This window comes from Planococcus antarcticus DSM 14505 (assembly GCF_001687565.2).
In the GTDB taxonomy this organism is placed as follows: domain Bacteria; phylum Bacillota; class Bacilli; order Bacillales_A; family Planococcaceae; genus Planococcus; species Planococcus antarcticus.
The window spans coordinates 3560303-3765545 of record NZ_CP016534.2 but is presented as its reverse complement, the minus strand read 5'-3'; the positions used below and the strand labels follow the sequence as shown (position 1 = coordinate 3765545).

Annotated in this window: 186 protein-coding genes, 6 pseudogenes and 4 riboswitches (1 of these 196 only partly in view); of the genes and pseudogenes, 145 read left to right on the top strand and 47 right to left on the bottom strand. The window is 41.7% G+C overall.

Features of this window, described 5'->3' with window-relative positions; translation table 11 throughout:
* Positions 1-490: 490 nt before the first annotated feature.
* The 15 genes from rpmH to BBH88_RS18330 all read left to right on the top strand — a co-directional run bounded on the left by rpmH (position 491) and on the right by BBH88_RS18330 (position 13776).
* Positions 491-628, top strand: a complete 138-nt coding sequence (gene rpmH, locus BBH88_RS18400) for a 50S ribosomal protein L34 (protein ID WP_006830546.1) — start codon at positions 491-493, stop codon at positions 626-628.
* A gap of 79 nt (positions 629-707) precedes the next feature.
* Complete coding sequence (gene rnpA, locus BBH88_RS18395; protein ID WP_006830547.1) at positions 708-1046, top strand: ribonuclease P protein component; 339 nt, start codon at positions 708-710, stop codon at positions 1044-1046.
* 60 nt (positions 1047-1106) lie between these two features.
* Positions 1107-1886 (top strand): membrane protein insertase YidC, encoded by a 780-nt coding sequence (gene yidC / locus BBH88_RS18390; protein WP_006830548.1) that lies wholly within the window; start codon positions 1107-1109, stop codon positions 1884-1886.
* The gene (gene jag, locus BBH88_RS18385; protein ID WP_006830549.1) at positions 1883-2620 is read left to right on the top strand and encodes an RNA-binding cell elongation regulator Jag/EloR; all 738 of its coding nucleotides are present in this window, start codon (positions 1883-1885) and stop codon (positions 2618-2620) included. Before yidC ends, jag begins: the two co-directional genes overlap by 4 nt.
* 390 nt (positions 2621-3010) lie before the next feature.
* Complete coding sequence (gene mnmE / locus BBH88_RS18380) at positions 3011-4396, top strand: tRNA uridine-5-carboxymethylaminomethyl(34) synthesis GTPase MnmE (RefSeq protein WP_006830550.1); 1386 nt, start codon at positions 3011-3013, stop codon at positions 4394-4396.
* A 22-nt stretch (positions 4397-4418) separates the two neighbouring features.
* Complete coding sequence (gene mnmG, locus BBH88_RS18375) at positions 4419-6308, top strand: tRNA uridine-5-carboxymethylaminomethyl(34) synthesis enzyme MnmG (RefSeq protein WP_006830551.1); 1890 nt, start codon at positions 4419-4421, stop codon at positions 6306-6308.
* Between the two features lie 142 nt (positions 6309-6450).
* Entirely contained in the window at positions 6451-7164 is a 714-nt protein-coding gene (gene rsmG, locus BBH88_RS18370; RefSeq protein ID WP_006830552.1) for a 16S rRNA (guanine(527)-N(7))-methyltransferase RsmG, read from the top strand.
* Positions 7165-7247: 83 nt separating this feature from the next.
* The gene (noc, locus tag BBH88_RS18365) at positions 7248-8114 is read left to right on the top strand and encodes a nucleoid occlusion protein (RefSeq protein ID WP_006830553.1); all 867 of its coding nucleotides are present in this window, start codon (positions 7248-7250) and stop codon (positions 8112-8114) included.
* A 155-nt stretch (positions 8115-8269) separates the two neighbouring features.
* Positions 8270-9031: a ParA family protein gene (locus BBH88_RS18360; protein WP_006830554.1), complete on the top strand. Its 762-nt coding sequence runs from the start codon at positions 8270-8272 to the stop codon at positions 9029-9031.
* Positions 9024-9857 carry a ParB/RepB/Spo0J family partition protein gene (locus BBH88_RS18355; protein ID WP_006830555.1) on the top strand — a complete coding sequence of 278 codons (834 nt, stop codon included), beginning with the start codon at positions 9024-9026 and terminating at the stop codon, positions 9855-9857. The genes BBH88_RS18360 and BBH88_RS18355 overlap by 8 nt, the downstream gene beginning before the upstream one ends.
* A gap of 161 nt (positions 9858-10018) precedes the next feature.
* Positions 10019-10732, top strand: coding sequence for a DUF554 domain-containing protein (locus BBH88_RS18350; RefSeq protein WP_006830556.1), 714 nt, complete (start codon positions 10019-10021; stop codon positions 10730-10732).
* Positions 10733-10750: 18 nt separating this feature from the next.
* A complete protein-coding gene (locus BBH88_RS18345; RefSeq protein ID WP_006830557.1) occupies positions 10751-11641 on the top strand; it encodes a mechanosensitive ion channel family protein in 891 nt (296 codons plus the stop codon).
* A gap of 17 nt (positions 11642-11658) precedes the next feature.
* On the top strand, positions 11659-11859 hold the full coding sequence (locus tag BBH88_RS18340; protein WP_006830558.1) for a DUF951 domain-containing protein: 201 nt from the start codon (positions 11659-11661) through the stop codon (positions 11857-11859).
* A gap of 88 nt (positions 11860-11947) precedes the next feature.
* Positions 11948-13048 carry a redox-regulated ATPase YchF gene (gene ychF, locus BBH88_RS18335; protein ID WP_006830559.1) on the top strand — a complete coding sequence of 367 codons (1101 nt, stop codon included), beginning with the start codon at positions 11948-11950 and terminating at the stop codon, positions 13046-13048.
* A 347-nt stretch (positions 13049-13395) separates the two neighbouring features.
* A complete protein-coding gene (locus BBH88_RS18330) occupies positions 13396-13776 on the top strand; it encodes a gamma-glutamylcyclotransferase family protein (protein ID WP_006830560.1) in 381 nt (126 codons plus the stop codon).
* Positions 13777-13789: 13 nt separating this feature from the next.
* On the opposite strand, the gene BBH88_RS18325 is transcribed toward BBH88_RS18330, so the two are convergent.
* Positions 13790-14347 (bottom strand): DUF3267 domain-containing protein, encoded by a 558-nt coding sequence (locus BBH88_RS18325; RefSeq protein WP_065536336.1) that lies wholly within the window; start codon positions 14345-14347, stop codon positions 13790-13792.
* 176 nt (positions 14348-14523) lie between these two features.
* On the opposite strand from BBH88_RS18325, the gene rpsF reads away from it, so the two are divergent.
* The 14 genes from rpsF to BBH88_RS18255 all read left to right on the top strand — a co-directional run bounded on the left by rpsF (position 14524) and on the right by BBH88_RS18255 (position 30012).
* Positions 14524-14811: a 30S ribosomal protein S6 gene (gene rpsF, locus BBH88_RS18320; protein ID WP_006830562.1), complete on the top strand. Its 288-nt coding sequence runs from the start codon at positions 14524-14526 to the stop codon at positions 14809-14811.
* Between the two features lie 51 nt (positions 14812-14862).
* The gene (gene ssb, locus BBH88_RS18315) at positions 14863-15336 is read left to right on the top strand and encodes a single-stranded DNA-binding protein (protein ID WP_006830563.1); all 474 of its coding nucleotides are present in this window, start codon (positions 14863-14865) and stop codon (positions 15334-15336) included.
* A gap of 49 nt (positions 15337-15385) precedes the next feature.
* The gene (gene rpsR / locus BBH88_RS18310; RefSeq protein ID WP_006830564.1) at positions 15386-15622 is read left to right on the top strand and encodes a 30S ribosomal protein S18; all 237 of its coding nucleotides are present in this window, start codon (positions 15386-15388) and stop codon (positions 15620-15622) included.
* 553 nt (positions 15623-16175) lie between these two features.
* Positions 16176-17135 carry a YybS family protein gene (locus BBH88_RS18305; RefSeq protein WP_006830566.1) on the top strand — a complete coding sequence of 320 codons (960 nt, stop codon included), beginning with the start codon at positions 16176-16178 and terminating at the stop codon, positions 17133-17135.
* Positions 17136-17149: 14 nt separating this feature from the next.
* The gene (locus tag BBH88_RS18300; protein WP_006830567.1) at positions 17150-19126 is read left to right on the top strand and encodes a DHH family phosphoesterase; all 1977 of its coding nucleotides are present in this window, start codon (positions 17150-17152) and stop codon (positions 19124-19126) included.
* Positions 19123-19572: a 50S ribosomal protein L9 gene (gene rplI, locus BBH88_RS18295; RefSeq protein ID WP_006830568.1), complete on the top strand. Its 450-nt coding sequence runs from the start codon at positions 19123-19125 to the stop codon at positions 19570-19572. The genes BBH88_RS18300 and rplI overlap by 4 nt, the downstream gene beginning before the upstream one ends.
* Positions 19573-19584: 12 nt before the next feature.
* Complete coding sequence (dnaB, locus tag BBH88_RS18290) at positions 19585-20940, top strand: replicative DNA helicase (RefSeq protein WP_006830569.1); 1356 nt, start codon at positions 19585-19587, stop codon at positions 20938-20940.
* Between the two features lie 131 nt (positions 20941-21071).
* Positions 21072-22358, top strand: coding sequence for an adenylosuccinate synthase (locus BBH88_RS18285; protein ID WP_006830570.1), 1287 nt, complete (start codon positions 21072-21074; stop codon positions 22356-22358).
* A 478-nt stretch (positions 22359-22836) separates the two neighbouring features.
* Positions 22837-23544, top strand: coding sequence for a response regulator YycF (yycF, locus tag BBH88_RS18280; protein ID WP_006830571.1), 708 nt, complete (start codon positions 22837-22839; stop codon positions 23542-23544).
* A gap of 4 nt (positions 23545-23548) precedes the next feature.
* Positions 23549-25375, top strand: a complete 1827-nt coding sequence (gene walK / locus BBH88_RS18275; RefSeq protein ID WP_006830572.1) for a cell wall metabolism sensor histidine kinase WalK — start codon at positions 23549-23551, stop codon at positions 25373-25375.
* On the top strand, positions 25366-26700 hold the full coding sequence (locus BBH88_RS18270) for a YycH family regulatory protein (RefSeq protein WP_238323375.1): 1335 nt from the start codon (positions 25366-25368) through the stop codon (positions 26698-26700). The genes walK and BBH88_RS18270 overlap by 10 nt, the downstream gene beginning before the upstream one ends.
* On the top strand, positions 26687-27499 hold the full coding sequence (locus BBH88_RS18265; RefSeq protein ID WP_006830574.1) for a two-component system regulatory protein YycI: 813 nt from the start codon (positions 26687-26689) through the stop codon (positions 27497-27499). The genes BBH88_RS18270 and BBH88_RS18265 overlap by 14 nt, the downstream gene beginning before the upstream one ends.
* Before the next feature lie 12 nt (positions 27500-27511).
* On the top strand, positions 27512-28300 hold the full coding sequence (locus BBH88_RS18260; RefSeq protein ID WP_006830575.1) for an MBL fold metallo-hydrolase: 789 nt from the start codon (positions 27512-27514) through the stop codon (positions 28298-28300).
* 509 nt (positions 28301-28809) lie between these two features.
* A complete protein-coding gene (locus BBH88_RS18255; RefSeq protein ID WP_006830576.1) occupies positions 28810-30012 on the top strand; it encodes a S1C family serine protease in 1203 nt (400 codons plus the stop codon).
* A gap of 199 nt (positions 30013-30211) precedes the next feature.
* Here BBH88_RS18255 and BBH88_RS18250 read toward each other — a convergent pair whose 3' ends face one another.
* Positions 30212-30961, bottom strand: a complete 750-nt coding sequence (locus BBH88_RS18250) for an SDR family NAD(P)-dependent oxidoreductase (protein ID WP_040852594.1) — start codon at positions 30959-30961, stop codon at positions 30212-30214.
* A 482-nt stretch (positions 30962-31443) separates the two neighbouring features.
* Here BBH88_RS18250 and BBH88_RS18245 point away from each other — a divergent pair, with 482 nt between their 5' ends.
* The 11 genes from BBH88_RS18245 (at position 31444) to BBH88_RS18195 (ending at position 42955) form a co-directional block, all read left to right on the top strand.
* Positions 31444-31608: a CxxH/CxxC protein gene (locus tag BBH88_RS18245; protein ID WP_006830578.1), complete on the top strand. Its 165-nt coding sequence runs from the start codon at positions 31444-31446 to the stop codon at positions 31606-31608.
* An 89-nt stretch (positions 31609-31697) separates the two neighbouring features.
* Positions 31698-32177: a 23S rRNA (pseudouridine(1915)-N(3))-methyltransferase RlmH gene (gene rlmH, locus BBH88_RS18240; protein ID WP_065536338.1), complete on the top strand. Its 480-nt coding sequence runs from the start codon at positions 31698-31700 to the stop codon at positions 32175-32177.
* Between the two features lie 287 nt (positions 32178-32464).
* The gene (locus BBH88_RS18235) at positions 32465-34591 is read left to right on the top strand and encodes a type I restriction-modification system subunit M (protein WP_065536339.1); all 2127 of its coding nucleotides are present in this window, start codon (positions 32465-32467) and stop codon (positions 34589-34591) included.
* Between the two features lie 6 nt (positions 34592-34597).
* Positions 34598-35920, top strand: coding sequence for a restriction endonuclease subunit S (locus tag BBH88_RS18230; protein ID WP_065536340.1), 1323 nt, complete (start codon positions 34598-34600; stop codon positions 35918-35920).
* On the top strand, positions 35920-38892 hold the full coding sequence (locus BBH88_RS18225; protein WP_065536341.1) for a type I restriction endonuclease subunit R: 2973 nt from the start codon (positions 35920-35922) through the stop codon (positions 38890-38892). The genes BBH88_RS18230 and BBH88_RS18225 overlap by 1 nt, the downstream gene beginning before the upstream one ends.
* 260 nt (positions 38893-39152) lie before the next feature.
* A complete protein-coding gene (locus tag BBH88_RS18220; RefSeq protein ID WP_065536342.1) occupies positions 39153-39941 on the top strand; it encodes a hypothetical protein in 789 nt (262 codons plus the stop codon).
* Positions 39938-40495 (top strand): hypothetical protein, encoded by a 558-nt coding sequence (locus tag BBH88_RS18215; protein ID WP_065536343.1) that lies wholly within the window; start codon positions 39938-39940, stop codon positions 40493-40495. Before BBH88_RS18220 ends, BBH88_RS18215 begins: the two co-directional genes overlap by 4 nt.
* Before the next feature lie 143 nt (positions 40496-40638).
* Positions 40639-41142 carry a JAB domain-containing protein gene (locus tag BBH88_RS18210; RefSeq protein ID WP_407946489.1) on the top strand — a complete coding sequence of 168 codons (504 nt, stop codon included), beginning with the start codon at positions 40639-40641 and terminating at the stop codon, positions 41140-41142.
* A complete protein-coding gene (locus BBH88_RS18205; RefSeq protein WP_065536345.1) occupies positions 41142-41465 on the top strand; it encodes a hypothetical protein in 324 nt (107 codons plus the stop codon). Before BBH88_RS18210 ends, BBH88_RS18205 begins: the two co-directional genes overlap by 1 nt.
* A gap of 253 nt (positions 41466-41718) precedes the next feature.
* Positions 41719-42588, top strand: a complete 870-nt coding sequence (locus BBH88_RS18200) for a tyrosine-type recombinase/integrase (RefSeq protein WP_238323373.1) — start codon at positions 41719-41721, stop codon at positions 42586-42588.
* 61 nt (positions 42589-42649) lie between these two features.
* Positions 42650-42955, top strand: coding sequence for a DUF960 family protein (locus BBH88_RS18195; protein ID WP_065536347.1), 306 nt, complete (start codon positions 42650-42652; stop codon positions 42953-42955).
* Positions 42956-43096: 141 nt separating this feature from the next.
* On the opposite strand, the gene istB (BBH88_RS18190) is transcribed toward BBH88_RS18195, so the two are convergent.
* Entirely contained in the window at positions 43097-43849 is a 753-nt protein-coding gene (istB, locus tag BBH88_RS18190; protein ID WP_083387728.1) for an IS21-like element ISSau9 family helper ATPase IstB, read from the bottom strand.
* On the bottom strand, positions 43842-45389 hold the full coding sequence (gene istA / locus BBH88_RS18185; RefSeq protein WP_456291191.1) for an IS21 family transposase: 1548 nt from the start codon (positions 45387-45389) through the stop codon (positions 43842-43844). Before istA (BBH88_RS18185) ends, istB (BBH88_RS18190) begins: the two co-directional genes overlap by 8 nt.
* A 202-nt stretch (positions 45390-45591) precedes the next feature.
* On the opposite strand from istA (BBH88_RS18185), the gene BBH88_RS18180 reads away from it, so the two are divergent.
* The 12 genes from BBH88_RS18180 (at position 45592) to BBH88_RS18130 (ending at position 66332) form a co-directional block, all read left to right on the top strand.
* Positions 45592-46509: a hypothetical protein gene (locus tag BBH88_RS18180; RefSeq protein ID WP_065536349.1), complete on the top strand. Its 918-nt coding sequence runs from the start codon at positions 45592-45594 to the stop codon at positions 46507-46509.
* A gap of 218 nt (positions 46510-46727) precedes the next feature.
* Complete coding sequence (locus BBH88_RS18175) at positions 46728-47405, top strand: hypothetical protein (protein ID WP_065536350.1); 678 nt, start codon at positions 46728-46730, stop codon at positions 47403-47405.
* A gap of 25 nt (positions 47406-47430) precedes the next feature.
* Positions 47431-48039 (top strand): hypothetical protein, encoded by a 609-nt coding sequence (locus BBH88_RS18170; RefSeq protein ID WP_065536351.1) that lies wholly within the window; start codon positions 47431-47433, stop codon positions 48037-48039.
* A gap of 55 nt (positions 48040-48094) precedes the next feature.
* A complete protein-coding gene (locus BBH88_RS18165; protein WP_065537334.1) occupies positions 48095-49792 on the top strand; it encodes a DNA primase family protein in 1698 nt (565 codons plus the stop codon).
* A gap of 169 nt (positions 49793-49961) precedes the next feature.
* Entirely contained in the window at positions 49962-50111 is a 150-nt protein-coding gene (locus tag BBH88_RS19305) for a hypothetical protein (RefSeq protein ID WP_154669183.1), read from the top strand.
* Between the two features lie 100 nt (positions 50112-50211).
* Positions 50212-51888, top strand: a complete 1677-nt coding sequence (locus BBH88_RS18160; protein ID WP_065536352.1) for a recombinase family protein — start codon at positions 50212-50214, stop codon at positions 51886-51888.
* Between the two features lie 1111 nt (positions 51889-52999).
* A complete protein-coding gene (locus tag BBH88_RS18155; protein ID WP_065536353.1) occupies positions 53000-53995 on the top strand; it encodes a hypothetical protein in 996 nt (331 codons plus the stop codon).
* 164 nt (positions 53996-54159) lie between these two features.
* Complete coding sequence (locus tag BBH88_RS18150) at positions 54160-55143, top strand: hypothetical protein (RefSeq protein WP_065536354.1); 984 nt, start codon at positions 54160-54162, stop codon at positions 55141-55143.
* A gap of 193 nt (positions 55144-55336) precedes the next feature.
* Positions 55337-59503 carry an NACHT domain-containing protein gene (locus BBH88_RS18145; RefSeq protein ID WP_065536355.1) on the top strand — a complete coding sequence of 1389 codons (4167 nt, stop codon included), beginning with the start codon at positions 55337-55339 and terminating at the stop codon, positions 59501-59503.
* A gap of 178 nt (positions 59504-59681) precedes the next feature.
* Positions 59682-60890, top strand: a complete 1209-nt coding sequence (locus BBH88_RS18140; protein ID WP_065536356.1) for a HEPN-associated N-terminal domain-containing protein — start codon at positions 59682-59684, stop codon at positions 60888-60890.
* A 266-nt stretch (positions 60891-61156) separates the two neighbouring features.
* The gene (locus tag BBH88_RS18135) at positions 61157-61633 is read left to right on the top strand and encodes a hypothetical protein (RefSeq protein ID WP_065536357.1); all 477 of its coding nucleotides are present in this window, start codon (positions 61157-61159) and stop codon (positions 61631-61633) included.
* A 310-nt stretch (positions 61634-61943) separates the two neighbouring features.
* Positions 61944-66332 carry a hypothetical protein gene (locus tag BBH88_RS18130; protein WP_065536358.1) on the top strand — a complete coding sequence of 1463 codons (4389 nt, stop codon included), beginning with the start codon at positions 61944-61946 and terminating at the stop codon, positions 66330-66332.
* 143 nt (positions 66333-66475) lie between these two features.
* On the opposite strand, the gene istB (BBH88_RS18125) is transcribed toward BBH88_RS18130, so the two are convergent.
* From istB (BBH88_RS18125) to BBH88_RS19860, 3 genes are all read right to left on the bottom strand, one after another.
* Positions 66476-67228 carry an IS21-like element ISSau9 family helper ATPase IstB gene (gene istB, locus BBH88_RS18125; protein WP_083387728.1) on the bottom strand — a complete coding sequence of 251 codons (753 nt, stop codon included), beginning with the start codon at positions 67226-67228 and terminating at the stop codon, positions 66476-66478.
* A complete protein-coding gene (gene istA / locus BBH88_RS18120) occupies positions 67221-68768 on the bottom strand; it encodes an IS21 family transposase (RefSeq protein WP_456291191.1) in 1548 nt (515 codons plus the stop codon). The genes istB (BBH88_RS18125) and istA (BBH88_RS18120) overlap by 8 nt, the downstream gene beginning before the upstream one ends.
* Positions 68769-69180: 412 nt before the next feature.
* Positions 69181-69309 carry a hypothetical protein gene (locus BBH88_RS19860; RefSeq protein ID WP_269147316.1) on the bottom strand — a complete coding sequence of 43 codons (129 nt, stop codon included), beginning with the start codon at positions 69307-69309 and terminating at the stop codon, positions 69181-69183.
* A gap of 277 nt (positions 69310-69586) precedes the next feature.
* Between BBH88_RS19860 and BBH88_RS18115 the strand changes: the two genes are divergently transcribed.
* The 11 genes from BBH88_RS18115 (at position 69587) to katG (ending at position 81135) form a co-directional block, all read left to right on the top strand.
* Positions 69587-70258: an ankyrin repeat domain-containing protein gene (locus BBH88_RS18115; protein WP_065536359.1), complete on the top strand. Its 672-nt coding sequence runs from the start codon at positions 69587-69589 to the stop codon at positions 70256-70258.
* A 215-nt stretch (positions 70259-70473) separates the two neighbouring features.
* The gene (locus BBH88_RS18110; RefSeq protein ID WP_065536360.1) at positions 70474-71433 is read left to right on the top strand and encodes a nucleoside hydrolase; all 960 of its coding nucleotides are present in this window, start codon (positions 70474-70476) and stop codon (positions 71431-71433) included.
* A 79-nt stretch (positions 71434-71512) separates the two neighbouring features.
* Positions 71513-72130, top strand: coding sequence for an NAD(P)-dependent oxidoreductase (locus tag BBH88_RS18105; protein WP_006830582.1), 618 nt, complete (start codon positions 71513-71515; stop codon positions 72128-72130).
* A gap of 118 nt (positions 72131-72248) precedes the next feature.
* Positions 72249-72731, top strand: coding sequence for a nucleoside deaminase (locus BBH88_RS18100; protein WP_065536361.1), 483 nt, complete (start codon positions 72249-72251; stop codon positions 72729-72731).
* 177 nt (positions 72732-72908) lie between these two features.
* A complete protein-coding gene (locus tag BBH88_RS18095; RefSeq protein ID WP_083387814.1) occupies positions 72909-73415 on the top strand; it encodes a GNAT family N-acetyltransferase in 507 nt (168 codons plus the stop codon).
* A 214-nt stretch (positions 73416-73629) separates the two neighbouring features.
* Complete coding sequence (locus BBH88_RS18090; protein ID WP_065536362.1) at positions 73630-74826, top strand: DUF4317 domain-containing protein; 1197 nt, start codon at positions 73630-73632, stop codon at positions 74824-74826.
* Positions 74827-74837: 11 nt separating this feature from the next.
* Entirely contained in the window at positions 74838-75896 is a 1059-nt protein-coding gene (locus BBH88_RS18085) for a Gfo/Idh/MocA family protein (protein ID WP_065536363.1), read from the top strand.
* Between the two features lie 168 nt (positions 75897-76064).
* Complete coding sequence (locus tag BBH88_RS19055; RefSeq protein ID WP_006830587.1) at positions 76065-76226, top strand: NAD(P)H-binding protein; 162 nt, start codon at positions 76065-76067, stop codon at positions 76224-76226.
* Positions 76227-76249: 23 nt separating this feature from the next.
* A complete protein-coding gene (locus BBH88_RS18080; RefSeq protein ID WP_006830588.1) occupies positions 76250-77497 on the top strand; it encodes a TerD family protein in 1248 nt (415 codons plus the stop codon).
* A gap of 106 nt (positions 77498-77603) precedes the next feature.
* A complete protein-coding gene (locus tag BBH88_RS18075) occupies positions 77604-78707 on the top strand; it encodes a GGDEF domain-containing protein (RefSeq protein ID WP_006830589.1) in 1104 nt (367 codons plus the stop codon).
* Positions 78708-78885: 178 nt separating this feature from the next.
* Positions 78886-81135: a catalase/peroxidase HPI gene (gene katG / locus BBH88_RS18070; protein WP_006830590.1), complete on the top strand. Its 2250-nt coding sequence runs from the start codon at positions 78886-78888 to the stop codon at positions 81133-81135.
* Between the two features lie 131 nt (positions 81136-81266).
* Here the strand turns inward: katG and solA are convergent, their stop codons facing one another.
* Complete coding sequence (gene solA / locus BBH88_RS18065; RefSeq protein WP_006830591.1) at positions 81267-82409, bottom strand: N-methyl-L-tryptophan oxidase; 1143 nt, start codon at positions 82407-82409, stop codon at positions 81267-81269.
* A 218-nt stretch (positions 82410-82627) separates the two neighbouring features.
* Positions 82628-82732, top strand: a riboswitch (SAM riboswitch).
* Positions 82733-83023: 291 nt separating this feature from the next.
* On the opposite strand from solA, the gene mmuM reads away from it, so the two are divergent.
* From mmuM to BBH88_RS18040, 5 genes and pseudogenes are all read left to right on the top strand, one after another.
* Positions 83024-83821: a homocysteine S-methyltransferase gene (mmuM, locus tag BBH88_RS18060; protein ID WP_006830592.1), complete on the top strand. Its 798-nt coding sequence runs from the start codon at positions 83024-83026 to the stop codon at positions 83819-83821.
* 202 nt (positions 83822-84023) lie between these two features.
* Positions 84024-84809 (top strand): nucleotidyltransferase domain-containing protein, encoded by a 786-nt coding sequence (locus BBH88_RS18055; RefSeq protein WP_006830593.1) that lies wholly within the window; start codon positions 84024-84026, stop codon positions 84807-84809.
* 97 nt (positions 84810-84906) lie between these two features.
* Positions 84907-85218 (top strand): annotated as a pseudogene (locus BBH88_RS18050) (mannitol dehydrogenase family protein); the annotation flags it as partial.
* A 259-nt stretch (positions 85219-85477) separates the two neighbouring features.
* The gene (locus BBH88_RS18045; RefSeq protein ID WP_269148241.1) at positions 85478-86992 is read left to right on the top strand and encodes a malate:quinone oxidoreductase; all 1515 of its coding nucleotides are present in this window, start codon (positions 85478-85480) and stop codon (positions 86990-86992) included.
* A gap of 195 nt (positions 86993-87187) precedes the next feature.
* On the top strand, positions 87188-87829 hold the full coding sequence (locus BBH88_RS18040) for an O-methyltransferase (RefSeq protein WP_006830596.1): 642 nt from the start codon (positions 87188-87190) through the stop codon (positions 87827-87829).
* Positions 87830-87898: 69 nt separating this feature from the next.
* Here BBH88_RS18040 and BBH88_RS18035 read toward each other — a convergent pair whose 3' ends face one another.
* The 4 genes from BBH88_RS18035 to glcT form a co-directional block, all read right to left on the bottom strand.
* Positions 87899-88441 carry an ECF transporter S component gene (locus BBH88_RS18035; RefSeq protein WP_006830597.1) on the bottom strand — a complete coding sequence of 181 codons (543 nt, stop codon included), beginning with the start codon at positions 88439-88441 and terminating at the stop codon, positions 87899-87901.
* Between the two features lie 256 nt (positions 88442-88697).
* Positions 88698-89519: an endonuclease/exonuclease/phosphatase family protein gene (locus BBH88_RS18030; RefSeq protein WP_065536365.1), complete on the bottom strand. Its 822-nt coding sequence runs from the start codon at positions 89517-89519 to the stop codon at positions 88698-88700.
* Between the two features lie 96 nt (positions 89520-89615).
* Positions 89616-91652, bottom strand: coding sequence for a glucose-specific PTS transporter subunit IIBC (ptsG, locus tag BBH88_RS18025; protein ID WP_065536366.1), 2037 nt, complete (start codon positions 91650-91652; stop codon positions 89616-89618).
* Positions 91653-91815: 163 nt separating this feature from the next.
* Complete coding sequence (glcT, locus tag BBH88_RS18020) at positions 91816-92658, bottom strand: glucose PTS transporter transcription antiterminator GlcT (RefSeq protein ID WP_006830600.1); 843 nt, start codon at positions 92656-92658, stop codon at positions 91816-91818.
* Positions 92659-92942: 284 nt separating this feature from the next.
* Here glcT and BBH88_RS18015 point away from each other — a divergent pair, with 284 nt between their 5' ends.
* The gene (locus BBH88_RS18015; RefSeq protein WP_006830601.1) at positions 92943-93824 is read left to right on the top strand and encodes a Cof-type HAD-IIB family hydrolase; all 882 of its coding nucleotides are present in this window, start codon (positions 92943-92945) and stop codon (positions 93822-93824) included.
* A 264-nt stretch (positions 93825-94088) separates the two neighbouring features.
* Here BBH88_RS18015 and BBH88_RS18010 read toward each other — a convergent pair.
* Both BBH88_RS18010 and BBH88_RS18005 read right to left on the bottom strand, forming a co-directional pair.
* Positions 94089-95072, bottom strand: a pseudogene (locus BBH88_RS18010) (cation diffusion facilitator family transporter).
* Positions 95073-95271: 199 nt separating this feature from the next.
* On the bottom strand, positions 95272-96531 hold the full coding sequence (locus BBH88_RS18005; protein WP_065536367.1) for a YeeE/YedE family protein: 1260 nt from the start codon (positions 96529-96531) through the stop codon (positions 95272-95274).
* Positions 96532-96813: 282 nt separating this feature from the next.
* On the opposite strand from BBH88_RS18005, the gene mnmH reads away from it, so the two are divergent.
* The 12 genes from mnmH to BBH88_RS17945 all read left to right on the top strand — a co-directional run bounded on the left by mnmH (position 96814) and on the right by BBH88_RS17945 (position 113071).
* Complete coding sequence (gene mnmH, locus BBH88_RS18000) at positions 96814-97872, top strand: tRNA 2-selenouridine(34) synthase MnmH (RefSeq protein WP_065536368.1); 1059 nt, start codon at positions 96814-96816, stop codon at positions 97870-97872.
* A 212-nt stretch (positions 97873-98084) separates the two neighbouring features.
* Positions 98085-101240: a DEAD/DEAH box helicase gene (locus BBH88_RS17995; RefSeq protein WP_065536369.1), complete on the top strand. Its 3156-nt coding sequence runs from the start codon at positions 98085-98087 to the stop codon at positions 101238-101240.
* Positions 101241-101336: 96 nt separating this feature from the next.
* Positions 101337-101951, top strand: coding sequence for an NUDIX hydrolase (locus BBH88_RS17990; RefSeq protein WP_006830607.1), 615 nt, complete (start codon positions 101337-101339; stop codon positions 101949-101951).
* 148 nt (positions 101952-102099) lie between these two features.
* Positions 102100-103173, top strand: a complete 1074-nt coding sequence (locus BBH88_RS17985) for a branched-chain amino acid aminotransferase (protein ID WP_006830608.1) — start codon at positions 102100-102102, stop codon at positions 103171-103173.
* A gap of 429 nt (positions 103174-103602) precedes the next feature.
* Positions 103603-104808: a multidrug effflux MFS transporter gene (locus BBH88_RS17980; protein ID WP_065536370.1), complete on the top strand. Its 1206-nt coding sequence runs from the start codon at positions 103603-103605 to the stop codon at positions 104806-104808.
* Between the two features lie 148 nt (positions 104809-104956).
* Entirely contained in the window at positions 104957-106378 is a 1422-nt protein-coding gene (locus BBH88_RS17975) for an alkaline phosphatase (RefSeq protein WP_065536371.1), read from the top strand.
* Positions 106379-106413: 35 nt separating this feature from the next.
* Positions 106414-107058, top strand: a complete 645-nt coding sequence (locus BBH88_RS17970; RefSeq protein ID WP_006830611.1) for a hypothetical protein — start codon at positions 106414-106416, stop codon at positions 107056-107058.
* 266 nt (positions 107059-107324) lie between these two features.
* Positions 107325-108326 (top strand): hypothetical protein, encoded by a 1002-nt coding sequence (locus BBH88_RS17965; RefSeq protein WP_006830612.1) that lies wholly within the window; start codon positions 107325-107327, stop codon positions 108324-108326.
* A 283-nt stretch (positions 108327-108609) separates the two neighbouring features.
* Complete coding sequence (locus BBH88_RS17960) at positions 108610-110046, top strand: carbon starvation CstA family protein (protein WP_065536372.1); 1437 nt, start codon at positions 108610-108612, stop codon at positions 110044-110046.
* 127 nt (positions 110047-110173) lie between these two features.
* Positions 110174-110452 (top strand): TerD family protein, encoded by a 279-nt coding sequence (locus BBH88_RS17955; protein ID WP_006830614.1) that lies wholly within the window; start codon positions 110174-110176, stop codon positions 110450-110452.
* A 542-nt stretch (positions 110453-110994) separates the two neighbouring features.
* Complete coding sequence (proB, locus tag BBH88_RS17950; protein ID WP_006830615.1) at positions 110995-111765, top strand: glutamate 5-kinase; 771 nt, start codon at positions 110995-110997, stop codon at positions 111763-111765.
* A 28-nt stretch (positions 111766-111793) separates the two neighbouring features.
* Positions 111794-113071 (top strand): glutamate-5-semialdehyde dehydrogenase, encoded by a 1278-nt coding sequence (locus BBH88_RS17945; RefSeq protein ID WP_006830616.1) that lies wholly within the window; start codon positions 111794-111796, stop codon positions 113069-113071.
* 54 nt (positions 113072-113125) lie between these two features.
* Here BBH88_RS17945 and BBH88_RS17940 read toward each other — a convergent pair whose 3' ends face one another.
* Both BBH88_RS17940 and mgtE read right to left on the bottom strand, forming a co-directional pair.
* Positions 113126-113530, bottom strand: a complete 405-nt coding sequence (locus BBH88_RS17940; RefSeq protein ID WP_006830617.1) for a DUF4395 domain-containing protein — start codon at positions 113528-113530, stop codon at positions 113126-113128.
* A gap of 77 nt (positions 113531-113607) precedes the next feature.
* On the bottom strand, positions 113608-114966 hold the full coding sequence (gene mgtE / locus BBH88_RS17935; protein WP_006830618.1) for a magnesium transporter: 1359 nt from the start codon (positions 114964-114966) through the stop codon (positions 113608-113610).
* Between the two features lie 125 nt (positions 114967-115091).
* Positions 115092-115179, top strand: a riboswitch (cyclic di-GMP riboswitch).
* A 47-nt stretch (positions 115180-115226) separates the two neighbouring features.
* Between mgtE and BBH88_RS17930 the strand changes: the two genes are divergently transcribed.
* From BBH88_RS17930 to BBH88_RS17915, 4 genes are all read left to right on the top strand, one after another.
* Entirely contained in the window at positions 115227-116096 is an 870-nt protein-coding gene (locus BBH88_RS17930) for a hypothetical protein (protein WP_006830619.1), read from the top strand.
* Between the two features lie 477 nt (positions 116097-116573).
* Positions 116574-117620, top strand: a complete 1047-nt coding sequence (locus BBH88_RS17925; RefSeq protein ID WP_006830620.1) for a hypothetical protein — start codon at positions 116574-116576, stop codon at positions 117618-117620.
* Positions 117617-119056: a glycosyltransferase family 2 protein gene (locus BBH88_RS17920; RefSeq protein ID WP_065536373.1), complete on the top strand. Its 1440-nt coding sequence runs from the start codon at positions 117617-117619 to the stop codon at positions 119054-119056. Before BBH88_RS17925 ends, BBH88_RS17920 begins: the two co-directional genes overlap by 4 nt.
* 281 nt (positions 119057-119337) lie before the next feature.
* Complete coding sequence (locus BBH88_RS17915; protein ID WP_083387813.1) at positions 119338-119715, top strand: hypothetical protein; 378 nt, start codon at positions 119338-119340, stop codon at positions 119713-119715.
* Between the two features lie 242 nt (positions 119716-119957).
* Here BBH88_RS17915 and BBH88_RS17910 read toward each other — a convergent pair whose 3' ends face one another.
* From BBH88_RS17910 to mtnW, 5 genes are all read right to left on the bottom strand, one after another.
* Positions 119958-123158 (bottom strand): hypothetical protein, encoded by a 3201-nt coding sequence (locus BBH88_RS17910; RefSeq protein ID WP_065536374.1) that lies wholly within the window; start codon positions 123156-123158, stop codon positions 119958-119960.
* 134 nt (positions 123159-123292) lie between these two features.
* On the bottom strand, positions 123293-123829 hold the full coding sequence (locus tag BBH88_RS17905) for a 1,2-dihydroxy-3-keto-5-methylthiopentene dioxygenase (RefSeq protein WP_006830311.1): 537 nt from the start codon (positions 123827-123829) through the stop codon (positions 123293-123295).
* Between the two features lie 15 nt (positions 123830-123844).
* Positions 123845-124459, bottom strand: a complete 615-nt coding sequence (locus BBH88_RS17900; protein WP_065536375.1) for a methylthioribulose 1-phosphate dehydratase — start codon at positions 124457-124459, stop codon at positions 123845-123847.
* Positions 124456-125121: a 2-hydroxy-3-keto-5-methylthiopentenyl-1-phosphate phosphatase gene (locus BBH88_RS17895; protein ID WP_065536376.1), complete on the bottom strand. Its 666-nt coding sequence runs from the start codon at positions 125119-125121 to the stop codon at positions 124456-124458. Before BBH88_RS17895 ends, BBH88_RS17900 begins: the two co-directional genes overlap by 4 nt.
* Positions 125122-125126: 5 nt before the next feature.
* Positions 125127-126341 (bottom strand): 2,3-diketo-5-methylthiopentyl-1-phosphate enolase, encoded by a 1215-nt coding sequence (gene mtnW, locus BBH88_RS17890; protein ID WP_065536377.1) that lies wholly within the window; start codon positions 126339-126341, stop codon positions 125127-125129.
* A 75-nt stretch (positions 126342-126416) separates the two neighbouring features.
* Positions 126417-126526, bottom strand: a riboswitch (SAM riboswitch).
* 549 nt (positions 126527-127075) lie between these two features.
* Positions 127076-127228: riboswitch (SAM riboswitch) on the top strand.
* Positions 127229-127303: 75 nt separating this feature from the next.
* On the opposite strand from mtnW, the gene mtnK reads away from it, so the two are divergent.
* The 5 genes from mtnK (at position 127304) to BBH88_RS17865 (ending at position 133216) form a co-directional block, all read left to right on the top strand.
* A complete protein-coding gene (gene mtnK, locus BBH88_RS17885; protein WP_006830316.1) occupies positions 127304-128494 on the top strand; it encodes an S-methyl-5-thioribose kinase in 1191 nt (396 codons plus the stop codon).
* Positions 128491-129552: an S-methyl-5-thioribose-1-phosphate isomerase gene (gene mtnA / locus BBH88_RS17880; RefSeq protein ID WP_006830317.1), complete on the top strand. Its 1062-nt coding sequence runs from the start codon at positions 128491-128493 to the stop codon at positions 129550-129552. Before mtnK ends, mtnA begins: the two co-directional genes overlap by 4 nt.
* Positions 129549-130631 carry a sugar ABC transporter substrate-binding protein gene (locus tag BBH88_RS17875; RefSeq protein ID WP_006830318.1) on the top strand — a complete coding sequence of 361 codons (1083 nt, stop codon included), beginning with the start codon at positions 129549-129551 and terminating at the stop codon, positions 130629-130631. The genes mtnA and BBH88_RS17875 overlap by 4 nt, the downstream gene beginning before the upstream one ends.
* A gap of 67 nt (positions 130632-130698) precedes the next feature.
* Positions 130699-132255 carry a sugar ABC transporter ATP-binding protein gene (locus tag BBH88_RS17870; RefSeq protein WP_065536378.1) on the top strand — a complete coding sequence of 519 codons (1557 nt, stop codon included), beginning with the start codon at positions 130699-130701 and terminating at the stop codon, positions 132253-132255.
* Positions 132179-133216 carry an ABC transporter permease gene (locus tag BBH88_RS17865; RefSeq protein ID WP_050977243.1) on the top strand — a complete coding sequence of 346 codons (1038 nt, stop codon included), beginning with the start codon at positions 132179-132181 and terminating at the stop codon, positions 133214-133216. The genes BBH88_RS17870 and BBH88_RS17865 overlap by 77 nt, the downstream gene beginning before the upstream one ends.
* 448 nt (positions 133217-133664) lie before the next feature.
* Here BBH88_RS17865 and BBH88_RS17855 read toward each other — a convergent pair whose 3' ends face one another.
* Entirely contained in the window at positions 133665-134201 is a 537-nt protein-coding gene (locus BBH88_RS17855; RefSeq protein WP_006830322.1) for a dihydrofolate reductase family protein, read from the bottom strand.
* A gap of 285 nt (positions 134202-134486) precedes the next feature.
* Between BBH88_RS17855 and BBH88_RS17850 the strand changes: the two genes are divergently transcribed.
* Entirely contained in the window at positions 134487-135491 is a 1005-nt protein-coding gene (locus BBH88_RS17850) for an EAL domain-containing protein (RefSeq protein ID WP_006830323.1), read from the top strand.
* Positions 135492-135620: 129 nt separating this feature from the next.
* A pseudogene (locus tag BBH88_RS17845) lies at positions 135621-135928 on the top strand (potassium channel family protein).
* Positions 135929-136045: 117 nt separating this feature from the next.
* Here the strand turns inward: BBH88_RS17845 and BBH88_RS17840 are convergent.
* A pseudogene (locus BBH88_RS17840) lies at positions 136046-137044 on the bottom strand (FecCD family ABC transporter permease).
* A gap of 106 nt (positions 137045-137150) precedes the next feature.
* On the opposite strand from BBH88_RS17840, the pseudogene BBH88_RS17835 reads away from it, so the two are divergent.
* The 4 genes and pseudogenes from BBH88_RS17835 to BBH88_RS17820 form a co-directional block, all read left to right on the top strand.
* Positions 137151-137813 (top strand): annotated as a pseudogene (locus BBH88_RS17835) (NAD(P)/FAD-dependent oxidoreductase); the annotation flags it as partial.
* 81 nt (positions 137814-137894) lie between these two features.
* Positions 137895-138308 (top strand): cupin domain-containing protein, encoded by a 414-nt coding sequence (locus tag BBH88_RS17830; protein ID WP_006830327.1) that lies wholly within the window; start codon positions 137895-137897, stop codon positions 138306-138308.
* Positions 138309-138785: 477 nt separating this feature from the next.
* Entirely contained in the window at positions 138786-139127 is a 342-nt protein-coding gene (locus tag BBH88_RS17825) for a PadR family transcriptional regulator (protein ID WP_006830328.1), read from the top strand.
* Entirely contained in the window at positions 139124-139942 is an 819-nt protein-coding gene (locus tag BBH88_RS17820; protein WP_006830329.1) for a permease prefix domain 1-containing protein, read from the top strand. The genes BBH88_RS17825 and BBH88_RS17820 overlap by 4 nt, the downstream gene beginning before the upstream one ends.
* A gap of 336 nt (positions 139943-140278) precedes the next feature.
* On the opposite strand, the gene BBH88_RS17815 is transcribed toward BBH88_RS17820, so the two are convergent.
* Complete coding sequence (locus BBH88_RS17815) at positions 140279-141475, bottom strand: MFS transporter (RefSeq protein ID WP_065536379.1); 1197 nt, start codon at positions 141473-141475, stop codon at positions 140279-140281.
* A 100-nt stretch (positions 141476-141575) separates the two neighbouring features.
* Positions 141576-141920 (bottom strand): heme oxygenase, encoded by a 345-nt coding sequence (locus tag BBH88_RS17810; protein WP_065536380.1) that lies wholly within the window; start codon positions 141918-141920, stop codon positions 141576-141578.
* Positions 141921-142108: 188 nt separating this feature from the next.
* On the opposite strand from BBH88_RS17810, the gene BBH88_RS19960 reads away from it, so the two are divergent.
* Together BBH88_RS19960 and BBH88_RS19955 are read left to right on the top strand one after the other, a co-directional pair.
* Positions 142109-142474 carry a hypothetical protein gene (locus tag BBH88_RS19960; protein ID WP_331243743.1) on the top strand — a complete coding sequence of 122 codons (366 nt, stop codon included), beginning with the start codon at positions 142109-142111 and terminating at the stop codon, positions 142472-142474.
* On the top strand, positions 142432-142893 hold the full coding sequence (locus BBH88_RS19955; RefSeq protein ID WP_331243741.1) for a PP2C family serine/threonine-protein phosphatase: 462 nt from the start codon (positions 142432-142434) through the stop codon (positions 142891-142893). Before BBH88_RS19960 ends, BBH88_RS19955 begins: the two co-directional genes overlap by 43 nt.
* Here the strand turns inward: BBH88_RS19955 and BBH88_RS17800 are convergent.
* The gene (locus tag BBH88_RS17800) at positions 142887-143480 is read right to left on the bottom strand and encodes a histidine phosphatase family protein (protein ID WP_006830332.1); all 594 of its coding nucleotides are present in this window, start codon (positions 143478-143480) and stop codon (positions 142887-142889) included. The genes BBH88_RS19955 and BBH88_RS17800 overlap by 7 nt on opposite strands.
* Before the next feature lie 73 nt (positions 143481-143553).
* Here BBH88_RS17800 and BBH88_RS19855 point away from each other — a divergent pair, with 73 nt between their 5' ends.
* A complete protein-coding gene (locus BBH88_RS19855; protein WP_050977241.1) occupies positions 143554-143874 on the top strand; it encodes a GNAT family N-acetyltransferase in 321 nt (106 codons plus the stop codon).
* A complete protein-coding gene (locus tag BBH88_RS19850; protein WP_269148240.1) occupies positions 143871-144038 on the top strand; it encodes a GNAT family N-acetyltransferase in 168 nt (55 codons plus the stop codon). The genes BBH88_RS19855 and BBH88_RS19850 overlap by 4 nt, the downstream gene beginning before the upstream one ends.
* Positions 144039-144417: 379 nt before the next feature.
* Here the strand turns inward: BBH88_RS19850 and BBH88_RS17790 are convergent, their stop codons facing one another.
* Complete coding sequence (locus tag BBH88_RS17790; protein WP_065536381.1) at positions 144418-145641, bottom strand: dicarboxylate/amino acid:cation symporter; 1224 nt, start codon at positions 145639-145641, stop codon at positions 144418-144420.
* 491 nt (positions 145642-146132) lie between these two features.
* The gene (locus BBH88_RS17785; RefSeq protein ID WP_006830334.1) at positions 146133-146984 is read right to left on the bottom strand and encodes a MurR/RpiR family transcriptional regulator; all 852 of its coding nucleotides are present in this window, start codon (positions 146982-146984) and stop codon (positions 146133-146135) included.
* A gap of 126 nt (positions 146985-147110) precedes the next feature.
* Between BBH88_RS17785 and gnd the strand changes: the two genes are divergently transcribed.
* The 9 genes from gnd (at position 147111) to BBH88_RS17745 (ending at position 154862) form a co-directional block, all read left to right on the top strand.
* The gene (gnd, locus tag BBH88_RS17780; RefSeq protein ID WP_006830335.1) at positions 147111-147995 is read left to right on the top strand and encodes a phosphogluconate dehydrogenase (NAD(+)-dependent, decarboxylating); all 885 of its coding nucleotides are present in this window, start codon (positions 147111-147113) and stop codon (positions 147993-147995) included.
* Between the two features lie 689 nt (positions 147996-148684).
* A complete protein-coding gene (locus tag BBH88_RS17775; protein WP_006830336.1) occupies positions 148685-150025 on the top strand; it encodes a GntT/GntP/DsdX family permease in 1341 nt (446 codons plus the stop codon).
* Between the two features lie 66 nt (positions 150026-150091).
* Positions 150092-151636, top strand: a complete 1545-nt coding sequence (gene gntK / locus BBH88_RS17770) for a gluconokinase (RefSeq protein ID WP_065536382.1) — start codon at positions 150092-150094, stop codon at positions 151634-151636.
* A gap of 330 nt (positions 151637-151966) precedes the next feature.
* A complete protein-coding gene (locus BBH88_RS17765; protein ID WP_006830338.1) occupies positions 151967-152434 on the top strand; it encodes a DUF4181 domain-containing protein in 468 nt (155 codons plus the stop codon).
* A 39-nt stretch (positions 152435-152473) separates the two neighbouring features.
* Positions 152474-152638 (top strand): hypothetical protein, encoded by a 165-nt coding sequence (locus BBH88_RS19460; RefSeq protein ID WP_006830339.1) that lies wholly within the window; start codon positions 152474-152476, stop codon positions 152636-152638.
* Positions 152635-153039, top strand: a complete 405-nt coding sequence (locus BBH88_RS17760) for a GNAT family N-acetyltransferase (protein WP_006830340.1) — start codon at positions 152635-152637, stop codon at positions 153037-153039. The genes BBH88_RS19460 and BBH88_RS17760 overlap by 4 nt, the downstream gene beginning before the upstream one ends.
* Before the next feature lie 58 nt (positions 153040-153097).
* Complete coding sequence (locus BBH88_RS17755; RefSeq protein ID WP_065536383.1) at positions 153098-153637, top strand: GNAT family N-acetyltransferase; 540 nt, start codon at positions 153098-153100, stop codon at positions 153635-153637.
* Positions 153638-153910: 273 nt separating this feature from the next.
* The gene (locus BBH88_RS17750; RefSeq protein WP_006830342.1) at positions 153911-154468 is read left to right on the top strand and encodes a GNAT family N-acetyltransferase; all 558 of its coding nucleotides are present in this window, start codon (positions 153911-153913) and stop codon (positions 154466-154468) included.
* A 79-nt stretch (positions 154469-154547) separates the two neighbouring features.
* Positions 154548-154862, top strand: a complete 315-nt coding sequence (locus BBH88_RS17745; RefSeq protein WP_269147312.1) for a DUF4181 domain-containing protein — start codon at positions 154548-154550, stop codon at positions 154860-154862.
* 221 nt (positions 154863-155083) lie between these two features.
* Here the strand turns inward: BBH88_RS17745 and BBH88_RS17740 are convergent, their stop codons facing one another.
* Entirely contained in the window at positions 155084-155854 is a 771-nt protein-coding gene (locus tag BBH88_RS17740; protein ID WP_006830344.1) for a nucleotidyltransferase domain-containing protein, read from the bottom strand.
* Between the two features lie 106 nt (positions 155855-155960).
* Here BBH88_RS17740 and BBH88_RS17735 point away from each other — a divergent pair, with 106 nt between their 5' ends.
* From BBH88_RS17735 to BBH88_RS17705, 7 genes are all read left to right on the top strand, one after another.
* Positions 155961-156647 (top strand): Type 1 glutamine amidotransferase-like domain-containing protein, encoded by a 687-nt coding sequence (locus tag BBH88_RS17735; RefSeq protein WP_006830345.1) that lies wholly within the window; start codon positions 155961-155963, stop codon positions 156645-156647.
* A 19-nt stretch (positions 156648-156666) separates the two neighbouring features.
* Positions 156667-157140: an alpha/beta hydrolase gene (locus BBH88_RS19760; RefSeq protein WP_006830346.1), complete on the top strand. Its 474-nt coding sequence runs from the start codon at positions 156667-156669 to the stop codon at positions 157138-157140.
* A 292-nt stretch (positions 157141-157432) separates the two neighbouring features.
* Entirely contained in the window at positions 157433-157918 is a 486-nt protein-coding gene (locus tag BBH88_RS17725; protein WP_006830348.1) for a GNAT family N-acetyltransferase, read from the top strand.
* Positions 157915-158265, top strand: coding sequence for a DUF6176 family protein (locus tag BBH88_RS17720; protein ID WP_040852486.1), 351 nt, complete (start codon positions 157915-157917; stop codon positions 158263-158265). The genes BBH88_RS17725 and BBH88_RS17720 overlap by 4 nt, the downstream gene beginning before the upstream one ends.
* Before the next feature lie 50 nt (positions 158266-158315).
* Positions 158316-158852, top strand: coding sequence for a GNAT family N-acetyltransferase (locus BBH88_RS17715; protein WP_065536384.1), 537 nt, complete (start codon positions 158316-158318; stop codon positions 158850-158852).
* 491 nt (positions 158853-159343) lie between these two features.
* A complete protein-coding gene (gene panB / locus BBH88_RS17710; protein WP_006830351.1) occupies positions 159344-160180 on the top strand; it encodes a 3-methyl-2-oxobutanoate hydroxymethyltransferase in 837 nt (278 codons plus the stop codon).
* Between the two features lie 575 nt (positions 160181-160755).
* Positions 160756-163230 carry a heavy metal translocating P-type ATPase gene (locus BBH88_RS17705; RefSeq protein ID WP_065536385.1) on the top strand — a complete coding sequence of 825 codons (2475 nt, stop codon included), beginning with the start codon at positions 160756-160758 and terminating at the stop codon, positions 163228-163230.
* 190 nt (positions 163231-163420) lie between these two features.
* On the opposite strand, the gene BBH88_RS17700 is transcribed toward BBH88_RS17705, so the two are convergent.
* Positions 163421-163792: an ArsR/SmtB family transcription factor gene (locus tag BBH88_RS17700; RefSeq protein WP_065536386.1), complete on the bottom strand. Its 372-nt coding sequence runs from the start codon at positions 163790-163792 to the stop codon at positions 163421-163423.
* 168 nt (positions 163793-163960) lie between these two features.
* Between BBH88_RS17700 and BBH88_RS17695 the strand changes: the two genes are divergently transcribed.
* Together BBH88_RS17695 and BBH88_RS17690 are read left to right on the top strand one after the other, a co-directional pair.
* Positions 163961-164638: a DsbA family protein gene (locus tag BBH88_RS17695; RefSeq protein WP_006830354.1), complete on the top strand. Its 678-nt coding sequence runs from the start codon at positions 163961-163963 to the stop codon at positions 164636-164638.
* Positions 164638-165078 carry a disulfide oxidoreductase gene (locus BBH88_RS17690; RefSeq protein WP_006830355.1) on the top strand — a complete coding sequence of 147 codons (441 nt, stop codon included), beginning with the start codon at positions 164638-164640 and terminating at the stop codon, positions 165076-165078. Before BBH88_RS17695 ends, BBH88_RS17690 begins: the two co-directional genes overlap by 1 nt.
* A 140-nt stretch (positions 165079-165218) precedes the next feature.
* On the opposite strand, the gene BBH88_RS19755 is transcribed toward BBH88_RS17690, so the two are convergent.
* From BBH88_RS19755 to BBH88_RS19745, 3 genes are read right to left on the bottom strand one after another with little or no spacing between them, the layout of a single operon-like run.
* Entirely contained in the window at positions 165219-165497 is a 279-nt protein-coding gene (locus BBH88_RS19755; RefSeq protein WP_006830356.1) for an alpha/beta fold hydrolase, read from the bottom strand.
* A 48-nt stretch (positions 165498-165545) separates the two neighbouring features.
* Complete coding sequence (locus BBH88_RS19750; RefSeq protein ID WP_238323369.1) at positions 165546-165722, bottom strand: hypothetical protein; 177 nt, start codon at positions 165720-165722, stop codon at positions 165546-165548.
* The gene (locus BBH88_RS19745; protein WP_006830357.1) at positions 165703-166074 is read right to left on the bottom strand and encodes an alpha/beta fold hydrolase; all 372 of its coding nucleotides are present in this window, start codon (positions 166072-166074) and stop codon (positions 165703-165705) included. Before BBH88_RS19745 ends, BBH88_RS19750 begins: the two co-directional genes overlap by 20 nt.
* A 338-nt stretch (positions 166075-166412) precedes the next feature.
* On the opposite strand from BBH88_RS19745, the gene BBH88_RS17680 reads away from it, so the two are divergent.
* The 6 genes from BBH88_RS17680 (at position 166413) to BBH88_RS17655 (ending at position 170313) form a co-directional block, all read left to right on the top strand.
* Entirely contained in the window at positions 166413-166955 is a 543-nt protein-coding gene (locus tag BBH88_RS17680) for a GNAT family N-acetyltransferase (protein ID WP_006830358.1), read from the top strand.
* 306 nt (positions 166956-167261) lie between these two features.
* The gene (locus tag BBH88_RS17675; RefSeq protein WP_006830359.1) at positions 167262-167720 is read left to right on the top strand and encodes an SRPBCC family protein; all 459 of its coding nucleotides are present in this window, start codon (positions 167262-167264) and stop codon (positions 167718-167720) included.
* Positions 167721-167906: 186 nt separating this feature from the next.
* Entirely contained in the window at positions 167907-168344 is a 438-nt protein-coding gene (locus BBH88_RS17670; RefSeq protein WP_006830360.1) for a DUF4275 family protein, read from the top strand.
* Positions 168345-168591: 247 nt separating this feature from the next.
* Complete coding sequence (locus BBH88_RS17665; protein WP_006830361.1) at positions 168592-169008, top strand: MarR family winged helix-turn-helix transcriptional regulator; 417 nt, start codon at positions 168592-168594, stop codon at positions 169006-169008.
* Positions 168999-169349, top strand: a complete 351-nt coding sequence (locus BBH88_RS17660; RefSeq protein WP_006830362.1) for a DUF3147 family protein — start codon at positions 168999-169001, stop codon at positions 169347-169349. The genes BBH88_RS17665 and BBH88_RS17660 overlap by 10 nt, the downstream gene beginning before the upstream one ends.
* 169 nt (positions 169350-169518) lie before the next feature.
* The gene (locus BBH88_RS17655) at positions 169519-170313 is read left to right on the top strand and encodes a phosphotransferase (RefSeq protein WP_006830363.1); all 795 of its coding nucleotides are present in this window, start codon (positions 169519-169521) and stop codon (positions 170311-170313) included.
* A 354-nt stretch (positions 170314-170667) separates the two neighbouring features.
* Here BBH88_RS17655 and BBH88_RS17650 read toward each other — a convergent pair whose 3' ends face one another.
* A complete protein-coding gene (locus BBH88_RS17650; protein WP_006830364.1) occupies positions 170668-171573 on the bottom strand; it encodes a sensor domain-containing diguanylate cyclase in 906 nt (301 codons plus the stop codon).
* Between the two features lie 16 nt (positions 171574-171589).
* Positions 171590-173470 (bottom strand): sensor domain-containing protein, encoded by a 1881-nt coding sequence (locus BBH88_RS17645; protein WP_065536387.1) that lies wholly within the window; start codon positions 173468-173470, stop codon positions 171590-171592.
* Between the two features lie 134 nt (positions 173471-173604).
* On the opposite strand from BBH88_RS17645, the gene BBH88_RS17640 reads away from it, so the two are divergent.
* Entirely contained in the window at positions 173605-173904 is a 300-nt protein-coding gene (locus BBH88_RS17640) for a transposase (RefSeq protein ID WP_006830420.1), read from the top strand.
* A complete protein-coding gene (locus BBH88_RS17635) occupies positions 173904-174797 on the top strand; it encodes an IS3 family transposase (RefSeq protein WP_154669152.1) in 894 nt (297 codons plus the stop codon). Before BBH88_RS17640 ends, BBH88_RS17635 begins: the two co-directional genes overlap by 1 nt.
* Positions 174798-174854: 57 nt before the next feature.
* Here the strand turns inward: BBH88_RS17635 and BBH88_RS17630 are convergent, their stop codons facing one another.
* Positions 174855-175055, bottom strand: coding sequence for a hypothetical protein (locus BBH88_RS17630; protein ID WP_065536388.1), 201 nt, complete (start codon positions 175053-175055; stop codon positions 174855-174857).
* Between the two features lie 106 nt (positions 175056-175161).
* A pseudogene (locus BBH88_RS17625) lies at positions 175162-175590 on the bottom strand (GGDEF domain-containing protein); the annotation flags it as partial.
* Positions 175591-176433: 843 nt separating this feature from the next.
* On the opposite strand from BBH88_RS17625, the gene BBH88_RS17620 reads away from it, so the two are divergent.
* The gene (locus BBH88_RS17620) at positions 176434-176988 is read left to right on the top strand and encodes a hypothetical protein (RefSeq protein ID WP_006830367.1); all 555 of its coding nucleotides are present in this window, start codon (positions 176434-176436) and stop codon (positions 176986-176988) included.
* Positions 176989-177807: 819 nt separating this feature from the next.
* On the opposite strand, the gene BBH88_RS17615 is transcribed toward BBH88_RS17620, so the two are convergent.
* The 5 genes from BBH88_RS17615 to BBH88_RS17590 form a co-directional block, all read right to left on the bottom strand.
* Positions 177808-178110: a hypothetical protein gene (locus BBH88_RS17615; protein WP_006830368.1), complete on the bottom strand. Its 303-nt coding sequence runs from the start codon at positions 178108-178110 to the stop codon at positions 177808-177810.
* A 55-nt stretch (positions 178111-178165) separates the two neighbouring features.
* On the bottom strand, positions 178166-178531 hold the full coding sequence (locus BBH88_RS17610) for a hypothetical protein (RefSeq protein ID WP_006830369.1): 366 nt from the start codon (positions 178529-178531) through the stop codon (positions 178166-178168).
* 32 nt (positions 178532-178563) lie between these two features.
* Positions 178564-178839 carry a hypothetical protein gene (locus BBH88_RS17605; protein ID WP_006830370.1) on the bottom strand — a complete coding sequence of 92 codons (276 nt, stop codon included), beginning with the start codon at positions 178837-178839 and terminating at the stop codon, positions 178564-178566.
* Positions 178840-179436: 597 nt separating this feature from the next.
* The gene (locus BBH88_RS17595) at positions 179437-179721 is read right to left on the bottom strand and encodes a type II toxin-antitoxin system RelE/ParE family toxin (protein WP_065536389.1); all 285 of its coding nucleotides are present in this window, start codon (positions 179719-179721) and stop codon (positions 179437-179439) included.
* A gap of 13 nt (positions 179722-179734) precedes the next feature.
* Positions 179735-180052 (bottom strand): AbrB/MazE/SpoVT family DNA-binding domain-containing protein, encoded by a 318-nt coding sequence (locus tag BBH88_RS17590; RefSeq protein ID WP_006830373.1) that lies wholly within the window; start codon positions 180050-180052, stop codon positions 179735-179737.
* 299 nt (positions 180053-180351) lie between these two features.
* Here BBH88_RS17590 and BBH88_RS17585 point away from each other — a divergent pair, with 299 nt between their 5' ends.
* The 3 genes from BBH88_RS17585 to BBH88_RS19025 all read left to right on the top strand — a co-directional run bounded on the left by BBH88_RS17585 (position 180352) and on the right by BBH88_RS19025 (position 183152).
* Positions 180352-181713, top strand: coding sequence for a peptidoglycan-binding domain-containing protein (locus BBH88_RS17585; protein WP_065536390.1), 1362 nt, complete (start codon positions 180352-180354; stop codon positions 181711-181713).
* A 130-nt stretch (positions 181714-181843) separates the two neighbouring features.
* Positions 181844-182029 (top strand): hypothetical protein, encoded by a 186-nt coding sequence (locus tag BBH88_RS17580; RefSeq protein ID WP_006830375.1) that lies wholly within the window; start codon positions 181844-181846, stop codon positions 182027-182029.
* An 83-nt stretch (positions 182030-182112) separates the two neighbouring features.
* Positions 182113-183152, top strand: a protein-coding gene (locus tag BBH88_RS19025) for an IS630 family transposase (RefSeq protein ID WP_197684178.1) whose coding sequence is annotated in 2 segments (ribosomal slippage) — positions 182113-182610 and positions 182613-183152 — 1038 coding nt in all. Because the reading frame shifts where the segments join, the coding sequence is not laid out codon by codon here.
* An 862-nt stretch (positions 183153-184014) separates the two neighbouring features.
* On the opposite strand, the gene BBH88_RS17560 is transcribed toward BBH88_RS19025, so the two are convergent.
* The 3 genes from BBH88_RS17560 to BBH88_RS17550 all read right to left on the bottom strand — a co-directional run bounded on the left by BBH88_RS17560 (position 184015) and on the right by BBH88_RS17550 (position 187064).
* Entirely contained in the window at positions 184015-184290 is a 276-nt protein-coding gene (locus tag BBH88_RS17560; protein WP_006830377.1) for a hypothetical protein, read from the bottom strand.
* Positions 184291-184671: 381 nt separating this feature from the next.
* Positions 184672-185949, bottom strand: coding sequence for an IS110 family RNA-guided transposase (locus BBH88_RS17555; RefSeq protein WP_006830378.1), 1278 nt, complete (start codon positions 185947-185949; stop codon positions 184672-184674).
* Between the two features lie 593 nt (positions 185950-186542).
* The gene (locus BBH88_RS17550; protein ID WP_006830379.1) at positions 186543-187064 is read right to left on the bottom strand and encodes a DinB family protein; all 522 of its coding nucleotides are present in this window, start codon (positions 187062-187064) and stop codon (positions 186543-186545) included.
* Positions 187065-187309: 245 nt separating this feature from the next.
* On the opposite strand from BBH88_RS17550, the gene BBH88_RS17545 reads away from it, so the two are divergent.
* Positions 187310-187834 (top strand): nucleotidyltransferase family protein, encoded by a 525-nt coding sequence (locus BBH88_RS17545; RefSeq protein WP_065537338.1) that lies wholly within the window; start codon positions 187310-187312, stop codon positions 187832-187834.
* Positions 187835-187937: 103 nt separating this feature from the next.
* Here BBH88_RS17545 and BBH88_RS17540 read toward each other — a convergent pair whose 3' ends face one another.
* Complete coding sequence (locus BBH88_RS17540; RefSeq protein WP_065536393.1) at positions 187938-188792, bottom strand: alpha/beta fold hydrolase; 855 nt, start codon at positions 188790-188792, stop codon at positions 187938-187940.
* Positions 188793-189111: 319 nt separating this feature from the next.
* Between BBH88_RS17540 and BBH88_RS17535 the strand changes: the two genes are divergently transcribed.
* From BBH88_RS17535 to BBH88_RS17525, 3 genes are all read left to right on the top strand, one after another.
* A complete protein-coding gene (locus tag BBH88_RS17535; protein WP_006830382.1) occupies positions 189112-189654 on the top strand; it encodes a GNAT family N-acetyltransferase in 543 nt (180 codons plus the stop codon).
* Positions 189655-190047: 393 nt separating this feature from the next.
* On the top strand, positions 190048-190488 hold the full coding sequence (locus BBH88_RS17530; RefSeq protein WP_065536394.1) for an NUDIX hydrolase: 441 nt from the start codon (positions 190048-190050) through the stop codon (positions 190486-190488).
* Positions 190489-190541: 53 nt separating this feature from the next.
* A complete protein-coding gene (locus tag BBH88_RS17525; protein WP_065536395.1) occupies positions 190542-191069 on the top strand; it encodes a DNA topology modulation protein in 528 nt (175 codons plus the stop codon).
* A gap of 533 nt (positions 191070-191602) precedes the next feature.
* Here the strand turns inward: BBH88_RS17525 and BBH88_RS17515 are convergent.
* Positions 191603-192568: an ABC transporter substrate-binding protein gene (locus tag BBH88_RS17515; RefSeq protein ID WP_006830387.1), complete on the bottom strand. Its 966-nt coding sequence runs from the start codon at positions 192566-192568 to the stop codon at positions 191603-191605.
* A gap of 198 nt (positions 192569-192766) precedes the next feature.
* Between BBH88_RS17515 and BBH88_RS17510 the strand changes: the two genes are divergently transcribed.
* From BBH88_RS17510 to xerS, 11 genes are all read left to right on the top strand, one after another.
* Positions 192767-193783, top strand: coding sequence for a FecCD family ABC transporter permease (locus BBH88_RS17510; protein WP_040852493.1), 1017 nt, complete (start codon positions 192767-192769; stop codon positions 193781-193783).
* The gene (locus BBH88_RS17505) at positions 193780-194832 is read left to right on the top strand and encodes a FecCD family ABC transporter permease (protein WP_006830389.1); all 1053 of its coding nucleotides are present in this window, start codon (positions 193780-193782) and stop codon (positions 194830-194832) included. The genes BBH88_RS17510 and BBH88_RS17505 overlap by 4 nt, the downstream gene beginning before the upstream one ends.
* A gap of 48 nt (positions 194833-194880) precedes the next feature.
* Positions 194881-195708, top strand: a complete 828-nt coding sequence (locus BBH88_RS17500) for an ABC transporter ATP-binding protein (RefSeq protein WP_006830390.1) — start codon at positions 194881-194883, stop codon at positions 195706-195708.
* Positions 195686-196453 carry a (2Fe-2S)-binding protein gene (locus tag BBH88_RS17495; protein ID WP_065536396.1) on the top strand — a complete coding sequence of 256 codons (768 nt, stop codon included), beginning with the start codon at positions 195686-195688 and terminating at the stop codon, positions 196451-196453. The genes BBH88_RS17500 and BBH88_RS17495 overlap by 23 nt, the downstream gene beginning before the upstream one ends.
* Positions 196454-197275: 822 nt before the next feature.
* Positions 197276-199174 carry an IucA/IucC family protein gene (locus BBH88_RS17490; RefSeq protein ID WP_006830392.1) on the top strand — a complete coding sequence of 633 codons (1899 nt, stop codon included), beginning with the start codon at positions 197276-197278 and terminating at the stop codon, positions 199172-199174.
* Positions 199164-201152, top strand: coding sequence for an IucA/IucC family protein (locus BBH88_RS17485; protein WP_006830393.1), 1989 nt, complete (start codon positions 199164-199166; stop codon positions 201150-201152). The genes BBH88_RS17490 and BBH88_RS17485 overlap by 11 nt, the downstream gene beginning before the upstream one ends.
* A gap of 3 nt (positions 201153-201155) precedes the next feature.
* A complete protein-coding gene (locus BBH88_RS17480) occupies positions 201156-202385 on the top strand; it encodes an MFS transporter (protein ID WP_006830394.1) in 1230 nt (409 codons plus the stop codon).
* A 9-nt stretch (positions 202386-202394) separates the two neighbouring features.
* A complete protein-coding gene (locus BBH88_RS17475; protein WP_006830395.1) occupies positions 202395-203606 on the top strand; it encodes a type III PLP-dependent enzyme in 1212 nt (403 codons plus the stop codon).
* Positions 203607-203659: 53 nt separating this feature from the next.
* The gene (locus BBH88_RS19015; RefSeq protein ID WP_006830396.1) at positions 203660-203788 is read left to right on the top strand and encodes a phosphotransferase; all 129 of its coding nucleotides are present in this window, start codon (positions 203660-203662) and stop codon (positions 203786-203788) included.
* Between the two features lie 318 nt (positions 203789-204106).
* On the top strand, positions 204107-204850 hold the full coding sequence (locus BBH88_RS17470) for a Fic family protein (RefSeq protein ID WP_065536397.1): 744 nt from the start codon (positions 204107-204109) through the stop codon (positions 204848-204850).
* Positions 204851-204966: 116 nt separating this feature from the next.
* Positions 204967-205243: the 5' portion of a tyrosine recombinase XerS gene (gene xerS, locus BBH88_RS17465; protein ID WP_065536398.1), read on the top strand. Its footprint extends 836 nt past the window's final position; only the first 277 of its 1113 coding nucleotides appear in the window; it begins with the start codon at positions 204967-204969; the stop codon falls past the right edge of the window.

Sequence of the window (205243 nt, the reverse complement as noted above, 5' to 3'; positions counted from 1 at the left end):
TAGCTCTTCTCCTTTATATGTAACTATATTTTAAAGTATATCATACACAAAATCACAGCTTGTGGATAACATTTGCAAACAAGGTGGTAAATAACTATCCACACCTTACCCACAATTTGTGGATAACTTATTTGAGGCGAAAACTATTAACAAGTGAAAACAAGTTAATGTTATCAAAAAAGAGTAGACAATACAAGAAATTCTTTAAGTTATCCACACATTTATTTTTGTTGACATTAAACCTATCCACAAGAGGTTTGTATGTTAAAAAACTGTAGATAAGGCATGTGGATAATTATTTCTGAGAAAAAAACTGTGCACAGGTCATCAAGGGGGAAATTTGAGAGCTGTGTATAACTTGAAGAGGATAGAGGACGGAGATTCAGAACAGTTTTGTAATAAGACATTGACATTTGCACCTGTGCGCCTTTATAATAGTCGAGACTGTCTTTAGAAAAATAGTTAACTCTTATTATAGGAGGTGTCACATATGACATTGCGCACATACCAACCAAATACACGTAAACACAGCAAAGTACACGGCTTCAGAGCACGTATGAGCACAAAAAACGGACGCAGAGTAATAGCTGCACGCCGTCGTAAAGGAAGAAAAGTATTATCAGCTTAAGTCCACTGACCGCATCAGTGGTCTTTTTTTCTTTTCTGCTCTATTTTGGCGGAAGGCATTAAAATAAGCAGGTGAAAAAATGAACAAGCACCAACGGATCAAGAAGAACAAAGAATTTCAGCATATTTTTAAAAAAGGAAAATCTTTCGCGAATCGGCAGTTTATCGTTTACGTATTGAAAGGTGAACAAACTGAATTTCGCTTAGGATTGTCCGTCAGCAAAAAAGTAGGGAATGCAGTCGCACGCAATCGTATTAAACGCTACACGCGGCAAACTTTCTTGGAATTGAAAGACGACTTGCAGCCGAAAGACTACATTATCATCGCCCGACCACAGGCGGCCACATTAGATTTTCATGAAAGCAAGAAAAGTTTAGAACATGTATTGAAGATTGCACGCGCATTGCCAAGAAAGTAGAAGACTATACAGAATAGATGTTATTATGGAAGTAATTGAAATTAGTTTGGGGGAAGAAGGGTGAATAAGAAATTAGTTTTGCTTATTTCACTGATTGCAGTAACGTTGCTGCTTTCCGGCTGTACGGAGTTTGACCAGCCGATTAGTGACCAGAGTGAAGGATTTTGGAATGAATTTATCGTTTGGCCATTGGTATCAACTATCACGTTCTTCAAGGATTTACTTGGAACTTATGGTTTCGGTATTATCGCTGTTACGATTATTATCCGGTTGGTAATGTTGCCATTGATGATTAAACAGACGAAAAGTTCAAAACGTATGCAGGAAGTACAACCTGAACTTGTGAAACTGAAAGAACAGTACAAGTCGAAAGACGCTGTCACTCAGCAGAAATACCAAAAAGAAATGATGGCGCTGTTCCAGGAAAAAGGCGTCAACCCGATGGCAGGTTGTTTGCCTGTGTTGATTCAAATGCCGGTTTTGATCGGGTTTTATCACGCCATCAGCCGCATGAACAGTACACCCGAAATCGATTTGGGCGCATTTTTTATTTTCCCGCTAGCAGAACCTAGTATCATTTTAGCGGTTATCGCCGGTTTGATGCAATTTGTTGTATTGCGGACTGGACCAGCAATGGACAATCCCCAAATGAAGATCATGATGTATTTCATGCCGGTAATGATCATTGGATTCGGTATTGTGTTGCCTTCTGCATTGACACTTTACTGGGTTATCGGAAATATCATTTCTCTTATTCAAAATTTGGCAATTTACCGTCCGTGGGAGAAAAAAGATGTGCAGCAGCCTGTTAAAATGAAAGCAGGAGGGGCTAAAAAGTGAAACAGATTACGCAAACGGGTTTAACTGTTGAAAACGCGATATCTGAAGCATTAGAAAAACTCCAAGTTACACGTGAAGAAGTAAGCATCGAGGTCATTCAGGAAGAGAAAAAGGGTTTTTTCGGTTTTGGTGTCAAGAAAGCAGAAATTGAGGTTACCGTAATTGAAAAAACGTCGCTTCCTGAAAAAGAAAAAACGGATGAAACGACAGAAAAAGTTGTTGAAATCACAGAAGTGCCTGAAAAAGAGGGAGAAAAGGAAAAAGTTCCTACCATCTCTAATGAACAGGCGATTCAAGAAACAAAAAATTACATTCAATCGATTGCCAAAGGCATGAAAATCGAGGATTTATCGATTACACATGAGCAGCGGGGTAAGAAAGTGAATTTTTACCTGGAAAGCGAAAAAGTGGCCATGCTGATCGGCAAACGGGGACAAACCTTGAATTCTCTTCAGCAATTGGCTCAGCTGGTTGCTAATAAATACTCAAACCAGTTTATGATGGTTCAACTGGACGCTGAGAATTACCGGGAACGCCGTCAGGAGACGCTGGAACAATTGGCGGATCGGATGGCGGACAAAGCGATTCGGACCGGCGGGCGAGTTCAATTTGAACCGATGCCGTCCTACGAACGAAAAGTCATCCATCAGGCATTATCAAGGCGTTTGGACATTGATACGTATTCGGAGGGGAAAGATCCCAACCGCTATTTAGTCATTAAACCGCATAAATAATCTAAAGCTCGCCAATATGGCGGGCTTTTTTTATGCCTAATTGACGGAATTTATCAAAATGAAGCACTGTGTCTTTTGATTTCAGGTACTTTATGCTATTGTAGTATGTTAGAAAGCCATGTGTATTTATTGGTTGTCCACATGTGGACAACTTTTTTAGAGTAAAAAATAAAGTTATGAACATATATTTTGGTGATCGGGCTACGGCGCTGCTTTATTTGTTATCAACAGAGCGGGCGCTGCCGCTTTTCAAATATCTAGCTGTATCGGCCTGCTCCTAGGGTCATAAGTCGACTCAGCCCCGTGGCCAAAACCGCCACAAGGTTGGTCTGTCTTATGCTTGTCGGAGCAAAACGGCCGTTGCCGCTTTTCTTAAGAGGAGGGAACATCATGGAATTCGACACAATCGCTGCCATATCGACACCGAGCGGAGAAGGAGCAATCGCAATCGTCCGCTTGAGCGGTCCGGAAGCTGTAGTTATTGCAGATAAACTGTTCCGGGCTCCCAGCAAAAAGGCATTGGCTTCTCAGGTGACTCATACCATCCATTACGGACATCTTGAAGATCCAGCAACAGGAGAAGTAGCCGAGGAAGTTATGGTCTCGCTCATGAAGGCACCCAAAACCTTCACGCGCGAGGATGTTATTGAAATCAATTGTCACGGCGGAATTGTGTCGGTCAACCGTGTGCTCGAACTGGCCTTGCGCGCAGGCGCAAGACTTGCGGAGCCTGGAGAATTTACCAAACGGGCATTTTTGAACGGGCGCATCGATTTGTCCCAGGCGGAAGCGGTCATGGACTTGATTCGTGCGAAGACGGATCGTGCTATGGATGTCGCACTCAATCAGATGGAGGGACGGCTGTCGAAGTTAATCGGTACGCTGCGCCAGGCATTGCTGGAATCCATTGCTCAAATGGAAGTCAATATCGATTACCCAGAGTATGACGATGTAGAAGAAATGACACGCCCGATTATGCTGGAAAAATCAAAATGGGTTCGTTCGGAAATCGATAAATTGCTGCAGACTTCTTCACAAGGGAAAATATTGAGAGAAGGGCTTTCAACCGTGATTTTGGGGCGTCCCAATGTTGGGAAATCTTCTCTATTGAACAGCCTTGTCCAAGAAAATAAAGCCATTGTCACAGAAATAGCGGGAACGACCCGTGATATAATAGAGGAATACGTAAATGTTCGTGGTGTGCCGTTGCGTTTGGTCGATACGGCAGGTATCCGGGAAACGGAAGATATTGTCGAGCGAATCGGCGTTGAACGTTCACGGAAAGTATTAAAAGAAGCCGATTTGATTCTTTACGTTCTAAACTACGCAGAAGCACTGACTCCAGAAGACGAGCTGCTGTTTGAGACGGTCAAGGATATGGACTATATTGTCGTTATCAACAAAACTGATTTGCCGCAAAAAATCGATTTAGAACAAGTTCAGAAACTAGCAGGCGATAAACTGCTGGTGACAACTTCTCTGATCGAAGAAGAAGGCATCGACCAGCTTGAAGAAGCTATTGCAGCACTGTTTTTCCAAGGGGAAATCGAAGCAGGGGACATGACCTATGTATCCAATGTGCGCCATATTGCATTGCTGCACCAGGCACATAAAACTATTTTAGATGCTATTAGAGCGGCTGAAATGGAAGTTCCCGTGGATATGATTCAAATTGATGTTACTCGAACTTGGGAACTTCTTGGTGAAATTATTGGAGATACCGCAGATGACGGCCTCCTCAACCAATTATTCTCTCAGTTCTGTCTAGGGAAATAAAACTCGAAGGGAATGAACGAACATGCCACAATACGAAGCAGGCACGTTCGATGTCATCGTTGTTGGAGCCGGACATGCAGGAGCAGAAGCTGCTCTTGCCTCGGCACGAATGGGCGCTAAAACGCTTGTTTTAACGATGAATCTGGATATGATCGCATTTATGCCATGCAACCCATCGATTGGTGGGCCAGCGAAAGGCATCGTTGTACGTGAAATTGACGCACTGGGCGGAGCCATGGGGCGCGTTATCGATAAAACACACATTCAAATGAGAATGTTGAATACAGCAAAAGGACCGGCCGTGCGTGCATTGCGTGCACAAGCTGACAAAGTGCTCTACCAGCAGGAGATGAAACGCCTGATGGAAGAAGAGCCGAACTTAACCTTACATCAAGGGATAGCTGAAGAATTGGTCGTTGAAGACGGCAAAATCCAAGGACTGATCACACAAGTTGGAGGCATTTACCGTGCCAACTCCGTCGTTATTACGACCGGAACATTCTTGCGCGGTGAAATCATCATTGGAGATCTGCGCTATTCAAGTGGCCCTAATAACCAGCAACCTTCCATTAAATTGGCAGAAAATCTAGAAAATCTTGGTTTTGAAACTGTCCGCTTTAAAACAGGGACACCTCCGCGCGTCAACAGCAACAGTATTGACTACAGTAAAACTGAAATTCAGCCCGGCGATGATGTACCACGTGCATTTGGTCATGAAACTACTGAATACATCACGGATCAGTTGCCATGCTGGTTAACGTATACAAATGAACACACGCACCAAGTGATTGATGACAATCTTCACCTGTCACCGATGTATTCCGGAATGATTAAAGGAACCGGTCCACGTTATTGTCCTTCAATTGAAGACAAAGTGGTTCGTTTTAATGATAAACCACGTCATCAGATTTTCCTAGAACCCGAAGGTCGTAATACGCGTGAGGTTTACGTACAAGGTCTTTCAACAAGTTTGCCTGAACATGTACAACGGAAGCTATTAGAATCCATTCCGGGGCTTGAGAAGGCTGAAATGATGCGTGCAGGTTATGCTATCGAATATGATGCCATCATTCCAACGCAATTATGGCCGACATTAGAGTCGAAAAAAATTGAAAATCTCTATACTGCAGGACAAATCAATGGAACCTCTGGCTACGAAGAAGCAGCGGGACAGGGCTTGATGGCCGGAATTAACGCAGCAGCAAAAGTGTTAGGCAAAGAAGAAGTTATTTTAAGTCGTTCTGACGCTTATATTGGTGTACTGATCGATGATTTGGTGACAAAAGGAACCAATGAGCCTTACCGTCTGTTGACATCTCGTGCAGAATACCGCTTATTACTTCGTCACGACAATGCAGATATACGTCTGACTGAACTGGCTTATGCAATTGGCTTGGTTAAAGAAGAGCGCTATGTGAAATTCCTTGCAAAAAAAGAACGTATTGAAGAAGAAATTAAGCGTTTGAGAAGCGTCATGATCAAGCCAAATGAAACGACCCAGCAACTGATTCGTGATGCAGGAGGCAGTGAATTGAAGGACGGCATTCGCGGAGCGGATTTATTGAAACGTCCGGAAATGACCTACGAAATGATTTCTCAGCTGACAGCCTCTACGATAGAGTTGGAAGAAGAAGTAAAAGAACAAGTCGAAATTCATATTAAATACGAAGGCTATATCGAAAAATCATTGCAACAAGTCGATAAACTCAAAAAAATGGAAAACAAAAAGATTCCAGACAAAATTGATTACCATGCAATTTCAGGAATTGCGACTGAAGCCCGTGGTAAACTCGCGGAAGTTCGTCCGCTTTCAATTGCACAGGCTTCTCGCATCTCTGGTGTGAACCCGGCTGACATATCCATCTTATTGGTGTATATTGAACAAGGAAAGATCGCGAAAATTTCAGTTTGATCGTAAAGATAAAAGAGTTTGCTAAACAGACATAATAACTTTTTGAACAAAAAGGCATAAGCTAGACAACAGAATGGGCTGGCTCACACCAGCCCATTTGCTTTTACATAGAAAATTCATAAAAAAGAGGGAGGAAGCCAGCTTGAGTGAACAACAGTTTAAAGATGCCCTCAGTGAAAAAGGCATCTTCCTGACCGAAGAGCAGTTAAAGCAATTTCGGATTTACTACGAGGAACTAGTCGAATGGAATGAAAAAATGAATCTTACGGCAATCACGGAACAGCCAGCCGTTTACTTAAAGCACTTCTATGACTCGATCACTGCCGCATTCTATTTGGATTTTACAAAGTCCATGAAACTTTGTGACGTCGGAGCTGGAGCCGGATTCCCCAGCATTCCACTTAAAATTTGTTTTCCTCATATCGAAGTGACGATTGTGGATTCCTTAAACAAACGCATTCAGTTTCTCGAGCATTTGAGTAGCAAACTTGGACTCACTAAAGTGCAATTCGTCCATTCAAGAGCAGAAGATTTTGGACAGTCTTTGCACCGTGAAAGCTATGACTTGGTAACTGCACGTGCTGTAGCCCGTCTGTCGGTCTTGGCAGAATTGTGTGTGCCACTTGTGAAAAAAGGTGGGGTGTTTGCGGCAATGAAAGCCGCATCTGCTGCAGATGAATTAGATGATGCGGAAAAAGCATTGCTGAAGCTGGGCGTGAAATTGGATGCTATTCATTCCTTCCTGTTGCCAATAGAAGAAAGTGAACGCTATATCCAGGTCTTTAAAAAATTTAAACAAACACCAAAGAAATATCCACGGAAAGCTGGAGTCCCGAATAAGTCGCCAATCTCTTAATGTTTCACGTGAAACATTTTACTGCCAGGGGAACAAAAAAAGATTCAGTAGCAAAATGAGCTTGTAAAAGGTGGTGCTTGAGGATGAAAAGTCCTTTCTCTCGTTTCTTCGGAGGCGGCGATAAAGCAAATGAGACAACGAAGAAGGAAGTGGCAGAACACAAGGCTTCAGAAGAAGTACTGAAATTGCCGCTAGACAAAATACATGCCAATAAATTTCAGCCAAGAACAGTATTCGATCAAGAAAAGATTGAAGAATTGGCAAGAACAATTCATGTACATGGGGTGATTCAACCGATTGTGGTCCGAAAATCCGATAATGAAGGAGAATATGAAATCATTGCCGGAGAACGGCGTTTCCGTGCGATGAAATCACTCCTTTGGACGGAAGTCCCGGCAATCATCCGTAATTTGAGCGATAAGGAAACGGCGTCTATCGCGTTGATAGAAAATCTTCAACGTGAAGAACTGACTTCAATAGAAGAAGCTCACGCCTATCAAAATCTATTGGAAATACAGGAGATTACGCAGGAGGCACTGGCACAACGCCTTGGTAAAGGACAGTCTACGGTGGCCAATAAGTTGCGGCTGCTGAAATTGCCAGAAGAAATTCAAACGGCTTTACTGAACCGGCTGGTGACTGAACGGCATGCCAGAGCTCTTTTGCAGGTGAAAGACGCAGAGTTGCAGAAAAAACTATTCGAGGAAACGATTGAAGAAAGCTTGAATGTAAAGCAGCTGGAAATGAAAGTGACGAAACTATTTTCAGATGAGCCGAAAAAACCGAAGGCACGTAGAAAAGCAATAAGTAGAGACATGCGAATTGCGATGAATACGATTAAAGAATCCTTGAACATGGTTTCTAAAAGTGGGATTGATTTAACAACGGAGGAAGAAGAACATGAAGAATATTATCAAATCACAGTGAAAATTCCGAAAAAGAAATCATAAGTGCTCTTTCCAGTATGGAAAGAGCTTTTTTAATGGCTAGATCGTCGTAATTTTGAAAAATTTTGATACAATAGAAAAATGGGAGCCGGACAGAATAGCTAAAAGAATGGTTCCGCAGTAAAATGAAGAGAGTGTTAAAGAAAGTTGGTGCAAGTGTGGGTAGAACTATTGCGATCGCCAATCAAAAAGGCGGCGTAGGAAAAACAACGTCTTCAGTGAACTTAAGTGCCTGCCTTGCTTATTTAGGCAAAAAAGTGTTGTTAATAGATATTGATCCTCAAGGAAATGCCACTAGTGGAGTGGGAGTAAACAAAGGGGATGTCGATCAATGCATCTACGAAGTGTTGATAGATGACGTAGATGTTAAGAGTACGATCATGGAAACGAAAGTAGAGAATCTGCATGTGGTCCCTGCTACGATTTCTCTTGCTGGAGCTGAGATTGAACTGGTTTCGACCATTTCACGAGAAGCTCGATTAAAAAATGCACTGGAAGAAGTCAAAGATATGTACGACTACATAATCATTGATTGTCCGCCATCTTTAGGTTTATTGACATTGAATTCACTAACGGCTTCTGATGCGATTATTATTCCTGTGCAATGCGAATACTATGCATTAGAAGGACTAAGCCAATTATTAAGTACGATCCGCTTAGTACAAAAGCATCTAAATCATGATTTAATGATTGATGGTGTCTTATTGACGATGCTGGATGCCCGGACGAATTTAGGAATACAAGTAATTGAAGAAGTAAAAAAATATTTTCAGGACAAAGTTTATAAAACGATCATTCCAAGAAATGTTAGGTTGAGCGAAGCACCGAGCCACGGAGAGCCAATTATTATCTATGATCCAAAATCCAGAGGCGCAGAAGTGTATTTAGAATTGGCGAAGGAAGTGATTCATAATGGCTAAAGGATTAGGAAAAGGCATTAATGCATTGTTTCCAGGCGAAACAGTCAATGAAGCGGATAAAGTGAACCAAATCAATGTCGGTGAAATTCGTACGAATCCTTATCAACCACGGAAAATATTCGATCAAGCTGCTCTAGAGGAATTGGCTGAGTCCATAAAAGAACATGGGATTCTGCAACCGATTATCGTTAGAAAAGCTGGTGAAAAATTCGAACTAGTCGTAGGAGAACGCCGTTTCCGTGCAGCTAAATTAATTAAACTAAAAGAAATTCCAGCGATTATCAAAGAGTTGACAGATCAGCAGATGATGGAACTTGCTATATTGGAAAACCTTCAACGGGAAGATTTGACGCCGATTGAAGAAGCAGAAGCTTATCAGAAACTGATGGAAGCGCTGAATTTGACTCAAGAACAGCTTGCTTTTCGCTTAGGGAAAAGCCGGCCACATATCGCCAACCATGTACGTCTTTTGACCTTGCCGCAAAATGTTCGCAAACTTATCTCGGAAAAGGAACTGTCGATGGGCCATGGCCGTACATTGCTAGGGCTAAGAAGCAAAAAAATGATTCCGGAGACAGCTGAAAAAGTGGTCAAAGAAAACTTAAATGTTCGTCAACTGGAGAATTTGGTGCAGCGCTTGAATGAAGATGTTCCACGTGAAACAATCGAGAAAAAGAAAGATATTTTTATAGAAGAAAAACAATCTGAACTTAGAGATCGCTTCGGCACAAATGTTCAAATTAAGAAAAACAAGAACAAAGGCAAGATAGAGATTGAGTTTTTCTCAGAAGATGATTTGGAACGGATTTTAGAATTGTTAAGCTGACATATGCCTATTTTCCGGAAAGGGAAAATAGGTTCTGTTTTTGATAAATGAAATATATGTGAGTCAATGCACAGCGTTTTAGTGGAAATGGAATACTTCCCTTGAAAAGAAGGAGAAGAGAACCAATCAGGAAATAGAGGCTTATAAGGAGGAGGAATGCAGTGGTTCTCTTTGGGACGTTGATAAATGCGATTTTAATTATTGTGGGAACCATTATTGGAAGAGCACTCCGCAATATTCCTGAAAAGATGAAAGAGACGGTCATGTATGTAATTGGACTGGCAGTGGTTGTTCTTGGCTTGCAAATGGGATTTGAAAGCCAAAACTTTGTTATTGTCATTATCAGCTTAGTACTGGGAACGGTCTTAGGTGAATGGTCAAATATAGATGGAAAATTGAATGCGTTTGGTCATTGGATTGAGCGCATGCTTGGAGCAAAAGAAAGCAAAGGCAGCATTGCCCAAGGGTTTGTTACAGCTACTTTAATCTTTGTGATTGGCGCGATGGGGATTATTGGTGCCATGGAGAGCGGATTGAGCAATGAACATGGTGTCTTGATCTCTAAAGGGATTATTGATGGATTTACGTCCATCGTCTTAGCTTCCACACTTGGATTCGGGGTCCTGCTTGCTGCGATTCCAGTATTCGTTTATCAGGGGTTGATTGCCTTGTTTGCAACTCAAATCAGCCTGGCCATCCCTGATGCTGCGTTAGATATGTTCATCATGGAAATGAGTGCAACCGGCGGTGTCATGATTGCTGCAATTGGGTTGAATATGATGGGCGTAACGAAAATTAGAGTGGCGAACTTGTTGCCGGGTATATTGGTTGTCGGAATAGTGGTTACGATTATCTATAAATTCAATTTAATGTAAGTGCAGGAAGGTGAAAGAGTGAATGTTGAAAAAATAACACAGCGAATTTTAGATGTAATTTCAAATGAAGCAATGTGGATAGACTTAGCTGTTATTTTTCTGAAAGTAATATTGATTACAATAGCTGCAGTCGTCGCGGTGAAGGTGCTGCGTGTGCTGATCCGCAAAACTTTTTCGGTCCGGATTAAAGGCCCCTTGCTTTATAACGAGCGGCGCCAGCAAACATTATCGAAACTATTGTCGAATGTAGTGGCTTATGTCGTTTATTTCATCGCAGGTGTTTCGATCCTGTCAACGTTTACGATTGATATTACCGGGTTGATAGCCGGGGCAGGGGTTCTGGGGCTAGCCATCGGTTTTGGTGCTCAGAATTTAGTGCGGGATGTCATTACCGGGTTCTTTATTATTTTTGAAGATCAGTTTTCGGTAGGGGACTACGTCCGGATTGGAGCTGCAGAAGGCACGGTGGAAGAAATTGGCCTACGTACGACAAAAGTAAAAGCCTGGACTGGAGAATTGTTTATTTTCCCAAATGGCACGATAACCGATGTCGTAAACTTCTCAATCCATAATTCCATTGCGGTGGTAGACGTCAATATTTCCTATGAATCGGATATCACGCGCGTGGAGAGCTTAATCATGGAATTTCTGGATAGTTTACAGGATCGATATGAACAAATCATCAAGCCTGCAGAATTGCTGGGTGTTCAAAACTTGACAACGACTGAAATCGTTATGCGGATAACAGCAGAAACTTTGCCAATGCAGCATTTTGCGATAGCCAGAGAGATGCGTCGTGATTTGAAGGATTTTCTAGACCAACGGGGAGTTGAAATTCCTTACCCGCGCATGGTGATGATGCAGCGTTCTCCGGAAGAAATGGCTACAGCAAAAAATGCTAAAACTTAATAGGAGGAGGCGAACTCATGGAAATGAAGGAGTTTGGGCTGAACGATGTAGTTGAAATGAAGAAAGGCCATCCGTGTGGAGCCAATGCCTGGAAGATTATTCGCATGGGGGCTGACGTCCGGATTAAATGTGAGGGTTGTCAGCATAGCGTGATGCTGCCACGTATGGAATTCAATAAAAAGATGAAAAAGGTTTTAATTAAAGCCGAAGCAGAATGAAAAATGGACAATTTTAGATTTCGTTCTTATAATGAAATGGTTGTGTAAAAAATAATTCGTTTGATATAGAGGAAAGGTTGTGCATCCTATGGCATTAACTGCAGGGATTGTAGGATTACCAAATGTGGGGAAATCCACATTATTCAATGCAATAACTAAAGCGGGCGCAGAAGCAGCAAACTACCCGTTCTGTACAATAGATCCGAACGTTGGGATTGTTGAAGTTCCCGATGAGCGTCTTGATAAATTGACAGAATTGGTGGATCCGAAAAAAACCGTTCCAACAGCTTTCGAATTTACCGATATTGCAGGAATTGTTGAAGGTGCCAGTAAAGGCGAAGGACTCGGGAACAAATTCCTGTCTCACATTCGTGAAGTCGACGCGATTTGCCAAGTGGTTCGCTGCTTCGCTGACGATAACATTACCCACGTAACCGGAAAAGTGGATCCGATTTCTGATATTGAAGTCATTAACTTGGAATTGGTATTGGCGGATATGGAAAGTATTGAAAAACGCATTGCACGCGCAGCGAAATTAGTGAAACAAAAAGATAAGGACGCTGTTGCAGAAGAACCTGTCCTGATGAAATTACGTGAAGCTTTTGAAAACGGTGATTTAGCGCGTTCGATCGAATTCACAGAAGACGAGTTGCGCATTGCGAAAGGCTTGAATTTACTGACACTCAAACCGATGCTTTACGTGGCAAACGTCTCAGAAGACGAAATCGCAGATGCCGATAACAACGAATACGTTCAAAAGGTTCGTGAATTCGCTGCTAAAGACAATGCGGATGTTATCGTAATTTGTGCAAAGATCGAAGAAGAAATGGCTGAACTAGAAGACGAAGAAAAAGAAATGTTCCTGGAAGAGTTGGGCATCAAAGAATCTGGTTTGGACCAATTGGTCAAAGCCTCATACAACTTGCTTGGGTTAGCAACTTATTTTACAGCGGGCGTTCAAGAAGTTCGTGCCTGGACATTTAAAAAAGGCATGAAAGCACCACAATGTGCCGGTGTTATTCACTCTGACTTCGAACGCGGATTCATCCGCGCTGAAACGGTTGCCTACGATGAACTAGTTGAAACCGGCTCAATGGCGGCAGCAAAAGAAGCAGGGAAAGTACGTCAAGAAGGCAAAGAATACATCGTCAAAGACGGCGACGTAATGCTATTTAGATTTAACGTTTAAAAGCGGAAGCGACCGTTATGCTCCGACAGGCGTAGACGATCTGGTGAAGCGGCGTGTTTTCAGCCGCACAGCCAGAGTGGCTTACGACCCGAGGAGCAGGTCGATGCAGCTGGATGAGTCTAAAAGCGGAGGCGCCTATCAAGCCCCGACAAGCGCTGGAGACCTTGCAGGTAATGGCGATCTTTGCCATTGCAGGCAAGGGCGAAGCGACCTCGAGGGGTTGGGCGCCGCAGCTGGATAAGTCTAAAAGCGGAGGCGACCGTTCTGCTCCGATTTAACGTACCACAAAAACTAAAAAAGCAACCGGGTGCCTTGTCGCATCCGGTTTTTGCATGGAGGAATAGAAGATGTTGTTATTTGCATACGGAACGTTGAAGCAGGGCGGGAAGTATCATTGCTATTTAGAAGAAGCTGAATTGGTGGAAGAACAAGCAATGGGAAAAGGAACTTTGTATGATACAGGAATGGGCTATCCGGCAATGGTATTGTCAGGTACGGATCAAATTGAAGGGGAGATCTATGACATCCCAGACGTTCTATGGCCCGCGTTGGATTACCTTGAGGATTATTCAGGAGATCCCAAAACAGATTTATACGATAAAGTGACAATCGAAGCAAAAGCGAGCAATCATTCTTTTGAAACGATCGCTTATATCGCTAAAGACGAAAAATTGCTGAAACAACAGATTTCAACAGGGAAATGGAAAGTTCTCCATCCCGTGTTCTAGAACAAGCGCCGCATTAGTCGACGCTGCCATTTTCAGGATAATGATCGTAAACATGAAGGCGCGGCAGCGAAGGATCATCAACGATCCATGCCGTGTTTTTTTGTTTGCGTAATTCGTGGTACATGATAAAGTCACCAAAAGCTCCAGCCGTCAGCATCGCACCCAGTAGAACAAGCACTTGATTGTCTAAAGCAAATCCTGATACGGTAGGGATAAAGGCTGTCGTCCAAAAAGGCAACAACAAGGCTTTGCGCATGGCACGATTTTGAACAGGTCTATTGGTAGTAGCGTAGGCGATACCCATTTTTAGATTTACACCATAATTCAATGAAGAAACAGGAACTTTTCCAAACAGCACAAAACCAATTAAATGAAAAAGCTCATGCACAACAATCAAAACTACGTAGCCAAGCAGAAACAATAATATGCCCGCCAATGAAAAGCGAAACGATAATGGTTCATTGAAGAAATGGTAAGCGGCTGCAAACACAACCAGCAAAACGGCATTAAACCAAAGCGCTTTGGGGGCGATCTCATCCATTTTTAGCTCAATTATATGGGAGGGGGTCATAGCTTCACGTCCTTCTGTGTATGTATAAAAGTATAGATGATTTCATGTCAAAAATCATGCTTGCGAGCCCGTGTGAGTTGTGATACAATACAATGATGTGAGTAATATTTATGAATTGCTTGCTCCTTGCCCGCTGGATACAGCAGGGCCCAAGTCCATGAGGAGGTGACAACACGATGAGAGAATATGAATTAATGTATATCATTCAGCCTGCAATTGAAGAGGAAGCGAAAAAAGCTCTAGTTGAGCGTTTTAACGACATGCTTACTTCGAACGGTGCTGAAATCATCGAGTCGAAAGAGTGGGGTAAACGTCGTTTAGCTTATGAAATCAACGATTTACGTGAAGGTTTCTACCAAATCGTAAAATTAAACGCTGGTTCTGAAGCTATCAACGAATACACACGTCTTGCGAACATTAACGAAGACATTATTCGTCATATCGCTGTACGCAAAGACGCGTAAACAGGATCATGGCACTGAATTTTTTTTTGACTTGAAGGAGGTTGAATTCTGATGATTAACCGAGTTGTTTTAGTCGGAAGACTGACAAAAGATCCAGATCTTCGTTACACACCAAGCGGCGCTGCAGTTGCTCGCTTTACACTTGCTGTAAACCGGACATTCTCGAACGCTCAAGGTGAACGCGAAACTGATTTCATTAATTGTACCGTTTGGCGCAAACAAGCTGAAAACACAGCGAATTTCCTGAAAAAAGGAAGTTTGGCTGGCGTTGAAGGCCGAATCCAGACAGGTAGCTACGAGGGACAAGACGGGAAACGCGTTTATACGACAGAAGTAGTGGCAGATAGTGTTCAATTCCTTGAACCGAAAAGCGCCAATACGGACCGTTCACAAGGACAGCAGCCTTCCAATCAACAGAACCAATCACCGAGCCCAAGTCAGCAAAACCATACTCGTGTAGACGAAGATCCATTCTCGAGTGGCAGCGGTCCGATCGAAGTATCGGATGACGATTTACCGTTCTAAAATGGACTGAAACTGACGACCAACTATTAAGTAAAGGAGGTAATTCGATATGGCACCACGTCGCGGAGGAAAAAAACGGAAAAAGGTTTGTTACTTCACTTCCAACAACATCACGCACATTGACTATAAAGATACTGACCTGTTGAAGAAATTTATTTCTGAAAGAGGAAAAATCTTGCCACGTCGTGTTACAGGCACTAGCGCTAAATGGCAACGTAAGTTGACAATCGCTATCAAACGCTCTCGTATCATGGCACTTCTACCGTTTGTTGCGGAAGAAAGATAATTAAAGAAAAGCGAAAGCGCCCGTTGAATCTGGGCGCTGGAGTCTGGACAAAGATTTCATAAAGACCGGGAAACCGGTCTTTTTTTTATGCGTTGAAACAAGGACAGTGGGGTAAAGGGGAAGAACTCGCTCCAGATGGACGAGTGCGCGGATCTCCTTGCGACGAATCTTGTGCAGTGATGCAGGCAGTTGGTTTTCCGCTCTTTCTTCTAAGGGTGCTACAGCTGTTAATATATGAAAAAGAAATTTTCTATTCAGTAGGAGATGAAGCAAATCTGATGAAGACTTCCAAAGGAGCAGTGCAGCGAAGAAGCGACAGTTAGTTCGAGGCCAGCCGCATGACCCGAATCTTGTGAGCCCGAAAGCGGAGTTGATTTGTGGAATATTCAAACTCAGGAAAATGTAGCTTAAAAAAATCTTAACATGTTCTTTGCACCGTTTTATGCTTCAGCCCGGTTACGCTTCCCTCGGACCGCTCATTTTGTTCAGATTCTTGAATCATGGTACAATTATAAGGATGAAATCCACCCGAAAGAAGGGGAAAAGCAGTCATATGCAAAATCAACAAACGCGTCAACTTACAAACGGGGCAATGATGGCGGCAGTGTTTACCGTCCTGCTGGCAATCTCGGTATACGTGCCTGTGTTGAGTATAGTAAGCACTTTGATTCTAGCATTACCGGTCGCCTGGTACAGCGCAAAGTACCCATGGAAAGCCTCTGCGCTTTTTGCAGCAGTCTGTCTGGTGCTGTCGTTTATTATCGGCGGCCTTTTGTCATTACCACTTGGGTTGACCTTTATACCGTTTGGCTTGGCAATTGGTATTTCGATTTATTATAAGAAAAGCAAATTATTCATGTTCATGGGTGCCAGTATTGTTCTGCTGGTGGCCTTGATGGTCCAATACGTGGCTTCCATTGCGCTTTTTGGCATGAATGTATTGGAAGAGTTTAAAGCAACATTTGAGCAGTTCTTCGAGCAAACAGGTTCTTTGATGGAAAGTATGGATGCTCCGGAATCTTCTATGGAAGATTACAATGAATTTGTTGTGCAGTTTCAGTTTATGTTTGATACCTTGCTGCCGGTATTAATGGTATTAAGTGTCTTCATATTGGTATGGGTGCTGTTGCTGATCTTGCTGCCAATTTTAAAGCGTCTTGGAATTGCGGCTCCTAAGTTTCCGCCTTTCCGGAACATGAAATTGCCAAAATCTGTTTTATGGTATTATTTAATCGTGTTGCTTGTTTCACTGTTGTCGGATTTCGAACAAGGAACAATGGCGTACATGATTTTCATCAATGCAACTGTGCTGCTTCAATTCTTGCTATTCCTGCAGGGTATTTCTTTTTATCACTTCTACATCCACCAGGAAGGCTGGCCGAAGTGGGTGACAGTGCTGGTAACTTTGCTGGCATTGCCATTGCAGTCGTTTACGAGTATTATCGGAATCGTAGATCTTGGATTTGATATCCGAGGTTGGGTCAAGCGGGCACACGATTTTAAAGGAAAATAAGGAGCTGAAGAATAATGTCGGCTTTTTTCAGAAAAAGAAAACTTCGATATCCGCTTATAGCGCTGCTGGCTCTTGGTATGGCCGCAGCGATTCTGATTTCACTTTGGTCGGAATGGGCAGCTGGTATCTTTACGTTGCTTTTTACGCTCGCTTTTGCAATGGCGTGGGTGACAGAAAAAAGAGTCTATGAAGCTACTGAAAAACATATTGAAACCTTGTCTTACCGGATGAAAAAAGTCGGAGAAGAAGCATTGCTTGAGATGCCAATCGGGATTTTATTGGTCAATGAAAAACACAATATTGAATGGGCAAATCCCTATATGACATCGACACTCAAGTACGATACGCTAATTGGTGAGTCCCTCTATACACTGTCTGATGACTTCTACGCGTTGGTGAAATCCGAGGGGTCGAAAGATACAACCATCACGTTGGGAGGGCGTAAATATCGCGTGTATTACAAAGCGGACGACCGTTTGTTTTACCTCTTTGATATTACTGAACAAGTTGAAATTGAAACACTTTATCATGCAGATCGTACCGTAATTGGTATTCTATTCATTGACAATTACGATGAGCTTGCACAGGGGATGGATGATCAAACACGCAGCAACCTGAATAGTTTGGTCACATCGCTCGTCAACCAATGGGGCGAAAATCAAGGGATTTTTGTGAAGCGCATTTCGTCTGATCGCTTTATGGCTGTCTTCAACGAATCGATCTTAAAAGAACTGGAGCAGTCGAAATTCGCTATTTTGGATGATATCCGTGAAGTTACCGCCAAAGACAATTTGGCATTGACCTTGAGCATCGGGGTAGGCGCAGGTTCTCCATCCTTAGTTGAACTTGGCGGTCTGGCTCAGTCGGGTCTCGATTTAGTTCTCGGCCGTGGCGGAGACCAGGTTGCGATTAAGCATCCGAGCGGAAAAGTGAAGTTTTACGGCGGTAAGACCAACCCGGTTGAAAAACGGACACGGGTCAGGGCACGGGTTATTTCGCATGCGCTGCGTGACTTGATTCAGGAAAGTGATCAAGTGTTTATCATGGGCCATAAAATGCCGGATATGGATTCGATCGGCGCCGCAGTCGGTGTTGCCAAAATGGCTGCCATGAATAAAGTCAAAGGTCGAATCATCATTGATTTTGACGAATATGACCGCAGTGTCATGAGACTAATGGAAGCAATCGAAGGAGAACCTGATCTGTTCGATCAGTTTATCACGCCTGAGGAAGCGTTGGCGGATATGACCGAGCATTCCCTGCTCGTTGTCGTGGATACACACAAGCCTTCAATGGTTATCGATGAACGGGTGCTACAGCGGATGGAACGGGTTGTTTTGATTGACCATCACCGGAGAGGCGAGGAGTTCATTACCAATACGATGCTAGTCTATATGGAGCCTTATGCTTCCTCGACAGCAGAATTGGTAACCGAACTTATTGAATATCAGCCGAAGCACGAAAAACTGTCTATGCTGGAAGCAACAGCTATGCTGGCTGGGATCATCGTGGATACCAAAAGCTTTACCTTGAGGACAGGTGCCCGGACGTTTGAAGCCGCTTCTTATCTGCGTTCAAATGGAGCCGATACCGTGCTCGTCCAGCGCATTTTAAAAGAAGATCTGGAAACCTACGTGGAACGCGCGAAAATTGTACAGACAGTGGAATTTGTTGGTCAGGGCATCGCTATTGCAAGAGGTGAGTCTGACCGCGTCTACAGCCCAGTATTGATCGCTCAGACAGCTGATATTCTGCTGACGATGAAAGACGTTAATGCGTCCTTCGTGGTAGCAGAGCGCTCAGAAGGCGGTATCCGCATCAGTGCCCGGTCGCTTGGCGAAGTGAATGTCCAAATCATCATGGAAAATCTCGGTGGCGGCGGCCATTTAACAAATGCCGCCACCCAGATGCCGGATGTAACAATAGAAGAAGCCATTGAACAATTAAAAGCGGTAATTTTGGAAGATGATGAAGGAGGAGCAAACGAATGAAAGTGATATTTTTGAAAGACGTAAAAGGAAAAGGTAAAAAAGGTGAAATAAAAAACGTGGCAGATGGCTATGCGCATAACTTCCTGCTAAAGAACAATTTAGCCATCGAAGCAAATCAAGCGACTATCAGTAAACTGGACGGTCAAAAGAAAAAAGAACAAAAAGAAGCCGATCATGAACGCCAGGAAGCAGAAGAGCTGAAAGAAACGTTGGAAGGTCTAGTTATTGAATTGACAGCGAAATCTGGAGAAGGCGGACGCCTTTTCGGATCGATTACCACGAAACAAGTGGCGACAGCCCTTGAGAAAAAACACGGCATTAAACTGGACAAGCGTAAAATGGAGTTGGACGATGCAATCCGTGCACTTGGTTATACCAATATCCCTGTAAAACTGCATCATGATGTGACCGCTACGCTTCGAGTTCATGTTACTGAAGAAGCGTAAGGTGGGACACCGATGAACGAAACGATAGATCGTGTCCCCCCGCATAACCATGAAGCCGAGCAATCGGTCATTGGCGCCATCTTTCTAGAACCACCTTCCCTGATCACGGTTGCTGAAATCGTGATGGCAGAGGATTTTTACCGGATTGCCCATCAAAAGATTTTCCAGACGATGCTGAATTTATCAGATCATGGAAAAGCGATTGATGTCGTAACCGTGACAGAAGAGCTTTCTGTCAAAAAAGAGTTGGAGGACGTTGGCGGCTTATCGTATTTAACGGAAATCGCCAACGCAGTACCAACGGCAGCAAACGTTGCGCATTACGCCCACATTGTTGAAGAGAAAGCGCTGTTGCGGCGACTCATCCGTGTGGCCACCACGATTGTAGAAGATGGCTTTACACGCGAAGATGAAGTGGAAGCACTGCTTGCCGAGGCTGAAAAGAAAATGATGGAAGTTTCGAACCGGAAAAATGCCGGGGACTTTACCCATATCAAGGATGTGCTGGTTAAGACCTATGACAATATTGAATTGCTGCATACTCGCAAAGGGGACGTTACAGGCATCCCTACAGGCTTCCGCGACCTCGATAAGGTAACTGCAGGGTTTCAGCGAAATGACTTGATCATCGTAGCTGCACGGCCTTCTGTTGGTAAGACGGCTTTCGCTTTGAATGTCGCACAGAATGTTGCGACAAAAACAGACGAAAATGTCGCCATCTTCAGTTTGGAGATGGGTGCCGAACAGCTTGTCATGCGGATGCTTTGTGCAGAAGGCAATATCGATGCACAAGTGCTGCGGACAGGCGCACTTCAAAACGAAGATTGGCGCAAACTGACAATGGCTATGGGTAGTTTGTCGAATGCCGGAATTTTCATCGATGATACGCCGGGGATTCGTGTTAACGACATCCGTGCCAAATGCCGACGCCTAAAACAGGAATACGGGCTTGGCATGATCATGATTGACTATCTGCAGCTGATCCAGGGACCAGGACGCTCAGGCGAAAACCGCCAGCAGGAAGTATCGGATATTTCCCGTTCCTTAAAAGGACTGGCGCGTGAACTGGAAGTTCCGGTTATCGCCTTGTCGCAGTTGTCCCGTGGAGTAGAGCAGCGGCAAGACAAGCGGCCGATGATGTCGGATTTGCGTGAATCCGGAAGTATTGAGCAAGATGCCGATATTGTATCTTTCCTGTACCGCGAAGATTATTACGACAAGGAAACTGAAGACCAGAACATGATTGAAATCATCATCGCCAAACAGCGTAACGGCCCGACCGGTACCGTAAAATTGGCTTTTGTGAAAGAATACAATAAGTTCGTCACCATCGACTGGAGTCAGCACGAATCCGGAGGAGACTTTTAAACACGAACATTAAATGTGGTAACACATTTATATGTTCGTGTTTTCTTCTGTTCTGTATTGACGATAAGCGGTTCTATTGGTACAATAAACACTGTTTGAGACAGGGCATATGCCTAACGGAGGTGCGGACGATGACATCAGTCGTAGTAGTAGGAACGCAATGGGGAGACGAAGGAAAAGGGAAAATCACTGATTTTCTATCTGAACATGCAGAAGTGATTGCACGTTACCAAGGCGGAAATAACGCTGGACATACCATTATTTTTGGTGGAGAAACGTACAAATTGCATTTGATTCCTTCAGGGATTTTCTATAAAGACAAGACATCTGTAATCGGCAACGGCATGGTCGTAGATCCGAAAGCGCTTGTGAAAGAATTGAAAGGTCTTCATGACCGTGGAGTGACAACGGAGAACTTGCGCATTTCCAATCGCGCTCACGTCTTATTGCCATACCACATCAAGCAAGACGAAGTAGAAGAAGAACGACGTGGAGCAAATAAAATCGGAACAACAGGCAAAGGCATCGGCCCTGCTTATATGGACAAAGCAGCGCGTGTCGGAATTCGCATGGCGGATTTATTGGATCATGTTGTGTTCGAGGAAAAACTGCGCATGAATTTAAAAGAGAAAAATCGGCTGTTCGAGAAGTTTTATGAGACAGAAGGATTTACTGTAGAAGAAATCATGGAAGAGTATTATGCGTATGGCCAAGAAATCGCCAAATATGTAACGGATACATCAAAAGTGTTAAACGATGCAATTGATAATGGTCGTCGCGTATTGTTTGAAGGTGCACAAGGCGTGATGCTCGACATCGACCAAGGGACTTACCCGTATGTAACATCTTCCAATCCAGTAGCGGGCGGAGTGACAATCGGTGCAGGTGTTGGTCCGACGACAATCCAGCACGTCATTGGTGTCTGCAAAGCCTATACTTCACGTGTTGGGGACGGACCGTTTCCAACTGAATTATTCGATGAAGTGGGTCAGCAAATCCGGGAAGTTGGTAAAGAGTACGGAACAACTACAGGACGTCCACGTCGCATCGGCTGGTTCGACAGCGTTGTTGTCCGCCATGCCAGACGCGTCAGTGGCTTGACAGATTTGACAGTCAACTCAATCGACGTCTTGAGCGGCCTTGAAACGGTGAAGATTTGTACCGCTTATCGTTACCAAGGAGAACTGATCACGGAATACCCAGCGAACTTGCGTATGCTTGATGAGTGCGAACCTGTATATGAGGAGCTTCCAGGCTGGTCTGAAGACGTAACAAGCTGCAAATCACTAGATGAACTTCCTGATAATGCACGTCATTATCTTGAGCGCATTGCGCAATTGACAGGCGTTCAAATTTCTATTTTCTCTGTCGGTCCTGACCGTAATCAAACAAACATTGTTACGAGTGTTTGGAGATAATTTTCTTAGGAAGAGTGGGGAAGAAATTGCTACAGATGGACGCTTTCCGCGGGTTCGCGCCGAACTAACTCGGGCTTTTGGCCCGAGTGGATTTTGACACTTTGCTATCCCGCAGGAGTCGCCATCTTACGCGATTTCTTCTAAAGAGCTTTTCAATTTGTACACTCGATTCAACCCTATATCATTGCATCAAGCAGTCACCTTTGGGCGGCTGCTTTTTGCCGTCAACTATTTTTGCGATAAATGAAAAGAAGGACAACACTTGGGCGTGACAGATGTGACAGGAAAAAGGCAACTGCGGAACCATGCTATGATAATGGATAGTCGCGTGGCCAATTCAGGTTTTCAAAGGCGTGACAGAGATACAGGCCGCTGAATAGGTGCGAAACGGCCTAAAGAATGATAAAGTATAGGGTAGTAAAGAGTGTTCTACGGGAAAAATAAGGTGTAAGCGGAAAGAAAAAAGGGGAGAAAAACAATGAGTAAAACTATTTTGGTTGTAGACGATGAGAAGCCGATTGCAGATATTCTGCAGTTTAACTTAAAAAAAGAAGGTTTTAACGTAGTATGCGCTTACGACGGAGATGAAGCGATCAAGATCGCAGGAGAAATTCAGCCGGATCTGATGTTATTGGATATTATGTTGCCGAACCGCGATGGTATGGAAGTATGCCGTGAAATCCGCAAAAAATTTGATTTTCCTATTATTATGTTAACGGCCAAGGATTCGGAGATTGATAAAGTTCTCGGTTTGGAATTGGGCGCAGATGATTATGTCACGAAGCCTTTTTCGACCCGTGAATTGATTGCCCGCGTAAAAGCAAATTTGCGTCGCCAAAATATCGCACCAGCTGAGGATGAAGGACAAAATTCAAACGATATTCAAGTAGGTGCTTTGACGATTCAACCAGATGCCTATCTTGTTTTAAAGCGTGATGAAACCATTGAATTGACTCACCGTGAATTCGAATTGCTTCATTATCTGGGCAAGCATATCGGCCAAGTTATGACGCGTGAACATTTGCTGCAGACGGTATGGGGCTACGATTATTTCGGCGATGTCCGGACAGTGGATGTCACTATTCGTCGTCTGCGCGAGAAAATCGAAGACAACCCAAGCCATCCCGGGTGGATCGTGACGCGCCGCGGTGTCGGTTATTATTTGCGAAATCCTGAACAGGAGTAATTGAATGTCAAAAGTTAATTTTTTAAAATCGATACATGTGAAATTTGTCTTAATCTACATTCTGTTAATCTTGCTGGCCATGCAGATTATCGGACTTTATTTTGCCCAGCAGCTAGAAGAAACACTTAAAGGAAACTTTGAAAGCTCCATTGAAGACCGGATGGAAATCATCGAATTTAGTGTGCGGGAAGAAATGATCAAAGAGCGTACAGATGAGGACTTGACGCTCGAGCAGACCTTGCGGACGGTGCTGTATGGTTTTAAATCGGATGATCTCAATGAGATACGCGTTGTCAATACACGCTACAGCATCTTAGCATCTTCCGTAATTGAAAACCAGTCGTTGGTCGGTCAGCGCTCGACAAATGATCTAGTTCGGCGTTCTATCATCGGAGAAACCGAACTTGAACAGACTTATGTAGATGAAGAAAGCGAAGAGCGGATTTGGGTGCGTACACAGCCGATCCTTGCAGCAGGAGGAGAGGTTCTCGGGACCTTGTATGTTGTGGCAGAAATTGAAAATGTCTACGACCAAATGGATGATATCAATGCCATTCTCGCTGGAGGTACCGCTATATCCCTAGTGATCACCGCGATTTTGGGGATTTTGGTCGCTCAAACGATTTCACGACCGATTGCGGATATGCGGAGGCAGGCGCAGGCAATGGCAAAAGGGAACTTCTCGCGCAAAGTGCGGGTGTACAGCGATGATGAAATCGGACAGCTTGCTCGTGCTTTTAACCATCTGACGAATAGGCTGCAGGAATCCCAGCAGTCCACTGAAAGTGAGCGTCGTAAACTGGCTTCGGTCCTTTCCAATATGACGGACGGTGTTCTGTCGACTGACAGACGCGGACGAATCATTTTGATTAATGATCCAGCGCTGCAATTGTTGAATGTTTCACGTGAAACGGTAATCAATCGCCCAGTGACGAGTATATTGGGGCTGGAGGAAGAATACACGTTTGAAGATTTGATTGATATGAAAGAAGCAGTGACACTTGATTTCAGTTCCTATGAACAAAGCACATTATTGCGGACGACGTTTTCGGTCATTCAAAAAGAGACTGGATTTGTCAACGGATTGATCGCAGTGCTTCATGACAACACGGAGCAAGAAAAGATCGATATGGAACGCCGCGAATTTGTAGCCAACGTTTCGCATGAACTGCGGACGCCGTTGACGACGATGCGCAGTTATTTGGAAGCATTGGCTGATGGGGCATGGCAGGATCCGAATCTGGCACCGAACTTCCTGAATGTCACGCAAACAGAAACGGAGCGGATGATCCGGCTTGTTAATGATTTGCTGAAACTGTCGAAAATGGATTCGAGTGACACTGAATTGAGCAAGGAAATGGTTGAATTTAATGTCTTTTTCAACCGCATCATCGACCGTTTTGAAATGTCGAAATCACGTAAAGTTCATTTTGAACGACATTTGCCGAAAGAACAGTATTTTGTGGAAATTGATCCTGATAAATTGACGCAGGTAATTGACAACATTATCTCTAATGCCTTGAAATATTCCCCGGAAGGCGATAAAGTCCGCTTTGGGATGACTGTGGAAGAAGGATTCTTATTGATCCAAATCAGTGATGAAGGAATGGGGATCCCGAAAGAAAATGTTGACCGTATTTTTGACCGCTTTTACCGCGTCGACCGTGCGCGTTCCCGTGAGATGGGAGGAACTGGTTTAGGTTTGGCCATTTCCAAAGAAATGATCAACGCTCATGGCGGCGTCATTTGGGCGGAAAGCAAATACGGAAAAGGCACAACCATCTTCTTCACACTGCCTTTCGAGATGGATGATGGAGGTGAGTGGGATTGAAATATGTAGAGCATATTAAATCGGGTGCCCTATTTTTGCTGATTCTGCTCAGTCTGGCATTGACTTTCACCATCTGGACCTTCACTCCTAGTCACGAAACCATCGAGCCATCGACTACCGTCGATGAGCCGATCGCAGACAGCAAGAATACGGAAGAGATTGTTCGTCCGGTAAAATTGTTGTTTCATAACGAAGAGGAAGTCACTGGAACTATCGATCAAAGCAATGTCCAGTTGCTACTCGATGCGATTCAGCAATGGCAGATTCAGGATATAAGGCTGATACAGGAAGAAACGACTCCTGATACGATGGAATCCTATATGCATAGCTCGAACCGGGCGGTCATCTATTACCCGGGGCTTGTTCCTTTCCCGGTATTTGACACAATGACGAACATCATCGATACGACGATTCCTGAATCGTCATTTGATCGGATTGTTGTCGAGTGGGACGCACCCGCCAACGATCAGCCGGCTCTTTACTTCATGAATACAGTGTCGGGTAGAATTTATAAAGCCGCTATTCCAGCAGAAAATCTAAAACAATTCCAGACGGATATCTTGACGGAGGCTGCGGAGTATGACTCTTATATTACCGATGAAACAATCGGTGCCTTACCGATTTACGTGCAGGAAGGCGAAGTTGAAAAAGTAAGTGTCAATTATATATTGGAAGAGACATCAACAGCAAAATTTGCAGAAGCTTTATTGGACAGCCCGGAACTCACATTATCGGCAGATTTAATGACGCAGGAATATACAGATGATTCTGGGGCGTTGATGAGAGAAAATCCCAGCACCGTAAGCATTAGCTATGTCCAGCCAAAAGCTGAAACTTCAGATCCTGCAATTCCTTCAGATTTGTTATTCGATTCTATTGGCCTTATCAATGGACACGGCGGCTGGACGGATAATTATCTCTATGCCGGTATGAATTCAGTGAGCCAGCATATCAAGTATCAGCTGTATGTTGGTGATTTGCCGGTCTTCAGTTCGACAACTGCGGCTGCTCTGGACCTCACTTGGGGAACAGATGCAGGTGAAGAACAGGCTTATAACTACAACCGTCCAATTTATCAACTGGATTCTGAGGCAGAGAGCAGTGTGGCAGTTCTTGCCTCGGGGGAAGAAGTCTTGAAAGCCATCGCACAAATCAATAATCAGGATTTATCTGTTGTAACGGATATTAAACCGGCATACAAACTGACACAAAGCGAAGAACGCTTTTTTCTCATCTTTGAGCCGGCTTGGTATTTTGAAGCGAATGGTGTTTGGACAGAGCTGACAAGTGAATTGACAGGAGGGCGTGAACTTGGATTGGAATAAAACCAAGACCATTTTTATCATTGTCTTTTCTATTTTGAACGTCTTTTTATATTCCTTGTATTTGGACCGTTATACAGAAGCCGAGAATTTAGAAGAACTTTCGGAATCATCGGTGGACGAAAAATTGGAAGCTGACTCTATCACCTACTCGGATCTTCCTGAAGATGTTGAAGGACTGCCTTATATTCGGGGTGAAACGAAAATTCTCACCGTTAAAGATGCACCAAAGGAAAATGTTAAGGTCAATATTCAAGATGGCAAAAGACTGCAAGTTGCTTATGAAGATGCCGTTGCTCCAATAGGAAAAGCCGAAAGTGCTGAAGCTTTAAATACTTTCATGGAAGAAGTTGTCCACGAGGGCACTTCTTATGAATTATGGGAAATTGATGAAGAACAGAACAAAGCTGTTTTTTTTCAGACCTTTGATGGGGAGACGCTTTACTTCAGCGAGAATGGAAAAGTGACGGTGTATTGGAATAATGATGGGGATATTGTCCGCTATGAACAAACGATGTTCACGGACGTTATCGAAAATCAAGAGCCAAAAGAGTTGGTGACTGCCATTAGAGCAATTCATACGCTTTACCAGAAAAACTTACTGGAACGCGACTTGACCATCAAAAAAACAGAATTGGGCTATTCCGTACTTGTACAGGTATCGGAAAATCGGCAAATGTTTGTTCCAACTTGGCATATTCAAGTGGAACTTTCAGATGGCAGCCGCCAGGATTATTTCGTTAATGCTGTAAAAGATGGTGTTATCGAATTGAACAAAGAAGAAGAAGAAGCAGTAGAGTAAGGAGATTTTACTATGCAATTCAGTGTATTAGCCAGCGGCTCAAGCGGCAATGCCACGTATATCGAAGACGGGGAACATTCTTTCCTGGTTGACGCGGGACTCAGCGGCCGCAAGATGGAAGAGCTGTTTGCGGCAATCGGCAAAAAAATGAGCAATTTGGATGGTATCCTCGTCACACATGAACATAGCGATCACATTAAAGGGCTTGGCATCTTGGCACGCAAGCACAAAGTGCCGATTTATGCCAACGCCAAAACGTGGACGGCAATGGACGGCCTAGTTGGAGCGATCCCTCTAGAGCAGCGATTCCATTTTGATATGGACACTGTAAAGACTTTCGGTTCAATCGATATCGAATCGTTTGCCGTCTCACACGATGCAGCAGATCCGATGTTCTATGTATTCCATGCGGGTGGCCGAAAACTGTCTCTAATCACCGATACCGGCTACGTCAGCGACCGAATGAAAGGCATTATTCAGGCTTCAGATTCCTATGTGTTTGAAAGCAACCACGATGTCGGGATGCTTCAGATGGGCCGTTATCCATGGTCTGTCAAACGTCGGATTTTAAGCGATGTCGGCCACGTATCAAACGAGGATGCAGCGGTTGCAATGAGCGAAGTGCTTGCTGAAAAACCGACGCGCATTTACTTGTCGCATTTGAGCAAAGACAATAATATGAAGGACCTTGCGCGTATGAGTGTCGAGCAAACCTTGCAGTCAAAAGGGATTATTACGGGAGAATACGTGAATCTTTTTGATACCGATGCCAATGTGCCGACTAAGTTAATTGTTGTGTAGAAGAGAAGCTATTCAGAAGTCAGGTTGATGACTTTTGGATGGTTTTTTTTAGTTTGAAAGCGAAGAAGTTATTTAGTGGAAAGCTTTCCGTTCCAGCGCTCGCTTTCCGCGGGCACGGCCTCTGCCGCTTCCCTCGCGTTGCTCAGTCCAGTGGATCCGGCTCGCGCTGTTCCCGCAGGAGTCGAGCGCTTGCACTTCAAGCAGTTGATAAGGTGAACTACAGAGAAAATAGGCATATTAAATAAACCTAATAAATTTTCCCTTAGAGGGTCATTTACTCTATATTCTAGAAGTCTCTAGACGTCTCTAGACGTTTCACAGTATCTTGTGAAATGTTCGTAGTAGAAGCACACATGCTTTAAATTGGCCTGCATCTATATAAAGTTTCTACAACTTGATTTGAATGCTTGAAATTTCTAAGCTAAATAGTAAGAGTGATTACTACTGGCATGGTCTTAAGAATTGTAAAAGCGGGGTAAACAAGTAGAAGAAAAGAGAGGGTGAATGCAATGGGTTATTACAATCAAACACCGAATGGCAGACAAAAGCCAAGTCGATTAGGGACATTTGCCGCAGGGCTTTCGGGAGTGGCAGCGGGTGCTTTATTGGTATGGTTATTGTTTTATTCGATGCCGGGGCTGATCCCGGACAATGGCAATGAGACGCAAATCGTTCAGCAGGATACCGAGGGGCGCTCCGAATCGGTTTCAGTCGATATCACGACGGATGTGACAGAGGCGGTCGAGATTGCGGCAGATGCAGTCGTAGGAGTCACCAATCTGCAGGCAGCCGGGGATTTTTGGTCCCAATCGCCTGAACAGGAACAGGCAGTTGGAACGGGTTCTGGGGTTATTTATAAAAATGAAAACGGGACGGCGTATGTGGTTACCAATCACCATGTTATTGACGGTGCCAGTGGCATTGAAGTGACTTTATCGGATGGTTCTAAAGTTGAAGCGACGGTGGTTGGCAGCGATATTTGGACCGATCTTGCCGTTCTCGAAATGGATGGAGCCAAGGTGCAGGCTGTTGCTCAATTTGGGGATTCAGACGCTTTAAAACAAGGAGAGACGGTTATCGCCATCGGCAATCCGCTAGGGCTCGATTTTTCAGGATCAGTGACGACAGGTGTGGTTTCAGGGACGGATCGTGCCGTTCCTGTGGATTTGAACGGTGATGGCCAGCAGGATTGGCAGGCGGAAGTGTTGCAGACAGACGCCGCGATCAATCCGGGGAACAGTGGCGGTGCATTGGTGAATCTGGCGGGTCAACTGATTGGCATCAACTCCATGAAAATTGCAACTTCATCAGTTGAAGGCATTGGTTTTTCGATTCCGATCAATTCCGCAATGCCTGTCATTAACTCGCTTGAAGAAAACGGAGAAATGATTCGCCCAGCAATGGGCATAACTTTGCTGGATCTGATTCAGGTACCGCAAGTAGATCGACAAGAGACATTAAACCTTCCAGAAGACGTGACAGAAGGCGTTGTTGTCAATTCAGTGGTAGAAGGATCAGCTGCAGCGTTGGCCGGTATGGAGCAGTTTGACGTTATTATAGAGATGGATGGAGTAGCAATCACAGATATTATTGAGTTGCGTCAGCATTTGTATAATGAAAAGAAAATTGGTGATTTGTTGAAAGTTAGCGCTTATCGCAACGGAGAACTGATGGAGTTTGAATTAGAGCTTGTTGATAATTCAGCTTTGTAAAATAGAGAGCCTGCATAGAAGTTCCTATGCAGACTCAGAGTGTAGACTGCAGACAAACTCGATTTATTCGAGTTATCTGCAGTTTTTTTATTGGAATACATCGCTCCGGTCGCTTTACTTCCCCCCGTGGACGCGCCTTCGCTAGTATAAGGTTCTTTTTAAAGATAGCAAAATCCCTTCTTTTGTCCCCTAAATCCACTTATTTTAATGAGTAGCCGCCATCTACGACTATTTCTGTACCGTTTATATAGGATGCTTTGTCTGAAGCTAAGAATAGAACGACTTCTGCAATCTCACTTGGCTTCCCGTAACTTCCTCTAGGGTGTCCCTTTGATTGTTTTTCATAATTCTCTATTCCACCATATGCATTAATGGCTAGGTCGGTTTCTGTAGGGCCAGGGGATATGCAATTTACTCGGATTCCTAGGTTAGCAAAGCGAAGTGCCGTGCTTTGAGTCATCGCGACAACTGCTGCTTTTGTCCCGCTATAAGCTGGTAGCATAGGATTAACCTTGTCGTTTCCAAGGATAGCTGCATTATTAATAATGACTCCATTTCGCTGCTTACTCATCACGAGTAAAGAATATTTCATGTAGGCGAAGACAGCCGTTTGATTGACCGCGATTAAATGATTCCAGTCATCTAGCTTTACTCGAGACAAAGGCCCCATTCCTATAGATAAAATACCAGCATTGTTGAATAGAATATCAACATGATGCCCGTTATTTTCAAGTGTTTTAAAAAAGCTTTCGATTTCTTCCACGTTTTCGTTATGGACTTGGTAAAAATGAGCCCTTTCGTTGCATTCACTCTCTACTTGAGAGCCTTTGTTACGATCTCTTCCAGTAAAATGGACGGTAGCCCCTTCTTTACAAAAGAAACGAACCACTTCCTTACCAATTCCATCTGTTCCACCATTAACAATCACTACTTTGTTTTCGAACATCATGAGATCTCCTCCGAATATCATAGTAAAGTTATAAGTATGTAAAATCAGTATATAACATTCGTATAACCAAAGGAAATCTAAGTACTCTCTACTTAAGAGGACATGAACCTCGTCTTAATAGGAAGGATTCAATCCCCGAATGGCTTTTTTAATTGTCTAGCTAATTTTTACAATCGGTGTTTAATGAAATCATTCCAGGTGGTCGCTTTCCGGGGAGTTGCTCTCTTTTGTTCTTTCATTGTCTTGAACTAATACTATTCAAATATCAAAATCTTAGAATTTCAGGAGAGGAAGAACGGTTAAGGAAAGCTGGAATGATATGTGGATAACTTTTGGAGTATTAAATTATTATTAACAATCCACAGGCTAATAAAAGCTTCGCTATCCGTAACTCTTTGCTTCTGTTAAAATAGATTGTGGATAAAAGGAATGAAATGTGTATAACTGTGTGGAATATTCGGAATTCAAAAGGAGCGAAAAAAATGGAAATCAAATGCTGTAAAACCCATGTAGAACATGCCTTAGACAAGTTTGTAGCTGAGGTGAAAAGCTATCCTATACTTACAGAATTATCAGAAATAGAAAAGTTATCCACAAGTTGTGATTACTGCGAAGAGGCTGCAACCTATCTTGTGGCGAACGAATGATCTGGCACAAGATGTAGGAATGTCTGTGGATATGTGTATAACTATTGTGTATAACTTGTTTGTAAATTTAATGTGAAGGGGGATAAGTTGTGAATATCTCAATTATCAGTGTAGGAAAGTTGAAAGAGAAATATTTAAAATCAGGCATTGAAGAGTATATAAAAAGACTTGGAAGTTATTCAAAAATCAATGAAATTGAAGTGGCCGATGAAAAAGCACCAGAACAATTGAGTGATGCGGACATGGAAATCGTCAAAAAGAAAGAAGCCGACCGAATTTTGGCGAAAATTTCCCCGGACGCTTACGTTATTGCCTTAGCGATTGATGGAAAGATGAAAACCTCGGAGCAGCTAGCCAAAGACATCGAATCCTTGATGACTTACGGCCGCAGCAAAATTGTCTTTGTTATTGGTGGATCTCTTGGGTTACATGACGAAGTGTTAAAGCGTGCGGATGAAAAGTTGTCATTTTCGAAGATGACGTTTCCTCATCAATTGATGAAGTTGATTTTGGTTGAGCAGGTTTACCGGGCGTTTCGGATTATGAAGGGAGAACCGTACCATAAGTAAATGAGGTTTTTAATTCTAGAAAAGTTAATTTATAGATGAAATGAGAACAATGTGATTTTTTTTGACATTGTAAAGACTAATTCAGAATGCTTAGTAAAGGATAAATAGCACCTATTCTTTAGGGATGTGCAGTAAAAGCATCACTTAAAGAATGGGTGCTATTTTAAAGATGAAATTTAAACAGAAATAATAGTAAAAGTCACCTATTTTATTATGGGTGCGACATCATATGATACTATAAACTAAGTATCTCTATAACCCTGTTTTGATAAATTGGAGGAAAAAGTATGAATAATCAAACTTATAACCAAATAGTAAATTTAATATGGAGTATTGCAGACGATTGCCTTCGTGATGTATATGTACGAGGAAAGTATAGAGATGTTATTTTACCGATGACAGTAATTCGAAGACTTGATTCAGTACTTGAGCCTACAAAAGAGGCAGTGCTACAAATGAAAAATGCTTTAGATAAAGCAGAAGTAGTGAATCAAACAGCAGCACTCTGTAATGTAGCAGGACAATCCTTCTGTAATTCTTCACCTTTTACTCTGAAAGATCTTAAGTCAAGAGCTAAGCAACAACAGCTTAAGTCTGACTTTATTGCGTATTTAGATGGTTTTTCGCCTAATGTGCAAGAAATACTTGAGAAGTTTAAGTTTAGAAATCAAATAGATACTATGATTGAAGCTGATATTTTAGGTGCTGTTATTGAGAAGTTTATAAGTCCTAAAATTAATTTGAGTCCTAAACCGGTCTTGGACGATAGCGGTAATATACTAATCCCAGGCCTTGATAACCACTCAATGGGGGTAATCTTCGAGGAGTTAATTCGTAAATTTAATGAAGAAAATAATGAAGAAGCTGGAGAGCATTTCACACCTCGTGATGTAGTTGAACTCATGGCTGATATTACATTCTTGCCAGTAGCAGATAAAATTAAGGACGCTCCCTATCTTGTGTATGATGGTGCATGTGGAACAGGCGGGATGCTAACCATTGCAGACGAAAGGTTGCATCAATTGGCTGGAGAGCATAATAAAAATATTACTACGTATTTGTACGGACAAGAAATTAACCCTGAAACATATGCAATCACTAAAGCTGATCTGCTTATTAAAGGAGAGGCTATACAGGATGACAACGTAGCATATGGTTCTACACTTTCTAATGATGGTTTTCCAACCTATAATTTTGATTTCATGCTTTCAAATCCTCCATACGGTAAGAGTTGGAAGACAGATATGGAACGACTAGGGGGGAAATCAGACATTTCTGATACTCGTTTTATTGTTTCTCATAATGGAGATCCAGAGTTTAAGCTGATTCCACGTTCGAGTGATGGACAGATGTTATTTTTAGCAAACAAATTAAGCAAAATGAAGCATGACACAGAACTTGGTAGTCGAATTGTGGAAGTTCATAATGGTTCATCATTATTTACTGGTGATGCAGGTCAAGGTGAGAATAATCTAAGAAGATATATTATAGAAAATGATTGGCTAGAGGCGATTATTGCATTGCCTGAGAATATGTTTTACAACACTGGAATTGCTACATATATCTGGGTTGTTACTAATAGAAAAGCAGCACATAGAAGAGGGGCGGTTCAGTTAATAGATGCAACAGAACTTAAAAGTCCTCTTCGAAAAAACTTGGGTAATAAAAACTGCGAATTCACTCTTCAAATTAGAAAACAAATTTCAGATATTTTACTCAACTTTGAACAAAATGAGCAGTCTAAAATTTTCGATAATAAAGAGTTTGGTTACCATAAGGTTACAGTTGAAAGACCATTACGTTTAAGTGTTAATCTAACAAAAGAAAAATTAGAAAAATTTTCTGAAATATGTGAGCAACAGAAAGAAGCAGCTTTTATTCCTGTTGTTAATGCTTTAGCTGAAAGGTTACAATATATTACAATTAATGACTTTAATTTTGTCGTAAAAGAGTTAGGAAAGATAGCTACAGAATTAAATGTAAAACTGTCTGCAAAGAGATTAAATCTAGTAAAAAATAGTCTTGCACAAATTGATAAAAATGCAAAAAGAGTAATCAAAAAAATATATAAGGTTGGAAAAATAGAAGAAAATCCACTTTACGGTTTATTCAAAACTGACATCGATGATAAACAATGTATTGTAGAGTATGAGCTTAATAGTGATTTAAGAGATACAGAGCAAATACCTTTACTTCTGGAGGGCGGAATCGAAAAATTCTTCAAAGACGAAGTATTATCTTTTGCATCAGATGCATGGATTGATGAAAGTAAAACTCAAATTGGGTATGAAATCAGTTTTACAAAATATTTTTATAAGCCCGTTCAGCTGCGTGAACTTAGCGAAATAGCCGCAGATATAAAAGCCTTAGAAGTAGAAACTGAAGGTTTGCTTAATGAAATTATAGGGGGGTAAAAAAAGATGATTACTGATCTTAAACCCTATGGGGAATATAAAGAGACTGAATATGATTGGTTAGGAGAAGTACCTAAACATTGGGAAAGAATAACAGTAAGATCAATTACTGAGCTTTCTAATGTAAGAAATGGAACTAGAGATGATTTAGAATTATTGTCGGTTTATCGTGAATATGGAGTAATAAAAAAATCATCTAGAGACGATAATCATAATGTTGAAAGCCAAGATTTATCAAATTATAAATTTGTAGATGATGGTTACTTAGTTCTGAATAAAATGAAAATGTGGCAGGGTTCACTAGGTGTATCAAAATATCAAGGAATAGTAAGCCCGGCGTATATTGTTTGTAAACTTATAGGCAATTTAAATTCTAAATACGTTCATTATTTACTGAGATCATCTAGCTTCAAGACAGTATATAATAGAATTTCTTATGGTGTTCGTGTGGGACAATGGGATATGCGATATGATGATTTTAAAAATATCATACTTTATTTGCCATCTATAGAAGAACAGAATCAAATTGTTAAGTATTTGGATTCACGACTTGCGAAAATAAATAGGTTGATTTCAGCAAGAAAGCGTCAAATTGCTTTATTAAAAGAGCAAGTTAATACTTTGACGAATCAAGCGATTACAGTCGATGGAATTAATAAACAAAGATTAACCAATGTTTCAATACAATCTCGAGATTGGATAAAGCGGCAAGACGACCAAGAATATGTATCTATTGGCTTATTAAATAGAGGTAGAGGCATCTTTCATAAGTCTTCAATTTTGGGTTCTGATTTGGGAGATTCGGAGTTTTATATCGTAGAAAATAATGCTTTAATTTTTAGTGGGCAGTTTGCATGGGAGGGCGCTGTTGCCCTCACAGAAGAAAAAGATAAAGATTGTATCTCTTCCCATCGTTATTATATGATACGAGGAATAGAAGGCATTGCGAAAAATGAGTATCTTTGGGCTTTTTTCCGTACAAAGTATGGGGAACTATTACTAAATTCGAACTCAAGGGGAGCAGCCGGCAGGAATCGACCTTTGAATATGAATTCACTATTAAAAGAGTATATTCCACTTCCATCTATGGCATACCAAGAAAAAATATCAAGAGAAGTGAAAGTTTTATTGCATTTTATTAAAGAAGTAAACCGTCTTGAGGGTTTATTTAAAGAATATAGCAATCGACTTGTTTCTGATGTTGTAACTGGTAAATTTGATGTTCGTGATTTAAAAATAAATGAACTTGAAGAAATTGAAAATATTTACTTCGAAGAAGAGGTAGATATTAGTGAAGAAGTTCTTGATACCGAGGAGTGTGAGGTTTAATGCCAACAAACACCAAAGAGTCGGGGCTAGAAACACTCATTGTAGAATATCTTGTAAATCAGAATAGTTATGAGCACGGGACAAATAATGACTACAATAAAGATTATGCAATTGATGAAACTCGCTTTTTTATTTTTTTGAAGGACACCCAACCAGAAAAGCTAGATGCTTTGGGTGTTTTTAAGAGTGATAATAACAAAGCAAAGTTGTTAAATCGGCTGCAAGGAGAGATTACAAAAAAAGGTGTCATTGATGTGTTGAGAAATGGTCTGAAAATTTACCCTGTAACCTTAGATTTGTTTTATCTCACACCATCTCAGGAAAATGCCAAGGCAAAAGAGCTTTATAATAAGAACATATTCAGTGTTACAAGACAACTTATGTATTCTAGGGATAATTCAAGACTTGCTCTTGATTTTGCTATTTTTATTAATGGTTTACCTATAATTACTTGTGAACTGAAAAATAGACTGACAAAACAAAATGTTGAAGATGCAGTTTATCAATACAAAACTGATCGTGACTCACGTGAAATTTTATTTAACTTCGGTAGATGCATGGTGCACTTTGCAGTTGATGAGAACGAGATTAAAATGTGCACCAAGCTTGATGGTAAAAAATCTTGGTTTTTGCCATTTAATAAAGGATATAACGATGGCGCAGGAAATCCGCCGAATCCAGATGGAGTCAAAACGGATTATCTGTGGAAGAAGATATTGGTAAAAGACGAGCTTGCCAATATTCTAGAAAACTATGCACAAATAGTCGAAGAGAAAGATCACGAAACAAAAAAAATTAAGAGAACACAGATATTTCCACGTTATCATCAGCTTTCAGGGGTAGAATCTATTTTAGCTGATGTTAGCAAAAAAGGCTCTGGTCAAAAATATCTTATACAACACAGTGCAGGTAGTGGAAAGTCGAATTCTATTGCGTGGCTGGCTCATCAACTAGTTTCACTTACTAATGATGGTAATAATATTTTTGATTCAGTCATTGTGGTCACGGATAGAATTAACCTTGACAAGCAAATCAAAAATATAATTAAAAGCTTTATGCAAGTGTCGAACACAGTTGGTCATGCAGAAAGCTCTGGAGACTTAAAAAAACTTCTTCAAGAGGGCAAAAAAATAATCATAACAATTGTGCATAAATTCCCGTATATACTTGAGGATATTGGAAACCAACATAGAAAAAATAACTTTGCCATTCTCATTGATGAAGCTCACTCAAGCCAAAGTGGCAATATGTCCGCAAAGATGAATATGGCTTTGTCTGGGCAATATGAGGACAGTGAAGACGAGACTACCGAGGATAAGATAGTAAAAATTTTAGAGGGCAGAAAAATGCTTACAAATGCGAGTTATTTTGCATTTACTGCTACACCTAAAAATAAAACCTTAGAAATGTTCGGTGTTCCTTATCCTGCAGAAGGAACAATAAAACACAGGCCGTTTCATGTTTATACGATGAAACAGGCAATCCAAGAAGGGTTCATTATTGATGTCCTCAAAGATTACACACCAATTAAGAGCTACTATAAGATAGCAAAGATAGTAGAAGACGACCCTATGTTTGATAAGAAAAAGGCCCAAAAAAAACTTAGAAAATATGTTGAATCGAATGAAAAGGCAATTGAGTTGAAATCAGAAATTATGGTTGATCATTTCCATGACCACGTAATAGCAAAAGGGAAGATTGGTGGCAATGCCCGTGCGATGGTGGTTACTAGCAGCATTGAAAGAGCCATACAGTATTACTATTCAATATCAGCTTATTTAGAAAAAAGAAAGAGTCAGTTTAAAGCTATCGTAGCTTTTTCAGGTGAACATGAATTCGGAGGTAAAAAATTAACCGAGAGTTCCATCAATGGTTTTCCCAGTAATGATATTGAGAAGAAATTTAAGAAGGAACCGTATAGACTTTTAATTGTTGCTAATAAATTTCAAACGGGGTATGATGAGCCACTTCTACATACGATGTATGTCGACAAAGTATTAACAGATATTAAGGCGGTTCAAACCTTATCTAGATTAAATAGAGCTCATTCACAAAAATACGATACCTTTGTTTTGGATTTTGCCAATGAAACAGACATTATAAAAGAAGCCTTTTCAAAGTATTATCAAACTACCATACTATCTGATGAAACTGATCCGGATAAACTTAATGATTTAGAAAGTGATATTAGAAGATATCATGTATTTACTGACTACCATATAGATACAATAGTGGAACTTTATCTTAATGGAGCGGATAGGGATAAGCTTGATCCAATATTGGATGTTTGTGCTGTAAACTATGAAGCCAATTTTGACGAGAATGAACAAGTGGATTTTAAGAGTAAATCGAAAGCTTTTACACGAATGTATGGGTTTTTAGCTTCAATACTACCTTATGGAAATGCGGAGTGGGAAAAGCTGTCTATATTCCTAAATCTACTGATACCAAAACTCCCTGCACCGAAGGAAGAGGATTTATCAAAAGGCATTCTTGAGGCCATCGACTTAGATAGTTATAGAGTTGAAGCTCAGACAAAAATGTCTATCGTATTAGAAGATTCACCGGATTATGAAATAGATCCTGTTCCAACAAACGCTGGAGGGGGCAAAGCTGAAGCAGAACTTGATTTGCTAAGTAACATTCTCTCAAGTTTCCATGATCTTTTCGGAAATGTTCCCTGGAAGGATGAAGATCAAGTTAAAAGGCATATTGCGTCCATTCCGGAAGTTGTAGCAAGAGATAAGGATTATCAAAATGCTATGAAAAATTCTGATAAACAAAATGCTAAAATTGAAAGCCAAAAAGCACTAAACAGGGCGGTTATAGACTTAATGACAGATAATATGGAAATCTTTAAGCAATATAACGATAATGACTCGTTTAAAAATTGGCTCTCAAATATGGTGTTCAATGTAACTTATAACACAGAAGGTGAAGTTTATACCGGAAATCCTGACATTAATGGCTAAACGATGTTTGAATAAAATTTTTAAAATAAGTGTGGAAATCTTTTAAAAGAAAACCTCAAAGATTATCTCTTTGAGGTTTTTCTGTTATCTCCTTCTATAGTATCCGCAATTGAACGAAGAGCTGAAGCAACATTAGAACGTCCTTCGGTTTTCCAAAATTTTATCAGTGTATTTTGATGCTATGCATTTCAACCATCTCCTTTATATACCTAGTTGGATCAAGCTATTGAAAGTTACAAAATATAAAGGGGGAGAACGGCATGTTACAGTCCATTATTCATGGGAAGCTCCCTTCAACTGTGTGGAACAGTGAGGACGTGGTCACGAGCTCCATAATTGGGGGATTCCAGTACCTTTCTGATCCCCTATATATGATCCAAGCGCTATGCAAAAGTGTAGATTTGGACGGAAATTTGCTCACTTTCCATAAGCCAATTAAAAGGGTTCAATACAAATTCTGGCCTTCACTCAAGCAATGCGAGCCGGATGTCGTATTGGTTTTAATCGATGAAGACGCGGGATTCCATATCGTTGGTGTCGAGGCAAAATACACATCGCCTAAATCCAGTGAAGAAGATGAAACCGTAGATTTTGAAGATAGAAAAACCTGGCAACGAGATCAGCTTTCTCGAGAACTTGAAGATCTGAACGACTCGGATACATCGAAGAAGCTCTCAATAGATGAGACGGATATCGTATCTAGGCAGTTGATCTACTTAACAAACGATACGATAATGCCCGAGGAAGACATGCTATTAGGAGTTAAACATTCTAAAGCTAGGAATAACAATGTTTACTGGCTTACCTGGGCAAGTTTTTACGAGGTTGCATGTATGGAACCTAAAACCGAACAAGACGAAATCATCCTATCTCAAATTCAAGAAGTATGTGACCGGAAAAACCTCACCCGATTTCATGGATGGGGAATATTACCAGAAATTTTGCCTTTTGAAGGTTTTTATTCTTCAAATGCAGAACTGATGTGGCCCAAGGAAGAACTTGCTGCCACTAGTTGGGAATATAACGATAAGGAGTCGAGCAAACGATGAGCGATACCGTATTTCAGTCATTCCAAAATGTTAGAAAAGTAGTAGACAATTCAATCAAACTTTTGAAAGATGCGGATGCTTTGCTTGCAGAAAAAAACTATACTCCAATTCTGGGCAATGGACTTGCTACTGAATCCAGCAAAAGTATTCTGCAATCAGCAGATAGCTTTTCAACACTCGTTCCCCAGTACATAGCTCGTCCATATGCACTAAAGAGTCAACTGGCAAACGGAACAGTTGATCATCTATATGTAATCAACATTCAGTTCACTCATCCTTCACATCAAAATCTTCAACCAACTATAGCAACGGGTCTTTTCAGCCTAGAAACTCCTACTGAAAATATTCGGAGTAGATTCAAGCCTTGGTTTACGAAATATGCTATTTTTGAGAGAGACATAAAATTTAATACCAGTAGCGAGGAGCAGTATGCATGTGAACCTTTTAGCGACTGTACCGATACTCTTCAATTTCACATTGCTCCATTAACCTCAATTAAAACAAACAGTGATACATCTAAAATGCTTGAAAAAATGTACCAGTTGACTCTATAAAGTCTTCTTCATTAATAGTTGTATAGAGATGCTTTAGAGAACTGTATCGATAAGAAAATGATATATATATTATAAAGATGAATAATATAAAAGGGCTTAACCTCCAATGGAGGTTAAGCCCTTTTCAATTTAAGGAGGAGTCTATGATGAGCTTAAGTAAAGAAAAGAAACTATCAACAAGCCAAAAAGAAAGTAGTAAAGATCAGGCCGCTAAGAGATTTAATATCGTATCTGTAAAACTAGTAAAAGAATCAAGCCTATTGTACAAAGAAAGATCGGTAAAATCTCCAAAAGACGGTTACAACTTACTCAAGCATTTTCTAGAAGATAAGGATCGAGAGTATTTTATTGTAGCTGCCTTAGATATTAAAAACCAACCAGTATCCATTCATGTGTGTCATGTAGGAAGTCTGAACGCTTGTATCGTACATCCGAGAGAAGTTATGAAGTCAGCTATTCTATCAAATGCAGCTTCAATTATAGTGGGACATAATCATCCATCTGGGAATCCAACACCGTCAGATGAAGATCATAAAGTCACGAAAAGACTGAAAGAAGCTGGGGAAATCATTGGGATTGAGTTATTAGATCACATCATTGTAGGGACAGATTCGTATTTGTCCTTCAACGAGAAGGGATACCTGTAATGAAACTCTCTGACACGAGAGAGATGGAGTGGTTCGTCACGACGCTGAAGGAACAATTTGCCTTGAGTGTACAGTCCAGCGATATTGGCTATGAAGCCATGGAACTGGGCATCGATGAAGTTGCACCCTCGTTTGTTCCAACAGAACTCTTTGAGGAAACTCCGGCATCTTTGATCTACGAAACCATGATTGTCGAAGATCCACAGGAAAACTTGTGGGTAGGGGCAGTGTCGTATTATCCGCATTCTTCGGATTGGTGCCTGCAAGTAATCACAAAAAATGATGAAGTGGTCCTACGGAAGGTATTGTCTCTCATTGAGTAAATCTCGCGACAAAACTTCTGCAACAACTCCGGAATCTCACGACAATACTATTTGACTGAACTGCTATCAGACAGGATTGATAGAAACAAAGGAAACCTCAGGTTTTAGTCATACGAAAACTCACGACAGTATTATAGGACTGACGTGAGTTGAAGTGTTTGGTCTACTTAGAAAGAAGTAGGCTTTTTATTTTGGATTCACTCTATGTTCCACATGAAACAAATATCAGTGAAGAATGGGGGATGAAAGAGCAGTGGACACCAAAGCATTTGCAGAGTGGCTATTTGCGGAAGGTAAAGCAGACAAAACTATCCAGTCGTATACAACAGATGTAAATGGATTTCAAGCATTCTTGACACAACAAATTGGAAAGGACAAGTACTTTAACCGTTCAATCTTTCTTGTCTACATCGATAGACTTGTTCGAAGTGGCTACGCTGTGGCCACTATTAACAAGAAGGTTAACAGTCTAAAGGTATTCAATGATTTCCTATTACTCAAAGGTCTAGTAACGGAAAGATATATTCATATGAAGAAAGATCGGATTGGAACCGCTGTTGGAAGTGAAGATGTTGTTACTGTTTTATTGGATGAAGAAGTAGAAAGGTTGCTTTTCTATGTGAATACGAATGAAAGAGTATCGATCCGAAATAAACTAATCGTGTACCTATTACTTTACACAGGCGTGCGTGTGACCGAACTCGTCGAATTAAGACTTTCAAGTATTGATTTTCTAACAAGTCATATCGTAGTGGTCGGGAAAGGTGGAAAACGAAGAGAGATAGGGCTTCGTTCAGATGTGCTGCAATTAGTGAGACTGTATATCAAGAAAGAACGTTCTAAGTCTGTTTTCAACCATAGTGACTATTTACTGGTGAGTCAACGAGGGGGAAAGTTACATCGGGATGCTGTTCGTCATTGGTTGGCGAAGATCTCGGAGGAGCTGAAATTAAAGTTACACCCGCATTTGTTCAGACATACATTCTGCACCAGGTTGATTCAAAAAGGCGTAGACCTTACGACGGTTAGCCGACTTGCAGGACATGGATCAGTCAATATGACTGCAAAGTATTATATTCAAACATCAAGAGAAGAAAAGATGGATGCGGTGAATCGCCTATGATTCCTTGCATCCATTAATTTTGTCTAACCAATAGAAGACCAAGCAGAAAGGAAGGTTCACCATGTTTGATTATAATGCTGAACGTTACATGACTCGTGCAATTGCCGAAGAAGTACCCCTAGAAATTGCTCTTCATCTGTGGAGTTTGATCAATGAACAAAGAGTAAAAGGAGTTGAACTGGATTACATACAGGTATTTGAGCTTTCAGCAAATAATAAGAAGCAGGCAATCATTCATCGACAAGAAGTACCGAAAAGAGAAAGTTTTTGGATAATACCGCTTGAAGATGTGGACCCGATAGACAGAACTATTTGGTGCATTGACAATGGTGAAAACCAAATGATGTTGTTCCCTGAAGATTACTAACAAAGAGAAGGAAGTCGGATGCTTTGAATCGATTATGATTTAGGCATCCGTTTGTTTCTTGTGTTAGTGCAAAGGACTAATGATCTCCTCTGTATTTCGCAAATGAAAATTGAGCCACAACGCAATTTAATTTTGAGCCACTTATGAATGGTTGTTTTCGAGCCATTTTTTCGTTTCTCTCATTCGATAAGAAGGACCTACCATATTCACCACATGTGATTTGTGCGTCAGCCGATCCGTCAATGCTGCAGTCAAAATGGGGTCATGAAACACTTCCTCCCATTTCGCAAACGATAGATTACTTGTGATAATGGTCGAGGATCGCCCTGCACGCAAAGATAAATGCGTAAAGAGTAATTCAGCGCCTTCTTTATCGAAGGAAATGTAGCCCAATTCGTCAATGATGACAAGGTCGTACTTCTCAAAGCGCAATTCGAAAGAGCGCAAGGTCCGTTCGGACCTACTTTCTTTCAATTGATTGATCAAGGAAGAGACACTCGCAAAATATACCTTGTAACCAGCCAAACAGGCTTCTACTCCTAAGCCGATAGCCAAGTGGCTCTTGCCGGTGCCAGGGGAACCGGTCAGAATCACATTCTGCCCAGCTTTAATGAAATCAAGCGTCTGTAAGTTGGGCAGTTTTTGTTGCGCATCTGTGGGCAGCGCTTGGATCTCAATCTCCTCAAGCAGTTTCTTCTCCGGAAAGTTGGCACGGCGGATCCGTGTTGATTTCGATCGGATCCAACGGTCTTTCTTTTCTTTTGTTAATACTGTATATAACAGCTCGATTGCAGCTGTCGTTTCTTCAAATCCTTCATCTTCTTCAACCAACTCACGGATCCCCGGGAGTCGTAATTCTTTGCACATATCAATGACTTGTTGCTTTTTATCCATGTTCAAGCACTCCTTCATCGACTTGTTTGAACATCGCTGAAAAGGCTTGGATGTTTTGAAGCGCCTGTTCGACTGTCTCATCTTTTTGTAGAGGTACCGTAGGTACTAAATCTGTTTGTTCGCTCAGAAAAATTAGCTTTTCGGTCGTAATTTCACCGAGACCTTTTATCTCAATCTGTCGTGCAGCGGTCATCACGTTATCCAACTGATTTTTCTCTCGTACATAGAGGAGTAGCTCTAGAAAATCTCTCTCTTTTCCGATATAATGGTTTTCGAAGAGTTTTTTAATTTGATTTGGTGCTTGGCTCAAACATTCACTTTGAGCTAAAGCGCCTTTTTTCTTTGTGAAGGTTTTTATGTAGTGATAGAGATTCATTTCCCATTGATGGACACCCCAATTTCTCCGATGTTCTGCAACGAGTTCGCCTTTAATAAAGAGCCGGACTGCATCTGCGCTGACCTTGGCACGGATCCATGCGCCTACATTGCCCTCGGGTACGGAGTACCGATTTTGTTTAATCATGACGGTGCTGTATTTATCTACCCGACATTCCAAGACTTCCGAAACATCGAATGGCAGAGGGAGCGACTCTTGAGTAGCTGTTGCTTTTTCTTGCTCTTTCAATTCCACATGAGCGATCTTCTTTTCGTGGTGGATTCGTTTATTGAGCGATTGAATCGTTTGGCTTAGACGTTTCCGGGCGTCTTCCAGGGAAGCGAACGCAATATCATATGAAAATGCTTTTCTGCGGACAACCTCGACACTCCGTTCTACGTGTCCTTTCTGGTTTCCTTTTCTTGGCTCGCAGAGCCGTATCCGGAATCCGTAATAATTGGAGAGGTTGATCATTCCATCCGTGATCTTCCGGTCTGTTCCGACAAACGATTTCACCACGGTTCGCATATTGTCGTAAGTGAAAACAGATGGGACGAAACCTAAGTGGTCAATCAGCTTGGTATGGGCATCCTGCACACAGATCATCGTCTCGGATTCATAAAGCAGCGCAAATCGGTAATTGCTGTAAGCCAAGGTGAAAACCGCTAAGGAATAGGATTTCTGTTTCCCATCAATTACTAGTTTTACTTCTCCCCAATCAAATTCTACTTCCCAAGCTGCTGAATAGCGTTGCCGAATAAAAACCTCTTTCGCTCGCATCTCCTCGATATTGACGAAATTCCGAACCGTCGTATAGCCGATGTCATATCCTTCTTCTTGCAGTTTTTCATACATATCAATCTTTTTCATTTGTTGCTTGCTCATGTTGTTTTTGCGTTTCCATTCATTGTCTTGAATGAATCCTCTGAGCCTGTCTATAATCTCCTCTGTCATTTTGCGTTTTACCCCATCCCTTTTCTTGTAGGAGGGAGCCGATAAGATATCCTCTGTAACCGGCAGGTTACGGACATCGGTTGCCTTGCTCTTCTCAAAAGCTTCGATGTATTTTGAAACGGTGTTTCTGGAGACCTTCACTTCAGTGGATATTTGTCTTTGGCTGACATCTTGAAGATGCAGCTGAATCACCTGTTGCTTCTTGTTCAATGTAATCACTCCTGTTTCCCCCTAACAATCATGCTAGGGTTTATTTTCCTACAGAAGTGGCTCAGTTTTCAATTGCTTTGGTGGCTCAGTTTTAAGTTACCATATACACTCCTCCATATTCTACTTCCTTCCTATATAATGAAATTAGTAAATGCGGTAAGAAAAATACTAATTTATTTTTTTTGCCAAGGGGGTAAGTGAAATGGAAAAAACGTATTCAACACACACACTTTTTAATTGCTACTTAAAAGATATAAAAGAGACCGGTAATGTAATCGATTTGTCCAACGCTCATTTAAAACAGAGCTTGGGGTTACTTTCAACTGTTCTCAATATTTTTAAGACTAATGGTAATCAGACGAGTGAGGCAAAAACATATCTTCAGAATTTTGAAAGGATTGAAAGATATAAAGGGAAACTCCCAAAGACTATGGATGATTACTGGAGTATAGAAGAAATGACTATATTAATAATCATGTTGAGTTCTAACCGTCGTAAGAGATATAACTCTATGATCAAAACAATAGAAAAGTATAACGATAAATACATAATTCCATCGGAAAAAGTACTTAAGCATAATCGAGATTGGTTGTTGGAGGCTTATAAATGCTTAGGATCACTAAAGCATACAGATTGGACCAAAGAAATTAATAAGGAGATACTAGATCAAACCTTTGAAGGGAAAATGAATGTTAAGGATTCTCATAAAAATGTTATGGAAGTAAAAGCCGCAATTATAAAGTCTCGGGTACTGGATGCAGAGATGGAGTCCGAAATTGGTCAGATATTAGCCCATTGTGCATTTCCTGAACTATTAAAAGAAAGTCGAGAGACTCTTGTCGATCAAATAGTAAATGAGCTGAGTAAATTCTTGTTAGCGTTGGAAAAGGTTGAAGGAGACTTGCCACAAAATATTGCGATGAACGAGTCAATAAAAAAAATGAGGCAATTGACAGAGGAAATTGAGTATAGCTATGACGTCAGCAAATACTATACCGATGCTTATTGGGAGAAACCAGTGACTGATGATCAAGGTAAAGAAACTCTATTGAAAATTGAAAAACTTTTAAAAAAAACGTACCTCGGGGAAATAGATATACTTTCAAAAAACACACTTTAACAGTCAACGGTTGAATCGGATTATATCCATCCTGATTCAACCGTATTTTATTTGGTCCAATTAATTCATAGTTAGCATCAGATCAGAGAAACAAAACAAGGAAGGAGGAATCGATAAGGGAAAACAATTAGCTAATATCTAGAACTGCATGAGTGTAGAAAAGCATCAAATGGAAGTAGTAAATCAGTCACCATAGATTATGAAAAGAGGACGAGAAAATGAATAATTCAATTAAATACCAAAAGGAAATAGAAACATGGGTGTCGAGCTTGCAAAAAGGTGAAACGTTTGAAGAATCATATAAAACAAATTCAGTTACAGCGAAGTTATTAATAACAACTTCATACAATCATGTTTTGGATATCGCATATTTTGAAAAGTATCTGCTGCCAGGAGAATCAACAGAGTTAGTAAACTATTTGTCCGCATTAGCAATCTTAAACACAAATAAGGGAGAACCAGACCCTTACTACAGTGAGTATGATATTGGCCGATTTGTAGCTTCAGTCTATGTGAAGGATAAGGAATGCTTCTCTGAAAAGGAAAATCTCTTGCAGAAGTTATTAAAACAACTTGAATCCTCATCAGTCAGACCAAATTGTGTTTTTATACATGACGGACACTTCGAGATTGCATGGTACCCAAAGGGCAGTCTGGTGGTTATGGATTATTATCAATATGCAGCTTTAGTGTTAGAATTCGCAATATTTTTAAATGAATCTCCAATAGACGGACTATTACTTAAGAATACCTGCGGTGAAACTCCTAATAACGAAATAAATTTTGTGAATAATGGAATTATGGATTGTTTCCCGGAATTTAATTCATATTACTTTGGTTCGAGTAAGGGTGAGGCAATTGAAGTTATAAGTTATAGAAGGCAATTTTTTTCATAAATACTAAAAATGAGGAGGAATTAAAGTGGCGATAAAAAAGAGAGTGATACGTGACAACAATGAGCAATATCACCATAGACGGAGTGCTCTAAATACACATAAAGAAGTGGAAGTAGTAGGAGAAAAAGTGGCTAATGTAGAACAAGAGGAATGGGGTAATAACGTAGTTCCAGATGTCATAAATACAATGAAAAAAGAAGACGCGAAGCCGTTATCAAAAGTTGAAAATGCAGATCGCTATCCACTTATTACATTTTCCAAGAATGGTGCAAAAGTGTTGAGACAAGCTAAGTTTCCGACAGAAGAGTACGAGTTTTATATTGATCAGACAAGAATGCGATTGAATCTGGAAGGAAAATATGGCAATTATGATCAATTATTAATCACGTTTTCTCTTCGTTCCCTGGATTCGAAATCCCAAGGTCAACTGACTTTACTCTATACTGTCTCATCTTCGTCAAGTTCCGAATATATAAAGTTTCTTTCTTCGTTCGAAGAAATATTTATCGGGCAGAGCATTACAGTAGAGCATTTAGTGGGGCTCGTGGGGAGGTGTTCTATCAGCCACTTTGAGGCTGAATCGGGTGATGTTTATGATCGATTAAAAGTTTTGGAGGTAAATCAACCAATATAATAAGTACCCTTTGATGGAAAAGAGTCCTTCCATCAAAAGAAAGGAACCAATAAAAATGAGAATGAATAGAGTCGCATTCAAAATAGAAGACGTGGATCAGTACATTACTGATTATCCTGTACAAAAGGCACGACCACTAGACGCAAGTATAATTACAAAGGGTTTACTTGAATCGGTAAATGTAAAAGATAGTCTCTCATTGTTAGTTGCTGCACTTAACACTGTAATGCAGGAAGAGGGGTTAGCCTACTTTACTGCTCTGATGTACCGAGTTAAAAAAACATCTAGGGCTGAGGCTATGGAAACCTACAAGACTGCTGAGCGAACAGTAGAGACAGTTATACCTGAAGCCTTGCTGAGGGAACTAGAACTGATTCTATCAGTGAGCAAGGCGGAAGAGCGTGGATACTCTTATAACGAAAAGAAAAAGTCTTTTACTTTTAATGCTAATGCCTTTGCAAAGCATTTCATAAAAAGGTGCCATTTACGCTCAACGAATGATGGACGCTTATTTATATATAACTTAAAAGGTGTTTTTGAAGAGTTGTCTGAAGTAAAGTTAGGAAAAATTATCATGATGATCATGCATGAAGGACGTAGTAATAGTTGGAAAAGTGCGCACGAGGTGGAAGTTGTAAAAGCATTGCAGCGTGAAGCTACCAATGAAGATGAAATGAATGTGAACCGTGAATTTATTAACTTGAAGAATGGGATGTTCAGCCTAGATACTTATAAGCTCTACCCCCATTCTCCAACATATATATCCACTATCCAAATACCGATTGATTATGATCCTCTTGCCGGTGCACCTAACTTCAATACCTTTATGGAGGATATTACGTTGCATGATGCTGAATTAATAGGTGTACATCAAGAATTAGTGGGTTATTGGCTATCGGTTGAAACCAAGGCAGAAAAAGCTGTTTATTATCATGGTGGAGGAGCAAATGGAAAAAGTGTCTTGGCTTCTGTTGTGACGGAGTTAATAGGAAAAGAGAATGTTAGTAGCGTACCTCTCTCTGATTTCAGTCAACCATTCGGCTTGGAAAGCATGATTGGAAAATCCATCAATATTGCTGCGGAAAATGAGTTAGGAGGCAAAGCGATGAAGACAGAGAACTTTAAGGCCATTGTCAGTGGCGATACGATAACTGTCAACTTGAAATATCGTCCGGCTATTAGCTACACACCATACTGTAGACTTCTTTTTCTTGTCAATAGCCTCCCAGACTCCATGGATGTAACAAATGGCTACTTTCGAAAACTAATGATTGTACCTTTTAATCGCACTTTTTCCGCCGCTGAACGAAATGTTAATTTAAAGGAAGAATTGTTAAAGGAACTCCCAGGTATCCTTAACTGGGCCTTGGAGGGATTGAAACGATTACGTTTAAATAACTTTCAGTTTGGTCAAAGTGAAGCTATAAATGAATGCCAAAATGCTTATAATGCTGATCAGAATCCAGTGAAGGAGTTCTATTTAGAGCATATTAGAATGATAGGGGGCGAACGGACAAAGCAAGCCGATTTTCATTTGAAATATCTGCGCTGGCTGGATATGCAAGGCATAGACGACAAGGGAACAAAATCGCTTCAGCTGTTTTGGAAACATTTCAAAATTGTATTAGAAAATGAAAGGATTCCTATTATCAAAAAAAAGGTAAAGGGAGCTATCTATTATGATGGCTTAAAGGTAGAAGATTTAGAAGATGTTACACATCCTAAAATATCAGGTAGTGCTATTCAATATTAGGGGGGAGGGGGGATAGGTGAAATGAAAACTTGGATGGGAATAAAAAGTAAATTAATTAATTTAGTAGAAAAGTTTTCTCATCACTACCCACCCCCCGCCCCCCGCCAATTCTTAAAGTAATGAGTAAATATATATTATTTTTTTGATCAATTTAGAGGGGGAAGTAATCATGCTAGACGAAGTATCAATTGACTATGAATACAAAGTTTTAATAGATATCTTAGCAGAATCAGTAACGGCATATTTGATGAATAATAACTCGGAAAATGATCAAGAACAAAGTGAACTGCATGCGAATAACCCAGCCAAAGAGGAATAACAATTTTTAAAAAAACACATAATGAAAGAGATTACCGACTTTCCCAAGCAGTCACGCTCTAAATAGGAACAAGCCTGGGTACAAAAAGGGGGGAAGAACTTTGCATCTATCTAATGAGTATAATAAACTGGCACAACCAATTGAGAAGAAGAAAAAGGCCGCAATTTATGCTCGGGTTTCTACTGTAGAGCAAGCTGAAGAAGGATATAGCATAGATGAACAGGTTCGACTATTACGTGAGTTCTGTAAAAAAGAAGGTTATGAAGTATGCGGGGAGTATGTAGACCGAGGAATCAGCGGCAAAAACATCTCAGGTAGGCCTGCACTTCAACAGCTTTTAAGTGCTGCACATAATAAAGAATTCGACATAGTGTTAGTTTGGAAAATGAATCGTTTTTCTAGAAAGAGTATTGATTTGTTAAACATCGTGGAGATGTTAAAGACTAAAAACATCGGTTTTAGATCTTATACAGAAAAATACGAAACGGAAAGTCCTTCAGGAAAACTTCAATTTCAGATGATGGCAGCAATATCGGAATTTGAAAGAGCTAATATATCAGAAAACGTAAAGATGGGAATGCTAGCGAGGGCAAGAGCTGGTTATTGGAATGGCGGGAAGGTACTCGGATACGATATAGATTCAACAGAAGTCGATGACCGAAACAGGGCAGCCTCTAAACTTGTTATTAACGAAGACGAGGGACAGACGGTTAGAAAAATCTTTGATTTATACACCGGGGGCTTCGGTTATAAGTCAATTGCCGGTCAATTAAATAGAGCAGGTCATCAAACTAAAAGAAAGAAAAGTTTTTCGATTAATAGTGTAAAGCAAATACTCCAAAATCCTTTATATGTCGGTATTATTCGGTTTAATGTCAGAAGGGATTGGACTGAAAAAAGGCGTAATAATATTAATCCAGATCCGGTAATGGAAAAAGGTAAGCATGTACCGCTAATTTCACAAGATACGTGGGACCAGACTCTAGCTATTATGAAGAGCAGAGGCGGCAGACCTAATCGGATTCATAGTGGTGAACACCCTTTGACTGGGATTATTAGATGCCCTGTGTGTAATTCAGGAATGGTACTTAGCAGAACAACCAATAAAACAAAAGACGGAACAAAACGAGTACTGGAGTACTATGTTTGTGGGGCCTGGAAGAACAAAGGAAGCACGGTTTGTCGATCAAATGGTGTCCGAGTAAATTATGCAGATGAATACGTGCTTACTAAGATCGCTAATGTTGCAAATAACGACAGATTAATAAAAAGTATTGTATTGAAAATAAATAGTGAGCGTGAGAAGAATCGGTCACCTCTGCAAAACGACTATAAGAGGTTGGAAAAAGCAATTGATTCTGTCCAACTTAGAAAAGACAAGATACTGGGACTGTTTGAAGAGGGTATTGTTGAAAAGGATGATCTTATCGGCCGATTAGCTACTTTAAATGAGGAAATAGCGGGATTAGAAGAACGTAAGGCACCAATAAAAAGTAAGATGTGGCAAGACGACACAATAGAAGTAAACTTTACCTTAGTAAAAGATGTTATGGATAGCTTCACAAAAATGTTTAAAGAATCATTATCCCGAGAACAGAGAAAACACCTATTACATCTACTCATAAATAAAATAACTATTTCTGAAAGCAGGGAGATCGACTCGATCAAAATCCAATTAAATAAAGAAGTGGTCAAACACTTCACCACTCCAGAAGGAGAAAGATCATCCGATGACGATGATCTTTCTCCTTCTTTTACTGTGTTTTTGGAGCTTTAGAAATACATTAATTTAAGGAGGTGATCTAATGACAAGTATAAGCCTATTTAAAGCAGGGGTAATGTTTGGAATCTCGGTATTCTTTGCTGTAAAAGATGCGATAAGTACAAAATAAAAAACGGACTGGAGTGAATGGAATGGGATTCTTTTCTTTAGGAACACTTATAGGTTTGGTATTTTGCATAACCATTGAAAGGCTTGGAATCAGAGTAAATTATTAGTTTATCTAACTCTGTTGATGAGTGATATAGATCCAGTGGAGATTGGTTGGGGATTGGTCGAAAAGGACTGTTCAATATCCCAAGACCGAACTAATTGTAGAAGTCCCACTGTTAGAATGTCATTGGATTGCTTGTGAAGATACGATAATGGCTTCCTACCAACGAGAATTAGCATTGTAAATGCTAACGAGATGTCAGATAGTATGCATTTAAATTTGAATATTTAGACGGAAATGCATATAAGCTTTATCTTTATCCCGTTACTGGTACAGGAAGTGGTGGGAGTTTTACTATTTCTGAAGAGCCAGCAAAAAGGAACTTAATTGAATCTGTAACCAATGACGATAGCTTTGAACTTGTCTATTATGACAATTATTTGGTGGAAAATAGGATCACTATTTATAGGAGGTAGGTTATAACCTCATCTTAATCCATCAATTTGTAAAGAATAAGTCCTCGTGGCTGCCAGAGCGATTGGGATAAGTGAAGAGGTGCTGAAAAGAAGTGACTACGCGCTGCATTTACGATGTTTTAAATGATGTCCTATGCTAAATATATAGTATAGGACTTTATACTTAATAGAGTTAAGTTAAACTACAAAATTAATTAGCCTTAGACGCCCTAACCGAAGAAAAAGCCGAATGATTCATCAGCAAAATGATAGACTTTTCAACTGTTCAATTAGGTATATGCTATCGGTGACTGTGAACGCAGCAGTTAATATAGGTTCTTTGCACTAAATCTGTTAATGTTTATATGTATATAGAATTACATATAGAAATTATAAACCTCCTTTACATTATTTTACAAATATATGAATAAGAATAATGAAAAGAATGTTATATGTAATATCTTTGTTACTTTTATTATTTTCAATGGGAGGGAATTTTATGAGAAAATTATTCATTAGTAGTTTGGTTATTTTTATTGTGTTAGCTGGATGTAGTAACGATGAAGCTTATAACAATGCTGTGCATAAAGGATTAGATTATATAGCTAGTGAAGAATATCAGAAAGCTGAAAGTGCATTTGAGCTAGCAATAGATGAAAAAAGTAACGATAAAAAAGCAACGGCTTTACTGGATCAAACTGTCTATCATCAAGAAGCTATAAAAGCAATGGAGGAAGGCGATCTTGACAGTGCGACAGAAAAAGCTGAGAAGGTTATTAACACAGAAGATGGATCGTCCGCACTGGTTAAAAAATCCAAAGATATTGTAGCGTCAATTGAAGACCTCGAAACAACATTAGCCGAGTTGACAGAGGAATATGAAGCTGCTCTAAAGCAATTTGAAAACAAAGAATATACAGAGGCGAATAAAACGGTTGATAACCTTTTAAAACACGAATCGGAACAGCCGATTTTTGAGTCGATAAAAAAGGACGTTAGAAAGCTACAGGAAGACATCAAATTAGCTCTAGATTCAGAGAAGAAAGCAGAGGAAGAGACAGAGAAGGCAGCAGAAGAAGCTGAAAGTTCAGAGACGACGTCCGAGCAGGAAGTAGGTCTCATAGATATGCCGATTCAAATAGGAGAGAACTTAAGCGATCTTACCAGTTATTATGGAGATCCAACCTATGATGATTATTTTATGGGTGGGCGACTGGTCGTTTTTGAAGAGGAAGATGGATACTTCTTAAGCGACTCAGAGACAGTGACAGGTTACATGATCAGCAACCCTTACATCAGTATTTATGAGACATATATAGGCATGACTTTTGCAGAGGTCACTTCTGTATTCTCCGAGCCTGCAGAATCATTTTTCGATGGCACTGAAATGCAGAGCTATGCCAATCTTTACTACATTGATAATTACAAAATCATTTTCTATTCGGAAACCGAATCGGGTCCTACAACCTCTGCAATTATCATAGACAATAACTAACATGTCACGAATGTAACTGCCGAGCAGGGCTCGTCGAATCCATATGAATGGACTCTTGGATAAAATTTATTTACATTATTTTGAAAAATAAATTAATAATTATAATGACAAGGATGTTATATGTAATATTTTTGTTACTTTTTTTATTTTAATGGGGGAATTTTATGAGAAAATTATTGATTAGCAGTTTGTTTGTTTTTATTTTGTTAGCTGGATGTAGTAACGATGAAGCTTATAACAATGCTGTGCATAAAGGGTTAGATTACATAGCCAGTGAAGAATATCAGAAAGCTGAAAGTGCATTTGAGCTAGCAATAGATGAAAAAAGTAACGATAAAAAAGCAACGGCTTTACTGGATCAAACTGTCTATCATCAAGAAGCTATAAAAGCAATGGAGGAAGGCAATCTTGACATTGCGACAGAAAAAGCTGAGAAGGTTATTAACACAGAAGATGGATCGTCCGCACTGGTTAAAAAATCCAAAGATATTGTAGCGTCAATTGAAGACCTCGAAACAACATTAGCCGAGTTGACAGAGGGATATGAAGCAGCATTGAAGCAATTCGAAAACAAAGAATATAAAGAAGCTAATAAAACGGTTGATAACATTTTAAAACACGAATCGGAACAGTTGATTTTTGAGCCGATCAAAAAGGACGTTAAAAAGCTACAGGAAGACATCAAATCAGCTCTAGATTCAGAGAAGAAAGTAGCAGAAGAAGAAAAGGTAGAACAGGAAGAAATTGCAAAGGAAAAAACTGCGACAGAAGAAAGACCTGCAAAGTATGATTTAGAATTAAACCCAAATCAAGAAGGTTTTTATAATGGCGTTCGATATTCAGGCGAGTCTGGTACAGCTGGACCTGATGAAACTCATACAGTCGAGGATGCTCGTGCAATGGGCTATGAGGTAGTTGTGATTACTCGACCAGCTAATTCCGATTTACCACTTATAGAAGGTTTGGATAAGCCATATGATTTTAATAGATTCATGGAATATAGCATCGTCACACATGTAGAGGGAAGAACTTTCGAAATGGATGGGGAGTATTTGGAGTTCCTGTATACCGCCATAAATGAACATCAGGATTCATTTATCGCTTTCTTTCAAGATGAAAGTGGATTTGTTTTTGATATGAGTTATTAGAAAATATAAAGGGAGAGGTATTTTATGAATAAGAAAATAGATGGGTTCAGGGGAAGGTATTATTTTCTCTCTAATTTCAGTTCATAATCAGTTACATTTCAAGCTGTGAAACAGTTCCAATTGGGGTTTTTTGATAAGCCTTCAAATACTACTAAATTTTAATAAGTAATGGAAAAGTAGAGGTGGTTTAGCCTTGCAAAAAGTAATATATGAATGGAAGCGTTTTTGGTGTCCAAGAACTGGCTCTATAAACCTAACTGACAGTGGTTATCTTTATGACCCCGACTCCCAATACGGAAGAATCTATAACCCCGACGTAGTTTCATATGAGGTGATTTCTAAGAAACAGTGTTTGGGTTTACTAGGAGAACCTGGTTCTGGAAAGACATTTGCAATCGAAGAAGCAAAAGAAATCTTTCATAAAGCTACAATAACTATGTCTGTTGATTTGCGCTCTTGCGGAACGGATTACACTCTTTACCGTAGCTTATTTGATCATCCACTTTTTCAAAAGTGGATAGAGGGCGACTATAATTTGTACCTCTTTCTGGATAGTCTAGACGAATGTTTGTTAGAAGCAGATTATTTAACATCAATATTAATTAAAGAGTTTAGAAACTGCCCTATCGATCGTCTATTTCTTCGTGTTACTTCCAGAACTGCTGACTGGCCTAATTCGTTAGAAGCGGGATTGATTCAATTATGGGGAAAAGAGAATGTCGAGATTTTTGAATTAGCACCTCTACGTCGAAAAGATGTAGTAGAAGCCGTATTGAAGAATGAGTTGAATAGTGAAGCTTTTTTACATGAAGTTCTAATAAATGAAGCTATTTCATTTGCTATAAAGCCGATTACACTTCTTTTACTTATTAATAACTATAAAAAAGATGGAAAACTTCCTGCTACTCGAAAGGAAATTTATTTATCAGGTTGTAAATTATTATGTGAAGAGACAAATGAAAATCAACTGAATAAGAAAGAGCAGCTCACTAGTCGCGAGCGTTTACAAGTCGCTTCTCGAATTGCAGCAGTAACTGTCTTTTCGAATAAATATGCTATATGGAGAGGCTTGGATTTTGGAAATGTACTTAAAGAAGACGTTACTACACAAGAATTGTCATATGGAGGACAACTTCATTTAGAAGAAAATCTTGTTGAAAAGGAATCCAATTTAGTGGACACCTTATCTACTGGACTGTTTACATCTAGAGGAGTTAATCGATTTGGTTGGACACATCAAACATATGCTGAATTTTTAGCGGCTTGGTATTTGATTGAAAAAAAGTTATCAGTAAAACAAATATTAAATTTAATTGAACATCCAGAAGATCAAGACCGTAAGTTAGTACCGCAATTACACGAAGTTTCTGCTTGGTTAGCTAGTATGAGTGACGATATATATAAGGTGATTGTCAAACGAGATCCCTTTGTTTTACTCCGGAGTGACATTAGTAATACTAGTAATGACAATAAAGAGATTTTAGTAGAAGAATTGTTAAAACAATTGGAAGATGGGGAAATTTTGAAATGGAATTTTGATAACCAGTATCGATATTCCAATCTTTTCCATCCTGCTTTGGAAGAACAGTTGAAAGAGTTTATTATGGATGGAAGTAAATCTATATTTGCTAAAAGAGAAGCGATAGAGATAGCTAAATCTTGTAGGTTAACGAATTTAAATTCTATCATGTTAGATTTAGCCCTTAACGCAAGTGAACTTTTACCTATTAGAGAGCAGGCTGCGTGGGCTGTCAAAGAAATAGGGGAAGCATCTCATATTAAGAAACTATTACCTCTAGCCAATTCTGAAATTGGAGATGATCCTAGAGATGGTTTAAAAGGCATTGCATTAAATGCACTGTGGCCTAAGTATCTTACGGTAAAAGAATTACTTCAGCTTTTGACTCCTAAAAAACAAAAGAATTACTTTGGCGCATATGATATGTTTCTGTCGCAAAATTTGATTAGTGAAATTCATATTGAAGATCTTCCTATTGCATTAGATTGGGTAGTTGAACAACCTTCAATTCATGACTTAGAAAATCGTTTTAAAGAGCTTGTGAATCAAATTTTACAGAAATCTTGGAACCATCTAGAGGTTGGGAATATAATTAATCCTTTTTCTAAAGCAATGTTTTCAAGATTGGTTCTTTTTGATCAATTAAGTATTTTTGAAGAGATTCGAACTATTGATAAAAGACGGCATGCTTTAATATTAGCCATGTTCAATAACATTAAAGACAAAGAAAAAATTGCTGAAAAGATTCAAGATTTTCGGCTGATATCTGCAATAGATATCTCTTGGTTAATTTCATGTCTATTGAGTACAGAGAACAAAATAGAACAAGATATATGGGCACAATTAATTTGGAATACTTTCGAAGTTTCTAACTACATGCAGATTGAATTGATTCATAAAGTATCAAAGGAAACCCCGGCTCTTGAAGTCTTAAGTAAAAAATCTTTCGAGCCCATTTTACTTAATTCAGTAGAAGCACAGAAGATGAGAGAAAGAGAGTCAAAAAGCAAAGCAAGGAAAAGATTAATAGAAAATAATAAACCTTCTAAAGTCTCTTTTCTAACAGAGAATGAGGTTTCAAGCTACTTAGATAAGATTGAAGCAGGGTCACTTGATGATTGGTGGAGACTAAATTTTTATATGGCTCATAATTCAGAAGGTCGATCTATAGATGAACTAAACACTGATTTAACAATGTTAAAAGGTTGGAAAATCGTTAGTGAATCAACCAAAATTCGTATTATAGAAGTAGCAAAAACTTATATATTAAAAGCAATTATTGACGAGAAAGAATCCTTCAAAGTAGATGTAATTCATCGGCCAGCATTTGCAGGATATCAAGCCCTTTCATTAATTTTAAAGTACGATGCTGATTTTTTATCCACTCTTTCTAAAGAGGTTTGGAAGAAGTGGTTACCGGCTATTTTGGTGTGCCCAATATCAACAGGTAGTGAAGAGGAAGTAACTCGTAGTAAAATAGTAAACTTGGCATATACTTGCATTCCGGATCAAGTAATTGATTTAGTGCTTATCTTAGTAGATAGAGAGAATCAAAAATTTAATTACATTTTTATTATCAATGCTTTAGAAGAGTGTTGGGATGATCAAATAACCCAGAACATTTTATGTAAACTAGAAGACGAGAATTTAGCAGTAGGATCTATGGATTCAATGCTAAGAATTCTTTTTAAAAAGCGAGTAGTTGATGCAATTAATTTTACTCGTTCCTTTCTTACAAATCCTTTACCTACTGAAGAAAAAAGAAGAGCAAAGACTGTAAATGCTATACGAGAATTGCTAATCCATGGAGGAGACACTGAATGGGAGAAAGCATGGCCAATTATTCATGAAGACAGAGCATTCGGGCATGAGGTTATGTTTTCTATTGCAAGTACAATGCGCGAAACTTCTCACATGGGAGAAGAGATATTAGGAGACCTTTATATATGGCTACTAGAACAGTTCCCTTTTTCAGGAGATCCAGATTATTCGAATGAAGATGTAGCACATTTTGTAACACCAAGGGAAGAAATAGCTGATTTTCGTAATTCTTTATTACGAAGTTTAGAAAATAGAGGTACTCTCAAGTCTTGTGATGAAATAGCTCGTATTATTGAACACTTCCCTGAAGATTCGACATGGTTAAGACCAATTCTTATAGAAGCAAAAAATAAGACCCGTCGCCGTACTTGGGCGCCGCCTACTCCTATTGATATTATAAACTTAACAAGCAATAAAGATTTTCGTTTTGTGCAAAGCGGAGAGCAATTATTAGATGTTATAGAAGACTCTTTAGAACGATTCGAGCAAAAACTGCATGGGGAAACACCGGAAAATGTTTTTTTATGGAATGATTTAGGTGAGAAAAAATTTAATCCTCGCACAGAAAACGAGTTTTCTGATTATGTTAAAAAGCATTTTATAGAAGACCTTAAAGGAAAAGGTATTATTGTTAATAGAGAAGTCGAGATTCGTAAGACAACTGGTAATATTCAAGGGCAACGAACAGATCTGCAGGTAGATGCTATATTAAAACAACCAGACCGAGACAGTCATGAAATTATTAGTGTAATTGTAGAGGTAAAAGGAAATTGGCATTCAGAACTAAAAACTGCTATGGAAACACAACTTGTAGATAGATATTTAAAAAATAACACTTGCAAATATGGACTTTATCTCATTGGTTGGTTTGATAGTGAAATGTGGAAAGATGAAAATAGGAGAAGAAAAATCCCAAAGGTATCTATAGAAGAAGCGAAAATATTTTTTGATGAACAAGCTGAAAAACTAACAGATAACGTAAGGGAAGTGAGAGCTTACGTAGTCGATGTAAGATTGTGATACTTATAGAAAAAGCCATTAAGTTTGGTAAAGGTCATTTTTATTTTCCTAATTTCTTTAAGTATCATGCTCTGGAACATAGAAATACAGTCCTTTTCTAACTGAAACAAAATATAAAGCTACAAAATACAATTAAATTAGAATGAGTATAAGATGTTTTAGAGGATGGTGCTAAATAATGGGTTATCATAAAAATTTGCTTATCAGACAAAATGAGTTAGGTTTTAGTACCCTCGGAGATAAATTCGTGTGTTCTGAATGTGTTTCTGACATACATATTCAGAATTGTATTGAAGAAAATGCAACTGCTGATAAATGTGATTATTGTGGCGCTGAAGGTGAATGTACTTTAGCTGCTGACATTGATTTAATAATGGAATTTATTATGACAGGTATTAAATTTGAATGGGGAGACCCTAACGACGAAGGTGTAGGCTATGATTCAAGGGAAGGTGGATATCTAGGGGTTGAAATATATGATGGATGGGATTTCACTGAAAATGTTTTATATGGTGAAGTTGGTATAAATACAGACTGTTTATTTAAAGACATTAGAGACGCATTGATGGATACAATGTGGTGTAAATCTGACCCATATGGCTCAACGCGGGACGAAGAGTTATTTTACACATGGAACGATTTTTCTGAACAAGTAAAACATAGTATGCGTTATCTATTTTTGAATAGCTCCTATCACTCAGGTAACAAAAAGCAACGAGTAGTACCACATGAGATTTTGGATAATATAGCTGGTTTTGTTGAGGAATTAAAGTTGATTAAACCAATAGCATCGAGCAAATTTTTTAGAGCCCGCGTATCTTCAAAGGGTGAGTTGTTTCATAAAGCAAAAGAAATTGGAACACCGGCAAAAGATTATGCGGAAAGTTCAAATAGAATGAGTCCAGCTGGGATTCCGATGTTTTATGGAGCAGAAAGTGAAGAAACAGCTTTACTGGAAGTGAAATATAGACCGGGTGAGAACGTGGTAGCAAGTATTGGTGAATTTGTTAATAATGAAAAATTAATGTTACTAGATTTAACGTCTTTACCAAAGTTACCTAGCATCTTTGATGAAGAGGAACGAGAAAAACGTTGGGTAGTAAAATTCTTTTATAGTTTTTTAAATGATTTTACAAAACCAATTGAAAAAGATGGCAGAGAGCATGTGGACTATGTGCCTACACAAATTGTTACAGAATATTTTAGATATGTTTTTAAATATAGAAACTCTGGAATTGACGGTATTGTATATCCGAGTTCTCTCAATAACGAAAAAGCTTACGTGTTGTTTTTTGAAAATGAAGATTGTAATGACCATCAGAGCAAGGGCGGGCTAACCTTGAAAAAAGTTTCGCACTTTAGAGGTAGACTAAAAACCTCACTTTGATACATCACGGTGAGCCTTATCATAAATAAGTGCGAAATTTTGGATTGTTTTCGTATATATAGGTTATGGAGAACCCGCATCATGCTTGTTAGGTAAGAATAAGCCCACAAATCTTTGATCTAGATTTGTGGGCTTATTTTTTACCATACTTAAATCTGATTATACTGATTCTTATGGTGTTATAATTTACATAATTATCAATCCTTATCGTAAGAAAAACATAGCTTATGATGTAAGATCAAATCGATTAAAAGGGGATTTTTTAAATGAAAAGTAAAAATAAGAATGCCAATGAGAATATTGATTTTCCACAAGATGACTACCAAGATGTTCTAACGAGTATGGAAATGTTTAATCAAAGAGCAAAATTATCAAAAGAAAAAATAGTGGAGTTTGACGAAGCATTTAGAGCTAAATTAATGGCTACTCCAGAGCTTGGAAAAGATATATTAAATTTTATTGTGAATCTTTCTGATCAAAATCAGAAAATACACGATAAGGTGATATCCGTCCATCAATCTACAATAGATCACTTGTTTAAAAGATTAGATAAAGAAGATATAACTGAAGAAGAAATGGGGATGATTTATGGGGAACTACGCTTTCTAACAGAACAGGTCGATAAAGCAAGAAAAGAATGGAAGGATACTGTAGAAAAATTGGCTATCGGTGGATTGGTATTAGTCACTGGTGCCGTTGGAACCTATTTCGCGGCTAAATTAAATGATAGAGACAAAAACTAAAGTAACAAGACTCTAAACAATCAAATTTCTAATTTATCGTTCATTAGAAATTACTTTGTAGATGAGTTTTGGATAAGAAGATAGATTAAAATTAAATTTCAATAAGGGATTTGAGCTCGAATATCTGCAGTTCCCATTTGGTGACTGTCACCCGCACGATTCACAAATGATTTATGGAAATGCAAAGGCCCTTGCAATAGCAAGGGCTAGATGGAATAATCATACAATTGCAGTGGATAATCTGAGTTATTGTTGTGAGGGACACCTTTTTTTATAGAACTGTTTATATGCATCGAATAGGGGGTAGAAAATGAGCTCTTTAACATACATAGCAGGAACTTTAATAGCACCAAATATTGCAGGTTATATTTTATCAAGTGGGTTAACAAATAGGGAGGAAAAAAAATTAATTAAAGAAATTGAGGATAAAATTAATGACTTCAATCAGAAATTTAATGACACTGAGGTTGATAGCAATCATTTTGTGCATTTTTTAGAACAGGATCATATTAGTATCAAGATAATACAAAGGATATTTAATGCTTACAATGTCTCAAGAGAAGATCTTAAAGTTATAACCAAGGAATTGGGAAAAGAAGCTGTGGAATTTGTCAATTATAAGAAAGCTGAATACAAGCATATACCCATTAAACAACCAGATGATTTTGAAGAGTACTTTTCTAAGCTATTCGATACACTAATTGATTTTCGTGAATCATTATTAAGCATTAAAGATAAGGCATTTCTTTCAATGGTCGATGAGTCAATTAGTAAATCAGAAGGCAACATTACTAAAACTATTGAAGAAAAATTTGGTGAAGAATCATTGCTAGGAAATTTTCAAAACCTTGATGTCGATGAACGAATAAAGCTCAGACTTATGGAATTAAATCAAGAATATAAAGCAGCGTTTATTCCATTAGAAAGTGGGTTAATCAATCGAAAAGAATTTTCCATGTGCAGAGAAACAATAGATTCAGGCAACTCTTTGATAATACATGGAAAGGCTGGTAGAGGAAAAAGTGGATGCACGTTAGATATTATTAACTTTTGCGAAGAAAAAGCGCTACCATATTTGGCAATTAAATTAGATAAACGGATTCCTAGCAAGACTGCAGAAAAGTGGGGGGGAGATTTAGGATTACCTGCATCGGTTACATATTCTATTCACAGTGTTTCTAAAAATGAGAGAGCAGTAATTATTTTAGATCAATTGGATGTACTACGTTGGACTATGGCACATTCTAGAGATGCATTATTGGTATGCGCCGAGATTATAAATCAGGTTAAGAGATTGAATATTGAGAGGGAAAATAAAATATCCATCGTTTTCGTATGTCGAACACATGACTTGGAAAATGATAATAATATAAAATCATTATTTAAAAAAGGTGATTTGGATGAGGAAGTCATTCAATGGTCTAGGGTTCAAGTTAATGAGTTAGATGAGGATTTAGTAAAAAGTACTGTTGGGAAGCGTTATGAGCAACTAACTTCTAAACTAAAAGACATGCTAAAAATTCCAAGTAATTTGTTTATATGGCAACAGCTAGATCCAACTAAAATATATGAGGAATGTGCTACCGCAAGCCATTTGGTGTCCGAATGGTGGAAGCAGTTATCATACAAATGTTTTGAATATGGATTGGAAGAAACCAATCTAATTCAGATTAAAGATAAAATGGTAACTTTTTTAGAAAGAACTAGTAGAATATTTATTCCTTTAACTATTTTAAATGAAAACAAATCATCTTTAGAATTTCTATCTTCAAATGCCTTCTTAATAATTCACGATAATAAAGTTTCGTTTGCTCACCAATCTATATTAGACTGTTTTTTAGCTGAAAAAATGTTGAAGAGATATTATGAAGGTGAAGATGTTATAGATATTATTGGAAGTAAAGAAAAACAAACTCCCGGAAGAAGATATCAAGTGCAAATGTTCATGCAAAATTTATATGAGTTCGATAGCCAGGATTTTATTAATGCAGGACAAAGAATATTTGAAGCGAAGCAAATTCGGCATTTTGTTAAATTCGTATTCTTGGAAGTATTAAATCAGATAGAAAACCCAGATGAAAATATAAAATATTTTATCGTGAATAACTGTGAAAATGAAATTTACAATAATCCCCTTATTAACAACGTAATATATTCAAGACCAAAATATATTAGGTTGCTTAGGGAATATGGGATTTTAGACAAATGGCTTAACGATCCGTCGAAAAAGGAACTTGTTATAAAATTACTTGTCAGTATGAGTCCCAATTTTGAAACTGATGATATTGATTTCATTAAAAAATATTTATTTAATTCACAGGAAGATGATAATAAACTTTCAAAATTTTTTATGTATGACATAAATCAAGATACAGACGAATTATTTGAATTACGAATGAAGTTTTATAACCGATCTCCTCAAATGGCTGATATGTACCTTGATTTAAAGTCGATGCTTAAGAAATGTGAAATAAGATCAATACGACTATTGGCATTCTTATTGGAAAATAAAATTAAGAGTAAGGGGAGAATAATTTATAAATATGAAGAGGAGTTTCTATATGAAGACTCTGAAATTTTCATAAACAATGGAGAAGAAGTTCTAAATTTATTAATGCCATACATTCCTACTGAGAATGAGGGGAATTTACTTTATAGTGATTGGTCAGAGAAAACTTATCACAAAGGAAGCCTTGAAAGAGCTTGTATTCAAATTATAAAAAAAGCAAATGCAGCAATTATAGGTCAAGAACCGGAAAAATTCCTTGAAAGCTATAAAGAATTCCTGGGGAAAGGTTATTATTTATTTAATGAAATCATATTAGATGGATTATATAGATTGCCTGAGAGGTACAGTGACTTTGTAATCACTTATTTATATGGTGATCTCAATAGCAATATTTTCGATAAGACAAGTGGCAATGGTGATGAGCTATTTATTGCCAAACAAATATTGAAAAAACATTCGAAATACTGTAGTGAGAATAATTTCACTGAATTAGAAGAAAAAATTGTTCGTTATGTATCACCAAAAGCTAAAGATAGTTATATGCGTAGAATTAATTACAATAGAGAAAGAAACGGTAACACGGTTTATTGGAGTTTTTGGGGTGATTTTCAAAAAGAGATATTGGAAGTTCTTCCCGACGAGCGAATAAGTAATCAAAGGAAAGACCTGATACGTACTTTAAGTCGTAAATTCTCTAACGGAACAACCTTATATAAATATTTTGGTGTATCTAGCGGGTCGGTAAGTTCACCAGTTGCAAGGAAGAAATTAAGTAATAAAAACTGGATTGAAATTGTTACTAACTCAAAAATTAATCATAAAAGTCCTTCCCGTTGGAAAGAGGGTTCAGGTGGAATTATTGATAATTCTATTGAAGAGTTTGCAAGGAGTTTCGGTGATGCCGCTTCAGAAGAACCTGAAAGAATGATTAATATAGCTCTTTTAAATAAAGATAAGATTATGGATGTATATATAGATTTCTTATTTAGTGGGGTAGCGTATAGTAAGTATTTGGATAATGTACCGGAAAAGTTGTTAGAAAAAATGATGATGACCTTTTCATATGATTATATGTCACATCGGGCGAACTACATTTGCTCTATAATACGAAACAAAAAAAACGTGAAATGGTCTCAAGCGATATTGGGCATTCTAAAGGATATTGCAGTAAACCATGAAAACCCGGAGATTGGTAAACCAAATATAACTAGTCGCGATGATAAAGAAATGTGCAGCTTTGATATGCTACAAAGTAATGCGATAAATTGTGTAAGGGGTAACGCGGCTCAAGCAATAGAACAGCTATTATGGAACGAAAGTATGTTATTTAAACAATTTAAAGAAACAATTGAACAGTTAACGGTTGATGAAAATCCAACGGTAAAGCTAGCAAGTATATTCGCATTATGGCCTTCTTATAATATTGAAAAAGATTGGGCATCAGAAAAAATCCTAAATCTATATGAGCAAGATCATAGATTAGCAGGCTTTTATGATACAAAAAATATGCTCTTCTTGCTATATCCGAAATATCGCGAAAGAGTATTAAAAGTGATTGAAGCATGCTATGAATCTGAAGATGAAAAAATAATAGAAATGGGAGCATTTTGCCTGTCTGAGATGTTTATTCTTAAAAATGAATTTGTGGAAGTAATAAATAATGTGGATAGAATGAGTGAAGCCCAGGCACGTGGGATTCTCCAAATGACTATTAATTATTTTAATGAAAATAAATTTAATCCATTAGCAAAAGAAATAATATGCGAATTTAAGTTAAGCACATTAGATTTGGAAGTGCCGATTTCAAGGTTATTTTATGACAACCGTATTGATTTAAAGAGAGATAAAGATTTTATAATCGAAATAATGAATTCTCGCTTAAGTGGAAGAACAGTATATGCTTTTGTTCACTATCTTGAAGAAAACTCAAAATCACTAGTTGATTACAAAGATATTATAATATCGATGAGTTATCATCTAATAAAAAATAGCGATAGTATAGTTGAGGATATGTATGGAATAGAAGATGAGATTTCTAAGTTAATAATTGGATTATATGATGAAACTTCTGGTTCACCAATACCTGATATAAAAGATATTGCAAAAGAATGTCTTGATATATGGGATTTGATGTTTGAAAAACAAATTGGACCAATAAGATCTTTAAGTCAACAACTTATGGATAGATAAATAGTTGTTACATCAGTTCTGTGTACAATAGTATGCCAGCTTACCCCTTTTACATGCTTTTATAAATGTAAATAAACAAATTTCAGAAATAGTGTATTTCGCAAATGAAAATTGAGCCACAACGCAATTTAATTTTGAGCCACTTATGAATGGTTGTTTTCGAGCCATTTTTTCGTTTCTCTCATTCGATAAGAAGGACCTACCATATTCACCACATGTGATTTGTGCGTCAGCCGATCCGTCAATGCTGCAGTCAAAATGGGGTCATGAAACACTTCCTCCCATTTCGCAAACGATAGATTACTTGTGATAATGGTCGAGGATCGCCCTGCACGCAAAGATAAATGCGTAAAGAGTAATTCAGCGCCTTCTTTATCGAAGGAAATGTAGCCCAATTCGTCAATGATGACAAGGTCGTACTTCTCAAAGCGCAATTCGAAAGAGCGCAAGGTCCGTTCGGACCTACTTTCTTTCAATTGATTGATCAAGGAAGAGACACTCGCAAAATATACCTTGTAACCAGCCAAACAGGCTTCTACTCCTAAGCCGATAGCCAAGTGGCTCTTGCCGGTGCCAGGGGAACCGGTCAGAATCACATTCTGCCCAGCTTTAATGAAATCAAGCGTCTGTAAGTTGGGCAGTTTTTGTTGCGCATCTGTGGGCAGCGCTTGGATCTCAATCTCCTCAAGCAGTTTCTTCTCCGGAAAGTTGGCACGGCGGATCCGTGTTGATTTCGATCGGATCCAACGGTCTTTCTTTTCTTTTGTTAATACTGTATATAACAGCTCGATTGCAGCTGTCGTTTCTTCAAATCCTTCATCTTCTTCAACCAACTCACGGATCCCCGGGAGTCGTAATTCTTTGCACATATCAATGACTTGTTGCTTTTTATCCATGTTCAAGCACTCCTTCATCGACTTGTTTGAACATCGCTGAAAAGGCTTGGATGTTTTGAAGCGCCTGTTCGACTGTCTCATCTTTTTGTAGAGGTACCGTAGGTACTAAATCTGTTTGTTCGCTCAGAAAAATTAGCTTTTCGGTCGTAATTTCACCGAGACCTTTTATCTCAATCTGTCGTGCAGCGGTCATCACGTTATCCAACTGATTTTTCTCTCGTACATAGAGGAGTAGCTCTAGAAAATCTCTCTCTTTTCCGATATAATGGTTTTCGAAGAGTTTTTTAATTTGATTTGGTGCTTGGCTCAAACATTCACTTTGAGCTAAAGCGCCTTTTTTCTTTGTGAAGGTTTTTATGTAGTGATAGAGATTCATTTCCCATTGATGGACACCCCAATTTCTCCGATGTTCTGCAACGAGTTCGCCTTTAATAAAGAGCCGGACTGCATCTGCGCTGACCTTGGCACGGATCCATGCGCCTACATTGCCCTCGGGTACGGAGTACCGATTTTGTTTAATCATGACGGTGCTGTATTTATCTACCCGACATTCCAAGACTTCCGAAACATCGAATGGCAGAGGGAGCGACTCTTGAGTAGCTGTTGCTTTTTCTTGCTCTTTCAATTCCACATGAGCGATCTTCTTTTCGTGGTGGATTCGTTTATTGAGCGATTGAATCGTTTGGCTTAGACGTTTCCGGGCGTCTTCCAGGGAAGCGAACGCAATATCATATGAAAATGCTTTTCTGCGGACAACCTCGACACTCCGTTCTACGTGTCCTTTCTGGTTTCCTTTTCTTGGCTCGCAGAGCCGTATCCGGAATCCGTAATAATTGGAGAGGTTGATCATTCCATCCGTGATCTTCCGGTCTGTTCCGACAAACGATTTCACCACGGTTCGCATATTGTCGTAAGTGAAAACAGATGGGACGAAACCTAAGTGGTCAATCAGCTTGGTATGGGCATCCTGCACACAGATCATCGTCTCGGATTCATAAAGCAGCGCAAATCGGTAATTGCTGTAAGCCAAGGTGAAAACCGCTAAGGAATAGGATTTCTGTTTCCCATCAATTACTAGTTTTACTTCTCCCCAATCAAATTCTACTTCCCAAGCTGCTGAATAGCGTTGCCGAATAAAAACCTCTTTCGCTCGCATCTCCTCGATATTGACGAAATTCCGAACCGTCGTATAGCCGATGTCATATCCTTCTTCTTGCAGTTTTTCATACATATCAATCTTTTTCATTTGTTGCTTGCTCATGTTGTTTTTGCGTTTCCATTCATTGTCTTGAATGAATCCTCTGAGCCTGTCTATAATCTCCTCTGTCATTTTGCGTTTTACCCCATCCCTTTTCTTGTAGGAGGGAGCCGATAAGATATCCTCTGTAACCGGCAGGTTACGGACATCGGTTGCCTTGCTCTTCTCAAAAGCTTCGATGTATTTTGAAACGGTGTTTCTGGAGACCTTCACTTCAGTGGATATTTGTCTTTGGCTGACATCTTGAAGATGCAGCTGAATCACCTGTTGCTTCTTGTTCAATGTAATCACTCCTGTTTCCCCCTAACAATCATGCTAGGGTTTATTTTCCTACAGAAGTGGCTCAGTTTTCAATTGCTTTGGTGGCTCAGTTTTAAGTTACCATATACAAATAGGATAGATTATGTATTTTTTTCAAAACCTCACTTAGGTGCAATACGGTGAACCGTACCATAAGTAAGTGAGGTTTTTAGTTAACTTACGATGTATAGTAAATATTCTTAAAGGTAGTTTTTCTACAAGTTAGAGACTTAACATTGGCAGCCTATCCTGCGACTTGTCAGAAGGCGTTTCGCTAACCACAATACGAAGAAGACTTTAACGTTCTGATTACAAAGTCGATGCAACAAATTATCTGATTGATGCTCAAAAAAGGCGATTCCGCTCAAAACGGAATCGCCTTTCTTACTTTTCATTAATCTAGAACTAAATAATTGATGTATAGTGGCACCAGAACAATCGCCATGTATTTCAGCAAGTACAGCGAACTGGTAGATAAGCATTTGGCTTTCGCGATCAACGCCTCTTTAAAATCTCTTGCCATTTGGGACATCCTGTCTGCCTCTAGTAAGTAAGATTAGTATAAAGCAGGAACTGCTTGAATGGTAATTTGCAGTTTCATAATTTTTTTATAAATACTATAGTTGATAAAGTTGCACGCAAAGTATTGCATTAGGCTCGTAAGTTATTGTCACGATGAAGCAATTTGATATTCTTTATGGAACATCCCAATCGCGTCTGGACAAAGTAGCAGCTTTTCCGTTCAGGGCAGCAGCTAGCTCTTTAACAGCTGGAAATCTCACAGCTAAAGGAGGTTTTACATGAACCGTTGTATCGTCATCGTCATAAGCATATTATTACTAGTAACGGGATGTAGTCAGGAAGGGGAAAAGCATATGAAGCAATACTCAGGCGAACTTATTCAAGCAGTCGAAAACAACGAGTTAGAAAAGGTCCAAGGAATTTTACAGGATCCGTCCTATCCAATAAATGAAACGAATACTAAAATGGAGACACCGCTATTAATTGCGACTCATGACAATAATATCGAGGTAGCGAAACTTTTAATTAGAGCGGGAGCAGATATCAATCAACAAGATGGTATTCAGGATAGTGCCTATCTATATGCAGGCGCACAAGGAAAAACAGAGATTTTAACGTATATGATCGAGCATGCGGAACCCAATCAAAATATTGTGAATCGCTATGGGGGCAATACGTTAATACCCGCTGCTGAAAAAGGACATTTAAACAATGTGAAGCTACTTTTAGAAGATGGTAAAGTAAATATTGATCATCAAAATAATTTTGGTTATACGGCATTGATTGAAGCAGTCGCATTAACGGATGGTTCAGATATGTATCAGCAAATTGTACAGGAATTAGTAACATTTAATGCAAATAAAGAACTTCGTGACAATTCAGGTAAGACAGCACTCGATTATGCGAAGGAGAAAGGCTATACGGCAATGATTAAAATATTAGAAGAATAAGAGAGAAACGGATATAGCGATTACGTATATCCGTTTTTTCATTTATAAGATGATCAAGGTTGTGAAAAGATGGATGTAAATGAAGCTCGTCATTATGAAGGTATACTCACTTCGATGCATTTCGGTGAACTTTATTAAAAGTCATATTTGGGTTAATGTTGATTATACTAAGACATAAGAACGCAATCAGAAATCTTAAAAAGGTGGTCTATTTAATGACTAAATTGCCAATTATTATCGATACAGACCCAGGGATCGATGACGCAATGATGCTAACCTTAGCATTTGCTAATCATGAAGTATTGGATGTGCGGTTAGTCACTACTTGTTCGGGTAATATTTCGCAAGATAAAACAAACTATAACGCACGTGCATTGTTAAGTTACATAGGAGCGGATGTCGAGATTTCACGTGGATTAGAACAGCCGATTTTTCGTGAATTAGAAGTGGCGGAAGATATCCACGGGGAAAGTGGGTTTGGAAATGTACAGTTTCCAGCACCAATCTTGCCTGTAAGTAAACGTCCGGCCATTACAGCCATGTTGGAAACGATTATGGCAAGCGATGAAAAAATCACAATTGTCGCGACAGGACCGTTAACCAATGTGGCTGCGCTATTGCTGGCACATCCTGAAGTAAAGCCGAAAATCGAGCGGATCTCATGGATGGGCGGAGCAGCAGTAGGGGGCAATATGTCACCGACGGCAGAATTCAATGCCTACGTGGATCCACACGCAGTAGAGATTGTATTTCGTTCGGGTGTTCCCATTGTGATGAGTGGTTTAGATGTCACACATAAAGCATTTGTAACAATTGATGAAGCGAAAAGCATTTTGAACATTGGTACGGAGTTTGCGGAGAAAGCCTATCATCTCGTGACGTATTATTTGGACGTCATTAAAAGAACAGCTTTCCATGAAGAAAATTATGATCAAGTGCTACACTTCCATGATGTCTGCGCGGTCATGTATTTATTGAAACCAGAGTTTTTCAAAGGTCAAGACTGCTATGTCGAAGTAGCGCTAGAAGGTATAACAGCTGGTGCAACAGTTGTTGACTATACGAAGCGTTCAGGTAAAGTACCGAACGTGCATGTTCTTCACACCGTTAATCGCCAAGAATTCGTTGCAGAATTTGTGAAGGCAGTGGAAGTTATTTCGGACAGGCTTAAGTAAGTGCGATTTCTTGATTTTAAAAATAAATAGGCTATTTTTAAGAAGATAAACCAATCATAGGAAAGCAAGGTGGAGTACGATGAAAATCATTGTGTTTGGTGCAACGGGCGGTGTGGGTCAATTCGTCGTAAAGCAGGCAATAGAAAGCGGGTTTGAGGTTACGGCGTTTGTCCGGACACCGACGAAGCTAGAAGTTACACACGAGAATTTAACGGTTATAAAAGGAAATGCCTTCCATCCAGCGGAAGTTTCAGCAGCCATTGCGGGTCATGACGCGGTTGTGTCATGCTTAGGTTCTAGTCAAGGAATGAAACAATCAACAGAACTCCAAGAGATGACAAAAAATATTGTGACGGGCATGGAGCAGCATGGTGTGAAACGAATCGTCTACACAGCATCTGCAGGTGTTCACAATGAATTAACAGGCGTCAGCGGAAAATTGATCATGAAGATGCTTAAAAATGCGCTAACCGATCATCGGGCCGCTACGGACTACATTAAAGCACATGGACTGACCTATACCATTGTTCGACCGATGGGGTTGACCAATGATCCTTTTACAGGACAGTACAAAGAAGCTACGACGGGCGTACCCGAAAAATCAAAGTCCATCCCGCGTGCGGATGTGGCACATTTTATTGTAAAAGTATTAACGGCTGCGCAATATGAAAACGCATCGATCGGAATTTCTACTTAACTCGTTCTCAAATCTACTAACTACAAGGCTGCCCCAATACTCAAGAGCACTAATTCTTCATTTCATCTTCGGTAAGCAGCAGGGTAGCTCGAGTTGAAAACACTATGGGGGAGTAAAAATGATTAGCGAGACGGATTTAACGTATTTGCGACATTGTGTGGAATTAGCAGAAACGGCATTGGAAAAAGGTGATGAGCCGTTCGGATCGATTCTTGTTTCAGCTGCTGGAGACGTTCTTTTTGAAGATCATAACCATGTAGCAGGAGGCGACCATACACAGCATCCTGAGTTTGCGATTGCACGGTGGGCAGCGAATAATCTGTCACTTGAAGAAAGAAGCAAAGCGACAGTTTATACTTCAGGCGAACATTGTCCGATGTGTTCAGCGGCTCATGGCTGGGCAGGTTTGGGAAGAATCGTTTACGCAAGTTCGTCTAAGCAATTGTCCGAGTGGTTAAGTGAGATGGGCGCGGCACCGTCGCGTGTTCGAAATTTGGCTATTGAAGAGGTTATTAAGGATACGGTAGTCGATGGTCCTGTCGCTGAACTAGCAGAGTTGATGCGTCAACTTCATCAGCGCTCATTTGAAACGAGACGGTAAAAGTTGATTTTTTTGGATAGTGTATTAATTCTTTCTTGTCGTTTTGTTTTCCGTAAGGATTAATTATGTCCCATTACTCATCTTGATCATTGTTCTAATCCGAGAGTTTCAAAAGCTAAACTATCGCTTTGATACTCTTTTTTTGCATCATTCGAAATTTGAAGGGAAAGATTAAGAATGGATAAAGAGTCAATATTAAATGGTGACATGAATTTGCTGTTTGAGTCTGAAAGGTGTTGTGTACGGCACTTTATTAATGCAGATATTGATGACTTTTTGTTGTATCGGAATAATCCGAAATGGATGAAATTTCAAGGATTCAAAGGATTATTGAGAGAAGAATATGAAGAAATCTTATTGAAGGAACCTTTAGTAGAGAGTGGAGCGCAGTTTGCGGTAATAAGTAAAGCTGATCACTCTCTGGTTGGTGATATTTTTATTAAAAAGGTAACGGACACTTTTTGGATTGGATATACAGTAAGTCCTTTAGTTAAAAGACAAGGTTATGCATACGAAATAGCCAATTCAATGATTTTGTGGATAAAACAACAAGGCGAATATAAGATAAAGGCTGGCGTTGCACTCGAAAATAAATCTTCTATAAGGTTGTTGGAAAAATTAGGTTTTTTACAGCTTGCCGAGGAGAATGGGGAATTAATTTATTTATTGCCTCAAGATAAATAGTGTTCTAAATAGAACACATAATTAGCATGTGTTAAAAAATCGTACTTTAATGCTTCATAGTCAGCATCAATAGTTTTTCATGTCTGAAGTACTGGGTTTTCATCAGCTCATCTTAACTATTGTTATAATAAAAGAGGATCAAAAGCGAACCTACAGCTTCGATGCTTTTTTTTGCATCATATGGATTTTATTAGTTAGGGAGTTGGAAGTAGAAATGAATAAAAAAGAAATAGCCGATATTCGTAAACGATTTAAACTGGATACCGATTTATTGAAAATTGCTGAAATTTATAACGTCTACATTCAGCAGGAAAGCAGTGAGATCTTTCACGAGGAGAGCCGCTCGTTTTCTTTGTTAGACCGGGAGCAACAAGAGCTGTTTCTTGATAATTTTAAAAAAGTATTAGGCGGAAAATTGGATGCCAAGATGTTTGAAGTGAAGTTCCAGCCGCAAGAAGAAGGGCAAGCCGACCATACGCAGCGGCTCCTGTATGAAGGGCTTGAGGCAGATGAAGTCGCTGAATGGAAAGCCAATATGCAGCGCATCGCCTTGAAGATGGTGGAAGACCGTCCCTATGAAAAAGACATGGTCGTCACGTTCATTCGCGGAAATTATTTTAAAACAACGAGACGCCAGCCCGATGAAACGGAAATCGATATGCGGGATGAAGTGTATAAGACGTCGTTTATCCTTTGCAGCATGAACCAGACCGAACTGCCGAAAAGCTCGCTGGTATTTGATTTTGTGGAGAAAGAGTATAAGGCGAATGTGCTGGTCGATCCCGTCATTAAACTTTCTTCGCCAATCGGTGGATTCCTGTTCCCGAGCTTCACGGACAATTCCGCAGACATTCACCACATTTTGTATGCAGCAGGCAAAGCGAATAAACCGGATTTTCAGTTTATCGAGAATGTCTTGAACGGTGATGAAATCATTACAGCCGAGGAAGAGAAAGCAGTATTTGAAGAAATTGTCAAAGCCGTAATTGGCGGAGATGAAGTGAATTCGAGAACTCTCGCCGGTGTATATGATGAAATCAATCAAATGCTGGTCGTGGCAGAAGAAAGTGATGATGGCGAAGAAAGTGCGCCGATTTTGGATACGACCGAGATTACACGTGTATTGAAGGCAAGTGGTGTAAAAGATGTCAGTCCGGAAAAAGTGGAAAGGGCTTTTCAGCAAGTAGTTGAAGACAAAACCTACGAAATGAAAGCCAGCCATATCGTTCCAAGCTATTCGTCAAAATCCATCAAAATCAGCACAAAAGTAGCGAATATTGCGATCAGTCCCCAAGACTTACGTTACGTCAAACAAGTCAATTACAACGGCAAACGCTGCATTTTGATCGAAGTGGAAGAAGACACCATGATTGAAGGGTTTAAGCTGTTGGCGGAGGAAGAGTTGGAGTAGGAGGAGATGGGATGGGCTTCAAGGTAGGCATAATCGGATGCGGATCCATTACAAAAATGCGCCATGCACCGGAATATACGGCAAATCCATATGTCGATGAAATCGTTTTTTACGACCGCAATCTCGACCGTTCCCAAGCGATGGCGGAACTGTTTGGCGGTAGCGTCGCACAGAGCGTCGATGAATTGTTTGACGATCCCAGCATCGTTGCAATCAGCGATTGTTCGTCGAATGAGCATCACCACTTATTCTCTACCCAAGCGCTGTTGAGCGGAAAGCATGTGCTATGCGAAAAACCGATTTCATTGACGGTAGAAAATGGGAGAGAAATTCTGGCGGCACAGAAAAAATCCGGAAAAAAACTGATGGTGGACCATAACCAGCGTTTTACACGCGCACATCAGAAAGCAAGAGAAATTATTGCCAGCGGGGAATTGGGTAAGGTGCTGACGTTCCGTACGGCATTCGGACACTCAGGTCCTGAAGCCTGGGGCATCAATAAAACCAAGTCCACATGGTTTTTCAAAAAAGAGCGGTCGGGGTTTGGCGTTGGCGGGGATCTCGGCATCCACAAAATCGATTTGCTGCATTATTTGCTTGACGACGAAATTGTCCAAGTAAGCGCGTTTCAAGGAGCTTTGCATAAAGTGGATGAGAATGGTCAACCGATTGAAGTTTGCGACAATTTGGTATGCAGCTTGGCAACCCGAAAAGGGCGTATCGGGAATGCTGCGTTCTCCTGGACGTATTACGGAGAAGAAGACAACAGCACCATCGTCTATTGCGAGAAAGGCATTATGAAAATTTATCATAACGAACAGTACCAGCTTGAAATCATTATGCAATCGGGCGAAAAGATAAATTATGAGCTGGAAGCGATTCAAACGAACGATAACCAGACAAAAAGCGGCGTTATTGATGCTTTTATCGATTCTATTCGTTTGGATCAGGAGCCGATTGTTACTGGAGAGGATGCACTAAAGTCGCTGAAAGTCATATTGGGCATCATGGAAGCTGCGGAAACAAAACAGGTCATCACTATCGAAAAAGAGTCCTTTTTTTATAAATGAGCTGAATCCTAAATGGCATACACTTTAAGAAGTGATCCTGTTGGGGCTCTAGTTCATTTCATGCTTACGGGGAGCATTATCACAAGTAAGGGTGATTCCTTGATTTTAAAAATAAATAAGCTATTTTTAAGAAGATAAACCAATCATAGGAAAGCAAGGTAGAGTACGATGAAAATCATCGTATTTGGTGCAACGGGCGGTGTGGGTCAGTTCGTCGTAAAGCAGGCAGTAGAAAGTGGGTTTGAGGTTACAACGTTTGTCCGGACACCAACGAAGTTAGAAGGTACACACGAGAATTTGACGGTTATTAAAAGAGATGCCTTCCATTAAAATTGAAATCGAGAGTGATTTAAATGAATCAAATGTTACAAATCGGAGCAAATACAGTTTTAAGTTCCTCTGACGGAAGTGTGGTTATTAGCTATGAAATTTCTAATTCGATAGATATCTCCTTGACGGCTTTTCTTTTAACTGATTCGGACAAGGTACAAGGAGATAGTGGGATTATATTTTATAACCAACCAGAGAGTTCTTCTGGCGTAGCTAGCCTTATACCATCTGAGAAAGTTGGTAATACAAAAGTACATAAAATTAATTTTGATATGAGTAAAGTTCCTGAAGGTATTTCTAAAATAGCCATAACTCTTACAGAAGACAACGGTACCGGATTTTCAAACGTAAAGAATTTGAAGGCTGAAATAGGTGTTGAGAATTCTAGTATTCGATTAACCCGGTCTAGCTTCACAAATGAAAATGGAATTGTAGTAGTAGAATTGTATTTAAGGAACGGTCAAACAAAAGCAAAGTCCATTTGGCGTGGATTTGATTCTGGACTTGAAGGGTTATGCAAAAATTATGGTGTCGAGGTTGAACCTGAAGAGCAAAAAAGGCCTTCTGAACCTGAAATTATTGAACAACAAACGCTAAAAGAAACTGATAAGACGCTAGCTAATCCTGAAAATACAAATATACAAAACACATCATCATCAATAAACTTTGAAAAGGTAAAAGGCAAAATAAGCTTAGAAAAAGGGCAAAAGCCAGTTATTATTGAAAAAACATCAGAAATTACTGCTACAGTATCTTGGAAGACTGGAACAGATTACGATATATATGCATTAGTCTATACACAAAAAGGCAAGCAGATAGATGTGGCTATGTTTGGAGCACAAGGAACGCCTCCTTTAAGGATTTTTGGCAATGGAGCAGTGGAGCATATGGGGGATGTTACAAGAAATAACCGATCAACTAAGACAGAAGTAATCAAGTTAAGATTAACTGATGAGATTCTGGCAGTAGTTCCTGTGGTGTATTCTGCCCAGTCGAATGGTACGGGTTCATTCTATAGATACAAAGTGTCTATGAGTATAGACAATCATAACGGAACCTCGGTTACCGTATTCGCCAAGAATGCAAATAATAATGATAGGGTGTATTCCTGTGTTCCAGGAATACTTCATAACACGCAAGATGGAGTTATTATAAGTCCATTGGAAATTTACAGCGCAACGAACTCAGAAAATAGACCTGTACTTAAGATGGGGTCTTCAAATATGGTAGAAGTTATAATGGATAAAGGTCCAAAAAACAACTACAAGTAGATTAGAATTGTATGCGTTGAAATAAAGAAATCGCTTTCCAACTTCACAAGAGCAAAGAAACGAAAAAGTGGCTCTAGGTCGGATGAAGCTACGGAGGGACTCAATATTGTTAGCATTATTTGGTGATCTATTTGTAAATTTATGTGTGTTAATTTCGCTGATTTTTATTTATTTGCAATTGCGGCGAAAACTTAATTCAGATGGGAAATCCTACAAAAAGTCTGTGATAGTTGACGGATTATCAGGAGGACTTTTAGGTGTTTTGTTAATGTATTTCTCCATACAAGTTAGTACGGAAACACTTGTCGATTTGCGTTTTATTCCGGTTATGTTGCTGGTGATTTTTCTTGGAGTTCCCCATGCCATTGTTGGTGCACTGGTTATTATAGTCGGAAGGTTTATCTTTGGCATAACGGTATCTGCTGCAGCTGCTGCGATTTTCATGATTATTTTAATCGTTGGCTTTATGGTGATTGATAGATTTTTTAAAAAGGTTGATGTCGATTTAAACTCATACAAAAAAGGCTTTGTAATGATCCTGTTCTCAAACATTGTATTTAGCATCATCATCAGTGTGATTATTGAAGATACAGATATATTGAAAATTTTAATACCTTGTTATTGGATCATTTCCATAGTCGGCGGTCTCATTGCTATTTTCTTTGTTGACTACATACTTAAAACTCAATATCTTCTAATGAGATATGAGCAGGAATCCACTACAGACTTTCTTACCGGTTTGAATAACGTTCGACAGTTTGACACGATTTGGAATACGCTGATCAGTGAGGCTACTGCCAAAAATGAAAGACTGTCATTACTGATTATTGACATCGATCATTTTAAAAATGTCAATGATACGTATGGTCACCCCGCTGGTGATAGGATTTTAATCGAGCTCGGCAAAGTATTAAAAAGTTCGAGCCGTTCTTTTGATATCATTTCAAGAAATGGTGGAGAAGAATTTTCTGTAATTTTGCCGGATTGTCAACAGGAACAAGCCGTGGTAATCGCAGAGCGAATCAGAAAATCCGTAGAGGTCCATCGATTTAAGATTTCCTCTACAGATTCAATTCACATTACCGTCTCCATTGGATCAGCAACTTATCCTGAAACAGTAGCAGATACCGCTCAAATCGTTGGCATCGCTGACGAGTGTCTGTATAAAGCGAAGCGGACAGGTAGAAACAGAGTTTGTACCAGTTATTGAGAAATTAGTCGAAAGAAAAGATTTACGGTCCTATTTGCGTGCGTATTCCTTTTCAATCTATCTCTAGTTTAGTATAATTCTAATGTAAGAATTACTATCCATCACCACAAACACCCAGCAACGATAGTTTTAGATAAAGGTTCACTATTTTTGATTCGTATTTAGGAGGGTTTAAAAGATGGAAAACAACGAACATGATAACAATGAGCAAAAGCGCCACACAGCTGCATCAGATGCACAATGTCCGGTAACGGGCGGAGGCGGACAAACAGGTGGACACACTGATAGTGCCATTACAACTTCGAACAAACCAGGCAAAACCCAAAATAAAGACTGGTGGCCGAACATGCTGAACGTGAATATTCTTCATCAGCATGATAAGAAATCGACTCCTCTTGGAGAAGAATTTGATTACAAAAAAGAATTTGAAAAACTAGATTATAATGCATTAAAACAAGATTTACATGATTTAATGACAGATAGCCAAGACTGGTGGCCAGCGGATTACGGTCATTATGGCGGGTTATTTATCCGTATGTCATGGCACGATGCAGGTACTTACCGAACTGCAGACGGCCGCGGAGGCGGTTCTACTGGAAACCAGCGTTTTGCGCCACTTAACAGCTGGCCGGATAACGTAAACTTGGATAAAGCACGTAGACTGCTATGGCCAATTAAGCAAAAGTATGGCAATAAAATTTCTTGGGCTGATTTGTTGCTGTTAACGGGTAACGTGGCACTTGAGTCAATGGGCTTCAAAACCTTTGGGTTCGGCGCAGGCCGCGAAGACGTTTGGGCACCAGAAGAAGACGTATATTGGGGCAACGAAAAAGAATGGCTAGAAGATAATCGTTATTCGGGTGAGCGCGATTTGGAAAATCCATTAGCTGCAGTTCAGATGGGCTTAATTTACGTGAACCCAGAAGGACCAAATGGCAAGCCGGATCCTCTTGGCAGTGCTGTAGATATTCGGGAAACCTTTGCACGTATGGGAATGAACGACGAAGAGACAGTTGCGTTGATCGCAGGTGGACATACGTTTGGTAAGGCACACGGAGCTGGAGATCCCTCTCAAGTAGGTGACGATCCAGAAGCAGCCGTTATGGAAAGCCAAGGAATTGGTTGGAAGAGCACGTATGGTTCAGGCAAAGGCCGCGACACCATTTCAAGTGGTGTTGAAGGAGCTTGGACTGCCAACCCAACGAAATGGGATAATGGCTATTACGAGCAATTGTTTGGATACGAGTGGGAGTTAACGAAATCCCCTGCAGGTGCATACCAGTGGACGGCAAAAGATTTGTCAGAACACCAAATGGCACCCGATGCAGAAGATGCGTCAATTAAAGTGAAAACGATGATGACAACGGCAGACATGGCACTTCGCATGGATCCGGCGTATGAAAAAATTTCTCGTCGTTATTACGAAAACATAGACGAATTTGCAGATGCGTTTTCTCGTGCTTGGTTTAAACTTCTTCACCGTGATATGGGACCAACAGAGCGATACTGGGGACCAGAAGTTCCGGAAGAAGTATTAGTTTGGCAAGATCCAGTACCTAAAGCAACACACATGTTGACGACTGAAGAATTGGCTGAGCTGAAAGAGAAAATCTTGGCAAGCGAGTTAACTTCACAACAGTTAGTTAAAACGGCTTGGGCTTCTGCTAGCACATACCGGAATTCAGACAAACGCGGCGGTGCCAACGGAGCACGTATTCGCTTTGCCCCGCAACGCGATTGGGCAGCAAATGAACCAGAAGAGTTAGCTAAAGTGCTCGCTGTTTATGAAAATCTAAAAGCTACTACTGGCAATAAAGTAAGCATGGCCGACTTGATTGTACTTGGAGGAAATGTCGCGCTTGAACAAGCTGTCAAAGCAGCTGGATTTGATATGGCGGTTCCATTTACGCAAGGACGTGGAGATGCTCTTGAAGAACATACAGATGCGGAAAGCTTTGATGTATTAGAGCCAGTTTCAGACGGCTTTAGAAATTACCAAAGCAAAGAATACACAATAAGCCCAGAAGAAATGCTGGTTGATAAAGCGCAATTACTTGGCTTAACAGCGCCAGAAATGACTGCACTGGTTGGCGGTATGCGCGCATTAGATGCAAATTATCAAGGCGCACAAGAAGGAATCTTTGCCGACAATGGCGGTGCGTTAACAAATGATTTCTTCGTTAAGCTACTGGATATGAATATCGATTGGACACCAGCAGAATTCAATAAATACGAAGGTACAAACCGTGCAACAGGAGAGGCAGCCGGCACAGCTACACGTTTTGACTTGGTATTTGGTTCTAATTCAATTCTGCGTGCCATTGCAGAAGTATATGCACAAGATGATAGTAAAGAAAGATTCGCTCGTGATTTCATCAAAGCTTGGAATAAAGTGATGAATGCCGATCGTTTCGATTTAGAAAACTAATTAGAAGAAATCCTGGTCAGCGCATACTGCTGGCCAGGATTTTTTGTGGAGTTTAAAGAATATTTACCGTGAGCACTTTTTCATACGAGAGTGCTCGCAGTTTTTCCAGTCAGATGGACGTGCTTGAAGGATCACAAATCAAATCTGTTAAGAGAGAAGATGGAAATATCAAATTCGCTTTCTCCTGCTATAGCCAGTTGGCTCAATATTTCTCCCATCACACTTCCGAACTTAAAGCCGTGTCCGGAAAAGCCGCAGGCAAAAATGACGCGGCTATCTTCCGGGTGAAAATCAACGATGAAATCATTGTCGCTTGAAAGTGTATATAAACAGGTTTTCCCTTGCTCTAGCTTCCCGTTTGCACGAGGCAGATAGCGTTCAAGACCATGTCTCAAGTCGCTTTCATCTGTTTCGTACAATCCAAAGTTCTGTATCTGCAGGTCAGGATCTATTGCTTGTCCACCATCTGTTCTCCCAATTTTAAGTCCGGTACCATTCAAACTAGGGAAGCCATAAAACTTTTTATCCTGATCTTCTACAAAAAAAGATGGAAAGTTAATGGCATCATAAAGCTCGGAAGGCGCTTCAAACCAGCCAAAGACTTTGCGGGTCGGCTGAATTGGCAGATCTAAGTCCGGCAACAGTTTTGCTGCCCATGCTCCCGCCGTGACGATTACTTTTTTTGCATAAAATATCGTGTTAGCGGTCGTGATTTTTACACCCTTTTCGTCATTCAGATCAATGTGCTGAACAGGTGTATGAGTCACCAGATGTGCTCCATGTGCAAGGGCCTTTTCTTTATAGGCCCGAATGGCATTCTCACTGTAAATGATACCCGATTCGGCCTCAAAGCAACCGATAAAATGATCTGGTACAGAAAATCCAGGCCATCTTTCTTTGATTTCATTGTTGCTAAGTATCTCTAACGGCAGGTTATACTTTTGAGCAGCCGCAATCATTTCCTGAAGAAAAAGGGAATCTTTTGGACCAAGGCAGATAACACCGGTTTTTTCGAAAATTTTGGAGCCTGTTTGCTGTTCTAGCTCCTCCCACAATTGCTGGGCGCGCTTCACTAACGGAACATATTGTCTGCCTTCGCCGTAAGCATGCCGGATTAAGCGGGTATCCCCATGATGGCTGCCATTAATGTGTGGTGGATCGAAGGCATCAATCAATACCGTCTTTACTTTTTGTTGGGCCAAAAAGGCGCCGGCAGCCATTCCCATTGTTCCGGCGCCAATTATCGCGACATCAAAAATAGCTTCTTTTGTCATTTCTTTCGCTCCGATCCTCGCTCTGATCAATCCGTTTCTTTGTGCGTTTTACTTATGGTGATTTTTTATAAGCATTTCATATCAATATGTAGACTGATTCTAACTGCGATCCTTGGTTTTTGACAAGTATTATTTTGTATAAAACTAAATTTTAAGAAAAATGAGTTTGACAAGAGAGGCTATGTCCCATACTATCGTTAATATTCAAAAAACTAAATAACTTATCAAGATAGACTGAGGGGCATGCCCTGTGACGTCCAGTATTCATCACTTTTATGAGAAGTGTTAATTCCTTCAAAGTGTTTTATTCTGAGAGATAAGAATTCGACTAGCCCTTCTTTCCTATTGGAAGAGCTTTTTTTATGCATAAAGGTAAATTATGTTGATTATTTACTCGTTTGAAAGAGTGGAGATTTGCTATGATATGAACAAATTTAGAAAAGGTAGACATAGCGTAGAGCTTTTCTTTTGTTCATTTAACAAAAAAAATACGTCATTGCTTTTTTACCATTAAATTGACTTACGACTCTCTGTCCAAACAAAGTGTAAGCATAGCAACCAGAAATAATTTGCAGCTGGAGAAACGATCCAGGATTTAGAAAGGATGTTTAGGAATGAACCCAATTGAAGAAAATTTGAACAACTTCCCTAACGTCATTGTTGATGGAGCAATGGCTACAGAGCTCGAAAATTACGGCTGCAATTTAAATGACCGTTTATGGTCAGCGAAAATATTAATGGGAAATCCGGAATTGATCAAGAAAGTTCACGTAGATTATTTCCAGGCAGGTGCAGATTGTGCGATCACTGCGAGCTACCAGGCGACGATTGAAGGATACAAAGAAAGGGGGCTGACGGAGGAAGAGGCAATCGGCTTGATCCAAAAATCTGTACAAATTGCTTCAGAGGCCCGTGACGAATTTTGGACAGAGTTGGATAATCAGTCGAATAGACCAAAACCATTGGTTGCTGCCTCTGTCGGTCCATACGGTGCTTTTCTGTCGGATGGCTCTGAATATCGCGGCGATTATTCGTTAAGTGAAGATGAACTGATTGCCTTCCATAAAGAGCGGATTCGTGTATTAGTTGATGCGGGAGCAGACATATTAGCGTGTGAAACCATTCCTTGCTTGGCAGAAGCCAAAGCAATCGGCATCAATTGTTCAGCACCTCATATTATTGAGTCGCTGATGACCGAAGTGAAGAGCCAAACGGCCAAACCAATCATTGTTTATCCGAACTCAGGAGAAGAATACGACCCGACCAGCAAAACATGGGGAGAAGGTTCTTCAGAAAATCAGTTTACCCCGAGCACACAACGCTGGTATGAAGCGGGTGCTCAAATCATTGGAGGATGCTGCAGAACAACACCTGAGGACATTGCAGGCATTGCCGCTTGGGCTCGTAAATAAAATGGTTTTAAGGGATCAGGCAGCCGTGTGGAGAGCCTGATTCCTCTTATTATTTAATGTATGCATAAGGAGAATTTGCCGCAAATAACTGTTGTCACCAGCCGAGTCGCGATCTTGATGGATTATTCCCTTATCAAGTTTTCAATTGATCCTAATAAACGGTAAAATTAGTTCTTAGAAGCTCATAAAAGGGGGAATGTACATGAATGAAATTATTCAACAGAAATTAAAAGGGATAGAAGAGAAATTTAACGTGAAAATTTTATATGCGGTTGAATCCGGAAGCAGAGCATGGGGCTTTCCTTCAAAAGACAGTGATTACGATGTTCGATTTATTTATGTTCATTCGCCGGCATGGTATCTCTCAATCGATCCACAGGGAAGTGCAGCGAAGAGGGATGTGATTGAAGAACCGATTAATGATTTATTGGACATCAGCGGCTGGGAGCTTACAAAAGCGCTGCGCCTTTTCAGAAAAAGCAATCCACCGCTTTTGGAATGGTTAAGAAGCGGGATCATTTATTATCAAAAAGATTCTTTTGTTGATCATATACGCTCCTTGGAGTCGAATGTATTTTATCCAAATTCGATGTTGTACCATTACTTGAATATGGCAAAAAATAATTACCGTGAATACCTGCAAGGTCCAAATGTAAAAATTAAAAAATATTTTTATGTGCTGCGACCGATATTGGCGTGCAACTGGATTGAAAAATACCATACGACACCACCCATCAGCTTTAATGAATTAATGGAAGATATCGTTCCAGCAGGTGATTTGAAAAATGAAGTTCAGCATCTTTTAAAACGCAAGCTGGCAGGCGACGAAATGGATCTCGAAGCACGCATTAGCGTGATTAACGACTTTCTGGAAAGTGAAATGGAACGGCTGGAGGAGTATACAAAAACACTCAAAGTCGAAGTAGAGGATCCAACAGAAATGCTAGACGAATTATTTAGAGATACATTGCAGCAAACCTGGAAATGACACGCTGGTTTTCGCAGGATTGTGTAATTGTTAATGATTGAAGAAAATCTATTGAAATGTAGTTGTCTGTAATCGGGAGAGCCTTAACATAATCGACATTGAACGCAAATTATTTACAGTGAACACGGGTCATGCCGTGATTGCATATCTTGGGTATCTTGCAGGAAAATCGACAATCGACGAAACGTTAGCTGATGAAAAGATTGTCGATCAAGTTAGAGAAACACTTAAGGAGACAGGTGCCTACTTAGTGAAAGAGTACGGCCTTGATGAAGAAGAGCATTTGGCTTATATCAACAAGAATATGGAACGCTTTAAAAATGCGTATTTGAATGATGGCGTGACACGAGTTGGCCGTGCACCTATTCGCAAGCTAGGTGCTGACGACCGGCTAATCCGACCAGCAACATAGGCACAAAAAGCTGGATTGTCGTACAGCTATCTGGCAAATGCCATTTCAGCATTCTAGCGGTAATTCGTATTTGGAAAAGTGCGTCTTCCTTTTGTCATGGCTGTAAGTAAGGTATAATCGACAGGCAAAAGCAGATAGATGTAACCAAAAATATGATATAATTATATAATTGAGGCAGAAAAGATGTGTTTCGGTTGAGCTTGGCTTTCAGTATTATTTGATCAGCAGCAACTGCACCTATTTGCAAATATACGGGATGAGGAAGGTTATAATGGACAACCATCAGAAAAAAAGAAACGTTATCTTAATCGGTGCCGGAGTCATGAGTGCAACTTTAGGATCCATGCTTAAAGAGTTAGCACCGGATTGGAATATTAAAGTGTTTGAAAAGCTTGAAAAAGCAGGGTCCGAAAGCTCGAACGAATGGAATAATGCTGGAACAGGGCACGCTGCCCTTTGCGAACTTAACTATACACCAGAACAAGCGGATGGTTCTGTAGATATCAAAAAGGCAATTACCATCAATGAACAGTTCCAGCTTTCAAGACAGTTCTGGTCTTTCCTTGTAAACAATAAACGCATCGCCAATCCTAGAGACTTTATCATGTCGATTCCTCACATGAGTTTGGTGCAAGGGGAAGACAATGTCCGTTTCTTAAACAATCGATTTGACGCATTGTCTAAAAGTCCTTTATTTAAAGGAATGGAATACTCAGCCGATCCTGAGAAGTTAAAAGAATGGATTCCACTTATCATGGAAGGCCGCACTTCAAATGAAGCAATGGCGGCAACAAAAATCGATACCGGTACTGACGTCAACTTTGGCGCTTTAACGGAAATGCTCTTTACTCACTTGGAAGAACAACAAGTCGAAATGAACTACAACCATGCGGTCAAAGATATTAAACGCAGCGGTGATAGCACATGGGAAGTAAAAGTACAGGACATGGAAAACAATAAAATCGAATACCACAGCGCGGACTTCGTCTTTATCGGCGGCGGTGGTGGGAGCTTGCCTTTGCTTCAAAAAACAGGCATTCCGGAATCTAAGCATATTGGTGGATTCCCGGTTAGCGGAATGTTCTTAGTCTGCAACGACCCTGAAATTGTCGAGCAACATCATGCAAAAGTATATGGAAAAGCGAAAGTCGGAGCTCCTCCGATGTCAGTACCGCATTTGGATACACGCTTTATCGACAACAAGAAATCTTTGTTGTTCGGGCCGTTTGCAGGTTTCTCGCCGAAGTTCCTGAAAACAGGTTCGAATATGGACTTGATTGGCTCTGTGAAACCGAATAACGTCTTTACGATGCTTGCCGCAGGCGCTAAAGAAATGTCTTTAACTAAATATCTTGTTCAACAAGTCTTGCTATCGAATGAAAAACGCGTAGAAGAATTGCGTGAATTTATCCCGACTGCCAAACTTAAAGACTGGGATGTAGTTGTAGCAGGACAACGTGTACAGGTTATCAAGGATACGGACAAAGGCAAAGGGACGTTGCAGTTTGGTACAGAAATCGTCACAGCTGCGGATGGCTCAGTTGCTGCATTGCTGGGAGCTTCTCCAGGTGCTTCCACGGCCGTTCATGCGATGCTTGAAATCTTCAAAAAATGTTTCCCGGACGAAGTAGGCGGATGGGAACCAAAAATCAAAGAAATGATTCCGTCTTACGGTGTTTCATTGTCTGACAACCCTGAGCTTCTTCAGGAAATTCACACTTTAACAGCTAAAGCACTCGAGCTGGATGAAAAAAGCCCGATAAAAATATAAGCTATTGAAAGACCCTTTCATCCGAATCGATGAAAGGGTCTTTTTTTCGGACAATGTCGTCTGCAAACAGATATAATTTAGTTGTATACGAAGAAGAAGCAAAGGGTATAAATGAATCCGGAACAATTATCGACCAAATAATGAAAAAGACGCAACAGAGCAAAAGGCTAATTGACAAAAAAGGAGCTGCGGAGCATGAAGAAAACAAATCAATATATCGATACTGTATTCACTGCACAGGATCCGTTTTTGGAAGGAGTCGTCTCTTCGATAGCAGAAAGTGGCATGCCTGCAATTTCCGTATCTCCCTCTTCTGGAAAGCTACTGACGATGCTGGTGTCTATCTCAAGTGCCGAAAATGTGTTGGAGATTGGAGCTCTTGGAGGCTATAGTGGCATTTGTCTGGCGAGGGGATTCTCCGGTAAAGATGGGAAATTGACATCTCTTGAGCTCGAAGAAAGCTATGCACAGTTGGCGCATCACAACCTAGAGAAAGCGGGCTTCGGTGATCAAGTTTCTTACCGAATCGGAGCGGCCTTGGAAAGTTTGGAAAAGCTGGTCGTGGAAAAACGGAATTTCGACTTTTTCTTTATCGATGCGGACAAAGAAAACTATGAAAATTACTTGAACTACTGCCTGAAGTTGGCAGCGCCCGGCGCTTTGATAGTGGCAGATAATGTGCTGGCAGCAGGGACAGTAGTGGATGATGCCATCCAGTCCAAACACTACACGGAAATTATGAAGGCCTTTAATGAAATGGTAGCAAATCATCCGCAATTGGAATCCATGCTGATTCCGGTTGGCGATGGGTTGACCGTATCAAAAGTGAAAAACTGAAAAAGAGCGTGCCTAAAGCTCAGGCGCGCTCTTTTTATCTAGATCTGTTAAGGTCTATCCAAAGACAGCTTATTTAAAGAATGGTGTTTTCTTCAATGCAATCGCTACTGGAATCGCGATAATCAGGCCGACTGTATTTTGGACGAGATTGCCGGGAATGGAAGCGGCCGGAATGATCCAGCTGCTGAAGATAATGGCTTCACCGACATAGTAAATAGCGACCATCAATGGAATAGAAACAACGGCTGCTAAAATATTGAAAGATGTGCTGCCGCCATTTCTGCCACCAGACCAAGCAATTTTTCCGACCAGGTAACCTTGCAGGCCCCGGGCCACTATGGTAATTGGCGCCCATAAAGTCCAGCCGGAAACCAAATCAAACAAGCCCATGCCGACTGCACCAGCAATCAGCCCTTTTTTAGGGCCGAACAGGATGGCGATAATGAAAAGCATAGCGGTGCCGAGGTGGACAAGACCGCCGTTTGCCGCAATCGGCAGGCGAATATTTAATAATAATGTAGCAACAAAGACAAGTGCAATGGCCATGGATGTCAAAACTAAATCAAGAGTGCGCGAATTAGTCGCAGGTGAGTAGCTAGTTGTTTTTTGCATCGTCGGTAACCTTCCTAACTTTTCTTTTTCAGATAAGATTAGCAGAGGTGTGGACTAGTTGAAAGTATCAATTTCAAACAAAACTTAGGGGTCAGTTTAAAATCTTACTTTTAAACTGCTAAAGCCGAGTTGTTTTCCAGAAATTGCTTCAAGCGGCCGCTTTCTTAGGCCAACGGGATCCCATTTACGGCCGGGGCTATAGTGCTTCGACGTTTCAGCTGCTGAGAGTGAAGTATGTAATTTTTTCACCGTAAGTTTATTGAAGGGATTCACGACTCGACGCCCTGGGGATCACTACTTTCGCTTCTACGCCAAAATGATCCGAGATAACGGATTTATTGCGGTTATTGAAAATGACCCGTGAAGATTGCACGTTTATGGGGCTATTCGCTAAGATCAGATCGATGCGCAAATCCTCTTTGTTGTCATTCCATCCAGTTATTTTCCCTTCGACTGTTGTTCCGTGGTCTTTATGTTCTGCCAACTCATACGTATCGTGAAGCTCGTGGCCGATTAAGTAGTCATAGCCTTCTTGGGATAGGGAAGCGCTGTTATTAAAGTCGCCCATCAGAAAAGCCAGTCCATCCTTGTTGATTTGCTGCAGAAGCCGATCTGCCTGCTGTTTGAATGGCTCGTCCTCGTCGATCCACCAGCCCATATGGCAAGAGTAAAAGGAAATCGGCACACCTTGGTAATGGATTTGAACGCCAACGATTTTTCGTGTTTTCCAGTAAGTATTGTCTGTGCTTTGGCTGACTAAAAAGGAGTCTTCTGCTAGAATCGGATGTTTTGTTAAGATGGCGACGCCTTCTTCATAGGTCCCATAAACCAGATGGGAAAAGCTCCAGACCAATGAATAGTCTGCAACGCCAATTTCTTCAAGCTCCTGGAGCAGGACAATCCCGAAATTGTCTTTTTTGATATCGCCATACAGCAGCTCTGCGTGGATCGATTGATTGACTTCCTGAAGGGCAATGACGTCATAGTCCTTTTCTTTAATAGTTTCTGCCAAGTGGCGTATTTTGTCATGTTGATTTTCTTCATGCCAGGAATGGCAATTCAAGGTCAATAACTTCATAGATTCAGCCTCCTGATTTAATTGTACATATAGGAAAGCCCAGCTGCACACGGAGAAGTTCCGAATGCAGCTGGGCTTTTATTTGGTGTTTTTAAATCAAACGACGGGCTCTCCATGGATAATTTCCATGATGTCCTGATCCTTGGCTGCTATAGCGCCGGATTTTTTAAGTTGGATCGATTGCCCTTCCTCAAGGTTCGTGAAGACTACAGGCGTAATGATCGACGCCGCATTTTCTGCGATGTAATCCAAGTCCATTTCCATTAGAAGCTGTCCTTGTTCAACCAGATCGCCTTGTTCAATATGTGAAGTAAATCCTTCACCTTTCAGGTGGACCGTATCAATACCAATGTGGATGAGGATTTCCGTACCATTGTCCGCCGCGATGCCAATGGCGTGTTTAGTAGGGAAGACAGTAACGACTTTGCCGTTTACCGGAGAAAAGACTTTTCCTTCTGTCGGTTTGATTGCAAAGCCATCTCCAACCATTTTACCTGAGAATACTTGGTCCGGCACTTCTGAAATCGGTAGGAGTTCCCCTGTAATTGGACTGTTAAATTCCAATGGAGTTCCTGTAGCAACTGTATTTTCAGATGGAGCTGCCGCTTTTGAAGCTGGTCGAGGCGATTTGCCATCCATGATGTCTTGCATTTGTCCACGCAAGCTATCCGAAACGGGTCCAAAGATCGCCTGAATGTTGTTGCCGACTTCCATGACACCAGAAGCACCAAGTTTTTTCAATCTTTTTTTATCAACATTGCCTTTGTCCGCTACGCTGACACGCAGGCGTGTGATACAGGCATCAAGATCGGTAATGTTTTTCTGTCCGCCCATGGCAGCAAGAATTTCATGCGGCAAGTCGCCGATTTCTTCCATCTCGTCGTCGCCTTCTTCATCGAGTTCACGTCCAGGCGTCATCAAATTGAATTTCAAGATGGCAAAACGGAAACCAAAGTAGTAGATGACCGAGAAGACCAGACCGACAACGATGACCCAGAACCATTCTGTTCTGCCTGGCAGAACGCCGAAGAGCAAGAAGTCGATCAATCCACCGGAGAAGGTCATCCCGATTTTTACATCGAGCAAATGCATCGTCATGAATGACAATCCTGCGAAAATAGCATGGATACCAAACAAGACAGGTGCTACAAACAAGAACGTAAACTCAAGTGGTTCTGTGATTCCTGTCAGGAAAGAAGTCAAAGCACCTGAAGCCATGATGCCGCCGACAATTTTCTTTTTCTCTGGGCGTGCACAATGGTAGATGGCAAGTGCGGCAGCCGGAAGGCCAAACATCATGAATGGAAATTTACCCGTCATGAATGTGCCGGCAGTAAAGTCTACACCGTCCTGCAGTTGTGCGAAGAAGATGCGTTGGTCACCGCGGACAATTTCACCGGCAGCAGTTGTATATTGACCAAATTCAAACCAAAACGGTGAGTAGAAAATATGATGTAAACCGAATGGAATCAGTGAACGTTCAATGGTTCCGAAGACGAAAGCCGCAAGCGTGCGGTTTGTTTCCAACATAAAGTGAGAAAGTGTATTCAAACCAGTTTGGGCAAATGGCCAAACCAGGAACATGACAATTCCAAGGAAAACAGCTGAAAAAGCGGTAACAATCGGAACAAAGCGCTTTCCTGCAAAAAATCCTAAAAACTGTGGCAATTGGATATTATAAAACTTGTTGTACATGAAGGCTGCCAGCACACCGACGATAATCCCGCCGAAAACACCAGTTTGAAGTGTAGGAATTCCTAATACATTGGCGTATGCCGGGTCAGTAGTCATTTCCAGCGTAATTCCGCCAAAAGCTTTCATGGTGACGTTCATGATCAAGTAACCGATGATGGCAGCGAGTCCCGCTACTCCATCACCACCAGCAAGACCGATGGCAACACCTACAGCAAACAGCAAGGGCAGATTGTCAAAAACAACACCACCGGCTTCCGCCATAACAAATAATAATTGCTGAATCCAGTCAGCTCCCATAAACGGAACCGCTTCCAAAAATGATTCTTGTGCAAAGCTTGTCCCAAAAGCCAATAAGATACCGGCAGCAGGCAAGAGCGCAACGGGCAGCATCAAGGCTTTACCAACCTTTTGCAATGTACCAAAAAAATTGAATGACATGAAATTTCCTCCTCTTTGGTTCGAATATGAAACAAGGCAATTGAATACAAAACAAAAGGCATGAGTAGAAAAGGGAAAAGTCGATAAGAGGGCAGAATCGTCCTAAGCGTCAACTTTTGCATCTTTTCATACTCATGCCTGATCGAATCAGTAACACGTATGGTCAGAATTTATGTGTTAAGCGTTGCAGATGAATCGTCAAATACATGACTTCAGCTTCATCAACAGGCTTATTCAATTGGTTTTGCATTATTTTAATGAGCTTCCAAGCAAGATTATAGCATACAGGATATTCACTTTTCAACATAGCTGCTAATTTATTTTCATCTCCCAGAGGGTCTCCTTTATCGGCCCGGTCGATGGCCCGGTGAAGGTGCTGGATGAGCCGGTGATAATCGATATTTTCTTTTTTTAATTGAATATCCAGGCTGTCTTGGATGATTCCAACCATTTTTGAGATCAGGCTATGATAGCGATTGATGTCACGCAAAGACTTGTCTGTAACGGCACTGTGGACATGAAGAGCGATAAAGCCAATTTCTCCTTCCGGAAACGAAACCCCTGTTCGTTCTTCCACTTTCTGGACCACCTCTTTGGCCACGAGGTATTCTTTCGGATACAACGACTCGATCTCAAATAAGAAAGGATTGGAGAATTGGATCTCTTTTTTTGCCCGGTTAATAGCAAACGCGATATGGTCTGTCAGCGCTACGTGGATATGCTCATTTAGTTCCTTGCCCATTTTTTCTTCGATAAATAACAGCAGCTCGTGGATAAAGGCAATGAGTTTTTCCTCGATGTAAGGAAGCAGATTGACGTATTGCTCCATTTCCTTTTCATCCTGCAGCAAAAAGGTTTTGTCTGCTGCATCAAAAGGAACAGAATCTCCTTTTTTACGATTAAATCCAAGGCCATTGCCGATTAATACGGCTTCTTTATATGTATCGTTGCTGGCGATGACGACATTATTATTTAATACTTTTTGTATGGTTAAGATCTGTTTCATTTTGCCTCCACCTGCCGCGGGTTGTATTGCCGGTCTGACTGGCACCACAAACGATTTTTCTGCAATCTATAGATTGAACTAATTATTTACAAACGGATTGTTTCGTTGGCAGAAAATAAAAATCTGAAAATTCCTCTTTCTATTATTCTAACATTTCTTTGCTGTCTGCAATAGGTATTAAACTAGTTGCGTAAACTAAGGTAGCTGCACATTCATTGAGTTTGAAAAAAGCAAGGCGTATACTGAGGCTAACTCAATTGTTTTTAACATCAGGAGGTAATGGAGTGGCAATTAACCCTAAAGCTGTCTTTTTAGATATGGACGGGACAATTTTAAATCATACTAACGAAGTGAGCATAGATACGAAAGAAATTATAGATGAGCTGCGAAGCGCTGGGATATTCGTTTTCGTGGCAACAGGCAGATCCGCTGATGAACTGGCAGAGATGCTGCCGGAAGGTTTTGCGGTGGATGGCATTATTACTGCAAACGGCATGGCCGGTTATATCGGAGAAGAAGTGGTGTTTGAGCACGTGCTGCCGATAGAATTGGTGAAAACCATTATTACGAAGGCGCGGGAACGCAAAATCTATTACGAGCTTTTTCCGCATGGCCAAGCGCGGCTAGTGCTGAATCAGGACAAAGGGTTCGTGGAAGCGGCAGTTCGAGATCCAAAGCCTGATTCCGTGCAGATCAACGAATGGATCTCACGCCAAAAAGCGATTGAAGAAGAAATTGAATGGACGGACGAAATTACAGGTACTCATTTTTCAAAATTTTATTTTTTTGCAAGAACCCGCGATGAAATCAATGACTGGAAAGTTGAATTGGAAATGCTGCAAGAGAACATGGAATTTACGATGACTCCTTCTTCGCCGCATAATGCCGAAGTGATGGTCGCAGGCGTCAGCAAAGCATCGGGAATCGAACAAATGCTGAAGCGGTTTGACTTAATTGGCTGTGAGACCTTAGCTATCGGGGACAGCGACAATGATATCAAGATGTTTGACTATGTTAGCCATGCCGTGGCGATGAAAAATGCGGCGGATCATATTAAAGACGTGGTAGATGAAGTCACGGAATTTAGCTGCGACGAAAATGGTGTCTATCATTACCTGAGAACGAAGGTATGTTCTGGAATCGACATGAAGGTATCGAGAGTATAGTGCTGCAAAGAAATGAAAGAAATAGCTATATAAGTTGACCTAGTGAATATTCATAATCGATATTCCACAAATCAGCTTCACTTGCCGCGGGCGAGAGCCATGACCAAAGTGACCGAAGCCATTTTCAATAGGATCCTTCTTTCGTTCAACTTATCTAGTGTTTTTTGAAGAGCAGCCGGTGAATGGCTCAATCTCTTTTTTAAAAATAACCCAAACCGGGAAAAGTGAACACGTTAACGGTTTGGGTTATTTTCTGCTGTAAAGTTATTTGGGGTTCTTATCCAACGCTTGAGCCCACGTATCAAGACCATCATCTTCATCAAATTCGATGATGATATCAGTCACGTTCTTCACGTTTTCTTTGATTTTTTCTTCGATGTAATCCCGAATATCGTCGGCTTCTTCAATCGTCATTTTAGGATCTACTTCGACTTTAAGTTCGATATGCAGACTGTCCCCTTCTTTGATGACGTCCAAGTCCTGAATATCGTTGATTTGTGGATGCTGCAGGATTTTGGCGCCCATTCTGGCCTGCATTTTGACATCGGCAACTCCAAGGGCTCCAGCCGCATTGCCCAAAAAGATACGGCCGACCACAAAAATAAGGGAGAACTCCGATAACGATAGAGGCATAGCCTGTAGCACTATGGAAAGGCGTATAAGTAGAAATGACAATGGCAAGCATCGCGAGAAGAGCACCGCCCACTGCAACATTATCTTCTAAAAAGACCAATTTCGAAGCAGGGTTGGCATCTTTAACATGCCGATAGCTTTCAGGAATCAATTTCAGTCCTTTTGTCTGTTCTTTAGGTAAGTGTTCTGTAATTTCTTTCATCGCCTTGTAAAGGACGGCAGACTCCAATAGAGCAGCTGTACCGAGCACACCGATATTCAGCCAGAACCAATCTTCCGAATGAGTTGCATCGGAAATGTGGTGAATTCCTTCCAGGATGGTCTCATAAGCCAATACACCAACAATCAATACGGCCCCAAGAGTACAAGATTGACCAAACGGCCAAATCCTCCCGGGAAACGATCTGTAGGCTCTTTTTTACTGAACGCAGAGCCAATAAAAACAAAAAATTGGTTGGCGGCATCTCCGAAACTATGCATCATTTCAGCAAACATCGCCACATTTCCGGTAACGAGATAAGCTGCAGTTTTAATAATGGCAACTACCGTATTGATAATAGCGGCCCATAAAGCTGATTTAGTCCCGAATTTCATTAAGCCAAAAAGCTTTTTCATAGAATTTCCTCCCTATATTTACGATACATGATTGGCTCAAGTGCCTTTTTATTCAGTTCCCTCAGTTTTAATTTAAAACACAGGTCTACTGAATGGGGATATGTCATCAGCACAACCGGTTGCGCTCTTCTTAAATGAATCTTAAAAAAAACAGGCAGTCGGAAATTCCGACTGCCTGTTTTCCAATAGATATTTTATATCAGCACACTGAATCGTTGGATTTAGGTACCGACAGTCCAAACAGCGGACGAAGATACAAGGCAACGAATGTTCCTGCTAATGCCAAAATTCCCCAAACATAGCCGTGCAGGCTGAACGACGCAATGCCGCCAAAGTAGGCGCCGATGTTGCAGCCAAATGCCAGACGGGCACCATAGCCCATCAGCAGGCCACCGATAACAGAAGCGAAGAAATTGCCCACTGTCACTTTTGTGAACTTGAACAAGCCGCCAGCTGCTGAAGCGATGAACGCCCCGATGATAACACCGAAGTTCAAAATCGTTGTGGAATCTGCGAAGATCGAAGACTCAAGCATAGCTGCATTGGCACCTTGCCAATAACCCCAGCTCGCCACATCGACACCGAACAGTGCAGCGATTTTCGATCCCCACAGAGCAAATGCCGACGTTATGCCCCAAGGCGTCCCACGGACCATCAGCGTTAATGCATTTAACAGAGCCAAGACAATCGCAGCTGCGAATAAAGGCCACGAGCCGCGGAAAATCCGTTGCCATCCAGATGCAGACGGAACAGGCGCCATTTTCGGCGCACGTTTTTTTTTCTCAATGACCACGCTGATCAAGGCTACTAAAGTGAAAATCACAATCGATACAAGCCAAGCGCCACCGTAGCCGAGTCCGGTGGATGTTGCCAACGAAATTGGTTCAAACGCTGGCATTTCTTCAGTCCAGAATGGCAAATGATAAGCGCCGATTGTGGCTCCGACAATAAAGAACAGCAAAGTCACGAACATCACTGTGCGTCCCCCACCAAGCGCATACAAAGTGCCAGACGCACAGCCGCCGCCAAGTTGCATACCAATCCCGAAGAGAAACGCTCCCACAACCAGGCTAACTCCGACTGGTGAGACGTAGCCAGCAACTTCAGTACCAAAAAAAGAATAGCCATACGCCAAAATGGGTGCAAACAAAGTTACGGCGACCGCTAGCATGAGCATATGCGAACGCATGGCTTGTCCGTTGCCGACAGATGCCAAGCGGCGAAAAGCTGATGTGAAGCCGAAACGTGCGTGAAATAAGGTGTAGCCAAGAGCCAGCCCGATGACCAGAAGGATCGGCTGAGAAATGTGCTGGGTGGCCAGCAAATAAATCATTAACAGCGCGGTGACGACCAATGCCCCGACAATCAATGAAATTTGTGGTTTATTTAAAGCTGCGTCTTGCCGTGCAATGGGGGCTTTTACATCGTTGACCGGCTGAACTTTCGTAATAGAAGTCATAATATCATCCTTTCCTGAGTGAATTAGTCGGGAATACTTGATTATCATAATGTTTGGACTCTGCAGTGTCAAAAGAAAATGCTTCAAATTCTAAATGCACAGTGGTTTTTCAGAATAGAGGACCTGTGCGCAGTATGATGGAAATTTAGTAACATGTCTTTTATTGGTAAAACTGATGGAACCGCGTGTTTGTTCTGGAAAAGCACTCAAAAACGAAAAGCGTTCCCGATGGGTGTATACTTAGAGAATGGTCAAAACAAGTGCGTGTTTGGAGGAAAATGGATGTTCAGCAATATTGCAGTAAAAGAATTGATTCCTTTAAGTGAAAAGAAAAAAATGGTGTTGATTGATGTCAGATCGCCATCGGAATATAAGAATTTCTCAATACCCGGAAGCATTAATATCCCTTTTTTCAATGATGCGGAACGGGCAGAAATCGGTACACTTTATAAGCAAGAAAGTGTGGAAGCGGCTAAAGTGCGCGGTCTTGAAATCATATCCGCTAAGCTGCCGGAATTTGTTCAGCAGTTTAAAGAGATTGAAGGCAGTAAAACCGTATTTTGTTGGCGTGGTGGCATGCGCAGCCGAACAACAGCTACGCTTTTGTCGCTGATGGATGTTCACGTCAATCGGCTGGAAGGTGGCATCCGTGAATACCGGAGATGGGTCATCAATCAGCTCGAACAACCGGAAGCCCCTTTTAAAGCGTATGTTCTGAACGGGTTGACCGGTACTGGCAAAACGAGAATTTTAAAAGCGTTGGAAAAACAAGGCTATCCCGTAATCGATTTAGAGGGGCTGGCCAATCACAAAGGTTCGATTTTTGGGCATATCGGTGTTGAGCCAAATAACCAAAAAAAATTCGACTCACTTTTTGTTCAGCAATTCCGAGAACTTAAAAAGTCGCCATTCGTGCTGTTTGAAGCCGAAAGTGCACGGATTGGCAAAGTTGTCATCCCGAATTGGGTGACGGAACTGAAGGCCAAAAGCGTCCAGCTCTTTATCGATATGCCGATGGAAGAAAGAATTAAAGAGATTATTGAGGACTACCGTCCCGTGGAATATCAGGCCGAATGTATAGCAGCCTTCCAACGGATTAAAACACGGATGCCACAGGATATTTCAAAAAAAATCGAATCAGATCTGGAAGCTGGCGAATTTGACTCTGCAGTGCGCTTGTTGTTGGAGCATTATTACGATTCCCGCTACAAGCACACCGGCCTCCAATACCCGGACACGCAAAAAAAGGTACTTCAGGTCCAAAACCTGGAAGAAGCCATTGAAGCGATAAAAAGACAGATTCCAGAGATTCAGGAGACTCCGGCAAGTAATATAGGTTGATTCAAAGAATTCGCTCCGGGTAGTTTCGATATATAATCAGCTTTTTACAGTTGAAAATCCCCTCAACTTTTTGTTGAGGGGATTTTTTTTAGTCATCATCTATGACGAAGTGAAGAAGTTGATTAGCGCCACCCAGTCAGAGATAATGAAAGAACTGAAAGAATTGCCGCACTGTCTCCAGGATTCAGACATCTCAGGAAGGAACTGGCCTTATGATCTTTTCAATTAATGAAACAAAAATAAAAAAACTATGCGGGCAGGTTGCTTATAAAAAAGGCCGTGCTTTTATTCAGGCTGGCAAAATTCAGCTGACTCCGGATCCGAGTGATGACCTCCTTATTAAAGCTATTGTCACAGGGCGCAGCGAATTTCACGTCAGCATCGAGCAGCGACAAGAAGGAGAAATCCTAGCTTCTTGTAGCTGTCCACCGGTCGGTTTCGTGAAGACCCATTGCCAACACATTGCAGGTGTTCTGCTGGCGATTGATGACATGCAGCAGCGTGAAAATCCTACGATGAAGATGTTGGATTTATTTGCGCAGCAAACAAGAGGAACAAAAGGGAGCGGACAGTATTTTGACAAAAGGAAAACGCTTCATGTGGAGTTCAGCTGCCTGCCGGTTTTGTTAGACGGAACGGGTTATGTGTTTGGTCTCCGGATCGCTGCGGGCACTCAGGAACTAGAACCTGTCGGAAATATTAGTGATTTTCTGAAGGCGGTGAGGACAGAGGAATCCTATAGCGAATCAGTTGGCTGTCATTATTCGCCGCAAGATCATCGCTTGCAAGAAGAGAACGAAAAGATCCTTAATTACTTGGTGAAAACTCGAATTACAGGAAGTGGAAGAGAAGAAGAAACAGATCAATTAGTGCTTGCGGTCTCGGACTGGGAGCAGTTGCTGCCATTATTGCAAGCCGCTCCTAACGTTAACCTCGTCGATGTGGGCCAGATTACAGAAGGCATTCGCACCATCAAAGAATTGCCGCTGTCTTTTCACTTTAACGAGAACCGTTCCGGTGGATTTCGACTGGATGTTGAAGGGTTGGAGAGAGTGCTGGTTCTGAAAGCGTACGAAATGGCAGTTGCTGAGGGTGCCTTGGTCCATTTAACTGAAGAAGATACAAGGCGACTGGCGGAACTGAAAAAATTGCTGCCAGGTTCTATTGATCAGCTGCTCATTTCGGCAGATGAAATGGATCATTTCATGGCTACGGTCGTACCGGGGCTGGAGCGTTTAGGAAAAGTGCACATCGCTGAAGCGGTAGCAGAACGGCTGGTGGAAACACCTCTTCGCGCCAAGCTGTACCTTGACCGCATTAAACACCGGCTGCTGGCCGGGGTGGAATTTCATTATGGCCATTTGGTCATCAATCCATGCGAAGAGCCGGAAGGCGAATTCCGTCATTATCCGGGCATCCGCAGACAGCGTGAGCAAGAGCAGGATATCCTGCGAATCTTGAAAGACAGCGCCTTTACACAGACCGATGGTGGTTTCTATATGCAGGACGAAGAATCGGAATATCATTTTTTGTATCATGTTACTCCTGAGCTAGAAGAGTTGATGCAAATTTATGCGACGACTGCCGTCAAACTGCGTGTTCAAAAAAACTACGGCGGTCCGAAAGTGAAAGTTGAAATTAGCGAGCGCACCGATTGGCTGGAGTTCCGCTTTGACCTTCAGGACATTCCGGAAGCGGAAATCAAAAAGATTTTGACAGCATTGGAGGAAAAGCGTCCTTATTACCGAATCCCTAACGGTACGTTAATGTCCCTGGAAACGGCTGAATTCATGGATTTAAACGATTTTCTGCGTGAAATGGATATTACTGCAGCTAATTTCGGCCGGGAGGAAATCCGCGTGCCGCTGATCCACGGACTGCATTTGGCGGCTTCATTGGATGATGGACAGCTGCTCGATCCGGGTGCCAGTTTTGCTCATTTGCTGCAAAACTTGAGTCAACCGGAAGAGTTGGCTACGGATATACCGGAAAGTTTGAACGGTGTGCTGCGCGATTACCAGGAAGCCGGTTTCCGCTGGCTCAAATTATTGGCAAAGTATAAATTCGGCGGTATTTTAGCTGACGACATGGGGCTCGGCAAAACCCTGCAAAGCATTGCCTATATCGTTTCCGTGCTACCAGACATCCGCAAACAGCAGCAGCCTGTGCTGGTGGTCGCCCCTTCATCGCTCGTCTATAACTGGCTGAACGAGCTGGTAAAGTTTGCGCCAAGCGTTAAAACCCAAATCATTGATGGTACTAAAACACAAAGAGCTTCATTGATTCAAAAAACACAAGGTTTGGATGTGGTCATCACTTCCTATCCATCCTTGCGTATGGACCAGGTATTGTACCGGAACCAAAGCTTCCATAGCCTGTTCTTGGACGAGGCACAGGCATTCAAGAATCCGGTCACTCAAACAGCGAAAGCGGTCAGAAAAATTCAGGCAGATCACCGATTCGCGCTTACCGGCACGCCAATCGAAAACTCGTTGGATGAATTATGGTCGATTTTCAATGTGGTGTTTCCAGAGCTGCTGCCGAATCGCAGACTTTTCAGTGAAATGAGACGCGACAGCATCAAGAAGCGGGTCCGACCTTTCATCCTGCGCCGCATTAAGAAGGATGTATTGACCGAGCTACCGGACAAAGTAGAATCCATCCATTTTTCAGAGCTGCAGAAAGAGCAGAAGAAATTATACGCGGCTTACTTAGCTGAATTAAAGCAGGACGCGTTCAAGCATTTGAACAAAGACAGCTTCCAGAAAAACCGCATCAGGATTTTGGCAGGGCTAACTAGGCTGCGCCAATTATGCTGCCATCCTGCATTGTTCGTGGAAGGCTATGAGGGTGGATCCGCTAAGTTTGATCAGCTGATGGAACTTATAAAGGAATCCCGACTGTCTGGCCGGCGCGTGCTGGTGTTTTCGCAATTCACCCAAATGCTCGGTATCATCGGCCATCGATTGGCAAAAGAAGGAGTGCCTTACTTTTATCTGGATGGCCAGACGCCACCGATGGAACGGGTAGGCCTGTGTCATCGCTTCAATGAAGGAGAAAGGGATTTGTTTTTGATTTCCTTAAAAGCTGGCGGGACTGGTTTGAATTTGACAGGAGCCGACACGGTTGTTCTGTACGATCTTTGGTGGAATCCGGCTGTCGAGCAGCAAGCCGCTGACCGTGCCCATCGCATGGGCCAGAAAAAAGAAGTTCAGGTAATTCGGCTCGTCGCCAAAGGCACCATCGAAGAAAAAATCAATGAGCTGCAGATGAAAAAGAAGAATCTGATCGATGATGTCATTCAGTCGGGAGAAGAACCGCTGAAAGCGATGACTGTAGAGGATATGCGAGAAATCTTGACAATGTAAGCTGCTCTCCCATTCATCAATCCGTAAATGACCTTCTCCGTAAAGGTATTATTACGCAGGATTTGGTAAAATGAATGAAAGAGATGAGGTGTTGATATGGATCCGAAAAACATGCTGGAAAAAGTGAAAAATCGTGTTCCTGATGTATTGGGAAACAAGGATTTTTCAAAATATGCAATTCTATTGCCCCTTATTGAAAAAAATGGAGAAATTCACGTCCTCTTTGAAGTTCGCTCTTATGATTTAAGAAACCAGCCAGGAGAAATTTGTTTTCCTGGAGGAAAAATTGATTTTCAGGACCAGACAGAAGAAGACACCGCGGTCCGGGAAACAATTGAAGAATTAGGGATAGAAAGAGCCGAAATCTCGGATATTTTCCCGCTGGACTACATCGTGTCGCCATTCGGCATGATTGTTTATACGTTTGCCGGTGTTATCGATTCAAGCGCTTTGTTCGTTCCGAACCCTCCGGAAGTAGACAGCATCTTTACAGTGCCGTTGTCCTTTTTTCTGGAAAAAGAGCCAAAAGTATATCGCATCAATTTCGATATCCAGCCGGAGGAAAGCTTTCCTTATGATTTGATAGCCGGAGGGGAAAATTACAATTGGCGAACGCGTCAGGTTGATGAATATTTCTATATTTACGAAGACAAAGTTATATGGGGCCTGACCGCTAAAATTCTTGCTCACTTTATCGAGATCATTCGCTGAATGGTCTTTTTGTTTTTGAAAAAGAACGGGTCTTTTATCGCAATTTCAAAATTAGAGCCGGAGAAGCTGTTAAAGGACAGAAGGAACGTGTATAATTATTCACATAACTGATAATTTAAATCATTTTTTACAAAAAGGAGTCCTGACGATGACTACATATCAGCTTGAGGTTGTTGAGAATACCAGCAAAAAAGAAAAGCCGGCGAAAGACCAAGTACCATTCGGGACTACTTTTACAGATTATATGTACGTCCTGGAATACGAAATAGAAAAAGGCTGGTATGATCCAAAAATCGTTCCCTACGGTCCGATTACCTTAGACCCAGCGGCGATGATTTTCCATTACGGCCAAACAGTCTTTGAAGGCATGAAAGCCTATCACACTGAGGACGGACGCATCTTATTGTTCCGCCCGGAAAAGAACTTTGAGCGCCTGAATCTTTCAAGTGAGCGCTTGAGCATTCCACCAATTGATGAACAACAGGCTTTGGAGCATTTGACGCAATTGATTAAACTTGAAAAAGAGTGGGTTCCAAAAACACCTGGAACTTCGCTGTATATCCGTCCTTACATTATTTCAACAGACGCCAATCTTGCAGTTGGACCGTCTCAAACTTATAAATACATGGTCATCCTGTCACCGGTAGGCTCTTATTTCCCAGGAGGTCTTCAGCCGGTTGTTATCCATGTGGAAGATAAATTTACTCGCGCGGTAAAAGGTGGAACCGGTATGGCCAAAACAGCTGGAAACTATTCATCGGGCTATCAGGCGCAAGCCAATGCCAAAAAAGAAGGCAATGCGGATGTCTTGTGGCTGGACGGCGTCGAAAAGAAATACATTGAAGAAGTTGGCAGCATGAATATCTTTTTCAAAATCAATGGCGAAGTGATAACGCCTGAGCTGAATGGCAGTATCTTAAAAGGCATTACGCGTACGTCCATCATTGAATTGCTTGGCACATGGGGAGTTACGGTAACTGAAAAGCGCGTTTCTATTGCCGAATTGTACGAAGCTTATGAAGCTGGACAAGTCGAAGAAGTATTTGGCACCGGCACAGCCGCAGTCATTTCCCCAGTGGGTGAGCTGAACTGGCAAGGCAAGAAGATGATCATTAATAACCATGAAATCGGTGAATTGTCGCAAAAACTATACGATACCATCACAGGGATCCAAACAGGGAAAATCGAAGATACACTTGGCTGGACTGTGGAAATAAAGTAAAACCAGCTCGACTAATTGTATTGCTTGAGCCCGCAACTATCAGCTTATTCTAAAGGATAAGCCGTTAGTTGCGGGTTTTTAGCTGTCTTGTGGAATGTCAGATTAAAAAAACGATAAAAGAGAACATATTTAAAGAAAGAAAGGGATTTTTATGTTACGTTAGAAAACGGCAATTTTACTACAAGCAGGAAATCGAATCTTGGATGAATCATGTATGTTGAACTAATTAATTTAGTAGGTATTGCGCTGTGGATATTCCGTAAGCCAACTCTTCTTGCGCTTCCATAGGATACGGGTCGCGCAGCTGGACAATCTTTAGAAGGAAGAGCGGAAAGCTTCACCCTGTAGCGATTTTTTCAGGCTTGAGAAAGCTGATTTTAGTTCACCTCATATTGTTTATTTCTATGAAAGAAAAGAAGGTGTGAAGTATTGGAAAGTTTGACTGGCTTAAAACGTGTCCATTTTATTTTGCTGATGGGTGCTTTGACTTCGTTGATTCCGTTTACGATTGATATGTATTTACCGGCTTTTCCAATTCTTGCGGACGTCTATGAAACAAATGCCACTTCAGTTCAATTGAGTTTGACCGCTTGTTTGCTCGGACTCGCAGTCGGCCAATTGATCACTGGTGCACTCAGTGATGTGCAGGGAAGACGAAAGCCGCTGCTGATTTCCCTGGTTGGCTATGTCTTGGCATCAGTGGCTTGTATATTTGCTCCAAACATCTACATATTCGTTCTGCTGCGTTTTGTGCAGGGCTTTGCGGCTTCTGGTGGGCTGGTTATTTCCCGGGCAATAGTGCGAGATGTCAGCAACGGAGCAGAATTGACAAGATTATTTGCCTTATTGATGGTCGTGAACAATCTGGTGCCGTTACTCGCTCCTTCTGTCGGCAGCGGAGTTTTACTGTTTGCAGACTGGAGAGGGATTTTCCTGGTGCTGACCCTGCTTGGGATTATCCTACTGCTAGTTTCTGCTTTTCGACTAAAGGAAAGCTTGCCGCCTGAAAAACGCGTTTCAAGCAACTTGAAGTCGACCTTTAGTAATTTTGCGGGGATTTTGAAGAACCGCCAGTTTACCGGTTATGCGTTGGCCCAAGGCTTTCTGATCGGCGGTGTTTTTGCTTATGTATCGGGGACTCCTTTCATCTACCAGAACATCTACGGGGCGTCACCCCAGGCATTCAGCCTTCTGTTCGGAATGAATGGCATCGGACTGATTATCGGCAGTTACGCTGTCGGCCGTTTTTCATATATCTGGTCGGAAAAGCGGTTTTTGGAAACGGCCCTTTATACGGCGACAAGTGCAGGAGGCGTTTTATTGGCGGTGATTCTTCTGGAGGGTCCTTTATGGACGGTTGTTATCCCTATCTTCTTTTTCATCACGTCGATTGGTGTAGTGGGTACGGCCGCCTTTACTCTTGCGATGGAAAGCCAGGGGCATGTGGCAGGAAGCGCCTCCGCATTGCTAGGGCTGCTCCCTTTTATCCTCGGAGCCGCGACTGCACCCTTAGTGGGAATTGCCGGAGAAAATACAGCAGTTCCCATGGGACTGATCATCTTCTTTATGTGCTTGATCGCACTACTGGCCTATCTGTTGCTGGCAAAAAACTCTACTGTATCGACTGTCAAATAATCTAAAGCTCAGAAAATGTTCTGGGCTTTTTGTATTGCGTTAAAATACCTATTTTTTACAGTTTGCAAAAGCTAAACAAATCCCTCGTCAGCGCTTAACAATCAAACCCTATACTGAGTTTGTTCATCAACTGACTGGAGGGAAAAAAATGATACATAAAAAGTTGAAAGTGAAAGCACTTCCGATTGCTTTAGCTTCCGCAGTGGCGCTGACAGGCATCAGCTCTTTTTCATTAGCAGCCGAAGCGCAGGCTCCAGGCGGCAACCAGGGAAAAGCACCTGAGCATAGCCAAGGCAAAAGCGGCAAAAAAGACAAAGTACAGAACGTTATTTTCCTGATTGGTGACGGTGTCGGAACGTCTTATACCTCCGCTTACCGATACTTGCAGGACGAGGCTTCGACTAAGTTAGTTGAAGACATGTCTTTCGATTCGTACTTGGTCGGACAACAATCAACTTACCCGGAAGATCCAGAACAAAACATCACAGATTCTGCTTCAGCAGCCACAGCCATGGCTGCTGGCATTAAAACCTATAACAATGCAATCGCTGTCGATAACGACGAAAGTGAAGTGAAAACAGTCCTTGAAGCAGCCAAAGAAAAAGGCAAAGCGACAGGACTCGTTGCAACATCTGAAATCACACATGCGACACCGGCATCATTCGGAGCTCATGACATTGCTCGCAAGAACATGAACGCCATTGAGGATGATTATTACGACGAATTGATTAATGGTGAACACAAAGTTGATGTTCTCCTGGGCGGAGGAGTCGATTTGTTCGACCGGAAGGACCGTGACCTTACGGAGGAGTTTCAAGAAGACGGCTACAGCTATATTACAGACCGAAATGAGTTATTAGACAACGATGACGAGCAAGTGCTTGGATTGTTTGCACCGGCGGGTCTTCCGAAAATGATCGATCGTGACGATAGCACGCCATCATTGGCAGAGATGACGGAATCGGCCATCGACCGGTTGTCAGAAGATGAAGAAGGCTTTTTCCTTATGGTAGAAGGAAGCCAGGTTGACTGGGCAGGGCATGACAACGACATTGTGGCTGCGATGAGCGAAATGGAAGACTATGACAAAGCCTTCCAGGCAGCGATCAAATTTGCTGAAGAAGACGGCAATACGTTAGTCGTTGCAACGGCTGACCATTCGACGGGGGGCTTTTCTATCGGAGCGGACGGCATTTATAACTGGTTCGGAGAGCCGATCAAAGCGGCAAAACGCACCCCGGATTTCATGGCTGAACAAATCGTTGGCGGCGCTGGCGTGGAAGAAATCTTAAGCGAGTATATCGACCTTGACCTAACAGCTGAAGAAATTGGTGCCGTGAAAAAGGCGGGAGCGGATGGCAAGTATACAGCTATCGACAATTCCATCGAAAAGATTTTCGATAAACGTTCGCATACCGGCTGGACAACCGGTGGCCATACAGGGGAAGATGTTCCTGTTTATGCATACGGTCCAGCAAGCGATAAATTCGCAGGGCAGCTGGACAACACCGACCACGCAAAAATCATCTTTGATTTATTGAAAGCGAAAGTTGAAATCAACGATAAGTAAGGCATCATAAAACAGCAGTGAAATGAGGAACTGACATGAAAAAGGCCGTTTATTTATTGACGCTCTCCGCGTTCTTGCTTGGGGGGTGTACGGAACAGGCAGATTCAACAGTGGTGGCTTCGGCTGCCACGGGGCAAAATGATATTCCAGCGTATTACGAAGACTATGTCCTAAGTCCTCAAGTAACGGATGACCGCATGCTGCAGGAAGTTGGGCAAAACAAGCGGGATGAAAAAGGGGAAGTTACAGTAAAAGCGGTGAACATGGACAAGGAAACCTATGACGTGGGGCCGGTTGACCTGACTGTAGCGGAATCAAAAATCCTTCAATTGCAGCCTGATTACAGCTTGATTGATTTTTTCCATTCCTATACGCATGAGCAGGAATTTAGAGTCGTAAAAATGTTCGTAGAAATCACCAATACTTCGGATGAACCGCTGCATTTTGCGCCAGTGGCTTTATTGGAAACAGCTGCAAAGGAACTGAAGATTTGGGAAGATGATATTTACCTGGAAGAATTGAACGGTGAACTTGCCGCCGGTGAAACCAAGCGGGGCAATATCGGATTTATTGTCAAAGATGGCAGCTTTGATTGGGTGACAATCACTACAAGCGATGTCTATGACAGCCAGGAAGATAAAATAGCAGAAGCATTGACATTCAACAAGCGCTTCGAATAACCAGCAGCAAAAGCTCGGCAGGCTCATTGACATGAGCCTGCTTTTTTTGTTTCTAAAGAATCGGCTCACGGAGTGTCGTTAAGTTGACCAGAAATAAATCATCTGAATTTTAAGGTAAATGGTGTTTTTAAATAAAAGCTAGGGTGTATGATAATACAATAGCAAGAAAAGAATGGAATCAACCGCGCAGAGTGAAGTTCAGTTTACAGACGGCTAAAGAGAACAACAAAGCAGCTATAGCCATTTAGTAGAAGGGAATGTTTACTATGAAACTGATTGAACTGTACATCGAGGAAGTAAAGAAGAGGCTTCCCGAGAAAAAACGCCATGAAGTAGAGCTGGAGTTGCGGTCAAAGATTGGAGCGATGCTGCCGGAGGATTATTCCGAACAGGACGCTAAAAACATTCTTTCTGAACTGGGGCATCCTGCTGTTCTGGCAAGCGGCTATGCCGACCGGCCGATGCATTTGATAGGCCCACGGTACTATGATCTATACCTTCAGTTGTTGAAGCTCATTCTCCCGATCGCCATTACGGTGACCACCATCATTGTTCTGATTGTGACGATTGTGTCAGGAGCAGGAGAAGAGCCGGTCTTCGTCATTATCGGGGATTTAATGGGCGGAATCATCTCAGGAATCATCAATACGGTGATTCAGGCAGTGTTTTGGCTGACGCTGGTGCTGGCGGTAGTTGAGCGGGCTGAACATTCAAAATCACAAAGGCCGCTCGCACTGAATTTTGAAGAATGGACACCGGATGACCTGAGGGAGTCTCAAGAGCGGCCGCATGTCTCGAAAGAGAAAAAAATTCCAAAGAGCCAAATATTCGGCAGTTTAATTTGGGCAGCAATTTGGACGACCGTTTACTTTAATGCGGATAAGCTGCTCGGGATTTACCAGGAAGGACAGCGGGGCGGACTGGAATTTACGACGCCGATTTTTAATCAGGAAGTGCTGGTTTCCTATTGGCCTTTGATCATCCTGGTCGTGGTAATGGAAATCACATTGGCTGTCTATCAATGGCGGGCCTTGCAATGGACCAATAAATTGGCGCTGTTCAACACCTTTGTCCAACTTACTTCCGTACTGATTTTTGTGCTGATTTTCACCAATTCCAACTTGATCAATCAGGCATTCCGCCAAGGACTCGAAGATGTGTTCGGTGGATTATCCGCTCTCAATTGGCTGATTGGCAGCGTGGTGGTAATCGTGATTATTTCTTCGGCTGTCGACGCGATACAGGGCATTCGGAAAGCAAGAATTTGAATAAGGTCAAAAGCGTACAGGAGAAATTTTTCCTGTGCGCTTTTTTAAAAGGTCAAAAATCGATTAAAGTATAATATTTTTAATCGATTTTGTTTGTAAATACTATTCTAAGTATGTGAAAAAATTCCTATATAGGTCTATGAAATCAGTAGTTCTCATGCATATATGTTTACCATAGGTATTTTACAATATATTTGTTTTTTTCTAAATATTATGTTTATATATTGAATAAACGTGTTATCATAATTTATGCTTGTAACACGACATCAGGAGGAACCGCCATATGATCACCTTTTTTGCTGCCCTTGTCTTACTTGTTTTAGGATATGTATTTTATTCGAAATTCATTGAACGTGTTTTTGGAGTCGATGACAACACACCAACTCCGGCTTATTCCAAAACAGATACATTGGACTTCGTGCCGATGAGCTGGTGGAAAGGAAATTTGATTCAATTATTGAATATCGCGGGTCTTGGCCCGATATATGGAGCAGTTGCCGGAGCACTATACGGGCCAGTTGCTTTTGTCTGGATCGTCGTTGGCAGTATTTTTGCTGGTGGGGTGCATGATTACTTTTCAGGCGTTATGTCGATGCGCCATGGAGGTGCCCAATTTCCAACTTTAGTAGGAAAGTATCTTGGTCAACACGCCAAAGTATTTATTAACGGTCTTTCTTTAGTGTTGATGCTATTGGTAACGGCCGCATTTACTGCGGGTCCTGCCCAATTGATTGCGCAAATTACGCCGCTTAACTTTATGACTGCTTTGATTATTATTTTATTTTATTTTATCCTAGCGACTATTTTGCCAATCAATAAAGTGATTGGCCGTATTTACCCCCTATTAGGTGGCATTTTATTGTTCATGGCGATTGCAGTAGCAGTTGCATTGGTCTTCTCCGGAAAACCAATGCCAAACCTCACTTTTACTAACCTGCATCCGGGTGGATTGCCGATTTGGCCATTATTGATGGTGACCATCTCATGTGGAGCGATTTCCGGTTTCCATTGCACGCAGAGCCCAATCATTGCAAGGACCATGAAGAAAGAAACAGATGGTCGCAAGATTTTTTACGGAGCCATGATCATTGAAGGTGTCATCGCTTTGATCTGGGCAGCAGCCGGCATGACTTTCTTCAACGGTACAGATGGATTGGGCGCGGCACTTGCTGCTGGAGGCCCATCAGGCGTTGTTAATGAAATCTCGATTACCCTGCTTGGGGGTATGGGTGGGTTGCTAGCCATTTTTGGTGTCATCATCTTACCGATTACAACTGGTGATACGGCGCTTCGCTCGTCACGGATGATTTTGACGGACATCCTTGCGAAGTTTGTCAACATGCAAGGCAAAGTAAAAATTCTTCTAGTGACGATTCCACTAGCGATTCCAACTTTCTATATGGCAACGATCGACTACACGTTTCTTTGGAGATACGTTGGCTGGACCAATCAGCTGGTGGCGACATTTATGCTTTGGACAGCTGCCGTCTATCTGTTGCAGAACTTCAAGTTCCACTGGGTGGCTGGAGTGCCCGCCATCTTCATGACAGCAGTTGTATCGATGTATATCTTCTATGCACCGGAAGGCTTGAATATGGATTATCAGGTGTCCGCCATTATCGGAGCATGCATTACTTTAGTAGTACTGCTCTGGTATGTAGCCCAAATCCTGAAATACAGAAGCTTAAAGCAGCTGCAGGCAGATTACCGCCCGCTATAATAAATACAACAATCCCGCAGGGCAGAACCTTGCGGGATTGTTTTTGTGAAAACACAGAATAGAGTGGAAATAGGAAATTTCACGATATAGTTAAATTAAATAATCTAGCATTCAAGGAGGGAAATGAATGGGTGTATTGGTTAAAGGACAAAAAGTGGATTCAATGAAAGCGCATCCCGATTTAAAGCAATTGAAAATTGGCCTGGGCTGGGATGTTAGCCAAACGGATTCATCGATTGATTTGGATGCAGTAGCACTGCTGGTGGATGCAGAAGGAAAAGTGGACGGAGTCGTCACATTAAAGCAAAAAAACGGACCTGATCTCGAAGTCCGTTTGGATGAACATCGTAAAGGCAAAAGGATGTGTGCCATTACACTGATTGAAAATGCAAAAATCAGACCTTAAGCGTCAAAAAAGTGGTCGAGTATTTTGCTGGACACCGCGACATGGCCAAAGCTTTTAGCTGGGAAATAACATGGAGCGCGGGTTCTAAATAAGCCAAGAGACAAGCATGGACTTATGGATCCATGCTTTTTTGTTTTAAATTTGCGGATGCTCTTCCGTCTAAAGTTCTGTTTGCGGAGTAAAGTAGTTGTGATAGACTGACATTTTCAACATAAGTTAACTTTCTTTTTATATAGAATAAGTTGAACTGTTATTCCGTCGGTATCTGATCGAAGTACCGATACATAGGGAACGTGCATTTGAAAATCTCATTAGCGTGGATAAATATACATATATATCGTATAAAATAAATACTTTAACACTTTTATAAAGGAAAAACGCTTTGTTAGATTGACTTAAAATACAAAATAGTGCATAATAACTCTACTAAACAAATTCGGTGAAATACGCTAATAAAATAAAGTCACGGAGACAAGGTTCTTCCGCTTTTAGATGAAATGGAAGAATTTTTTTTATTTATTAAAATCGGGTGGTGACTGCACGTGGAGAAGAAGAGAATTGTTGTGAAGATAGGCAGCAGCTCATTGACAGATGAACGTGGCAAACTGTCAATCGAAAAGTTGCGTGAGCACGTGGATGCACTAGCTCGCTTAAAGCAAGATGGGCACGAAGTAATATTGATATCATCTGGAGCAGTTGCTGCAGGATGCACAAGCATGGGCTATTTATCACGTCCGGATACGGTGGTTGACAAGCAGTCAGCCGCTGCGGTAGGCCAAAGCCTGTTGCTGCAGGCCTATGCAGATGAATGCAGAAAACACAGTATTGTAGCGGCACAGCTTTTATTGACAAAAGATCTTTATAAAAATGCCAATGATACGATTTCAAAGTTATTAGAACGAAACGTCATGCCGATCATCAATGAAAATGATTCGGTTTCTGTGAAAGAGCTGACGTTTGGAGACAATGATATGCTATCGGCGTTAGTCAGTGGACTTGTCCACGCAGATTTCCTAATGATTTTAACAGATATCAATGGGATATACCGAGACAATCCAAGAACCAATCCTCAGGCTCAAAAATATCTCTATCTTCGAGAAATTCCTGATCATTTAGTAGAAGCCACATCTTCTGCCGGCTCTGATGTCGGAACTGGCGGTATGAAATCCAAAGTTGAAGCGGCTCGTACAGCATTGGCTCTCGGCGTTCAGGTATTTATCGGTTCCGGTACAGGCAGCGAAAAACTGGTCGATATTTTTCAGGGCAAAGGCGATGGGACCTATATTGGTGTGAAAACAAAAATGGGTGTTTGAGTAATAGAAATTGAAAGGGGTATCAGGAATGACCGAACTTCTTCAAGAACAGCAAATTGAAAAAAGTGAACTTCTTCAAAAAGCGATCCAAGCGAAACAGGCTTCAGCAGTATTGGCAAAGTCAACGAGCAAGCAAAAAAACAACGCTTTGCGTTCCATTTCAGTCCAATTGCTGGAAGAACAAGCTTATATTCTGGAAGAAAACAGCAAGGATGTTGAAGTAGGACGCCAAAATGGAATGAGTGATTCCCTGGTAGACCGTCTGAAACTGGATCAACCTCGGTTAAAAGATATGGCGGATGCTTTGATTCAATTGACGAAGTTGGCGGATCCTGTCGGGGAAGTGCTGGAAAAATGGGAGCGTCCGAACGGTCTAACAATGTCCAAAATTCGCGTGCCTTTAGGCGTTGTGGGCATGATTTATGAAGCTCGCCCTAATGTCACGGTCGATGCTTCCAGCTTATGTCTAAAAACCGGTAATGCTGTAGTACTGCGTGGCAGTTCCACAGCGATCCATTCCAATAAAGCGATTGTTGCTGTTATCCACCGTGCACTTGAAAAGAGTGAATTGCCAGTTGAATCAGTTCAATTATTGGAAGACACGAGCAGGGAAGCAGCTTCCCATATGTTCAAGCTCAACCAGTATCTTGATGTGCTGATTCCTCGCGGGGGTGCCAAGCTGATTCAGACAGTCGTCCAAAACTCTACTGTTCCGGTATTAGAAACTGGCGCAGGAAACTGCCATGTCTATATTGATGAGACAGCGGATGTCAAAATGGCCATGGCAATTGCGCTAAATGCCAAAACACAGCGGCCATCAGTGTGTAATTCCTGTGAAAGCATTCTGGTCCACAAAACTTGGGCAGAGGAGCATTTACCGGAATTGATAGGCGCATTGCTGGACAATCAGGTGGAAATCCATGGAGATGAGGCCGTACAGAAACTCTTTCCTAATGTGAGACCTGCAGAAGAAGCAGATTGGGGAACCGAGTATTTGGGGCTGGAAGTGGCGATGAAAACCGTTGAGGGTGTAAGTGAAGCAATTGAGCACATCAACACATACGGAACCAAGCATTCAGAAACCATCATTTCTTCCAACTCTGAAAACGTCGATCAATTCTTTATGGAAATTGATGCAGCAGCAGTGTATCACAATGCTTCCACCCGATTCACGGATGGCTTTGAATTCGGCTTCGGCGCCGAAATCGGCATCAGCACACAGAAGCTCCATGCGCGCGGACCAATGGGCCTGCCTGCTTTGACGTCGACTAAATACATCGTGCGCGGCAACGGCCAAATAAAATAACGATTTTGCTATAGATAGAAAAGACCGGAAGCGATTGCTTCCGGTCTTTTTTCTTTATGCTGTTCGATTGTGCTTCCACATCATATAGCGGTAACGGACAGTGCAGCCGATGCAATAGCCCATGAGCGCAACTCCAGCTGCAATAATGACCAGTATGCTAAAAGCGTAGGCAAGGGATGGAATATCGATTGAGAAGAAGACGAGCGACATCCCTAAACAAATCGTCGCAATCCATTGGTTGAACAGTTGCTGATCTTTATCTTCCTGTTGATAATCCGCCATCGGTTTTTTCAAAAAGCGTCGGCTGAAGAGGATCACTGGATTTTTCTTTGTAATCAATGTATAAACGCCAACAGCAAACGGCAATAGCAGAATGGCTGGATGGAGCAAGAGCGCTGCTAACACCGTGACGACGATAAAAGTTTGATTGGTTTGGACAAGGGGTTTCGGGATTGTCATGCACTCGCCTCCTAACATTATCACCTATTATACAGAGTAACTTACTATGAATAAAGACAATTGCTTGAAAAAATGAATTACATCAATTGAGAAATAAACAGGGTCGCCATGCCGAAATAAATCAGCAACGACAGGATATCATTGATGGTCGTAATTAGAGGGCCGGATGCCACCGCTGGATCGATATTGAATCGATAAAGCACAAGAGGAATAATGGTTCCGGCTAACGTACCAATGATTAAAGTCATTAGCAGGGAACTGCCGACCACTATGCCCAGCACAAAATTGCCTTGCCATACATACGCTATTAATAAGATGAGTACAGAACAGATGGCGCCGATGATGATGCCGACCCATAATTCCCTGATGATCAGCTGGATGGTTTGCTTGTAGTCCAGCTTTTGTGAAGCCAGTCCACGGACCACAACGGACAGTGACTGGGTCCCAGTGTTTCCTGTCATGCCGGCAATCATCGGCATAAAGAACGTCAAAGCAACTACTGTCTGCAATGTATTTTCAAAACGGCTGATGATGCCGCCGGAAAACAGGCCGATAAACAGCAGAAGAATGAGCCAGGGCAAGCGGCGATACGCTGCAGTTAATGCTGGAGTGTTAAAGTCGATTGATTTACCCGAAGCCGATAGTTTTTCGATATCTTCATTTGCTTCCTGCATAACGACATCGATGACATCATCGACCGTTATCACCCCTGCGAGGGTATTGTCTTTTTCCACAATCGGAAGCGTGACAAAATCATAACGGCTGATCAATTGGGCCGCGTCTTCCTGGTCGGTCAATACGTCGGCTTTCACGACGCGGTTGTACATGACTTCCTCAATTTTGTCTTCAAGATTTCCGAGGATCAAATCCTTATAGGAGACGACGCCTACCAATTTCTTGTCCTCATCTACGACATAAAGGTAGTTTAGGTATTCCGCTAATTCGGCAAAATGCTTAATTTTGTCGACGGCTTCCCGAATTGTGTAATGGCGTGGAATCCACACATAGCGGTTATTCATCAGACGGCCGGCAGTTTCAGGGGGGTAAGTCATGGTGTTTTGGACAAATCTGGAATCGTCCTGATTGATCTGCGACAGTAGCTCTTCGATTCGTTCGGGTTCCAAATCGGCCAACAGCAACGCTAAGTCGTCATTGTCCATACGGTCAAGGACTTTTGCCGATTTTTCCAGCCCCAATTTGTGGAGAATATCGATCTGCTCATTTTTGGAGAGTTCCTGCATCACTTCCGTCAATTGGCGTATTGTCAGAAACAGCAGGAATTTATTGCGGTGCTTGTCCGGCAGATGCCGGTACTGTATGGCCATATCATATGGCTGAAGTTCTTCCAGGATGTCCTGAAATTCATTTATCTTGCCTTCTTTTAAGGCCTTTATCAAAGCCAATGTGATTTCGTCTTCAAGCAATGCTACGGACATATGGTTCACTCCTTTTGTTCAGGAAATACAGAAATCCTATTGTTGATTATTGCGTTAAATCTTCATTTTGAAAAGGGGTAAAAAAAAGATAGCGTAATTGAATTATTTGACATATAATAATGAAAATCTGAAAAAGGCAAACTTCACCGAAAGGGAAGGACGCAAAGCCATGAGCCTAACCGTTGAAAAACGCAAGGTTGCCAGGTTGCCTGGGTCTCGTTCTATGAGCCACGGCTGACAGAACGGGAGGATACGGGGAAATGAAAAAACTAATGATGGCGGGTGTATGGTTGTTGTTTATGCTGACACAAAATGGTTTTGATGCACAAGCTGCCGAGATGGATGTAAAAGCCACCTGGTTATGGAATCCATGGATGATCTACAGCGATGAAGCGGGCACACTCGCTTTTTTGGAAAGTAAAGATGTCAATAAAGTCTACGTGCAGATTGATGCCGATATTCCGGTCAGTGTTTATCGAAGCTTTATCGAAAAAGCGGGAGTTGTCGGCATGGCCATCTATGCATTGGACGGAGCTGCTGATTGGGTAGCGCCAAAAGGCTTTAGCAAACAGGATCGGTTGATGTCTTGGTTATCGGTTTATCAGCAAGGATCTGCGCCGGATCAAAAATTTGCTGGTGTCCACCTGGACGTAGAGCCATATCTGTACAGCGGATGGAATACCAATCGGGCAGCGACAGTCAAGTCTTATCAAGCTCTGCTGATGAAAGCCAAAACCAGCACGGCTGCATTGAACTTGCCGCTCGAGGCAGATTTGCCTTTCTGGTTCGATGAAATCTCTTATAAAAATACCTATGGCAACGGCGTACTCGCCAAATGGGTGATCGCCAACACGCACAGCGTCACCTTGATGGCCTATCGCGATTCGGCAGCTAGGATCATGGAGCTCGTGAAAAATGAAATCGCCTATGGAGAAAAGTATGGCAAAAGAGTAGTGGTGGGAGTTGAAACAGGCCAAACCGATGAAGGGGATGGCATTTCTTTCTATGAAGAAGGAGAAGCCTTCATGGACGGAGAACTAGCTGCAGTATCCGCCTATTATGCCGAATCAAAAGGATTTGGCGGCATCGCCATCCACCACGTAGACAGCTGGAAAACGATGTCCCCATAAAGAGAAACTTCACTCAATGGGCACTATCCATTGAGTGTTAGTTGATCCAATCGGACTTTTACGGACAGTGACTCCCACTTGAAGAGAGGGAGTCGTACTGACCGTTAAAGCGGGATAAAGAGAAACTTCACTCAATGGGCACTATCCATTGAGGAAAAGAAGAACATAGACTAAGAACGCCGCGTCCTGCGGCAATGTCTATGTAACTGACATCCTGCCGGCCCGATCCAATCGGACTTTTACGGACAATGAATCTCCTACTTGAAAAGTTGGTGATAGCCTTTCCGTTGAGACAGGATAAAAAGACGTTAAACAGCAAGGGGGGCCCGTTCGGCTGAACTTTGCTGTTTTTTTCTACCAGTTAAAAGAGATGAAATATGGTATAATATCCATAAATTATCAGCTATCATGATTTTTTTGAAATATTTGTATGAAATAAAAATGATACAAGATGGCTCTGAAAAGGAGATTTTTTTTATGATAGAAATTTTTATATGGGTCGTCTTCAGTTTGTTGGGCATTCAATTGCTGATTTTAGCTTTGCTAATTGGCTGGAAAATGAAAAATTTAGCTGCAGAAAATGAGATAAGAAAAACGATGGAAACGCTAAAGCCTGACTTCAGGAAATATATAGAAGGGACAAAGCGGGTTGAACCAACTTTGCCTACTGCAAAGAAAAATCATTTCAGATTCATGGAAACCATGCTTGATGAATTTTTAGGTGAAAATTTTCAGGAAGAACAGAAAGCAAGAATTCACCTCCTAGCAGACAAACATTTAGCGGAGTATTACCGCCGTGCCTTAAAGAAAGGGCAATGGGCAGAGCGCATCAATGCCTTGTATTTTATCGAAGACTTTCGGCTTTTTTCTTTGAAAGAAGATGTTTATCAGCATTTCATGAAAATCAGCAAACGGGATGAAGAGTTTCGTCAATGCATCCGTGTCTGCGCGACATTGCAGGAAGTGCGGCTGATGAATGCGGCCATCGAGAGCGGCGAATTGTCATTTGGTATGATCAAGGAATTGCTGTACCGTCTGGATGAGAATTTATTAAAGACGACGCTGGATCGGATGCAATTAAAAGAGGACATTTCAGAAAATATGCTTCACGCCTTCATCACATTCAGCGGAGAACACCAGATTGATATGCTCTTCCCATTTGTCGAAAAGAAGCTGAGGGATGAGCGCAAGGAAGTCCGCTTGAAGGCCATGAGCAGTTTGTGCGATTACAAAAAAATGGCAAACCCTGCTATTCTTCCGGAATTCTTTGATTCGGAATACTGGCAAGAGCGGATGTACGCAGCTAAGCTAACGGGCGCATGTCATTTTGAGCAATATAAACAAAATCTGGTCGACCTGCTGTCGGACAATGTGTGGTGGGTACGTTTTGCGGGTGCTGAAAACATCAAAGTCTTTAAAGGAGGTAACACAATGCTTGAGCAGGTGGTGACTGATCACACGGATGCATATGCCAGGGATATCGCCAAACATATGCTGACAAGGGGAGGCGGGAACCTCACATGAGTGGAACCGGAATCACATTATTCATCGAAATTATTTCCTGGGCAATAATTGGTTATATGCTCGTCGCTGGAGCGATTTACTTGCTTCTTTTTCTGGTCGCCAGCCCGAAAATAAACAAAGAGAAAAAATTGAACCGTCAGGAACAAATCGAGGAAATGTCTATTAACAAAGACACCTACCCAATTTCCATCCTGGTTCCCGCTTACAACGAGGAAGCGGGAGTAGTCAGCACGGTCCGTTCGTTATTGAATTTGAATTATCCTCAATACGAAATCATTGTGGTCAATGACGGTTCTACTGATAGGACCAGTGACAAAGTGCGGGTCCAATTCAAGATGGAACCGATTGAGCTGGCTATTCGGACTTATTTTAAAACAGGGGAGATTAAGCGGGCCTATCGCTCAACCCTTCACCCTAACTTGTTTTTGATTGAAAAAGAAAATGGCGGGAAGGCGGATGCCTTGAATGCAGGAGTCAATTTTTCCAGATATCCGTATTTTGCGGCAATTGATGGTGATTCGATCTTGGAACAGGATGCGTTGCTGAAAACCATGAAACCGATTGTTGATTCCAGCGGGATGGTGACAGCGACAGGCGGGACCGTAAGAATCGCCAATGGCTGCAAGATTAACCGCGGTGTCATCGAGCAAGTGGCGCTGCCGAAAAAGCCACTGGAAGTCATGCAGATTATCGAATACTTCCGCGCTTTCCTGATCGGACGCCTTGGCTTTAGTCGTGTTAATATCCTGCTGATCATTTCGGGTGCGTTTGGTGTCTTTGAGAAAAGCCGTGTCATTAAAGTGGGCGGCTATAAAACTGATACCGTCGGTGAAGACATGGAATTGATTGTCCGTTTGCACCGATCCATCAAAGATGAAAAATCAAAACAGCGAATCGAATACATCCAAGACCCGGTTTGCTGGACAGAAGCACCAAGCACTGTAGCATCCTTGCGTGCACAGCGTATCCGCTGGCAAAGAGGCCTTGCAGAAACGTTATGGACGCACCGCGGCATGATGTTCAATCCGAAATACAGAGGAATCGGGTTGTTTTCGATGCCTTATTACGTCTTTATTGAACTGTTGAGTGCTGTCTTTGAAGTGATCGGCTATTTCATCATTATCGGAGGCTTTACGTTCTCCTTTATTGAGACGGATATTGCCATTATTATGCTGTTGGTGATGGTGCTGTACGGTTCCCTTTTGTCTGCGCTCGCCGTGCTGCTGGAGGAGTGGACTTATCATAAGTATCCAACCGTCAAAAGTATCCTCGTTCTCTATGCTTATGCACTGACGGAGACGTTTTGGTACCGTATTCTGATGAATTTCTGGCGTGTGCAAGGTCTGTTTTACGCTTTCAAGAAAAAATCAGTATGGGGAGACATGGAACGGAAAGGTGTCTTCTCAGATGACGAACAAAAAGAAGGAAGTCTGTAAAACGTAACGGGTTCTGTTACCTATCGCAAACATTAAAAATGTAAGTAAAATTGACTATCAAATTATATGCTGATTTGGTAGTCAATTTTTGTTGATATAAAAGGGTCTTATGTAAAAATTACATTAAATTTGCAGGGATACAACAGCTGTTGTATCCCTGCATTTTCTATTACAAATCAGTACGAAATTTGCTATACATTAAACTATCGGGGAGGTTAAGGGAAACTATAAAATTGTAACTTCAAAAGAAATATAACGTCTAATATATCGGAGGTGTATCTATGAAAAAGATTTTATTAGTAATGATTTTTGGATTTCTTACAGTAACAGGTTGCTCTTTTGTTGATAGAGATTCAGAGAATGAAATACAAACCTCCAATGCATGGGTTTATTCATTCGTTAAATGGGAGAATGGAAATTATGTTGTTACAGAAGAGGAAGTTAAAGAAGAAAAAATAGGTGCTAAAATTGGCGAAGTTACTTCCTATTATGACCAAGAAAGTTCTGACACAAGTGGGAACTTCTCTAATAAATATGAAGAAGGAACAAAGTATTATGAAATCACCGATATTAACCAAGAGGAAGCAATAGCTGTAAAAATCCAAGAAGGAAAGTTTATTAAAGCTATTATTTCCGATAAATGGGAAGAAGCAAATTAAGTTTGTGCAATCATGTACTTAAACAATCTGGTGCTTTAGTTGAAGAGGATATAAAATATTAGTTTTGACTCGGTTCTTAATTGAACTGGGTTATTTTTTTGCAAACAAAAAGCGCTGCAAAATACAGCGCAATTTTCTATACATTTTTACTTGCAACTTAGTATGCAAAGTAGAGTTTTGCGATAAGTGACGGAACCCATTACTGTAAAAGACTTTCTTCTTTTTGTATAGTTTGGTTTGCATCACTTTATGTCGCCGAAGATATCCTGAAGAATATAATACGATTGCTTCAGCCGCTCTTCGGATTGTGGCAAACCCCATGTGTCCCATGTATATTGAGCCACTTGGTCCGCATCGAAGGTTTCGACGGTTTTTCCATCTTGTCCGGTTAAGTTTGCTGCAACATTCAGCCCTCCAATCGTTTCGGAAGCTTCGATGCCGTCTTTCTGCAAGTTGCCGATAAATTCCCGCTTAGCTGGATCTTTGGCATTCAGTAGCATCCAAGGAATTCGGATTTCCATGATTCCAGTCTCTTTGTCGTAGTAGTAATCGTTTAAGGAGTCATAGTCCTTATGTTCTGGATTGGCGATGCCGAAACGGAAGATACCTGTTTCGTAAGAATCGAATGGAACTATTTCACCAGTGTCGGGACGCACGAATGCTTTATTCAAGGCCAATCGAATTGGATGGAAAGTCGATTCGATATTTTCTTCTGCAGGAATCATCTCTAAGCGTTCGTGATAGTCATAGTAGAAGCTGTCGTAATCTCCTGCCACCTTCAGCTGTGCTTGTTCCAAGTCCTCAATCTTCAAATGGAAGTCCGCAAGAAACTCCGTTTTTTCCAACGCATCAACTGCGATGCCTTGATCTTCACGGACGCTAAAGTACAGGTTGAAATCCTGTTCGGTCCACCAGTTTTTATGGGTAAGGTCGAATTGGGCTTTGATGTAGACATACCGCTCATCCGAATCCAGCGCAAGCGTTTTAAGGGCACCGTCATTCTTTTCGTAAAGGATTTGGCCATCCTGCCAATCGTCCATGCCGTCGACTTTCACTTTATGGCGATCAAAACTCAGCAGGCCGAATTGCTGCTCGTTTGTTTGGGCATTAGACCAGAAGGGCCGTTCATCCGGATTGTCATAATCCATTGTATTCCAGGTACGTTTGAACCATTCATCCTGCCAGGTGAAAACCATACCACCAAGCATCCCTTCTTCAAGGATGTCTTCATACATATGGCTGACGATTTGTCCTTGCTGCTGTTCAGAAATAAACCCCTGATTCCAACCGAACGGATTTTCATGGGTCATGCCACGAGAAGCTGGAATGCCGAATTCGGCAATGACAATCGGCATGTCGTGGGAATCATTTAAGTCCTTCAGGTAACCGGCATAGTTATTGAATTCGCCGCGGTGATCCACATATTCCGTGTAACGTTCTTCTAAATTCAGGAAATCAGGATAGTACGGATAGACATGATAGGACGCAAACATGCCGACAGTCTCCGTCACACCTTTTGTTTTGATGTGATTCGGGTCGACGGTTGCCATGTCTTCCTGTTCACTAGGTTCTGCAGGTTGATCGATATTGTCTGTCGTTACCCAGTTGGTGAAGCTGAGAGGGCGCATACTTTGGTATTCGTCCAACTCATACTCAGCAAGGCTGTCTAATTGCTGCGCCAGCCAATACTCCATCGGATTGGCACCTGCCGTGTATACGTGGTTGCCTTGATAGTCGCCCAGGTCGGGATAATCAAGCTCCATCTGATGAACCGTAAAAGGGAACCACTCGATGCCAATCATCCAGCCGATAACGTAGGAGGAGATATCCGTCTTATAAGTTCCATAAGCATGTCCTGGTTCCTGTTCTACGATCGCATCGCCGTGGATGACGTCTACGATTTTTTCGACTTCAGTCTGAAAGCGCTCGGTGATTTCAGGAGTAAAGGCATCTAAGGTCTCTACCAAAGGCTCTTCGTCAATCCAGACGCCGTGATACAGGTAAAGCGGCTCTTTTGCGCTGGCATTGTAAGCGGCAAACGCTTCATAGAAAGCTGGTGGGTGAAGCGTATAGACACGGATTGCATTGGCGTTCATCTCACTGATTGCTTGAAACCAGCGGTCATATTCCTCACGCGTAATTGCTGCTTCTCCGGGGAACGTTCCCGGTTTGGCCATTCCCATATTGACGCCTTTAATGGTGAACGGCTGCCATTCCCCATCCTCGTAGACTTCAAATGCCTGTCCGTTTACACGGGAAGGGTAAGCAATGCCGTCCTTCTCGGCGGCAGTTGCTTTGACCGTTTCAAGATCTTTTTTCTTATCTTCTGTATTTGCTAAAATGGTTTCCATCATCGGTACGTAAGTCTGCCAGTAAAAACTTTTTTCGGCATCCAGCGATTCCGTGGAAACAAACGAACGCAGTTTCGAAAACCCGGAATAGCGGTAGAAGCCCGGAACATCAGCAATATCAACAAAATCTCCTGCAAAATAATAAAGGTCTGCTCCGTGCTTGGATTGATGGAACACGGCCGGGAAGTTCTCGGGGATGCCGGCCGCTTCCAGCTTCTTACTGCCTGCGCTTTCGAGATCCCATCGATAGTCTGCCAAGACCTTGGTGTCTGCAGCTGCCTGGTTAATATCAAACCAATAAGCGAAAGAAGGGCTGTCCGCTAAATCAAACTGGTCAGTGCCTTGTTCGGTGAAGGCAAGGTGAAGTCCGTCGGTGCCGACTTCGCCTGCCTCTTCGGAAAGGACCACGATTTCGCCTTCGTCATCATTGACCAAAACAAATCCAGCACCTTCAAAATTCCATTTCACATCATTTTTTTCATAATTGTCAACAATCCACTGAGGAATTTCCCCTTCAGAAGAATGGAGGTCCGCGAAATGGCGTCCACTCCAGCCGCTCCATTCGAGTCCAAGAAATTCATTCATATCCTGCGCGACTTCTTTGGGAGTGGGGGAGGCAAAGGTATTGAACTCCACAACCAAGTCCGTACCTTGAGACTGAACCTGCTTTTTGATGGTCTGCCATTCGCTCATTTGGAGTCCGCCGGAAATTATGGACGAACTGCCTGGTGTTTTTTCTGCTGATTGCCATGGGAGATCTTCTTCATAGACGCCATAGGAATCCGCCAAGTAAATGAGATCGGTTCCAGACAAATCTTCAGGCAAATCACGGATCGTGTAGCTTTCATCTGTTTCATCGGGAAAAAAGCCGTAATAATCGGCATTTGCCTGGTATGTACCTTGAGAATCGGATACATAGCGGTGGTGATTCAGCAGCCAAGTCAGCCCCTTATGCTCCCGGTAGCTTTCAGTCGGCACCGTCTTATCAATAATCGCTACGTTCAGTCCTTTTTCTTCCTGAAAAAGCCAAACCATAATGGGGAGTCCAAGTAAAATAACAACTGCCAATAGGGACAGAAGCACTTTTTTCATTTATACCACTCTTTTCTATTTGCAGAATATATCTTGGGAATTATTATAGCTTAAAAATTGAATGAAATAAAAAAATTACCTATTTTTGCAAAATAAAAAAAGATCCGACAGAGTCGGATCTTTGCATCGCATTATTAGTTTTGAACGCTGCTTTCTTCCTGATAAACCGGCACCCATCCTTCTGTTGTAACGAAAATGCGAACCGCTACAACTTTTCGGTCATCCGCAAGGGTAAAGTAATGTGTAATGTTTTCAGGAACCGAGATCAAGTCGCCTGGCGTCAGGTGGACTTCAAAAAAGCGTTCGTCTTTGCCCTGGATGATAAAGACACCATGACCGCTGACAATGTAGCGTACTTCATCATCTGTATGGATGTGTTTGCGCTGGAAGTTTTTCAGCAGCTCATCTAGTTTCGGGTTGGAATCTGACAGGGAGATGATGTCCGCTGCTTGATATCCGCGGCGCTGGGAGATGTCATCGACTTCTGTTTTGAATGCTTGAAGGATCTCTTCTTTATCTTCATCGCTTAAATCGAATTTTTCGCGAAGATGCTCGGGCAATTTATCGTTGTCCCAATGTTCATAAACGACTTCCTGCTGCTCTAAAAATACCGCTACCTCTGTTTGCGCTTCGATTGTTTCGTTTGTTCCTTGAATTTTAATGATAGCCATCCTAATCTTCCTCTCTTATTTTAAGTGTAGTTGCACTGCCAATTGGTATTGAAATAAAAACTCACAGGCTTCAAGCAGTTTTTTCGCTTCAAAGCCGTCCCTTCCCCAGACGGTGATGCCATGGTTGCGGATCAGCACTGCTCCTTTATCAGCTGTAATGAAAGCTTCAAACTCTTGGGTGAGCGTAGGGATATCCGCGTAGTTGGGGATGATGGGGATAGTCAGTACCGCATCCTCTTTCCATAATCCGAAGGCCTTGATCAATTCCTGCCCTTGGAAATCGATTTTTCCGGCATCGCCGTATAATTCGGAAATGACATTATTGGCAACTGTATGAACATGGAGACTGCAGCCAGCAACTGTCTTTTTATAAATTGCACAATGCAGCAAAGTTTCTGCAGAGGGTTTTAACAGTGTTTCAACAGCCGGCTGGCCATTGGCGTCAACGAGCAAAAAGTCTTCATTCGTGCGTTTTTTCTTGTCTTTGCCGCTGGCGGTGACCAGGAATTCGAGTGGGTCGTCAGCCACCTTGATGGCAAGATTGCCGCTGGTTCCCATAAACCAGTCACGAATCGCCAGTTCATCTTTGACATCAGCCAGTTCCAGCCATTTTTCATGCAATTCGGTCATAACTTCACTCCTATATATTCATCAACAATCGCGATGACTTCGTGGAAAGTTTCAAATGGCTCATAATCGATGCCAGCCTCTTTGCATTTTTCAGCCAGCAAATCCCTGGCAATGACGAAATCTGCTTCTTTTGCAGCTTCCCAGTCACTGATGGAATCTCCGATAACGATGCTTTTCGTTTCAGTGTCCAAAAGTTCTCGGATGACGGATGGCTTACAGCATCCGCAGCCCTGGCTGGTACAGTTTTCATCGCAGCCATGTGGAAATTCTAGTTTGATGAGATCTCCTGAAAAGTCAGCGCTGTTGCAATAGATATCGTTAAAGGGTCCGAAAGGTTCAAGCAGCGGATAGACGAAAAAATCAATGCCACCACTAACAATATACAAAGGAAGTTGCTGTTTTTTTGCATGGGCGACAAAATCGCTAAAACCTTCGCGTATCTCTGCTTGCTCCAGAACATATGAAATAATTTTGTCTTTTTCCGAAACCGGCAGCAAAGAAAACATTTTCGCAACACCCTCGCGTATCGAGATGGATTGGTCAAGAATCTGGTCTTTGATTAGTTCCCAGCCAGGTGGATCAAATTTCTTCATAATGGCGATGATATTGTCATTAGCTGTAATCGTGCCATCAAAATCGCAAAAAATAATCGGCTTGTTCAATTTGTTCACCCCCATAGCTCAAGTGCAGTTTGCAATTCTTTGTGTTGTTTGCTGGCGGACTGCAAGGTTTCTCCCTGCAGCACTGCGTCAATTGCCTGCCTGAAAGCTTGTCCTCCGCCAACGGCTCCGGCTGGATGTCCATGAACACCACCGCCAGCATTGATAACACTATCAATTCCGTAATCAGCTAATAGTAAAGGCACAAGCCCCGGATGGATACCGGCGGATGGTACGGGGAAGCTGCGTTTTAGTGGACTGTCCCGCGTCAACTCTTTGCCGAGTTCGAGAGCGACTGTTTTCTCCAATGCGACGCTGCCATAAGGTGAAGGAAACAGGGAAAAATCTGCGCCAGCATAACGGATCAATTTCCCAAGTGCGAGCGGTGTAGCGAGACCGTAGAAGGCAGAGGAAGTGAAGGCACCACTGAAGGCGGGGTGAGCCATAAGCGGCAATCCGATTTCCTCATCTTCAGCTAGTTCCTGTAGCACATCCAGCCCATATGCATGGACGTTGAACAATAAGGCATCGGCTCCAAGCTCGCGTGCTTTTCGTGCTTTTCCTCTCAGTTCGGAAGTTCTGCCTGACAGATTCACCGCATAAAGCGTGCGGTGACCTGTTTCTTCATATACATCATCCAGCACTCGTTTGCCCGTGGTGATACGACTTTCGAATGGGGTCAGCGGATTATCGAATAAAATTTCATCGTCTTTAACAAGATCCACGCCGCCTAATGCCTGCTGGCGTAATTGAGCGGATAGAAAATCCATATCGCGACCGATGACACCTTTGAAAATACTCATGAGGAGCGGCCGTCCGCTTACCCTGAGTGTGTTGCGGATTTCTTCAATCCCGAAGCGCGGTCCAGGAAAATGGCTGAGCAGATCATGGCTGAAATCCAGGTCCAATAGCTTTACTTCGCCATCCAGTGACAATTTGCCGAAAACGGTGGTCAGGATGGCGGGCAAGTCAGCTGAGAAATTAACGCTTGGGTAGGCAATCGCAAGTTCTGCCTTTATCAGATCCGGCTTTAGTGGATGGCTATCTCTTTCGAATTCCTCGACGGAAACCACATTTCCCTTATGGTGTTTCAATTGTTCCTGTTCAAGCAGCGGCAAATCTGTCCAGGAACCGATAGTCAGTCCCAAAGCGATGCCTTCTGCCTTTTTTTCGAACGAACCAGGCTTTCCGTACACTTGATAAGTAGCGGTCAACACGCTCATTTGTTCCACACTCCCATATAAATTTTAAAAAATAAAAACCTCTTCAAATAAGAAGAGGTTAAGGGCGTTAACAACTTCTTATTTCTCAGCCATCGGTTCTGGCTGCAAGAATTAGCACCGTATCCATTATTGGACCGGTTGCCGGGTATCATAGGGCTTGTCCCTCCACCTGCTCTGAATAAGAAAGATATGAAATTGGGTAAGTCGGTTTTATAGGTTCAACGATTTCCGTGGTAAGACTAAACATCTGGTTCTGCAGAGAAGAAATCGCTTCAGACGGACGCTTTCCGCGGGCATGGCCTCTGCCGCTTCCTTTGCTGCGCTCAGTCCAGTGGCTCGTGCTCATGCTATTCCCGCAGGAGTCGCCGCCTTCCACTCTTTCTTCCAAGATATCATTAAAACATAATAAATATCAATGAATATAAAATCATTTTAAATATTACTTATTAGGAGATGGAGCAAACCAACGGAGACTCCTGCGGGAACAGCTCAGCGACATAAAAGAAATCCACTCGGGCGTTAAGCCCGAGTTAGTTCAGCGCAAGCCCGCGGAAAGCGTAGTTGGGTTGCGGAATCTCATATTGAATACAGTAAAGTAATTCTGATTATTTCATGCGCGTAGAAATCTGTCAACTCCGTTGTCGCAAAATTGGTTTTATTGAAAAATTGGATTGACAGCAAATTCTGAATCGTGATAGGATTCGTTTCATAACTCAATAGCAAGACAAGTAGTACTCTTATCAAGAGCTGGCAGAGGGATTTTGGCCCGATGACGCCCAGCAACCGACCGTAATACCGTTGTGAGACGGGGCGCTTTGGCGCCAGGGTGAAAATCCTGCAAGGCACGGTGCTAATTCCATCAGAAATTTATTTCTGAAAGATAAGAGGCATGGAATCTCTTATTCTGGCCTCTTTCTTTTTGAAAGAGGCTTTTTATATTGCAGATGAAAGGAAGATAAATGATGACTCTTACTGTTCCAACTACTTATAAGGCATTAACCGAAGCGACAGCCATCGCATTGGCGAAAACGGTCTACACATTTGACCACGCGGCTCAATTGACTTGCCGGGAAATCGGTGACGGCAATTTGAATTATGTTTTCCAAATCGAGGATACTGAAACAGGCAAACGGATAATTATCAAGCAGGCATTGCCCTATGCCAAAATCATAGGCGAAAGCTGGCCGCTGACATTGAAGCGTGCCACGATCGAAGCCAACGTCTTAAGAAAACACGGAGAATTTGTTCCATCATTGGTACCGGCTGTCTATGCGACGGATGAAGAGCTGGCCATTACCGTGATGGAGGATTTGTCCCACCTGGAGATTGTGCGGGAAGGCTTGATCAACGGACAGAATTTCCCGAGGTTGTCGAAGGATATTGGCGAATACCTGGCACTGACTTTATTCCATACATCGGATTACGGCTTGCATCCTTTTGAAAAAAAGCGCTTGGCCGCCGAGTTTTCCAATCCGGAGCTATGCAAAATTACAGAAGACCTCATTTTTACAGATCCGTTCTTCGACATCGATACCAATGATTACGAACCCCAGCTTCAGTCGGCGGCAGAAGCGATTTGGAGCGATCGGAAGCTGCAGCTGGAAGTTGCTAAATTAAAGAAAAGCTTTTTGACCGAATCGGAAGCCTTGCTGCACGGCGACCTTCACACAGGCAGTGTTTTTGCGAGCCAGACGGAAACCAAGGTAATTGATCCGGAGTTCGGTTTTTACGGTCCGATTGGGTTTGATGTCGGCTTGTTCCTAGCCAATCTGATTTTCCAGTCTATCACACGAGAAGGCGAGAATCGCCAAGTCATTGTGGATGATATTGGAAAGACATGGGAAGTATTCGCTTCTTCATTCGGCGAGTTATGGAACAAGCAGAGCGTTGAATCGTTCAGGGCGACAGAAGGCTACCTGGAGTATGTACTTGGTAAAGTACTGACAGATGCGACCGGTTTTGCAGGATGCGAATTGATCCGCCGGACAATCGGCTTGGCACATGTCAAGGACCTGGACAGCATCGAAGACACGGAAAAAAGAACCAGCTTCAAGAAGCAGGCGCTTGAGACTGGACGGGCTTTAATCCTGCAGGGTCAGCAGACAGCGTCAATTGACGATTTACTGGAAATTTTGGAGGAGGCGCGCAAATGAGTATTCCTTTGTCCATCAAATGGAATGGCCAGAAACTGACTATCCTGGATCAGCAAAAACTGCCGCATGCCATTGAATATTTGACGCTTGAAATTGTTGAAGACGTTTACGATGCGATTTTCTCATTGAAGGTTCGCGGTGCACCTGCGATTGGCATTACCGCAGCATACGGATTGGCCATCGGAGCCAAGCGGCATGACACGGATTCATTGGAAGCTTTTCAGCAATATGTCGAAAAAGATGCAGCGTATTTGAATTCCTCCAGGCCGACTGCGGTCAACCTCGGCTGGGCACTCAGCCGCCTGAAAGACAAGGTTCGGGAGGCAAAGAACGTACCGCAAGCAAAGCTGTTGCTGCTGGCGGAGGCAGTGGAAATCCACCAGGAAGATGAAGCGTCCTGCCGCAGCATCGGCGAGCATGCACTGGTGTTGCTACAGGGGCAAACGCGGGTCATGACCATCTGTAACGCTGGTTCGGTTGCCACTGCGAAATACGGCACTGCGTTAGCACCGTTTCATCTTGGTAGCGAGCGTGGTCGCGGGTTTGAAGTGTTCGCGTGTGAAACCAGGCCAATTTATCAGGGCGCGCGCCTGACGGTATGGGAGCTGCAGCAGTCGGGGGTAGATGTCACGTTGATCACCGACAGCATGGCCGCACACACCATTGGAACCAAAGAGATCGAAGCCATCATTGTCGGCGCCGACCGCATCGCAGCCAATGGCGATACCGCCAATAAAATTGGAACTTATAATTTAGCCTTACTGGCTGCCGCATTCAGCATTCCGTTTTACGTGGCAGCACCGGTTTCGACCTTTGATCTGTCAATTGAAGACGGTACCGCTATTCCAATCGAAGAGCGCAACCCGGAAGAAATCACCCATACGAACGGGAAGCCGGTAGCGCCTCTTGGGACGAAAGTATTTAATCCGGCTTTTGACGTAACGCCGGCACACCTCATTACTGCCATTATCACTGAAAAAGGCATCATTACTGCAGATTATCAAAAAAACATCTTTGATTTGCTTGGCGCATCTACAGGAAAAGGAGAAAGAATATGAAAAAACAATCCATCTGGCTGCTTGTTGCATTCCTATTTATGAGTATTTTATTGGCTGCATGCCAGCCGCAGGGAAACGTCAGCGAAGAAACGACTGCTTCGGATACCGAGGCTGAAGTTTCAGACCATCCACTTGCAGGCAAGGAAATCGCATTAATCATGCAAATCAACTTAGGAACATTTTCTGCTCAATATATTGCCGGGGTAGAAGAACAGGTTGAACGTTTTGGCGGAAAAGCGACCGTGTTCACCTCTGAAGGCGATTTAGCGAAAATGGCATCCAACCTAGACGCAGCCATCAACCAGGGCGTTGACGGCATCTTAATTGACCACGGAACCAAAGAAGCTTTGAACCAGGGAGTTGAAAAAGCGTTGGAAGCAGGGATTCCGGTAGTGGCGTTTGATACAGGCATCGAAGTGGAAGGTGTTGTTTCTTTGGAGCAGGGCGACCAGCAGATGGCTGAGATGACACTGGATAAATTAGCGGAAGATTACGGTGGCCAAGCTAACATCGTCAAAATCTGGACTGCTGGATTTGCGCCGATGGAAAGACGCCAGATAGCATATGAGAAGTTCCTGACTGACAATCCGGGCATCAAAGAAGTCACGGCTTTCGGTGCTGCGACTAATAACACGGCATTGGATACACAATCACAGATGGAAGCTGTTTTAAAGCAATATCCGAATGAAGGTGAGATCACAGCGGTCTGGGCTTCTTGGGATGAATTTGCAAAAGGCGCTGTCCGTGCCATTGAACAAGCAGGACGTACAGATATCAAAGTGTACGGCATTGATATGAGCGATGAGGATCTGCAATTGATGCAAAAAGAAGGCAGCCCATGGCTTGCTTCTGCAGCTGTCGATCCAGCGGATATCGGACGCATTCAAGTGCGTTATCTGTATCAGCTATTGAACGGTGAACAACCGGAAGAAAAAGTGATCTTGGAACCGGTCTTTGTTGAGGCGGAGAACCTGCCGGAAGAAGCGGTGACAACCGATGAGTTGAGCGAATACGTAGAAGGCTGGGGAGCAAGCGACCAGGGCTACACGGATGACTTGCGCGAATTGGAAGATCAATAAATAATCTTCACCATTTCGAGCTGTCCTGAAAGATGGGACAGCTCTTTTATCAGAAAGGGGCATTTCTATGGTAGAACCTTTACTTTCGATGGCCGCCATTGGAAAGAAATTCGGCACAGTGACGGCGCTTCAAGGAGCGGAATTCCAATTGAACAAAGGGGAAGTTCATGCGATTCTTGGCGTCAACGGTGCAGGAAAAAGCACCTTGATCAAAATCCTGTCGGGCGTCTATCAACAGGATGAAGGATCAATCTACCTAGAGGGCGCCGCCATTCAGCTGGAGTCGACGAGGGCAGCCAAAGAGCAGGGGATCTACTGTGTCTATCAGGAAGTGGATACCGCCATTGTATCCGAGTTGAACGTTGCGGAAAATATCCTTCTTGATACATTTGCAGAAAAGGGAAATTTATTCGTATCCAAAAAGAGGATCAATGAACGCGCCCATATGGTGCTGCACGAGCTGCAGGCGGACACGATCAATGTTCAGCAGAAAGCGGCGAGCCTGACATTAGCGGAAAAGCAGATGGTGCTGATTGCCAGAGCATTGGTCCATTCGGCGAAAATCATTATTTTCGATGAACCGACGGCTCCGCTTTCGATTCGCGAATCGGAAAAACTGTATGCCGTCATCGCGAAATTAAAAGCGCAGGGTGTCGGATGCGTCTTCATTTCTCATCGTCTGCCGGAAGTATTTGAAATCAGCGATCGGATCACTGTCATGCGGGAAGGGACCCTTGTTAAAACCTACGATACGGCTCAGGCCGATCAGGAAGGGGTGATTGAAGCGATGCTCGGTGCAGCACTCAGCCACGAATTGGAGCCGCGGGCGCATGACATTGGAACGGCTTTGCTGGAGGTGGCGAATTTATCGGATGGCCAAAAGCTCAAGGATTTATCGTTGTCGGTTGCAGCGGGCGAAGTGGTAGGAGTCGTCGGACTGGTGGGTGCCGGCAAAACGGAGCTCGCCAAAGCTTTGTTCGGCGGGACCCCTTTAACATCCGGAACGATTAAGCTTGCGGGAAAGAGGGCCAAAATCAAACATCCGGCAGATGCGATCAAGGCGGGAATGGCGCTGATTCCCGAAGAAAGGCGAAAAGAAGGGTTATTTGTTCAGGAATCGCTGGAAACCAATGCGTCATTTCCCAATTTGAAAAAATTCTCCAAGTGTCTTTTGATGGATCGGAAAGCTGAAAAGCACTTTGCCAATGAAATCATTGAGCGGCTGCGTATCAAAACCGGCAGCACAGAAACGCCACTTGTCCATTTAAGTGGCGGGAACCAGCAGAAAGTGGCCATCGGCAAATGGATCTCCCTCGATTCCGCTCTGTACCTGTTTGATGAACCGACCAAAGGCGTCGATATCGGAGCCAAAGTTGATATTTTTAAATTGATTCGCCAATTAGCTGAAAGCGGTAAAGGGTGTTTGTATTTTTCAAGTGAAATTCATGAAGCGATTGGAATTTCCGATCGCATTCTCGTCATGTGCAACGGTCAAATCGTGAAAGAATTGTCACGACAAGAAGCGACCCAAGAAAGGATTTTATGGTATGCAAGTGGCGGAAAAGAAGGACTTGGGGAAAAACAAGAGCTCGGTGAAAGACAACGCAATTCAGTTTCTATTTAAATATGGCGCCATCGCTTTGCTCGTTTTCATTATTTTTTATTTCAGCACAATCAGCGATGCCTTTTTTACATACGGTAATTTCTCGGACATCCTGCGCTCCATTTCCATTGTTACGTTACTTGCTTTAGGCGTGACGTTTACGCTGGTGGTGGATGGCTTTGATCTGTCCGTGGGGTCGACGATGTCCTTATCGACGGTCGTTTCTGCTTCATTGATGGTTTGGTACGATATGCCGCTGTGGCTCGTGCTGATCTTGCCGCTATTGATCGGGGTGCTGGTTGGAGCGGTCAACAGCTTTCTTATTGTGGTCATTGGTATTCCGGATCTGCTGGCGACTTTGAGCATGATGTATATCGTGGCCGGCTTGCACCGAACCTATACGGAAGGCTATTCAATCTATAATAATATGCCGTTGACTTCAGGTGGAACTGCACCAGGGCAATTGTCGGAAGCGTTTCTGTGGATTGGCCAAGGTCAGATACTGGGCTTGCCGGTTCCGGTTTGGATCATGCTGGTAATGGTTCTGGCTTCCTATGTGGTTCTTAACCACACACGCTGGGGAAGAGTGCTCTATATGACCGGCGGAAATGCCGAAGCGGCTACGCTGTCAGGCGTCAGCGTCAAAAAAGTGAAGTTTACGGCTTATGTGGTATCAGGCGTTTTTGCTTCCATGGCAGGTATCCTGTTCACGGCACGTGTGGGTTCGGGGCAGATTGATGCCGGGGCTCCATTGATGATGGAGGCGGTCGCGGCTGTCTTTGTCGGCTACTCGGTTTTAGGAGCAGGCAAACCGAATGCACTCGGCACCTTTTTTGGCGCTGCGGTCATCGGTATCCTGTTGAACGGCTTGACCATACTAAACCTTCCCTATTACGCTTTTGATATCATCAAAGGTGGCGTTTTAGTCGCTGCTCTGGCAGTCACCTATGTTTACGCCAAAAAGAAATTTTCTAAAGCATGACTGCAAAAAAAGGCTGTCGAGAAACTTCTAACAAGCCATGGGTTTCCAAAGCTTACCGCTCGCTTTCGGGCCCACAGGATGTGGGTCATGCAGCAGGCGCGACAGGACGTCGCGTAGCCCTGCTGCCCGGGCTCGCGTCCAAGCCTCCTCGGTCACTTCGCTCCCTGTGGGGTCTCGGCCGTCTCGCAGGAAAGACTTGGCCGAACGCTATTCAGCCAATTTTTTGCGATGCAGCGTGAAACGCTGTAGGAGCAGAAGGGTTTACGAGCGGACGCTTCTCCAAACCATTTTGTGAACTCGTTATTCCTTGAGTGCAGCGGAAGGCGACGACTCCAACGGCAGAAGCTGTGCCCGTGGAACGCGTCCGCCTGCATCGAAATGAAAGCATGAAGACTTTTTCAACAAGCTGAAAAAAGGCTCCTCTTACAGGAGCCTTTTTGTTGTGGTTTTATCTGTCCGGCGTATAGCTGGCGATTAGTACGCCTGCATCGGTTGAACGAATTTCCTTCAGATTGAACATTTTCTGGTCGGCATTTTCCTTGAACAACCGCTTGCCTTCTCCCAATATGAGCGGAAAGGTCATCAGATGCATTTCGTCGATCAAATCATGCTTCAGCAAAGTTTCGATAAGTTCTGCACTGCCGTAGACCAATAGCCGCTGTCCGGTTTTTTTCAGCTTGGCTACTTCTTGCGCTACATTGCTGGTGATCAGGCGTGCATTCCATTCCGTGCGTTTCAATGTGGTGGAAGCCACATACTTCGGCAATTGGTTCATCCTGTTGGCAAAACCCTCTTGATCTTCTGCCGACGGCCATGCTGCGGCAAACCCTTCATACGTCACCCGCCCGAGCAGGAGTGCGTCGCTACGGAACAATAAATTGAGCTGAAATTTGGCTATCTCATCATCCCAGTAGGGCGCAGTCCAGGACGGTTCCTCCATGACTCCGTCGAGCGTCAAATACATCGCTACAATGATTTTCCCCATGATCATTCTCCTTTTTAACTGAAATAAGAGCAGACTGTTCTTTTTCGTGAAAAGCAATATGAAGAAAGCAGGGAGGAGGGACTTGATTCTTCCCATATACTAAAATAAATTCTCGCTCAACTGAAAATATCCTTTAAATTAAGAATATGTACTTAGTATCATTGTATGGATTAATAATAAATTCGACCATTAAAAGAAAAAAAGAACTATTTACCAAAAAATCAACAGTTCTTATGACTTATAAAGTAAACTATAAATACCATATATAAAGAGGAGTGATAGATCGTGCAATGCAATAACTGCTCAGTTACAGCTATCAAATTTGAAATCAAGCTGGAAGGGAAAACCAATCTTTCAGCGTTGCAGACGGTCATAGATCATTTGGAAAGAAGAGGAATTGAAATCAGCAGTAGAGGCGATAAGCTGCAGATGGATGAAGTAGGTGCCAGGGAATTTCTGGATTTTTGTAGCGATTTGCTGGATGTGAGTCAAGTAGTGTTTCGCATCAATCAGGAAGCCTGGCAGCCATTGGACAGGATGGCTCAGGTTTTCGAAACGGAATGGATAGATGACGTCATCGCAAACGAACGGCTTACCTGCCATTATCAGCCGATTGTGGATACGGATGAAAACATTTTTGCCTATGAAATGCTGGCACGTTTTCAAAACGAAGACGGTTCGATGATCTACCCGAATGAAATTTTTCCGGCGGCCAAAACCCGCGGACGTTTGTACGCATTGGACCGGGTTTGTAGAATGACTGCTGTGAAATATTCAGCTGCACTAAAAGGGGAAAAGGCGTTCATTAACTTTATCCCTACTTCCATTTATTCGCCCGAGTTTTGCTTAAGTTCAACAATTTCTTTGTCTAAGAAATTAGGCGTTGATCCAAAGTTACTGGTATTTGAAGTGGTAGAAACGGAAAAAGTGGATGACCTTGACCATTTGAAAAAAATACTGACGTATTATCGGGAAAGAGGATTCGATTACGCATTGGATGACGTGGGCGAAGGCTACAGCACCATTGAGATGCTGGCAGATATGAAACCGAAGTATATGAAGCTGGATATGAAGTTTGTCCAGGATGTTGCGACAGATTTAGAAAAGCAGAGAGTCGCCAAGAAATTCTTGCGGAAAGCCCTTGAAATCGGTTCTATTCCATTGGCGGAAGGCATTGAAACGCGCCAAGACTTTGAGTGGCTGAAGCAGAGCGGGTATCAATTATTCCAAGGCTATTATTTTGGTAAGCCAGCAGCATTGCCTTTGTACGAACAGCACGTAAAAGCGTAAAGTAAAAAGCCGACAATTGCGATGGTTGTTGGCTTTTTTTTATTGGAAACCCGTATACTGAAGAAATGGTGAAAAAGAAACTGAAAGAGGGCCGACTAGCGTGATATCTTTTATTTTGACCTTAGAAGAATGCTGAAAACTGTTTCCCATTGATCCGAAATAAGGAGTTTCAAGTGTTGCTTGGATTGACCGTTATGATCTTATTATCAGGTACTATTTTTTATTCGATTATGGAAGGTTTCTCTGTAGTGGACGTGCTGTACTTCAGTGTGGCAATCCTGACGACAGTCGATTCCGAAACACTTGAGCCAGTGACAGATTTCGGAAAAATTTTTACGATTCTTTATACAATTACGGGCATCGGTGTCATGTTGAGTTTAATCTTGAAAGTATCGATGCAGATGCGCAATAAGCAAAAACAGCTGGAAATGAAATAAATGCAACCGTTCAAAGTGATCAAGGTGTTCGGATCAGCAGAACGCATTAGACCGATGCTTTCAGGCAAATAAAAACACAGTAAGCTTCGCAATGAAGTTTACTGTTTTTTTTGTCTGTCATTTTTTTAATAGCAAATAGATAAAATAAGGGGCTCCGATCAGCGCAGCCATGATGCCTGCTGGAATTCCGGATGGTTCAAGCAGGTTCCGGCCGACGGTATCTGCCAGCAGCAGGAACCAGCCACCAATCAGGATGGCGAGCGGCAGGAACAGTTGATGGCGAGGACCGACGATGGCTTTTGCAATATGTGGCGCCATCAGGCCAATAAACGCAATCCCGCCGGTAACTGAAACAGCTGAAGCAGCCAAAGCGACGGCAGCCAGCAACAGGACCAGTCGTTCTTTTTCAATGGAAACGCCGATGCCTACAGCGACAGGGTCACTAAGACCAAGAACATTCATGCGGTTAGCTTTATATAACGTAAACGGAATCAGCACCAACAACCACGGAACAATGGCAACGATAAACGGCCAATCCGCTCCCCAAACACTGCCGGCCAGCCAATTGGCAATAAAATCAACTTTTTCCGGTTCAGCAGAAGAAATTAACACAATCATGACACCAGACAATGCCATGGAAAAGCCGATTCCGACAAGTACTAAACGGATAGGTTACAGTCCTGTACTGCGAGAGTACGAAAATACATAAATCAAAACAGCCGTCAAAAGTGCTCCACCAAAAGCAACAACGGGCAGTAAGTAAGCAAAAGCGCCAACTTCTACAGGAATAAATAAGAAGAACACTGCAATGGCGACACCCGCTCCGGAGTTGATGCCGATAATTCCAGGGTCCGCGAGGTCATTGCGTGTGATGCCCTGCATCATGGCTCCAGACACTGCAAGAGCGGAACCGACAAAGATGGCGGCAATCTCGCGCGGCAACCGTATTTCCCGAATGACTCCGATGCCGTCACTGGAACTGGTTAAAAATAACGCCAGTCCTACTTCTTTCAGGCTGATATCCGCAGCCCCGAAAATCAACGAGACGATAAGTGTCAGTACTAGTAAAAGCAGGCTTAAAATAAATTTAATTGGAAAGGGAATTTTAGGGCTCATAGATCATCATCTTTTCCTAAGAATAAAAGAGAAGTTCTAAAATCAGAATTTCTCTCCTTTAGTATAGAAGTTCGTATTCATTAAATTAAAAATGTGCCTTGTACATATCGCTGCAGCCGAACACTTTGAAGTATCCAATCTGAATTACACGGTCAAATCACTGGAACGCTTTAAAGACAAGACGGTCCTCATCTCAGGAGGCGGAAATTCGGCAATCGACTGGGCCAATGAGTTGGAGCCGATTGCCAAGCAAGTTTACGTCACTTACCGCAAGCCGGAACTTGCAGGACACGAGGCACAGGTGACACAATTGATGAACGGATCAGCCATTTGCTGCCTCCATACCCATATCACCCGCCTGATCGCTTCCGATAATCGGGACGCCATCGAGTTTGTCGAACTGACTCATGAGCAAACAAAAGAAGTTCAAGTGCTGCCGATCGACGAAATGATCATCAATCACGGCTACGAACGAGATATTAGTCTACTTGGGAACAGCCCATTGAACATTAACATTGCTGCCGGTTATTACATCGCAGGCACCGAAAGCAGTGAATCTTCAGTGTCTGGCCTCTTTGCAGCGGGTGACATCCTCCACCATGAAGGGAAACTGAATTCGATTGCCGGGACATTCCACGATGCGGCAAATGCAGTCAATAAAGCCAAGCATTACATTCAGCCGGATGCCAACAAAATCGCGATGGTATCCTCTCATAATGAAGTATTCAAAAAACGAAACAAGGAATTGGTCAAGCAATTGCTGGTGTAGGAAAGAGCCTTTCGAATTGTTTCAGGCAGCCCGAACAGAAGTATAGAAGGCTGTTAAGAAAATTTGGAGGAGGAATTGGCAATGGAATTAAAAGATTATGGAGCAGTATCGTTTGTCGTAAATATCGATGAGACAACTAAGCAAACTGACATATTCCGCACTGCATTATGGACAGGAAAAAACCTGCAGGTAACCGTAATGAGCATTAGAGTGGGGGATGACATCGGCCTCGAAGTCCATCAAGGCGATCCATTCCTGCGAATCGAAGCTGGAAAAGGGCTTGTCCAGATGGGCGAGAGCGAAGATGACCTTACATTTGAAGAAAATGCCGAAGATGATTATGCCATCATGACTCCAGCAGGAAAATGGCATAACGTTACAAATAAGGGCGATAATCCGTTGAAAATCTATTCGATTTACGCACCGCCTGAACATCCACACGGCACGGTTCATGAAACTAAGGCAGTTGCTAAAAAAGCAGGACAGGAAGAATAAAAGAGTAAAAAAGTAACAAGTTTTTTGAAGCACAGAATAATTCTTCATTAAAATTATATGCAATATAAACGAAGATGCACCTCTTTAAGAGGTGTTTTTTTTTGCTTAATTTACATATGTTGAACTTAAGAATCATCCTTTTATAAACCGCTTCGGCTGCTTTGGGTATGGCTCCCGCGATAAGTCAGAAAAGAGCACCTGTCTTATCGCTTCGCCCAGCTCCTGGACGCGCCTGCGCTGATAGGTTTCCTTTTTGAAGGGTAATCCTATGTTTTTTCACTAACATAACTAGCCGTTGTAGTTTAGAATGTCGACGATGAAAACTTTTAAGCTTAATCTGACTTTACACTTAGTGTAATGATATTTAAAAAGAACAAATAAATTTAAAGGATATAAAAAAAGACATGCAATAAACTAATAATTAATACCTTGTATTATAGAGTATTATAAATTATATTAATAACGAGGAGTGTGGAAATGGATATTAATAAAGAGGTATTAAAAGGGCATATCGATACATTAATTCTTTCTCTTTTACACGGAAGAGATATGTATGGATATGAAATTGCCAAAATCGTACGTGAAAAAAGCGAAGAACAATTCGAACTAAAAGAAGGCACACTGTATCTGTCTTTAAAGCGACTAGAAAAAAACAAATGGATCGCTTCTTACTGGGGGGATGAACAAGGGCCGGGTGGAAGAAGAAAGTATTATAAACTCACATCTCTAGGCAGAGAAGGCTATATAGAAAAGCGTTTGGAGTGGAAATTTGTCAAAAAACTCATGGATTCATTTTTAGAAGGAGGAGAAGAAGTGTGAAACAAATAGAGGCTTATGTTGAAGAAGTGTATCAGGGTGTCAGTGGAAATAAAAAAGAGATGAACGAATCAAAAGCAGAAATGAAAACACACTTATTAGAAGCAGTTCACGAATTAAAATCGGAAGGGAGACCAGAAAAAGAAGCCATCGAAGTCGCGATTGAACGATTTGGCGGAAAACAAGAAATGCGTTATGTTGTTAGCGAATTATTTAAAGCACAAAAGATATTTGCTAAATGGATGTTATCTTTCGCAATAGCAGTTCTAATTTTGAGTTTAACAGCGTTCGGCTTTCTTTCTGCATTCGAAGCTGAAAATTCTAGTGAAAATTCTGAAGTTGCATCAGCTGTACTGAAAATCCTGAAAAGTAGTGGTCCACTTACAGAGTCAATGAAAGAGGAAATCACAACCTTGATCGACGGGACAGACCAAATCTCAGAAGTGAAAATCTATAATATCAGTGACATAGGGCCAAATTCCGTAATTGGCTATGTGGAAAAAACAGCACCCCAATATCAATACAACAAATCCGTTTGGTCTCCAGTCTGGCTGTTGGCAAATTTTTACCCTTATGGAGTTGACGATGGAAATCAATGGTACGTTGAATTGAAAACTAGGCTTATAGGCAACTGGATGGGAATCATTGTGTTTTCAGGATTAGCCGTCTATGCAACATTATTTACAATTTGGACAACAATCAACGCGTATCATCATAAACGATTAAGTATCGCTTGGATTATCGTATTTGCTTTATTTAATATTGCTGGATATTTAGTTTACATTTTAATAGTTAAGAGAAAGGCAACTTTTAACTAGCATTTTCTACGAAACAAGATGGTTAAAAATAACTGTAGAAATTTGAGCACTTCTGATAGTGACCCTATCAATTATGGATAGTTTTTCTAAAGGGCACTTAAATTTGAACTGCTATAGAATTGTTAGATATCAATCTAACAATTCTATAGCAGTTTTTTCATTCTTAAGTTACTATCATGACACTTAGAAGAAAGAGCGGAAGGCGGCGACTCCCGCGGGATAGCGAGACAGCCGAGAAGACTTGGCGCTCGCCCGCAGGAAAGCGTCCGCCTAGAGCGATTTCTTTACACCCTCTCTTCTGAATGAAAGAAAACTTCTTTCATTCAACTTCTCCAATTACTTATAAGCCAAAGCAGCATCCTCGCGCTCTTTTTTGCCGTGCATCATATAATACAGGACTGCAGTAGCCAGAACCGCAAAGCCCAGAATTCCATACAAAGAACTATAGCCAATTAGCGGGATCACGAAGCCCAGCAGGTACGGGCCAAAGCCAAGACCTGCATCCATCGAAATGAAAAACGTCGAAGTGGCAAGACCCATCCGGTGAGGTGGCGTCAACTTGACTGCTATGGCCTGTGCCGTTGACTGCATATTGCCGAAGCCAAAGCCGATCAACGCACCGGCTACCAGCAAACCTATACTGCTGCTCGAGAGGCTTAACAAGAACAGCCCAGCTGCAAAGACGGCGAATGCCGGATACATGATGAAGTTTGCACCTCTCAAATCCATCAGTCTTCCGGTAAATGGACGTGACACCAGTATTGCCATAGCATAAACCAGGAAGAAGTAGCTGGCAGCACCCACCAAATTCTCTTCCATAGCGTAGAAGTTGATAAAGGACAGAACACTGGAATAGCACAAAGCAATCGCCAGACAAACGAGTGCGATCGGCGCAGCCTTCGGTTCGACATAATCGGAAATGTTAAACCCTTTCGTTTCGTCAGTGACAGGCGGAGCGGAAAACGGAGGTACATCAAGAAACAGAGACACAATCAAACTGATCACACCAAGAGCTAGGCACAACGCGAAAATCATTTCATAGCTGCTGTACTGGCTCATCATTAACCCGATGAACGGTCCAAAAGCAGTTGCCAAAGTCGCACTTAGGCTAAAATAGCCGATGCCTTCTCCCTTGCGTCTCATCGGAATGATTTGGGCAACAATGGTTCCAGCTGCCGTACTGGCTATCCCTAATGTCATGCCGTGGAGAAAGCGGTTGAGCATCAGAAAAGAAAGTCCGAGATTCAGGAAATAGAAGAACGTGGTCAACGTGAACAAAGCGAGACCAATGACCAAGGTCCGTTTACGACCGATTTTATCGATCGTGCGGCCAATGACCAGCCTGCCAGCTAAAGCACCCAGGATGAAAATTCCAGTAACTAGGCCAGCTTCACTAGTTGACGCATTATATTCCTCGACGGCGTACACAGCGATGGTGACCATCAAGAGATAGAAAATGAGGACTAAGAAAAAATTCACCAAGGCAGTGACGATAAAGTCCTTTGTCCATAAAGGGGGTTTTGAAGTATTCAATAGAAATGCTCCTTGCTAAGTAAAGTAATTCATGTGACAGAGGAATAGTTAGGGATAAAAGAAACAGACAGCCAAAAGCAGGCTATCTGTCTGTTTTGCATTAGTTTGAAGTTTTGGCTTCAATAGAGGCAGCGATTTTGGTGATCACCAGTTCACTGCCAAGCATAGGCGATTCTTTTTTCGGTTCATCGCTGTCCGCACTAGCTTCAGGGCGTTTATGGGCTTCTTTGAAGGTATCGCTGGTTTTCCAGGCTTCAAAGTTCTCAAGGGTCTTCCAGTACATATTAACATTCAGCTCATCGTACTCGGTCAAGTTTTGTGTAACCGTCACTTCGACTTTGATGAAGCCTTCCATGTCCTGCAAAGCACCCGGGCGGGCAAAGTTAGGAGCCATTTTTTCTGCGAATCCCAGTTTCATTTTAATACGGTTGGTTACGATATACATCAAGAATCTCTCCTTTTTCATTTGGATTTATGTTGCTTACTGCTGTTAACTTTATCACATTCTGTAGATTGATGTGTGTTCTGTTAATAGTGATCATTTTTTCTATCCAATCTGCTGAGAGTGAATTATAATTTTGAGAATACTGAGAGTGAGGTCATTTGCATGGTGCGACAAAAAGCGACATTTAATTGGGGGGGAGCGATAATCCATATATTGATCAGCCGGATGTTCAGCAATTCAATCATGTGGTGCTTGGGCGATTTGGCGGTAATTCTGCGGCGGGTCAAGTTAAAAATGAAGATGGCTGCCTGATCTGGGTCGATAAGGCAGAGGAATGGAAGCTCGTAATGATTCTGGATGCGCATAATTCGGCTCAAAGTACGGAATTAGTCATCGCGCAAGTTGGAAAACACCAAAACGTAATGGCCTCTCTACTGTCAGGTAAGGTCAGTGTTGATTTTTTAGTAGCATTGAAAGGGTTTTGCTGCAACTGTTCCAGGATCGCAGCTTTATGGAGGCATGTCGGCAAGTGCAGGGGGAGGCGGCTTGTCTGATCGCGATCAGGAAAGGGGAATATCTGTACTGGTTTTCCATCGGTGACTGTCTGTTGTATGCCTTTCACCCCGAACTGGCAGCTTTTGGTCAATACCAGGTCAATCAGCGCCAGTTTTACGAATGGGTCGGACAAGTAAATACCTTTGAACAACAGGTTCCGTCCTTCAGTAGCGGGGTGAGGGAATTGCGGCAAGGAGAAAATCAGCTTCTGTTGACGACAGACGGGTTGGTAGAGTGTCCAGGTGCGGTATTTTCTGAACCCGAGAGCATCTGGCAGCAGTGCAGAGATGCGACGGCGACTGATGGAGTGAGCTCTTTACTCGCAATCATTCAAAAAAACCACGTCCGCGACAGCGCGACTGTGGTTTCGTGGAAAGTGGATGTGTCAGAGCGGGCAAGCTATGCCAGTAATCAGTAGCTTTCACTTTTCGCTAAGTGGACAGTGCAATTATAAAGTGCGCAATCCCATTGGCTTTCGGCATTTTTTAAAATCGTGATGGATGTATTATCCATGGAGGTTTCCTTGAATTTTTCCGGAAGGAGTCCTTGCAGCGTGAGACCAATCAAAGCCCCGTGGCTGACAAGCAGCACACGCTGGCCGCTGAAATTTTCCAGAATGTCCTCGATGCAAGCCAGTCCTCGTTCGGTTGCCTCATCCAGGTTTTCCATCGCCAAATCGAGCTTGCGCCAATCGGTTCCCCATTTTTCAAGACGTTCTTCTTCTGTCGTGCCTTCGATTTTGCCACCGCTTCTTTCACGTAGCCGCGTGTCAAAATGACTGACCGTCAAATCGAGCTCCTTGCCAATGATTTCAGCCGTTTCTTTTGCACGGGACAAATCACTGGAAATGATCAGATCCCAATCTTCTTCTGTTGAAAGACGGTTTGCAAGCGACTCGGCCTGCTGTCGGCCCGTTTCGTTCAACGGAACATCCGAAGAGCCCTGGGCAATGCCCTGTATGTTCCAATCTGTGATGCCATGCCGTACCAAACCAATAGTTGTCAATAAAGCCATCTCCTTTGGTGTGCTACTTAACAGGATAACTGAAATCAGACTTTTAGAAAAGAGATGATGATCCATGATGAATCCACAGGAAGTCTACCGTCAATTGCCGGTAATCGAAACCGGGCGTGTGCTTCTTAGAAAAGTAACGATGGAGGATGCTGCTGATCTGTTTGAGTATGCCTCGCAGCCGGAAGTCTGCAAATACTTGCCGTGGCAGATGCATCAATCGATAGCGGATGCTAAAGTATTTCTGTCCTTTATAATGGAAGGCTATGATCAGCAGTCCAAATTGACCTGGGCTATCGAATTGAAAGAAAGCGGTAAGATGATTGGAACCATCGATTTCATCAGCTGGAGCCTGAAACCCCATAAAGCGGAAATTGCTTATGTGTGATTGCCTCATTATTGGGGGGCGGGCTGATGGCAGAAGCAACAAAGGCACTGCTTTCTTTTGGTTTCAAGAACATGGAGCTGAACAAAGTGGAAGCTCCGATTATGCTGGAAAATAAACAATCGCAGCGACTTGCTGAAAAACTGGGCATGGTGTTGGAAGGTTAGCAAGACAGCATATGATTATTAAAGGTGAATTTGTGGACTTGGCCATGTATGCGGTACTAAAGAGCGAGTTCGAATTAATTAAATAGCCATTTATAAATCTTGCTAGAACCGGCTACTTCGCTTTTTCATGGGCTCGGCTTCGATCTCTTCGTCACTGGCGTTTATTCGAGGCCTTTATACCGAGTTGCTTTGCTGCGTCCCTTTTCTCATTAGCTAGAAAAAAAGCAAGAATTAGTCGGACTCCAGGATTCGAAGCTCAAGCCCGCGGAACGCGTCCGCCTAGAGCGAAGAACAGGTATGAAACACAGTGACTGTCTTATTCACACCTCCACTGTCTGCAAGCTAAGAGGCTGCCAAAAAGGCAGCCTCTTTTATCGGGTTATGCAGTTTTTCGTTTTTTTTCGTTTTTATCAATCACTGTGGCTCCCACCAAATCTCCAGTAACGTTCAGCGCTGTACAGCCCATGCCGACTAACGCGTCGATCGCAGTCAGCAATGCGACTGCTTCTATAGGTAAGCCTAACTGGACGAATACGGTAGCAATCATGACAATTCCGGCACCTGGAACGCCGGCAGTTCCGATAGATGCTAACGTACCGATTAGAACGACCATCAGCATTTCCGAAAGACTTAATGGATCTCCCACTAGATTTGCTGCAAAAACGGCAGAAACGGCAATACGAATGGCAGCCCCATCCATATTGATGGTCGCACCGAGCGGCAAGCTGAATCCGTAGAGGCTTTTGGACAATCCGAGATTTTTAGCAGCATCCAAGGTCAGTGGCAAAGTTCCAGAACTGCTTTGTGTAACAAAAGCTGTCAGTATAGGGGTACGCGCTTGCTTGAAAAACTGTAATGGCTTTACTTTGAATACCCATAACACTAAAGCATAGATCAAAATTTGAACAATTAATGCAGCATATAATACCAGCACCATTTCACCGAGAGAAAAGAGCGTATCAAGCCCTTGATTCCCAACCGTTTTGGCCATAATAGCAAAAATACCGATCGGCACATACTGAAGAACAGCCTTCAGCACGAGCAACGTCATTTCGTTTAGCGCATTAACGGTTTTATAAAGATGATCGCCTAAACTTTCAAGTTCACTGGAATTACGCATATAGGACAATGCGATACCAAAAGCGAAAGCGGTAAAAATAATGCCGAGCAGATTAAGTTCAGTAAAAGCGGTAAAGATGTTGGAAGGGACGATGTTCAGCAGCACACTAGTAATCCCAGGGTTTTCAGGAACATCAAAAGTTTCGTTGCCTAGTAGTTGCATACCGGCTCCAGGTTGCAACAAGCTTGCGACGGTTAAACCGACAATAATAGCGAGTGCAGAACTGAGCGTATAGTAAATGAATACTTTCCCGCCCATGCGTCCAAGATCCCCAATTGAAGATTGGTTAATGCCAACCATCATGGTGAAAAGAATCAGTGGGATAATTAGGAAAGTTAGCAAGTTTAGCAACAAGTCGCCAAACGGAGCTAAAACAGCCGCCTGTTCTCCAAAAATGAGTCCAACGGCAACGCCGAGTATAAGTGCAATTGTAATTTTTAAAATCAATGAAGCAGCAAGGTATCGGTTCCATAAAGCTTTCATATTTTCACTCCTTTTTTCAGCAAATGTTAATCCTTATAAAATCTATCGGGATTCATCTCATTAATTTATAACAGTCTATAGTTTGATGTCAAAGCATCTGTTTGCATGAAGAATAAAATCTTCAAGTGATAAGTGGCTAGTTGTTTTACCATATAAGTTGAACTAGTGTCTTCACCTGACGATATTCCGCAAACCATCTGCTAAAAACCCATGCTTCTGCATCGCTGCGCTAGTTTCGTCGCAAAGATAAGGCTCAAACTTCTTTCATCTCTATCTTTTTTTGTGGAAGCAGTGAAGTGATGCGGGGGAGCTATTTGACTGAGCAGAGCGAGGACAGCAGCAGAGGTCGTACCCTGCCAGCTTTCGGACTCACAGGATGTGAGTCCGAAAGCGTCCGCTGAAATGGAACGTAGCCGGTCTTTCCAAGAACGACAAAAGGGCTGCCACCAAAAGTCGTTTTTCATGACCTTTTGGGGCAACCCTATTTTTTGTTATAAGCGTTTATGCGACATTGCTTCGCGCATGTCTTGAAGGGCTTTTTTGCCTTCATTGCCGCGAGCGATCATCAAATTGGTATAAAGAGCATCGATTAAGCTCAATTGTGCGATGCGGGATGACAAGGCTTCGGAGCGGAAATCCGTTTCTTCCGAAATTGTATATAGCGCGATGTCCGCTTCTTTGGATAAAGGCGATTTGGCAAAATTGGTGACACAAATGATCGTGACACCTTTTTCCTTCAGAACCCGCAGAACGTCGAGAACGTCAGTGGTCGAGCCTGAATGGGAGATGACAATCGCCACATCATCCGATTGGAGTTGTGACGCGGTCATCAGCTGCATATGGGAATCCAGATTCATAGAAACCTGCAACCCTAGACGGACAAATTTATGGTAACCGTCCATCGCCACCATAGCGGAGCCTCCATTGCCATAAAAGTCGATTTTCCGGGCTTTCAGCAACTTGTCGGTTGCCTGTTCCATCGCTTCTGTATCAACGATTTGAAGGGTATCTTCCAGTGTTTTGATATTGGAGCGAAATACTTTTTCAGTGACAGCGCTGATGCTGTCGCCTTCTTCAATTTTTTCGTGGATGTCTTTTAAAGGAGTCACCACTTCTGCGGCAAGCGATATCTTAAAGGCCTGGAATCCCTTGAAGCCGATGCGTTGGCAAAAGCGAAAAATAGTCGATTCAGCTAGCCCCAATTCATCGGCGATTTGGTTGATGGTCAAATGAATGATATTTTTTGGATCGTTCAATACGTAATCGGCAATCTTTTTTTCTTTTTCACTGAAATGACGGTAACTACCACGTATGGCAGCCAGGGCAAATTGCTGTTCCTTCATGATCCGCGCCTCGTTTCATCTAAAAATTTTCGTCTATTATAGAATAACATGTTGCGTACGGAAAAATATTTGATACAATGAACTTATTAGGGAAAAATATTCTTTTATTTATAAGGAGGATTCCAAATGGAAATCGGAATTATTGGGTTAGGAAAAATGGGATTGAACTTAGCACTAAACGTGGTGGACCACGGTCACAAAGTTATCGGCTATGACAGTCATGCAGAGATTGAAGAAAGCGGTTTCAACCAAGTTTCTTCTATTGAAGAAATGGTAAAAACACTAGCAGCACCTCGTACGCTTTGGTTAATGGTTCCAGCTGGTGAAATTACAGAAACAGTCATCAAGCAATTGATACCCTTGCTTGAAGAAGGAGACGCCATTATTGATGGTGGAAACTCGAACTACAAAGATACGGTAAGACGCGCGGCGACTTTGAAAGACCACGGAATTTTCTTTTTTGATTGCGGGACAAGTGGTGGAACAGAAGGTGCGCGCTACGGAATTTGTTCAATGATCGGCGGCGATGCAGAAAAGTTCAAAACCATTGAACCGCTCTTAAAGGACATTTCTGTAGAAGACGGCTATTTGTACACAGGAGAAGCCGGTAGTGGCCATTTCCTGAAAATGATCCACAACGGCATTGAATACGGCATGATGCAGTCGATTGCAGAAGGCTTTGACATCCTCAACAAAAGTCCATTTGATTATAATTTCGAAAAAGTTGCTGACGTTTGGAACAATGGCTCCATCATCAGCTCGTACTTGATGGAAATGACCAAAAATGCATTTTCAAAAGACGCTAAACTAGAGGGCATCAAAGGGGTGATGAACTCTTCAGGCGAAGGGAAATGGACAGTGGAAACGGCACTCGACTTAAACGTACCAGCACCAGTTATCACTTTGTCACTAATGATGCGTTACCGTTCATTAGAAGACGATACCTTCGCAGGGAAAGTCGTCGCAGCACAACGCAACGAATTTGGCGGGCATGCAGTAGAGAAGAAATAAGACGCTTAGTGATTGAAAGAGCGCTTTAATATGGGATGGTTTATAAGTCTGCTGTGCTTTTTAAGCTGAAGCAAGAAAGATAGGGCTGAATCGAATTGTGAATTTCTTAATTTGTCATGCATGTGTTCTTTAGAATCTTTGCTTTATTGCTTCATGTTTCGATAAATATATATGCTGAACTAATTATTTTTAACAAGAAGGATTCTGTAATGGATATTCCACAAACCCACTCTTGAAAACCCATGCTCCTGGATCGCTGCGCTAGCTTCATCGCAAAGATACACCCCAAATTTTTTGGTCCATATCTTTCGTGCAGGCTTTCGACACTTTGCTAGCTCGCGGGAGCATTCGCTGGGTTACTCCGTGTCTTGATAATTTATTTCTTATTCAATGATACTGAGAAGAAAGAGTGGAAGACGGCGAAGATGTGCTCCTGCATCGCTACGCTAGCTTCGCCTCAAAGCCATTGCCCGAACTCTTTTCGTTCAATGACTTTCCTGCTGGAGCAGTGAAGCGACATCCAGGAGACCCCGCAGGAGCTTGCGACAAGGAGGGCTGGGGCGCGACGTCCTGTCGCGCCAGTTGCATGACCCACATCCTGTGGGCCCAAAGTGTCCGTCTAGGGCCCTTTCTTCATTTCTTAAGTAATATCCAAATATAAATTAGTTACACATTAAGGGGGAAAAAAATTGTCAGGTTCAACGTTGATCATGGTCGCAGTTGCAGGTATATTTTTATTATTATTCTTAGTTATCCGTACGAAATTACACGCTTTTGTGGCATTATTGCTTGTCAGTTTGCTGGTGGGTATAGCCGCTGGCATGCCGCTTAATGAAGTTATTACATCCATTCAAAATGGTATGGGCGGCACACTCGGCTTTGTTGCTGTAGTGGTTGGTCTTGGTGCTATGTTTGGTAAAATGCTCGAGGTATCAGGTGGTGCAGAACGTTTGGCCGCTACGATGATCAGCAAATTTGGTGAAGACAAAGCACAATGGGCATTGGGCGTAACAGGATTTATCGTTGCGATTCCCGTATTTTTTGATGTCGGCTTCATTATTTTGGTGCCGATTGTTTACGGCTTGGCGAGAAAGACAGGCAAGTCGCTATTGCATTATGGGATTCCGCTGTTAGCGGGATTGGCCGTTACGCATAGTTTCATCCCGCCAACTCCAGGACCGATTGCAGTTGCTGAATTGGTTGGTGCAGAGCTTGGATGGGTGATTTTATTCGGTGTCCTTGCAGGTATTCCCGCGATGATTTTGGCTGGACCTGTGTTCGGACGTTTCATCGGAAAACGGATTCATATCGAAATCCCGGAGTACATGGAGCTTGAAGAAAAAGAATACGATAAAGATCTGCCAAGCTTTGGTATGATCACATCGTTGATTTTGATTCCGCTTGTGTTGATCTTATTGAATACCTTATCAGGGGTATTGCTAGAAGAAGGCAATACGGTTCGTGAGATTTTAACATTCCTTGGTCATCCATTTGTCGCGCTGACTATTGCGACATTGCTGACGTTTTATTTATTGGGGACAAAACGCGGCTATTCGCGTCAAGAAGTACAGGATATTGCGACCAAAGCGCTTGAACCTGCCGGAATTATTATCTTGGTAACAGGCGCAGGCGGCGTTTTCAAACAAGTGCTGATTGACTCTGGCGTCGGTGATGTACTTGGTGATATGATGGGCGATTCGGCGTTGCCACCAATCGTCTTGGCATTCCTCATTGCTGCGGCAGTGCGTGTTGCACAAGGGTCTGCAACGGTTGCCATGGTAACAGCAGCTGGTCTTATCACGCCGCTCCTTGAAATGATCGGCATGACGGGACCAGCTCTCGGTTTGATTGTTATTGCGATCGCTTCAGGTGCAACAGTCTTGTCCCACGTCAACGACTCGGGCTTCTGGTTAGTCAACCGATACTTCGGTATGGACGTCAAGGATACATTAAAATCCTGGACAGTCATGGAAACCATTATCGGTCTCACCGGTTTCGTGGTAGTGTTGATCATAAGCTTTTTTATCTAAATTAAACCTGAAGAGAAAAAGGGCATGCTTCCTTTTTCTTTTTCTTGTATATAGAGGAGGGCTCTTATGCCTGAACAGTCATATTATCTGGGAGTGGACATCGGTACGACTTCCACCAAAGCAGTTTTGTTTAATAAATCCGGTGAAGTAATAGCAGGGGATACCGTTCTTTATGCGCTCGAAACACCAAGTCCGTTAATAGCGGAACAAGATCCAGAGGAAATTTTTCGTGCGGTATTGACCTCTGTTCGAAAAACCATCCGCAAGAGTGACATCGATACGCAGCAACTAAAACTAGTGTCCTTTAGTTCGGCAATGCACAGCCTCATCGCGGTGGATGCTGTAGGAAACCTGTTGACGCAAAGCATCACCTGGGCAGATACCAGAAGCTCGAAGCACGCCAAGTATATAAAAGAACAGCTGAATGGCCATGAAATTTACTTGCGCACGGGTACACCGATCCATGCCATGTCGCCTTTATCAAAATTGGTGTGGCTGAAAGATGACATGCCGGAAGTCTGCGAACAGGCAGCGAAGTTCATTGGCATTAAGGAATTTGTGTTCAATGAATTGTTCGGAGAGTATGTAGTCGACCATTCGATCGCTTCTGCTACAGGACTTTTCAACTTGCAAGATCTTGATTGGGACAAAGAGGCTTTGGCAGTGGCGGGAATCACGGCTGAGCATTTGTCACGGCCAGTTCCAACAACGCATCAGCTGACGGGACTTGTTTCGGAACATGCACAGTTCATGGGTATTCCCGAAGACGTTCCCTTTATCATCGGCGCAAGCGACGGTGTATTGGCCAATCTTGGCGTTGATGCCATCGAACCGGGTGTTCTTGCCGTGACAATCGGCACGAGCGGCGCCATCCGAACGGTCACTGCTGAACCGACCACGGATCCAAAAGGACGTACGTTTTGTTATGCTTTGACTGAAAACCATTGGGTGGTCGGCGGTCCCGTCAATAACGGGGGGATCGTCTTGCGCTGGCTGCGGGATGAGTTTGCTTCATCTGAAGTGGAAACTGCCAAACGCCTTGGCATCGATTCCTACGATGTGCTGACAAAAATCGCCGAGACGGTCAATCCGGGAGCGGACGGCCTGTTGTTTCATCCGTATTTGACAGGAGAGCGGGCGCCGCTGTGGGACGCCAATGCGCGTGGTTCTTTTTTCGGATTGAGTATCCATCACAAAAAGCAGCACATGATCCGCTCTGTTCTAGAAGGCATTGTCTTTAATTTGTATACGGTGCTACTGGCGGTTGAGGAATTGACCGGCGAACCGACGCGTATCCAAGCATCGGGCGGCTTTGCTCGTTCAGGGATGTGGCGCCAGCTGATGGCGGATGTCTTTGATAAACCGGTAGTCATTCCAGAGAGTTTTGAAAGTTCCTGCCTCGGCGCAGTCGTTCTCGGCATGTATGCCACTGGCGAAATCGAGGATTTCAGCATCGTCTCCGAAATGATTGGCCAGACGCATACACATGAGCCGGACGAAGCGGCTTCCGGTGTCTACCGGGAGCTGCTGCCGATTTACATCCGTTTATCGCGCCTGCTGACAGAAGAATACGAAAGCATTTCAGACTTCCAACGGAAGCATTTAGAGTGACAGGCGACACCCGGGACCAGAAAGCTGGTTTCGGGTGTTTTTTTAGGTTGAATGCCTGGGAATATTTTCTTTATTTATTCCAATAAAATCAGTCATCTACTTTCAACTAATCTTATGAACGCTATAAATGAAATACGCACGCTTGGTGAAGCCTATGCACGCTCAATTTAAAATATGCACGTTCAGCAAAGTTTACGCACGTTCACCAGAATTTATTAGTAGAATAAAGCAAACTGTCAGAAAACAGCAAAAAATATCTATAATTTTCCAAATGCACATGATAGGATAAAAGCAGTAACTGAATCATTCAATCTCAAGGGGGATTTATGGATGGAATTCGATGCGATTGTGGTGGGGGAAACTCTTACAGCAATGGTTGGAGAAGGTGTTTCTGAGAGTGAGGTTGCGCTGCGCTTTATCCTCTTTGTATGTGGAAGTATAGTGAGTATTTACTTAGTGGACATGGTTCTAAAGAAAATTCTTAAAGTAGAAAAAAAGAAATCCTCTTCAACTCGTTATATAAATGATCTTCACCGGAAATGGGACAGAATGATAAGTGTGGGCTCAGGTGTACTGGTGTTGATCACGTTACTTATAGCTTTTGAATACAGTTCAGTCTTCAGTAGTTATCTGTTTATGTTAGGTGTAATTCCCGTGATTTTACAACTATTGGTACAAGTAGGATTTGAAAAGAAGTACGCAGAAAATCCCAATGAATACTTGTACACCTTACTGGGAGCAGTGACAATGAGTGTGAGTATCATCACATTGCTGTTTATTTTTTCACCAAGTTTCTAAGCTTACACGTAAACTACCTAAAATGAAGGAGACGAGAATATGGAAGACATTATCGCAGCACTTGCAATACTAGTTCCCATTTTCATTGCCGCTATAGCATTGAGATGGGTTCGGATTATTCGTCTTAACTCAGAAAAGCAAATAGAGCAAAATCAAGAAATAATTGCTTTGCTGAAAGAAAGCGGAAAGAGAGGCAGCCAGTGAGCAGACAAGAAAACGTTTTAATCCGGCAGTACCGGAAAGCAGACTTTCCAGCCATCCATGAATTAAACATGCAAGAACAATGGGGTAATCTTGTGGCGAAAGAACTTGATACAAAACAGGCATGGATCAATTCAACAGTAGCCATTGTAGCTGAAGTCGACGGGAAGGTGGTTGGCTGTTTGCGGGGGCTGACAGACGGATTTGTTTCCCTGTATATTTGCGAATTACTGGTAAGCAAAAATCACCGAAAAGCAGGCATCGGGAAAAAAATAATGCAATTTGTCCATAGCCAATACCCGAAAACTCGCATGGAATTGCTGGCCAGCAGCACTTCCCGGAGCTTCTATGAAGCACAGAGCTATCGGCCTTTTTATGGATTCCGTAAAACTATGGGGGAATAATCGTTTGGAAGTTGGCTGTTTCACGTGGAACGTTCTAACCCGAAGGAGTGATGTCCGAATGAGAAGTGAACAGGTGCATATCCGCTTTTTAGGTCCTGAAGATGCGGCGGAAAAGCTCAAGCTGGAAACGGACAACCGAGAATTTTTTGAAGGGTATTCGATGACCCGTTATTCGGATTTCTATACGCTTCCGTTGCAGCAGGAGCTGATTGAAATCTACGCAGAGCAGCAAGAAAACGATCAGGCCTATAGTTTTGGAGTCTTTGAGAATGCAACAAATTTATTAGTCGGGGCAATCAGTCTGGTCCAGGTAACAAGAGGACCACTGCAAAGCGCAGTTGTGGGATATGCCTTAGACAAAAGATACAACAATAAGGGATATACAACAGAGTCGGTAAAGCTGATCGTGGATTACGCTTTTCAAAAGTTGGCGTTACATCGCATCGAAGCGGGTGTCATGCCGGGAAATGATGCATCTATCCGGGTTCTAGAAAAGGCAGGCTTTCACAAAGAAGGAATTGCTATAAAAAATGTCCAAATCAACGGCGAATGGCGAGATCATCAAGTGCTGGCCATCATAAATCCGCGTGATCCCTAGAAGTAGCTGAGCTTTTAAATAGGGTGGATGAACTGGGAATTGGCTATTGGGTAGCCAAAGAGTTTTGAGGTCAAGATTGGGCCAAAGAAGCTGTAGTGACTTTGCGTGATTATGGCTTGCATGAACTGGAGAGAAACCGGCTTATTTCGTTGGTTCAGCAGGATAATAGGGCTTGTCAAAAAGTGGCACAGCATATCGGTAGGGCAGTAGAAAAAGAAGTTGTCCTGTCCGAAAAAAATGGTTGTGTGTACGTTATTGAAAAGGAGGAAAACGATGGAATTTACAATACTGGAAACAGAGCGGCTGCGCTTAGAGAACGTTGAAGAAGAGGACGCGGCCTCACTTTTTGACATCATGTCGCGCGAAAAGGTTACCGTCTATTACGGGATGGAGCCTTTAGTACACGAGGAAGAGGCGGTGGAAGTCATCCGATCGTTTCATGCAAGTTTACATGCGAAGCGAGGGATGCGTTGGGCGATTCGCCTCAAAGAGACCGATGATTTTATTGGAACAATCGGTCTGAACAATCTAAACTTGAAAGCAAAAAAAGCGGAAATCGGTTATGAACTGCATCCGGATTACTGGCGTCGGCAATTGATGCAGGAAGCAATCCACGGTGTTTTAAAGCACGCTTTTGGAAAACTCGATCTGTATCGGATCGGTGCTGTAACGTTTCCGGAAAACATTTCATCGAACCGGCTTTTGGAAAAGCTTGGTTTTTCACTGGAAGGGCGATTGCGCGGTTATTTGCATCAACAGAATCAATCCCATGACGCTTTTATTTTCTCCTTGTTGAGAACAGAGTGGGTGGCTGAAGACAGGTCTGGATGACTGCTGAAAAGGAGGTAGAAAAAGCTTGATAGTCGAGGCACTCATACTTTGCTTGTTTTTTATTAGTGCAAGTTTTTTTGTGGGGCGGTATGTGAGAAAGTGTTGGAAAATTACGACGCGTAAGCAATGGCTGTATTGGCCATTAAATCGGACGCATGCGTTAATCGAAGCATTTTTAATGATGGTTTTTCTTTTCGGGGCAGTGTCCTTGGGCAGTCAATTGATGGGAACTATCAATTGGGTGTATTACCTCTTTTTCTTTTTCTGTATCCGTTCAATTAGTCGTGCTTTCATGGAATGGAAATACGCTAAAAATGACAATATGTGGATCAGTCAGTTAACAGAAGCAGCAATTGCCGCAGTTCTGCTACTGAGTTTTTTTGTTTTGCCGTAATGGAAGATTGGCGACCACCGGTTAGGGGTGTTATAGGTGTTTAGTCCGCGGATCCATTTTCTTCTAATGATGGTAGCACGAACGGACCGGCTCGAGGTTCAATGCACTCGTATAGGCGAATAGCATCTTTGCATCACCTAAAGGAGAAATGGCCATGAAGAGGGAGGGAACCAGTACAACGAACAAGCAAAAAGCGCCAGATGATAGCACTTTTCGCTTGTTTAATTTCCTTGTATTTCAATCATTTTTTTCATCAACGGCATAATTTGATCACGGTCGGATACGCGTTCATCAATCCAACCGGCTTCTTTGGCCAGCAGACGTCGAATTTGTGAAGCGGCTTGCGCATGATTCTCTGGAGTCATCAGGCTGGAGATGTTCTCGATTTCTGAGAAGACAAGCTCCGGAAGAGAGTGGCTTATTGCTTTTAAGCCTAATTGGGCCCGTTCTGGTGCATACCGGTACAACAAAACCCGCGCTAAATGCTCCAAAACTTGCGACAGCATCTTCACTGCCCAAACGCCATTTCCTCTGGCGCCTGCTTTGCGGTACTGAAATAAAAACCAGGCAACATCAATGACATGATCTTTATACTCTTCTTTGCTCAGCTCCAGACTTTGCGATTCTGCAAATTGGTCGAGCAGGTTTTCAGGATCATAGACAACCTTGAAGAAATCCTTTGCGATAAATGATTCCACAGTCACCGTAAAAAGATCAATATGCAATAAATCATCAAAAACCGCTATAAGTTGAGGGGCGATGATGAAGATATCGTCCTGAAACAGCACCGGTCGATAAGCTTGGAGGTGAGTGAGACGCTCCTTTAGGAAATGCTCTTCCTGCTCTTTTTCGACTAGGCAATACAGGTCGATATCCGAATGCTCGTCGTGTTCATCTCTACCCATAGAGCCTTTCAGGAAAATAGCTCGTACATAAGGGCTTTGGATTAAACTGGCTGTTATTTTTTCTACCGCAATTTCCTGCAAAAGCATGACGAATCCCCCTAAAGACTGAATTTTTTTATTATATCATAGAAGGATAAACTTTCCAATTTGAAGAATAAAGAGGAAGGAAATTTTTAAGGAGAAGGTGATAAGTATGCGCCAAATTATTGCCATGGGCGGGGGCGGTTTCTTGATGGAACCTGATAATCCGTTATTGGACCAGTACATACTGCAGCAGGCAAACAAACCCTTGCCGAAAATTTGTTTTATTCCCACAGCGAGCGGGGATGCCGACAGCTATATCGAGAAGTTCTATGATTTCTTCAACCAGCAGAAATGTGTTCCGAGTCATCTGTCTTTATTCAAACCGCCGACACGGGATCTGGAACGGTTCGTCTTGGAACAGGACATCATCTACGTAGGCGGCGGCAATACCAAAAACCTGCTGGTGTTATGGAAAGAATGGGGATTGGGTGAAATTTTAAGAAAAGCATGGGAGCAGGGGATTGTGCTGGCAGGACTCAGTGCAGGCTCTATCTGCTGGTACGAAGAAGGTGTCACCGATTCATACGGCGATAAACTCGAACCGCTCGAGGCGCTTGGGTTTCTAAGGGGCAGCCATTGCCCTCATTACGACGGAGAAGCCGAAAGAAGACCGACATACCGTCAGTTTATTGACCAGGGCATTCTGCAGACAGGTATAGCGGCAGACGACGGAGCGGCTGTTCACTATATCGGACAAGACATCAAACGAATTGTCAGTTCAAGACCGGCAGCTAAAGCTTACCGAGTCAGCAGGGGTGAGGAAGAAGAAATGGCGGTCGAGTATTTGGGCGAATGAACCATAAAGGAGAATAGAGATGCTGGATATCTTTTCGATAGCAATAAAAGCTTTTCAACACGACCGACAAATTCGGGTCTATTTGCCTAAAAGTTACTTATCCAGCAATAAAAAATATCCGGTGCTGTATATGCATGATGGACAAAACGTTTTTCGGAATGATGATGCCATAGGTAAAGTGTCTTTGGAGCTTGAAAAATATTTAGATGAAGAGTTCCTGGATGTAATTGTTGTAGCGATTGACCAAAACAGCAGTGAGCGAAAAAATGAGTATTGCCCGTGGGAGAACGGTGCATATAGCAAGCAGTTTTTAGAGAAAGTAACTCCTTCTTTTGGAGGCAAGGGTAAGCAATATGCTGAATTTATCGTTGAAGAGCTAAAGCCTTATATTGATGAAAAATACAGAACGATGCAGAGTCAGACAGCCATGGCCGGAATATCGATGGGTGGTTTGATTACTTTATATATGGCCTGCTGCTACCCTAAGATTTGATTGTTTTTTCGGGAGCATTTTATGCAAATCAGGAAAAAATGGAGGATTTGTTAGAGAAGGTAGATTTATCTGCAATCCGTAGCCTGTACATGGATTGCGGCACAAGTGAAGCAGGGGTTGGAAACTTCATAAGCAAGGAGTTCCTAGCATCGAGTCAAGCAGTTCATCAAGTCATTAAAAAAAAATTGCCGGCAGTAAATTTCAAAGTGCTGGAAGGAGAGGAACACAATTACCGTTCTTTCCAAAACAGAGTTCCGCAGCTTTTTTCTTTTTTAGATCATGAGGTGCTTCTATGAAAATCACATTGGAAATGGCAGTGGCCTCAGATGCTGCTGCCATCTTAGCTATGCAAAAATCCGCGTTTCTGCCGCTTTTGAAGAAATACCAGGACAGCGCCACCAATCCGGCAAACGAAACACTGGAACGCGTGCTTGGCAGAATTAGTGGCCCCGGCTCGTTCTACTATAAAATTATGGCGCAGGAAAAAATGGTCGGGGCGATACGCATCAAGTCGGATAGAGACTGCCAGTTTTGGGTCAGCCCTTTATTCGTCGATCCTCTGTTCCAGGGGCTTGGAATAGCCGGAAGAGCGATGAAACTGACGGAACTTCTGCATGCAGAAGCCGCCACATGGGAGCTTGCAACCATTCTTGAGGAAGAAGGGAATTGCCGGTTTTATGAAAAATTGGGCTACCGGACGACAGGTGTTAGTGAACAGTTGAATGACAGAGCCACTTTGGGGTATTTCAAAAAAATAGCAACGGGTGTAGATAAATGAAGTTGACCTCAGAGCCATCGAGATTCAAAGTCAAAAAAGGGAAGGCGGAAGTTGTTGAACAATGGATGAATTTTTTGAATGAGCATATGGACAAGGTCCTGCTGACACTCAACGATGAAAAAATGTTCGTCGAAACGATTTTCAAAGAAGAGATCAATGGTGCAGTGTATTTATACTGGTATTCGGTGCAGGGAGAAGGCGGAGCGGAACTGGAGAACTCCGAACACGAAGTTGATAAGAAGCATATGGAATTTTGGAACGAATGCATCGACTTGAGCTATCAGCCAGTGGACATAGAGCCAAAAGTGGTCATGATTCAGGAAAAAGTAAAGGACGCAATGAAATGAAAAGAGATTAAAGCCACCGAAAAATTAAACAAGATGGAAGGGAGATTTAAATGCTTGAGACAGATCGGTTCTTTTTGAGGGAATTCGAAAAAACAGACTGGAAAGCGGTCCATGCCTATGCCTCTCGGGAAATTGTCTCCAAGTATCAATCGTGGGAACCGAATACACCACAAGAAACACAGCAATACATAGATGATGTGCTCCAACAACAGCTCCGCCAGCCGCGAACGAATTTTACTTTTGCGGTAGTCTGGAAAGAAACAGGAAAAGTTATTGGAGCGGGAGAGCTTTCAGCAATAGACAGAACCAACCAATCTGGTGCAATTGGCTATATTCTTCATCCGAATTATTGGAGGCAAGGAATTGCTGCAGAAGTGGCTCTACTGCTGCTGGAGTTCGGCTTTGAAGAAAACCGGCTTCATAGAATTTGGGCAAGCTGTGATCCTCAAAATCTCGGATCACAAAAAATCCTTGAAAAAGTCGGAATGATAAAAGAAGGTCTGCTTCGGAAAAACTTGCGAATGAAAGATGGATGGCGCGATTCTCTTCTTTACAGCATTCTTGGAGATGAATGGCAGAAGCGATAAAGCCATCTTTTTAAAGAATGCTAGAGTTCAATAAACTATCGAGCAAGTTAACTACATTCTATTCTAGAGTTCGCTGCCATGTTGCTTTATAGCTTTTCGTCAACCCGGGCAAAAAACAGGAAACCACTAGTTCATAAGCTAATTTCTTAGCGCTGGCACGTCCACGAGCTCGACAAAGCAGGGAGACAGACATTCTTTGCCTGGCTTCATACAAGAGCTATGAAGCAATTTCTTTAGTCCTTGACTGCTGAAAGCACACTCTCCTCGATACATAAACGATGCCCCACTATACCTGCTTCTGCTATAGTGTCAATAAGGGCGGTATCATTGTTGAACTGCACCCGTATAAAGACACTCAACAATCAAATAGTTCTGCCTTGATCTTAAATCGACAGGGACGGAGAAAACCACTAATAAACTTGTTGCCCGTCTGTCCAGATTTGGAACCGACGGGCTTTATTTCGGTTTTCCTCCCAAAAGGAGAGAAAAAAATGAAAAATACAGCATCACTCATCAAAATGAAAACACAAGATGAAAAAATCGCTATGCTGACTGCCTACGATTATCCGTCAGCAAAACTTGCCGAGCAAGCTGGAGTCGATGTGATTCTGGTAGGCGATTCTCTTGGAATGGTCGTCCTTGGATACGATTCTACGGTGAAAGTGACCGTCGATGACATGATCCACCACGGCAAAGCAGCGCGGCGCGGCGCCCCCGATACCTTTTTGGTGGTAGACATGCCTTTTGCATCGTTTCATGGAAGTGCAGAACGCACACTCGACAACGCGGTCCGCATTTTTCAAGAAACGGGAGCGGAAGCAGTAAAGCTGGAAGGCGCAGATGAGGTTGTGGACGTGGTGAAATTGTTGACACGCACCGGCATCCCGGTTGTCGCTCACTTGGGGCTGCTTCCACAAACGGCAGGTGTTCTCGGCGGCTACAAAGTGCAAGGGAAAACAGCGGGTGCCGCACAGAAGCTCATCGAAGATGCGCGGGCATGTGAAGCGGCAGGGGCCTGCATGCTGGTCCTTGAATGCATTCCATATCAATTGGCGCAGAAAGTCACCGCGGCGCTGACGATTCCGGTGATTGGCATTGGCGCTGGCAGTGAGACAGACGGACAGGTACTGGTTTATCACGATACCTTGAAGTACGGATCGCACCATTTGCCAAAGTTTGTACAATCTTATGCAGAAACGGGAGACATCATGAAAAATGGGTTGATCCAGTATGTCACGGAAGTGAAGACAGGTGCTTTCCCAGCGGAAGAACACCGATTTACCATGAAAGAAGAAGAACTTCAGCAGCTGTATGGAGGAAAAGAATAGATCGAAGAGAAAACCCGGCATCTCGGTAAAGATGCCGGGTTTTCTCTTCGTCCAATTGACGACTTTCATATTAGTTTATGTTGCTGGCACGTACATAGCCAAAGTGGCGATATTCCGTAATTCATCTCGAAAAATGATCTTTTCCGCTAATCGGGCCTAAAAAGCGTTCGTAAAGGTGTGTGCAAATCGGTGAACGTTCGTAAAGAGTTTTGACACGTTTACGAACGCTCTTTTTACCGTTTTTTTCACTATTTTTAGAGCGTTCGTAAACGTGTACTTTTACGAACGGTTATTCAATGAAGAAATGTTCTACTTTGTATCATTTTCACCAAAGTATAGGGTGTTGACAAATATTCCATCGTAACTTAATCTATACTTATATATTCAAACGAGTATAAGAATGTTATTTGAAGAGTAAAAAAGAAAGACCGTTGTTCTAAAAATAGAAGTAGAACAAAGCTATTTTTGAAGGAGAAGTTTCTATGCATTCTGGCGGCTGAAAAGTGAAGGTCTTATCATTTCGTATGAGTACCAAGTTTCTCTTTCCATGAGAAACAGCAGATAGGAGAGATGAAATGAAAGTTTCAGAAAAACAAGCCGAGACAAGCTGTTATACAGACACTTCTTGTGCAAGTTCAAAACAAACGGTGAAAGTTCTGGAGAAAACCACTTCATGTTGTGAAACTGATAAAGACAAATCCAGTGACCCGACAACTCATTTTAAAGAACAAAAGCCGGCTGGACCATCAATCGAGGCATTCACTTATCAGATCCAGGGAATGGATTGTCCCTCTTGTGCGGCAACTATTGAGAAGAGCCTCCATACTGTAAAAGGGATTGAAACGGTGAAGGTTAATTACAGTGCCGGAAAAATGACGGTTGGGGTAAGCGATTCTGCAATTGCCGATCAAATTCCAAGACAAGTGAAAAAACTGGGTTTTGAGACGAATGCAGTTGAAACGAAAAAAAATGGGCAGATATATCGAATAGATGGGATGGACTGCGGAGCTTGTGCGGTAACCATTGAAAAGCATCTTTCAAAGAACCCCGCAGTTCAGAATGTGAAGGTGAATTTTTCTACCGGAAAAATGCAGATCCTCCATACTGCCAAAGACAAAGAAATCATTCAAGAAGTAGAAAGAGCCGGTTTCCAGGCTTCTCTGGTGACAAAGGAAAGAAAAATCGAAGAAAAGAACAAGAACAGAGTAACCACCGCAATGTTATCAGGTTTGCTTTTAGCGGTTGGTTTCTTTGGTTCTTTAGCTGGCCTTTCTGAAAATCTAGTTACCGTACTATATGCTTTGACCATTATCATTGGGGGTTACAAGCCCGCCAGAAGCGCTTTTTATGCCGTGAAAAGCAAATCTCTGGACATGAATGTCTTGATGGTTTCCGCAGCGATCGGAGCTGCCTTGATTGGTGAATGGTTCGAAGGCGCAACCGTTGTTTGGTTATTCGCCTTAGGAAATGCGCTGCAAAATCGTTCGATTGAACGGACAAGAGAATCTATCCGGAGTTTAATCAATCTAGCCCCTTCTGAAGCGCTAGTAAAAGTAGGAAATCAGCTGATTTCCAAACCGGTAGAAGAAGTGGCGGTTGGGGATACCATCGTAATCAAGCCGGGTAAAAAATTTCCGCTGGATGGAGAGGTCATCTCAGGCGCTTCAAGTGTCAACCAAGCGCCCATCACAGGGGAATCGATGCCGGTCGATAAAGAAAAAGACGATCCGGTATATGCCGGAACGATCAATGAAAGTGGTTCTTTGGAAGTTCGGGTAACAAAACTGGTGGAAGATACGACCATTGCAAAAATCATTCACCTTGTGGAGGAAGCGCAAGAACAGAAAGCGCCGACTCAAGCCTTTGTGGACCGTTTTGCACGCGTTTATACACCGATTGTTTTTGTACTTGCGCTGCTGGTCATGGTATTGCCGCCTCTAACCGGTTTCGGGACGTGGGAAGAGTGGCTTTATAAAGGACTCGCTTTGTTGGTGGTAGCTTGTCCTTGTGCGCTCGTCATTTCGACGCCGGTGGCCATTGTATCGGCCATCGGAAATGCAGCTAAAAATGGCGTTTTGATCAAGGGAGGAACGTTCCTTGAGAAAGCAGGAGCGATAAACGCAATTGCCTTTGATAAGACCGGAACGTTAACAGAAGGGAAACCGAAAGTTTCGGAAATAGTCGCCGTAAAAGGAACCGAGAATGAACTGATCAGCATTGCACGGACCATTGAAGAACACTCGATTCATCCGATTGCCAAAGCAATTATTTCGTATGCTGATGAACAACAGATTTCCGTGAAAACCGGAGATTCGTTCAAAGTAATCCCCGGTAAAGGGGCACAGGCGACCATTGATGGGGTTGAATATTTTGCTGGCAATCCAAAGTTGTACCAGGAAATGAACGTCTCTCTGTCATCTGTAGCGGATCGTATTCAGACCTTGCAAAATGAAGGACATACGTTAATTGTCGTGGGAACCCGGACAGCAATTTTTGGGGTAATCGGGGTAGCGGATACGATTCGGTCTATTACAGTTACAGCCATTCAGAAGCTTAAGAGTGTTGGCATGGAAGAGATGGTCATGCTGACAGGGGATAACAATGGAACAGCGAAAAAAATTGCGGTCCAAACCGGTGTGGATCGGTATTTTGCTGAACTGCTGCCTGAAGATAAAGTGACGGCAGTTAAAAAACTGCAGCAAGAAGGAAGAAAAGTAGCAATGGTTGGAGACGGAATCAATGATGCTCCGGCACTGGCGACGGCAGACCTTGGAATAGCCATGGGTGGTGCAGGAACAGATACGGCAATGGAGACGGCCGATATTGTCTTAATGGCCGATAACTTGGAGAAGCTTCCCCACACCATTAAATTAAGCAGAAAAGCATTAACAATCATCAAACAGAACGTCTGGTTTTCTCTCCTGACGAAAGTTGTTGCTTTGCTTTTAATTTTCCCAGGGCTTTTAACCTTATGGATGGCTGTTTTGGCCGATACGGGTGCTGCCCTGTTGGTCATACTCAATAGCATGAGATTACTTAGACAAAAGTAATTGCAGATTCTCTTTTACTGAAGCATCGTATTTAACTAATCGGTAAAGGAAATCAAGAGTGACAGAAAAGAAGTACAGTTTGGCGGCTATTGGAAATGTACCTGTAATAAATAAACAATAAAAAGCCTTTTCGATTTAAGAAAAGGCTTTTTGCTGTTTGTAGGAGCTTCCACAAAATAAGAATCCTTTTTTACCGGACCTCAACGTTAGGTTCTGCTGCTAATTGCACCAACTTACGGATATGATTATCTGGCAAGGAGTAAAACACCAGTTTTCCTCGTTTTTCATACTTTGCTAGTCCCATATTCCGTAAATACCGCAGATGATGAGAAGCAGTAGCTGTCGTGGTGTTTAAAATATTGGCAACATCACACACACAGAGTTCTTCTTCCAACGTTAAAGCATAGGCAACCTTTAGACGGGTGGCATCGGACAGTGCTTTAAAAATCAATTCTACTCCATTCATATTTTCAAGTTTAGGCTGTACTCTCTCTACCACTTCTTCGTCGTAACAAAATGTCTGGCACGTATCCATTTTCTTGGTCGATTCAACTTCGATCATATTCTCACCTCTTTCACGAATTTGTTGATTAAGCTTAGTGTAGGGAGAATTCAAAAAGTTGTCAATTCTTATATTCAAATGAATGTGTTAATGTTTAAACTGGTTGTTAAAATAAAGGGGTCATGAATTTACTTTTAAAATAAAACCAATACAAGAAAGAGGGTTCTTATGAATAATAAAAACAACAAATCAGGGATGAAGTTTGTGGTTCTTCTGACCACTTTAGTCGTAGTGATTTTGGCCGCCATCGTGATTTTGACGAATCAACAGGAAACACCGGCAGTGGAAACAGCACAAATCGACGTCAGTGGACAGCCGACTCTAGGTGAAGAAGAAGCCCCGGTAACGGTCGTTGAATTCGGGGACTTCAAATGCCCGTCTTGTAAGGCGTTGGGAGAAACGGTTTATCCGCAATTAGTGGAAGATTACGTCGATACAGGAGATGTGAAGTTTTCCTATATTAACGTCCTCTTCCATGGAGATGAATCCACGTTGGCTTCGTTAGCGGCAGAGTCCGTTTATCAGCAAAGTCCGGAAGCGTATTGGGATTTCCATAAAGCCTTATTTGCCGCACAGCCCGAACAAAACCATGATGCAGCTTGGGTCACTCCGGAAAAAGTTCTTGAAGTGGCAGCTGAATTTCCAAGCATTGATCAGGGGAAACTGGAATCCGATATGGAACAGCAAACGACAATGGAAGAGGTTGAAATCGACGAAGCCCTGGTGGAAGAAGCCGGAGTGGCGCAAACGCCTACTATCGTGGTCAACGGTAAGCAATTAGAAGATCCATTCGATTATGAAGCCATAAAAGCCCTAATTGATCAAGAATTAACAGGTGAAGAATGATGGAAAACGCAAAAACTAAATTTGATACGAGAGGGATCTTGTTATATGGTGCCTGGTTCGTATCGTTGATTGCAACACTGGGCAGTCTGTATTTCAGTGAAATCAACGGATTCATTCCATGTGACCTTTGTTGGTATCAACGGATTGCCATGTATCCGCTGGCCCTGATTTTAGGGATTGCGACATTTCGGAACGATGTAAAGGTATTTATCTACGTCTTGCCTTTGTCGCTCTTAGGCGGGACCATCTCACTTCTTCACTACTTGGAACAGAAAGTGCCTGGATTCGGTGGGATTAAACCCTGTGTCACTGGTGTTCCTTGCAGTTTGGAATATATCAACTGGATGGGATTTGTGACAATCCCCTTCTTAGCACTTATTGCTTTTGCTTTGATATCGATTCTGATGCTGGTATTGACAGTGAAAAACAAGAGAAATTGATTATATTTCCAGATTACATATGACCGATTATCAGAAGTAAGTTCATGAGAGATTGAAAAAAAGAGGAACATTCGGTGCTACACCCACAAAGTCAGTTTTAACTCTAAATTTGTGGGTGTAGCACCAATCTTGATCTTGGATTAACTTTTTTCATTTAGCCACTTTATGATAATAGCAGCGGTTTGTTCAGGTTCATCCCATTGAACCATATGGGATGAACCTTCTATGGCATTTACTGAAACATCCTCAACATGGCTTCGCAGCTGACCAATCCCTTTCGCCCTTGCCGCATCCAGACTCTTGGGAAGTTCAGCATAAAGCAAGAGTGTCGGCACCTTGATGAACGGATAGACTTCTGGAAAAGGCTCTTTGAAAAAAGCTTTGATAATGGCTAGGACCGTAAACTTTGATGCCACCATTTCAAAGTTTCCATCCTGTCTCTTTTTAAAAAGGGAAGTAGCATACTTCTACTTGCGGGAATCCCATCGGTTTGTATACGTTTGATATTCATGGGAAATTTCTTCTTCATCTGCAAATACCGACTGCTTCATGTAATCATTCCAACCCGTATAGGCATATTCAAACGTCATCTCTGGCTGATTTTGCGGGAAAGTAAAACCTCCATCAAGCAGAACCAGTCCCAATACTTTCTCCGGATAAAGGCGCGTAAAATGTAGTGCTGCATCTGCCCCCCCAAGAATGCCCCATTATATAAAAAGGGCCGGAAACGATTTTTTCAATCACTTGATGAATCCATGTTGCCATATTCGAAAAAAGATAATCATCTTCTTCTAAAAAGGGGGAAGTCTTCCCGTGGCCTGGACTATCCAAAACAATTAAGTGAAACTTATCTTCAAGGATAAAAACCAGCTCTTCGAAACTATACAACCCATTTCCTGCAAGACCATGTAAGCAAATAACGCTCGGATTTTTTGCATCACCATATTCGTAGTAATTCACTAAGCCATTTTCTGTTGTTATTTTGTGGTTCTTCATTCTTATCTCTCCTCCAACTGGTGCTTGATGATCCTAATCAGGATCGTCAATTAATTTTTGCTCAAGAGAACTGTGACACAGTAATCGATACGAGGATCATATTGAAGTTTTAATAATTGGTAGTATTTTATTATAAATTTGCAGGGTACCTGCTAATAAACATTCAAGTATTTTCATTATACTATTATATTCTGGAAATTAATTAGATTAAAATATAGTAATTAGATATAGTAAAGAACAGGCTATAGATCCTCTCTTGTATATAGGGAAACAAGAGGGCAGTTTTGATTGTTGGTTTTAAAACCTAAAGAAATGTTGATGAGTGAGGAGAAAAAAGAATGAAAATTGATAATCAAGAATTCCATATCAAAGGCACATTCTATACAATCAGACCTGCAGTACAGTCAGACGCGCAAAGCTTGTCAGAAATAAGATTGCAGATAGATGGGGAGACTCAAAATCTGGACAGAGAAAAAGGCGAAGCCTTTATAGATGAACAAGGATTTGAAAAATTAATTGAAGCAGACAACATAAATGACAAAAATCTTTTTCTGGTTGCCGTAGTCGATGATAAAATTGTCGGGTTTTCACGATGTGAAGGAAACAGGTTAAAAAGATTTTCACACAAAGTAGAATTTGGTGTTGGGGTATTACAAGAATATTGGGGATACAGTATCGGCAAAAACTTGTTGAAGGAATCACTTGCTTGGTGTGATATGAACGGTCTTAGAAAAGTAACCTTAACTGTTCTAGAATCCAATAAAAAAGCGATAGCTCTTTATGAAAAATTTGGTTTTAAAACTGAAGGCATACTTGGAAATGACAAAGTGTTTGCTGATGGAACATTCCGAAGTACTGTTGTAATGGGAAGATTTAAGTAAGAGTTTTGTTGGAATTAAAATTAGTTTACATATCGCAGCTTATCGGAAGCTACTGATATTGCAAAGGAGAAAAGAGGCTGTAAGCAGCACATCTTTTCTCCTTTTGTCTGTATAAGTGTACTTTTACGAACGCTTTATTGTAGGGGTTATACAGTGTAATTTATTTTGTTGAGTAGTAATGAATGTTAACATAGTAGTCAATATAGATTATAAATCAAAGCCCATGGAAACTAAGAAATTAGTCTAAGCGATCTTGAATTGAGAGACTTTGAAGAGAAAAGAAGATAGCTGGGAGGAATTTCACTTATGCCAATTATCAATCATGAAATTTATATCCAAGCTCCAATCAAGGTTTGTTTCGATCTTGCTAGAAATGTTGATATACATACCGAAACTACTGCTAAAACAAAAGAACGAGCTATTGCAGGAGTAACGACAGGGTTAATGGAAAAAGGAGACAGCGTTACTTGGGAAGCTATTCATTTGGGTGTGAAGCAGAAGCTCACTGCTAAAATCATCGAAATGGAGAAACCCTATCGATTTACAGATGAGATGGTCAAAGGAACATTTCATTCTTTTACCCATAAGCATGAATTTATGGTAAAAGACAATGGAACAATCATGAAAGATAGATTTGTTTATCGTTCGCCTCTTGGCTTTTTCGGAAAAATTGCGGATAGATTATTTTTAGAAAAATATATGAGGAAATTTATTGTGAACCGGGCAATTGAACTAAAGAAGATAGCTGAATATAAGAAGAAGTAGAGTTTACATATCATGAGATTATCGGAAGTGAAGAAACTTCGACGCGATCTTCTTTTTTGTCTGTCAAAGTTTATTTTTGTGAATGGTGTAAATTAATTTTCTATTCAGGGTTAGATCTCGTATTCTATTTATACGACCTAATAGGCCAATGATAGAAATTATCTGATTTAAAATAGGACAGAAAAGATGGTGATTATCATCGAATTAATTAATGTTCTTCGCAAAAAAGGAATAGTCGTCAATGAATTTGAAAATATTGGCATAAACTATAGAAAGAAATGGATTAATGCTTTTTCTGATTCTCAACTTGAAGAACATCAAAATTTAAATGAATTTTTATGGTATCTGTTTTCTTCTAAAAAAGTAGATTACTTGGTAAAGAAAGAAGCAGCTCTAGCCTTCGATAAAGTAAACAAGCAATATTGTTATATCTTCTTTCAAGAGTCAGAAGATGTTTTACAAGTAGAATACGCTTCTTCTATGAATGCGAAAGATTTGTCGAATGTAACAGGCGAATACTGTGATGTCTATATTGTGGACAAAGGCTTTAATTGGACATATGTAATTCCTCATGAAGAAGATTGGGGTCCATATTTTTACAGAAAAACGTCCAAGGGTGATTGAAAAGTTTTTCTAAAAAGTAGACTCACAGGAAATACAGTTTACATATGACACCTTATCGGAAGCTATTTGTATCGCAAAGGAGAAAAGAGGCTGAACGCAGTACATCTTTTCTCCTTTTTTGTTCGTGAAAAGGCACTTTTACAAACGGTTTAGTGGCTAATTGTGTTATTGCCAAAATATATCCTTCTATTAAATCGTATATTACGATATAATCGTATCATAAGATTTAATGGAAGGGGTATTCGTGATGACTAGTAACGCAAAAAAATTAAATGAGTGTTGGACTGATATTTATTTTCACCTGCATTACCCACATACAGAAAAGATTTCCCACCAAGTGATTCGAATCCTGCAGCTTGTGGAGAAAAAAGAAGAAATTGGAGTAAGTGAAGTGGCCACCTATCTTCAAATTTCACACAACACAGCTTCCGAACATGTGAAACGAATGGTAGAGAAGAATCTGCTAATTAAAGAGAGAGATTCGCAGGATGAAAGAAGGGTCCTATTGCATCTAACAGAAATCGGGAAATGTGTGTTGCATCGAAATACGAGCCTAGATGAAGAAAAACTGGAACAAGTCATGGATCAGTTAGCGGACAAGGAAAGAGAAATTGTCGAACAGGCTTTCAGAATTTTAAGTGAGCGTGCCAAAACATGTTTGTAATTATGAAAGTTATTGCTTCAGCATTTGTGATAGCTATCGTAACAGAGATCTCCAGGAGGTTTCCTGCATATGGAGGGATAGTGGCAGCTCTTCCACTTGTAAGTTTGCTGAGCATCATTTGGCTATACATGCAAGGGGAACAGACAGCTACTTTAAGTAAATTTGCATTAGGGGTGCTTTGGGGATTTCCGGCGACAGCTGTTTTGTTGATCATCGTCTACGTCGCGCTTCAAAACTCAATTCATTTGTTTCTTTCTATAGCTTTAGGTGGATGTGGCTGGCTGCTATTTTTAGTTCTTCAAAATGTTGTATTAGACTATGCTAGAGGAATTTTTAGCTGATGAAAGGAAGGAGCTTTGAATAAGGTTGCTTCCTTTTTTGCATGTGAAAATGTACTTTTACGAACGCTTAATGACCTAAAATCATGTAAGGTTTTCTATGTTAAATTTAATGGAAGAACATTGGTACTACACCGTATTACAGAAAATTAGTTGAAGGAGGACTAATAAGATGTCCAATCGTCAAGATGAAGAAAAGTTAACCGGCGGGAATGTTTCTGATGTCTATCGCACCGGAGATACAGTGCGTCGGAATTTGAAGCCAGAAAGTTTCAAAATTCATCAGCTTTTAAAGCATTTAGAGAATAGAGGTTTCAATCAGGCACCGCGATTTTTAAGCATAGATGAAAACGGGAGAGAAACTTTAACGTTTATTGAAGGAGAGGCCGGTAATTATCCTTTAAAAGAATATATGTGGAAAGACGAAGTTTTGAAAGAAATAGCGAAGATGATTCGTCTCTATCATGATGCAGTATGTGACTTTCCATTTGATGAAAGCTGGCAGCCGTTAGATAATACACCTTCGCACTACGAAGTGATATGCCACAATGATTTTGCTATATACAACATCATTTTCAATCAAGAAAAACCAGTAGGAATTATTGATTTTGATAATGCTGCCCCTGGTCCGAGACTTTGGGATCTAGCTTATACCCTTTATACATGTGTCCCTTTAAGTAGATATAATTTGGCTAAATCAGACGAGGGAGAAGTTTATTATGATTCTTCAAAAGATGCGGATCGAATAAAAGAACGGGTAAAATTGTTTTTTGAATCGTATGGAAGAGAAGTAGAAGAAAACTATTTGGAAATGGTATTGCTGCGATCAGAAGGACTATGTAAAACGATAGTAAGAAAAGCGACCGAAGGTGATCTTGCCTTTCAAAAGATGGTGTTAGAAGGGCACGTTGAGCATTATCAAAAAGAAATTCAATTTATTCGCGAACACGGTCATGAATGGACTTAGTATAGAATTCTAAGCTTTCTAATTAGTTTACATATCATAAGTTATCAGAAGCTGCTTGGATACAAAAGGAGAGTAGAGGCTAATCCAAGTACCTCTTCTCTCCTTTTTTGTTTGTATAGGCATATCGTTACGAACGGTCTATATGGAAGGTACTCTCGCATCTGTTTTGACTACGTCAAACAGATGCTAACTTGTAGTTATGCCAAATTTCACCATTATAATTTTAAATGATGCCCTAAATGCTTTATAAAGACAAAGAACCAATCGAATCATTTAAATCAACTAACTGAAATTAATAAGGTTATTCTCTGAACTGTTCCGATGTGCTGACATGTATAGAATTTGTATAAGTATTCAAAGGATGACGACTTGGTTTTTACCTTTATCTTTTGCTAAATACAAAGCCTTATCTGCCCATTGGGCCATGGAGTTAAGGGGAAAGTCACCTATAAAACTTTTCCCACCTATTGATACGGTGACGTCAATCGGACGGCTCTGTTCCTGAATTTTCAGCTGCTGGATATCCAAGCTTAACTTGTTAGCTAGCAATGTTAGTTCTATTTTGTTGGTATCCGGCAGAAGGAGTGCAAATTCATCTCCCCCTATCCGTGCTGCTGTATCAGAGAATCTTGTTGCATCCGAAATTTGAAGAGCCAGTTCTTGTAGTACTCGATCACCTGCAGGATGTCCGTAACCATCATTTATTTCTTTAAAGTTGTCTACATCGATGTAGAGTAAAGATAGGTACATGCCACGTTGACGGGATAGACTCACTTCTTTTATTACTTGTTCTTCAAAATAGCGTCGATTAAACAGGGAAGTCAAAGAATCCTTTTCGGCATATTCTTTCAGTTGAAGTTCTAGAAGCTTTTGTTTGGTAATATCCACATGGCGAATGACTACCCCTTCAATGGCCTGATTGTTTGCTTGAAGAGGGGTGGCTTGCATCAAAAACCATCTTTTTATGGCAGGGGAATGACACGGGTACTCAAAATTGAAACAGTCCGCGTCTCCTGTCAAAATCGCCTGCAGTCCTTGAAATATTGCAGGTTCTTCTTCACATTGTCGAAGATAATTTGCACCAATCCCAAAACTGGATAGCGTTGTGCCATTGCTTAGCCCAAATCGATTCCATTCTTGATTTGTAAAACAAATAGTTCCATTTCGATCGATCAAACAGATTTGATCTCCTAAAGAATTCAGAATGGACTCACTTATTTCCGAATCCATTGATAAGAGGGTGTCAAACTTTGCTTTCATTGCCATCATCATCTTTCTATAGGAGAGTGTGGTGATATGGTAGTTCTTTCATATCCTTATTTTTAATGAAATCCTGTAAATATTTTTTTTCAAAAGCTTTTGGGGTCAAAGGCTTATCATACAAATAGCCTTGATGTATCGGACACCCGTTTTCTTGCAAGAACAAGGATTCTTCTACTGTCTCTACTCCTTCAGCCACTAAATCGCATTCGATACTGTGTGCCAAGTGAATCAGGGATGTTAAGACGGCTTCCGATTTTCGGTTTTGGCCGATTTTCTGAACAAAGGATTGGTCTATTTTGATTTTATTGATTGGAAAATGAGTCAAATAGGAAATCATCGAAAAGCCGGTGCCAAAATCATCAATCGCAATGGAAATGCCTTTGGATTTGCAGCGAAGTAAATTCTCGAGTGTTTTGGGTGAATAGGTCAGCTCGGCCTGTTCGGTAATTTCAATTTCAAGTAGATGCGAAGAGATTTGAAAATGTTCAAGCAGTTCAAAAAAATTGTCGAAAAAAGTCGGATCACTGAGTAGAGAAGGGGTCATATTGATGGCGGTCCGAAGGTTCCAGCCAAATCCTTTTTCCCACTCTTTAATTTGAGTAAATATTTCGGCAAGCAAATGAGAAGTCAAAGGAACAATCTCCCCAGACTCTTCGGCTATTTGGATAAATTCCAGTGGTGAAATTTCTCCGAATTCGGGATGATTCCAACGGGAAAGTACTTCAGCGCCGACTAGCTGACCGGAACTTCCATCAATCTGTGGCTGCAGGACGTAATAAAAGCCATTCTCCTTTAAGTCTCCGTTCAACCCTTTTTCAATAGCTGACTTCCGATTATAAGAAATTTTCATCAGTGGGTGGAAGAAAGAGTGAAAAGAACCGGGAACCTCTTTGGCTTCATGCATCGCGATGTCGGCGCAAGAAATCAACTCTTCTAGTGTCTGAGCATCAAAGGGGAAGCAAGCAATGCCAATACTGACGCTGGCATGGATTTTTTGAGAATCTTCTAGAACCACCGGGTGAACGAAAATCTCTTGCATCTGTTCAGTGATAGCTGCCACGTCTTCATTTGGAGCGACTTCTTGCAAAATAATGAACTCATTCCCATCTAGCCGGCCAACATGACACGTTTTGCTTGAAAACCCGTTCAATTCTTCAGCGAATTTCTTTATGATGCGTTCTCCCGCACCGAAGTGGTGTACAGCGTTAATATAGTTTAAATTATCAATATTGAAATGCAATATCGAGAAATTCTTCTGCTGTTCGATTAGCAAACGAGCTGTCTCAATAATTAATCTGCGATTGGGCAATCCCGTTAAATAGTCGTAGTATGTGGATTCGACCAGTTGCACTTCTGTTTTCTTTCGTTCACTTACATCCTGAAAATATAAAGCCAATCCGCCTTTTTTTAACGGACATACTTTCATCTCGAACCAAATATCCAGTGGCTTATAGTAATCGATAAATTCCAGGACGACTTTTTCTCTCAAAGCCTGCTGGTAATTTTGATAGAATGACGTGCCAGCTACTTCTGGAAACCATTCCACCAAGTCTCTTCCCACTACATTTCTGCGTTGGTACTGAAACAGTTTTTCAGCAATCTCATTTACATAAATGATTTGTAACTGATCATCCAATAAAATAAACCCTTCGGTCATCGTTTCTAACACAATTTCCGCGGTGATGGGTTGAATGGAATAAGGACTAACAGACTTATGGGAGACGATGACACCGTATGTATGTCCCGACGCATCTTTAATTCCCTTCATTTTCGTTTGGAACCAATGGATGACGCCATCTTTCATAAGAAACTGCCCCACCTGTTGGTGTTCGGGAATTTTATTCATCAATACTTGCTGAATTGAGTGAAGTTCAGTTTCTTTATCCTTTTTCATCAATTGCTCGAAATAATTGGCTCCTGTTTTCCAAAAGGAGTTACTTTCGTCGTGAGTGGGTTTAGACTTAAAAGTGGACACGACCAAACGGTTTTCGACATACTGAAACCACCAAGAAAAAGGACGTGTCAAACATGGGTAAACACAAAACGACCGAATACAAGGAATATATCGCCAAGCTCCATATCAAAGAAGGACGGAAAGCCACGGACCTGGCTTATGAAGTCGGCGTGAGTGCCACAACGGTGCGGCAATGGGCAAGAGAGTATCGGGAAAAGCAAGAGCGTTTAGCGAATCCAACGGGTGAGCCGCTGGTCACCTTCTCAGAGATGGAGAAGAAGCTGCGGGATACAGAAAACCGGCTGAAAGAGCGTGACGATGAAGTAGAAATCTTAAAAAAGGCCATGCATGTCTTCATGAAAAGCCGCACGTAATCTTTTCGTTCATCCAGGAGCATCGGAACGAATACGACGTGTTGATGATGTGTAATTTACTTGGCGTATCCAGAGGCGGCTACTATAAATGGCGGACTCAGCTGGTCGTAGCTACTCGGACTGAACGGCAGATTCTGCGGGAAGAACTTCTCCAAAAAATTGCTCAATCGTATCATGAGAGCTATGGCACCTATGGTAGCCCGCGCATTCTTGAAGATCTCAAGGCGCAGGGATATTCCATATGCGAACGAACCGTGGGTCGTTACATGAAAGAGCTAGGACTCTGTGCATTGCCAGTAAAACAATTCGTGACAACGACGGATTCCAACCATCACCAATTCGTTTACCCAAATCTTCTCGAGCGCCGTTTTAATGTCGACAAGCCCAATACGGTCTGGGTATCCGATATCACGTATATCTGGACGCTAGAGGGATGGTTGTATCTGGCGAGTGTAATGGATCTATTCTCGCGCAAGATTATCGGGTGGAGTCTGGATGTCACGATGAAGACCGAACTGCCACTTGGGGCGCTGCAAGAGGCGCTGCTCTTGCGAAATCCCACTGGTGAGCCAATCCATCACTCTGACCGCGGCTCTCAATACTGTTCCGATGAGTACATTAAGTGCTTGAAAAAAGCCGAATTCCAAATCAGCATGAGCCGCAAGGGAGATCCGTACGATAACGCCTGCATCGAATCGTTTCACGCCACCATTAAGAAAGAGCTGATTTACCGCCACCGGTTCCGAACACGGGAAGACGCTCGAAAGGCAATCGGCCATTACATCGATGACTTCTATAATTTGCGTAGACGGCACTCCACACTCGGTTATTTGTCACCCGAAAACTATGAAAAAAAATACGCATCCCTGATATCAGAACGATTGGTTTCGTGACAGTTTGACAGCCATGAGAAGCGGTTCGCTTTTGAACCGCTTCTCATGGCTGTCCGATCAAGCGGAGCGCGATAGGGTTTTTGAAGAAAAAGAACAGTTTTTCTGTGTCCACTTTCTTGACAGAAGACCATGAGTGGTACAAAAATCGACCCATGGCTGATTCGCGTAAAGAATGATTCCATTTGTATCCATGATAATCAGGAATTCGTCCATCGCGTTCAGCCATTCCTGAGTTTGACTATCATTATTTCCCAACATCTTCTCACTCCTCATTTTTAGTTTGCTCTATTATCATAAACGGTGATAAGAACCTACTCCACTTCATTGTTCCTAAAGTATGCATCCAATCTGCGAAATAGATGTTCTAGTCCTTGGCGAAATGAACTTGGTTTTTCCCTTTCTTTTTGGCGGTATACAAAGCTTCATCAGCTAACTTTATGGTTTCTTCTATCTTTTTAGAATTTGATGCTACCCAGAATGCGCCACCGATACTGCAACTGATAGACGCATGTTGGCCATTAAGAGAGTATGGCTTGTTAATGGTTGATATAATTCTTTCGCCAACCAGTCTTCCTCTTTTAGCCATTTCCTCTGCAGGTGAAGTCAGGACGACAATAAATTCATCTCCCCCGATTCTAGAAATCATTTCTTCTTGCCTTATGGTGTGTTTCATTCTGGCAGCTACTTGAACGAGTAATTCGTCTCCTGCATGATGCCCCAACGTATCATTAATGGATTTAAAGCCGTCTAAATCGGTAGAGAACAACTTGATTCTTTGGACTTTAACCGATAGCCATTGTTTCTCTCCATTCTGTAAAAGGAAAGGGTATAGTTGTTTATTTCAGAACAAACTGATATGTTTAGCTGTTCAACTGAATATGTCAGCGTATACATAAGCATTATAGATTAAATTTGCATAACTTTGTATGGGTATATAAAGCTATTTAAATTACTTTTTTTTCAATTAAATGGCAAGTGTAAGATCTCATTTTTGTTAGTAAAGGAAAATCCCAGGCAAAAAAGCATGAGTTCATCCTTTTTCTTCAACTTATCGCATATTTTATTTACTAAAAAGTGATTTATCATCTTTTGGAAAAGAAAAATGACTGATTATTGGATACTATGATTTATATATTGTTCATAAATGAGCCACTTATGCGGATAAGTAAACCAGCTATTGCAGAAGGTAGAACCACCGTCTGTGCAATATAGAGCCAACGGAAGTGCCTACCAATAATTTAATAACGAATTAATACCGAGAACGCGTTGGATAGTGAAACCACTCTATATTGATGTCGAATCTAAAGAAATGATGTCTGCCATTTAATTTAAAATCTATAAGTAGGAATAAGAAGCACTTAATAAGTTTTTCTCCATTTCTCTAGCCAGGAGAGTTTACATATGACGAATTATCGGAAGCTACTGGTATTGCAAAGGAGAAAAGAGGCTGTAAGCAGCACATCTTTTCTCCTTTTGTCTGTATAAGTGTACTTTTACGAACGCTTATTAAATATAAGGAAGAGAAGTAAAAAGACAAAACTACACTATTAGAAATTTTTGTGTTCCGAAATGGGTTTATATGGTAAGTTGGTTAGAAAAAGAGATGCTAATTTACGAAGCTCTAAGGAGAAATGATATGAAAAAAAGATTATTTATTTTCTTTTCATCACTAATTGCTTTACTTATTATGGGTTACTTTATAATCCTATTCATGTTTTATTATGAACCCACTCCTAGTAAACACAATGTTGAAGAAATGGTAAGCGCAAAAGATCTTACGGATTTCGGTGAGGTTGAGGGATCATATCTACGAACTCCAAAAAACTATGGTTTTTACAATAAAGACAGCATTTATATCGTGGAACAGTACTTAGAAAAAGGTGAGGAGTATGATAAGCAATATGTAATCATAGAAGAGGGTTTGGAATTAACGGATGATGATAGCCAGGCTATCAATCAAATCCTAGCTAAAGATGAATTACAAACTGATTATCTAAGTAATCTCAAAGTAATCTCAAAGCATCGAATGACTGTCTACAAAAATAACGAAAAAGTTGAAGAAAGCTGGCTTTTCAAAATTACCTATAAATATGATGAAGATTATTTCTTGACGTTCTTGCTTCCCGAAAACATCGAAGAAGGGAAATTCAACTTTTTCGCAGAAGGATATGAACAGTTTCTACAATTTTAATATATTGAGATTTTACAGATTTGAAAAAAATCTGCTTAAAGAAAACTGGAAATTCTCTTCTCTTATAGCGAGAGAACTTCTTACCAGTGCCTGAAGTCAACATGCCCAATTTTATGGGTTTACATATCTCAAATTATCGAAAGAGAAAAAGCGATACGCAGTTTTTCTCATTCTTTGCGTCTGGAAAAATATACTTTTATGAACGATTTTATTTCCAAAATTATCTAGCTATTATTTTGAGTTCTGAGTATATTTAATGTATGAGTTTCGATTTTAATTACATAAGTTAAGACATGAAAACAGACTCAGCAATACCCAGAGGAAGTGAGTGGGTAGAGACTAGGATTCGAATGTAACTTATGTGCAGTTAAGTTACATTCAAAATACTTATTGGAGGTAAAAAATGGGGAAGCTACTAGCATGTATGTTTATAGGTTTGATATTCCTAACTATAGGAATTTATGTATCCAGTTTTTTAACTACAACATGGATTATAGTTGGCGTGCTTCTTGCTGTACTGGGAGGAATATTAATGGGCAGTAGCTCTTTGTTTTTACCTAAGTACGTTAAAAAATGAGTTTCATAGAGATCTTTTACTGAATCCGAATGTAACTTATTGTGAATTATGTTACATTCACTTTCAACAATAAAAAGAGAAAGCCCATCGAATTTCTTTCCCTAAAGTCTAAAAGTCGCATCCTGATTTTCAGGATGCGACTTTTACTCATTCAAACCACGCCTTTCGAAAAAAGGCATGATTCAATCTTTCACTTTGTTCCTGACAGACCTTTATCTAAAAAGGGTGTACGTATTTGTACTTTAATTTAAAATTACCGTCATAACGATCGCGGTTGCAACCGAAAGAATAAAAGATCCTACTACAACCCACTGAGAAGTAGCAGTTTTTTTATTTTTAGTTGTAAAATATTCAGTAACCTTAACGACTAAATATATAAGCAATGCTGGAATAGCCAGTCCATCAACTGTAATTTCTTTCCCTGTAGCCAGCATTAAAGAGACGAATAACATACCATAAATGATCGCTGCGTAAAATCCATTACTCATTGTGCCTAGAACCCCAGAGTTATTTAAATTGGTTTTTTTTGTAGATATGGTAGACATGTCTATCAAACCTCCTGTTAAGATTTTAGATTATCTGTAAAAGAATTAGGTGTATTTACCATTGTAAACAATTATCATATATTCCTTGTATGCCTAAAATTTCTGCAGCTGCACCACCAGCTATTAGTGTGAAATCTTTTGCATTTCCAGCTCCAACGAGCAATTGAGCAGTTGCCTTAATTCCACCAAATCCTTTAATTGCCTTGAATGCAGCGCCAGCAGGTATAACTGCTAATGTAAGATGAGCTGCACATTTAGTCACCTGCCATGCCCCTCCCCAGAAACCTGCTGCCATTATAACATCCTCACCCGCCTCAGTTTTGGCAACAAAGTTATTATCTCCCTGTAATGTTACTGAAACTGTTCCTTTTGGAAGCTCTGGCTGTTCTGCATAGATCAATTGTTGATTCAGTATACTCACTTCTTCTTTACTGTTTGCTACAATAATATCATCTAATTCAGTAACTTTTTTGTTGCGTTACTAGAAGCTTGAATTCCAGAACTTTCAAACATAGCTTCAAGCAGTCGTTCTAATTCATGTTCATCTAGCCCACTGGTTATTTCATCAAAACGAACCCACTCATTGGCTATTTCTTCTGCTTGCTTTTCTTGTCCTGATGTAACTTTAAATTCAGAATAAGAATTAGCTTGTGCGCTTAAACCAGTCATGCTCATACTCGTAACTAATAGCATTGTGCTTATAAGAATAAAAAAAATCTTCTTTTTCATACTAGCAACTCCCTTTTTTTGAATAATGATAATACTTCCATCTATTCAAATTAACTGTAACATTAATAAGTAAAAAAGGATAGTTATTCCAGTTAACTGGCAATTAAATGCCAAAAATTTTTCTCTTCTAAAAAAATCAACGGAGTTTTGCTGCTAGTTTTGAATGTAACTTATTGCTAATTAAGTTACATTCAATTGTCGAACAGTGGGTACTTTATGAAAGGAGTCTTATTCTTTGGGTAATATAAAATATGTTCATTTATTCTCATTTTATTTCTTTAAAACCCTAATTGTACTTCTAGGTTTTTTTTATGCTGAAGACAATTTTCGTAAATCACTTCAAGAATTTAATTCATCGGATGTTATTCGATCTTGCATCGTCTTTTTTATTATTTTTCTGGCTGCAAGTACTTCTTCTCAGAGTTATGAAAATTTCCAATCCGTCTCCAAGAAAACTAGGTTTCTACTAGGTATCACAGCTGGAATAATTGCAATTCTTTCTTGTGGGTATTTACTAAGTGTTTATTTTTGAATGTAACTTATTAGCAATTATGTTACGTTCAAAAGCCCTCCATTGCTGGAGGGCTTCTTCTTGATTCATTGCTTTTGAGGGTTTCTTAGTAAGTCATCGTAATGACCACAATTCCGCAAAATTAACGTTTTTTCAGCTGTTTGGCTGTATTCCCACGAAATCCGGATATCCATATTGGCGCTTGCTTCAAAGATGGATTTCGTCCCTTCAATTCGCTTGGTTCTCAGGGAAGGTTGAAAAGGAGGTGCGGCTGCCAAGAGCTTAATGGCCTCACTGACCGCACGCTGTTCATTCTTGTGGAACTTTTTATATGATTTCTTGAATTTATTCGTGATCTCTAGTTCAAACAATCAACTGTCACCTTCATTCATCTGCTTCAAGCCAGGCAAGCGCATCTTCTACAGCCAATGGGCCACTGGTCATTCCCCGGCCGATCTCTTGCTGAGCTTCTTTTTCGTCTTGCTGCCACGTTTCCGTCCAGTACCAAGCTTGGTCTTTAGCGATTTCAATCATCGGAATCAGGACGATCCGCCCGTCTACCACGGTTACTTTCAAATTGGTATTAGAGGTTAAATCCAGCTGTTCCAGTATTTCGTTGGGAATTGTCACCTGCCCTTTGCTTCGCAAACGAACATGCTTGGCCATCCCTTTATCTTGCGAACGTTCCTGTACATTTGGCATGCTTCAAGCCACCTTTCATTTTCCATAACTTTAAGAAAATCTAACTTTCCTACTTTCTTAAATATATACTTTATCGCTTCAAATTTCAAGCAAAAGAAAGGGAAATCCGCAATAAATACATTCACTTTCTTTTCAGTGGCTCATAAAGGCAGCAGCCGACATGGAACCCATTTCATTTTGGCAATTTAAAGAGAAGTTGGATGACAAAAAAAAAAATTTGCTTCGCTGGTTTCAAAAAAAGAGGGTTTCTTTCTTTTAGGAATAGGCACCAAAAATTAAAACGAAATGAGGAATGAATCATGAACATCGACAATCAATTAATCACAACAGACTCAGCCAAACGGTGGATTGAAATGTTGCAGAAGCAACTGATCCGTGAAAATCCAGCCGCCTTGCCAAACGACGGCATTGACGGCATCTACGGCGCCGAAACAACAGAATGGGTAACCCGTTTTCAACAGCGTAAAGGGTTGTACGTCGACGGCATCGCCGGAGCTGAAACATTGGAACGATTGCGTACAGATATCGTGTTTTACGTAGGTGGGCCTTCTGGAAAAGGTGTAGAACTGTTGCAGGAGGATTTGGAGTATTTCTATCTTTCGTCGGGAACAATCGATGACATCTACGGGGCTGGCACACGACAGAGTGTCCGAGACTTCCAAGCCGACAATAACTTGTTTGTGGACGGAGAAGCTGGTCCTGGAACAATGAAGAAGATGGATGAACTTCTGACGACGCTCTTCGCTCAATCTAGCGATACTGGAAGCCTGGTCCGTCGGATTCAAGAACAATTAAATGAGCAAGAAAGTACTAGTGTTTCTGTTTATGTAGATGGAATTTACGGCAGTGCGACGAAGAATGCTATTACCCAATTTCAGACTGAAAACAATCTTTATGTAGATGGCATCGTTGGACCGAGAACAATGCATTTTTTAGATGCTCAAGCACAACAACTTATGACTAGCGAAGAAATTCAAAATGCTCTTGAGTCTCGTGCAGGTTTTTCTTTTGGAGAAGTGGAGGAAGCTGTAGCCACAAAATTCATCTCACTTTTAGAAGAAAATTCTGTTTTCACAGGAAATTTAGGTACCGCTAATCTTTCTAGTGTTAATGCTGTTACACAGGTAGGGTACCAGAATAATGGAATGCTCATCGTATATGCTGAAGTTGATGATAATTCTGAAAAACAAGTGATGGCATTCTTTGATGAAAAAGAAGAAGAGCTACTCACCTTTAGCATCATTCAAGAAACCGGAAGTGCATACGATGATCTTATAAAAATTACAAACGTTAGTCTTACAGAGAACGGAGAAGGAATTGAAGAAATTGAAACAACAGTAGCAGAATCAGATAATCAACAACTTCTCTTGGAGTTAGAATTTAAAGAAGCTTACGAAAAAGCACTAAGTTCAGCATCTATAGCTTCAGCCTCAACAATTACTCTCTCGAGTGATCCTGGAGAAGATCCACTTTATGATGCTATTCAACTTGCTTGCGGATCATTGTTAGCTATAGGGGCAGGAGTATCTTATGCTAAAATTGCGACTATTTTAGGTGTTACTACTACTAATCCAGTTTCTTTAGGAGCCATTTTGACAGCTGTTGCAGGTGGCGCTCTTGGTTATTATTTTTGTCAATATCTAGAATCTCCTCTTTCTTAAAGTATGACTATTTGTTAGAGAGTAGGGAATAAATAAAAAATAGATTAAGATACCTAAATCACATCAAATAGTGAAGAAGGTATCTTAATTTTACTATCACTTTTTAAAAAAATTATAAGGAGGTTAAAATATGGATTCTAAAAAACTTTTTTTGCGCTTTATTGTAGCACCTATTATCGTTTTAGTTCTTTTATTTCTTGTGATATATGTCTTAGAAGACGGAGATATAAATTGGTTGTTTTTTATTCCTTTTATAATTGTTTTTATGGCTATCAATTCAATTTACTTTTTGATTAAAAAAAGAAAATTAAATTAAAGATATATATAAGTTGAATTAAATATCTGACATTTCTGATAATAATGTTGTATAGTTGGAGAAAATCCGAAAGGAAGATCTCCATGGAAAAGGAAGCGCAAATCCAAGAATTAATAGAAGCGATGAACCAGACCCATGATCGGCGCATATATGAGCGCTACCTGGCTGTGAAGCTCATCCTTCAAGGTAAGACCCAGAAGGAAGCTGCGGAAATCATCGGACGCAACGAACACACCGTCGGGAAATATATCGCCGGTTATCAAGCGTCTGGCCTGGAAGGGCTTGTCCGGCGCACAGCTCCCGGTAGAGAGTCGAAACTGAAATTCGAACAGTTGCGGGAACTAAAGGAAATCATCGCTTATCAAACACCAGTCGACTGCGGATTTCCAGCACGAGCCAATTGGACGCTATCCCTTGCGGTTCAACTCATTAATGTCAAATGGAATGAGAGCTATACTTTGAAAGGTGCTTCCCGACTTCTCCATTCACTGGGGCTTAGCTATACCCGTCCGACTTACACGCTTAAAAAAGCAGATCCGGTGAAGCAGGAGAAGTTCCGTGTTCAGACATTTCCAGCGCTAAAAAAAAACTGATGAACGGACAAATCGACTATCTCCTGTTTGAAGATGAATCGATGATCCGAGACTATCAAGCAATCGGTCGAACCTGGTTCATCCGGGGGAAACAGCGCCTCATCCCGACTTACGGACAGCACAAGGGGCTGAAACTGATTGGAACGCTCGAATATGAAACAGGTAAAATTTTCTGTGTAGAAGAGGAACGCTACGATGCCAAAACGTTTTTGGGATTCTTGCGAAAACTTCTGGCTGCTTATCCAGCGGGTAAAATTGTCATGATTCTCGATAATGCAAGAATCCACCATGCCAAGTTGATTCAACCATTTCTTGAAGAAAATCGAAACCGCCTTGAACTCGTCTTCCTGCCGCCCTACAGCCCTGAGCTTAATTTAATGGAAGGCGTTTGGAAATGGTTGAAGGAATCGGTCATTCAAAATGTTTTCTTCGGCAATGTACAAAAGATTATCTTGGCGGTCCGGGCATTCTTAAAAGATGTTGAGCAGCGACAAGCTGAAACGATTGATCGCCTATGCGTAAGAATGTAACTTTTTAAATTCAACTTATATAGATACTTAAATCTCGTAGCATATATACTCAATTCAAAAGCCATAGGTACCTTAGCATTACCGAAGTTAAATTACATAAGAACCAGAAAAACCAACTTACTTGTAAGTTGGTTTTTTGTGAAGAGAGTTTTAAAAATGCATTCTATCTGAAGTTTTGTATAGGATAGTATTCTTTTCATTCGCAGTAGAGCTTTATTTTTCTTTAAAGTCATGTAGTTTGCTACTTTTTTAAAAATTTTAAGTATAATTTTCACGTTTTCACCTACTATTTTCATCTACACGGAAACGAGCATATTAATTGCTGTACTTGCATCTGTTGTTGGAAAGTTATCCTACACTTATTTTCTAAGCAAAAAGCGTGCTCAAAAGCACTAAAGTTAAGTTACATATTATAAGTCACCTAAAAATTAACTTATCTGGAGTAGATTTTTTATTTTTGAATGTAACATAAGTCTAATTATGTTACATTCACAACCCTTGTGTTAGTGAATTTTGAAGAGAAATAAGAGAAGTTAGATTTGCTAGAAAAAAAGATACATTCGATTTGTAATGTTGAAAGGTTTTAGAAATTTGCTTTTGAATAGATTTGGGTTTGTACCACAGGTTACCCGATGAGAAGAAGCTAGAAAGAGCCTTTTCTCTTTTTTTCCTTCTAGGAAAGTGTACTTTTAAAAGTGCTTTTAATTATTGAATGGTTTATGAATGAAAAGAGTTGCATCTACTTAATTAGCATAGATAACTCTTTTCAAGAAATAGGCTTATCAAAATAACTTTCATACAACAAATCAATTCTAATAACCCAACAAAAAAAGTGTCTTTTTAAAAGATACTACAAATAATATTAACGGTCACGCACAGTTTTGTTGACATAACCGATATACAAAAAAACAAATCCGGTAATTGATGTTGCCACTGCGAATAATAATCCCGTAGCACTTGCTCCTATTCCGGCACCAGTAATAGCACCTACAATATTAAGAATAAGAAAATGAATTACAAGAGGGATTACAAACGCAGTAAGATAGCCAGCATTAATCCATCTTTCCTTATCATTTCCAGCAATTTTATAAACAGAAAAGCTTAGCAAAGCGATGTAAGCACCTAAAATTAAGATCATACGAATCCTCCCTCTATAAATATTGATGTATCAACGGTTTGAATCGTTATTAGGGTGCCAAAAAATATTTTTCTGGCCCTGTGGTAACCAGTTATTTTAAAACCTGTGAATCTCTGGTAATGAAAGAGTACGCTTCGCTACAACCAATACCAGTTATTGGTTGTAATCCGCTATGTCATGCACAATGGATCTCTGCGTCGCTTATGATGACTTACCCTCCCATGTCTCGTGGCATCAAGTGCCTACATTCCTTCGTTCGGTCTAGTCATAAGGCAGAGGCCAGCGAAGCTCCTTTAGGGACTCAGTGGTCGGATGGATGAAATAGTGCTGGCTTCTCCGTGTCACTCTCATGTCGTGGATCTCTCGTGAAATGTAAACTTCTTAAGCTGCCTCCTGGAGGCACAGGCTATCGCTCATCAATTGCTTCGCATCAAAATGAATCTGCTTCGTACAGAGCGCGTGGAGCACTTTCAGTAACTTGCCGCATAGGACGACGATGGATTGCTTTTTTCGCAGGGGATTCTGCGAACGGGTCGTATAGTATTCATGTAACTTTCGGAACGCTTCGTTGTGGCGGATCAGCGGCATCATGACCCGGAATAACAGGGCTCTGAGCTTGCGTCTACCACGTTTGGAGATGCGTTTCTGGCCTTTATGCATGCCCGAGGAGTTCTCCCGCAAGGTGAGTCCCGCTAGCTTGATAAGTTGGCGTGGATCTCGGTAATGGGAGAAGCTGCCGATTTCGGACAACAGGTCAATGATGGTCGGTGTGCCAAGTCCTGGCACAGTAGACAAGTACTCATATTCCGGTGTTTTCTGGATCATCGTTTCGAGTTCAAGGGTCAATTCATCCAGCTCTTTTTCCAATTGGCGGTACCGGTTGAGGAGCGTGGCGATTTCACGTTGTGCCATCGTTTTCCCTTCCGTGATGCCAATGGACGAAGAAGCGGCTTCGATTAACTGCTGCGCTTTCGGGCGTTGTGGTGATTTCATTCCCTCAATCTCTCGGTAGAGAGCAAGTAACGCTTCCGGCTCTTTTCCGGTGACATCAGTTGGAAACGGGGTTTTTTCCAGCGCCGCCAAAGTCATTTTTCCGAACGTCGGAAAAACCTGGACAAATTCCGGGAAATACCGATCTAGCCACCGGATCATCTTGTTTTTGATGGCACCGAATTCTTCGGTCAGATTGGAACGAAGTGTGGCACCGACGCGCAGCTCTGCTTCCATGCCTTCTAGGACGCGCGGGTAGCTGAAGCGGCCGTCTTTTACCAGGCGGGCGATCACCAGCGCATCTTTCTGATCATTTTTCGTTTGTAAGTTATCATCCAGCTCTTTCGAGCGTTTCACGTGCATCGGATTCGTCATGACGAGCGGAATCCCGTGATCATTGAGAAAATGGAACAGATTGAGCCAGTAATGTCCGGTCGGCTCAATGCCGACCAGCACTTCTGTCTTGCCGAACTCCTTCATCGCGCTGATTACGCGCTCGTAGAAGTAATCAAACCCCGCTTTCGATTGGTAGACGGGAAAAGCCTTCACCAGCTGGCGCCCACGGTCATCAACGAACGTGGCGTAATGCTTGCGTTTGGCGATATCCATTCCAACCACAATTGTTGTATCCATGACTTGATTAATCTTTTCATTCAGTTTAGAATTCATTTTGGAGTCCTCCTTGGTATCTAAATTAGGGGTCAATTCGTTCAGTGCATTGACACCCCACATCATACCAAGAGGGCTCTTTCTGTTTCAATCCCCCGTAAATCCTTCTAACAGGAATGCTCCTTTTAAACTTTTACCAAGTAAATTAACAGTTAGTTTTCTTAAAGGTTACCATCTATTCATACTGCCATAAACTAGTTGGAAATGGAAATGGAAATGGAAATGGAAATGGAAATGGAAATGGAAATGGAAATGGAAATGGAAATGGAAGTTGAAGCTTAGAATATCAAGAATTATATGTAACTGGATAAACTAAGAATTCCTATCAATTCTTGGTTTACATATCGCTGCTTATCGGAAGAGAACTATTGGATTTTATACGCAAACTGTAAGAGCTTTTTAAAAAGCTTCTACTTTCAAATCGCCAATCACAGCCACCTAGCAGCGCTAAAGGCGAGTATTAAAAAAAGTCTCAAGAATAAATATTCCATATTAAAAAAATGAGTAAAAGACTAAAAAATGAGATAACTTGACTGCAGTTAAGTTATCTCATTAATAAAGTCTATTGTTTGTGTAAATCAAGCTCAATGATTTCATATACCACTTTTTAATAATCTTTTAATTGTTCGGATTTGTCCGCGGTGGCTAATTTCATCTTCCATGACATGGAACCAGAGATAGTAATTGTTGTAGGGAACACCATTAGGCCATTTTTTCTCTTCTGATAACCAGCTGTCTTGCTTAGACTTTAGTAATGCTAAAGTGCCTTGTCTAACTTGACATAACTCGTTTAAATAATAAGCAAGAGAGTTTTTTTGAATCTCCTCTCTTGCTTTGTCTCCAAGTTCTAGAGAGGTTCTCCATTTTAAGTATTCACTTTCTGTCAAATCTCTATTTTCGCTTGAAACAATCTGATGAACAAACTCTACAGATGCAATATGCAATAGAAGAGAACCGATGGAATTTCCACTTTCGTCGGGTAAATAATCCAACTCACTTTGACTTAAATCAGAAAGATCACTTAGCGTAACTTCTCTCGTATGTTCCAACAAGGAAACAAGTTCCCCTGTTTTCTCAGCAAAATTTTCCGTGGGTGTTATTCGATAGTCTATCATCGGTCCGCCTCCATTCATCCTCTTTTAAGATTACTAGTAATTTAGGTTATTTAAAGACTTATAATTCTGAAAAGTAGGTGATATAATTATGGTAACAACGTAAAGGCGACCGTCTGGTGGTCTTTTTTCTCTGTTTAAATTTAACGTGTATGATTTGTTGCTAACATTTGAAGCTGTTGGGAGGGGAGAAATAGGTGATAAAAAATGAGAACGATATTATTGAGTTGATACAGAAAGACGAGTGGATGATGAAGTTGCTTAAAACGGTAAAGGTGCTAAATCTTCCCGATGGGTGGATTTGTGCGGGTTTTGTTCGCTCGAAAATTTGGGATACGTTACATGGATACGGTGAAAGAACTACCCTTCAAGATATCGATGTAATCTATTATGATGATAAAAATAGGGACAAAAAAATGGAAAAGCAACTCGAAAAAACATTAATAAGTTTGCTTCCTAATGTGCCATGGTCAGTAAAGAATGAGGCGCGAATGCATAGTAGAAATGGAGTAGAACCCTACATTTCGTCAACTGACGCGATAGCAAAGTTCCCAGAAACAGCGACCGCGCTAGGAATCAAATTAGACAAACAGGATAACCTAGTGTTAATAGCTCCTCATGGAATCAAGGACGTGATTAACTTAACTGTTAGACCGACTCCTTATTTTACTGCAAATAAAGAGCGTATTGCAGTCTATGAAAATCGCATTCAAAAGAAAAACTGGAAGCTTACTTGGAATCGATTAATCATTACCCAACATATAAATGAGTAAGAGCCACTTCGATAAACAAAAGTTTACCTATCATCAGTTGTCAGAGGCTAAACAAGAGTAAAAAGGAGAAAATGTGGTGCAGCACCACCCCTTGATCTTGGGCTTACCTTTTTTCATTTAGCCACTTACTGATAATAGCGGCGGTTTGTTCAGGTTCGTCCCATTGAACCATATGGGACGAACCTGTTATAGCTTTTACTGAAACATCTTCAATATGGCTTCGCAGCTGACCAATCCCTTTCGCTCTTGACGCGTCCAAACTCTTGGGAAGTTCAGCATAAAGCAAGAGTGTCGGCACCTTGATGAATGGATAGGCTTCTGTAAAAGGCTCTTTAAAAAAGGCTTTGATAATGGCTAGAACGGTAAACTTCGATGCCGCCAATTCAAATTCTCCATCTTGTCTCTTATTAAAAAGAGATGCAGCATAGGTCTCCTTGCGGAAATTCCATCGGTTTGTATACGTTCGGTATTCCTGGAAAATTTCTTCTTCATCTACAAATACCGACTTCTCCATGTAATCATTCCAACCCGTATAGGCATAGTCAAACGTCATCTCTGGCTGATTTTGCGGGAAAGTAAAACCGCCATCAAGCAGAACTAGTCCTAATACGTTCTCCGGATAAAGTCGCGTGAAATGTAGTGCTACATCTGCACCCCAAGAATGGCCTATGATATAAAAAGGTCCGAAAACGATTTTTTCAATCACTTGATGAAGCCATGTTGCCACATTCGAAAAAAGGTAATCAGCCTCTTCTGAAAAGGGAGGCGTCTTCCCGTGGCCAGGACTATCCAAAACAATTAAGTGAAACTTCCCTTCAAGAAGAAAAATAAGCTCTTCGAAACTATACAACCCATTTCCGGCAAGTCCATGTAAACAAATAATACTCGGACTTTTAGCATCCCCGTATTCGTAGTAATTCACTATTCCATCTTGTGTTGTTATTTTGTGGTTCTGCATTTTTTCCTCTCCCTTTAACTGGATCTTGACAATCCTGATTAAATTCGTCAAATTAATTTTTGCTCAAGAGAATTGTGAAACAGTAGTCGATGCGGTGTTTCTATGTACGTTTTAGAAATCCATATCAGTGAATCGTAAATCTGCAGAGCTTCTGCTACTAAACAATCAAGTAGTTTTATTATACTAGTATATTCTGGGAACTAATTGGATATAGCAAAGAAATCGTGCCTATAAATGTTAGGTTAAACGAAACGGTTCCCAAGAGATAATGCAAAGGGATTTTCGGGAAATTTAAATGTGAAGGGTGAGGAGATCAAGAATGAAAATTAGTAATCAAGAATTCAATATCAAAGGCACCTTCTATACAATCAGATCTGCAGTAGAGTCAGATGCGCAAAACTTGTCAGAAATAAGAGTGCAGATAGATGGAGAGACTCAACATCTGGACAGAGAAAAAGGCGAAGCTTTTATGGATGTATATGATTTTGAGCAATTGATTAAAGCGGACACTATGAATGAGAAGAATCTTTTTCTAGTTGCTGTAGTAGATAGCAAAATAGTTGGTTTTTCAAGATGTGAGGGAAACTCATTGAAACGATTTTCTCATAAAGTAGAATTTGGGGTGGGTGTATTAAAAGATTATTGGGGATATGGGATTGGCACAAATCTTTTAAAGGCAGCTGTTGTTTGGTGTGATGCCAGTGAAGTAAGGAAAATAACATTACATGTTCTTGAATCAAATAAGAAGGCAATTTCTCTTTATGAAAATTTTGACTTTGAAACGGAAGGCATTCTAATAAACGACAAAATATTTGCTGATGGAAAATCCGGCAATACTGTAGTGATGGGAAGATTTAAGTGATTGCTCGGTCGAAGTTAAACTAAATTACATATCATCAATCATCGGAAGAGAAGAAGCATGACTATAAGATTCTTTTCTTCCGATGATTGATATGGGAGGAGAAATGATAAATAGCAAGATTCATATTATGGGAGCTGCTGGATCAGGAACATCGACACTTGGCAACTCGTTAGCAAAAGTATACTTTTACGAACGCTTTGACAGAATATGATCGTCGCAAAAAAGGTAACGTGTTTGAAAAACATAGTGGTTTATGAATTTGATATTTTTTCTAAAGAGAATTCTCTGTTTTTCTGCATGCTAAAATAAAGATAGAATTTGAACAATGTAAAAAAAGTTAATGAAAAGCTTAGTAGAAGAAGAATTTTTACGCAAAAGGGGCGGACGGGAATTATGAAAAGAGTAGATGTTGCTTACGTACTTTTATATGACCACGATAAAGAAAATATATTGACAGTAAAAAATCAAGGAGAAAACTCCTCTTATTATACACTTCCAGGAGGGGCGGTAGAAAATGGGGAAACCTTAGAAGACGCAGCTATACGAGAAGTTAAAGAAGAGACAGGATTAACTGTTGAATTAGAAGGGATTTTTGCTATAAGTGAAGCATTTTTTGAAAAACAAGGACATCATGCAATTTTTTTTACTTTTAAAGGGAGAATTCTTAGTGGTGAAATTAAAATATCATGTCCTGAAGAAATTGAAGAAATTACTTGGATGAATGAAAAAACAGCAGAGAAATATGCATATATACCAACTGAAGTGGAAGGGTTAGTAAAGAGCAAAACAATTGTTCCGTACATACTACATGGAAAAGTAATTCATAGAATTTAAATTTATATACTGGCAGTAAAAATGAAAATTATGCTTAAGAGTGGGGGAGTTCCGTGAAAAGGATTGCATTAATCGGGTCAGGAGGATCGGGCAAGTCTACTCTTGCTCGGAAGTTGGGAATGAAGTTGAACATAGAGGTCTATCACTTAGATGCACTTTTATGGAAACCGAACTGGCAGCCAACCACAAAAGAAGAACAACGAAAAGTCCAAGTGGAGTTAGTGAAAAAAGAAGAGTGGATTATTGATGGAAATTATAACGGAACCATGGACATCCGATTAAATGCAGCAGATACCGTGATATTCTTAGATTTCAACCGAGTACTATGTACGTATCGGGTTTTGAAAAGGACAATTCAATATCGTGACCGAAGAAGACCGGATATGGCAGAAGGAGTGAAAGAACGGTTCGATTTAACTTTTATTAAGTGGATTTGGAACTATCCTAAAATGATAAGACCTCTTGTATTGAAGAGACTGGAAAAATTGCCAAAAGATACAACAATCATTATTTTAAAGTCGCCGGAAGAAGCTCAGCATTTTTTAGAAAGTATTCAAAATAAGAATGGAAGGGATGATTAGTATAGAAACAAAGCTAATCATCTTACGCGGAAATTCGGGAAGCGGCAAAACCACTATAGCGAAAAATCTTCAGAACTCTTTTGGTCTCTCAAGATACCGTCCGAAGAGAAATGCTGGTGGTTCGCGTTAGAGAAGGAAACATATCGTTAGAATTAATTAGACAAGTAACTGAATATGGTAAATGTAAATATGTCATTTTGGAAGAGGTTTTTGTCAAACAACGCTACGAGGAGATGCTGCATCACTTAATCCGTTTTTATAGTGGAAACGCCTTTATTTATTATTTTAATTTATCTTTTGAGAAAACGGTCGAACGCCATAATTCGCGCCCCCGGGCAGAGGTATTGTTGAAGCGCGTAGTGTATCGTGACTAGATCAGCTATTTAATAGACAGTGAAGGGTTCGATGCATACGGCAGCAAGGGCCAGTATGCGGAAACGCTTGTTGTTTTCAGCAAATAGTCTATGTGTTTCAAAACGACAGAAAGACCCTTTGCCGTCTGTGGCAAAGGGTCTTTCTCACAAGATTTACTATTATTCCTGCACTAGTTTCTCTTCCAAATCGTCAAGCATGAGGTTCGCTGCTATGACGCCGCCCGCTGTGTTCCAGATGGTGTCGCTGACTTCATAGGCTTTGCCGGCCTGGACCGCTTCTAGGTTGTTCCAAATTGGATCTTTTACCCATGCATCTTCCGCCTGCTGGCCTTCTTCTTTTTCGTTTTGGTAAGTGAAGTAGAAAATGACGTCCCCGTCCATTTCTTCGATGCGTTCTTTCGTTACGCCTTTAGCCGCGAAATCATCCACATTTTGCGCTTCCGGTCGAGCTAAGCCGATTTCTTCGAGGATAATTCCTGAGAACGAGTCTTTATGGTAGACGCGAACGTCGTCCGGCATAAAGCGGACCATTGATACTTCGGTGTCGATCTTGTCACCGAGTTTTTCCGTCAGCGCCGCCACGCTCTCGTTATAGGCATCGAGCACTTGCTGGCCTTTTTCTTCTTTATTCACTGCTTTGGCGATTAATTCGAAATTGACTTTCCAGTCGCCGCGCAGCGTTTCTTCAAAAACGGTAGGGGCAATCGCGTTCAGTGCCTGGTAATGCTCTTCTTGGCGCATTTTGTTACCGATGATGAGATCCGGTTCCAAAGCAGCGATCGCTTCCAAGTTAATCTCACTTTCCGTACCGACCACTTCAACGCCTTCCATGTCTTCGGTGATGTGTTCATACCAAGGTTCTCCTGTCCATGACTGGACCGCGCCTACTGGCGTCACTCCCATTGACAAAAGCGCTTCCGTCCCGTGGTTCGTCAGGACGACAATACGTTCCGGCTTGCCTTCAATGGTGGCAGTGCCCATCGCGTGTTCCACTGTATAGCTTTCAGCACCCGCAGTTCCTTCGGTACTTTCTGTCTTTGCTTCCGGCTCCGCGGACCCGCATGCAGCTAACAGCAGCACAAGAGCCGCAAGCAGGGCAACGAAGGAATAAGATCTTTTCAACATGTATGTTCCTCCTTTTATTATCTAATTGATAATGATTTTCAACTCTTCAATATCATCCTAAGCGAATCGACCATGCATGTCAATACTTTTTCGGAGACAATTGACAATGGTTCTCAATAAACTTATACTTTCAAAGTACTCACTTTACATTTAAAGCTTATTTGATAGATATAAAACATAGAGTTGTACGGGGAATCTATGAGAAAGGTAGCTGTTATGATCAGAACTAATCGAGCAAAAGCTTTTGGACTGATAATCGGCGTTTTCGTCATCGCTGCCCTGATCTGGTCCAGTATCGTCTTAGGGCTGACGAAAGTGTCCGCCCAGATGGTGTACGATGCCATCTATCATTTTGACGGATCGAATGAGCACATCATCATCCAGGATACGCGAATACCACGGGCGTTCATCGCGGCCGCTGTCGGAGCGAGCCTTGCGGTTGCAGGGGCCATCATGCAGGGACTGACGCACAATCCGCTTGCGTCCCCGGGGATTTTAGGGATCAACGCGGGGGCAAGCTTTTTCGTGGTTTTCGGCATCAGCTTTCTCGGCTTGTCATCGCTCACGGCGTTTACCTGGCTGGCCTTCCTCGGTGCGGCTGTGGCGTCCGTCGTGGTTTACGTATTCGGTTCGATGGGCAGTGAAGGACTGACGCCCATCAAGATCACGCTGGCCGGTGCGGCCATCGCGGCGATGTTTTCATCGATGACACAAGGTATGCTAACGCTGGATGAACGTGCGCTAGATCAAGTGCTCTTCTGGCTGGCCGGTTCCATCCAAGGAAGGGATTTGGAAATTCTGCTGTCGGTGCTGCCGTATTTGGTAGTGGGATGGTTTATTTCCTTGATGTTCGGAAAACAGATGAATGTGCTGGCGATGGGAGAAGACCTGGCGAAAGGCTTGGGGCAGAAAACCCTGCTTGTTAAAATTACAGGCGCAGTGATCATCGTCCTGCTGGCCGGCGGTTCAGTCGCTATTGCAGGCCCGATCGGTTTTGTCGGCATCATCATTCCGCATTTCGCCAGATGGCTCGTGGGCATCGATTACCGCTGGGTCATTCCGTACAGTGCGCTGCTCGGTGCGATTTTGCTGTTGACAGCGGACATCGGAGCCAGATATATCTTGATGCCGGCTGAAGTGCCGGTCGGCGTGATGACCGCCATCGTCGGCGCGCCTTTCTTTGTCTACATTGCAAGGAGGGGAATCAACGAATGAAAAATTACCGCAGCCTGCGTATGGGAAAGGCATCATTTTTAATCGATAAAAAATCTTTGTTTATCCTGGTTTTGTTGACTGCCTTGACGTTTGCCTTGATTGTCCTGAGCCTTGGCATTGGCCAGATGACCATCAATCCGTTTGACGTCATCAAAGCCATTTTCGGCGCCGGGACCGATATGCACAACCTGGTCGTCCAGTCGTTCCGGATGCCGCGGATTCTGCTAGCGGTTTTCGCCGGTGCGGGCCTAGCGATGTCGGGGGCAATCCTGCAGGGCATCATCCGCAACCCGCTCGCTTCGCCTGACATCATCGGCATCACGGCGGGCGCTTCGTTTACAACCGTTGCCTTTTTGGCACTCTACAGCGACCGGAGCAATACGCTCTCGGTCAGCATTCACTGGCTGCCGCTCGCCTCGTTTCTTGGCGCGGTAGGCATGGGCTTTCTCGTTTACGTATTGTCTCAGAAATACGGGCAGGTCGCACCGATCCGCCTGGTGCTAATCGGCATCGGGCTGTCGGCCGCCGCCCAAGCGTTGACGACGATGATGATGATCCTCGGGCCGATTTTTACAGCATCCCGTGCGAATATCTGGATCACCGGAAGCGTCAACGGTACAAATTGGACGGAAGTTCTAACAATCATCCCATGGATTTTCCTGCTGACTGCCATCTTGTTCTTTTATGCGAGGCGGCTGAATATCCAGGAACTGGGTGATGAACTGACCGTCAACGCCGGAAGCCTTGTCCAGCGGGACCGGCTCGTGCTACTGTTCCTCAGCAGCGCCCTTGCCGGAGGCGCTGTGGCTTTCGCTGGGGGTATCGGATTTGTCGGGTTGATGGCGCCGCATATGGCGAGAAAGCTCGTCGGATCTGCGTTCGGCGCGCTGCTTCCGGTTTCCGCCCTGCTTGGCGGCTTGATCGTGCTGCTTGCCGATCTGATTGCGCGGACTGCATTCGCGCCGCTGGAAATCCCGGCGGGTGTATTCACTTCTGCCATCGGGGCTCCGTATTTTATCTATTTACTGTATCGCACCCGGAATCGATAATTCCTGCCACTGACCTGTTTTGCTTAGATGAAGAAGGAGGAAGATGTAATGGATGCATTGTCAACAAAAGGATTAACACTTGGATATGGGGAAGCGAGCATTATCAGTGAGCTGGATCTGTCAATTCCAAAAGGTGAAATCACCGTCCTCATCGGCAGCAATGGTTGCGGCAAATCGACGCTGCTCCGTTCGCTTGCGCGCTTGTTAAAGCCGCAGGACGGGTCTGTAGTGCTAGATGGCCAAGCAATCGCCAAAATGCCGACCCGGAAAATTGCCAAGCAATTGGCGATTCTGCCCCAAACTTCAATCGCCCCCGAAGGCCTGACCGTCCTGCAATTGGTCAAGCAAGGCCGCTACCCGCACCAGAATTGGCTCCAGCAATGGTCGGAGAAAGATGAGCAAGCAGTGTTCGGTGCGCTTGAGGCTACAAATCTGACGGACTTTGCGGAACGCAAAGTGGATTCCCTGTCAGGTGGACAACGCCAGCGAGCCTGGATTGCCATGACGCTGGCCCAGGATACGGATATCATTCTACTCGACGAACCAACGACGTATCTTGATTTGACCCACCAAATCGACATCCTCGATTTGCTGTACGATTTGAACCAGACGAAAAACCGCACCATCGTGATGGTTCTCCACGACTTGAACCTCGCTTGCCGGTATGCGGACCATATCGTGGCGATCCACGACAAGAAGGTTTACAAGCAGGGTTTTCCGAACGATATTATCACGCCTGACTTAATGCGTGCCGTGTTCGGCTTGCAATGCCAAGTGGCGTGCGACCCAGTCTGCGGAACTCCGATGTGCATTCCGTTCAGCAAAGGCAAACACTTTAAAGGTGGTGCAAATAATGTTGTGCCGATTAGCAGCTGAAGAAAGCGCCTATCTGGCCGAGCATTTCCGGCTGTTGGAAGAGGCGGACGGTGAAGAGAAAATTTCTTTAAGCCAATTGAAAGACCCGGAATTCCTGGAAGACTTCCTCGAATTGCTAAAGACAGAACTGGGCACGGACAGCACGCTTGCTGCGGGTTCACAGCTCATGAAGCGCATAGGGTATTTGGCGGTCGTGCCCCCACTGTATGCGGCGGCGGTTTTCAAAAAAGCGCTCAACATGGATTTTGACGCCTGCTATTTAGTGCCGAGGCGGCAAGGAGACCTGTGGATGCCGCAGTTGTTTTTGGAAGATATATCCGCTTTAAAGCTTGCCGGCGAGGCACGTTCAAACCGCTTTGAAACGTTCGCGAGAGAGTTATTCGGCGGTTTGGCGGTCGTGGTCCAGGCGGTTTCGACCGCAGCTTCTGTACCGAAAAGCGTTTTATGGGAGAACGTCGCCGTCTATGTTTATTGGCTTTATGAAAGCCATTTGATGGAAGAAAGTGACAGCGCGGTTCAGCTTCAAGCTCGGTGGGACTTTGAATTTATTCTGAATGAATTGCCCTCTTCAGCGTTCGGTGAACGGGTTAATCCGCTGCAGAAGTTCTACAAGAAAAAAACTGTAGCGACAGGCGAAAATGAAACGGTCCGGATCCGGCAGACCTGCTGTTTTTCTTATGAAACAGAAGGGGACAAAGGCTATTGCAAAAATTGCCCGAAAAAGCCGAAAAAAATGATTCAATGAAAAGCATCCCATGCACCAGTGGTTCTGAAATATCCACCGATTAATTCAGACAGTCTAAAAATTTCTAATTCATCAATTGAACTGAACCCCAAATTATAGACACTTTGAAAAAGTGACTCATTTGGGGTTTTTTCTGTTTTCAGACCTGGGTACACTAAGGGTATCTACATTGAACGGGAGAGTTTCATATGAGTAAAATCGGTTTTAACGAACACAAGCAAAAAAAATTGAGAGGCGATCCCGAATGTCGCCTCCGTATTGAATCAAGCCAACCAGAACAGTACAGAATTAACATATGTGTGGACAAATAAAAACGGGCCCGAAAGGAAACTACAAAAATTTTACGGAACACAGGTTTGACATGGAATGCGCCTGGTTTACCACACTTTAGCGAAACCTGAAAAAGCACAGAATGGGAAAATCCATTTATAAATTACTAATTTTGAAGTTTTTTAGTAGGAGGGTTATATCGATGAATAATAGGAGAGTGTCTGCGGTAGCTGAAATTTACTTTGAGAATTTTTTAAATTCTATTTCTTTTAGCAAGTTTAATTCTTGACGGTCTCGATATTATTTCGCCATTTCTTATCTATGCAAATATCTTGTTCTAGAGAACTGATTTTTAATATTTTTAGAGTGTCCTACTTTTATTTTTACTCAATATCTCTTAAATTCAATTAGACTTTTCCAAATTGTAGCTCTATATACTAAATGGAAAAGTCTATATGCTTATTTCTTTAAATCCGTTTGACATTGATAATCATTATCAATAGAATGAATATTGTTGATACCCATTCTCATTGAGAAAGTGTGGCGTTTTAATTGAACCATCTTTTAGTTCAAAGAAGCAGTGAAATAGAAGTTATAAAAGAATTGGAAAAAGGACATCCAGCAGTCTCCAGGGCTTTTAAAAGAAATCTTCCACAATCCAAAAAACGGGTTCTTCATCAGCTTATTCAAGCAATCCTAAGAGAAAATTTCTTGCCTAGTTCGTGGATTAAAGAAGGAAATAAACAGCAAGTGACTATGCTTGTTCCAAGTGGCGGCAAATTAACAGTGGCAATTGAAAAGCGATATATGCTTGGTCATATGGAGATTGGGGAAGATATCCTCTATGGCAAAGAAGGAAGCACCAGAAAAATCGATCATCCGGCAGATTTTGCCCACCTCCTTAAACTACAACAAGAAGAAAATGGCTTTACAATAGAGCTGGAAAACTCTGTAGTGAATTACGCTCTTTCTCTAACTGCTGCAGAGTTGAGAAAAGAGAAATTTATTTGGTCCGGAGATACCTTTTCATTTCTATTAGCAGAAATGAAAAAGAATGCCTGTTTCAGTCCACTGGTTTTTGGAGAGCAGTGGGTGATTGATGGTCATACACTTCATCCTTGTACCAAAACAAAACTAGGCTTGACTGCACAGGAAGTGATTAAGTTCTCCCCAGAATGGGGAGCTAATGCAAATTTAATACCTGTTGCCATTCACAAAAACCTCGCTTCTATGAATTCAAATGGAAAAGAAACAATGACAGATATTCTATTGCGGGAATATCCTAACCTGTCAACAGTTTTTAAAGAGAGACTTCCCAATAGGGGAAAGGATTATGAAGTAATACCAGTTCATCCCTGGCAGCTGAAACATACACTCAAACCATATTTAGAAAAGGAAATCGCTCAGACATTAATCCTGCCGTTAGAAAATGTACATATTCCAGCTTCAGCTCTTTTATCTGTTAGATCACTTGCTCCACACGGAAGCAAAACGCTTCATCATATAAAAACAGCACTTAATGTTCAAATGACGAGTGCTAAGCGAACGGTATCTCCAGCTTCTATAAAAAATGGACCAGTGATTTCAGCTATATTAAAAAAAATAGAAACTATTGATCCTTTAGTTGGCAATTCGTATCGATTTTTATCCGAAAGTGCAGGAGGACATTATCTGTCTCTGCAAAACGACAAAGACTTATTTTTAAAGAAAAACTTGTCTGCTCTTTTAAGAGAAAATCCTGAAAAAAATTTAAGTGAATCAGAAATAGCACTTCCGGCAGCTTTCTTGATTAGCCGGTCACCATTTACAGGAAAGCTAATCTTATTGGAACTGGTTGAAAACTATAGCAAAACTAATGAAATCGATATAAATAAAGCAGCCGTAAAATATATCTGTACGTATGCAGAACTTCTGCTTCCAGGGTTAATAACTTTAATCTCTAAATATGGGATTAGTTTAGAAGCACATCTTCAAAACACTGTGCCTGTGTTCAAAGATGGTATGCCAGTTCGTTTTCTTTTTAGAGACAATGGCGGTATACGGATAAAAGAAGATCGCTTCAACCTTTTTGGATGGGGATACGCAATCGATAATGACACCAATCTTTTAACGGATAATGAACAGGACCTGTTCAATATGTTTTCTCATGCACTTCTTCATAATCATTTGGGGGAAATGATTTTTTTTCTATCAAAAGAACTTCAAATCGAGGAGGAAATGCTGTGGAAACCTATAAGAGGTGTCGTTCATTCGACGATTTTCATATTAAAAAATCAAGGGAATTGCCAACAAGCAGTTTTGTTGCTGGAAGAGAAACTTTTCGCTCCCTTGGCTCCATTAAAATCACTGGTGAAAATGAGGCTCACTAATCAATTTACAGAAAATGCTTATACATTAATATCCAATCCATTGGCAGATGTCAAAAAAGGAGATGAAGATAATGGTTTATAACACTGTAAAAAAGAGGATTTCGAAAGAGATACAAAAAGAGGAGAAAAAATGTCTCGATTATTTACAGCTTCATCAACCAAACCTCGTTCCTGATTATCTCAATGCCTTGAAAAAAGGAAGGAAAAGAGTATTGAACAAGCTCGCTGGGGCTTTACTGAGAGAGGACATAGTGAGCTTGTACTCAAAATCAATAAAATTGAAGAAAGTTGGATCTGTTTTTGTTATGAGTCTCGAGGATGTAGATGAAAATTGGGAACTGTTAATCCGGCAGCTTCCGGAATCTAGCCTCCGAGAAAATCTTACTTATTTTGTTTTTTATTTTGATGAGCGATTACTGGTATTTCCAGTAAAAAAAGAGTACGGGTTTAGAAGAGTTATATTAACAGATGATATACTCCTTATTTCTAAAGAAAAGATGGAAGTAGTGGAAACCGCAAGTGATTTGCTAGCATCATTAGGTGATATGCTGCCGGACCAAGCAAGTACTCTGAAGAAAGAGCTCGACAATGGTACAGCCAACTATATATTAGCTCTTTCTGACTATGAACAGTGGAAAAGAGAATTATGCGAGGAAGCAGAAAAGTTGAATACCGATACCAGTATTCAATATGCTTTATCTAAAAAGCGCAGCAATCCTTTGTGGAGTTCAAGTCTGTTTTTTGAACAATTTTCGACAGAAGGACATAATCTTCATCCCGGTTCCAAAACAAAGGAGGGCTTGGAACCAGGTGATGTTTTTTCGTTCTCACCTGAATTTCGCCAAAGTCTTTTAATCTATTTTCTTGCCATTCGGAAAGATTACCTTGTCTCAACTGAATTTCATCCCGACTATATCGAATCGAAATTTCCGGAAACGGCGAAATTGTATGAAGTACAAATGAAAGAGAGAGGTTATAAAGTTAAAGACTATCGTTTGATTCCCGTTCATGAATGGCAGTATCACAATGTGATTCCTTCTTTGTACGCTGAAGAGATTAAAATGGGTATCATCGTACTGTTTACTGGATTAGCAATAGAAGGAGCTGCATCGTCATCATTTCGGACCATCTGGCCAAAGCTTTTTGGAAAACCTGCCCTTAAGTTAGCTGTCAACAGCCAGATGACATCCACAATTCGCTCCATTTCACCACAGACAGCAATGAATTCTGTTGAATTTTCTGTAATGATGCAAACAATTATGGAACGGGAGCCTTCTCTAGAAAATTTTCTGCCCATTAATGAAGTGGCGGGCTACAGTTTTCGTTCAGAGAGCATAGAGCGTTCAAGAAATTTAACCGTTGTAGTAAGAGAGAACTTTGATAGTAAGCTGAATCCTGGTGAAATTGCAATACCTGGCTGCAGCCTATATAATCTATCACCAATTTCTGGGAAAAATTTAATTGCAGAAATTGCAGATGAATATTGTCGCTATTTTAACTTCAATAAAGCCAAAGGAACCGACAGCTTTCTTACAGAGTATCTCTCCGTAGTCATTCCTGGTTATCTGATATTACTAGTAAAATATGGAGTGGCATTAGAAGGGCATTTACAAAATAGTGTACCTGTATTTAAAAATGGTAAACTGGTTCGTTTTTATTTCAGGGATTGGGGAGGAGCAAGAATTTACGAGAACCGTCTTAACCAGCAAGGAATCAAAATTGATTTTTATCCCGATTCGGTGTCTATAACGTCGGATGAACAAAAAATGCGAGAAAAAGCTTTTTATACAGTATTTCAAAACCATTTAGGTGAAATTATTATGCAACTGTGCGAATATTCGGGGACTCAAGAGAAAAGTCTGTGGAAAAAGGTTCGAGAGGCTTGTGATAAAGTCTTTAGCGAACTTCACACACAAGGAGTTGAAGGCGTAAGCAGGGACGCTGCAAGTTTATTCGAGCCATGGGCAAGGCACAAGGCTTTGACCAGTATGCGTCTGTATCCGAAGAGTGGCTATTGTTACAGCACAGTTCCTAATCCTTTGGCAACGGAATGTGAATAGCCAATGAGTAAGCTGAATTCCTTTCCATTGTCCAATTCACTTGCACTCAAATCAGTGAGTTTTCGGAAATTTTTGTACGGAAGCTTCATAACCAGATCTACAGACTGGATGGATATGACCATCTTGAATTGGGTGATATACGAATGGACAAATTCGCCATTGATGTTGGCCATATTAAATGCAAGTCGGCTTTTGCCGGTCTTTCTATTCAGCTTGCCGGCGGGAATTCTTGCTGATCGGTTTGATAAAAGAAAAATTTTAATCATAAATTATTTCACTCTGTTTTTGGCAACTTTATGGATCGCTTTTTTATTGCAAAGGGGAAGTACAATCTTTTGGTTATTGGCGGTTGTTGCATTGCGGTCATGCTTAATGACAATTGAAGTTTCCGTACGCAATTCTTTTTTGTCTGACCTGGTTCCAAAATCAATGCTGGCCAGTGCTGTATCGATTCAGACAACCATTATTAATTTAGCCAGAATGATTGGTCCGGCTATTGCAGGAATGCTTCTCGTTCATTTCAGTCCAGGAATTTTAATGTATGGAGTATCAGGAGGCACGTTTTTCGTCATGCTTTCTTTGTTGTCAATCGGACCTTCTGAACAAAAAACGTCAGAGGTTAAAAAAAGGAAATCTAAACGGCCATTGAAGGAGACATGGCGGTATATACAACAGCAGCCAAAAGTATTATCTATTTTGCTTATTGCCATTGCCCCGATGGTTTTTGGTTTCCCTTACACTACTATGCTTCCACTTTTTTCAAAAGAACTGCTTCAAATGGGGCCAGATGGTTTTGGATTATTACTTTCTGTCTCCTCTTTCGGAGCAATTGTGGCCACGTTACTATTAGCAGTTAGGCAGCCGAAGAGACCCGAACGATTGTTAGTGATTTCAGCTTTTTCCTTTGGAATGGGACTTTTTTTCTTTATTTTGGTGAATGAGAGTTACATATTAGTTCTTGCGCTTATGTTTTTAATCGGATTGGCAAGCCAGTATTACCGGACGCTTAGCAGAGTAATCTTGCAATTAAATGTTGATGAGAGATATAGCGGTAGAATTTTAAGTATTGCTTTGATGGATCGAGGTTATATCCCTTTAGGCGCTCTGCTCGTGGGATGGATTGGTAGTGTATGGGGAGTTGTTTCAGCTGGCCTGTTTATGGGAATTGGTTGCTGTCTCTCTACTGTATTTATTGCCCTATTACGGAAAGATCTGTGGAGAGGGCAGGAATGAGGGGAATGTATGTCCATAATTCAAGAAGAAAAAGTATCGATAAACGATATTGTAAAAAAATTGAACGAAAAGAACAATCGAAGAGAAGCTTTTTGCGCGTATATTTATGATTTGGAACAGCTCAGAAAACATGCTGCTTCTATTAAAAGGTCTCTTCCGCCTTTTTGCCGTCTTTTTTATGCAATGAAGGCCAATCCTGATAAGCGAATTATAAAGGTGCTCGACGAAATAGTCGACGGTTTTGAGGCCGCGTCGGCAGGAGAAGTACGAATAGCAAAAGCAATTTCAAAAAAACCAATCATTTTCGGAGCTCCTGCTAAGAAAGACTATGAACTCGAGTTGATTGTTAAAGGAGAGACCGAACTTGCCAATATCGAAAGCTTTCATGATGCAAACCGACTACAGTATTTAGCGGAATCAGTTCAGAAAAAAGTAGCCGTTGTGGTTCGAGTCAACTTACAAGACAACGTATCAAACAGCTATTTGAAAATGGCGGGAGTCCCTACACAATTTGGAGTCGCCGAACGAGACATTCCTCAGCTTTTGAAAAAATTATCATTGTCACCGAATCTTGAAGTCCGAGGCTTTCATTTCCATGCCATGTCAAACAACCTAGATGCCGAGGCACATGTAAGATTTATTGCTGTATGCTTAGAAAAGGCAGTGGATTGGCAAAAAAAATACGGAATCTCTGCACCAGTTGTGAACGTAGGGGGCGGCATAGGAATAAACTATATCAATTCAAAAGCACCGTTTGATTGGAATGTCTTATCTGAAGGATTACATAATTTATATAAACAGTATAAAAGCAAAAAATTAGAGTTGATAATTGAAATGGGTCGTTATATGGTAGCAGAATCGGGTTTTTATGCGACTGAAGTCATTGATGTAAAAGTTAATCACGGTGAAGGTTTTGCCTTGGTTCGAGGAGGCTCACATCATTTGCGGTTGCCAGCAGCCTGGAAAATGAACCAGCCGTTTATAGTTCTTTCAAATGAAAAATGGGATTTTCCATTTGAACGGCCAATTATAAAAAACAGTAAAGTGAGTATTGCCGGAGAGCTTTGTACGCCAACCGACATTTTGGCCAAAGACGTACTAATAAAGGAAATAAGAGCAGGAGATATACTTATCTTTCAATTCGCAGGTGCTTATGGATGGACTATTTCCCATCATAATTTTTTATCTCACCCATATCCAGAAGTATATTATTATGAGTAAGTAGCAAGTTATAGTGGGCTACTTTTAGACATCTACACTCAGGAAAACAAACTATGATTCATGGAGACTTTACAACAGATAATGCATTTGTTAAAGACGTGGAAGTAAAACTTTTTATTGACGTTGACGGAATGAGCATAGGAGATCCACGGTATGATGTTTCGCAATCAGGAACTTTATAGCCACTCCTTCACTGTTACAAGCTTTTTATGAAGGATTTACTTGATATAGAATTTCTGTAGAAGAGTTCAAATATTTTGATGAGGGACTATATGGATTTTTCTAGTTTATATATTCAGGATTATCGGGAGGGAAGATATTTTATAATCGGCGAATTATAAAATATCTTTCTGTTTATCATCATATGTTCGCAAAATCTTAATTTAACGAACATATAGAATAGTCATGTGATAAAATAAAGAGTATCAAGTTATTTAACATAAAATCTACTGAAATTAAGCACTCATGCCCTTAATCCTCTAAAAAGCAGGTGTTACATAATGAATCAATTTAATCGCGTCGACGAATTAAAAAAACAATTAGATCAACAAAGACCTCTTCCAGCTGCAGCTGTGAAGAACCTGCGCGACGTGTATCGTGTGGAATGGACGTATAATTCGAATGCCATTGAAGGAAACACTCTGTCGTTAATTGAGACAAAGATTGTAATGGAAGATGGCTTAACAATTGGTGGCAAGCGGCTACAAGAACATTTTGAAGTGATCAACCACGCTGAAGCAATCAGCTTTATTGAGGATCAGGTCAATCAGACTGAGCCGTTGGATGAGCGAACGTTAAAAACGATTCATCACTTGATTTTAAAAAACATAGACGATGAAAACGCTGGTAGGTATCGTTCAATTAACGTGAGAATTTCCGGTAGCCAGCACGAACCGCCGCATTTTCTCCAAGTGGCGAATGAAATGCAACAACTTTTCGCCTGGTATGAACAAGAAAAAGAGCAGCTGCATCCAGTAGAACTAGCTGCATTATTTCATTTTAAATTCGTTTATATTCACCCATTCGCAGATGGCAATGGCCGGACCGCGAGGCTACTTATGAATTTGATTCTAATGGGTCACAGCTTCCCTCCTGCTATTGTCAAAGCTGAAAACGTACAGCGCTTAACGTACTACGAAACGTTGGAAACAGCGAGCATGCAAGGTAATACGCAGCCTTTCGTTGAGTTGATTTCCCAATGTGTGGAAGAAAGTTTAACTGCCTATTTAAAAGCGGTTTTATAAGATTATTGTTTTAAATTACTCATTTTCTAGAAAAAATATTTACCACCACTATATGTTCGCTTAAATTACATTTTGCGAACATATGGGAATAGGTCAACAAAGGAGGTCAACATGACATGGCGTTAACACCTGAAGAGCTACAAGTCCTCCAACGGATTGAAAAACAGCTAAACGATATGCCTTTTTATGTCGTTGAATATGTACGTTCCAAAAAGCGTGCCGGTCTTTCGGCCGATACATTGTTACAGTACCTCTACCGCTATCAGCATTTCTTCCAGTGGCTGTTGCGAGAGAATTTGACGGATGCTTCGAAAAGTGCTTCTATTCCCTATTCTATACTGGCTGAAATGAAGAAACAGGACGTGGAGTTGTACATTGAGTTCCTGAAGGAAG

What these genes read in the sequence shown, in the direction of transcription:
- rpmH (WP_006830546.1), top strand. Translation starts at nt 491, where the DNA reads ATGACATTGCGCACATACCAACCAAATACACGTAAACACAGCAAAGTA.
- rnpA (WP_006830547.1), top strand. Translation starts at nt 708, where the DNA reads ATGAACAAGCACCAACGGATCAAGAAGAACAAAGAATTTCAGCATATT.
- mnmE (WP_006830550.1), top strand. Translation starts at nt 3,011, where the DNA reads ATGGAATTCGACACAATCGCTGCCATATCGACACCGAGCGGAGAAGGA.
- mnmG (WP_006830551.1), top strand. Translation starts at nt 4,419, where the DNA reads ATGCCACAATACGAAGCAGGCACGTTCGATGTCATCGTTGTTGGAGCC.
- noc (WP_006830553.1), top strand. Translation starts at nt 7,248, where the DNA reads ATGAAAAGTCCTTTCTCTCGTTTCTTCGGAGGCGGCGATAAAGCAAAT.
- BBH88_RS18355 (WP_006830555.1), top strand. Translation starts at nt 9,024, where the DNA reads ATGGCTAAAGGATTAGGAAAAGGCATTAATGCATTGTTTCCAGGCGAA.
- BBH88_RS18340 (WP_006830558.1), top strand. Translation starts at nt 11,659, where the DNA reads ATGGAAATGAAGGAGTTTGGGCTGAACGATGTAGTTGAAATGAAGAAA.
- ychF (WP_006830559.1), top strand. Translation starts at nt 11,948, where the DNA reads ATGGCATTAACTGCAGGGATTGTAGGATTACCAAATGTGGGGAAATCC.
- BBH88_RS18330 (WP_006830560.1), top strand. Translation starts at nt 13,396, where the DNA reads ATGTTGTTATTTGCATACGGAACGTTGAAGCAGGGCGGGAAGTATCAT.
- BBH88_RS18325 (WP_065536336.1), bottom strand. Translation starts at nt 14,347, where the DNA reads ATGACCCCCTCCCATATAATTGAGCTAAAAATGGATGAGATCGCCCCC.
- rpsF (WP_006830562.1), top strand. Translation starts at nt 14,524, where the DNA reads ATGAGAGAATATGAATTAATGTATATCATTCAGCCTGCAATTGAAGAG.
- ssb (WP_006830563.1), top strand. Translation starts at nt 14,863, where the DNA reads ATGATTAACCGAGTTGTTTTAGTCGGAAGACTGACAAAAGATCCAGAT.
- rpsR (WP_006830564.1), top strand. Translation starts at nt 15,386, where the DNA reads ATGGCACCACGTCGCGGAGGAAAAAAACGGAAAAAGGTTTGTTACTTC.
- BBH88_RS18305 (WP_006830566.1), top strand. Translation starts at nt 16,176, where the DNA reads ATGCAAAATCAACAAACGCGTCAACTTACAAACGGGGCAATGATGGCG.
- BBH88_RS18300 (WP_006830567.1), top strand. Translation starts at nt 17,150, where the DNA reads ATGTCGGCTTTTTTCAGAAAAAGAAAACTTCGATATCCGCTTATAGCG.
- rplI (WP_006830568.1), top strand. Translation starts at nt 19,123, where the DNA reads ATGAAAGTGATATTTTTGAAAGACGTAAAAGGAAAAGGTAAAAAAGGT.
- dnaB (WP_006830569.1), top strand. Translation starts at nt 19,585, where the DNA reads ATGAACGAAACGATAGATCGTGTCCCCCCGCATAACCATGAAGCCGAG.
- BBH88_RS18285 (WP_006830570.1), top strand. Translation starts at nt 21,072, where the DNA reads ATGACATCAGTCGTAGTAGTAGGAACGCAATGGGGAGACGAAGGAAAA.
- yycF (WP_006830571.1), top strand. Translation starts at nt 22,837, where the DNA reads ATGAGTAAAACTATTTTGGTTGTAGACGATGAGAAGCCGATTGCAGAT.
- walK (WP_006830572.1), top strand. Translation starts at nt 23,549, where the DNA reads ATGTCAAAAGTTAATTTTTTAAAATCGATACATGTGAAATTTGTCTTA.
- BBH88_RS18260 (WP_006830575.1), top strand. Translation starts at nt 27,512, where the DNA reads ATGCAATTCAGTGTATTAGCCAGCGGCTCAAGCGGCAATGCCACGTAT.
- BBH88_RS18255 (WP_006830576.1), top strand. Translation starts at nt 28,810, where the DNA reads ATGGGTTATTACAATCAAACACCGAATGGCAGACAAAAGCCAAGTCGA.
- BBH88_RS18250 (WP_040852594.1), bottom strand. Translation starts at nt 30,961, where the DNA reads ATGATGTTCGAAAACAAAGTAGTGATTGTTAATGGTGGAACAGATGGA.
- BBH88_RS18245 (WP_006830578.1), top strand. Translation starts at nt 31,444, where the DNA reads ATGGAAATCAAATGCTGTAAAACCCATGTAGAACATGCCTTAGACAAG.
- BBH88_RS18235 (WP_065536339.1), top strand. Translation starts at nt 32,465, where the DNA reads ATGAATAATCAAACTTATAACCAAATAGTAAATTTAATATGGAGTATT.
- BBH88_RS18230 (WP_065536340.1), top strand. Translation starts at nt 34,598, where the DNA reads ATGATTACTGATCTTAAACCCTATGGGGAATATAAAGAGACTGAATAT.
- BBH88_RS18225 (WP_065536341.1), top strand. Translation starts at nt 35,920, where the DNA reads ATGCCAACAAACACCAAAGAGTCGGGGCTAGAAACACTCATTGTAGAA.
- BBH88_RS18220 (WP_065536342.1), top strand. Translation starts at nt 39,153, where the DNA reads ATGTTACAGTCCATTATTCATGGGAAGCTCCCTTCAACTGTGTGGAAC.
- BBH88_RS18215 (WP_065536343.1), top strand. Translation starts at nt 39,938, where the DNA reads ATGAGCGATACCGTATTTCAGTCATTCCAAAATGTTAGAAAAGTAGTA.
- BBH88_RS18210 (WP_407946489.1), top strand. Translation starts at nt 40,639, where the DNA reads ATGATGAGCTTAAGTAAAGAAAAGAAACTATCAACAAGCCAAAAAGAA.
- BBH88_RS18205 (WP_065536345.1), top strand. Translation starts at nt 41,142, where the DNA reads ATGAAACTCTCTGACACGAGAGAGATGGAGTGGTTCGTCACGACGCTG.
- BBH88_RS18195 (WP_065536347.1), top strand. Translation starts at nt 42,650, where the DNA reads ATGTTTGATTATAATGCTGAACGTTACATGACTCGTGCAATTGCCGAA.
- istB (WP_083387728.1), bottom strand. Translation starts at nt 43,849, where the DNA reads ATGGATAAAAAGCAACAAGTCATTGATATGTGCAAAGAATTACGACTC.
- BBH88_RS18180 (WP_065536349.1), top strand. Translation starts at nt 45,592, where the DNA reads ATGGAAAAAACGTATTCAACACACACACTTTTTAATTGCTACTTAAAA.
- BBH88_RS18175 (WP_065536350.1), top strand. Translation starts at nt 46,728, where the DNA reads ATGAATAATTCAATTAAATACCAAAAGGAAATAGAAACATGGGTGTCG.
- BBH88_RS18165 (WP_065537334.1), top strand. Translation starts at nt 48,095, where the DNA reads ATGAGAATGAATAGAGTCGCATTCAAAATAGAAGACGTGGATCAGTAC.
- BBH88_RS19305 (WP_154669183.1), top strand. Translation starts at nt 49,962, where the DNA reads ATGCTAGACGAAGTATCAATTGACTATGAATACAAAGTTTTAATAGAT.
- BBH88_RS18155 (WP_065536353.1), top strand. Translation starts at nt 53,000, where the DNA reads ATGAGAAAATTATTCATTAGTAGTTTGGTTATTTTTATTGTGTTAGCT.
- BBH88_RS18150 (WP_065536354.1), top strand. Translation starts at nt 54,160, where the DNA reads ATGAGAAAATTATTGATTAGCAGTTTGTTTGTTTTTATTTTGTTAGCT.
- BBH88_RS18140 (WP_065536356.1), top strand. Translation starts at nt 59,682, where the DNA reads ATGGGTTATCATAAAAATTTGCTTATCAGACAAAATGAGTTAGGTTTT.
- BBH88_RS18135 (WP_065536357.1), top strand. Translation starts at nt 61,157, where the DNA reads ATGAAAAGTAAAAATAAGAATGCCAATGAGAATATTGATTTTCCACAA.
- BBH88_RS18130 (WP_065536358.1), top strand. Translation starts at nt 61,944, where the DNA reads ATGAGCTCTTTAACATACATAGCAGGAACTTTAATAGCACCAAATATT.
- istB (WP_083387728.1), bottom strand. Translation starts at nt 67,228, where the DNA reads ATGGATAAAAAGCAACAAGTCATTGATATGTGCAAAGAATTACGACTC.
- BBH88_RS19860 (WP_269147316.1), bottom strand. Translation starts at nt 69,309, where the DNA reads ATGGCAAGAGATTTTAAAGAGGCGTTGATCGCGAAAGCCAAATGCTTA.
- BBH88_RS18115 (WP_065536359.1), top strand. Translation starts at nt 69,587, where the DNA reads ATGAACCGTTGTATCGTCATCGTCATAAGCATATTATTACTAGTAACG.
- BBH88_RS18110 (WP_065536360.1), top strand. Translation starts at nt 70,474, where the DNA reads ATGACTAAATTGCCAATTATTATCGATACAGACCCAGGGATCGATGAC.
- BBH88_RS18105 (WP_006830582.1), top strand. Translation starts at nt 71,513, where the DNA reads ATGAAAATCATTGTGTTTGGTGCAACGGGCGGTGTGGGTCAATTCGTC.
- BBH88_RS18100 (WP_065536361.1), top strand. Translation starts at nt 72,249, where the DNA reads ATGATTAGCGAGACGGATTTAACGTATTTGCGACATTGTGTGGAATTA.
- BBH88_RS18095 (WP_083387814.1), top strand. Translation starts at nt 72,909, where the DNA reads ATGGATAAAGAGTCAATATTAAATGGTGACATGAATTTGCTGTTTGAG.
- BBH88_RS18090 (WP_065536362.1), top strand. Translation starts at nt 73,630, where the DNA reads ATGAATAAAAAAGAAATAGCCGATATTCGTAAACGATTTAAACTGGAT.
- BBH88_RS18085 (WP_065536363.1), top strand. Translation starts at nt 74,838, where the DNA reads ATGGGCTTCAAGGTAGGCATAATCGGATGCGGATCCATTACAAAAATG.
- BBH88_RS19055 (WP_006830587.1), top strand. Translation starts at nt 76,065, where the DNA reads ATGAAAATCATCGTATTTGGTGCAACGGGCGGTGTGGGTCAGTTCGTC.
- BBH88_RS18080 (WP_006830588.1), top strand. Translation starts at nt 76,250, where the DNA reads ATGAATCAAATGTTACAAATCGGAGCAAATACAGTTTTAAGTTCCTCT.
- katG (WP_006830590.1), top strand. Translation starts at nt 78,886, where the DNA reads ATGGAAAACAACGAACATGATAACAATGAGCAAAAGCGCCACACAGCT.
- solA (WP_006830591.1), bottom strand. Translation starts at nt 82,409, where the DNA reads ATGACAAAAGAAGCTATTTTTGATGTCGCGATAATTGGCGCCGGAACA.
- mmuM (WP_006830592.1), top strand. Translation starts at nt 83,024, where the DNA reads ATGAACCCAATTGAAGAAAATTTGAACAACTTCCCTAACGTCATTGTT.
- BBH88_RS18055 (WP_006830593.1), top strand. Translation starts at nt 84,024, where the DNA reads ATGAATGAAATTATTCAACAGAAATTAAAAGGGATAGAAGAGAAATTT.
- BBH88_RS18045 (WP_269148241.1), top strand. Translation starts at nt 85,478, where the DNA reads ATGAGGAAGGTTATAATGGACAACCATCAGAAAAAAAGAAACGTTATC.
- BBH88_RS18040 (WP_006830596.1), top strand. Translation starts at nt 87,188, where the DNA reads ATGAAGAAAACAAATCAATATATCGATACTGTATTCACTGCACAGGAT.
- BBH88_RS18035 (WP_006830597.1), bottom strand. Translation starts at nt 88,441, where the DNA reads ATGCAAAAAACAACTAGCTACTCACCTGCGACTAATTCGCGCACTCTT.
- BBH88_RS18030 (WP_065536365.1), bottom strand. Translation starts at nt 89,519, where the DNA reads ATGAAGTTATTGACCTTGAATTGCCATTCCTGGCATGAAGAAAATCAA.
- ptsG (WP_065536366.1), bottom strand. Translation starts at nt 91,652, where the DNA reads ATGTCATTCAATTTTTTTGGTACATTGCAAAAGGTTGGTAAAGCCTTG.
- glcT (WP_006830600.1), bottom strand. Translation starts at nt 92,658, where the DNA reads ATGAAACAGATCTTAACCATACAAAAAGTATTAAATAATAATGTCGTC.
- BBH88_RS18005 (WP_065536367.1), bottom strand. Translation starts at nt 96,531, where the DNA reads ATGACTTCTATTACGAAAGTTCAGCCGGTCAACGATGTAAAAGCCCCC.
- mnmH (WP_065536368.1), top strand. Translation starts at nt 96,814, where the DNA reads ATGTTCAGCAATATTGCAGTAAAAGAATTGATTCCTTTAAGTGAAAAG.
- BBH88_RS17995 (WP_065536369.1), top strand. Translation starts at nt 98,085, where the DNA reads ATGATCTTTTCAATTAATGAAACAAAAATAAAAAAACTATGCGGGCAG.
- BBH88_RS17990 (WP_006830607.1), top strand. Translation starts at nt 101,337, where the DNA reads ATGGATCCGAAAAACATGCTGGAAAAAGTGAAAAATCGTGTTCCTGAT.
- BBH88_RS17985 (WP_006830608.1), top strand. Translation starts at nt 102,100, where the DNA reads ATGACTACATATCAGCTTGAGGTTGTTGAGAATACCAGCAAAAAAGAA.
- BBH88_RS17975 (WP_065536371.1), top strand. Translation starts at nt 104,957, where the DNA reads ATGATACATAAAAAGTTGAAAGTGAAAGCACTTCCGATTGCTTTAGCT.
- BBH88_RS17970 (WP_006830611.1), top strand. Translation starts at nt 106,414, where the DNA reads ATGAAAAAGGCCGTTTATTTATTGACGCTCTCCGCGTTCTTGCTTGGG.
- BBH88_RS17965 (WP_006830612.1), top strand. Translation starts at nt 107,325, where the DNA reads ATGAAACTGATTGAACTGTACATCGAGGAAGTAAAGAAGAGGCTTCCC.
- BBH88_RS17960 (WP_065536372.1), top strand. Translation starts at nt 108,610, where the DNA reads ATGATCACCTTTTTTGCTGCCCTTGTCTTACTTGTTTTAGGATATGTA.
- BBH88_RS17955 (WP_006830614.1), top strand. Translation starts at nt 110,174, where the DNA reads ATGGGTGTATTGGTTAAAGGACAAAAAGTGGATTCAATGAAAGCGCAT.
- BBH88_RS17945 (WP_006830616.1), top strand. Translation starts at nt 111,794, where the DNA reads ATGACCGAACTTCTTCAAGAACAGCAAATTGAAAAAAGTGAACTTCTT.
- BBH88_RS17940 (WP_006830617.1), bottom strand. Translation starts at nt 113,530, where the DNA reads ATGACAATCCCGAAACCCCTTGTCCAAACCAATCAAACTTTTATCGTC.
- mgtE (WP_006830618.1), bottom strand. Translation starts at nt 114,966, where the DNA reads ATGTCCGTAGCATTGCTTGAAGACGAAATCACATTGGCTTTGATAAAG.
- BBH88_RS17930 (WP_006830619.1), top strand. Translation starts at nt 115,227, where the DNA reads ATGAAAAAACTAATGATGGCGGGTGTATGGTTGTTGTTTATGCTGACA.
- BBH88_RS17925 (WP_006830620.1), top strand. Translation starts at nt 116,574, where the DNA reads ATGATAGAAATTTTTATATGGGTCGTCTTCAGTTTGTTGGGCATTCAA.
- BBH88_RS17920 (WP_065536373.1), top strand. Translation starts at nt 117,617, where the DNA reads ATGAGTGGAACCGGAATCACATTATTCATCGAAATTATTTCCTGGGCA.
- BBH88_RS17915 (WP_083387813.1), top strand. Translation starts at nt 119,338, where the DNA reads ATGAAAAAGATTTTATTAGTAATGATTTTTGGATTTCTTACAGTAACA.
- BBH88_RS17910 (WP_065536374.1), bottom strand. Translation starts at nt 123,158, where the DNA reads ATGAAAAAAGTGCTTCTGTCCCTATTGGCAGTTGTTATTTTACTTGGA.
- BBH88_RS17905 (WP_006830311.1), bottom strand. Translation starts at nt 123,829, where the DNA reads ATGGCTATCATTAAAATTCAAGGAACAAACGAAACAATCGAAGCGCAA.
- BBH88_RS17900 (WP_065536375.1), bottom strand. Translation starts at nt 124,459, where the DNA reads ATGACCGAATTGCATGAAAAATGGCTGGAACTGGCTGATGTCAAAGAT.
- mtnW (WP_065536377.1), bottom strand. Translation starts at nt 126,341, where the DNA reads ATGAGCGTGTTGACCGCTACTTATCAAGTGTACGGAAAGCCTGGTTCG.
- mtnK (WP_006830316.1), top strand. Translation starts at nt 127,304, where the DNA reads ATGACTCTTACTGTTCCAACTACTTATAAGGCATTAACCGAAGCGACA.
- mtnA (WP_006830317.1), top strand. Translation starts at nt 128,491, where the DNA reads ATGAGTATTCCTTTGTCCATCAAATGGAATGGCCAGAAACTGACTATC.
- BBH88_RS17875 (WP_006830318.1), top strand. Translation starts at nt 129,549, where the DNA reads ATGAAAAAACAATCCATCTGGCTGCTTGTTGCATTCCTATTTATGAGT.
- BBH88_RS17870 (WP_065536378.1), top strand. Translation starts at nt 130,699, where the DNA reads ATGGTAGAACCTTTACTTTCGATGGCCGCCATTGGAAAGAAATTCGGC.
- BBH88_RS17865 (WP_050977243.1), top strand. Translation starts at nt 132,179, where the DNA reads ATGCAAGTGGCGGAAAAGAAGGACTTGGGGAAAAACAAGAGCTCGGTG.
- BBH88_RS17855 (WP_006830322.1), bottom strand. Translation starts at nt 134,201, where the DNA reads ATGGGGAAAATCATTGTAGCGATGTATTTGACGCTCGACGGAGTCATG.
- BBH88_RS17830 (WP_006830327.1), top strand. Translation starts at nt 137,895, where the DNA reads ATGGAATTAAAAGATTATGGAGCAGTATCGTTTGTCGTAAATATCGAT.
- BBH88_RS17825 (WP_006830328.1), top strand. Translation starts at nt 138,786, where the DNA reads ATGGATATTAATAAAGAGGTATTAAAAGGGCATATCGATACATTAATT.
- BBH88_RS17810 (WP_065536380.1), bottom strand. Translation starts at nt 141,920, where the DNA reads ATGTATATCGTAACCAACCGTATTAAAATGAAACTGGGATTCGCAGAA.
- BBH88_RS19955 (WP_331243741.1), top strand. Translation starts at nt 142,432, where the DNA reads ATGGAGGCATGTCGGCAAGTGCAGGGGGAGGCGGCTTGTCTGATCGCG.
- BBH88_RS19855 (WP_050977241.1), top strand. Translation starts at nt 143,554, where the DNA reads ATGATGAATCCACAGGAAGTCTACCGTCAATTGCCGGTAATCGAAACC.
- BBH88_RS17790 (WP_065536381.1), bottom strand. Translation starts at nt 145,641, where the DNA reads ATGAAAGCTTTATGGAACCGATACCTTGCTGCTTCATTGATTTTAAAA.
- BBH88_RS17785 (WP_006830334.1), bottom strand. Translation starts at nt 146,984, where the DNA reads ATGAAGGAACAGCAATTTGCCCTGGCTGCCATACGTGGTAGTTACCGT.
- gnd (WP_006830335.1), top strand. Translation starts at nt 147,111, where the DNA reads ATGGAAATCGGAATTATTGGGTTAGGAAAAATGGGATTGAACTTAGCA.
- gntK (WP_065536382.1), top strand. Translation starts at nt 150,092, where the DNA reads ATGCCTGAACAGTCATATTATCTGGGAGTGGACATCGGTACGACTTCC.
- BBH88_RS17765 (WP_006830338.1), top strand. Translation starts at nt 151,967, where the DNA reads ATGGAATTCGATGCGATTGTGGTGGGGGAAACTCTTACAGCAATGGTT.
- BBH88_RS19460 (WP_006830339.1), top strand. Translation starts at nt 152,474, where the DNA reads ATGGAAGACATTATCGCAGCACTTGCAATACTAGTTCCCATTTTCATT.
- BBH88_RS17755 (WP_065536383.1), top strand. Translation starts at nt 153,098, where the DNA reads ATGAGAAGTGAACAGGTGCATATCCGCTTTTTAGGTCCTGAAGATGCG.
- BBH88_RS17750 (WP_006830342.1), top strand. Translation starts at nt 153,911, where the DNA reads ATGGAATTTACAATACTGGAAACAGAGCGGCTGCGCTTAGAGAACGTT.
- BBH88_RS17740 (WP_006830344.1), bottom strand. Translation starts at nt 155,854, where the DNA reads ATGCTTTTGCAGGAAATTGCGGTAGAAAAAATAACAGCCAGTTTAATC.
- BBH88_RS17735 (WP_006830345.1), top strand. Translation starts at nt 155,961, where the DNA reads ATGCGCCAAATTATTGCCATGGGCGGGGGCGGTTTCTTGATGGAACCT.
- BBH88_RS19760 (WP_006830346.1), top strand. Translation starts at nt 156,667, where the DNA reads ATGCTGGATATCTTTTCGATAGCAATAAAAGCTTTTCAACACGACCGA.
- BBH88_RS17725 (WP_006830348.1), top strand. Translation starts at nt 157,433, where the DNA reads ATGAAAATCACATTGGAAATGGCAGTGGCCTCAGATGCTGCTGCCATC.
- BBH88_RS17720 (WP_040852486.1), top strand. Translation starts at nt 157,915, where the DNA reads ATGAAGTTGACCTCAGAGCCATCGAGATTCAAAGTCAAAAAAGGGAAG.
- BBH88_RS17715 (WP_065536384.1), top strand. Translation starts at nt 158,316, where the DNA reads ATGCTTGAGACAGATCGGTTCTTTTTGAGGGAATTCGAAAAAACAGAC.
- panB (WP_006830351.1), top strand. Translation starts at nt 159,344, where the DNA reads ATGAAAAATACAGCATCACTCATCAAAATGAAAACACAAGATGAAAAA.
- BBH88_RS17705 (WP_065536385.1), top strand. Translation starts at nt 160,756, where the DNA reads ATGAAAGTTTCAGAAAAACAAGCCGAGACAAGCTGTTATACAGACACT.
- BBH88_RS17700 (WP_065536386.1), bottom strand. Translation starts at nt 163,792, where the DNA reads ATGATCGAAGTTGAATCGACCAAGAAAATGGATACGTGCCAGACATTT.
- BBH88_RS17695 (WP_006830354.1), top strand. Translation starts at nt 163,961, where the DNA reads ATGAATAATAAAAACAACAAATCAGGGATGAAGTTTGTGGTTCTTCTG.
- BBH88_RS17690 (WP_006830355.1), top strand. Translation starts at nt 164,638, where the DNA reads ATGGAAAACGCAAAAACTAAATTTGATACGAGAGGGATCTTGTTATAT.
- BBH88_RS19755 (WP_006830356.1), bottom strand. Translation starts at nt 165,497, where the DNA reads ATGGTGGCATCAAAGTTTACGGTCCTAGCCATTATCAAAGCTTTTTTC.
- BBH88_RS19745 (WP_006830357.1), bottom strand. Translation starts at nt 166,074, where the DNA reads ATGAAGAACCACAAAATAACAACAGAAAATGGCTTAGTGAATTACTAC.
- BBH88_RS17680 (WP_006830358.1), top strand. Translation starts at nt 166,413, where the DNA reads ATGAAAATTGATAATCAAGAATTCCATATCAAAGGCACATTCTATACA.
- BBH88_RS17675 (WP_006830359.1), top strand. Translation starts at nt 167,262, where the DNA reads ATGCCAATTATCAATCATGAAATTTATATCCAAGCTCCAATCAAGGTT.
- BBH88_RS17670 (WP_006830360.1), top strand. Translation starts at nt 167,907, where the DNA reads ATGGTGATTATCATCGAATTAATTAATGTTCTTCGCAAAAAAGGAATA.
- BBH88_RS17665 (WP_006830361.1), top strand. Translation starts at nt 168,592, where the DNA reads ATGACTAGTAACGCAAAAAAATTAAATGAGTGTTGGACTGATATTTAT.
- BBH88_RS17660 (WP_006830362.1), top strand. Translation starts at nt 168,999, where the DNA reads ATGTTTGTAATTATGAAAGTTATTGCTTCAGCATTTGTGATAGCTATC.
- BBH88_RS17655 (WP_006830363.1), top strand. Translation starts at nt 169,519, where the DNA reads ATGTCCAATCGTCAAGATGAAGAAAAGTTAACCGGCGGGAATGTTTCT.
- BBH88_RS17650 (WP_006830364.1), bottom strand. Translation starts at nt 171,573, where the DNA reads ATGAAAGCAAAGTTTGACACCCTCTTATCAATGGATTCGGAAATAAGT.
- BBH88_RS17645 (WP_065536387.1), bottom strand. Translation starts at nt 173,470, where the DNA reads ATGAAAAAGGATAAAGAAACTGAACTTCACTCAATTCAGCAAGTATTG.
- BBH88_RS17640 (WP_006830420.1), top strand. Translation starts at nt 173,605, where the DNA reads ATGGGTAAACACAAAACGACCGAATACAAGGAATATATCGCCAAGCTC.
- BBH88_RS17630 (WP_065536388.1), bottom strand. Translation starts at nt 175,055, where the DNA reads ATGTTGGGAAATAATGATAGTCAAACTCAGGAATGGCTGAACGCGATG.
- BBH88_RS17620 (WP_006830367.1), top strand. Translation starts at nt 176,434, where the DNA reads ATGAAAAAAAGATTATTTATTTTCTTTTCATCACTAATTGCTTTACTT.
- BBH88_RS17615 (WP_006830368.1), bottom strand. Translation starts at nt 178,110, where the DNA reads ATGTCTACCATATCTACAAAAAAAACCAATTTAAATAACTCTGGGGTT.
- BBH88_RS17605 (WP_006830370.1), bottom strand. Translation starts at nt 178,839, where the DNA reads ATGAAAAAGAAGATTTTTTTTATTCTTATAAGCACAATGCTATTAGTT.
- BBH88_RS17590 (WP_006830373.1), bottom strand. Translation starts at nt 180,052, where the DNA reads ATGCCAAATGTACAGGAACGTTCGCAAGATAAAGGGATGGCCAAGCAT.
- BBH88_RS17585 (WP_065536390.1), top strand. Translation starts at nt 180,352, where the DNA reads ATGAACATCGACAATCAATTAATCACAACAGACTCAGCCAAACGGTGG.
- BBH88_RS17580 (WP_006830375.1), top strand. Translation starts at nt 181,844, where the DNA reads ATGGATTCTAAAAAACTTTTTTTGCGCTTTATTGTAGCACCTATTATC.
- BBH88_RS17560 (WP_006830377.1), bottom strand. Translation starts at nt 184,290, where the DNA reads ATGATCTTAATTTTAGGTGCTTACATCGCTTTGCTAAGCTTTTCTGTT.
- BBH88_RS17555 (WP_006830378.1), bottom strand. Translation starts at nt 185,949, where the DNA reads ATGAATTCTAAACTGAATGAAAAGATTAATCAAGTCATGGATACAACA.
- BBH88_RS17550 (WP_006830379.1), bottom strand. Translation starts at nt 187,064, where the DNA reads ATGATAGACTATCGAATAACACCCACGGAAAATTTTGCTGAGAAAACA.
- BBH88_RS17545 (WP_065537338.1), top strand. Translation starts at nt 187,310, where the DNA reads ATGATGAAGTTGCTTAAAACGGTAAAGGTGCTAAATCTTCCCGATGGG.
- BBH88_RS17540 (WP_065536393.1), bottom strand. Translation starts at nt 188,792, where the DNA reads ATGCAGAACCACAAAATAACAACACAAGATGGAATAGTGAATTACTAC.
- BBH88_RS17535 (WP_006830382.1), top strand. Translation starts at nt 189,112, where the DNA reads ATGAAAATTAGTAATCAAGAATTCAATATCAAAGGCACCTTCTATACA.
- BBH88_RS17530 (WP_065536394.1), top strand. Translation starts at nt 190,048, where the DNA reads ATGAAAAGAGTAGATGTTGCTTACGTACTTTTATATGACCACGATAAA.
- BBH88_RS17515 (WP_006830387.1), bottom strand. Translation starts at nt 192,568, where the DNA reads ATGTTGAAAAGATCTTATTCCTTCGTTGCCCTGCTTGCGGCTCTTGTG.
- BBH88_RS17510 (WP_040852493.1), top strand. Translation starts at nt 192,767, where the DNA reads ATGAGAAAGGTAGCTGTTATGATCAGAACTAATCGAGCAAAAGCTTTT.
- BBH88_RS17505 (WP_006830389.1), top strand. Translation starts at nt 193,780, where the DNA reads ATGAAAAATTACCGCAGCCTGCGTATGGGAAAGGCATCATTTTTAATC.
- BBH88_RS17500 (WP_006830390.1), top strand. Translation starts at nt 194,881, where the DNA reads ATGGATGCATTGTCAACAAAAGGATTAACACTTGGATATGGGGAAGCG.
- BBH88_RS17495 (WP_065536396.1), top strand. Translation starts at nt 195,686, where the DNA reads ATGTTGTGCCGATTAGCAGCTGAAGAAAGCGCCTATCTGGCCGAGCAT.
- BBH88_RS17485 (WP_006830393.1), top strand. Translation starts at nt 199,164, where the DNA reads ATGGTTTATAACACTGTAAAAAAGAGGATTTCGAAAGAGATACAAAAA.
- BBH88_RS17480 (WP_006830394.1), top strand. Translation starts at nt 201,156, where the DNA reads ATGAGTAAGCTGAATTCCTTTCCATTGTCCAATTCACTTGCACTCAAA.
- BBH88_RS17475 (WP_006830395.1), top strand. Translation starts at nt 202,395, where the DNA reads ATGTCCATAATTCAAGAAGAAAAAGTATCGATAAACGATATTGTAAAA.
- BBH88_RS19015 (WP_006830396.1), top strand. Translation starts at nt 203,660, where the DNA reads ATGATTCATGGAGACTTTACAACAGATAATGCATTTGTTAAAGACGTG.
- BBH88_RS17470 (WP_065536397.1), top strand. Translation starts at nt 204,107, where the DNA reads ATGAATCAATTTAATCGCGTCGACGAATTAAAAAAACAATTAGATCAA.